A 182,844-nucleotide genomic window follows, 5' to 3' on the forward strand; every position below is an offset into this window, starting at 1 on the left:
ATCCGCAGCCCCGCCGACGGGCCGGGCCCGGTGCCCCACGCCTTCGCCTCCACCGCGTCCGCGTAGGCCACCGCCACCTCGACGGCCTTCTCGAACGGCCCCGACTTCCCGTCCCGTTCGGCCTTGCGGCGGGCCGCGTTGAGCACCTTCTCGAAGATGTACGGCACGGCCAGGATGAACGTCGGCCGGAACGCCGCCAGGTCGGGCAGCAGGGCGGCCGCGTGCAGCTCGGGCTGGTGCCCGAAGCGGACCCGGCCGCGAAACGCGGCGATCTGCACCATCCGCCCGAAGACGTGCGCGAGCGGCAGGAACAGCAGGGTCGCCGCCTCGTCGCCCTTCTTGGAGTGGAACACCGGCTCCCAGCGTTCGATGACCGTGTCGGCCTCGAACATGAAGTTGCCGTGCGAGATCACACAGCCCTTGGGGCGTCCGGTCGTGCCCGAGGTGTAGATGACCGTGGCGACCGAGTCGGGGGTGACGGCCTCCCGGTGCCGGTGCACCACCTCGTCCTCGACGCCCGCGCCGGCCTCGTACAGCTCCTGCACGCATCCGGAGTCGAGCTGCCACAGCCGGCGCAGTCGCGGGAGGCGGTCGATGACGGTGGCGATCGTCATGGCGTGGTCCTCGTGCTCCACGACCGCGGCCGTGCACTCGGCGTCGTACAGCATCCAGAAGCACTGCTCGGCGGAGGACGTCGGGTAGACGGGCACCACCTGGGCGCCGATCGTCCACAGCGCGAAGTCGAACAGGGTCCACTCGTAGCGGGTACGGGACATCAGCGCGACCCGGTCGCCGAAGCGGACGCCCTGGGCGAGCAGGCCCTTGGCGAGGGCGAGGACCTCGTCGCGGAACTCGGCCGAGGTCATGTCCCGCCATTCGCCGCGCTCGTCCTTGCGGCCGAGGGCCACGTGCAGCGGGTCCTCCTGGGCGTGCCGGAACACGGCGTCGGCCAGACCGCCGACCGGCGGCGGTGCCGACGCCGACGGAGGGTTGGTGAACTCGCGCACTCCCGCACCCCGCATCTCATGGCCGCACAGCGCCGTGAAAGCTACCCCACGCGCGGGCCGGGCGGGAGGGGGTCGGAAGGGCGACAAAGCTCTCGTCCACGCTGGTCAGTGCCGGAAAATGGGTCCACATGGGGAAGGGTCGGACACGAAGCTGACGTCTGAGTAAGTTTCGGTGCCGCAATCTCCACGGAATCTTCCCGGCCCGCTTACGCCTCGCGACGGTGCGTGGGTGCCGGGGCGGCGCGGGTGCCGTGCGGGGGCTTGCGTCCGGCGGTGGTGCGCATGCCCTGCGGGGGCTTGCCTGCCGCGTGGCGGTGTTGATGTCCGGTGGCGGTGCTCCCGCTCCGCAGCGGTGCTCCCGCTCTGCGGGTGTGTTCACGTCCCACGGCGGCTCACGTCCCGCGGCGGTGCGCATGCTCTGCGGGGGCTTGCCTGCCGCGTGGCGGTGTTGATGTCCGGTGGCGGTGCTTCCGCTCCGGGGCGGTGCTCATGTTCCGCGGGCGTATTCACGTCCCACGGCGGCTGACGTCCTGCGGTGGTGCGTATGCCCTGCGGTGGCTCGCCTCCCGCGCGGCGGTGTTCACGTCCCACGGCGGCGCACTTCCCGCGGCGGTGCTCATGCTCCGCGGGTGTGTTCACGTTCCACGGCGGCTGACGTCCCGCAGGGGTGCGCATACTCTGCGGCGGCTCGCCCTCCCGCGTGGCGGTGTTCACGTCCGGCGGTGGTGCTCCCGCTCCGCGGGCGTGTTCACGTCCCACGGCGGCTCTCGTCCCGCGGCGGTGCGTATGCCCTGCGGGGGCTCATCTCCGCGGCAGTGCTCACGCTCGGCGAGCGCGCTCACGTCCCTCGGCGGCTCACGTCCCTCGGCGGCTCATGTTCCGCGGCGGTGCAGGCGGTCGGCGGCGGAGAGGATTGCTGCCGCCAGTGCTTCCGCCGCGTCCTGGGCGGATGTGTGGCGGTGGCCGTGTGTGAGGACGAAGTCCACCTGGCCCAGCTCCGGCAGTCCCGCCCGTTCCGGGACGCGCACCAGGCCCGGCGGGACGAAGCCGCGGGAGTGGGCCATCACTCCGAGTCCGGCGCGGGCCGCCGCGATCAGTCCGTTGAGGCTGCCGCTGGTGCACACGATCCGCCAGGCCCGCCCCTGCCGCTCCAGCGCCTCCAGGGCCAGCGCGCGGGTGATGCCGGGCGGCGGGAAGACGATCAGCGGGACCGGGCGCTCGGGGTCCAGGCGGAGCCGCTCCGCGCCGATCCACACCAGCTCGTCGTGCCAGACCAGCTCGCCGTGCGGGTCCTCGGGGCGCCGCTTGGCCAGCACCAGGTCGAGTTTCCCGGCGGCGAGCTGTTCGTGCAGCGTCCCGGACAGCTCCACCGTCAGCTCCAGGTCGACCTCGGGATGGTCGTACCGGAAGCCCTCCAGGATCTCCGGGAGCCGGGTGAGGACGAAGTCCTCGGACGCGCCGAAGCGCAGCCGGCCGCGCAGCCGGGTGCCGGTGAAGAACGCCGACGCCTGCTCGTGCACCTCCAGGATCCGGCGGGCGAAGCCGAGCATCGCCTCGCCGTCCTCGGTCAGTTCCACCGAGTGCGTGTCCCGGCTGAACAGGGTCCGTCCGACGGTGTCCTCCAGCCGCCGTACGTGCTGGCTGACGGTGGACTGGCGCAGCCCGAGCCGACGGGCGGCCTGGGTGAAGCTCAGCGTCTGCGCCACCGCGAGGAAGGTCCGCAGATGGGAGGGCTCGTACATGGGCCCACCGTACGGCCATGTCCCGACGGTCATCGTGATCCGTGATGACAGTCAGAACGGTATGCCGGATTCCCGATCACGGGGGCGAGGAGGACGATGGGGAGGGGCGTTCCGGCCCCGACGCACAGACCTTCGACACCGTACGTGGAGCACCGTGAAACGCCTGACGTGGCCGAGTCGGATGCCGGTCGACCCCTACATCCTGCTGCTGCTCGGGACGGTCGGGATCGCGGCGCTGTTCCCGGCCCGCGGGACCGGCGCGGACGTGGCCTCCGGTGCCGCGACGGCCGCCATCGCCTTCCTCTTCTTCCTGTACGGGGCCCGGCTGTCCACCCGTGAGGCGCTGGACGGGCTGCGCCACTGGCGGCTGCACGTCACCGTCCTGGTGTGCACCTTCGTGGTGTTCCCGCTGCTGGGCCTGGCCGCGCGGGGTCTGGTCCCGGTGTTCCTCACCGAGCCGCTCTACCAGGGGCTGCTGTTCCTCACGCTGGTGCCGTCGACGATCCAGTCGTCGATCGCGTTCACGTCGATGGCCCGGGGCAATGTGCCGGCCGCGATCTGCGCGGGCTCGTTCTCGTCGCTGGTCGGGATCGTTGTCACGCCGTTGCTGGCGGCGGCCCTGCTCGGCGGGAGCGGCGGATTCTCGGCGGGCTCGGTCGTGGAGATCGTGCTCCAGCTCCTGGTGCCGTTCGTGGCGGGTCAGGTGGCGCGGCGCTGGATCGGCGCCTTCGTCGCCCGGCACCGCAAGGTGCTCGGGCTGGTCGACCGCGGCTCGATCCTCCTCGTCGTGTACACGGCGTTCAGCGAGGGCGTGGTCCAGGGCATCTGGCAGCAGGTCAGCCCGGTCCGCCTGGGCGGACTGCTGGCCGTGGAGGCCGTGCTGCTCGCGGTGATGCTGGCCCTGACCTGGTACGGCGCGAAGGCGTTGCGGTTCGGCCGCGAGGACCGGATCGCGATCCAGTTCGCCGGGTCCAAGAAGTCCCTGGCCTCGGGTCTGCCGATGGCGAGCGTCCTGTTCGGCGCGCACGCCTCGCTGGCGGTGCTGCCGCTGATGCTCTTCCACCAGATGCAGCTCATGGTCTGCGCGGTCATCGCCAAACGCCGCTCGCACGACCCCGTGGACCCGCATGTCGGCACGGATGCCCGGTACGGCGGGGCGGTGACGGATAACGTTCCGTCATGACCGCACCCCTCGTGCTCGATCCCGCGCGTACCGCTCTCGTCCTCGTCGATCTGATGGACCGGATCGTCGCGCTGCCCCTCGCGCCCCGCGGGGGCACCGAAGTGCTGTCCGTCGCCGAGAAGCTGGCGGACGGCTTCCGCGCGGCCGGGGCGCTCGTCGTCCTGGTCCGGGTGGAGCGCCCCGGGGTCGCCGAGCAGCCGCCCGGCAGCGGGCTGGTCGCGGGGCTGCTCCGGGACGGCGACGTGGAGATCGTCAAGCGGACGATCGGCGCCTTCCACGGCACCGGGCTGGACGACCGGCTGCGCGAGCGCGGGGTCACCACGCTGGTGCTCGGCGGCATCGCCACCAACCTCGGCGTCGAGTCCACCGCCCGCGCCGCCGGGGACCTCGGCTACGACCTGGTCTTCGTCGAAGACGCGATGACCGCCCTCACCGAGCCCGAACACGAGGCTTCGATCCGCCTCGACTTCCCCCGCCTGGGCACGGTGGTGACGGCGGGACGGGTGCGGTTCGGGGGTGACGGGGGCGACGACTGAGCCCGTGACCGTGACGGGGCGCTGCGGCGCAGGGTGCGCTGCCCGCGCTGCGGTTCGGTGACGGCGGGGGGCAGCGTCCGAGGCCGTGACCGGGCCCGCGACTGAACCCCGCGACCGGGGCGGCGGACGCAGCCGTCTTTGCGACGGGGCCCCGTGGCGCAGGGGGCGCTCCCCGCCGGGTGGGGCCCCGCCGCCGTGTCGCGGGAGGACCGGGTCAGCCGTGGGCGGCCGCGGTCCGCAGGGCGATACGGTCCTCGCCCGCGTACACGTTCATGGAACTGCCCCGCAGGAAGCCCACCAGCGTCAGCCCCGTCTCCGCGGCCAGGTCCACCGCCAGCGAGGACGGTGCCGAGACCGCGGCCAGTACCGGGATGCCCGCCATCACGGCCTTCTGCGCCAGCTCGAAGGACGCGCGGCCGGAGACCAGCAGGATCGCCCGGGACAGCGGCAGTCCGCCGCTCTGGAGGGCGCGGCCGACCAGCTTGTCGACGGCGTTGTGCCGGCCCACGTCCTCGCGGACGTCCAGCAGCTCGCCCGCCTCGGAGAACAGCGCGGCCGCGTGCAGCCCCCCGGTCCGGTCGAAGACCCGCTGGGCCGCGCGCAGCCGGTCCGGGAGGCTCGCGAGCAGCTCCGGCTCGATCCGGACCGGGGGAGTGTCGGCGATCGGCCAGCGGGCCGTCGTACGGACGGCGTCCAGGCTGGCCTTGCCGCACAGGCCGCAGGACGACGTGGTGTACACGTTCCGTTCGAGGGTGATGTCGGGGACCGTGACCCCGGGGGACGTGCGCACGTCCACCACGTTGTACGTGTTCGAGCCGTCCGCCATGGCGCCCGCGCAGTACACGATGTTCTGGAGGTCGTCCTGCTCGGCGAGCACGCCCTCGCTCACCAGGAACCCGGCGGCCAGCGCGAAGTCGTCGCCGGGTGTGCGCATGGTGATGGCCAGGGGTTTGCCGTTGAGCCGGATCTCCAGGGGTTCCTCCGCGACCAGGGTGTCCGGCCGGGTGGAGACCGCCCCGTCGCGTATGCGGAGCACCTTGCGTCGTTCGGTGACACGTCCCATGTGATCAGCCCCGGTTCTGTACGTGCTGGTAGCCGAAGCGGCCCTTGATGCAGAGGTTCCCGTGGGTCACCGGATTGTCGTGCGGCGAGGTGACCTTCACGATCTCATTGTCCTGCACGTGCAGCGTCAGGCCACAGCCCACACCGCAGTACGCGCACACCGTGGTGGTCCGGGTCTGCGCCGACTCGTCCCACGTCCCCGCCGCGCGCCGGTCGAACTCCGACCGCGGCGACAGCGCTCCGGTCGGGCACACCTCGATGCAGTTCCCGCAGTACACACAGGCCGAGTCGGTCAGCGGCGCGTCGTGCTCGACGGCGATCCGGGCGTCGAAACCGCGCCCCGTCACGGAGATCGCGAAGCTGTTCTGCCACTGGTCGCCGCAGGCGTCGACGCACTTATAGCACAGGATGCACTTGGCGTAGTCGCGCACGTACAGGTCGTTGTCGACCTTCGGGGAGTCGTTCAGCCGGGCCGCGTCGGGGCCGAACCGGTCCGGCTTCGCCTCGTACTCCTTGATCCACTCCGCGGCCCGCGGCGTCGTCGACAGATCGACCGAGGAGGCCAGCAGCTCCAGGACGATCCGGCGGCTGTGCCGGGCCCGCTCGGTGTCCGTGCGGACCACCATGCCCGGCTCGGCCCGCCGCGAGCACGCCGGCACCAGGGTGCGCGCGCCCTCCACCTCGACCACGCACACCCGGCAGGCGTTCTTCGGCCGCAGGGTGTCGCCCTCGCACAGCGTCGGCACGTCCTTCCCGACGGCCCGGCAGGCGTCCAGGATCGTCGCGCCCTCCGGCACCCGGGCCGAATCCCCGTCGAGGGTGAACTCCAGCAGCCGGCGCGGGATCCCCAGCGGTGTCACGGTCATTCGTACGCCCCCAGACGGTCGATCGCGGATTCCACGGCGTTCCACGCGGTCTGTCCGAGACCGCAGATCGAGGCGTCCCGCATCGCCCGCCCCACCTCCCTGAGCAGCGCCACGTCGTCGGCGGCGGCCGCGCCCGTGCGGTCCGCGAGCCGCCGCAGCGCCTCCTCCTGCCGTACGGTCCCGACCCGGCAGGGCACGCACTGCCCGCAGGACTCGTCGCGGAAGAACTCGGCGATCCGCAGCAGCAGTCGGGGCAGCGGGACCGTGCCGTCGAAGGCCATGACGACACCGGAACCGAGGGTGGTGCCGGCCTCGCGGGTGCCCTCGAAGGTGAGCGGCAGATCCAGCTCGTCGGGCCGTACGAAACCGCCGGCCGCCCCGCCGAGCAGGACCGCCCGCAGCCCCGGACGCACCCCGGCCAGCTCCAGCACCTCGCCGAGCGTGGCGCCGAACGGCAGCTCGTAGACGCCGGGACGCGCCACGCTCCCCGACACGCAGAACAGCTTGGGGCCCGTGGACCGTCCGGTGCCGATCGCCGCGTAGGCCGGCGCGCCCATGGTCAGCACCGGCAGCACGTTGACCAGCGTCTCCACGTTGTTCTCGACGGTCGGCCTGCCGAACAGCCCCTTCTCCACCGGGAACGGCGGCTTGGAGCGGGGCTCGCCGCGGTAGCCCTCGATGGAGTTGAACAGCGCGGTCTCCTCGCCGCAGATGTACGCCCCCGCGCCCCGCCGGATCTCGATGTCGAAGGCGAACCCCTGCCCGAGCACGTCGTCGCCGAGCAGCCCCCGGGCCCGCGCCTGTTCGACGGCGTGCCGCATCCGGTGCAGGGCCCGCGGGTACTCGCCGCGCAGATACAGGTACCCGCGGTGGGCGCCGGTCGCGTACCCGGCGATCGTCATGGCCTCCACCAGGGCGTACGGGTCGCCCTCCATGAGGACGCGGTCCTTGAAGGTGCCCGGCTCCGACTCGTCGGCGTTGCACACCAGATGGTGCGGGCGGTCCGGCTGGGAGGCGGTGGCCTGCCATTTGCGGCCGGTGGGGAAGGCGGCGCCGCCCCGGCCGAGCAGTCCGGAGTCGGTGACCTCGCGGATCACCCCGGCGGGGCCGAGCGCGAAGGCGCGGCGCAGGGCGGTGTAGCCGCCGTGGGCGCGGTAGTCGTCGAGCGAGGACGGGTCGACCACCCCGACCCGCCCGAGCAGGACGAGGCCGTCCTGTCCCGCCTGGGGTACGGCGGTCGCCGCCGGCGGCTCCTCGGGCGCCGCGTCCGGGGCGGTCCCGGAGAGGACGGCCGTCTCGACGTCCGCCGGTGCCGCCACCGCCGTACGCACCGGGTCGCCGGCTCTGATCGCGAGGGCGGCCGGGGCGCGTTCGCACAGGCCGAGGCAGGGGGAGCGTTCCACCGCCACCCCGCTGCCGGGTCCGAGCCGGGACTCGACGCCGGCGCACAGGTCGCCCGCCCCGGCCGCCGTGCAGGCCAGGTCCGTGCAGACGTGCAGGACGGTCGCCGGGCGGGGCCGCACGGAGAACATCGCGTAGAAGGTGGCGACGCCGTACGCCTCGGCCGGCGGCACGGTCAGCCGGCGGCACAGATGGCCGAGGGCGCCCTCGCTGATCCAGCCGATCCGGTCGTTGATCGCGTGGAGTCCGGGCAGCAGCAGATCGCGGCGGTCCCGGGCCGCCCGTCCGCCACGGGCCCAGCGCAGGTCGGCGTCGGTGCGGTCCGCGCCCTCCCAGGCGGACTCGGCCGGCCCCAACAGGGCGTCGACGGCGGCTCGTTCCTCGTCGGTCGGCTTGCTGTCACCGAAGCGCAGGTCCACGCGTCACCTCACCCCGGTCGCGGCCGGAAGCTTCTCGATCCGGATGGCCGACGCCTTGAACTCCGCCGTCCCCGCGATCGGGCAGTTCGCCTCGATCGTCAGCCGGTTGGTGTCCACCTCGTCGGGAAAGTGCATGGTCATGAAGGCGAGCCCGGGGCGCAGCGCGGTGTCGATCCACACCGGCGCCACGACCGACCCGCGCCGCGAGGCGACCCGCACCTCCTCGCCGACGACGACGCCGTAGCGCTCGGCGTCCTCCGGGCACAGCTCCACGAACTCGCCGCGCCGCAGCGGGGAGGCGTAACCGCCGCTCTGCACACCGGTGTTGTAGGAGTCCAGGCGCCGTCCGGTGGTGAGCCGGATCGGGTAGCGCTCGTCGGTCAGATCGACCGGCGGATCGTGCCGCGCGATCCCGAACGGCGCCCGCCTGCCCCGGCGTGCCGGGTCGGGGTCCCACAACCGGCCGTGCAGATAGCCGGGTTCGAGGTCCTCGGTGCTCGGGCAGGGCCACTGGATGCCCTGGTGCTCCGCCAGCCGCTCGTACGTCATCCCGTAGTGGTCGGGGGAGACCGAGCGCAGTTCGTTCCACACGGCCTCGGCGTCGGCGTACTTCCAGTCGTGGCCGAGGCGGCCCGCCAGGTCGCAGAGGATGTCGATGTCCTCGCGCGCCTCACCGGGCGGGTCGACCGCCCGGCGGACCCGCTGGACCCGCCGTTCGCTGTTGGTGGTCGTGCCGTCGGTCTCCGCCCATCCGGCGGTGGCCGGCAGCACGACGTCCGCCAGTTCGGCGGTCCTCGTGAGGAAGATGTCCTGCACCACGAGGAAGTCCAGCGCCCGCATCCGGCGCACGGCCTGTTCGCTGTCGGCCTCCGACTGCGCGGGGTTCTCGCCGATGCAGTAGACGGCCTTCAGCGTGCCCTCCTCCATCGCCTCGAACATCTCGGTGAGGTTCAGCCCGTGGCGCGGCTCCATGACCGTGTCCCACGCGGTCTCGAACTTCCGCCGGGTGCCGGGGTCGAGGACGTCCTGGAAGCCGGGCAGCCGGTTGGGGATCGCGCCCATGTCGCCGCCGCCCTGCACGTTGTTCTGGCCGCGCAGGGGCTGCAACCCCGAGGCGTACCGGCCGACATGGCCGGTCAGCAGCGACAGGTTGATCAGCGCGCGCACGTTGTCGGTGCCGTTGTGGTGCTCGGTGATCCCGAGGGTCCAGCAGAGCTGGGCGCGCTCGGCGCGGGCGTAGGCGTGCGCCAACTCCCTGATGGCGGCGGCCGGTACGCCCGTCACCTTCTGCGCGAGCGAGAGCGTCCAGGGCTCCACGAGCGCCTTGTACTCCTCGAAGCCGGAGGTGGCCCGCTCCACGAACGCCTCGTTGACCAGGCCCGCGTGGATGATCTCGCGGCCGATCGCGTGCGCCATCGGGATGTCGGTGCCGACGTCGAGCCCGAGCCAGCTCTCCGCCCACTCGGCGGTGGAGGTGCGGCGCGGGTCGACGGCGTACATCCGGGCGCCGTTCCTGATGCCCTTCAGTACGTGCTGGAAGAAGATCGGGTGCGCGAAGCGGGCGTTGGAGCCCCACATCACGATGAGGTCGGTGTGCTCGATCTCCTCGTACGACGAGGTGCCCCCGCCGGATCCGAAGGCGGCCGACAGGCCCGCGACGGACGGCGCGTGACAGGTGCGGTTGCAGGAGTCGACGTTGTGGGTGCCCATGACGACCCGGGCGAACTTCTGCGCCACGTAGTTGGTCTCGTTGGTGGCGCGGGCGCAGGAGAACATGCCGAACGCGTCCCGGTTGCGCGCGAGGCCCCGGGCCACGCGGTCCAGGGCCTCCTCCCAACTCGCGCTGCGGAAGGGCTCGTCGCGGGAGTCGCGCACCAGGGGATGGGTGAGCCGGGTGTAGGTGGTGGGCCGACGCTTCCTCATGCGGCGCTCCTCAAAGCGAGCAGGTCCGAGATGGCGTGCACGGTGCGCAGGGTGGGCACCGGGACGCCGGTGATCTCCGCCAGTTCGACGACCGCCGCGAGGAGCACGTCGAGTTCGAGCGGTTTGCCGCGCTCCAGGTCCTGGAGCGTGGAGGTGCGGTGGTCGCCGACGCGCTCCGCGCCCGCGAGCCGGCGCTCGATGGAGACACCGACCTCGCAGCCGAGGGCCTCGGCGACCGAGAGCGTCTCGCGCATCATGGTCTCGATGACCCGGCGGGTGCCGCCGTGCAGGCACATCTGCCGCATGGTGGCGCGGGACAGGGCGCTGATCGGGTTGAATGAGATGTTGCCGAGCAGCTTGAGCCAGATGTCGTTGCGCAGGTCCGGCTCGACGGGGCACTTGAGCCCGCCCTCCCGCATGGCCTCGCCGAACCGCGCACAGCGCGCGGAGACACTGCGGTCGGGCTCGCCCACCGAGAAGCGCGTGCCCTCCAAGTGCCGTACGACGCCCGGGGCTTCGAGTTCGGTGGCCGCGTAGACCACACAGCCCACGGCCCGTTCGGGTGCGAGCACGGCGCTGACCGCGCCGCCGGGGTCCACGCTCTCGACGCGATGGCCGTCGTAGGGGCCGCCGTGCCGGTGGAAGTACCACCAGGGGATGCCGTTCTGGGCGGCGATCACCGCCGTGGTGTCGTGCAGCAGAGGCTCGATCAGCGGCCCGCACGCCGCGTACGAGTGGGCCTTGAGGCCGAGGAACACGAAGTCGGCCGGGCCGATCTCCGCCGGGTCGTCGGTGGCGTGGGCGCGGGCGGTGAAGTCGCCGCGCGGACTGAGCACCCGCACCCCGTCCCGCCTCATGGCCGCGAGATGCGGTCCACGGGCGACGAGATGCACGTCGGCACCGGCGCGATGGAGCGCCGCACCGACGTAGGCGCCGATCGCACCGGCGCCGAGGACTGCGACTTTCATGACGGGGAAGCTCCGTTCGGTCGAGGGTACCGAGGAACTGCCGAACTCTGTCGACTGAATATTGTCTACAGTATGGGTCTTGGGGCGGCAAGGGTTCGCGCACGCCCCGCGCGCACTTCCCCCGCACTCCCCGCACAACGGCCCGGCGGGGCCCGACCGTTCGGCGCAGCCCGCATACCGTTCACCGCATACCGTCGACGCGGCGGCTTCTCAACTCCGGTGATCCTTCCTACCGTCCGGGTCCCATGAGTCCCCCCATCGCACCGGCCGGCTGGAGCCGCTGGCTCGTCCCCCCGGCCGCCCTCTCGGTCCATCTCTCCATAGGCCAGGCGTACGCCTGGTCCGTGTTCAAGCCGCCACTGGAGTCCGCGCTCGGGCTCAGCGGCACCCAGAGCGCGCTGCCCTTCCAGCTCGCCATCGTCATGCTCGGACTGTCCGCCGCGTTCGGCGGCACGCTCGTCGAGCGCAACGGGCCGCGCTGGGCGATGACGGTCGCCCTGGTCTGCTTCTCCTCCGGCTTCCTGATCTCCGCGCTCGGCGCCGCCACCGAGCAGTACTGGCTGATCGTCCTCGGCTACGGCTTCGTGGGCGGCATCGGCCTCGGCATCGGCTACATCTCGCCCGTCTCCACCCTGATCAAGTGGTTCCCCGACCGGCCCGGCATGGCCACCGGCATCGCGATCATGGGCTTCGGCGGCGGCGCGCTGATCGCCTCGCCCTGGTCGGCGCGGATGCTGGAGTCCTTCGGCACCGACCACTCCGGCATCGCGCTCGCCTTCCTGGTGCACGGGCTGTCGTACGCCGTCTTCATGACGCTCGGCGTGCTGCTGGTGCGGGTGCCGCGCCCCGCGGAGCGGACCGCGGGCGGTGCCGGCGTGCCCGCCGCCGCGGCCGGTGAGGGGATCTCGGCGGCCGCCGCCGTGCGCACCCCGCAGTTCTGGTGCCTGTGGGTGGTCCTGTGCATGAACGTGACCGCCGGCATCGGCATCCTGGAGAAGGCCGCCCCGATGATCACGGACTTCTTCGCCGACACCTCCACCCCGGTCTCCGTCACGGCCGCCGCCGGCTTCGTCGCCCTGCTCTCGGCCGCCAACATGGCCGGGCGCATCGGCTGGTCCACCACCTCCGACCTGATCGGACGCAAGAACATCTACCGCGTCTACCTGGGCGTCGGCGCGGCCATGTACGCCGTGATCGCCCTGCTCGGCGACTCCTCCAAGCCGGTGTTCGTCCTCTGCGCCCTGGTGATCCTCTCCTTCTACGGCGGCGGCTTCGCGACGATCCCCGCCTATCTGAAGGACCTGTTCGGCACCTACCAGGTCGGCGCGATCCACGGGCGGCTGCTCACCGCCTGGTCGACGGCCGGGGTGCTCGGCCCGCTGATCGTCAACTGGATCGCCGACCGGCAGGAGGAGGCCGGCAAGCACGGCGCCGATCTCTACTCGCTGTCCCTGTTCATCATGATCGGGCTGCTCGCCGTCGGCTTCGTCGCCAACGAACTGGTCCGCCCGGTCGCCCCCCGTCACCGCCTCACCGCTCCGAAGGAGGCCGCCGATGTCCCGGCCCGACAGCAGCCAGAGTCCGCCTGACCGGCGGCCGCTGATCGCGTTCGCCTGGCTGTGGGTGGGCGTACCGCTCGCCTACGGCCTGTACGAACTGGTGCAGAAAGCCACGAAACTCTTCACCGGCTGACCTGCCGCGCTCAGGTGTTCGAGAAGTGTCCGGACGTCCGGGGCATAGCGGGAAGCCGACAACCCCGGCGCCGGTTTCCTGTCGTAACACCTGTCCTCGTACCCGTGAGTCACTGATCAGACTGGTGGATCCCGCAACCCACGGCAACGAGGGGGACCTCCACATGAACGGCTCGCGCATCGCCGCCGTCGGCCATTACCAGCCCGCCAAGGTGCTCACCAACGAGGACCTGGCGGGCCTGGTCGACACCAGTGACGAGTGGATCAGGAGCCGGGTCGGCATCCGCACCCGCCACATCGCCGGCCCCGACGAGCCCGTGGACGAGCTGGCCGCGCACGCCGCCGCCAAGGCCCTCGCGGCCGCCGGCTTGACGCCCGGGGACATCGACCTGGTCCTCGTCGCCACCTCCACGGCGGTCGACCGCTCGCCCAACATGGCCGCCCGGGTCGCCGCCCGCCTCGGCGTGCCGAGCCCCGCCGCGATGGACGTCAACGTCGTGTGCGCCGGGTTCACCCACGCGCTGGCCACCGCCGACCACACCGTGCGGGCGGGTGCGGCGACCCGGGCGCTGGTCATCGGCGCCGACAAGATGTCCGAGGTGACCGACTGGACCGACCGCACGACCTGCGTCCTGGTGGGCGACGGGGCGGGCGCGGCGGTCGTCGAGGCGTGCCCCGACGGCGCCGAGCCCGGTATCGCGCCGGTGCTGTGGGGGTCGGTGCCCGAGATGGGGCACGCCGTGCGCATCGAGGGGCAGCCCGCGCGGTTCGCGCAGGAGGGGCAGAGCGTCTACCGCTGGGCCACCACCAAGCTGCCGCCGCTGGCCCGGCAGGCGTGCGAGCGGGCCGGGCTCGGGCCCGAGGACCTCGCGGCCGTCGTCCTGCACCAGGCGAACCTGCGGATCATCGAGCCCCTCGCGGAGAAGATCGGCGCCGTCAACGCGGTCGTCGCCCGGGACGTCACCGAGTCCGGCAACACCTCCGCCGCGAGCATCCCGCTGGCCTTCTCCAAGCTCGTCGAGCAGGGCGTCGTCGGCACCGGCGACCCGGTGCTGCTCTTCGGCTTCGGCGGCAACCTGTCGTACGCCGGGCAGGTCGTGCGCTGCCCCTGAGGCGGTGACGTGACGGAGCCCACCCCGCCGGGCCCTCGCATCGGTGCGCCGTAGACTGTAGACGAAAGACAATCGATACTCGGCTGTAGGCGGTACGCCGGCACGGACGGCGGCCGCGTTCCGCCGAACACGTGGCTTTCCGGCCGCGGTTGCCCGGCGCTGCCCAGGAGGGGACCCGACCGATGTTGTCGACAGGACTGCCGCAGGGCGCGGTGCCCAAGCTCGAACGGCCCGGCCCGCTGCGCGACCGCGTCTACGAGGCGCTGCTCGAACTCATCACCACCCGGGCCCTCCGGCCCGGCCAGCACCTCGTGGAGAGCGAGCTGGCGGGGCATCTGGGGGTCTCCCGGCAGCCCGTGCGGGAGGCGCTCCAGCGGCTCAACACCGAGGGCTGGGTGGACCTCAGGCCCGCCCAGGGCGCGTTCGTGCACGAGCCGACGGAGGAGGAGGCCGACCAACTCCTCACCGTCCGTACGCTGTTGGAGGCGGAGGCCGCCCGCCTCGCCGCCGCGCACGCGGACCAGGCCGGGATCACGGCCCTGGAGGAGATCCTCGCCCTCGGCATGCGCGCCGCGGAGGACGACGACGTCGACGCGGCCGTCGCCCTCAACGCCCGTTTCCACGCCCGGGTGATGGAGCTGGCGGGCAACGCGGTCCTCGCCGAACTCGCGGCCCAGGTCGACCGCCGGGTGCGCTGGTACTACACCCCCGTCGCCCGCCGGCGCGGCCGGCAGTCCTGGATCGAGCACCGCGACCTGATCGCCGCGATCGCCGACCACGACGAAGCCCGCGCGACCCGCCTGATGCGCGAACACACCGAACACACCCGCCGTTCGTACCACGACCGCGCCAAGGACTAGCCGGCACGCCTGGGCCCTCCCCGGACCCGTACAGGCCGCTGGGGAGGGCTCCACGCGTGCGGGTGTGGTCCGTTCGGGTCAGGCCGTCTCCTCCCCGAGGGGCTGTGGGTTGGGGACCACCTTGCGAGGGTTCGGCCGGTCCGGGGCCCGCAGGAACAGCGCCAGGACGGCGGAGGCCAGCCCGATGGAGCCCGCGATGACGAACGCCCCTTCGTAGTCCCAGGCGTTGACCACCACCGCGCCCATCCCGGAGCCCACCAGGCCCGAGATGAGCTTCGAGCTGTAGACCATGCCGTAGTTGGAGGCGTTGTTGTTCTCCCCGAAGTAGTCCGCGGTCATCGCCGCGAACAGCGGGAAGATCGCGCCGCCGCCGAACCCGGAGACCATGGAGCAGAACAGGAAGAACGGCATGCTGCCCATCTGGCCGGAGACCAGCACCCCGAACTGGGCGGTGCCCAGCACCACACAGACGATGATCAGCGTGTTGCGCCGGCCGTAGCGGTCGGAGATCCAGCCGATCACCCCGCGCCCGGTGCCGTTGACGATCGCCTTCAGGGACATCGCCGTGGCCACGATCCCGCCCGCGAACCCCATGTCCTTGCCGAACGGCACCTGGAAGGCGATCCCGAAGATGTTGATGCCGGCCGTGCACAGCAGACAGAACCACATCATCCACAGCACCGGCGTACGGGCCGCCTCCCTCGGCGTGTACTGCTTCACCGCCGGCGGGTTCTTCTCCAGCGCCCGGCGGATCTTCGGGTCGTCCGTCATCCGCAGCGGATCGACATGCGCCGGCCACCAGTTCTTCGGCGGATCCTTGAAGAACCAGCCGGCGAACGCCACCACCGAGCAGCAGACCAGGCCCACCAGCACCAGGACGCCCTGGTAGTTGCCCAGGTCCATGTACGAGGTGAACAGGAACACGAACGGCACCGAGCCATAGGCGAAACCGCCGTTGACCAGGCCGGTCTTACCGCCCTTGCGCTCCGGGTACCACTTGCCGACCATGTTCACGCAGGTCGCGTAGACCAGGCCGGCGCCGATCCCGCTGAACATGCCGAAGCCGATATAGGCGACGATCACATGCGGCGCGAACGCCAGCGACAGATAGCCGCAGACGGTGCCGAGCGCGCCCAGCATCATCGCGTACCGCGCGGGGAGCCGGCCGCTCTCACGGAGCTGCCCGGCGGGGAAGGCCACGGCCGCCTGGAAGAACACCCAGACGCCCATCAGCCAGAAGATGTGCCCGCTGTTCCACAGATGGGCCTCGTGCAGGGTGTCCTCGGCCGAGGTGAACGCGTACTCCGAGGAACTGATGCCGAGCATGCCCATCCAGGGGAAGAGCACCATGGTCCAGCGTGGCCGCCCCATGATGTCCCGGTCGGTCTCGCCGATCCGGTACACGCGGCCGTTGCGGTCCGTCACCTCCCGACAGGGGAGGGACGTGGTGAAGTCGGTGGTCGTCATGTCTGTGCAGCACCCCTTGCGTCGAAAGTTCTGGCCAGCGCCCCCTGTCCAATGCCTTTCGTGCGCGCCCGGGTCCCGGGGCCGGCCGGCGCGCACCCGCCGGCCGGCCCCCTCTCCCTCACGTCATGAACCGCCCCCCAACCGCCCCGCCGCCCGCGCCCACCGGTACTTGGCGCCGAGCACGTCCACCGGCCGCTCGGTCGTGTACGGGTACGCCACGACGCCCCGCTCGTACAGGTACCGGCACGCCTCCTCGACCTCGACGTCCCCGGCGAGGGAGGCCACCACCGGCTTGACGATCCCGCGCTCCCGGAACTCGGCGACCACCCGCGCGGTCAGCTCGGCGAACACCATCGGGGGAGTGACGACGGTGTGCCAGTAGCCGAGGACGAGCGCGTGGATCCGCGGGTCCTGAAGACCCAGCCGGATCGTCGCCTCGTACGTCGACGGCGGCTCGCCCCCGGTGATGTCGACCGGGTTGCCCGCCGCCCCGAAGGGCGGGATGAACTCCCGGAAGGCGGCGTCCAGATCGGGCGGGATCTCCATCAGCGTCAGGCCGTTGTCGGTCACCGCGTCCGACAGCAGCACCCCGCTGCCGCCCGCGCCGGTGATGATCACGACGTTGTCGCCCTGCGGTGTGGGCAGCACCGGCAACGCGCGCGCGTACTCCAGCATGTCGTTCAGCCCGGCGGCCCGGACTACCCCGGCCTGGCGCAGGATGTCGTCGTACACCGCGTCGTCGCCCGCGAGCGCCCCGGTGTGCGAGCCCGCCGCCCTCGCGCCCGCCGCCGTGCGCCCCGCCTTGAGGACGATCACCGGCTTCTTCGGGACGGTCTCCCGGGCGGCCGCCACGAACGCGCGCCCGTCCTTGAGGTCCTCCAGGTGCATCGCGATGCACTGCGTGTGCGGGTCCTCGCCGAACCAGGTCAGCAGGTCGTCCTCGTCGAGGTCCGACTTGTTGCCGAGCCCCACGATCGCCGACACCCCGGTCTTGGTGGTGCGGGCGAACCCCAGGATCGCCATGCCGATGCCGCCCGACTGCGAGGTCAGCGCCACCGAGCCCTTGACGTCGTACGGCGTGCAGAACGTGGCGCACAGGTCCTGCCACGTCGAGTAGTAGCCGTAGATGTTCGGCCCGAGCAGCCGGACGCCGTACCGCTCGGCGACGGCGACGATCTCGTCCTGGAGCGCGTGCTCGCCCGTCTCCGCGAAACCGGAGGGGATGAGCACGGCGTTGGGGATCCCCTTGCGCCCCACCTCCTCCAGGGCCGCCGCCACGAACTTGGCGGGGATCGCGAAGACCGCCACATCCACCTCACCGGGAACGTCGGTGACACTCTTGTACGCCTTGCGGCCCTGGATGTCATCGGCCCGGGGGTTCACCGGATGGATGTCTCCGGCGAAGCCGCCGTCGATCAGATTGCGCATCACCGAATGGCCGATCTTGCCCCGCTCGTCGGACGCGCCGATCACGGCGACCGACGAGGGCTGCATCAGCCGGCGCATCGACACGAGGATCTCCTCGCGGCCGTACGTCCGGCGCGGCGCCGGCTGCGACTCGGCGAGGATCACCCGGATGTCGGCGGCCGTCGCGCCCTCCGGTGTCGCGATCACCGGGTTGAGGTCCACCTCGGCGATCTCCGGGAAGTCCGCGACCAGTCGGGACACCCGGCGGATCTGCTCGGCGACCGCCCACCGGTCGACGGCGGGCCTGCCGCGCACCCCGCGCAGGATCTCCGCCGCCCGGATCGAGTCGAGCATGGACAGCGCCTCGTCGGCGTCCACCGGCGCCAGCCGGAAGGTGACGTCCTTGAGCACCTCGACCAGCACCCCGCCGAGCCCGAACGCCACCACCTTCCCGAACGTCGGATCGGTGACCGCCCCGACGATGACCTCCTGTCCCTCGGGCAGCAGCTCCTGGATCTGCACGCCCTCGATCCGCGCCGACGCGTCGTAGGCGCGCGCGTTGCCCACGATCCGGTGGAACGCGGCCCGTACGTCCGCCGCGCCCTCCACGCCCACGACGACCCCGCCGGCGTCGGTCTTGTGCAGGATGTCCGGCGACACGATCTTCATCACCACCGGCCCGCCGAACCGCGCCGCGTACGCCACGGCCTCCTCGACGTCGGCCGCCAACTCCTCGCCCGGTACGGCGATCCCGTACGCGTCGGCGACCACCTTGCCCTCGGGCGCGGTGAGCGCGGTGCGCCCCGACGCCCGTACGGCGTCGAGCAGCGCCCGCACCCGTGCGGTCCGGTCCTCGGCCATCACCTCAGATCACCCCGTTCGACTTGAGCAGCCGCAGTTCCTCGTCACCGAGGCCGAGTTCACCGACGTACACCTCGGCGTTGTGCTCGCCGAGCAGCGGTGCGGTGGTCACCTCGACGGGGGAGTCGGAGAGCTTCAGCGGGCTGCCCACGGTCAGGAACTCGCCGCGCTCCGGGTGCGGGACGCGCACCACCATCTCGTTGGCGGCCAGCGACGCGTCCTCGACGATCTCCTTGGTGGACAGGATCGGCCCGCACGGGATGTCGTGCGCGTTGAGCCGCTCCAGCACCTCCCACTTGGGCAGGGTCGAGGACCACTCCTCGATGAGCTGGAACATCTTGTTCAGCCGAGGCAGCCGGGCCCGCGGGGTGGCCCACTCGGGGTCGTCGGCGAGTTCGGGCCGGCCGATCAGCGCGCTGAGCGGCCGCCAGCCGACCGGCTGCACGATCACGTACACATAGTCGTTCGGGCCGCCCGGCGCGCACCTGACGGCCCAGCCGGGCTGGCCGCCGCCCGAGGCGTTCCCCGAGCGGGGCACCTCGTCGCCGAAGTCGTCGTTGGGGTACTCGGCGAGCGGGCCGTGCGCCAGGCGCTGCTGGTCGCGGAGTTTCACCCGGCACAGGTTGAGCACGGCGTGCTGCATGGCCACGTTGACCCGCTGCCCGCGCCCGGTGTGCTCGCGCTGGTACAGCGCCGCGAGGATGCCCGCCACGGCGTGCACCCCGGTGCCCGAGTCCCCGATCTGGGCGCCGGTCGCGAGCGGCGGCCCGTCCTCGAAGCCGGTGGTCGACATCGACCCGCCCATGGCCTGCGCGACGACCTCGTACGCCTTGAACCTGGTGTAAGGGCCGTCGCCGAACCCCTTGATGGAGGCGTAGACGATCCGCGGGTTGATCTCCCGGACCCGCTCCCAGGTGAACCCCATGCGGTCGACGGCGCCGGGGCCGAAGTTCTCCACCATCACGTCGGAGCGCCGGATCAGCTCGGTGAGGATCTCCTTGCCGCGCTCGGTCTTGGTGTTGAGGGTGATGCTGCGCTTGTTGCAGTTGAGCATCGTGAAGTACAGGGAGTCGACGTCCGGCAGGTCGCGGAGCTGGCCGCGCGTGATGTCGCCGGTGGGCGCCTCCAGTTTGACGACGTCCGCGCCGAGCCAGGCGAGCAACTGGGTCGCGGAGGGGCCGGACTGTACGTGGGTCATGTCGAGGACGCGGACGCCTTCGAGGGCCTTCGTGGGCACGGACTCACCTCACTTGTACATGGTCTGGTTCATCGTTCCGGGGGCGTACGCGTCCGGGTCGACCCAGACGTTGATCAGCGAAGGCTTCCCGGACTCGCGGGCGCGGCGCAGCGCGGGGCCGATGTCGGCGGGGTCGCGCACTTCCTCGCCGTGACCGCCCAGCATCCGGGCGAACTCGTCGTAGCGGACGTCGCCGAGGGTGTTGCCGACCCGCTCGCGCTCGGGGCCGTACTTGGCGGCCTGGCCGTAACGGATCTGGTTCATCGAGGAGTTGTTGCCGACGATGCCGACGAAGGGCAGGTCGTAGCGGACCAGCGTCTCGAAGTCCCAGCCGGTCAGGGAGAACGCGCCGTCGCCGAAGAGGGCGACGACCTCCTTGTCGGGCCGGGCCTGCTTGGCCGCGAGCACGAAGGGCACGCCGACGCCGAGGGTGCCCAGCGGTCCCGGATCCATCCAGTGGCCGGGGGACTTGGGCTGGACGACCTGGCCGGAGAAGGTGACGATGTCGCCGCCGTCGCCGATGTAGATCGAGTCCTCGGTGAGGAAGTCGTTGATCTCGCTCACCAGCCGGTAGGGGTGGATGGGGGAGGCGTCGGAGCGGAGCTGCGGCAACCTCTTGTCGAGCGCGGTCTGTTCGGCGGCGCGCAGCTCGTCCAGCCACTCCTTGCGCCGGGACGCGCCGCCGTTCACCCGCCCGGAGGCCGCCTCGGTCACCGACTTCAGCACCAGCCCGGCGTCCCCGACGATGCCGAGGTCGATGTCGCGGTTCTTGCCCACGGTGCGGTAGTCGAGGTCGATCTGCACGACGGTCGCGGCCGGGGACAGCCGCTTGCCGTAGCCCATGCGGAAGTCGAAGGGCGTGCCGACGATCACGATCACGTCGGCGTGGGAGAACGCGTAGCGCCGGGAGAGCTGGAAGTGGTGGGGGTCGCCGGGCGGCAGGGTGCCGCGCCCCGCGCCGTTCATGTAGGCGGGGACGTTCAGGGTGCGCACCAGCTCGACGGCCGCCTCGGTGCCGCGGGTCGTCCAGACCTGGCTGCCCAGCAGGATGGCGGGCTTCTCGGCGTGGGTGAGCAGATCGGCGAGCCTCTCGATCGCCTCGGGGTCGCCGGCCGAGCGGGTGGAGGCGCGGTAGCCGCCGGGCCGGGGCACGCGCGCCTTCTCCACCGGCACCTTGGCGTCCAGGACGTCGCGCGGGATCTCCAGGAAGGAGGGGCCGGGCGCGCCGTGGTAGCACTCGCGGAACGCCATGGAGACCATGTCCGCGACCCGCGCCGTGTCCGGCACGGCCGCCGCGAACTTGGTGATCGGCGTCATCATGTCGACGTGCGGAAGGTCCTGGAGGGACCCCATCTTGTGCTGGGCGAGGGCGCCCTGACCGCCGATCAGCAGCATCGGGGACTCCGCGCGGAAGGCGTTGGCGACGCCGGTGACGGCGTCGGTGGTGCCGGGGCCGGCCGTGACGACCGCGCAGCCGGGCTTGCCGGTGATCCGCGCGTAGCCGTCGGCGGCGTGGGCGGCGACCTGTTCATGGCGCACGTCGACGACTTCTATGCCCTCGTCGACACAGCCGTCGTAGATGTCGATGATATGGCCGCCGCACAGGGTGTAGATGCGGTCGACGCCCTCGGCCTTGAGCGCTCGGGCGACGAGATGACCACCGGAGATCGTGTCCCGGGCGGCGGGGGGCTGGTCGTGGGGCCGGTCGTCGGGCATGGCGAAGTCCCGTCCCTTCGTAGGGGGTTGGAAGGTCTCGCGGTACATTGCATACAGTCGACGAATACTGTATGAAGCTTGTTATCCCGCATCCGGTGGGTGGTGTCCAGGGGGCGTGCGGCACTTTCGGAAGGAGCCGGAATGGACCTGTACGAGCACCAGGCACGACAACTCTTCGACAGACACGGCATCGTGGTACCGAGGGCGGAGGTCACCGACTCGCCCAAGGAAGCGCGGGAGATCGCCCGCCGGCTGGGCGGCCGCGCGGTGGTGAAGGCGCAGGTGAAGACCGGCGGCCGGGGCAAGGCGGGCGGTGTCAAGTTCGCCGCCGACCCGGCCGCCGCCGAACTCACGGCCCGTCAGATCCTCGGCATGGACATCAAGGGGCACCGCGTCGGCACGGTCATGCTGGCCGAACCCGTCGCCGTCGAGGTCGAGTTCTACGTCTCCTATGTACTCGACCGTGCGCACGGCCGCTTCCTCGCGATCGCCTCCGCCGAGGGCGGCATGGACATCGAGGAGGTCGCCGCCACCCGGCCCGAGGCCGTCGCCCGGGTGCCGGTCGACCCCGCCGAGGGCGTCACCGCGTCCAAGGCGGCCGAGATCGCCGAGGCCGCCGGACTGCCGGCCCGCGCCGTCGACGTCCTGGTCCGGCTCTGGCAGGTCCTGGTCCGCGAGGACGCCCTGCTCGTCGAGGTCAACCCGCTCGTGCGCACCACCGGGGGCCAGATCCTCGCCCTCGACGGCAAGGTCACCCTCGACGACAACGCGGCCTTCCGGCAGGCCCGTTGGGGTGCCGAGACGGGCGGGCACACCGACCCGCTGGAGGCGGCGGCCGCCGCCAGGGGCCTCACCTACGTCCGGCTCGACGGCGAGGTCGGCGTCATCGGCAACGGCGCGGGCCTGGTGATGTCCACCCTCGACGTGGTGGCCGGCTGCGGCGCCCGGCCCGCCAACTTCCTCGACATCGGCGGCGGCGCCTCCGCCCAGGTCATGGCCGACGGCCTCGGCGTCATCCTGTCCGACCCGGCCGTCCGGTCCGTCCTCGTCAACGTCTTCGGCGGCATCACCGCCTGCGACGCCGTCGCCGAGGGCATCGTGCGCGCCCTGGACACCGTACGGCTGACCAGGCCGCTCGTCGTCCGGCTCGACGGCAACAACGCGGCCCGGGGGCGGGAGATCCTCGACGCCCGCCGCCATCCGCTGGTCGAGCAGGCCACCACCATGGACGGCGCCGCCCGGCGCGCCGCCGACCTCGCCACCGCAGCCTGAGGAGACCGCACATGGCCATCTACCTCACCCAGGAGAGCAGGGTCCTCGTCCAGGGCATGACCGGCGGCGAGGGCATGCGGCACACCCGGCGGATGCTCGCCGCCGGCACGGACGTCGTCGGCGGCGTCAACCCGCGCAAGGCGGGCCGCAGCGTCGACTTCGGGGAGCGCACGGTCCCCGTCTTCGGCTCCGTCGCCGAGGGCATCGCGGCGACCGGCGCCGACGTCAGCGTCGTCTTCGTGCCGCCCGCCTTCGTCCGGGCCGCCGTGACCGAGGCCGCCGACGCCGGCATCGGTCTCGCCGTCGTCATCACCGAGGGCGTCCCCGTCCACGACTCGGTCGCCTGCACGGCGTACGCCGCGGCGCGCGGCACCCGGATCATCGGCCCCAACTGCCCCGGCCTGATCAGCCCGGGGCAGTCCAACGCGGGCATCATCCCGGCCGACATCACCAAGCCCGGCCGGATCGGACTGGTCTCCAAGTCCGGCACCCTCACCTACCAACTCATGTACGAGCTGCGGGACATCGGGTTCTCCACCTGTGTCGGCATCGGCGGCGACCCGGTCGTCGGCACCAGCCACATCGACTGCCTCGCCGCCTTCGAGGACGACCCCGACACCGAACTGATCGTCCTCATCGGCGAGATAGGCGGCGACGCCGAGGAACGCGCCGCCGGGTACATCCGCGACCACGTCACCAAGCCCGTCGTCGGCTACATCGCCGGCTTCACCGCGCCCGAGGGCCGCACCATGGGCCACGCCGGCGCGATCGTGTCCGGCTCCTCGGGAACCGCGCAGGCGAAGAAGGAGGCGCTGGAGGCGGTGGGCGTCCGGGTCGGCGGCACCCCGACCGAGACCGCGGCGCTCGTCCTCGCCGCCCTGGAGGGAACGGCCTGACGCCTTCCCCTCCACCTCTGACCTCGTCTTTCTCTCGCCGTGCACCGAGAGCGGAGCATGCCCATGACCACCACCCTCACCCTCAAGTCCGGCACCTCCTGGGCCGACGCCTGGAGCCGCTGCCTCGCCGTCGCCCCGGAGGCGTTCCGCGACGACCGGGTCCTCAACCTCTGGAACTCCGGCTGGCAGGCGGACGGCCGTCCGCTGCCCGCCACCAGCCCGGTCGACGGAAGCCCCGTCGCCGGACCGCCCCGGCTGGACGGGGCCACCGCCCACCGCGCCGTCCGCGCCGCCCTCGACCGGCACCGCGCCTGGCGGCACGTGCCGCTCGCCGAACGCCGGGCCCGGGTCGCCGCCACCCTCGACGCCCTCGCCGCCCACCGCGACCTGCTCGCCCTGCTGCTCGTCTGGGAGATCGGCAAGCCCTGGCGGGCGGCCCGGGCCGACGTCGACCGGGCCCTGGACGGGGTGCGCTGGTACGTCGACGGCATCGAGGCGATGACCGAGGGCCGGGCCCCGCTGGACGGGCCCGTCTCCAACATCGCGAGCTGGAACTACCCGATGAGCGTGCTCGTGCACGCCCTGCTGGTGCAGGCCCTGGCCGGCAACGCGGTCATCGCCAAGACCCCCACCGACGGCGGCGTCGCCTGCCTCACCCTGGCCTGCGCGCTCGCCGCCCGCGAGGGCGTCCCGGTCACCCTCGTCAGCGGCAGCGGCGGCGAGCTGTCGGAGGCGCTGGTGCGGGCGCCCGAGATCGGCTGCGTCTCCTTCGTCGGCGGCCGTGACACCGGCGCCGCCGTCGCCACCGCCGTCACCGGCCTCGGCACCCGGCACATCCTCGAACAGGAGGGACTCAACACCTGGGGCGTGTGGAACTACTCGGACTGGGACACCCTCGCGGCGACCGTCCCGGGGCTCTTCGACTACGGCAAGCAGCGCTGCACCGCCTACCCGCGCTTCGTCGTCCAGCGCGAGCTGTTCGACGCCTTCCTGGCCGCCTATCTGCCCGCCGTGCGCACCCTGACCGTCGGCCACCCGCTGGCCGTCGAACGGCGCACCGACCCCTACCCCCGCCCGGACTTCGGGCCGGTGATCAACGCGGCCAAGGCGAAGGAGCTGCACGACCAGGTCGCCGAGGCCATCGACCGCGGCGCGGTCCCGCTGTACCGGGGCAGCCTCGCCGACGGCCGCTTCCTGCCCGGCCAGGACACCTCGGCGTACGTCCGGCCGGTCACCCTGCTCAACCCGCCGCCGTCTTCTCCGCTGCACCACGCGGAGCCGTTCGGGCCGGTCGACACCATCGTCCTGGTCGACACCGAGGCCGAGCTGCTGGCCGCGATGAACGCCTCCAACGGGGCCCTGGTCGCCACCCTGTCCACCGACGACCGGGCCACCTTCGACCGGCTGGCCCCGCAGATCCGCGCCTTCAAGGTGGGGCACGGCCGGCCCCGCTCGCGCGGCGACCGCGAGGAGCTGTTCGGCGGCTTCGGCGCGTCCTGGCGGGGCGCCTTCGTCGGCGGCGAACTGCTGGTGCGCGCGGTCACCCGGGGCCCGGCGGGGGAGCGGCTGCCGGGGAACTTCCCGGAGGACCGGCTGACGTCCTGACGCCCTGATGCTCTGACGTCCTGACGCTCTGACGTGAAGTGAGCGAATGGTCACCCTGGGTCGTTCCGGCGGGCGGATACGCAGGTGAAACGCACTCCGAAACCTTGGTATTGTTGTCCATGTCGCCGCGGGGGAACCCGCGCGACAGACACCTTGTCCGGGTGGCGGAATGGCAGACGCGCTAGCTTGAGGTGCTAGTGCCCTTTATCGGGCGTGGGGGTTCAAGTCCCCCCTCGGACACTCTCACTCTCTGTGTCGATCAATAATCGCTCGGTGAGTATTCATGACCCGCATCCGGGGTTCTCCGGATGCGGGTTTTGTCGTTCCCGGCGCCGGTACGGAGCAATTGCTCGGTTGTCGCCGCTTGCCGCCCGTTGACGCCCGAAATTGCCGGAAGGCCGTTTATCGGTTGCCCTGCCGCCTGCTTCTGGGACGTTGTCCCGGATCTGCTCACCGGGTTGCTGACGCATCGTCAAAGTTCACCATAGTCCGCATATTGACGGTCGGTGGCCCGTTCTTGTGGTGATACGATCACGCTCGCTTGTAGAGCGGGCGGATGGGTGCAAGACGACATCTCCGACTACGGGGACAGTCCGGGCGGCAACCCCGGTGCGGGCGGTCCGCCGGTCCACCCGCATTTGACGGGAATTCAGCAACTGGCCGTCAGTCGCCTGAAGAGAGTCTTATGACTGATTACATACAGAACCCGGTACTCTGGGCTCTCCTCGTCGCCGTACTCGTCTCCGTCGCCCTCATAGTTCGCCAGCGCAGGGCGGCGCGGACGTTAAGGCAGGAGTTCGCAGATCTCCGGGCTCGGCACATCGAGCTGGAGAACGGGTACGCGAAATCCGTCGAGGCAGCCCAGGAAAGAGCCGACGAGGCTACGAAAACGGTCCTGAAGTCCGCGATGCGGACACTCCAGGGCCTCGCCGCGGAACAGCAGTTGATCGTTTCCCGGCTCCAGAACAAATACGGCGAGTCGGTGATCCTCCAGGACCTTCTGGAGATCGACCACACCAACTCCCAGTTCGGCCGCCGCGCCCAGTCCATCGCCGTGCTCTGCGACGGCTGGCTGGGACGTCAGCGCGATGTCGCGTCGGTCTACGACGTGGTGCGCAGCGCCCAGGGAAGAGTCCGCCACTACCGGCGGGTGGAAATTCTCTCGCAGGTGGACTTCGGTATCACCAGCCGCGCCGTGGAACCCGTGGCGCTGGCCCTCGCGGAACTGCTCGACAACGCCACGAGTTATTCCAGCCCCGATACTGTTGTTGAAATCAACATTCGTACCGTGCCCAAGGGAATCTGTATCGTCGTCGACGACGCGGGTGTCGGTATGAACGACGAGGAGCGGGCCCGCGCCGAAAAACTGCTGACCAGCGACCGCGTCTCCGGCGTCGCCGCGCTCGGCAATCCGCCGCAGTTCGGCTTCGCGGTGATCGGCGTCCTCAGCGAACGCTTCGGCTTCGAGGTGTCCGTGGACTCCAGCTCCCCCTACGGAGGTGTCCGCGCCGTCCTGCTCCTGCCCCACGACCTGCTCACCAGCGCTCCCGAGCAGAAGGAGCCGGCCCCGGTCCTCCCCGCCGCCGCCCCCCAGACCCGAGGCGGTGGACCCGAGGCCGCGGTGCCCATGACCACCTCCGACGGCCTGCCGAAACGCCGCCGCAAGCGGCCCATGGCGATCGTGCCGGGAACGCCCTCGGCGGGCCCCGCGACCGCCGGCCGCTCCGGTGCGGAGACGGCCGCCATCATGGGCGCCTTCCAGCGCGGCACCCGGTCGGGCCGGGCCGTCCAGCCGGAGCCGGAACAGTCGAGCAGCACCCGTGGTACGAGCAGCGAAGGGCATGAGTTCTCGTGAACGACGACCTGTCATGGATGCTTGACAGCGCCCTGGAGATTCCCGGGGCCCTGCACGCCGTCCTGATCTCCGCCGACGGCCTGCTGATGGCACGGACGCAGGACTTCGGCAAGGACGACGCGGACCGGGTGGCGGCGGCGATGAGCGGCGTGCAGTCGCTCAGCCGCTCGCTCGCCTTCTTCTGCGAGGACGGCAGCCAGAAATGGCGCCAGACGCTCGTCGAGTTCGACGGCGGCTGGGTGTTCCTCATATCCGCCGGCGAGGGCGCCTACCTCGGCGTCTCGGCGTCGCCGGAGGTCGACATGCAGGACATCACCTTCCGCATGCAGCAGCTCGTCGGCCAGCTCGGCAAGGCGCTGACCACGCCGCCGCGCGAGAACCTCGGCGCCCGGTCATGACGGGATTCGGCGAACTGGAGTCACAGACACCGGAGTTAGTGCGTCCGTACGTCATCACCAAGGGCCGCGGACTGCCCGACGAGGAGCAGCTCTCCCTCATCACGCTGGTCACGGCCGCCGCCGACCATCAGCAGCGGCCCACCCGGCTGTCCCCCGAGGAACAGAGCCTGCTCGACCTGTGCGCGGCCGGCTACCTCTCGGTCGCCGAGATCGCGGGGCACACCCAACTGCCCCTCGGCGTCGTCAAGATCCTCCTCGCCGCCCTGACCGAGGGCGGCTACCTCGTCACCCGCCCGCCCGTCCAGCGGGCCCCGCTCGCCGACCGGGAGATCCTGGAGGAGGTGCTGAATGGTCTCAGGGCCAAGTTTGGATGAGCACGACTACGTCCGTGAGGGCGCGACCCAGACGGCCGTCAAGATCCTCGTGGTCGGCCACTTCGCGGTGGGCAAGACCACGTTCATCGGCGCGATCTCCGAGATCCAGCCGCTGACCACCGAGGAGACGATGACCCGGGCCGCCGAGTCCGTCGACGACCTCAAGGGGGTCCAGGGCAAGACCACCACCACGGTCGCCATGGACTTCGGCCGGCTGACGATCAGCGACCGCGTCGTGCTCTATCTGTTCGGAACGCCGGGCCAGCAGCGCTTCGTGCAGATGTGGGAGGACATGGCACGCGGCGCGCTCGGCGCGCTCGTGCTGGTCGACCCCGAACGACTCGCGGACTCCTTCGCCGTGATCGATCTGATCGAGCAGTACGGACTCGACTACGCCATCGCCGTCAACCACTTCGACGGCTCGCCGCTGCGCGACGAGATGGCCCTGCGCGAGGCACTGGACCTGCTCGACGACACCCCCGTCGTCACCTGCGACGCACGCGACGAGCGGTCCTCGGCCGAAGCGCTGATCACCCTCGTCCGTCACTTGCAGGACCGCGCACACTAGGAGCGACCATGGACCAACCCACCGCCCCGGTACCCCCGCCGGGGTGCCCGGCGCACCAGCCCGGCGGCAGAGTGCCCCTGTACGGACCGGAGTTCGCGGCCGACCCCGAGGCCTACTACTCCTATCTGCGCCACCACGGGCCGACCGCCCCCGTCGAGCTGGCCCCCGGAGTCGACGCCACCCTCGTCACCGACTACGCGACGGCGCTCCAACTCCTCCAGGACTCCGGCACGTTCCGCAAGGACGCCCGCCGATGGCGGGACCTCAACGAGGGCCGGATCGCGCCGGACAGCCCGGTCCTGCCGCTGCTGGCCTACCGGCCCAACTGCATGTTCACCGACGGCGCCGACCACCTGAGGCTGCGTCAGGCCATCACGGACAGCTTCGCCCGGGTGGACTCGCTGCGGCTCAGCCACAGCACCGAGCGCATCTCCGACTTCCTCATCGCCCAGTTCAGCGAGCGTGGTTCGGCCGACCTGATCGGCAACTACGCCCGGCAGCTTCCGCTGTTCGTCTTCAACGAGCTGTTCGGGTGCACCGCCGACATCGGCGACCGTGTCTTCTTCGGCATCTCCGGCATGTTCGACGGCGTCAACGCCGAGAAGGCCACCGAGGTGCTGTTCCAGGCCGTCGGCGAACTGGTCGCCCTCAAGCGACAGCGGCCCGGCGACGACGTCACGAGCTGGCTGATGCAGCACCATGCCGGGCTGTCGGACGAGGAGATGGTCCATCAGCTCTCGCTGCTGCTGGGTGCCGGCGCCGAGGCCCTGGTCAACCTCATCGGCAACACCCTCCATCGCATCCTCACCCACGACCGGTACGCCCACGAGGGCGGACTGATCGAGGAGGCCATGGACGACACGCTGTGGGAAAACCCGCCGATGACGAACTACGCGCCCCACTACCCCGTGTCCGACGTGGAGTTCGCCGGCCAGAAGTTCGCCGCGGGCGACCTGCTGCTGATCAGCTTCGCGGCCGCCAACACCGGTCCCGCCCTGTCGGCGGCCCGCAAGGCGGGCAGCAACCGGGCGCATCTGGCATGGAGCGCCGGTCCGCACGCCTGCCCCTCGAAGGACCCGGCGCGCCACATCGCCGTGACCGCCATCGAGAACCTCCTCAACCGGCTGCCCGACGTGGAGATCACGGTTCCCGAGGACAGCCTGACGTGGCGTCCGGGCCCCTTCAGCCGCGGCCTCGTCACCCTTCCCGCCCGCTTCACCCCGGTCGCTCCGGCGAGCGGGCCCGGCCGGCAGAGCGATGCCCGGGCACAGGCCGCCCCCGAGCCCGTCGCCCCCGGCCGCAGGCCCGAACAGGCAGGTGTCTGGAGCAAGTTCCTCACCTGGCTGACGAGGTGATTCACACAACATTCACGCGCGTCCGCGCAATTGCATGAAGGTTCAATCGCAGGGGTAGTGAGCAACGCGGTATCCGCGTTGCTCACGAGTAAGAAGGAGGTGTCGTGGATGATGAAACGCATGTCCGACGACGCCGCTCACGCCCTGCATCCCGCCGCACGGCCCCCGTCCGGGCCGCACATAACCGAGGGGCGCGCCGCCGCCCCCTCCTCCAGAGCCCAACTCCACAGGCCCGCAGGCAAGAACGTACCCGCCCCACGAGGCGGGTATCTTCTTGCTCCCGGGGCGACGAGGGAGGCCCGGTGACCCTCCCACGCGTCCACCGTCCCCGCGAAGTCCCCACGCTCGGCTCCCTGACGGCCGGTCAGCTCACGCGGCTCTGCCTCGTCGCGGGCCTCGGCCCCTCCGACGCCGAGACCTACGCGGGCGTCCTGCTCAAGGCCCTGGGATCCGCGGCCGACCGGCCGCTCGACCTCCCGCCGCCCTCGTCCACCTTTCTCTCCGACGACCACACCCCGGTCGAGTTCTCACTGTCCTTCCTGCCCGACGCGTCGCCCTCGCTGCGTGTCCTCGTGGACCCCGGGTCCGCGACGGACAGCCTGCGCCGCAACGGCCGCGCGGGACTGCGGGCGATCCGCAAGATGGCCCGGCGCTGGCATGTCGACACGGAACCGCTGGACAAGCTGGAGGACCTGTTCTTCCCGGCCTCCCCGGAGGGCCCCCTCGCCCTGTGGTGCGCGCTGGAACTGGTCCCCGGCGGGGTGCCCAAGCTCAAGGCGTATCTGAACCCGGCCGCGAACGGCGCCAAGCGCTCCGCCCGGACCGTATGGGAAGCCCTGCGCCGCCTCGGACACCACAAGGCGTTCGACACGCTGCCCCCCGCCGACGGCTACCCCTTTTTAGCTCTGGATCTCGGTGACTGGGACACCCCCCGGGTGAAGGTGTACACACGGCACGACAACCTCTCCGCCGAGGAGGCGTCGGGCCTGTCCCGCATGGACGCCGGACCGGGAGCCGCCGAGATCGAGGCGTTCTTCCGCACCGCGTCCGGACGGCACCCCGGTGGCTTCGGCGGCTACGGCGCGCCCGACGACCGCCTCACCGGACGCCCCGCCCTCACCTGTCACGCCTTCACCGAGACGAGAACGACGAAACCCAGCGGCTTCACGATCCATGTGCCGGTGCGCGGGTACGCCCGGCACGACGGTGAGGCACTGGCGAGGGCGACGACCCTGCTGGACCGCTACGGCATGGACACCGCCGCACTGTGGCGGGCCCTGTCCGCCGTCACCTCGCGCCGCCCCGAGGACGGCGTCGGGCTCATCGCCTACCTCGCCCTGGCCCATCAGACGGGACGTCCGCCCCGGCTGACCGCGTACGTCTCCTCCGAGGCGTACCACGTCCGCCCACCGGTCGCCCCACGGCAGAACGCGGCCGCGGTCCCGGGCCGTTAGCGCCGAAAGAGCAGGGGAGCCGTACGCCGACGTCGCCGCACCGCTCCCCTCGCTCCCGGGCCCCGCCAACCCCTTACTCCGCGGCCAGTTCCTCCAGATACGGCGCCACGTTGACCTGGATCGAAGCGCCCTGGAGCTGCCCGTACTGCCCGGCGATGCCGCTCAGATAGCCGGCGACCTCCTTGTGCATGACCTCCGGCTCCGGCAGCGTCGACTCACCGGTGATCAGCCGGGCGATCCAGCGCGACTGCGCCTCCACGAGCCGGGTGATGGACCCCAACGGCCGGACCAGCCCCACGAAGAACAGGCCGGGGCGGTCCGGGGCGACCACCCGCTTGTACAGCTCGACCGCCCCCTGACGGCTCACCGGGCAACCCTGAGGCAGGAACGGGAAGTCCATCCGGTACCCGGTGCAGTAGACGATCGCATCGGCGCGTACGGACGTGCCGTCGGTGAACACCACCCGTTCGCCGGCCAGGAACGCGATCGCGGGCTTCGGAGCGACCGCCCCGTGCCGGATTCGGCTCAGGATCTCGTCCGAGATGGTGACGGCGGAGGCGAAGATCGGGTGATCGGGCTCGGGCAGACCGTAGTCCGCGAGCCTGCCCCGCGCGACCAGCAGGGCCTGCGCGACGAACCGGCGCTGTTCCTCCAGAGACATGGCCGTCCACCAGGAGGCCTCGGCGATCTCGTCCAGAGCCATGCCGAACAACTGCTTGGGCAGCACGTGCAGACCCCGGCGCACCGAGAGGACCGTCTCCGCCGCGTGCCGGGAGAGATCGGCGGCGATGTCCACGGCCGAGGCGCCGAGCCCCACGACGACCACCCGCTGACCCGCGAAGTCGCTGCCGTCGTGATAGTCCAGGGCGTGGAGAATCCTTCCTTCGAAGGTGTCCGAGCCGGGTGCGGGTGCGGGCAGCGACGGTTCCGTGTTGTGCCCCGAGGCGACGATCACCTGGGAGAAACTCCGGGAGACGCGGGCACCGCGGGCGTCCCGGCTGACGACGGTCCACGGACCGTCGGCCTCCTGCCGTACGGACTCGACGGTCGTCTCGAACTCCACATGGCCCAGGAGACCCGCCGACTCGGCGAAGGAGCGCAGATAGGCGGCGAACTGGCTGTGCCGGGGAAAGAGCGGGTACGACGCCGGCATCGGGTGGTCGGAGTAACCCGTGAGCTGCTTGGCGGTGTTGAGATGCAGCGACAGATAGCCAGGTCCGCGCTCGCCCGCCCCGGGGCGACGCCAGATGCCGCCGACGTCCGGTGACCGCTCCAGGCAGACGAAACCGACCCCCGCCGACTTCAGAGCATGCGCCGCCGCGAGCCCCGACAGCCCGGCACCGATGAGACACACACGCACGGCTTCCCCCACAGGAAAGACACCATCCTTTCGCCGACCCGCAGTTGACTGCCCATGTGGCGCACCCGCCACTCCTCGGCCGACGGCGACAAGGATCACAGACCGAGGGCACGGATGCCGACCCGGTCACTCGGGCGCGGGGGAGGCCCACAGGCCGCGCACATGGCTCAGATGCCGGGTCATGATCTCCCGCACCGCCCGCTCGTCGCGCGCCGACAGCGCGTCCAGAAGCTCCAGATGCTCCTGGGCGGACGCCAGCAGCCGGCCCGACACGGACAGGGCGGTGAGACCGTAGAGACGGGCCCGGCCGCGCAACCCCCGTACCACCTCGACCAGATGACCGTTCCCGGCCAGCGCCAGCAGGCCCAGGTGGAAGCGGGTGTCCGCCTCGACGTAGGCGATCAGGTCGCCCGCCACCGCGGCGGCGACGATCTCCCGGGCCGCCGGGCGCAACGCCTCCAGCGACACCGGATCGGCGGTCGTGGCCAGCGCCACCACCGTCGGGATCTCGATGAGCGCGCGGACGTGCGTGTACTCGTCGAGCTGCCGGTCGGAGACCTCGGTGACCCGGAAACCCTTGTTGGGGACCGCGTCGACCAGCCCCTCCTTCGCCAGGTCCAGCATCGCCTCCCGCACCGGCGTCGCCGAGACACCGAACCGGGCGGCCAGCGTCGGCGCCGAGTACACCTCGCCGGGCCGCAGTTCACCCGCGATCAGCGCGGCCCGCAGCGCGTCGGCGACCCGCTCCCGGTAACTGCTGCGCCGGCCGCCGAGCACCGGCAGGGCGGGTCCCGGCGGCCCGGACGCGGCGGGGGTCCGGCTGCTGGGGGGCGGGGCGGTCATGCGGGGGCTCCTCGGTGGCATGTCACGTATCGCCATTATCTACGGTGGCGTGGGCGTGGGTGTTCTCAGAGCGTGAACCCCGCCGGGAACGGGTCCGTCGGGTCCAGCAGGTACTGCGCGGTGCCGGTGATCCACGCACGGCCGGTGATGCTCGGCAGCACCGCGGGATGCCCCGCGACCTCGGTCGTCCCGAGCAGCCGTCCCGTGAACGACGTGCCGATGAAGGACTCGTTCACGAACTCGGTGTGCAGGGGGAGTTCACCCCGCGCGTGCAGTTGCGCCATGCGCGCGCTGGTCCCGGTGCCGCAGGGCGACCGGTCGAACCAGCCGGGGTGGATGGCCATCGCGTGCCGGGAGTGCCGGGCGGTCGAGCCGGGCGCGGTCAGATGGACGTGGTGGCAGCCGTGGATCGACGGATCCTCCGGATGCACCGGCCCGCCCGCCGAGTTCACCGCCTCCATCAGGGAGAGCCCGGCCCGCAGGATGTCGTCCTTGCGACCGCGGTCGAAGGGCAGCCCGAACTCCTCCAGCGGCACGATCGCGTAGAAGTTGCCGCCGAACGCCAGGTCGTACCGCACCGTCCGGCCGTCGGGCAGCGTGGCCTCACGGTCCAGCCCGACCACGAACGACGGCACATTCCGCAGGGTGACGGACCGGGCCGCGCCGTCCTCGACGGCCACCTCGGCGACCACCGGCCCCGCCGGGGTGTCCAGCCGGATCGTGGTGACCGGCTCCACGACCTCCACCATGCCCGTCTCCACCAGGACCGTCGCCACCCCGATCGTGCCGTGCCCGCACATCGGGAGATAGCCGGAGACCTCGATGTACACGACCCCGAAGTCACAGTCCGGCCGGGTCGGCGGCTGAAGGATCGCACCGCTCATCGCCGCGTGCCCGCGCGGCTCGTTCATCAGCAACTGCTTGACGTCGTCGCGGTGTTCGCGGAAGTACAGCCGCCGTTCGTTCATCGTGGCACCCGGAATGGTGCCGATCCCGCCGGTGATCACCCGGGTGGGCATGCCCTCGGTGTGCGAGTCGACGGCGTGCAGGACGAGTGTGCTGCGCATCAAGGTCCCCTCTCCGGTGGACGGTTACGTGGTCACGGTGGTCACGCCAGGCCGGCTGCGACCGCCCGCTCCGTCGCCTCGCGCACGGCCGCCTCCTGCTCCGGCGTCAACGGGACCCGGGGCGGCCGGCAACGCCCCCCGTACCGCCCCACGATGTCCATCGACAGCTTGATCGCCTGCACGAACTCGACACGCGAGTCCCAGCGCAGCACAGCATGCAGCCGCCGGTACAGCGGCAGCGCGACGGCGAGGTCCCCGGCGACCGCGGCCCGGTACAGCTCGACGGAGGCCCTCGGCAGCGCGTTGGGATACCCGGCCACCCAGCCCTTGGCACCCGCCACCGCCAGCTCCACGAGTACGTCGTCGGCGCCGACCAACAGGTCGAGGTCCGGAGCGAGTTCGCCGAACCGGTAGGCACGCCGGACGTCCCCCGAGAACTCCTTGACCGCCTGCACGAGCCCCTCGCCGTGCAGCCGCGCCAGCAGCTCGGGCACCAGGTCCACCTTGGTGTCGATCGGGTTGTTGTACGCCACGACCGGCAGGCCCGCCTCGGCGACCTCCGCGTAGTGCGCCACCACCGCGCGCTCGTCGGCACGGTAGGCGTTGGGCGGCAGCAGCATCACGGCCCCGCACCCGGCCTCGCGCGCCTGCTCGGCCCAGCGCCGCGCCTCCGCCGAACCGTAGGCGGCCACGCCCGGCATCACCCGCTCCCCACCGACCGCCGCCACGGCGGTCTCCACCACCCGGGCCCGCTCCTCGGGGGTGAGGACCTGGTACTCGCCCAGCGATCCGTTCGGTACGACGCCGTCACAGCCGTTCGCCACCAGCCAGGTGCAGTGTTCGGCGTACCGGTCGTAGTCCACGGCGAGGTCGTCGTCCAGCGGGAGCGCGGTGGCGACGAGGACGCCGCGCCAGGGGCGGGGGTCAGGGGTGGTGGTCATGGAGGGCCTCTCCTGAAGCGATTGAGGGGAGGAGTATGGTGTGTGACATTGCACTGACATCGATCTTGGGGTGACTGTCCACGCCGGGCACATCATCAGTCCGCTGGCGGGGGTGGGGGTTGATCCGGCCGCGCGGCCAGGACGCCCAGCGGGACCGGGCGGGCCAGCAGGCGACGCGCCGGAACCGGCGGGCAGCCCGCGACCCCCGCCACCCCGGCCTCGCACATCCGGCCCTGGCACCAGCCCATCCCGGCCCGGGTCAGCAGCTTCACGGTGCGCAGATCGCCGGCACCGAGCGAGCCCACGGCCTCCCGGACCGCGCCCGCGGTGACCTCCTCGCAGCGGCACACCACCGTCTCGTCGGTGACCAGCTCCGCCCAGCGGGCCGGGGGCGCGTACACGCCGTCGAGTCCCTCGAAGAACGCCCGCGACCTGCTCCGGGACCGGTCCGCCGGGGCCCATTCCGCAGGGTCCGGCGCCGTACCGCGCAGCCGGGCCGCCGCCGACCGTCCCGCGATGTGCCCCTCGGCCAGCGACAGGACCGCGCCGCCGACACCCGTGGCCTCCCCGGCCGCCCACACCCCGGGGACGTCGGTGCGCTGTTCGTCGTCCACGTGCACGGTGGGTCCGTCGAGACGGCAGCCGAGCCCGTCCGCGAGATCGGTGTGCGGCAGCAGCCCGTGTCCCACGGCGAGGGTGTCGCAGGGCAGGCGTCGCGCGGTGCCCGGCGCCGGGCGGCCCTCGGGGCCGAGGGCGGCGACCGTCACGGACTCCAGCCGCTCGCCGCCTTGCGCCTCCAGCACCGTATGCCCCAGCTTCAAGGAGACTCCGTGACGCAGGAGTTGGCCCGCGTACGAGGCACCCTCGGCGACCTTGTCCGGGGCCGCCGCGAGGACGCGGGTCCGTCGGGCGAAGTCCTTCGGGGCCGCCGACTCGACCAGCGCGACGACCGTGGCGCCCGCCGCGGCGAGGCCGGTGGCGACGGGGAGCAGCAGGGGACCCGTGCCGGCCACCACCGCCGTACGGCCCGGCAGGACGAGTCCGCCCTTCAGCAGGGCCTGGGCGCCGCCCGCCGTGACCACACCCGGCAAGGTCCAGCCGGGAAAGGGGAGCACCTTCTCGTAGGCGCCGGTCGCCAGCAGCACCCCGTCGGCGCGGATCGCGACGGACTCGTCCTGCGCGGGGCCGAGCAGCGCGTGGACGGTGAAGTGGGCGGGCGAGGGGCCGATGTGCCGTTCCACGCACCACACATGACGGTCACTCAGCAATGTCACGCGCCCCGCCGCGAGGTGCGTGTCGAGGCCGGTGCGCAGTCGTTCCCAGGTGCGCCACCGGTGGTGCAGCGACCGGGGGCGGCGGGCGCCGAGTCCCGGGGCGGGCTGCCGGTAGAACTGGCCGCCGGGCTGCGCGGCGGAGTCGATCAGCATCACGTGGACACCGCGCGCGGCCGCCGCCAGGGTGGCGGCGAGCCCGGCCGGACCGGCGCCGATCACCGCGAGAACCGGGCGAGTTGGAGGGGAAACGGCGGCGCGCTCAGTCATCGTGGCCCGTCCCCTCCTGAGTCCTGATGTCCGCGCCCGGTGTGGCGGGGGCCAGGCAGGCCCGCTGGTTGGGGCGGCCGTCCACGGTGACCAGGCAGTCGAAGCAGACCCCGATCCCGCAGAACACCCCGCGCGGCCGGCCCCCGCCCCGGGTGCCGCGCCAGGCCGTGATCCCGGCCGACCACAGGACGGCGGCGATCGTCCGGCCGGGCAGCGCCTCGATCTCCCGCCCGTCGAACCGGACGGTGAACGGCGCCTCGGGGCGGGCGCGGGCCAGTTCCAGGGGGTTCACGGGGCGGCCTCCTCGGCTTCCAGGGGGTTCACTCGGCGGCCTCCTCGGCGAAGCGGTCGGGGCGGAACGGGAAGAGGTCCAGCTCGGGGCTCTTGCCGGTCAGCGTCTGGGCGATCAGCAGTCCGGTCCCGGTGGCGAGCCCGATGCCCGCGCCCTCGTGCCCGCAGGCGTGGAACAGGCCGGGCACGCGCGGGTCTGGGCCGAGGGCGGGGAGATGGTCGGGCAGATAGGGGCGGAAGCCGCGGTAGGTGCGCAGCGCCCGCACGTCCGCGAGGAAGGGGAACAGGCGCGTCGCCCCGGCCGCCAGGGCGCGGACGACGGGCAGGGAGAAGGAGCGGTCGAAGCCGACCCGTTCACGGCTCGCGCCGATCAGCACCGGACCCGCGGCGGTGCCCTCGACGACCGGCGAGGTCTGGAGGGCGGCGGAGTCGCTGGCGACGTCGGCCACGTAGTCGGCGGCGTACACCTTGTGCCGTACCCGGCGCGGCAGCGGTTCGGTGACCAGCACGAAGCCCCGGCGGGGGAGTACGGGCAGCCGGACCCCGGCGAGCGCGGCGATCTCGCCGCCCCAGGTGCCGGCCGCGTTCACCACCGCCGGGGCGAGGAGGTCGCCCCGGTCGGTGCGGACCCCGCGCACGGCGCCGTCGGGGCCGCGCAGCACCCCGGTCACCGTGCGGCCGGTCTCCAGCCGGGCCCCGGAGGCGCGTGCGAGGTGGGCCGCGGCGAGGGTGGGCATCACCTGGGCGTCCTGCGGATAGAGCATCCCGCCCGCCAGGCCCGGCGCCAAGTACGGCTCCAGATCGTGGAGTTCGGACGGGCCGACGGGCACGGCGGTCACTCCGGCGGCGCGCTGCCCGACGGCCAGGCCGGTGAGCGCGGCGAGTTCGGCGGGACCGGAGGCGACGACGAGCCCGCCCTTGGGTTCGTGCTCGAAGGCCGCGCCCAGCGCTTCGGCCGTGCCCAACTCCTTGCCCGAGGGCACCTCTTCGGCCAGCTCGCGCCACAACCGGCCGGACAGCAGGGCCAGTCGGAGTTCGGGGCCCGGTTCCTTGTCGGAGACGAGGAGGTTGCCCTCGCCCGCTCCCGTCGTGCCGCCGGCCACCGGACCCCGGTCCACGAGGATCACGTCGAGCCCGGCCCGCGCCGCGTACAGCGCACACGCGGCGCCCACCATGCCGGCGCCGACGACCACCACGTCACCGCTGGATCCGTTGGTCACGGCAGTAATATGTCACATGGCACTGTCTCCGGGAATGACGCCGCGGCCGGAAAATCTGAGGTGGCGGGGCGGTGCCGCGGGGCATCATGGCGGTCCGTCGCCCGTTCGCGGGGGCGGGTCCATCACCACCGGGGGCTCCTGTGACCGTCACCAACATCCTGCTGTCCGGCATCGTCGGCTCGACCGCCTACGGCCTCGCCCGGCCCGGCTCCGACGTGGACCGGCTCGGTATGTTCGCCGCGCCCACGGAGGAACTGCACGGCCTGCGCCGGCCCCAGGACTCGCACGTCAGCACGGCCCCCGACCGCACCCTGCACGAGGCCGCCAAGTGGTGCCGGCTGGCCCTCGGCGGCAATCCGACCGTGATGGAACTCGTCTGGCTGCCAGCCGAGTTGTACGAGGTGCGCACCCCGCTCGGTGACGAACTCATCGCGATCCGGGACACCCTGCCGAGCGCGCAGCGGGTCCGGGACGCCTATCTCGGTTACGCCACCCAGCAGTTCCGCAAGCTGCGCAGCCGGGGCGACGGCAGCTTCTCCTCCGACACCCGCAAACGCACCGCCAAGCACGCCCGGCATCTGCGCAGGCTGTGCACCCAGGGCTACGAGCTGTACGCCACCGGCCGGCTGGAGATCCGGGTGGAGGACCCGGAGAGTTATCACGCCTTCGGCGAGCGCGCGGCCGCCGACCCGGAGTCCGCGCTGCCGCTGCTGCGGGACTTCGAGGAGAAGTTCGCCACCACCCGCAGCGTCCTGCCCGAACAGCCCGACGAGCGGGCCGCCGACGCATGGCTGCGGCGGGTGCGCCGGCACTTCTATCGATAAATCGCGTGCGGAGCGCCCCCGTTCGCCTCTACACTCACCGCAGATCACGCGCCGCCCACGACAGAGGGCCGCGCGGCACCACGACGTACGAGGGGAGTCGGCCATGCGTGACCACACCGCTGCCGCCGCTTCCCGAGCCCGCTTCGAGGTGATCCTCGTGTCTCGGGCCGTCCGGTGTCCGCTGCGCGGCCGGCACTGGAAGTCTTGACGACCGCCTGAGCGCATCGCACTGCAACACCGCACCTTCGTCGTCCGCCGACGGTGTGCCCTTGCAGCCTGCCGTGGGCCGCGGCGGTCGTCCGCCGAATCGCGCCGCCCGTTCACCGGAACACCCGAAAGGCCAACGGCCGTGCGCAACCACCTCGACCGTCATCTCGCCAGCGTGCGCAACCTGGGCATCCTCGCCCACGTCGACGCGGGCAAGACCACCGTCACCGAGCGGATCCTGTACGCCACCGGGACCACGCACAAACGCGGCGAGGTCCACGACGGCACCACCATCACCGACTTCGACCCGCAGGAACGCGACCGCGGCATCACCATCTTCGCCGCGGCCGTGAGCTGCGACTGGGACGGCCACCGTGTGAACCTCATCGACACCCCCGGGCACGTCGACTTCGCCGACGAGGTCGAGCGGTCGCTGCGCGTCCTCGACGGCGCGGTGGCCGTGTTCGACGCGGTCGCGGGTGTGGAGCCGCAGAGCGAGTCCGTGTGGCGGCAGGCCGACCGGTACGGCGTCCCGAGGATCGCGTTCGTCAACAAGCTGGACCGCGCGGGCGCCGACCTCGACACCGCCGTGGCGTCGATCCGGGACCGTCTCCACCCGGTCCCGCTGGTCGTCCAGGTGCCGATCGGCGTCGAGGACGGCTTCACCGGTGTCGTCGACCTGCTCCGGATGCGCGCGCTGATCTGGGGCGACGACGGTGACGGGGCCGTCGAGGGTGTCGTACCGGAGGAGTTGCGGGAGGAGGCCGTGCGGCGGCGCCGGCTGCTGGAGGAGGCCGTCGCGGAGCGGCATCCGGCCGCGCTGGAGGAGTTCTGCGAGCGGGAGACCCTGTCCGCGGAGACGCTGGCGGCCGCCCTGCGCGACCTGACCCGCACCGGTGACGGTGTGGTCGTGCTGTGCGGCTCGGCGTACCGCAACCGCGGGATCGAACCGCTCCTCGACGCCGTCGTGGCCTATCTGCCGTCCCCGCTCGACGTGCCCGCCGTGCGCGGCACGTACGAGGGCGCCGAGCAGGAACGGCCGGCCGATCCGGCGGCCCCGCTGGCCGCGCTGGCCTTCAAGGTCAGCGCCACGCCGACGGGCCGGCTCACCTATCTGCGGGTGTACTCGGGCACGATCGAGAAGGGGGACACGGTGTGGGAGTCCGGTTCGCGGCGCGGTGAGCGCATCGGGCGGATCCTGCGCGTCCAGGCCGACCGGCACGCCCAGTTGGAGCGGGCGGTCGCCGGGGACATCGTGGCCGTCGTCGGGCTGAAGTCGGCCCGCGCCGGTTCGACCCTGTGCGCGCCGGGGGCGCCGCTCGTCCTCGAACCGCCCGGTGTCCCCGACCCGGTGGTCTCCGTGGCGGTGGAAGCGGTGCGCGGCACCGACACCGACCGGCTGGCGTCCGCGCTCGCCCGGCTGGCCGAGGAGGACCCCTCGCTGGTCGTGCGGACCGACGCGGAGACCGGTCAGACGGTCCTGTCGGGCATGGGCGAACTGCATCTGGAGGTCGCGGTGGAGAAGATCCGCCGCACCCTCGGACTGGAGGTCAACGTGAGCCGTCCCAGGGTCACTTACCGCGAGACCGTCGTGCGGGGCGTGACCGGTCTGGTCTTCCGGCACGTCAAACAGGACGGCGGCGCGGGCCAGTTCGCGCATGTCGTGCTCGATGTGGAGCCGCTGGACGAGGGGTTCGACTTCCGGTCGGCCGTCGTCGGCGGACGGGTGCCGCAGGAGTACGTCCGTGCCGCCGAGGCCGGCTGCCGGGACGCCCTCGCCGAAGGGCCCCTCGGCGGGCACCCGGTGACCGGCCTGCGGGTCACCCTGACCGACGGGGCGACCCATGTGAAGGACTCCTCGGAGATGGCCTTCCGCACGGCGGGCCGGTTCGCGCTCCGAGAGGCGCTGCGGGACTGCGCGATGGTCCTGCTGGAGCCGGTCGTCGAGGTCACGGTGACCGTGCCCGAGGAGGCCGTCGGCGGGGTCCTCGGCGACCTCGCGGCACGGCGCGGCCGGGTCACCGACTCGGGTGTCCGCGGCGGTTCGGCGGTGGTCACCGCCACCGTGCCGCTGGCCGAGCTGTTCGGCTACGCGACCCGGCTGCGCAGCCGCACCCAGGGCCGCGGCACCTTCACGGCCCGCCCGACGGGGTACGCCCCGGCACCGGCCGTGGCGGTGACGCCGTAGCACGGTGAAGGGGGAGGGGCGGACGGACTCGTGGTCCGTCCGCCCCCTCCCCCGGCTCTCAGGGGTACGACACCACCGTGGACGGCACGGTGGAGGTGCCGGACGTCGGTGCGCCGGTGTCGTTGATGACGGCCTCGTACTGGCCGTTGCCGCCGAGGGACACCACCAGAAGGTTGTGGAACTTCACACCCGGCCGGACGGGGGCGGCGAAGCCGTGGTGCTGCACGATCGTCGGGTCGACGTTGTAGTAGCAGTAACTGCCGAGCCCCCAGCCCTCGTGGCTGGTCACCCGGTCGCCGACCTTGTAGGCGGCGTAGCCCTTGAGCGCGCCGTTGCGGATCGCGGCCTGGTCCGGGGCGTCGTACGCCTTCTCGTTCTGGAAGAAGATCGTGCGTCCGCGCTGGCCGAACCACTGCACGTCGTACTTGTTGAAGTGCTCCACGAACAGGCCGGTGGCGAGCACGTCGTCACCGTTGACGACGACGCCGTAGTCCGCCCGGTTGGTCTCCCAGCCGACGCCCTCGCCGTGGTCGGCGCGCCAGACCCAGGTGTGGTCGATGATCGTGTGCCGGTTGTTGACGACCAGGCTGGTGGTGGCCCTGCCGGGGCCCGCGCCGCCGATCCGGACGAACACGTCCTGCACGGTCGTGGGGTTCGCGGAGTGGTCGCGGTGGGCGCCGCGCGGTCCGATCTCCAGCAGGGTCGCGGAGTTGACCGGTCCGGCGTCCACGAGGAAGCCGGCGAGCCGGACGCCGTCGACGTCGGCGACGGTGAGCGCCGTGACGCCGTCGTCCGGGATCAGGGTGGCGTATCCGAGGCCGAGGACGACGGTGTCGGGGCGGGTCACCCGGACCGGCCGGTCGAGGTGGTAGATGCCCGGGGTCAGCAGCAGGTGCAGGCCCTGCGCGAGGGCCCGGTTGAGGGTGGCGGCGCTGACGCCCGGCTTCGCCACGTAGAAGCGGGACAGGGGCAGGGAGGTGCCGCGTGGGGTGCCGTTGCCCCAGCTCACACCGCGTGCGCGGGTCCGCTTGGCGGGCAGGAAGACCCGGAACGCACCGTGCCGGTCGGCGTACAGGAACGGCTTCTCGCGGGATACGGGGGTGGTGCTCAGGGTGGTGTAGGGCGGGTCGGGGAAGGTCTGGGCCGGGGCGCCCTCGACGCCCGAGAACACCATGTTCCACACGGCGTTGGTCCAGCCGCCGATGACGCTGTCGCGGGTGTACCACTGCTGCTGCGAGTACGGGCCGATCTGGCCGTCCACGCGGCTGTCGGCGATGTAGCCGCCGCTGGCCCAACCATAGCCGGACGGGGCGAGGTTGAGGCCGCCGCGGATGTGCATGCGGCGGAACGGCGCGGCCTGGGCGACCGCCCACCGGTTGGTGCCGTCCGCCGGCACGAGGGCCAGGTTCTCCGCCGAACGCCAGAAGTTCTGCGTGGCGTTGCCGCCGAACCAGCCCGCGTCGACCGTGACGTCCCCGTGGATCGTGGTGTCGTCGGGGGAGAGGCCGAGGCCCATGATCGAGGTGTAGAAGCCCAGTTGGGCGTTGAGACCGTGGTACGTCCCGGGCCGGAAGAGCAGCGCGTAGCGGCCGGTGCCGAACTGGTCCGACTCCTGCCTGCGGAACACCTCGTCCAGCCGCGCCTGGATGCCCGGGGTGGACGGGCCGAAGACCAGGACGTTGGGGCCGAGGTCGCCGCCGCCGGGGAGGGGGCGCGGCTTCCCGCGGCCGCGATCGTGCGGTACGGCGGCCTGTGCGCGCGTCGGCGCGTTCGCCGCGGCGTTCCCGGGTGCGTTCGCGGCGGCCGGTGCGGCGGCCAGCCCGGCCAGGACGGGGGCGGCGGCGCCGGCCGCGAGTAGGGTCCTGCGGCGCACCGAGGGCGTGCCGGACGACGAGGTGTGGGGCATGGGCGGCTCTCCTGGTTCAGGAAGTGAACGGTGATGGGGGGTGGGAGCGCTCTCTTGCCGCAGAATGCTTCAACTACCCGAACTGGTGCGTCAAGAGGGGCGACCGAGTTGTGCCAGCCCTGTCGAAACCCTTGACGCGGCCGCTTTCGGGGGTTTAACTCACGTCCTAAATTAAGCCCTGATCACAACCGGGAGCCGACCCATGCGCACCATCCGAGCCGCGGCCGCAGGCGCCGTCGTCATGTCACTCGCGCTGGCCGCCACGGCCTGCGGAGGCGGGTCCTCGACCGACGGCGAGGGCTCCAACGACTCGCCGAAGACGCTCACGTACTGGGCCTCGAACCAGGGCGCGAGCATCGAGATCGACAAGAAGGTGCTCCAGCCCGAGCTGGACAAGTTCGAGAAGCAGACCGGGATCAAGGTCAAGCTGGAGGTCGTGCCCTGGTCCGACCTGCTCAACCGGATCCTCACCGCCACGACGTCCGGCCAGGGCCCCGACGTGCTGAACATCGGCAACACCTGGTCGGCCTCCCTCCAGGCCACCGGCGCGCTCCTGCCGTGGGACGACGCCAACTTCGCCAAGATCGGCGGCAAGGACCGCTTCGTCGCCTCCGCGCTCGGCTCGACCGGCGCCGAGGGCAAGGACCCCGCCGCCGTGCCGCTGTACTCGATGGCCTACGCGCTCTACTACAACAAGGAGATCTTCGCCGACGCGGGGATCACCAAGCCGCCGGCCACCTGGGACGAGCTGGTCGCCGACGGCAAGAAGATCCAGGCCAAGGGCAAGCAGGTGATCGGCGCCGAGGGCGCGAACGTCTCCGAGAACGTCCACCACGTCTTCACCTTCGCCAAGCAGCACGGCGCGGACTTCTTCACCGCCGACGGCAAGCCCGACTTCACCTCCGACGGCGCGGTGGCCGCGGTCAAGCAGTACGTCGACCTGATGGCCAAGGACAAGGCGATACCGGCGGGCAACGCCGAGTACGCGCAGAACCAGTCCGTCAGCGACTTCGCCAAGGGCAAGACGGCGATGCTGCTGTGGCAGTCCGCGTCCGCCAACCTCAAGTCCCAGGGCATGAGCGAGGACGCCTACGGCATCGCCCCGGTGCCCGTGCAGTCCGGCACCCCCGGCACCGGCAAGCAGGTCAACTCCATGGTCGCCGGCATCAACATCTCCGTCTTCAAGAACTCCGACAACCTCGACGGCGCGACCGAGTTCGTGAAGTTCATGACCAGCGACGAGGAGCAGAAGATCCTCAACACGGCCTACAGCTCCATCCCGCCGGTCGCCGCCGCCCAGTCGGACGCCGCCTTCAACTCCCCGGCCACGGCCGTCCTGAAGGACACCCTCGCCAAGAGCGCCGCCGCGCTGCCCCAGGTCGCCGACGAGTCGCAGTTCGAGACCGCCGTCGGTACGGCCGTCAAGGAGCTGTTCGCGGACGCGGCCGCCGGACGCGCCGTGACCACCGCGTCGGTCAAGGCGCGGCTGGAGAAGGCCCAGCAGCAGATGCCGGCAGCGTGATGACGACCACGATCGAACGCGGCCGGCCGGGCGTCCGCCCGGTCAAGGCCGCACCCCCGGGCCGCAGGCCCGGCCGGATCCGGCGGATCGGACTGCCGTACCTGCTGCTCCTGCCGGCCCTGATCCTCGAACTCCTCGTCCATCTGGTGCCGATGGTGATCGGCATCGTGATGAGCTTCAAGGAGCTCACCCAGTTCTACATCCGTGACTGGGGGACGGCGCCCTGGGCGGGGCTCGACAACTACTCGCTGTCGGTGGACTTCAACGCCCCCGTCGGCGAGGCCCTGTTGCACTCGTTCTTCGTCACGGTCGCCTTCACCCTGCTCTCGGTCGGCCTGTGCTGGCTGATCGGCACCGCGGCCGCGATCTTCATGCAGGACACCTTCCGCGGCCGCGGTCTCCTGCGGGCCCTGTTCCTGGTCCCGTACGCGCTGCCCGTCTACGCGGCCGTGATCACCTGGGTGTTCATGTTCCAGCACGACAACGGCCTGGTGAACCACGTCCTGCACGACCAGCTCGGCATCACCGACAAGCCGTCGTTCTGGCTGATCGGCGACAACAGCTTCTGGGCGCTGCTGACCGTATCGGTGTGGAAGGGCTGGCCGTTCGCCTTCCTGATCGTGATGGCCGGCCTCCAGAACATCCCCCGGGAGCTGTACGAGGCGGCGGCCCTGGACGGCGCCGGGATCTGGCAGCAGATCCGCCGTATCACCCTGCCGTCGCTGAGCCCCGTCAACCAGGTCCTCGTCCTGGTGCTGTTCCTGTGGACGTTCAACGACTTCAACACGCCGTACGTCCTGTTCGGCAAGGCCGCCCCGGAGGCCGCGGACCTCATCTCGGTCCACATCTACCAGGCGTCCTTCGTCACCTGGAACTTCGGCGCCGGCTCCGCGATGTCCGTCCTGCTGCTGCTCTTCCTGCTGGCCGTGACCGGGGTGTACCTCGCGCTCACCTCGCGCGGACGGAGGCCCGCCGATGCCTGAACCCTCGACGGCGACCGTGCCGCGCAACTCGCCCATGGCGCCCCCGCGTTCCTTCCTGTGGACGCGGCGGCTCTTCCTCACCCTGCTCACCGGATTCGTCCTGGTCCCGGTGTACGTGATGGTCTCCAGCTCGCTGAAGCCCCTCGCGGACGTCACGGGCAAATTCCGCTGGCTGCCCAGCGAACTGACGATCCGTCCGTACATCGACATCTGGTCGACCGTGCCGCTCGCCCGCTACTTCGTGAACTCGCTGATCGTGGCGGGCGCGGCGACGGTCTGCTCGGTGGTCATCGCCGTCTTCAGCGCCTACGCCGTCAGCCGCTACAGCTTCCGCGGCAAGCGCGTCTTCACGGTGACCGTGCTCTCCACCCAGATGTTCCCCGGCATCCTCTTCCTCCTCCCGCTCTTCCTCCTCTACGTCAACATCGGCAACGCCACCGGCATCGCCCTGTTCGGCTCGCGCGGCGGACTGATCCTGACGTATCTCACCTTCTCCCTGCCCTTCTCGATCTGGATGCTGATCGGGTACTTCGACTCGGTGCCGCGCGACCTGGACGAGGCGGCGCTGGTCGACGGCTGCGGGCCGCTCGGCGCGCTCTTCCGGGTCGTGGTGCCCGCCGCGATCCCCGGCATCGTCGCCGTCGCGGTCTACGCCTTCATGACGGCCTGGGGCGAGGTGCTGTTCGCCTCCGTCATGACCAACGAGACCACCCGCACGCTCGCCGTCGGACTCCAGGGCTACTCGACCCTCAACGACGTCTACTGGAACCAGATCATGGCCGCCTCGCTGGTCGTCAGCGTGCCCGTGGTGGCCGGCTTCCTGCTCCTCCAGCGCTATCTCGTCGCCGGGCTGACGGCCGGAGCCGTCAAGTGACCGGCTCCCTTGACCACGAAGGACTTCACGTGACCATCGACCTCGCCGCACTTCCGCACGACTTCCTGTGGGGCACGGCCACCTCGGCGTACCAGATCGAGGGAGCCGTGGCGGAGGACGGCCGTTCGCCGTCGATCTGGGACACCTTCGCGCACACCCCCGGCAAGACCGCCGGCGGCGACCACGGCGACATCGCCTGCGACCACTACCACCGCTGGCGCGACGACATCGGCATCATGCGTGAACTCGGCGTCAACGCCTACCGGTTGTCGGTGGCCTGGCCCCGCGTGGTGCCGGGCGGCGACGGCCCGGTCAACCCCAAGGGCCTGGCGTTCTACGACGAGTTGGTCGACGCGCTGCTCGCGGCCGGCATCACGCCCTCCGTCACGCTCTACCACTGGGACCTGCCGCAGGTGCTCCAGGACCGCGGCGGCTGGCCCGAGCGGGACACGGCGGAGCACTTCGCCGCGTACGCCTCGGCCGTCGCCGAACGGCTCGGCGACCGGGTCGGCCACTGGGCCACCCTCAACGAGCCCCTGTGCTCGGCCTGGATCGGCCACCTGGAGGGCCTGATGGCCCCCGGTCTGACCGACCTCACGGCCGCCGTCCGGGCCAGCTACCACCTGCTGCTCGGCCACGGCCTCGCCACCCAGGCCATCCGCGCGGCCGCGCCGGGCGCCGAGATCGGCATCGTCAACAACCTCTCCACCGTGCACGCCGCGAGCGACCGCCCCGAGGACCTCGCCGCCGCCCGCCGCGTCGACGGCCACACCAACCGCTGGTGGCTCGACCCGGTGCACGGCCGCGGCTTCCCGTCCGACATGCGGGAGCTGTACGGCGTCGAACTTCCCGAGAAGCCGGGCGACTTGGACACCATCGCGCAGCCGCTCGACTGGCTGGGCCTCAACTACTACTTCCCGGTGACGGTGACCGACGACCCCGAGGGCCCAGCCCCCTACGCCCGTTCCGTCCGCAAGCCCGACGTGCCGCGCACCGGCATGGACTGGGAGGTGGACGCGAGCGGCATCGAGGCGCTGCTGATGCGCCTCACCGACGAGTACGGCGCCCGCCGGCTCTACGTCACCGAGAACGGCTCCGCCTACCCCGACGTCGTACGCCCCGACGGCACCGTGCACGACCCGGAGCGGCAGGCGTATCTGACCTCCCACCTCGCCGCCTGCGCCTCCGCCGCCCGCCGGGGCGCCCCGCTGGCCGGCTACTTCGCCTGGTCGCTGCTGGACAACTTCGAGTGGGCGTACGGCTACGAGAAGCGGTTCGGGCTGGTGCACGTCGACTACGAGACCCAGGTCCGGACCATCAAGGGCACCGGGCGGCACTACGCGGACATCGTCCGCAGGCACCGCGAAGGGGTGCGCAAGGCCGCCTGAGAAACGGCCTCCGTGGCCGGTGGGTGCGGGAGCCCGCCGGTCACGGAGGCGCCATCGATCCATCCTCCTCGCCTGTCGATTCGGTGAGTTCACCTTCTGAACTGTCAGGTGCACGTCACATCCATGCCGGGGTGCGGGCCCGCCACACCCGCGCCTCGCGACCAAGGAGAGCCGCATGCCCGACCCCACCCGCCGCATGCCCACCCGCGCTCTGGTGAGCGCCCTCGCCACCCTGTCCCTGCTCGCCGGCGCCACCGCGTTCTCCGCCGCGGCCGAACCCGCCGCCGGGCCCGCCGCCGCGGCGGCCGCCTGGGACACCGACCGCGCCGCCGCCGCGTACGCCGTGAACCCCGCGGCCGTCACCGCCTCCGGCAGCGAGAACCCCGGCACCACCCCCGGCCTCGCCTTCGACGGCAACGCCGCCACCCGCTGGGCGAGCAACTTCGCCGACGACGCCTGGCTGCGTGTCGACCTCGGCTCGACCGTCCGCGTCGAACGCGTCGTCCTGGACTGGGAGGCCGCCTACGGCAAGCGCTACGCCCTGGAGGTCTCGAAGAACGGCACCGACTGGACCCCCTTCTACACCGAGACCGCCGGCACCGGAGGCTCGGTCACCGCCCACACCTACCCCCAGGAAGTGACGGGCCGTTACATCCGGCTGCGGGGCCTGGAACGCGGCACCCCCTGGGGCTACTCGCTGTGGAACTTCAAGGTCTACGGCGGCGAACCCGCCCCCGCCTCCACGACCCGCACCAACCTCGCCCTCAACCACCCGGCTTACGCGGACCGTTACCAGCACGCGGGCAACTCCCCGGCCTTCGTCACCGACGGCGGCCGCCCGGCCAACCTCAAGGACGACGTGAGCCGTTGGTCCAGCGACTGGAACAAGGACCGCTGGATCGCCGTCGACCTGGGTGCCCCGTCCACCATCGACACCGTCGACCTGTACTGGGAGGCGGCCTACGCCGTCGACTACGAACTCCAGGTCTCCGACGACAACCGCTCCTGGCGCACGGTCCACCGCCCCTCCGCCGCCGAGGTCGCCGCCCGCCGCGCCGACGTCAGGTCCCCGGGCGACGCGGTCGGCCGGCACGACAGCATCCGGCTGCCCCAGCCGGTCACCGGCCGCTACGTCCGCATGCTCGGCAAGGAACGCCGCTCCTTCTACAACCCGGCCCCCGCCACGGCCCAGTTCGGCTACTCCCTCTACGAGTTCGAGGTCTGGGGCACCGGCGGCAGCGCCGCGGCCGCCTACCCGGCCCTGCCCGGCGAACAGTCCGGCAGCTACCGGACCACCTTCTTCGACGACTTCACCGGGGCCTCCCTCGACCGCTCCAAGTGGCGTGTGGTGCGCACCGGTACGGAGATGGGCCCGGTCAACGGCGAGTCACAGGCGTACGTCGACTCCACGCAGAACATCCGCACCGAGGGCGGCAACCTGATCCTGGAGGCCAAGCACTGCAAGGGCTGCACCCAGGCGGGCGGCGGCACCTACGACTTCACGTCCGGCCGCATCGACACCAACACCCGCTTCGACTTCACCTACGGCCGGGTCAGCGCCCGCATGAAACTCCCCGTGGGCGACGGCTTCTGGCCCGCGTTCTGGCTGCTCGGCAGCGACGTCGACGACCCGGCCGTGTCCTGGCCCGCCTCCGGCGAGACCGACATCATGGAGAACATCGGCTACGCCGACTGGACCAGCACCGCCCTGCACGGCCCCGGCTACTCGGCGGACGGCAACATCGGCGAACGCCAGACCTACCCGAACGGCGGCCGCGCCGACCAGTGGCACACCTACGCCGTGGAGTGGACCCCGACCGGCATGCGCTTCTACGTCGACGACCGCCTCGTCCAGGAGACGACCCGCAACAAACTGGAGTCCACACGCGGCCAGTGGGTCTTCGGCCACAATCAGTACGTGATCCTCAACCTCGCCCTCGGCGGCGCCTACCCGGCCGGCTGGAACAAGGTCACGACCCCGTACTGGGGCCTGCCCCAGTCGAGCGTGGACCGCATCGCGGGCGGGGGAGTGCGGGCGGAGGTGGACTGGGTTCGGGTGGAGCAGAAGGGGTGAGTGGAGCGAGAGAGGGGGATCCGGGGCCTGACAGCGCCGGATCCCCCGCTACCGCCTCGGCGCGCGCAGGTCGATCGGCTTCCGGTCGCGCACGCCGTCCAGGACCGTGTGGTCGACGGAGGGGCGTGAACGGGGTGTCGCCGCGGTGAGGGCGATGGTGCCCCGGTCGCTGAGCGCCGTCCGCCACTCGCCGGGCCGGGGCCGGGCCCCCCGCTCGCCGGCGGCCTGGGCGAAGAGCCTTCCCGCCGCCGTGGCCTGGCGCTCGTCGAGGCAGCCTGGCACGGGCAGCAGCGACTGGTCCGGTCTGACGTACGGATCCTGCGCGAGAATGCGCCCGGCGGTGAGAGCGGTCTTGTACGCGTCCGTGTCGACGCTCGCCTCGGTGGACGGGGCGAGCGGATCGTTCCAGTCGGGAGTGGCGGCCTGGGCCTGGACGGCGCCACGCCCCACGCGGCGGAAACCGTCGCAGTCCAGGAAGTGGACGGCGGGGTCCGGCGAGAGGGACCACAGGACGTTCGCCTGCGAGATGTCCCCGATCACCAGTCCGGCGTCATGGAACCAGGCGATGGCGTCGACGCACGCCAGGGCAAGTTCCCTGCGCTGTCCGGGCGTCGGCTGCGACACCTCCTGCCAGGCCACCTTCGGCGGCCTGATCAGGTACTGCAACTCGAGGAGCTTCGTGGCGCCCGCGGCGGTGCGCCACGTCATGCGGGCGGGGGCCCTCCGCATGAGGAAACCGAGGGTCCGTCCGCCCTCCACCACCCGGCACAGAGGCCAGGCGGCGAGGGCGTCCAGACGCGTCCGGTCGGCCGCCCCGAGCCCTTGCCGGAACGCGACCAGGTCGGCGAGCGCACGGCCGTCCACCTTCGCCGGATCCTTGTACTCCTTGTAGAGCAGCGATCCGTCGCCGACGGCATGCACCTCCCCCTGACCGCCGCTGCCGGCCCGTTCTCCCAGCGTGAGCGAGGAGCGGGCGACGTCGGCGGCGTCCTCGGCGCTCATTCCGGCTCCTCCCACACGCAGATGACGGTCCGGTCGTCGTCGTACGACTTCGCCCGCGTCTGCGCCTGCCAGAGGAAGTCGGACAGCGAGGGGACCTCGGGTCCGCCCCACGCGTCCGCGAGGCGGCGCGCGAACTCCGGATCCTTCTGGGTGAGGGGGTTGGTGACGCCGTCCGTGCCCAGCAGCAGCACCTCGCCGGGCCCGGTGCGCAACAGCGTGGCCTTGACACTGCTGTAGGCGTGCGGGAGGGCCTCGGTGCGGGTGTCGAGCAGGTCCCCGCCGGCGTCCGGGTCCACGTGGTGCCAGCCGCCTTCACGCAGCACGAACAGACCGCCGTCGCCGACGCTGCACAGCACGCGGTCGCGGATGCGCGCGTCCGTCGGTATCAGCAGGACGTGCAGTGTGGTGGCGTAGTCCTGGTCGGCATAGGGGCGGGGCCCGTGCTGTGCGGCTCGCGCCCATCCGGTGCGCAGTTCGGCTGCCGCGCCGGCGACCGCCTTGGTCGCTAGGACGCGCAGTTCGTCCACGTTCCGGGCGCACAGCGCCGCATGGATGTTTTCGGCATCCCGGTCCAGGTAGACGGCCGCCAGGCGCGAGAACTGGTACGAGCCCACATGCGAGTACAACGCGGATCCCACGCCGTCGGCGACGGCCAGCAGAAGCATCTCCGCGTCCGCGGGGCCGATCCGTGTCACCGTCATCGCGTCCTGGCGGCAACTGCCCTCCCAGTTGTGGGAGTCGCCGCGCACGGAGGCCGCCCGCACGGTCAACTGCCCGATCTGGGCCCCGTCCAGCAGGACGACGGGGGAGAAGGGGGCGAACGCGTCCGCGTCGCGCAGGGAGGGGCGTCCCAGGGGGTGGGGCGGATAGCTGGGCGGGCGGTTGCCGACATGCGCTGGCACTCCCCGCACGACGTCCGTCGGCGGCTCGGGGGACGGCGCGGGCGCCGGGGGTACCGAGGGCGCCGAGGGCACCGGGGACGGCGCGAGCTCGGGGGACGGCATCGGTTCGGCGTATGCCACGGGCTGCCTGTACATCACCGGTTCGGGGGATGGCACGGGCTCCGCGTATGCCACCGGTTCCGGGGACGGCACGGGCTCCGTGTACGCCACCGGTTCCGGGGACGGCACCGGTCCCGCGTACGGCACATGGTCCGCGGGCGTCCGGGGGGCCTGCGGCGGTGCCGTCGGCGGGGCTTCGGGGACCCGAGGGACCGTCTCGCGCGCCATGACCCCGTACGGCAGGCCCGCGATGTGCGCGTCGAGACCGTCGGGATCCATGGCCTGGTGCGGGCGGTGGTGGTCGTGTCCGGGATCGTCGTGCGGGCCGCGGTGTTCGTCGTGGCTCACCGGGCCGCTCACAGCTTGTCGAGGGAGAGGCTGGTGAAGCCGGGCACCTGCTCGTCGACCTGGAGCTGGAACCCGTCCCCGCCCTGGGCGGCCATGCTCGTCGCCGAACTCACGATGGACCGGGTGAGGCTCGACGCGAACTCGCGCAGGGCGACGGCCGGGGTGATCGACGCGTCCTGCTGGATGAACGCCTTGAAGTTGGCCACCTCCGTGATGATCGCCGCGTCGGCGTCGCTGATCCCGAAGGCGATGATCTTCGGGGCGTAGCGGAATCCGTTCAACTCCTTGAGCGTGTCACGCCAGCCGTCGTCCGTGGGGATGCCGTCGGACAGGAAGAACACCACGGGTCGGTACACGTCGTGGCCGTCCGCCTTGAGCGCCGCGACGTCCTTCTCGATGGTGTCCTTCAACAGACCGAAGGCGGCTCCGAAGGAGGTCACACCCCCCGCCGACAGAGACGGCAGCTGCGTCAACTCGCTCAGGTCGGCGAGCGGCTGAAGGACGGAGGCCTGAGTGGAGAACCCGATCAGGGCGAAGCGGGTCTTGTCCGCGACGCTCGGATTGGTACTGATCTCCTGGTGCAGGTCGGGCAGGGCCGAGTTGATGGCGTCCACGCCGGTTCCCGCCATGGAACCGGATTCGTCGCACACCATGTAGAAGGGAAGGATCTGCATGGGGTTCTCCTGAGCGTGAGTGACGGCGCAGCCGTCAACGGGTGTAGAAGTAGATCTCCAGGTCGGCCGCGCCTGCGGAGCCGCCGTTCCAGAAGTCCCGGGTCGTCGCGTCGGTGAACATGTCCGGTCGTGCTTTCCGCAGCGACTTGTTGATCTCGTGGGCGTACGCCTGACCGTCGCTGGGCTCGACGGCCTGGCCGAACGTCAGGACGAAGGCGGCGGCGCGGCCTTCGTACCGGGCGGTGGCGGTACGGAGTTGTCTCACCATCTGCGTGGTGTCACCGACCGCCGCCGTCACATGGACCTTCACGGGCTTGCGTTCCACCGACCGGGGACCCTGCGGCGTCGGACTCGGTTCGGGTGACGGCTCGGAGGCGTCGGTGGACGAGGCGGAGGGGGAGGGCCGGGTCGCGGCCGCCTGCGCCGCCAGCGGATCGCCCCGGTCTCCCATGGACACGAGGGCGAGCACGAGCAGCATGTCGGCGAAGAGCCAGCCGGCGAGATGCAGCGGTGTGAAGCGGAACCCTCTTCTCAGCGGCCTCACCGCCCGGTTCCGATCCCGGCCCGCAGCTCCTCGGCCTGCCGCAGTTCGTCCTCGGCCCGCCTCTGGGCCGCCTCGGCGCCGGCCCGGGCCGCCTCCGCCTCGGCCCGGGCCCGTTCGGTCGCGTCGCGGGCCGTCTCGGTCTCGCGCAGCGTCCTCTCCAGGGCCTCGGCGACGCCGGTGAAGCGCTCGGCCGCGGTGTGCAGCGCGTGGCTGCGCGCCTCGATGCCCAGCAGGGCCTCGCGCGAGGCCTGCGCCGCATCGCCGGTGCGCTCGGCCACCGCGCCGAGATCGTTGAGCAGCCGGCCGTTGACATCCGCGACCACCTCGACACCGGTGGTGAACCCGCGCTGCGAGGCCGCCAGCAGGGTCATGGAGTCCTCGACCTGCCGCGCCGCGTCCGAGAGCGCCTTGTGGACGCTGCTGCCGTTGTCGCCGACCGCGGCCTCCAGCCGGTCCGCGGTGCGGGCGAGGAGGTCGCGCATCCCGTCCCCGGCGGTCCGCAGTTCCTCCACGGCCTTGTCGAGGACACCGGTCTGTCCGCTGACGGCGTCGGCCAGCCGCCGGCCCGCCTGTGTGACCGGGTCGTCCAGGCCCTCGACAGCGGTCCGGATGGCCGTCCCGCTGTCCCGGACGGTCTCCTCGATCCGCAGCACCACCTGCTCGATCGGCCGCACGTACGACTCCGCCTGGGCGAGACGCTGCTCCGCCTTGTCCATCGCCTCACCCACCACCTGGGCGGCCCGGGTGAGTTCCTCCTGCGTGGCGATCGCCTTGGTCTGCATGCGCTGGAGCCGGCCGGCCGCCGAGTTGAGCTCCGCCGCGAAGCGCTGCGGGGACGCGAACCGATGCGCGTTGAGCGAGAGTTGCGCCCGGGTGAGCACGGGCATCAGACGGAGGAGAGCCGCACGGGTGCGGGCACGTGCCTCCTCCTCACGGTGTTCGGCCGCACTGCGGCGGTAGCCGTGCACGGCGGTGAGGACGAACAGCATCCCCAGGGTCAGGCACCCGCTCACGGCGACGTGCCCGAACCGGAAGAGCTCACCGAGGTGTCCGTCGAACCCGGACTGCCAGAGCTGGAGGAACGGCCGCCCCGCGGCCTTGGGGTCGTCGCCCGTGAGCGCCCCGTACGCGCTCGACGCCTGCCACAGACCGAACCAGGTGAAGAGCAGCGGCAGAAAGACCAGCGCTCCCAGAACCCAGTCCAGCACGGAGTCGAACCGCGTGCCGCGGACGTCGGCGGTCGGCTCGGCGATGCTCTCGGGCCGTGCGAAGTGACCCATGAGATCGAGATCGGCCCATGCGTCGAGGGCCTCCGTCTCGCTGGAGCCGATTGCCTGTGCCAGTGCGCGCAGTTCCTCCGCGCGCGGTGCGAGCGCAGGGTCCTGCGCCAGGTCCTCCAGATGACGTGCCGTCACGCCTCTGTCGAGTTGGATCCCCGCGAACATTCCCACCCCTGCCCGGTGACGCCGGGTCGTTCTCGCAATCCACGCGCAGCGGCGGGTCGGTCCGGGACCAGCGGCGCATGCCCCCTGCTGCGCAGAACGAACTGATGGAGACTTTCACATCTTCTTCACCAGCCGCGCCATAATAGACGACGATCTCATCGGCGGACGGCGTGACATGAAACGGTCATGCGAAGGGCTGAACCCAGGGGGTTTCCTTGAGCGGTGACGGCAGACGACGAGGTGTCATCCGACTGACCGGCGGCGCGGAACCCGTCGAGTCCGAGCGTCGGACGGCGCGCGAGCCGGCGCCGCGGACGCGCACGGTGGAGCTCACCCGGCAGACACCGCGGGCCGAGATCGCGGGGCGGGGCGTCCTCCAGGTGAACCTCAACTGGTCGGTCACCTCCGAGGCCGATCTCGATCTGGGCTGCATGGTTCTCACCCACGACGGAATGGGCGTGGCGGTACAGCCCCTCGGCGCGGAGTTCGGTGACCTCGACGGCTGGCCCCACGTCAGCCTCGACCAGGACGACCGGACCGGCGAGACCTCGGACGGCGAGACACTACGGATCAGCCTCGAGAACCGGCACCTGTTCACCAAGCTCCTCGTCTACGTGTACATCTACGAGGGCGCGGCTGATTTCCGGACACTCGGAGGCGTCGTCACCATCGGTGCGCCGAGCGGAACTTGGCGGATCCACCTGGACGACTCACCGGCCGGGGCCACCTCATGTGCCATCGCCTTGCTGACGCCGGGGCGCGACACCCTGGACCTGCGGCGCGAGGTCCGCTGGTTCACCGCCGACCAGCGGATGTCGAACCAGCAGCTCATCGACCAGGCGTACGGCTTCGGCTTCGAGTGGGTGCCGGGGGCCAAGCCGCTTCTGTGAGGTCGAACCGTCGAACCGCGGGGCAGTGCGGCATTCACACGATCGGATGACAGATCCGTCGGCGGGCACGCCAGGAGGACGCGGGCCGTTGGCCCCTGTGACGGGAGCTTCCCGCTCCTGACGACCACGGGGGTAGAGAGATGGGCCTGCACTTCCAGCGGCACACCGACGGAACGGCCGCCGACCGGGACACCCACACCGAAACCGAAACCGACACCGGCCTCGCGCGGCGGCCGGTCCGCGAGGACGCGTACCGAGAACATGCCCCACCACGGCAACCGACCCCTCGCCTGCACCGCTTCGCCCTGCTGCACGACGAGTTCGACGACGTCGGCTTCGGGCATGAGCGGTACGAGACTCTGCGCACCCGGCCGCCCGGAGGCTGCGAACCGGTCGACCGGGGCGGCTTCGCCCTGAAGTGCGAGCGGCCCGGCCGGACCCTCCTGGACGCGGTGTCCGACACCGTCGGCGAGATCCGCCGCGAGCACGGCCTGGTGATGAACAGCCTCGGCATCGAGGACCCCGGCGAACGGCTCGACAGCGACAGGAACGGCTACGACGCCCAGATCGTCGCCCACCTACTGCTGACCGCCGCCCATCGCGCGGCCCTCCTCGGCTACCGCAGGAAGGACCTGGTGCGCCTTCTCGACGCGGCGGGCGCGGTGTAGCGGACGGCTCCGGGTCCCTGCCGTAGCTCCTGGTGCGTCGGACTGATTGACTTCTCCGGCGCGAGCCGTCGACGCCGGCCTGTCGACCGGGCGGCCCGCGCACCGACATCACCGCCGGCGCTCATCGGAGGAAGCGATCGTGGAGCAGTTCGCCGTGGGCAAGGTTCTGCGCGGCAGATACCGGCTGGACGGGATTCTGGGCAGAGGCGCCATGGGGCACGTCTGGCGGGGGACGGACGTCTATCTGGAGCGTCCTGTCGCCGTGAAGACCGTGGCCACGGATCTTCTGGCCGTGCCCGAATGGCGTCGCACCGCCCTGGCGCGCTTCGAGAGGGAGGCCAAAGCCGCTGCCCGCCTCGACCACGCCAACATCACGGCCGTGTACGACGCGGCCGTCACCGAGGACGTCTGCTGCCTGGTGATGCAGCTCGTCGACGGCACGACCCTCGACAACGTCGTCGACGCCGCCGACGACGGACATTTGCTCGTGTCCGCCGCGGTCTCCGCCGCCGCGCAACTGTGCTCAGGACTGTCCGCCGCACACGCGGTCGGCCTCGTACACCGGGATCTCAAGCCCCAGAACATCATGGTCGGTGCCGACGGCCTGGTGAAGATCCTCGATTTCGGTCTTGTGAAGGTTCTCTCGGACACCGACCCGCAGCTCACCATGACGGGCGAGACGCTCGGAAACGTGGCCTACGCGTCGCCCGAACTCCTGGTCGGCGAAAAGGCGTTGGACGGCCGCAGCGATCTGTACGCGGTGGGATGCCTGCTGTACCACATGCTCACCGGCCGGCCCCCGTTCCTGGGGGAGGGGCCCGCCGAGCTGGTGACCCAGCACCTCACCGCGGCACCGCCCCGGCCTGCCGATCGCGGTGTCGAGACACCGGCCGCGCTCCAGGACCTGCTGGACACACTGCTCGCCAAACGCCCCGAGGACCGCCCTGCCGACGCGGCGACCGTCTACGCCGCCCTCTCCCCGTACCTGCCGCCCCCCGATCCGGTGCTCGCGACCCGCAGGATGCCGCCGGAGGATCCCCGGCGGCCCTTCCTCGTGCCCCAAGGGCCGATCATGCCACGGCCGGCGGCCGGCCCCTGATCAGCTCCTGGATGAACGGGCTCGGCTGCCCGTGCAGAAAACGGCCGGGCGGCCCTGCTCGCGATGGGTTTCGTCCTGGCGCGCGAGAACGTGTTTCTGGACGAGGTCCGTCCCGTGCAAGTACGACGGTATGCCGATGATCCGATCGGTGCGGGGGCCCTGGCTCGCTCGATCGATGTCCTGTCCTCGCCGGGGCGGCGGGGCGAGGTGAGGCACTCGCGCATCCAGGCCCCAAAGACGCGGAAGCCTCTGACGACGTCCGAGGCCACATCCGTGCACCCCATGTCGAGCAGGGCGGTCACCGTGCCTGAAAAACGCCCTGTACATACGGCCACTTCGACTTACCCGGACCGTGGAACCGCCCAATGGGCCTCCCAGCAGGTCGTCACCGCGAACGGGTAGATCATCCACCGCTGGCTGGCCCGGTCCACGTGTCCCCGCCTGACCGTCGAGGCATCCTGGCCGTCCCGGGTCGAGCCGGTCGGCCGGGTGTTGCTCCAGGCGATGATGCTCGCGGGGCGGGAGCCCGTCGACGCGCGGGCCGCCCGCGTGGTGCTGAGACGGGATGCGTCCCGTCCGCACGGCTTCGCCGTACACGCCACATTTCTTATCTACCTGTAGCGACCCGTAGAGGCTGAACTGTGCCCCTGAGCCCCCGAGAACACGTTTGTCGCTACGCGAACTGGACCAGGTGATCCGCGCCTACGCCGGACAGCAGGCAGACGACACACCAGAGCGCCCGAGCCATGCACTCACCGCCTACCTGCGGCACACCTGGCACACCCGCCCGTGGGCGCTGGCCGTCGCCGAACGGCAGTTGCGCGAGTACGCCGAGCACCCCGCCGGGGCGACTGCGCCTGCGGCTGGGGGAGTTCTACTTCATCGGCGACACCGGGTTGCCGGAGAGTGAGATCCAGCAACGGGCTCCACTGCATCGCCGACCACATCAAGCACAGCGTGACGGGGCGGTTCCGCCGCCCGCCGTGCCGACGACCCACTGGGAGTGACATGCGTGCTTCCCGGAGCTCGGACAGTTCCTCGGCGAGTCCGATTACGCCCTGGCCGTCGCCGAACTGGGAATACCGGTCGATCCTCCGGCCCCGTACAGTCCCAGCGGCTGGCTCGCCTCCGTCGCCACTCGGCTCGCGGCGCCACGAGCCGAGCAGGGGCCGCCGGTACAGGATGATCAGGCCGGGCGCGAGGGCCCGGTCAACGGCTGGTGACGCATGGCAGGGATGCTCTGGCAGAGCTCATGGAACGGTTGGCGCGTGAGATGAGCGTGTGGGTCAGACCCAGGCTGTGAGGTCCCCGACGAAGTCGTCGTACGAGCGGTTGCTGCCGCGCGGGGAGGGAATCAGCCGCCGGGCCCTCGCCTCGCGTGCCACCGCCGGTCCGTCGCTCTCCCGGAACACCGGCAGGCCGAGCCCACGCTTGAGCTCCTCCTTGGCGTCCCTGATGCGCCCGGTGTCCTTGTCCAGGAGCCGCGGGGGCACCTTCCAGCGCGGACGCACATGGGGGAAGGCGTCCGGGAACAGCAGCAGCCAGCTTTCGCTCTCCCAGGAGGCGAGCGCGAGAGCGGTGCGGAAATGCGGGCACTGGCGGGTCAGTTCGTCGGCGAGGGCCTTGCGGATTCGGTCGTAGCCGGCGTCCACGTACCCGTCCAGATCCTCGTGGACGACGAAGCCGACCAGCTCCGCGCGCTCGCGGAGGGCCCTCGCACGCGCCTTGCCGGCCAGGGTCCTCACAGCGGCGGCCAGTTCCGGGCCGGATTTCCTGCGCAGCCGCACCGGGTCATTGATGCGGACGAGCTTGGCGGTCTCGTTCAGATCGGGCCGGTGCGCCCGTATCAGTTCGGCGAGGATCCGGCAGTCGTTCTGGTCCTCACCGGCCAGCACGACGACGCCCCGCGCCTGGCCCTTGGTCGTGCGCCCGCCATTCTGTCGCCTGCCCGGGGTCACAGCTCACCTCCGGTGAGGTCGCCGCCGAGAACACCGGAGAACCACAGCTCCCCGAGAGGCTGTCCGCCGGACTCCTCGACGATCGCCTTCACCTCGTCGACGGTCAGTGCGGGGATGATCGACGCGCCGTCGTCGTCGCGGTCGCACACCACGAACTCCTCCGGCCGCAGCCGGTTGACAAGCGCCGGGGAGTGGGTGGCCACGATGAACTGCGTCCGCTCGGCGGCTTCACGCAGCCGCTGCACGACGAGTTCCAGGGCTTGCGGGTGCAGCCCGTGGTCGATCTCCTCGATGCAGGTGAACGCCGGTGGGTTCGGGTCGTAGAGCAGGGCGAGCAGGCCCAGCAGGCGGACCGTGCCGTAGGAGGCATCGGCGAGCGGTGTGAGTCGGCGCAGGCCGCGTTCACGCAGCACGACGGTCAACTGGTCCGTGGAGCCGCCGACCTCCTCGAACTCGATGTTCTCCAGTTGCGGCAGAACGGTTTGGGCGTCGGCCACCAAGTCGTCCCAGATCGCCTCGCGGCCACTGAGGTGGATCAGGAACGCGGCCAGGTTCTCGGCGTGCGGGGAGAGCGAGGCGAAGCGCGCGCCCCGCAGGCGGGTCGGCTGCCGGGCCGCCACCACGTCGACGTCGAACACCCGGAACGACGACAGCCGGTCCGCGACCCGTGTCACCTCATCGCCGCCGTCAGCGGGACCGAGCCGGGGCAGCGTGGACAGGCCGCTGCTCAGCCTCCGAATACTGAAGTTGCCGCTGTCCTTCGTCTGTCCCGCCCGTTCGTCGACGACACGTGCTTCTTCCCCGGAGATCCTGATGCGACGGCCGCGTCCCTGCTTGCGTTTGAACGCGAACATCTCCTCACGCGACAGGGTGTACCGGGTCCCCCTGCTCTCCTGGTTCGACGACGGCAGGGAGCGCCGTCGGATGACGAGGTTGTACTCGTCCGGTGCGTTGAGCGAGGCATTGCTGGTCCAGGTCGCCTTGAGCTGGATGCGCATCGAGGTCGGCGGTCTGCTTCCGCCCCAGAAGGCCACCTCGTCGAAGCCGCCGCGGGAGTCCAGCGCAGGCTGGAGGTCTGTGCGGATGATGTCGGCGAGCAGGTCGAACACTTTCAGCACATTCGACTTACCCGCGCCGTTGGGGCCCACCAGCACCGTGAGGGGACCGAGCGGCACGGTCACATCGCGCAGACTGCGGAAGTTCTCGACGTGCAGTTCGAGGAGGCGGCCGGGCATGGAAAACCTATCGCGTAGGTGTGGTGGACGTTCCGCTCGCGCTCGGTATGCATCCGACCGCGAGCGGAATTTTCGTGGCTCAGCGTAGCCGGGAGGGCTGACATCGGTTCGCGTATTCGCCGCGGTCATCCCGTCGGGGGCCGGCCCGTGTGCAAGGTCGCCCACACGGTCCTGCCGGGGCCGCCGCGGCGGTCGGTGACGCCCCAGCCGGCGGCGAGGGCGGCGACGATGAGCAACCCGCGGCCGGACTCGGCGTCGGGATCCGCGGCAGGGACCACGGTGGGGCGGCGCTCGCCCCGGGTGTCCGACACCTCCAGGCGCAGTTCACTGTTGGCCCCGGCGGTCAGCCGCACGTGGAAGTCCCTTCCGGGAACACGCCCGTGCCGTACGACGCTCGCGCTCAGATCGGCGGTGATCAGCGTCAGTGTCTCGTCGACCTCGCTGTCGTACGGGTGACCCCAGGTGTCCAGGCAGTGCGCGACGAACAGCCGGGTCGGCCGGGCGCCCCGCGGGGTCGATGTGAACGACATGGCGAACTCACTGGTCCCCGCGGCACGGTGGGGAGGGGAAAGCGGTGTGTGCATGTGGTCGGCGTCGTGGCCGGGCCGGGTGTGTCACCAGGAGCGACGCCTGTACTGCCGCGTTCCATACGTACCTGCCGGGCCCAAGCGCAGGAGTGCCGTGAGAGCCCGGTGCATGCCGACGTCAGTCCCGGCGGCACCGCTCCCGAAGCTCCGCGAGAATCGCCTTCTCACGGGAGCCGGCGGCACCGTCCACGGCGGCCACGCGCTCCGCCGCGTCGAGCACGTCGTCGAGATCGCCCGGTTCGGCGTCCACGAGCTTCCACACCTCGGCGGGGTCGATGTCGATGACGTTCGCGAACCTGTCGTCGACCACCTCGTGCTGCTCCCGGACCAGACGCACCAGATGCCGCATCAGCAGCGCCTCGTCATCGGCGATCTTGTTCTTCGCGTTCGCCCTGAGGACGAGCCACGCGACCCACAGCATCAACTGCGGGTGCCGGCTGCGCTCGCTCAGCTGCTCGGCGAGTTCGATCACCCGCGCCTCGTTCCGGAACACGGCACGCGCATGCCGACCGGCGACGAGCGTGGTGTACCGGTTCAGCAGGACGGCGAGGGGGACGCCGACGAGAGGGATGCCGATCTTGATGACGTTGCGCTGGAGGAGGTGCTTTCCGACAACGGGGAGCGCCTTTCCGGCGGTGATCACCGATCCCGAGTAGAAGCGCTTCACCAACGGTCGCACCATGACCGGGATCATCTTGGACGCGGTCTTGTTGGCCGCTTCCCCGCTCTTGATGGTGAAAGCCACGCGGATGAGCTTCCACAGGTCCTCGGGGTCGTGCACGTCGACCGGCACGCGGTAGAGGACGGATATGTCGTAGGCCAGGCGGAGCTGGAGCTGGGAGATGAAGGCGACGTCGACCATCATCGTCGCCGCGGCCGCCGGGACGGTCGCCGGGGAGGCACCTCCGAGGCTCCCGATGGTGGCGACGACGGCCGCCGTGTACGCACCGGCGGAGAGCCCGCCTTCGAGCGCGGCGTACCGGGACGCCATCTTGATCCGCTGATCCACGATGACGTCGGCGGGCACACCCTCGTAACGGTCCTGGAAGTACTGCCAGTCGACCTTCTCCGTGTACGAGTTCATGGCATGAGCGGCGAGCTTGGTGAACCAGTTGCCGGACTTGATGTCGTCGCCGCTCAGCCCTTTGACGAAGTCCCTGATCTGGGCCTGCTCCTGCTCGACGACCTTCCGGTCGGCAGCGTCTGTGGCTTCGTCAGTGTCTTTGTCGGTGCCGGCAGCGTGCGTCGTGGCTTCTGTCATGGTGCATTCCCCCAACTGTTCCGCGGCCGGCTGAGCTGCGGGGCGCGGGCACCCCTGCTGCCGTCTCCGCGCGCTGATTCGGCGAGTGGCACGACGGCCGCTCTGTCCTCCCCTTGAGGGCGCAACCTTAGCTTGTCGTCAGGCGGCCGATGCTGTGGTGAATTACGCGGGCGCGGGCGTACAGCTGGGGGTTGTACGGGGGAGGGCAGCGCTCGTATGCGGTACGGGGGGAACCCGGGCGAGAGGCGACCCCGGCCGGCTAGGAGGACGAGCGGCCGCGCGGCGGACGTGGGGTCGCCTCACGCGACGGCAGCAGTTGCCCCCCGGTCAGCCCTCCTGCCAGCAGCCCCGCCGTCTCCTCCGCCAGCCGGGTCGCCCGCCGGGCCTCCGCCCGCAGTTCGTGCACGTGCCGGAACGCCTCGCCGTACCGCCGTTGCTCCTCCAGCGGCAGCAGCGGCACACGGAGTCGGCCGGCGGTGACGGTCAGGACCGTGCTGCCCGTCGACGCGCCCGCGATGTTCTCCTCCGCGCCCAGGAACCCGGCGAGGAACCACGGGTCCAGGCGGGCCGGGTCCGGCCGGAAGAGGTGGACGTTGCCGAGCAGTGCCCCGGCGTCCTCCTCGCCCGCGACCCGGGCCATCGGGCCGTCGCCGCTCGCCACCGCCCGCACGAGGACGTCCCCGACGGCGATCACGGGCGCGGTGTCGTCGTACGGCCCGGCCGGGACTCCCGTGGGGCCCGAGCCCGACGCGATGTCCCCGTGGGTGAGGACCGGCCGGGTCTCCGGCTCCGCGTCCTCGCGGGTCGTGTCCTGTGTGGCTTGCGCGCGGGTGCGTGCGGTGTCGGGCAGGGGGCGCAGCAGGGTGAGCGCCCCGCCGCGCATCAGATCGGACGCCGTCGCCGTGCGCCACTCGCGGGCCGAGGCGCCCGCGGCGCTCCAGCCCTCGTGCCCGGCCGTCCGGGTGAGGGACTTCGCGGCCCTGACGAGATCGCGACGGGCGACGTCGACCTTCGCGGACAGTTCCGACGGGTCGATCTCCGCCCGTGAGGCCCGTACGAGCCGCGCCGGGGTCAGGTCCACCACGTCGTCGAGCAGGTCCACGACGCCCGCCACGTACGCGACACCGGGCTCTCCCTCGAACGTGTCCGGGCCGTCCGTGAACGCCCGCCACGCGCCCAGGGCGCGCCGGGTGATCCCGTCCCAGTCGGGGGCGGCGGACCGATTCTCGCCCCGAGCGCGCCTGCCTACGACGGTGCCGTCGCGCCCCACCGCCTCCGCGGCCGTGTCGACGAAGAGGACCGACTTGCGCTCCGGGCCGCCCGGCTCGGGGCGTTGCAGCACCCAGATCTGAAGGCCCACGTGGAGCGGCACCGCCGCGCCGGGCGGCAGGGCGATCACCGCGCGCAGGGCGCCGCTTCGCACCAGTTCCGCCCGGACGCGGCGCCCCGAGGCGCGGCCGGCCACGGCGGGCGGCAGGAGCAGGGCCGCGTGACCGCCGGGCGTCAGATGGGCGAGCGCGTGCTGCACCCAGGCCAGCTCCGACTCGGCGCGCGGCGGCACGCCGTACGCCCAGCGGGGGTCGTAGGCGAGTTCGTCGTGGCCCCAGTCCCGGACACCGAACGGTGGGCTGCACAGCACCGCGTCGACGAGCAGACCGGGGAACGCATCCGCGCGGAGGCTGTCGGCGGCGCGCACGGCGACCGTCGCCTCCGGAGCCGTCAGCATCAGGCTCACGGCGCTGCGCAGGGCCTGCACGGGCAGCAGATCCTGGCCGTACAGCTCGCGGGCGCCCCGCCGGGCGGCGGCCGCGAGAAGGGTGCCGCTGCCGCAGGCCGGGTCGAGGACCCCGGCAGGGGTGCCGGGGAGGAGGTGGGCGAGCAGGTCCGCGAGCGGCTCGGGAGTCGCGTACGCGCCGGACGCGGCGCTGTCCTCCAGCTCCCGCTCCGCCAGCACACCCAGCGCGGCCTGGCTTCCCTCGTCGCGTACACAGGTGTACAGGGCGCGCAGCACCGCCGCGTCACCGGCCGAGAAACGCACCTCGTCCGTGGCCGGCACGGTGTCGGCCGCGGCGGACGCCTCCCGTTGTGCGCGGGCGACGAGGTCGGTGTCCGACAGCCGGGCGGCGGCCGTCAGTTCCTCGGACGGGAGAGCCGCCGCCGCGAGGACGAGGAGCAGCAGGTCGGATGCGCCGGTGCCGCCCTGCCCGTGCAGACGGAGGGTCGTGCGCAGTTCCTCCGACGGGCTCGCCGCCGATGCGTGGCCGCGTGAGGCGAGCCAGGCGCGCACCGACTCCAGGTCGTACAGCGGGCTGCTGTCCGTCCCCCCGGAGGGAGCCGGGAAGTCGTCGTGCCGACGACGCCAGTTGCTGACCGTGGCGCGTGTGACCCCCGCGATGCGGGAGATCTCGGCGGCGGTCACCTGGGCGGAGGTCTGGGGCATGGCGAGGCGGGCCTTTCGCTGGCGGACGTAAACAACCTACAACGGTCGTCAAGTGCGGGAAGATGATTGACAGTGCTTTCAGGTGCATGCTTACCTATGGACGCTTCCAATCGGAAGCGGCGCCCTACCGTGCGACAGGTCGGGCACAACAGAAACGGAGCGCACCATGAACACCCCGAACCCCGCCCCGCACCCCGGCTCCCAGCCCGGCCCTGTCCCTCAGGGCGCCTGGGGCCCCGCGGCGCCGGTCCCGCCGACCGGACCGTCCCCCGCCGGAGCCGCGTCCCGCCGCAAGCAGCGCATCAAGTACGCCGCCACCGCCGCCGTCGCCCTGTTCGTCGGCGTCGGGATAGGTGCCGGCGGCGGCGAGTCGGAGCCCGGCGGCACCACTGACGCGAAGGCGGCTCCGCAGCCGACGGTGACCGTCACCGAGACGGCGCCGGGCAAGGCTGCGCCCGCGCCCACCGTCACCGAGACGGTCACGGCCCGGCCCAAGAAGACCGAGGCGGCCGGCCCGGCGACCACCTTCTCGGGCGAGGGCGAGTACCTCGTCGGCGAGGACATCAAGCCGGGGACGTACAAGACGGCCGGTCCCGAGGGCGAGTTCGGCTGCTACTGGGAGCGGGCCAAGGACGCCAGCGGCGAGTTCGAGGCGATCATCGCCAACAACAACCTGGAGGGGCCGGGGAGGGTGACGCTCAACAAGGGCGAGTACTTCAAGACGAATCGGTGCGGTGAGTGGAAGAGGGTGGGGTGACGGGGCAACGACGAATCCGTACCGGTCGTGACCGGCGCCGCACGGCATGTGCGCCGGTGACGTGTGACGCACGGCCACGAAGGCGGTTGACTCCTGCCTTACCATCAGGGCGGCTCACCGTGTGCGGACCGGTCGGGGAGAGAACCGGGCGTGCGCGGAGAGGGGGAGGAATTCGCCGATGACTACCGAATCGGCTGCCTCGGTGGAGCTGGACAAGCTGAGGCATGAAGAACTGCAGCGACGGGAGCAGCGTCGCCTGGCCCGCGAGAACGGCAGCAGCGCTCCGCTGCGCGGCCGACGTTGCTCCCAGGGGGACGGCCGTCCCGCGGAGGGGCACAGTGCCGTGGCGGCGGAGCAGTCGGCTACCGAGCCGCTACGGCTGCCGACGCGCGTGAGTCATGTGCTGCGGCGCGTCCTGGAGGAAGCCGGCGAACCACCGGATCTCCTCGATCGCGTGGCGGCGAGGGCGGGGGAAGCCCCGGAACCTCTGCGAGCGGTGGCTGCCGACGCTTTTGTGCTGTTGAGCCGCCTGGAGCCCCTGCCGGCCCTGGGGTACCTCCTCGACCTGGCGAGCGGCGGGATCCCCGTCCTCGTCGAGGAGGACCGTTCGCGCGCCGAGGCGATTCGCTCAGGCCGTCTGCCGGCACCCTCCACGCAACCCGGTCACGTCGACGCATGGCAACTGCATCTGGAGGCCCACGAGGCACAGGGCCGCGCCACATTGTCGACCGAGTCGTGGCAGCGACTCGTCGAGAGGCTGCCCCTGCCCGTGGTCGACGACCTGATCGACCGGCGCAGCCTCCCCCGCGGCCTAGCCCCCCACACCTGGCTCGCTCAGAGCGAGCGCGTGCGATACGTGACGGCGCGCCTGGAGCCGGGGCGGCTCAGCGACGCCGACGTGGCGGCGCTGGACTGGCGGGACGAAGCGTGTCGCCGTGCTCTGGCTGAGGGCGACACGGTGGACCCGGTCGACGGGCGCCATGACGAGTGGAGTCTGCGCTCCGCCCTCCTGGCCGGAGACGTGTCGGCTCTGGACGAAGCCGATGCATACGCGGACCTGGACCTCCCGCTGGAACTCGACGATCTCGTCCGGTCTCTGCGACACGTGCGCCGAGGTGGACCCGTGGACGGGCGTCTCGGCCGCGACCGTTCACTCTTCGGCCTGCTGGAGGACTGCGTCCCCGCCGGCCGTCTCATCTCCGGATCCACGCCTTTCCACCACTGGGCCGGTACACGGCGCCTCTATCGAATCCTCGACGACATGCACTGGGCCATGGCCTGCGAGCCGGAGCAGGTCGAACCCGCCGTGCGTGCGGCTCTCCAGCAGGCGGCGGCCCTGCGCAATCCAGAACCTCGGGGAGCCGCGGGCTCGGCGGATCGAGAGGCGCGAGCCGTCCAGGCGTACCTGACCTACCTGCACGCGCGCCCCGGCGACCGGGATCGACTCGACCAGGCCGTCGGCCTGCTCGAAGACGTGCTCAAGCGAGGAGGCAAGCGGCGGGGCGGTGTGGACGGACCGCAGAAGCGTCGTCTGAGAACCCTGAGCGAGCTCCTCCAGGCGCTGCGCCTCAAGGGCAAGCCGCACGATGTCCTCAACCCCTACCTCGCCCTGTGCGTCGAGCACGGTTCCAGCGAGTGGGGTCAGGGATGGCGGGACCTGCGGCGCCAAGTACCGTCGGCGCAACTCGAGTACATCAACGGGGCCAAGGACCGGATCCGGCGCATCGAGACCGCAGAACGCCTGGGACAGACGCCGGAGATCTTGTACGAGATCCCCGTGAGCGAGCGCTTCTTGTGGGTGCCGGACGACCACGCCGAGCTGCTCCACCCCGGCCCGCGGCCGCTGGAGCGCCGTACACATCCGAGTACCGTCGAGGAGAAGTCGTGGACCGCCGCCGAGGCGGCCCGGGAGATCATCGGCCGTTGTGCCGGGAGATTGAGGACCGACCACTGATGCCCCCGCAGAAGAAAGCACGGAAGAAGCCGGCGGCAGAGCCCCGACGCATCGAAGCGTTCGAGGGGGTGCGCAACAGGCCCAAGACCGGGAGAGCGCGCGCCCGTTCATGGGACGAGGCGGACCCGGCACCTCGCCCGGCCCAGGGCGCCCCTTCCACCGTACGACGAGCACAGCGCCCGCCTGCCGAGGTCACCGTGCAGGGCGCCGGCACCACGACGGAAGCCGCGACAGCGGTGGATCCGCGATCGGATCCCGAGGTCATGTTCCGCATCCTCAGCGACAAGATCGCTGTGAAGGTGGACCGTGCGGCGATGAAGGCGGGTGCGAGCGCCGCCCAGGAGGTGAGCCGTCGGCTCACCGCCGAGCTCGACGCGGCAATCGAGGGCGCACAGTCCGTTGCGGGGAAGATGGGGACTCTGGTCCAGCATGCGGTCCAGGCCGCGGTGGACGAGGCCCTGCGTACTGCTGTGCTCAACGCGACGCGGGTACGTGAAGAACACCTGGCACAGCTGGCGTTGATCGACCGTACCGCTCAGACGGCAGGAGACGTCACGGCCGTGCGGCTGCGTGTCGAGGAAGAGATGCGCCGCTCCGGCCTCACGAGGATCACGGTCGCGGACCCTGACGCCTTCAACCTGGTCAATCCTGCCGAACACAGGGGAAGCAGCGCCTACGAGGTACTCGCCCCCGCCTACGTGGACGGCAGAACGGGACAGATCGTCCAGCGCGGGGAGATGCAGCGGATGCCCTGCGATCCCGATGTGCCCGGCAGCACCGAGGAAGAGAACGAAAGATGACGTACGGCATCGATTTCGGTACGAGCAACTCGGTCGTCGCCCGTTGGACCGGCAGCGCCACCGAGGTGATCCGGGTGGACAGCGCGGCCCTGCCGGCGGAATGGAACAGGCCGGGCTTCGACGAGTTGTTTCCCTCCGTCGTCTCGTTGCGGGACATACAGCGGACCCTGTGCTTCGGCTGGTCCGCCAAGTGCGAGACGGCGGACCCGCAGGACGCCGTCAAGCGTATGCTCGCCTCCCGACCGAAGGCGATGGAAGGCGATGAGCCCGGTGCCGCCGCCGGAACGGTTCCGGAAGAGTACGAAGTCTGGCTCGGTGACGAGGCGTTCCGCAGCACCACCGTGGCCGCGGCCCTCTTCGACCGGATGAGGGTCGGCGTACGACGGAACCTGCGAGAAATGGACGAAGCCGTCGTCACGGTGCCGGCGAATGCCACCGGTGCCGCGCGCTATCGCACCAGAGCGGCTGCCCGGCTCGCAGGCATCAAGGTGAAGGCGCTGATCAACGAGCCCACGGCCGCGGCCATCAGCTACGCGCACGACTTTCCCGGAGAAGGACGCTTCCTCGTCTTCGACTGGGGCGGCGGCACGATCGACGTCACCGTCCTCGAGCACTACGACGGCATCTTCGACGAGGTGGCGTCACGCGGCATCACGGCGCTCGGTGGCCTGGAGTTCGACGAGGAGCTCGTGAAGCTGGCTCTGGCGAAGCTCGGCAGCTATCCGGACAGACTGACCCGGAAAGAGGCCCGCCGGTGGCGGCGTCACGTCGAGCTGACGAAGATCGTGCTCTCGCAACCCGACACCGAGCAGGTGTTGTTCGAGCCGCTGGGCGGCCATCCTCCCGTGGTGATCCACAGAGGCGAGTTCGAGGACGCCGTACGGCCGCTCGTGCGCCGTGCGCTGGTGCCGTTGGAGGAATGCCTGCAGGATGTGGGGCTGACCGCCCAGGATCTGGACGCCGTACTGATGATCGGCGGCACGTCCCAGATCCCGTTGGTGCGCCGGGAAGTCGAGCGGGTCCTGGGGCGCGAGGTCGTCGACGCGCGACTGTGCAAGCCGATGACCGCCGTGGCGAGGGGCGCCGCCATCACGGCCGCGGAGATCGACGGCCTCATCCCCGAGACCACCATTTCCGTCGCGACGAGTCACGACCTCGGCCTGTCCTTCGACGCGGGAGGGCGACGGGGCTTCGCCACCCTGGTTCCGCGCTATTCGACCCTGCCCGCACGTGGCACTCGCAGTGCCATGCCCGCTGTCCGCGGAGCGGCCAAGGTGATCCTGGAGATCGTCGAAGGCGACGGGATGCGCGCCGCGGACGACGAGCGGACGTTTCCGCTCGCCCGACTGGAACTGCCCGTCCCGCAGCCCAGTGCCGATCCGTCGAGCAACGTGTTCGACGTCGACTACCACTACGACCGCAGCGGCATCCTCAAGGTGCACGCCAAGGCCCGGCACACCGGGGTCGTCATTCTCGACGAGGAACTGGACTGCTTCGGACCGGACGGCACTCCCATCGCCCAGGGCATCGACAGGGAGTTGGAGCGACTGCTCGGCCGTATCGAGGAACCGGCTGTTCAGGGCACCACACCCTCTTCACACCCGACCGAGATCCCGGCACACCAAGAAGACGCGCTCGAGGGGACGACGGGCGCGGGAGCCCCCGCCCTGGTGGTCGACGGCCGTGGCATCATGACGGCAGGCAGGACCGCCGCGTCGCCCCGCCCGCCGAGCATGCGTCTGCTGGGGGCGGCCCTGTCGGAAGTCAGACGTCGCTACCCCGAGCGCCACGTCGTCACCGTGATCGGAACCGATGTCGCTGATGCGGTCGAATATGACGAACGGCACCTGTTGGACCGGGCGGTTGCGGAAGGGCTGATCGTCACCGTCCCTTCGGCCTCGCCGCAGGCCGTTCTGAACGTGGCGCATCAACTCGACGCGATGGTGGTGTCCATGGACAACCTGACACGCTTTCGTACCCCGCATCCCTGGGTGGTGGAGAAGGGGCGTTTCGTGAAGCTCGCCCACGTGGACCGCAACTGGGTTTTCACGTAGGGCAACTTCACTGTCCAGTAGTCCCGAAGTTCCGCCGACTGGCCCGTACCCGGGGTGCGGTGCGGGCCAGTCGATGGGGTGGGGGGTCAGGCGAGTTCGAGTTCGAGGAGCTTTGTGTCCACCGGGAGCGTGTCCTCGGGCTGTGTGGTGTGCGTCGTGCGCCACAGCCACAGGACGTCGCGGCCGAACGACCAGAGGAGGGAGCCCAGGGCCAGCAGGGCGACGGCGAGGTTGCCGGCGTGCGGGAGGAGGCCGGCGCCGGCCAGGAGGAGGCAGATGCCCTGGAGCGCGGCGACCGTCTTGCGGGCCATGCTCGGCGGGAGCGGGTTGTTCAGCCACGGCGCGACGCGGGCCGCGGCGACGAACCCGTAGCGCATGCCGCCGATCAGCAGGACCCACGGGCCCAGGTCCATCGAGACGTACACGCTGAGCACCAGGATCAGGAAGGCGTCGACCTCCATGTCGAAGCGCGCGCCCAGGGCGGTCGAGGTGCCGGTGCGGCGGGCGACCTTGCCGTCGACGCCGTCCAGCAGCAGCGCCACCGCGGTCAGACCGACCAGCAGCGTCACCGGGGGTGTGCTCTCGAAGGAGTCGGCGACCAGCGCGGTCACCCCGCCGACCAGCGTGGCGCGTCCCAGGGTGACCCGGTTCGCCGGGCCGAAGGAGCGCAGTCGGGAGCGGTGCAGTGCCCGGGAGAGCGAGGCCCACAGGGCGACCGCGAAGACGAGGCCGGTGATCCAGCCCGCCGTCCCGAGTCCGATCGCCGAGCCGAGCAGGGCCAGCACCAGGATCTGTACGCCCGCTCCCACAGCGGTCTCCTGCTGGACCAGCCTTGCGTCGTAAGTGTTGTTCAGGGCCACCGCACATCCTCCGGCCAGGTGACAGAGTCGATCAAGGCCGCGTACTGTGCGCGGCCTGTGCACACCTCGGTACGTGCACCACTCGCGGAGCGTTCAGGAGGACGTCGATGAACCGTGCGGCACGTGCGTTCTGGCTGGGCTCGCCGGGACGCGGCGAGATCCGGGACGTCGTCCTGCCGGACCCGGCCGAGGGCGAGGTCGTGGTCCGCTCCCTGTACTCCGGCGTGAGCCGCGGCACCGAGACCCTCGTCTTCCGCGGCGGGGTGCCCGAGAACCAGCACGCGGTGATGCGCGCGCCGTTCCAGGAGGGCGACTTCCCGGCCCCCGTGAAGTACGGCTACCTCAACGTGGGGCAGGTGGAGGAGGGCCCGGACGATCTCGTCGGGCGGACGGTCTTCTGTCTCTATCCGCACCAGACGCGGTACGTGGTGCCCGCCGCCGCCGTGACGCCGGTACCCGACTCCGTGCCCGCCGCGCGGGCCGTCCTCGCCGGCACCGTGGAGACGGCCGTCAACGCGCTCTGGGACGCGCGCCCCCTGGTCGGCGACCGGATCGCGGTGGTCGGCGGCGGCATGGTCGGCTGCTCGGTGGCCGCCCTGCTGGCCCGCTTCCCCGGTGTCCGCGTGCAGTTGGTGGACGCCGACCCGGCCCGCGCGAAGGTCGCCGAGGCGCTCGGCGTCGGCTTCGCGCAGCCCGCGGACGCGCTCGGCGGCCTCGACCTCGTCGTCCACGCCAGCGCCACCGAACAGGGCCTCGCCCGTTCCCTGGAACTGCTGAGCCCGGAGGGCACCGTCCTCGAACTCAGTTGGTACGGCGACCGGAAGGTGAGCCTCCCGCTCGGCGAGGCGTTCCACTCCCGACGCCTCGTCATCCGCAGCAGCCAGGTCGGCACCGTCTCCCCGGTCCGCGCCAACCGCTCCTACGCCGACCGGCTCGCCCTCGCCCTGGAGCTGCTCGCCGATCCGGCGCTCGACGCACTCGTCACCGGAGAAAGCGCGTTCGAGGAGCTTCCGGAAGTGATGCCCCGGCTCGCGTCGGGCGAGGTCCCCGCCCTCTGCCACCGCGTCCGCTACGGCACGAGCGCCTGACCGTGTACCGACACGAGCGCCTGACCTGAGAAAAGAGTGAGATCCGGCTGAACACGGGGCAGCGGGGAGCCGTACTACACGGCATCCCCCGGCGGTCCCGTGCCGGAGGACCAGACGCGCCGCACCTGGAGGGTCGTCCGTTGTTCAGTGTCACCGTCCGCGATCACATCATGATCGCCCACAGCTTCCGCGGTGAGGTCTTCGGACCCGCGCAGCGCCTCCACGGAGCCACGTTCCTGGTGGACGCGACCTTCCGCAGGCAGGAGCTGGACGACGACAACATCGTCGTCGACATGGGACTCGCCAGCCAGGAACTCGGTGCGGTCGTCAGCGAGCTGAACTACCGCAACCTCGACAACGAGCCGGAGTTCGCCGGGATCAACACCTCCACCGAGTTCCTGGCGAAGGCCGTCGCCGACCGGCTCGCGGAGCGGATCCACAAGGGCGCGCTCGGCGAGGGCGCCCGGGGCATCTCCGCGCTCTCCGTCACCCTGCACGAGTCGCACATCGCCTGGGCGAGTTACGAGCGTGCGCTGTGACCGACGTGACCCTGGTCAAAACGCCGCTCGCGTACGTTCCCGCCCAGGCGGCCGTTCCCAAGACGGGTGACATCATCCCCATGTCCCTGCGCTCCGTGCACTTCGTCCTGCCCGGCGGGTTCGACGACCCGGCGAACCCCAGCGGCGGCAACGCCTACGACCGGCGCGTCTGCCTGGACCTGCCCGGCTTCGGCTGGCAGGTCCACAAGCTCCCGGTGCCCGGCGCCTGGCCCCGCCCGGACGCCGCCGCCCGCGCCGAACTCGCCCGCACCCTGCGGGAACTGCCCGACGGCGCCGCCGTCATGCTGGACGGCCTCGTCGCCTGCGGCGTCCCGGAGATCGTCGTCCCGGAGGCGGAGCGGCTGCGGCTCGCCGTCCTCGTCCACCTCCCGCTCGGCGACGAGACCGGCCTCGCCCGCGAGGTCGCGGCCGAACTGGACGCCAAGGAGCGCGAGGTGCTCCGCGCGGTCCCGGCGGTGATCGCCACCAGCGAGTGGGCGGTCCGCCGCCTCGTCGCCCACCACGGCCTCGCCCCGGAGAAGGTGCATGTCGCCGCGCCCGGCGCCGACATCGCCCCGCTCGCCTCGGGCACCGACGGCGTCTCCCGGCTGCTGTGCGTGGCCGCCGTGACCCCGCGCAAGGGACAGCACCGGCTGATCGAGGCGCTGGCCACGGTCACCGACCTGCCGTGGAGCTGCGTCTGTGTCGGCGGCCTCGGCCAGGACCCCGAGTACGTCGCCCATCTGCGCGGCCTCATCCGCCGGTACGGCCTGGAGGACCGGCTGGAGCTGGCGGGACCGAAGGCCGGCGCCGAACTGGACGCCAGCTACGCCGCCGCCGACCTGATGGTCCTCACCTCCTACGCCGAGACCTACGGCATGGCGGTCACCGAGGCCCTCGCCCGCGGCATCCCGGTCATCGCGACGGACGTCGGCGGGCTGCCCGAGGCCGTCGGCCGCGCCCCCGACGGCGGAGTGCCCGGCATCCTCGTCCCGCCGGAGGACCCGGCCGCCCTCGCCGCCGAACTGCGCGGCTGGTTCGGCGAGGCGGACGTCCGACGGCGGCTGAAGGCGGCCGCCCGCGGCCGCCGGGCCGCCCTGAACGGCTGGGCGTCCACCGCCCAGAGCCTGGCCGGCGTGCTGAGCCGGCTCCCCAGCGAGCCCCGGAGGGCGGCATGAGGAAGACGACGGCGACCCCCGCGGACCTGGCCCGCCGGATCGGCGGCATCCCGGGCCAGCCCGGCCCGCAGGATCCCGACGAGGTGATCGCCGGCGCCGGCCCCGTGGCCCGCCCCGGCGAACGCCCCACCGTCCGGCTGCGCGAGACCGACGACGAGGAACAGCCCCGGTACGCGCCCGAGTGGCTCGAACTGCGCGAGCCCGCCGACGCGGCGGCACGCGCCCTGGACCTGCTCGACCCGCTGCGCATCCGGCTCGCCAACCTGCCCGGCCGCAGCGGCGGGTTCGCCATCCACGACCTGGGCTGCGGCACCGGCTCGATGGGCCGCTGGCTCGCCCCCCGGCTGGACGGCCCCCAGCACTGGATCCTCCACGACCGCGACCCCTACCTGCTGCACTTCGCGGCCGTCGCCTCGCCCCGCGCCGCCGCCGACGGCAGCCGGGTCACCGTGGAGACCCGGCGCGGCGACGTCGCCCGGCTCACCCCGGACGCCCTGGTCGGCGCCTCGCTGGTGACCGCGTCGGCGCTGCTCGACGTCCTCACCCGCGAGGAGGTCGAGACGCTCGCCGCCGCCTGCGCGGGCGCCGGCTGCCCCGCCCTGCTGACCCTGTCGGTCGCCGGACGCGTCGAGTTCGACACGCCCGACCCGCTGGACGAGGAACTCGCCGCCGCCTTCAACGACCATCAGCGGCGCGGCGGACTGCTCGGCCCCGACTCGGTGAGCGTGGCCTGCGACGCGTTCGGCGCGCACGGCGCCACCGTCAAGGTGCACCCCAGCGCCTGGCGGCTCGGCCCCGAGCACGCCGCCCTCACCGCCCAGTGGCTGCGCGGCTGGGTCGGCGCGGCCGTCGAGCAGCGCCCCGAACTCGCCGAGCGCGCCCAGGCGTACCTGGAGCGGCGGCTCGCCGCCTGCACGGCCGGCGAGCTGCGGGTCGCCGTCCACCACAGCGACCTGCTGGCCCTCGCCCGGCCCAAGGGCGGCGCGTGATGAGTGCCGACACGGTCGGCGCCCGGGCCGAGCCGACGGCACCCCTGCCGTGGACCGACACGGCCGGTCCGACCGACCCGGCCGACGCCGTACGACGGCCCGGGACCGAGCCGTCCGCACTGCGCCGGCTGCTCACCTCCCGCGCCCTGCGCACCCACGGCGGGACGGTCGCCGGGGTCGTCATCCTCGCCGTCCTGCTGTGGCGCATGGGCACCGGCGTCTTCCTGGACGGACTGCGCCGGATCGACGGGCCGACGCTGCTGGTGGCGCTCGGCATCGGCGCCGTCACCACCGTGTTCAGCGCCTGGCGGTGGGCGCTGGTCGCGCGCGGGCTGGGGATCCGGCTGCCGCTGGGCCCGGCCGTCGCCGACTACTACCGCTCGCTGTTCCTGAACGCGGCCCTGCCCGGCGGCATCCTCGGCGACGTCCACCGCGCGGTGCGGCACGGACAGAGCGCCGGTGACGTCGGCCGCGGTGTGCGAGCCGTCGTCCTGGAGCGCACGGCCGGGCAGATCGCGCTCGCCGTCGCCGGAGCGGGGGTGCTGCTCACCCTGCCGTCCCCGGTCAGGGACGAGGTACGGCATCTCGCCCCGCTCGTCCTGCTGGCCGGGGCGGGCGCGCTCGCCGTCGTCCTCGCGGTCCGGATGAACGGCTCGGCCGGACCGGCCCGCGGCGGCCGGATCCGCGCGTTCCTCGCCGAGGCCCGCGAGGGACTGCTGTCCCGGCGCAACGGCCCCGGGGTCGCGCTGTCGTCCCTGGTCGTGCTGGCCGGGCACCTCGGGATGTTCGTGGTGGCCGCCCGGGTCGCCGGCTCCACCGCTTCCGTGCTCGCCCTGCTGCCGATCGCGGTCCTCGCGCTGCTCGCGATGGGCCTGCCGCTGAACGTCGGCGGCTGGGGGCCCCGGGAGGGCGTCACCGCCTGGGCGTTCGGCGCCGCGGGCCTCGGCGCGGGCACCGGCTTCGCGGTCTCCGTGGTGTACGGCGTGCTGAGCTTCGTCGCCGCGCTGCCGGGCCTGGCCGTCCTGGTCGCCCGCTGGTACACGGGCCTGCGCGCCGACGCCGCGAAGAAGACCGGCGAGCCGGCCTACGCGGAAGCGGAAGCCGCGTCGCCGTCCTCCGAAGTGCCGTCGGCGCCGGGGGTGTTCGAGCTGTCCGCGGTCATCAGCGAGAAATACGTCCCGAAGGACTCCGCGAAACTCGCCAGGAGTTCCTTCCCCTTTTCCGCCGACCCCAGGGAAGGACGGCCGATGACGCCCGAATCGGTATAGGCGGACATTCCCAGCGTGAGCAGATGGCGACGGTCGTCCGCGACGAAATCCGCGGACTCATGGCCGGGCCGGACGAGTTCGGGATGGGCGTGCAGCAGGATCGAGGTCTCGATCTCCCCGGCGTGCATGTCGGTCAGCAGCGAGGTCTCCACCCCGGACCGCACCCGCGCCGCCTCCCAGTCCTCCGGGGCCGGGAAGAGCGCCATCCGCTCACCGCGGGCGGAGGACTCCTGGACCGCGTTGCCCAGGACGTAGTTCCCGCCGTGTCCGTTGACCAGCACCAGGGCCTCGACGCCCGAGCGGCGCAACGACGCCGCGATGTCCCGTACCACCGCGTGAAGGGTCACGGAGGAGATGCTGACGGTCCCAGGCCAGGCCGCGTGCTCGTGCGAGCAGGCGATGGTCACCGGCGGAAGGAGGTGCACCGGGTATGCCTCGGCGATCTCCCGGGCGATGGCACAGGCGACGAGCGTGTCCGTGGCCAACGGCAGGTACGGCCCGTGCTGTTCGAAGCTTCCGACGGGCAGCACCGCCACCTGGACGGGCGCACCGGCCCCGCGGGCCCGGACGTCCTCGGTGGTGTCCGCGGGCAGCGGACCGTACGCCGCCGTCCTCATCTCCGAACCACTCATCTTGTCCCGGCCTTTCGTCTCCGCTTAGGAATCAGATCATGACAGAGAACATCGGCGTACTCGGCACCAAGACCTCGCAGCGCACCGGAGTGGAACGCGTCGTGAACGCGCCGCTGCCCACCGTGTACGGCAAATTCCAGGCCGTGGGATACCTCGACCACGACCGCGGCGACGAACAAGTGGCCTTGGTCTACGGCGAGATCGGCAGCGAGGGCGTGCTGACCCGGCTGCACTCCGAGTGCCTGACCGGTGACGCGTTCGGCTCCCAGCACTGCGAGTGCGGCGACCAGTTGGAGTCCGCGCTGCGGGCCGTCGTCGCCGAGGGCAGCGGCATAGTCGTCTATCTGCGCGGACACGAGGGCCGGGGCATCGGCCTGCTCGGCAAGCTGCGGGCGATGGCCCTCCAGGCCGAGGGCCTGGACACCGTCGAGGCGAACGTCGCGCTCGGCTTCCCGGTCGACGCCCGCGACTACAAGGTGGCCGCCGAGATGCTCCGCGACCTGGGCGTGCGCTCGGTGCGGCTGATGTCGAACAACCCGCGCAAGCGCGAGGCGCTCGTGGACAACGGCATCCAGGTCGCCGAGGAGGTGCCGCTGCTGATCGAGCCGTGCGAGAACAACATCACCTATCTGCGCACCAAGCGGGAGCGCCTCGACCACCGGCTGCCCCACCTGGACGCGGTGGCGCACTGGTCCTGAGCGGCCTTTCGGCCGTCGCCCGGCGGACGCGAGCCAGAGGTCCCCGGCTCGGGGGGATCCGGGCCCCGCGCGGGTAGGGATCACGACGGCCATGGCACGCACCGGTCATGGCATACGCCGGTCACGGCGTACCCCGTCATGGCACACGTCGGCCCCCGGCCGGTACCCGGTCCGGCAACAGGCCGGGTACCCCGCCCGACACCGGGCCGGTACCCGGGCCGGGGCCGACGCCGAAAGGAGCCGCCCGCGTGGACACGTATGCCTCGGTCGTCGTCATCGGCGGCGGAGTGATGGGCACGAGCATCGCCTACCACCTGGCCGCCGCCGGGGTGCGGGACGTCCTGCTGGTGGAGCGCGACGAACTCGCCGCCGGATCGACCTCGAAGGCCGCGGGCGGCGTCCGCGCCCAGTTCTCCGACGAACTGAACATCCGGCTCGGGGCCCGCAGCCTGGAGGCGTTCGCCCGGTTCGGGCAGGACATCGGCCACGACATCGGACTGCGCCGGGTCGGCTATCTCTTCCTCCTCTCCACCCCCGAGGAGGTCGCCTCCTTCGAGGCGAGCATCCGGCTCCAGAACGCGCTGGGCGTCCCCAGCCGCCTCGTCGACCCGGCCGAGGCCCGCCGGCTCTCCCCGCTGATCCGCACCGAAGGACTGCTGGCCGCCGCGTTCTCGCCCGACGACGGCCACTGCACCCCCGAGGCCGTCGTGCACGGCTACGCGGCCGCCGCCCGCCGCCACGGCGCCCAGATCCTGCGGCACACCGCCGTCACCGGCATCGAGACCAGGGGCGGCGCCATCACCGCCGTCACCACCCCGCTCGGCCGCATCAGCACCGGCACGGTGATCTGCGCGGCCGGTGCCTGGTCCCGGGCCGTCGGCGCCATGGCCGGCGTGGACCTGCCGGTGCAGCCGCTGCGCCGGCAGATCGCGGTCACCGAACCCGTCCCCGGACTGCCGCCCGGTCTGCCCATGACCATCGACTTCACCAGCACCCTCTACTTCCACGCCGAGGGCCCCGGACTCCTCGTCGGCATGTCCGACCCGGACGAGCGTCCCGGCTTCGCCACCGACCCCCACGACCGCTGGATCCCGCGCCTCGCCGCCGCCATGCAGCACCGCGCGCCGTCCCTGCTCGACCTGCGCCGCACCGGCGGCTGGGCGGGCCTGTACGAGGTCACCCCGGACCACAACGCCCTGATCGGCGAGGCCACTTCGGTCTCCCGCTTCCTGTACGCCACCGGCTTCTCCGGCCACGGTTTCCTCCAGGGACCCGCCGTCGGCGAGGTCGTCCGCGACCTGTACCTCGGCCGCGTACCCTTCGTGGACGTCACCCCCCTGAGCGCCGGCCGGTTCGCGGCCGACGCCCCGCGTCCGGAGGTCAACCGCGTATGACCGCCCTGCACCTGTGGCTGCGCCACGAGGTCCGTTCCACCGAACGCCGCACCCCGGTCGTCCCCGACGACGCCCGCCGGCTGATCGGATCCGGCGTACGGCTCACGGTCGAGGACTCCCCGCAACGCGTCTTCCCGGCCGAGGAGTACGAGGCCGTCGGCGCCCGGATCGCCCCCGCGGGCTCCTGGGTCTCCGCGCCGGCCGACGCCGTGATCCTCGGGCTCAAGGAACTCCCCGACGAACCGCCCCGATTGACGCACCGTCACATCTTCTTCGGGCACGCCTACAAGCGGCAGCCCGGCGCCGCCGACCTGCTGCGCCGCTTCACCGCCGGGGGAGGGGCCCTCCTCGACCTGGAGTACCTCGTCGACGACCAGGGACGGCGCCTCGCCGCCTTCGGCCACTGGGCGGGCTACCTCGGCGCCGCCCTCGCCGTGCTCCAGGAGCGCGACCGGCTGACCACACCCCTGCGGCCCACCGGCAAGGACGAGCTGGACGCCCTCCTGCGCCCGGCCCCCGGCGACGCGGAGTTCACCGCCCTCGTCGTCGGCGCCCTGGGCCGCAGCGGCCGGGGCGCCCGCGCCGCGTTGGCCACGGCCGGCGTCGAGCCCACCGGCTGGGACCTCGCCGAGACCCGCGACCTGGACCGCCAGGCCCTGCTCGACCACGACGTCCTGGTCAACTGTGTCCTCGCCACCACCCCCGTACCGCCGTTCGTCCGCCCGGCGGACCTCGCCGACCCGGCCCGCCGGCTGCGCACCGTCTCCGACGTCACCTGCGACGTCGGCTCGCCCCTCAACGTGCTGCCCGTCTACGACCGCACCACCGAGTGGACGGACCCGGTACGGCGCCTCACCGACGACCCTCCGCTCGATCTGATCGCGATCGACAACCTGCCGTCGCTGCTGCCGCGCGAGTCCGCCACCGACTTCTCGCGCGACCTGCTGCCCGCCCTGCTCGACTTCGACGGCGCCCCGTGGGACCGCTGCCTGGAACGATTCCACCGGGCGTGCGGTGAACAACTGGGGGTCGAGGAAGGCGCGTCCGGCCGTGTCTGAGCCGAGGGTCCCCGCGAGCGGCACCGTCCACTGGATCGGCGCCGGACTCTCCACCGGCAGCGGCCTCGCCGACCTGTGCGCACGCGCCGCCCGGGTCCGGCTGTGGCACCGCACGGCCGAGCGGGCGGTGCGGGCGCTCGACGCGCTCGGCCTCACCGGACGCGCCGAGCCGCGCGCGTACACGCTTCCGGCGCTCACCGCCGAACTGGCGCCCGGGGACGTCGTCGTGTCGATGCTCCCCGCGCCCGCACACGCCCCGCTGCTCGCCGCGTGCGTGGCGGGGCGGGCCCACTTCGCGTGCTCCAGCTATGTCTCCGACGCGGTCCTGGAGCAGGTGCCGGCCGCCGGGCGGGCCGGGATCACCGTCCTGACCGAGGCCGGACTCGACCCCGGCATCGACCATCTCCTCGCCCACGACCTGGTCGCCCGCGCCCGGTCGGCGATCGGCGCCGACACCCCGGCCTCGTACCGGCTGACCTCGTACTGCGGCGGCGTCCCGGCGGTCCCGGACGCCTTCCGCTACCGGTTCAGTTGGGCGCCGCTCGGCGTGCTGAACGCCCTGCGCTCGCCCGCCCGGTACATCGAGGACGGCGCCGAGACGGTGGCCGCGCGGCCCTGGGAGGCGACCCGTCGGCAGACCGTCGGCGGGGAGACCTTCGAGGTGTACCCCAACCGGGACAGCGTGCCCTTCGTCGAGCAGTACGGGCTGCCCGCGGCCTGGCGGGCGGATACCCTCGTGCGCGGCACCCTGCGCCTCGACGGCTGGCTGCGGGCCTGGGAGCCGGTGTTCGAGGAGCTGAGGGCGGGCGACGACGAGCGGATCGCCGCCCTGGCACGGGAGTTGGCGGCCGCCCATCCGACCACGGACGCCGACCGGGACCGGGTCGTGCTCGCGGTGTCGCTGGAGGCCGACGCGGGCGGCGGCCGGGTGTGGTCGGGGAGCCGGCTCCTCGACCTGGTGGGCGACGAGCGGGAGAGCGCGATGGCGCGGTGCGTGTCGCGCACCCTCGCGCTCGGAGTCCGTCACATCCTGGACGGCGGTCTTCCGGCGGGCCTGAACCGGGCGGCCGAGACCCCGGAGCGCTCCGCGGTGTGGCTGCGCGAACTCGCCGCAGAGGGGCTGGAGTTCAGTCCGTCACCGCTTCGTGGACCAGCCGTTTGAGGTCGGGGTAGAGCTTCAGCGACCGTCTCGGTCTGAGCTGGGTCAGGAACTGCACGCTCAGGTCGCGGCTCGGGTCGATCCAGAAGGTGGTGGTGGCGACGCCGCTCCAGCCGTAGGTGCCGAGCCCCGAGGGGGCCTGGGTGCGCTCAGGGTCGACGACCACGGAGACGCCCAGGCCGAAGCCGACGCCGTCGTTGCCCGGTTCGTCGTGGGCGGGGCGGCTGCCGAAGGCGCGCAGGTCGGCGTTGTCCGGCAGATGGTTGCGGGTCATCAGGTCGACCGTCTCCGGGGCGAGCAACCGGACGCCGTCCAAGGTGCCGCGGCGGCGCAGCAGTTCGCTGAAGCGGTGGATGTCGTAGGCGGTCGCGACCATGCCGCCGCTGCCCGACAGGAAGCGGGGGCGGCCGGTCAGCGGCAGTCCGGCGATCGGCTCGATGCCGCCGGTGTCGGAGTCGCCGTACAGCTCGGCCAGGCGGGGTGTCCGGTCGGGGGTGACGTGGAAGCCGGCGTCGGGCATGCCGAGCGGGCGGAAGATCCGTTCGGTGAGGAAGGTGTCGAGGGGCTGCCCGGAGACCACCTCGATGATCCGGCCGAGGACATTGGTGGCGACCGAGTAGTTCCACTGGGTGCCCGGTTCGAACTGGAGCGGCAGGCGCGCGTACGCGTCGACGGTCTCGGCGAGATCGGAGCCGGGCAGCACCGCCGACTCCAGACCGGCCTCGCGGTACAGGGCGTCGACGGGGTGGCAGTGGTAGAAGGCGAAGGTGAGGCCCGCGGTGTGGGTCATCAGATGCCGTACCAGCAGCGGCTGTTCGGCGGGGCGGGTGGTCAGTCCGGTGCCGGAGCCGCCCGCGTACACGCGCCGGCCGGCGAAGGCCGGGAGGTGGTCGGCGACCGGGTCGTCCAGCCCCAGCCGGCCCTCCTCCATCAGGATCAGCGCGGCGACCGAGGTGACGGGCTTGGTCATCGAGTAGATGCGGTACAGGGTGTCCGCCTCGACGGGCAGCCCCCGGGCGACGTCACGGTGGCCGTGCGTGGTGAGGTGCGCGACGCGGCCGCCCCGGGAGACGGCCAGCAGGAACCCGGGCAGCCGCCCCTCGTCCACGAGATGGGCCACATGCTGGTCGAGACGGTCCAGCGCCTTCGCGTCCAGTCCGACCTCGGCCGGGTCGGCCTCTTGCCGCAGCAGTGCCATCGTTTACCTCCGGTGCGCTCGTGCGAGGTACGGTCCGGCCGGTCACGCCGGACGATCTCAGTGCCCATCGTTGCCCAGGGATCGGGTGTAGGGACCCGTTTCCCGCCCGTGCCCCGTGTGGGGTGCATCGCTCTGTGCGGCCCGTGGAGCGGCTGGTGCACCGGCCCCGACGTGCGGTGAACGCCCGGGCAGGGCCCGGCAGACCGGCAGGGCGGCCAGCGCCGCGACCGCCAGCAGCACCAGCGGTGAGCGGTCCGCGCCGGTGGCCATCAGCACGGTCGCCGCCGCCACGCCCAGCGCGGGTCCGACGTTCATCGCCGTCTGCTGCAACCCGCCCGCCACCCCGGCCGACGCCACGGGGGCCTGGCGTACGACGACATGGGTGGCCGCGACCATCACCGTGCCGAACCCGGCGCCGGCCAGCGCGAATCCGGCGCAGAACAGGACCGGTCCCGGGGCCGCGGCAAGGACGAGCAGACCGGCGGCGAGCAGGACGGTGGCCCCCGTGACCGTGACGCGGGCCCCGGCCCGGCGCAGCAGGACGGCCGACACCTGCGCGGCGCCGATCAGCAGCACCGGCAGGGGCAGGGCGAGCAGGGCGCTGTGCAGCGGGGTGAGGCCGAGGTCGTCCTGAAGGACGTAGACGCAGGCGAACAGGCCGCCGTTGAGGGCCGCCGACACCGTGACCAGCAGCAGGAGCGCGGCGCCGACGGCGGGGGAGCCGATGACGTCCGGCGGCAGCGACGGCGCGGGGGCGCGGCGTTCGTGCCGGACGAAGGCCGCCCCGGCGAGCAGGGCCGCGGGCGCCGACCAGGTCAGGTGCGGGAGGGTGACGAGGGTGTGCACCAGGCAGGCCAGGGAGGTGCCGAGCAGGAGGGCGCCGGGAATATCCAGGGGGCCGGCGGCAGACTGTCGCGACTCCTTGACTCCGGCCGCAGGTAGCCGTTCCTGCCGCCGAGCCAGGGCGAGGGTGCCGAAGAACAGGGTGGGGCCGAGGTTCAGCAGGAACACCGACCGCCAGCCGAACTCCGTGGCGAGCGCCCCGCCGACCACCGGCCCCGCGGCCGCCGCCACCCCGATCGCCGCCGTCCGTACGGCGATCGGCATGCGCAGCCGGTCCGGCGGGAAGGCGGCGCGCAGCATCCCGAGGGTGGCCGGTTGCAGCAGCGCCCCGAACACCCCCTGCACCACCCGCAGTCCGATCACCCAGCGCACGTCGGGCGCCGCCACGATGCCCGCCGACGCGGCGCCGAAGCCGAGCATGCCGACACCGAAGACCCGGCGGTGTCCGTAGCGGTCGCCGAGTCGTCCGGCGAACACCAACAGGGCCGCCACGGCGACGAGATAGCCGGTCCCGGTCCACTGGACCTGGGCGACCGAGGCGTGCAGATCGTGGCGCAGGGTGGGCTGGGCGACGGTGAGCGCGGTGCCGTCGAGCGCGACGATCGCGGCACCCGCCACACTGCTCGCCAAGGTCAGGGCCCGCCTCACCTGCCGTCCTCCGGTCCGAGGTGCGCGGTCAGCGCGGTGCGCAGCAGCGGGGTGAAGTCGTCGGCGCCGGTGGCGAGTTGGAGGCTGCCCCAGCCCCAGAGCTGGGCGATGCCGTGCAGGTTCGCCCACAGGGCGGCGGCGACCGCGCGGGCCTCGGAGGGGGACGACTCGGGTCCGCGGACCCGGCCGACCAGATCCACCAGGACGCCGAACAGCGGCAGGCTGGTGTCCCGCAGCCGCAGATGACCGCTCTCCAGCAGATCATGACGGAACATCAGCTCGTACATGCCGGGGTTGTCGAGCGCGAAGTCCAGGTAGGTGCGCCCCAGTTCGGAGAGCTGGGCGCGCGGGACCGCGGTGCCGTCGCCGACGGCCGTGGTCACCCGGACGGCCAGCTCGGTGAAGCCGCGGCGGGCGATGGCCGACAGCAGCTCCAGATGCGTGGGGAAGTAGCGGCGCGGCGCCCCGTGCGAGACACCGGCGCGGCGGGCGATCTCCCGCAGTGTCAGCGCGCCGGCCCCCTCCAGGGCCACCAGGTCCACGCCGACGTCGACCAGACGGGTGCGCAGGTCGGGGCCCGGCTTCTCGGCATCGCTCATAGACACTGTCTACCAAGCGAAGGTAGACAGTGTCTACCCGTGGAGCGCGGGAATGTGACACGGGCGGCACTCCGTTGTGCGGGACATGACTCAGGACACGACACGACACGCGCTGCTCGCCCTGCTCTCGAAGGGCCGCAGCGGCGTACTGGTCACCCTCAAGCGCGACGGGCGGCCCCAGTTGTCGAACGTCAGCCACCACTACTACCCGGACGAGGAGGTCGTCCGGATCTCCGTCACCGACGGCCGCGCCAAGACCCGCAACCTGCGCCGCGATCCGCGCGCGTCCTTCCACGTCACCACCCCGGACCACGGCGCGTACACGGTCGTCGAGGCCACCGCCGAGCTGACCCCGGTCGCCGAGGATCCCTACGACGCCACCGTGGAGGAACTCGTGCGCCTGTACCGGGACGTCCTGGGCGAGCACCCCGACTGGGAGGACTACCGCGCCGCGATGGTCCGCGACCGCCGTCTGGTGGTGCGGCTGCGGGTGGAGCGCGCGTACGGGATCCCTACGGCCGGCTGACGGTCCTCACTGCCGGCTGACGGTCCTCGTCACACCCGCCAGGACGGTCGTCGCCAGGATCCAGCCGGTGATGACCAGGACGTACGCCAGGGTCCGGTACCCGCCGGTCGGGGCGAACGCGCTCTCCTGCCCGAAGGAGATCACCGGCAGCAGCAGGTCCAGCGTGTAGAACACCGGGTCGAACTCCGGTGCCTCGTCCGGCTTGAGCGGCGGCGGATGGTGTCCGGCGAAGGCGAGCGAGCCGACCGCGAGCAGGGACAGCAGCCAGCCCGCGGCCCGCAGCGGGCGGAAGCCGTAGCCGACGGCCGCGTCCTGGAGCCTGCCCCACACCCGCCCGTACCAGGGGAGCGTGGAGCGGCGGCGGCGCTGCTTGGCGAGCTGGACCAGCCGGGCCGCCTGGTCGTCGCCGATCCGCCGGTACGCGGCCGTCAACTGCTCGTAGGCGTGCGGGTCGAAGCCCTCGCCGTCGCGCTCCAGCATCGGCAGCCGGCGCTCGGCGGGCTCGTGCGGCGTCAGGAAGGTGTACGTGAGATCGAGCAGGCGCACCTGGTCGGGCAGCATCGCCGGGTCCAGGTCGAGCTGGTTGATCTCGGCCCGCCGCAGGTTCAGCATGCCCTGGACCCGCGGGCCCCGGCCCAGCCAGAACTCGCCGATCACACTGCTGCTGATCCGCAGCGCGGTGCCGCCCGGGTTGGACAGCCGGGCGTCCAGCAGATCGACGCGGCCGGGTATCCGGGCGCCGCGCAGTTCGATCCGGCCCTCGGCGCGCAGCCTGCGGGCGAGCAGATTGGCGCCGATCTCGACGGCCTCCGCCTCCACGACGGTCCGGCCCGGATGGGACAGGTCGGCGTCCTCCAGATCGAGCGAACCGGCGACACCGGCGCCGTCGAGCCGGACCGCGCCCCGGGCGCGCAGGCCGCGGGCGCACAGGTCGTCGTCCACGGAGATCTGGTTGAGCTGGAGCACCGGAGCGGGCCCGCCCTCGGGGAGGATCTCCACGTCCTCCAGGAACAGCGCCCCGGCGATCTGCGCCCCGTCGAGCCGCACGGGCCCGTCGAAACGGCAGCGCGTGAGCCGCAGGCTGCCGTCGATCCGGCTCCGGGTCATCGACAGACCGGGCATCTCGGAGTCGCGCAGGCTCAGATAGCGCACATGGGCGCCGGTGAGGTCCGGCGGGGCCGTGAAACGGCAGTCGGTGAGGTGGACGACGCTGTCGACGGTGGCGTACCGCAGGTCCAGCGCGCCGGTGATCCGGGCGCCGCGGACCTTCACGGCGGCTATCTCCCCGGGCTCCCGGGGCCCGTTGAGGAGCAGCGCCCGCAACACCGAGGCCCGCACGGTCCGTTCGGTGCCTTCGCCGTCGTCACGGAAGTCCACCTCCGCGCCCGTGGCGAAGGCCCGCCATACGCGCCGCTCGGCCGGTGTCAGATCGTCGATCTCCATCAGCCGCGACTCTGACGGGCCCTCAGGGCGGTGTCAACCTGCCGTGGGCGCAGGCCGCTTGGCGTCGCCCGGCCGACATGGGCGATCGGCCCCGTGCTCGCCCCGGCCGCCCGGCCGGACGCGCACTCGGCGAGCCACCCGGTCTTCTCGGGCGGCCGGCGAGACGACCGCCGGGGCGGCCACCGGTCCGGCGGTCGCCCCGACGGCAAGCGGCAAAGCCCGTTGTCCTACTCCTTCACCGCCTCGACCGCGTGCCCGCCGAACTGGTTGCGCAGCGCCGCGATCATCTTCATCTGCGGGGAGTCGTCCTGGCGCGAGCTGAAGCGGGCGAACAGCGAGGCGGTGATGGCGGGCAGCGGGACCGCGTTGTCGATCGCGGCCTCGACCGTCCAGCGGCCCTCGCCCGAGTCCTGGGCCCAGCCGCGCAGCTTGTCGAGGTGCTCGTCCTCGTCGAGGGCGTTGACCGCGAGGTCGAGCAGCCAGGAGCGGATGACGGTGCCCTCCTGCCAGGACCGGAAGACCTCGCGCACGTCCGTGACGGAGTCCACCTTCTCCAGCAGCTCCCAGCCCTCGGCGTAGGCCTGCATCATGGCGTACTCGATGCCGTTGTGGACCATCTTCGAGAAGTGCCCGGCGCCCACCTTGCCCGCGTGGACATAGCCGTACGGGCCGTCGGGCTTGAGGGCGTCGAAGATCGGCCGGAGCCGGTCGACGTGCTCGCTGTCGCCGCCGACCATCAGGGCGTAGCCGTTCTCCAGGCCCCACACACCGCCGGAGACACCGGCGTCCACGAAGCCGATGCCCTTGGCGCCGAGTTCGGCGGCGTGCTTCTCGTCGTCCGTCCAGCGGGAGTTGCCGCCGTCCACGACGGTGTCGCCGGCCTCCAGCAGGCCGCCGAGTTCGTCGATGACGGACTGGGTGGCGGCGCCGGCCGGGACCATCACCCAGACGGTGCGCGGCGCGTCGAGCCGCTCGACCAGTTCCGCGAGGTCCTGGACGTCGGTGAGGTCGGGGTTGCGGTCGTAACCGACGACGGTGTGGCCGGCGCGGCGGATCCGCTCGCGCATGTTGCCGCCCATCTTGCCGAGACCAATCAGACCGAGCTGCATGTCAGTTCACTACTTCCTGAGTTCGCGGTAGGCGGCCACGAGGGCGGCGGTGGAGGGGTCGAGACCGGGGACGTCGGCGCCGTCGGTCAGGGCGGGTTCGACGCGCTTGGCGAGGACCTTGCCGAGTTCCACGCCCCACTGGTCGAAGGAGTCGATGTTCCAGACGGCGCCCTGGACGAACACCTTGTGCTCGTAGAGGGCGATGAGCTGGCCGAGGACCGACGGGGTCAGCTCGCGGGCGAGGATCGTGGTCGTCGGGTGGTCGCCCTTGAAGGTCTTGTGGGCGACCAGTTCCTCGGGCACGCCCTCCGCACGGACCTCGTCGGGTGTCTTGCCGAAGGCCAGCGCCTGTGTCTGCGCGAAGAAGTTCGCCATCAACAGGTCGTGCTGCGCGGCGAGTTCACCGCTCAGCTCGCCGACCGGGCGGGCGAAGCCGATGAAGTCCGCCGGGATCAGCTTCGTGCCCTGGTGGATCAACTGGTAGTAGGCGTGCTGCCCGTTGGTGCCCGGAGTGCCCCACACCACCGGCCCGGTCTGCCACCGCACGGGCCGGCCCTCACGGTCCACCGACTTGCCGTTGGACTCCATGTCGAGCTGCTGGAGATAGGCGGTGAACTTGGACAGGTAGTGCGAGTACGGCAGCACCGCGTGCGACTGGGCGTCGAAGAAGTTGCCGTACCAGATGCCCAACAGGCCCAGAAGCAGCGGGACGTTGGACTCGGCGGGCGCCGTGCGGAAGTGCTCGTCCACGAGGTGGAAGCCGTCGAGCAGCTCCCGGAAGTTCGCCGGGCCGATGGCCAGCATCAGCGACAGGCCGATCGCCGAGTCGAAGGAGTAGCGGCCGCCGACCCAGTCCCAGAACTCGAACATGTTCGCCGTGTCGATGCCGAAGTCCGCGACCTTCTCGGCGTTGGTCGACAGCGCGACGAAGTGCTTCGCCACGGCCTTGTCGTCCCCGCCGAGACCGTCGACCAGCCAGGAGCGGGCCGAGGTGGCGTTGGTGATCGTCTCGATGGTGGTGAAGGTCTTCGACGCGACGACGAAGAGCGTCTCGGCCGGGTCCAGGTCGCGGACCGCCTCGTGCAGGTCGGCGCCGTCCACGTTCGACACGAACCGGAAGGTCAGCGAGCGGTCGGTGTACGCGCGCAGCGCCTCGTAGGCCATCGCGGGGCCGAGGTCGGAGCCGCCGATGCCGATGTTGACGACGTTCCTGATGCGTTTGCCGGTGTGGCCGGTCCAGTGCCCGGAGCGGACCTCCTTCGCGAAGGTGGTCATCCGGTCGACGACCCGGTGCACCTTGGGCACGACGTTCTCGCCGTCGACCTCGATCACCGCCTCGCGCGGGGCGCGCAGGGCGGTGTGCAGGACCGCGCGGTCCTCGGTGGTGTTGATCCGCTCGCCGCGGAACATGGCGTCCCGCAGCCCGAACACATCGGTGGCGACGGCGAGTTCCTGGAGCAGGGCCAGCGTCTCGTCGGTCACCAGGTTCTTCGACCAGTCGACGAGGAGATCGCCGACGCGCACCACGTACCGCTCCGCGCGCCCGGGGTCCGTCGCGAACAGCTCACGCAGCCCCGCGTGCCACCGGGCCCGGTGGTCCTCCAGAGCGGTCCACTCGGGCCGCCGGACGAGCAGGGGGGTCTCAGGCATGGGAGGCGGTCTCCTTGGTGCCCTCGCCCCGCAGGGCGACGGCGTACATCTCGTCCGCGTCGAGGCGCCGCAGCTCCTCGGCGATGAGTTCGGAGGTCGTGCGGACCTTCAGCGCCAGGGTGCGCGAGGGCTGGCCGGGCAGGGACAGCGTGGCCAGGGGGCCCTCGGGGCGGTCGATGACGATGTCGCCGTCCGCGGTGCCCAGGCGCACGGCAGTGACGACCGGCCCCGCGGTGACGACCCGGTCGATCGTGACGCCGAGCCGCGCCTCCAGCCAGCGCGCCAGCAGCTCGGCGGCCGGGTTGTCGGCCTCGGCCTCCACCGCGCCCGAGACGATCGGCACCCGCGCCTGGTCCAGGGCGGCCGCCAGCATCGAGCGCCACGGGGTCAGCCGGGTCCAGGCGAGGTCGGTGTCGCCGGGGGCGTAGGTGCGGATCCGGGCCCGCAGCGCCTCCAGCGGGTTCTCCACGGCGTACAGATCGGTGATCCGGCGCTGGGCCAGCGCGCCCAGCGGGTCCTTCGACGGGTTCTCGGGGGCGTCCACCGGCCACCAGACGACGACCGGGGCGTCCGGGAGCAGCAGCGGCAGCACCACCGAGTCGGCGTGGTCGGACACCTCGCCGTAGGTGCGCAGGACGACCGTCTCGCCGGTGCCGGCCTCCGAGCCCACCCGGACCTCGGCGTCCAGCCGTGACCGCGTGCGCTCCCGAGGGGTGCGGGCGTGCCGCTTGATCACGACGAGGGTGCGCGAGGGGTGCTCGTGGGACGCCTCCTCGGCGGCCTTGATCGCGTCGTAGGCGTTCTCCTCGTCCGTGACGATCACCATCGTCAGGACCATGCCCACCGCGGGGGTGCCGATGGCGCGGCGCCCCTTCACCAGCGCCTTGTTGATCTTGCTTGCCGTGGTGTCGGTCAGGTCGATCTTCATGGCCTGCGCCAGCTCCGTCCGTCTCGTGCGAGCATCTCGTCGGCTTCCTCGGGTCCCCAGCTCCCCGAGGCGTACTGCGCCGGCTTGCCGTGTGTCGCCCAGTACTCCTCGATCGGGTCGAGGATCTTCCACGACTCTTCCACTTCCTGGTGACGCGGGAACAGGTTGGCGTCGCCGAGCAGCACGTCCAGGATGAGCCGCTCGTACGCCTCCGGGCTGGACTCCGTGAAGGACTCGCCGTACGCGAAGTCCATCGTGACGTCCCGGATCTCCATCGAGGTGCCCGGCACCTTGGAGCCGAAGCGCACGGTGATGCCCTCGTCGGGCTGGACGCGGATGACGATGGCGTTCTGGCCCAGCTCCTCGGTGGCCGTCGAGTCGAACGGCGAGTGCGGGGCCCGCTGGAAGACGACGGCGATCTCGGTGACCCGGCGGCCGAGCCGCTTGCCGGTGCGCAGATAGAACGGCACGCCCGCCCAGCGGCGATTGTCGATGTTCAGCTTCACCGCGGCGAAGGTGTCGGTCGTGGAGGCCGGGTCGGTGCCCTCCTCCTCCAGATAGCCGCGCACCTTCTCGCCGCCCTGCCAGGCGGCCGCGTACTGCGCGCGCACGGTGTGCCGGCCCAGGTCCTCCGGCACCTTCACGGCCTTGAGCACCTTGAGCTTCTCGGTGAGCAGCGCGTCCGCGTCGAAGGAGGCGGGCTCCTCCATGGCGGTGAGGGCCATGAGCTGGAGGAGGTGGTTCTGGATGACGTCACGGGCGGCGCCGATGCCGTCGTAGTAGCCGGCGCGGCCGCCGATGCCGATGTCCTCGGCCATCGTGATCTGCACGTGGTCCACGAAGGACCGGTTCCAGATCGGCTCGAACATCGTGTTGGCGAACCGCAGCGCCAGGATGTTCTGGACGGTCTCCTTGCCCAGGTAGTGGTCGATCCGGAACACCTGGTCCGGTTCGAACACGTCGTGCACGACCGCGTTCAGCTCACGGGCGCTCGCCAGATCGTGCCCGAACGGCTTCTCGATGACCGCCCGCCGCCAGGAGCCGTCCGGCGCCTTGGCCAGCCCGTGCTTCTTGAGCTGCTCCACGACCTTGGGGAAGAACTTCGGCGGCACCGAGAGGTAGAAGGCGAAGTTGCCGCCGGTGCCCTGGGAGGCGTCCAGCTCCTCCACGGCCTTCCTGAGCTGCTCGAACGCCTCGTCGTCGGAGAAGTCGCCGGGGATGAACCGCATGCCCTCGGCGAGCTGCTGCCAGACCTCCTCGCGGAACGGCGTGCGCGCGTGCTCACGGACCGCGTCGTGGACGATCTGCGCGAAGTCCTCGTCCTCCCAGTCCCGGCGGGCGAACCCGACGAGCGAGAAGCCCGGCGGCAGCAGACCGCGGTTGGCGAGGTCGTAGACGGCCGGCATCAGCTTCTTGCGGGACAGATCGCCCGTCACCCCGAAGATGACCAGGCCCGACGGTCCTGCGATACGGGGCAGACGCCGGTCTCGGGGGTCCCGCAGCGGGTTGTCCCACACAGGGATGGTGCTCATTCCGCGTCAGCTCCCTTGTTCACGTCGGCTGCCCTGCTCGTCAGCGACTTCGTGACCGTGCTCAGCAAGTCCTCCCACGCCGCCTCGAACTTGGCGACCCCGTCGTCCTCCAGACGGGTGACCACCTCGTCGTACGAGATGCCCAGAGCGGCTACGGCGTCCAGGTCGGCGCGGGCCCGTTCGTAGCCGCCGGTCACCGTGTCGCCGGTGATGTCGCCGTGGTCGGCGGTGGCGTCCAGGGTGGCCTCGGGCATGGTGTTGACCGTGCCCGGGGCGACCAGGTCCTCCACGTACAGGGTGTCCTTGTAGGCGGGATCCTTCACCCCGGTGGACGCCCACAGCGGACGCTGCGGACGGGCGCCGGCCTGCTCCAGCGCCGCCCAGCGGGGGCCCGCGAGGACCTCCTCGTACGCCTGGTAGGCCAGTCGCGCGTTGGCGAGCGCGGCCCGGCCCCTGAGCGCGAGCGCCGGTTCGGTGCCGAGGGCGGTCAGCCGCTTGTCGATCTCGGCGTCCACCCGGGAGACGAAGAAGGACGCCACGGAGTGGACCGTGGACAGATCGATCCCGGCGGCCCGGGCCCGCTCCAGACCGGCGAGATAGGCGTCCATGACCGCGCGGTAGCGCTCCAGCGAGAAGATCAGCGTGACGTTGACGCTGATCCCGAGGCCGACGACCTCGGTGATCGCGGGCAGGCCCGCCTTCGTCGCCGGGATCTTGATCATCACGTTGGGGCGGTCGACCAGCCAGGCGAGCTGCCTGGCCTCGGCGACGGTGGCCGCCGTGTCGTGGGCGAGGCGCGGGTCGACCTCGATGGAGACCCGGCCGTCGCGGCCGTCCGTCGTCGTGTACGTGTCGTGCAGCAGATCGGCGGCGGCCCGTACGTCGGCGGTCGTCATCATCCGTACGGCCTCGTCCACCGTGACCCCGCGCACGGCCAGGTCGGCGAGCTGGTCCTCGTAGCCCTCGCCGGAGCCGATGGCGGCCTGGAAGATGGACGGGTTCGTGGTGACACCGACGACGTTCCGCGTGGCGATCAGCGCGGCCAGGTTGCCGGTGCGGATCCGCTCGCGCGACAGGTCGTCCAGCCAGATCGAGACGCCTTCCTCGGTCAGGCGCTTCAGGGCTTCCGCGGGTGCGGGCGCTTCGGTCACTGTGATCATCTTCTTTCCGGCAGCGGCTCGGGCGCGTTCAAAAGTAAAAGTCTGACTTTTGCGGGGGTAGGTCTTCCTGTGTCAGCCTGTGGTGAAAGTGGGACACCGGCGGCAGGGGCGGGGCGGCACGAGATGGACATGGCGGACAGAAACCCCCAAGATCGCCCCGACGGCATCCGGACCTTCCCTTTCCCGGTCGAACTCAGCGTCGGCGGCGTCGGCATGCAGGTCGGCCCCCTCGGCACCGGCCGCACCTGGCACGCCGACGCGCCCCTCACCCGCGTCCACCGCATCGACTTCCACGTGGTGATGCTGTTCGACGAGGGCCCCGTCCACCACATGATCGACTTCGCCGAGTACGAGGCCGGCGCCGGCGACCTGCTGTGGATCCGCCCCGGACAGGTCCACCGCTTCTCCGAGACGGGCGGGTACCGCGGAACCGTCCTGACCATGCAGCCCGGTTTCCTGCCCCGCGCCACCGTCGAGGCCACCGGCCTCTACCGCTACGACCTGCCGCCCCTGCTCCGCCCCGACCCCGCCGGGCGGGCGGCCCTGCGCGCCGGCCTCGCCCATCTGCGCCGGGAGTACGAGGACACGGCCACCCTCCCGCCCAGCCTGCACACGGCCGTCCTGCGGCACTCCCTCACCGCGTTCCTGCTGCGCCTCGCGCATCTCGCGGCCAGCTCGGCGGAGGCCGGCCGGCGCTCCGAGTCCACCTTCACCCGCTTCCGGGACGCCGTGGAGCGCGACTTCGCCGTCAACCGCGGTGTCAGCGCCTACGCCGACGCCCTCGGCTACTCGCGCCGCACCCTGGTCCGCGCGGTGCGCGCCGCGACCGGCGAGACGCCCAAGGGGTTCATCGACAAGCGGGTCGTCCTGGAGGCGAAGCGGCTGCTGGCCCACACGGGGCTGCCGATCGGCCGGGTGGGCGCGGCGGTGGGCTTCCCCGACCCGGCGAACTTCTCCAAGTTCTTTCAGCTCCGCACCGGGCTGACCCCGGCCGGGTTCCGGGCGGAACTGCTGCTCGACACACCGGAACCCGGACCCGGGGACGCGTCGGCGCCGGGGGCCCGGAATGGGACCGCCCGGCGCCAGGAAGCGGGGTTCAGCGCCCGAACGTGAACCAGTTGACGTTCACGAAGTCGGCCGGCTGGCCGCTGGTGAACGTCAGATAGACGTCATGGGTGCCGGTGACCCCGCTGATGTTCGCCGGCACGGTCCGCCAGGACTGCCAGCCACCGGTGTTGGCCAGCGCGAAACTCCCGATCGGCGCGGCGGTACGGCTGTCGAGCCGCACCTCGACCAGCCCGCTGATCCCGGCGCCCGCACCGCTCGCGACCCGGGCGCTGAACTGGGTGGCCGCCGGGGAGCCGAAGGTGACGCCTTGGTAGAGCGCCCAGTCGCCGTTGGCGAGCGAGGCGAGGTTCTGCCCGCCGCCGGTGTCCGTGGTGGTCTCGGTGCCCGTCCCGCCCTGGCTGTTGTACGACTCGGCCTGGATGGTGCCGTAGGCGTCCCGGCCGCCGGACGGGGGAGGCGTCGTGGGCGGTGGCGTGCTGCCGCCGCCGGACGACAGGACCTGTACGTAGTCGACGACCATCGGCACCCCGGACGCCGTACCGCTGTCCAGACCGCCGCCGAACGCGTCCGGGAAGGCGCCGCCCATGGCCACGTTGAGGATCAGGAAGAAGCCGTGGTTGGTGGCGTTGGACCAGGTCGTCGCGTCCATCTGGCCCGCGTTGACCGAGTGGAACTGGACGCCGTCGACCAGGAACCGGATCGTCTCCGGGCTCACCGAGCGGTCCCACTCCAGGGTGTAGGTGTGGAAGCCGGACTGGCAGGTGGTGTTGGGACAGGCACGGGAGTTGCCGAGGCCGACCGTCTCGTTGCACGGGCCGCCCGGGTTGACGCCGCAGTGCAGCGTGGCCCACACCTGGTTGCGGCCCTGGACGTTCTCCATGATGTCCAACTCGCCCACGGAGGGCCAGTTCTGGTAGTTGCCGCGGTAGGGCGCGCCCAGCGCCCAGAAGGCCGGCCAGTAGCCCTCGGCCGCGGTGCCGGTGACGTTCGGCATCTGGATACGGCCCTCGATGCGCAACTTGCCGCCGGCCGGGGGCTGGAAGTCGGTGCGGACCGTCTCGATCCGGCCGGAGGTCCAGTTGCCGGCGGCGTTGCGCAGCGGGGTGATGCGCAGGTTGCCGTTGCCGTCGAGCGAGACGTTGCTCGTGCTGTTCGTCATCGTCTCGACCTCGCCGGTGCCCCAGTTGGCGGGGCCGCCCGGATATGAAGTCCCGGTGCTGTACTGCCAGTTGGCGGTGTTGACGCCGGTGCCCGCGGCGCCGTTGAAGTCGTCCAGGAAGACCTGTGTCCAGCCGGACGGGGGAGTGGGGGCGGAGGCGTTCGCCGGCAGGGTGACGGCGGTCGCCGCGGCCGCCGTCAGGGCGAGCGTGCCGAGGACGGCGATCAGCGTGCGCCGCAGCGAACGCCGACGGACGGGCGGACCGCCGGGTGTTCTGGAGGGGGTGCCGGAGGGTGCGCTCATGGGGGCCTCTCGGGTACGGGGTGCGGGGGTGTGGGGAGCGGGTGCGTTTGTTCGCGCCGATGGTGAGAGCGCTCTCAAAGTGGGCCCAATGTGCTCTCGGTCACCCCGGGCGTCAAGAGGTGTGACCGGTAAATCTCTTGCCTCACAAGGGAGTTCACCGGCTGAACGCAACGAGGGGCCGCTACAGCGCGCTCCCCGCCTTCCAGTCCGCCCACGAAAGGTTCCAGCCGTTGAGGCCGTTGGCCGGGTCGACGGTCCGCTCGCCCGAGTTCTTCACGATCACCACGTCCCCGAGCATGGATCCCGCGTAGTACGCGTGCCCCGGCGTCGAGGTGTCGCCCGCTCCCTTGGCGTCGTGCAGGCCGATGCAGCCGTGCGTGGTGTTCCGGCTGCCGAACACCCCTGCCGACGCCCAGTAGTTGCCGTGGATGAAGGTGCCGGAGGTGGTGAGCCGCTGGGCGTGCGGGACGTCGGAGATGTCGTACTCGTCGCCGAGACCGACCGTGGAGGACTGCATCCGGGTCTGCTCGAACCGCTCGCTGATCACCATGATCCCGGACCAGGTGGTGTGCTCGGCGTCGCCGCCGGAGACGGGATAGGTGGCGACGGCGGCGCCGTCCCGCCGTACGGTCATCTCCTTGGCGGCCAGGTCGACGGTGCTGATCTGGGACCGGCCGATGTGGAAGGTGACGTCCTTCGACTGGACGCCGTAGACCCCGTCCGCGCCCTCCACGTCCTTCAGCCGCAGTCCGAGCGTGACCGTGGTCCCGGCCGCCCAGTACGTCCGCGGCCGGAAGTCCAGCCGGGTGTCACTGAACCAGTGGCCGACGACCTCCACGGCGGGCTCGGCGGTCACCGTGATCGCCTTCTCGACGGCGGCCCGGTCCGACACGGCGTGCGTGAACCGGATCGACACCGGCATGCCGACGCCGGAGGTGGAGTTCGCCTCCGGGGTGAAACGGCCGACGAAGGTCTCGCCGGGCGACCTGGTGACGAAGGCGGCGGTCCGGGCCGTGCCGCCGTCGGCTTTCGCCGTGACCGTGTACTTGGTCCCCGAGTACGGGTTGCGGGACGACGTCCAGGTGGTGCCCGTCTCGTCCAGGGCGCCGTCCAGCGTGGAGCCGTCGTTGCCGGTCACCGTCACCGAGGCGAGGGTGCCGCCGGTGACGGTGACCTCGACGGGGCTGGTGAAAGGGGCCTTCTTCGTGCCGTCGGCGGGGGTCACCGAGATCACGGGCGGTGGCGTGGTCCGGGCGGCCGGGGAGGCGGAACCGGTCGACGCCGACGCCTGCGCGTCCGCCGCCGCCCGCGTCTCCGAGGCGTCCGCCGTGCCGGAACCGCACCCGGTCAGCGCGACGGCCGGTACGGCGGCCCCGAGCGCGGCCAGCACCCCGCGCCGGGACCACCCCGGCGGCCGCGGCTGTCGTTCGAACCGGTTCGGTATGTGCGAGGCGCCCACGATCGACCTTCCAGAGATGTCCACGATTGCGCCTGCATCCTGCGCCTCCCACCTGGGCGGTTCCTTTGAGGGACCGGGCCGCCGGCTGAGATTTCCGTGAGGACGGCGACGAGTAGGGTGCGGGTGTGAAGCTGACGATTCTGGGCGGCGGCGGGTTCCGGGTGCCGCTCGTGTACGGGGCGCTCCTCACGGACCGTGGCGAGGGACGGGTGACGGACGTCGTCCTGCACGATCTGGACGCCGGGCGGCTCCAGGCGGTCGCCCGGGTCCTGGCCGAGCAGGCGGCCGGCGTCCCCGGCGCCCCCGCCGTGACGGCCACCACCGACCTGGACGAGGCGCTCCGGGGCGCCGGCTTCGTCTTCTCCGCGATCCGTGTCGGAGGCCTGGAGGGCAGGGCGGACGACGAACGGGTGGCGCTGGCGGAGGGTGTCCTCGGCCAGGAGACGGTCGGCGCCGGCGGTATCGCCTACGGCCTGCGCACGGTCCCGGTCGCGGTGGACATCGCCCGCCGGGTGGCCCGGCTCGCCCCCGACGCCTGGCTGATCAACTTCACCAACCCGGCGGGTCTGGTCACCGAGGCCATGTCCCGTCACCTCGGCGACCGGGTCATCGGCATCTGCGACTCACCGGTCGGCCTCGGACGCCGTATCGCCCGGGTCCTCGGCGCGGATCCGGACGAGGCGTGGATCGACTACGTCGGCCTCAACCACCTCGGCTGGGTCCGCGGGCTGCGCGTCGCGGGCCGCGACGAACTGCCCCGGCTGCTCGCCGACCCCGGCCTGCTCGGCTCCTTCGAGGAGGGCAAGCTCTTCGGCGTCGACTGGCTCCGGTCGCTCGGCGCGATCCCCAACGAGTATCTGCACTACTACTACTTCAACCGCGAGACCGTCCGCGCCTACCAGCGGGCCGAGAAGACCCGCGGCGCCTTCCTCGCCGGCCAACAGGCCCGGTTCTACGAGGAGATGCGCGACCCCGGCGCCGCGGCCCTGGCCGCCTGGGACCGCACCCGCGCCGAGCGCGAGGCCACCTACATGGCGGAGAACCGCGAGACGGCCGGCGCGGGCGACCGTGACGCCGACGATCTCTCCGGCGGCTACGAGAAGGTCGCGCTCGCCCTGATGCGGGCCATCGCCCGCGACGAACGCGCCACGCTCATCCTCAACGTGCGCAACGGCGCGACGCTTGCCGCGCTCGACGCGGACGCCGTGATCGAGGTGCCGTGTCTGGTCGACGCCAACGGCGCCCATCCGATGGCCGCCGCCCCGCTGCCGGATCATGCCGCCGGGCTGGTCACGGCGGTCAAGGCGGTGGAGCGCGAGGTGCTGGCCGCCGCCGAGTCGGGCTCGCGGGCCACGGCGGTGAAGGCGTTCGCGCTGCATCCGCTCGTCGATTCCGTGAACGTCGCGCGCCGGCTGGTCGAGGGCTACCGGGAGGTCCACCCGGGGCTGGCCTACCTGCGCTAGCGCGCCGGCCCGGAAGAGGGGTGATCGGGCGGCCGCTCCCCGTGACAGCGGCCGACCGACCCGATCCCCCGTGCCCGGAGATCCCCCTGATCTCCGGTGTCCCCCGTGGTCCTTCCCCCTGTCCCCGTTCCCCCGTGCTCCCGCGGACCCGCCGGGGTTTCCCCCGTCGCCCCCCGACGTCCCCGGCGGGTCCTCACGGTTGCACCTTTAAGAGCGCGCCCCACGGGCCGTGATACACCCCTCGCGAAAAAAGATTCCCCCGGACCGGAATCCGGGGGAACAGGGGACCCGCGGGTGTGCGCCTAGCCGGTGAAGCCGGCCGTGATGGAGGTGAACTGCCAGTTGCTCTGGCTGATGCCCGAGCAGTTGCTGGTCACTCCGCCGCCGGGGCAGGGCCGGTCACGGTTGACCGACCAGAAGGCGAGCCGGGCCAAGTGGTGCGCGTTGGCCCAATCTCGAATTGCCGTCCATATCGCCGGTGTCGTGTTCTCCTGCTGGTCGGAGAGCCCGTTCATACCGGAGATGCCGATGTGCGCGTAGGCGGTGGCGTCGTCCCAGCCGAAGGTGGACTTCAGCTTGTTCTTCAGCCCCTCCGTCGCGTTGACCGTGTTGCCGTACATGTCGGAGCCGCCGCCGAAGTCGAACGGCATGATGGTGAACACGTCGATGTCGGCGTTGAGCGACTTGGCCTGCTCGATGAGCCGGTTGCCGAAGTAGGTCGGCCCGGTGGTCGAGGTGCCGAAGGTGACGATCGTCTTCAGACCCGGGTTGTTGGCCTTGACGGTCTTCAGCGCGGTGAGGATCCGCGCCTGCACGGCCTCGTTCTCGAACTCGTCGCTGTTCTCGACGTCCATGTCGATCGCCTTCAGCCCGTAGGCGTCGATCACCTTCTGGAGGGCGGCCGCGAGGGCGCTCGCCGAGGAGCAGTTGGCGCCGAGCTTGCTGCCCGACCAGCCGCCGAACGACGGTACGACGTCGCCGCCCGCCGCGCGGATCTGGTTGATGACGCTCTGGTCGACGCCGCCGGTGAGCGGACGGCTGCTGTCCCACATCGGGTTGCAGCCGCCGCCGTCCAGCATGAACGCCATGGTGAACCACTTGACGCCGGTCGCGCTCATCACCGTGGAGACGCTCGGCGGGTCGCCCCAGCCCTCGTAGAGATAGGGGGCGGCCTGCTTGAAGCCGGTTCCGCCACCGCCGCCCGCGCTGGTGGTGACCGTGACGGCGGAGGAGGCGCCGGAGACGTTCCCGGCGGCGTCCCGGGCGCGCACGGTGAAGGTGTAGGCGGTGCTCGGGGAGAGCCCGCCGACCGTGGCGGAGGTGCCGGACACGGTGAGCGCCCGCGTCGAGCCGTTGTAGACGTCGTAGCCCGTGACGCCGACGTTGTCGGTGGCGGCGTTCCAGGACAGCGACACGCTGGAGGAGGTCTTGCCGGTCGAGGTCAGCCCGGTGGGCGTGGTCGGCGCCTGGGTGTCGGTGCCGCCGCCGGGGCCGTCGAGGCTGATGTCGTCGGCCTGGTAGGTGCCCTGGGCGTACCAGCCGTGCACATAGATCGTGGCACTGGTCTGCGAGGCCCCGGTGGTGAAGGACACCGAGAGCCTGCTGTACGCCGACGGGGACGTCGTCCAGGTCGAGGCGCCGCCGTCGACGCCGAGGTAGACGTAGCTGCCCCGGACCCAGCCGCTCAGCGTGTAGGCCGTGTTGGGCTGCACGGAGACGGTCTGGGAGCACTTGGCGATGTCACTCGAACTCACCGCCCCGGCAAGGGCCTTGGTGCCGCCGTGCACGGGGGAGGAGACGACCGAGCCGAGGTTGCCGGAACAGGACCAGGGGGAGAGGGAGCCCGACTCGAAGCCGGGGTTGGAGAGGACGTTCGCGGCCTGGGCGGTGCCGGGGAGGGCGACCGCTCCGGTGAACGCGAGGGCGGCGGTGCCGAGCAGGGCGAGGAGACGGCGTCTGGAACGCCGGAAGAGTGTGCTGCGCACGCGATCTCCCTGAAGATGTGGGGTGTTCGGGAGTGCAGAGAGGTGCAAGAGGGTGCGCAACGAATGTGGTATGGACCAATCCCGCTGTCAAGGAGAGAGACAGGATTGGTCCATACCGGTGAGCCGAGGGGTGGGCCGTTGTCAGAAGGGCAGGGCCTCCGCCGCGCCGGCGGGTGTCACCTGGGCGGACTCGACCGACGTCGCGGACGCCACCGAGGTGACCCGCTCGACGGACGTGACCCGCTCGACGGACGCGACCGGCTCCACGGGCTCGGCGGGGGAGGGGACGGCCGGGAGCAGCGGCTCGGCGGCGGCGGTGTCGGCCGCCGCCTCGGCCCGCTGGTGCGGCAGGGAGACCGGGCGGAGCTGGCGCGGCCCCGACACCACCGTGTAGTCCTGGCCCAGGAACGGCGGGTCGATCCGCCCCGGGTCCTCGCCGAGCGCCAACTGCACCGCCGCCCAGGGGGCGTTGACCCCGCACAGGGAGAGCTGGTGCAGTCCGCCGGCCGGGCGGGTGTTGACGTCCATCAGGACCGGACGGTCGCCGAACATCCGGAACTGGATGTTGGACAAATAGTGCAGCCCGAAGCCCTCGGCGATCCGCCGGGCCGGCTCCAGCCACTGCTCGTGCAGGGTGAAGCCGCGGCGCCGGCCGTTCTTGGTGCGCCCGATCGCCATGCGCAGATGGTTGTCGGGCCCGGTGAGGCAGTCCACCGACACCTCGGGCTGCTCCAGGCGCGGCATCACCAGCCAGTCCACGCTCTCCTCGGCGCGCTCCAGCGCGTCCACGACCATGTCCAGCGGGACGTAGGGGGTCGGGAAGCCGCTGAGGTGCACCAGCGAGAAGGGGGTGCGGGTGATCACACGGAAGCCCACCCCGCCCGCGCCGGACGCCGGCTTGAAGCACGCCCGGTGCCCCGCCTCCTCCAACTCCTCGACGGCGGCGACGAGTTCGGACGCCGTACGGACCCGGTACCACGGCGGTACCGGCACGCCGATCGCCTGGACCGCCTCGTAGGCGATCACCTTGTCCTCGAAGACGGCCACGGCCTGCGGGGTCGGCGCCAGCAGGGCCGTACCGATCGCCCGGAAGTCGGCGCGGTGCGCCACGATCGCCGCCTGGTGCAGCCGGGGCACGAACACGTCGATCGCGCGGCGCTGGCACTGGTCGAGCGCGTACTCGACGTAGGCGGCGGGGGACAGGCCCTCGGGCTCCAGGTCCGCGGTGTCGGCGGCGGCCAGCACGGGGGAGTCGGCGTCGCCGTGCGTCGCATGGATGTCGACGGCGCGGTCGCTCGGATTTCGCCGGAGCTGATCCATGAAGAACACGTTCTCCGCGTACGTGCGGTTGAGCCAGACGCGTACGCGAGAGACCATGCGAGGCCGCCTTTCACGGTGTGCGGGCAGGGCGAAGCGGGCCCGGCCCGGGCAGGGGGAGTGGAGGGTCACCAAACCGCCCTGCGTGAAGGGACGTTCATGGCGGTGGTGGTGGGGCGATCATACGGCTTCCGAGGGGTGCCGCGTGCAACGCCCGTGTTACGGATTTTCTGATCTTGTTCACGAATGCGGCGACGTCGGGTAAGGACCTGACCCGTGGGTCACCGGACGATCGCACGCGGTGCTCCGGTGCCGCCTTGTTCCCCGGCCCCGAATGTGTTGTGGTGGTGCTCTTTCGAGGGTTCGTGAACAGGGGGCGCAAGGTGACGTCGAAGGCCGGTGACGGCGCCGGACGGCTGCTGGCCATCAGTGATCTGCACATCGGCCATCCCGAGAACCGCGCCCTGGTGGAGGAGATGGCACCGGAGACGGACGACGACTGGCTGCTGGTCGCCGGGGACGTCTCGGAGAACGTGGCCGACATCCGCTGGGCCCTGAAGACCCTCGCGAGCCGTTTCCGAAAGGTGATCTGGGCCCCCGGCAACCACGAGCTGTGGACCCATCCCTCGGACCCCGTCACCCTGCGCGGCGTCGCCCGCTACGAGCATCTCGTCGACGTCTGCCGCGACCTCGGCGTGATCACGCCCGAGGACCCCTACCCGGTGTGGGAGGGCCCCGGCGGGCCGGTCGCCGTCGCCCCGCTCTTCCTCCTGTACGACTACTCCTTCCTCCCGGCCGGCTGCGCCACCAAGGAGCAGGGCCTGGAGTACGCGCACGGCACCGGGATCGTCTGCAACGACGAGTACCTGCTGCACCCCGACCCCTACCCGAGCCGGGAGGCGTGGTGCCGGGCGCGGGTCGCCGAGACCGAGCGCCGGCTCGCCGCGATCCCCGACGAACTGCCGACCGTCCTCGTCAACCACTACCCGACCGACCGCCACCCGATGGACGTCCTGTGGCACCCCGAGTTCGCCATGTGGTGCGGCACCTCCCTGACCGCCGACTGGCACCACCGCTTCCGGGTCGCCGCGATGGTCTACGGCCATCTGCACATCCCCCGCACCACCCGGCACGAGGGCGTCCGCTTCGAGGAGGTCTCGGTCGGCTACCCGCGCGAGTGGCGCAAGCGGCCGCAGCCCCCGGGACGGCTGCGGCGCATCCTGCCGGCGGAGGTGACGGCGCCGTGATCGCGGATCTGCTGCCCGAGTCGGTGGTGGCCGTCGAGGCGTTCGGCGAGGACGGCGTGCGCGAGTTCGGCGACGGGCCGCTCTTCCCGGAGGAGGAGGCGCTGATGGTGCGGGCGGTCGCCAAACGCCGCCGCGAGTTCACCGTCGTACGGTCCTGCGCGCGGCGGGCGATGGACAAGCTCGGCGTGGCCCCGCAGGCGGTGCTGCCCGGCGAGCGCGGCGCGCCCGGCTGGCCGGACGGGCTGACCGGCAGCATGACCCACTGCGAGGGCTACGCCGCGGCCGCGCTGGTCCGCGCCGCCGACCTGGCCTCCCTCGGTATCGACGCCGAACCGCACGCACCCCTCCCGGAGGGCGTCCTGTCCGCCGTGGCACTCCCCGCCGAACAGGAGCGGCTCCTGCGCCTGGCCGCGGACCGCCCCGGGCTGCACGGCGACCGGCTGCTGTTCAGCGCCAAGGAGTCCGTCTACAAGGCGTGGTTCCCCCTCACCCGGAAGTGGCTGGACTTCAGCGAGGCGGACATCGAGTTCCACACCGACCCGCCCCCCTCCGACGTGGCCTCCGCCCCCTTCACCGGCACCTTCCGCGCCCGCCTGCTCGTCCCCGGCCCCCTGGTCGGCGGCCGCCGGGTCGGTCACTTCGACGGCCGCTGGACGGCGAGCCGGGGCCTGGTGGCGACGGCGATCGCCGTGCACCACGCCTGAGATCCACCGGGCCCCGGACCGCGTCGGTCAGGCTCTGGGGCACCAGCTCGCGAGGAGTCGGAAGAACTCCTCCTCGTTGCCCGCGAGGCCCGCCTCCGACAGGGCCTCGTCTGCCTCGGCCAGGACGGCGGGCGGGACCATCGGGGCGCTGCGGACCCGCGACGGGTCGGCGGGCCCGGCGTCCAGCGTGGCGCGGACCGTGTGCAGGAGACGCAGGTAGGCCTGCACGGCGGTGCGCTCGCGGTCGGTCAGTACGGCTGTGGGCATCGGTCGGCTCTCCCCGTGTCGGCGTCGCTCCCACGCGCCCCGAGGGCGCGCACGCCGCCCTCCGACGGCGCACCTCCCAGCTTGCCGGGCACCACTGACAATCCGGTCGAGCCGCACGCCGGTTCGCCCGCTTAGCGGAGGCGAAACCTCCTCGAAACCCCCCGGGGGAAAGCCTCCCTACGCTGGAGAAAAGGCAGAGAAAAGGCAGCGAATCAAGGAGGCGAGCCCGTGGTCGACGTCTCGCAGCGGCACCCCGCGCGCGCCACCCGGCTGCGCCCGGTCGGGGACGGCGAACTGGAACTCCGGTACCGCGTGGTGCACGGCTACCGTCGCGCCTTCCGGATGGCGGGGGAGGGGCCCGTCCTGGTCCTGATCCACGGCATCGGGGACTCCTCGGCGACCTGGGCCGAACTGATCCCCGACCTCGCCCGCACCCACACCGTGATCGCCCCCGACCTCCTCGGGCACGGCGCCTCCGACAAGCCGCGCGCCGACTACTCGGTGGCCGCGTACGCCAACGGTGTGCGCGATCTGCTCACCACGCTCGGCGTGGAGTCGGCGACCCTCGTCGGGCACTCGCTCGGCGGCGGTGTGGCGATGCAGTTCGCCTACCAGTTCCCCGAGCGCACCGAACGGCTCGTCCTGGTCAGCGCGGGCGGGGTCGGCCGCGAGGTGAACCCCGCGCTGCGGCTGGTGTCGCTGCCCGGCGCCCATCTGGCCCTGTCCGCGCTGCGGTTACCGGGCATGCGGCTGCATGTCGGCCTCGTCGTGGGCCTGATGCGGCTCCTGGACACCGATCTCGGTCAGGACGCACCGGAGTTGCTCACCCTGGTCGACGCCCTCCCCGACGACACCTCCCGCAACGCCTTCATCCGCACCCTGCGCGCGGTCGTGGACTGGCGCGGCCAGGTGGTGACCATGCTCGACCGCTGCTATCTGACCGCCGGCATGCCCACCCTGCTGCTGTGGGGCGACCGGGACAGCGTCGTACCGGTCCGCCACGCCTACGGCGCGCACGAGGCGATGCCGGGCAGCCGGCTGGAGATCTTCGAGGGCGCCGGGCACTTCCCGTTCCACAGCGACCCCGCCCGGTTCCGCGACCTGATCGAGGAGTTCACCGGCAGCACGGCCCCGGCCGACTGGAGCCGCGACCGCTGGCGGGCGCTCCTGCGCGAGGGCCGCCCCGCGCACCACACGGCGGGCCTGAGCGACCAGGCCGTACGGGAGCTGCGCGAGGCGAGCGAACGCAGCGCGACCTGACGGCCTCCAGGGGCGCGCGACGCGTCAGCCCTGGGGGCCCAGGTAGCCGAGGGACGCCTCGATCCGGCCCGCCAGATGGTCGCGGCGGCCACGGCGGGCCGACGAACCCGGCAGCAGCGCACGGCACTTGCTGGCGAGCAGCAGGCCGAAGCTCTCGGCCTCCTTCTCGTCGTCCTGGTCGAACCGGGTGCGCGCCGCGACCCGCAGCACGGTCGCCTGGAGGTCGGCGCCCTCCGTGAGGAGCCGGGCCGCGACGGCAGCGCCGCCCACATGGTGACCGCAGTGCCCGGCCTTCATGTGCCACAGCTCGTGCCCCAGGATCACCAACTGATGGTCGGGCGCGGTGCGTTCCTCGATGACCACGAGATCCTGGTCGGCCATGTCCAGCCACAGCCCGCTCGCCGTGTCGGCCGGGAACGCGGCCATGCGGAAGAGCACCGGACGGCCCCGCCGCCGGCTCATCCCGTCGCACAGCGCGGTGTACAGGTCGGCCGGTGCCGCGGGGGCCGGGAGGTCCAGCTCGGAGACGAGTTCGCCGCACAGGCGGCGCATTTCCTTCGCGATGCCCACAGTTCTCCCCCGGATCACGACTCGGGCCGCTTCACGCTCTCCAGGAGCATGTCCAGCCACTCGGCGACCTTGTCGCGGTGCTGGTCCGTGGGCAACTGCGCGGCCCGCCAGGCGATCCCGCGCACCCCGTGGTCCTGGAGGAGTCTCTCCAGCGGATCCACGGCGGCCGCGGCGGCCTCCCGTGCGGCGAGCTTCTGGAGCAGCTCCTGCTCGGTGTGCTGGAGGGTGCCCGCCAGGGCCTCGGGGTCCTCGGCCGTGAGGAAACCGGCGTGCACCCGGAAGAAGCGCTGGATGGCGTCGCAGTGCTCCATGGTGGGGCGGCGGTCGCCGTTGATCAGCGCGCCCGCCTGCTGCCGGGACATCCCGGCACCGTCGGCTATCTCCTGCTGGGTGTATCTGCGCCCGTTCGGCTTCAGCCGGGTGCGGCGCAGCAGGTCCAGGCGCTGGAGGAAGCGGGCCTGGACATCGGGCTCGCCGGCCGGGCGGCCGCCCAGCAGGGACTTGACCACCGGCTCGGGGACACCGGAGGCGACGGACAGCCGCCGGGTGTCGAAGACCTCCGTGTGGTCCACACCGAGCCGGTCGGCGAGTGCGGCGACACGGGCGACGACGGCCGACAGCAGTATCGTCGCGGTGGCGCCCGGAACCTCGAAGCCATCCGACACCGACAGGTCTCCTACGTCTCTCACGTCCCTCTCACAGGCACAGACGGGCGCCGTGAACTGCGTGGAGAGTAGCGGGTCTTTCGAACTCACATCCAGGTCTCGCCACAACTGTGGCCAATTTCAGCCGTCAACGAGCGCCGAATGCCACGATAGTTGACACGACTCGCGTCAGGGCAGCAGGATCGGCACGCCGCGTGAAGGCCGCAGAGGCAAGAGGGGTGACCGCCCGATGGCGTATCAGGCAGGAGGGCAGCGGACCGCGTCGCGGCCCGCCCCCGACAGTCCCGAGGCGCGGGCGTACCTCCAGGACTACGCCGGGTACCTCGAGGCCGTGCCGTTCCCCTCCCTCGTGCTCGACCACCGCTGGGACGTCGTCCTGGCCAACACCGCTTTCGAGACACTTTTCCGGGACATGAGCCCGCATCCGACCGCGCTGCCGGGCGACAACTTCCTGCGGTTCGTCCTCTTCCACCCCGACGCGGCCACCCTGCTCGGCGACCACGAGTCGAGCTGGTGCCTGCCGATGCTCGCGGGCTTCGCCGCCGCGCTGGAGCGCCACGGCCACGACCATGTGCTCCAGGCGATCCGCCGCGAGATCGCCCAGGACCCGCTCATGGAGGCCGCCTACCGGCAGGGCCTGCCGCACTGGATCCGGCTGGTCGGCGAGGACGCCGTGGAGCACGACGGCGCGATCCGCCCGCTGCTGCACCCGGACCCGCGCCGGGGGGTCACCGAGTGCCGGATCGTCGGCGACACCCCGCGCACCCTCCAGGACCTGGGCTACACCCGGCTGACGATGATCCTGCGCGAGCCGCGCCCCGCCCCGGCCCCCCGCAGGACCCGTACGGCACGCCGTACCGCGAACCATCTCACCGTGGTGCCCACCCCCACAGCCTGACCGGGCACCGTCGGCGTTCAGGTCGCCGACGGCGCCTCGGTCGGAGGCGGCGGGCCGCCACCGCCGTCCTCTTCGGCAGCCTCGTCCTCCTGGTAGGAGTACCGCTGCTGCTTCCAGGGGTCGGCGAGGTTGTGGTAGCCGCGCTCCTCCCAGAAGCCCCGCCGGTCGGCCGTCATGTACTCGATGCCGCGCAGCCATTTGACGCTCTTGTAGCCGTAGAGGTGCGGCACGACCAGGCGCAGCGGGAAGCCGTGTTCGGCGGTGAGGGGTTCGCCGTCGTGGTGGGTGGCCATGAGCGTGCGCGGGGAGGTGAAGTCGCCGAGGCGGAGGTTGGCGGAGTAGCCGTACTCGGCCCAGGCCATGACGTGCGTGATCCCCGGCGCGGGCGGGACCAGGTCCAGGACAGTGGCGGCGGGGATGCCGTACCACTCGTGGCCGGTGGAGGTGGAACCGCTCGCGCAGTGCAGATCGGCGACCACGGTGACCCGCGGCAGGGCGGCCAGATCGTCGAACCGCCACTCGTGCGTCTCGCCGGAGGCGGTGGCACCGAAGACCCGCAGATTCCAGCGCTCGGGCCGGAAGCGGGGGACCGGGCCGTAGTGCGAGACGGGCCAGCCGTGCACAAGACGCTGTCCTGGAGGGATCGGATGACCGCGCATGCGAGGAAAATATACGGATGGGCTTGCAGATGCGATGTGCGACAGGCGCACGTTCGACGCCATGGCACATGATGAACCCACACGGGCGGCGCGTCTGCTGGACGCTCAGGCCAAGGCCGGGCGGCTCTTCACGGAGATCGGGAAGCGGGGCCTGGTCGCGCCGGGCGAGAGCGAGCGGGCCGTCAGCGACCGGGTGCGCGATCTGGCGAACGAACTCTTCGGCACCACCCGGCACTGGCACAAGCGGATCGTGCGCTCCGGCCCGAACACCCTGGCGCCCTACCGGGAGAATCCCCCGGACCGGACCATCACCGCGGACGACATCGTCTTCGCCGACTTCGGGCCGATCTTCGAGGAGTACGAGGCCGACTTCGGCCGCACCTTCGTCCTCGGCGACGACCCCGACAAACACCGGCTGCGCGACGCCCTGCCCGAACTGTTCGCGGCGGGCAAGCGGTACTTCGCCGCGCACGAGGACATCACCGGCAAGCAGTTGTACGCCGAGGTGGAGCGGCTCGCCGCCGAGGCCGGCTGGGAACTCGGCGGCTGGCACGCCGGGCACCTGGTCGGCGAGTTCCCGCACGAGACGATCGACGGCGCCGACACCGAGTCGTACATCACCCCCGCCAACGACACCCCGCTGCGCCGCACCGACAAGGCCGGACGCCGCTGCCACTGGATCCTGGAGATCCATCTCGTCCACCGGGAGCGCGGGTTCGGCGGCTTTTACGAGGAACTCCTGACTCTCTGACGAACCTTGGGGGGACGTGCGTGCTGCTGCGTCAGCTCGAATACCTGGTCGCGCTGGCCAGGGAGCGTCACTTCGTCCGGGCGGCCGCCGCCTGTTACGTCTCCCAGCCGTCGCTGTCCGCCGCGATACGGCGCCTGGAGCACGAGTTGGGTGTGCCGATCGTGCGCCGGGGGCGCAAGTACGAGGGGCTGACCCCGGAGGGCGAGGTGGTGCTCGCCTGGGCGCATCGCATCCTCGCCGAACGCGACGGACTGCGGCAGGAGTTGTCGGCCCTGCGGGACGGGCTCACCGGCACGCTCCGCCTCGGCGTGGTCCCCACCGCGCTGCCCGTCGCGTCCCTGCTGACCAACCCGTTCTGCGAGCGCCACCCCCGCGCCCGGGTGAGCATCGAGTCGCTGTCGTCGCAGGAGATCCGGCACGGGCTCACCGAGTTCGAACTGGACGCGGCGATGACGTACCTCGACGACGAGACCCTGGCGGGCCTGGGCCGGCTGCCGCTCTACGAGGAGCGGTACGTGCTGCTCACCCCGGTCGACGGCCCGCTCGCCGGGGTCTCCCGCGTGCGCTGGGCCCAGGCGGCGGCGCTCCCGCTCTGTCTGCTCGGCCCGCGGATGCGCAACCGGCGCATCATCGACGCGTGCTTCGCCGCCGACGGCGCGAAGGCGGCGCCCGCGATCGAGTCGGACACCGTCGCCGGGCTGTACGCCCATCTGCCGGGCGGCCGCTGGTCGAGCGTGATCTCGCACGCGTGGCTGCACATGTCCGGCGTGCCGGACGGCATGCGGGTGGTCCCCCTGGAAGGCCCCGCGCACGGCCCGCGCGTCGGCCTGGTCACCGGCCCGGACGACCCGCCCTCCGTCCTCGCCGGCGCCCTCCTCACGGTCGCCCGCGAGGCCGACGTACGCCAGGCCCTGGACACACTCCTGCGGACCTACCTCGGCGGGGACGAGCACCGATAGCCGCCGCCTATACGGCCATAGCGAGGAACGCTTTGACCGGCCCCTCCGACGGCGGCGATCGTGAACCCACCTTCCCGCAAGGCCAGTTGAGGAGCCGTGACATGGCCAAGGTGCTCTGCGTCCTGTACGACGACCCCACCGACGGATACCCGACGACGTACGCCCGCGACGACCTCCCCGCGATCGACCACTACCCCGGCGGCCAGACCACCCCCACCCCCGAGGCGATCGACTTCACCCCCGGCCACCTCCTGGGCAGCGTCTCCGGCGAACTCGGCCTGCGCGCCTACCTGGAGAAGGCCGGGCACACCCTCGTCGTCACCTCCGACAAGGACGGCGCCGGCTCGGTCTTCGACCGTGAACTCGCCGACGCGGACGTGGTGATCTCCCAGCCCTTCTGGCCGGCCTACCTCACCCCCGAGCGCATCGCCGCCGCGAAGAACCTCAAGCTCGCCGTCACCGCCGGCATCGGCTCCGACCACGTCGACCTCGACGCGGCCGTCGCCCACGGCGTGACGGTCGCCGAGGTGACGTACAGCAACAGCATCAGCGTCGCCGAGCACGTGGTGATGATGACGCTGTCCCTGGTCCGCAACTACCTGCCCTCCCACCAGGTCGTCCTCGACGGCGGCTGGAACATCGCCGACTGTGTGGCCCGCTCCTACGACCTGGAGGGCATGCACGTCGGCACGGTCGCCGCCGGCCGCATCGGACTCGCCGTGCTGCGCCGCCTCGCGCCCTTCGACGTGACCCTGCACTACACCGACCGGCACCGCCTGCCGCGCGAACTGGAGCGGGAACTCGGCCTGGTCTTCCACGAGAGCGCGGCCGACATGGTGCCGCACTGCGACGTCGTCACCGTCAACGCCCCGCTCCACCCGGAGACCGAGGGCCTGTTCGGCGACGAACTGCTGGGCACGATGAAGCGTGGCGCGTATCTCATCAACACCGCCCGCGCCAGGATCGTCGACCGGGACGCCGTCGACCGCGCCCTGCGCTCGGGGCGGTTGGCGGGCTACGCGGGCGACGTGTGGTTCCCGCAGCCCGCCCCCGCCGACCACCCCTGGCGCACCATGCCCCACCACGGCATGACCCCGCACATCTCCGGCTCCTCCCTCTCCGCGCAGGCCCGTTACGCGGCCGGCACCCGGGAGATCCTGGAGTCCTGGTTCGCGGGCCGCCCGATCCGCGACGAGTACCTGATCGTCGACGGCGGCGCCCTGGCCGGCACGGGCGCCCACTCCTACTCGGTGACCACGTGAGCCGAGAGCCTAGGCGAGCAGGGCGCTGACGGCCTCTCCGAGAGCGACGGGCGGGCGTCCCAGCACCTGGGCGAGGTCGTCGGTCCGCAACTCCAGCTCACCGGCGCGCACTTGGTCCTCCAGCCAGCCGTGGGCGCCGGGGGCCGGTTCGGTGCGCTCCCGGGCGACGACGGGGGTGCCGGACACCGCGGTGAGCACCTCGGCCAGCTCCGGGTACGTCCACGGGGTGCCCGTGAAGTCGTGCGCCCGGCCCAGGTGTCGGTCCTCGGTGAGCACACGTACGGCCGCCTCCGCGAGGTCGGCGCGGAACGCCGTGTTGAGGCCACGGCCCCCGGTGCCGTGCGGGAGTTCACCGGAGGCGACGGCGTCCCGCAGACCGGCGTGCAGGAACGCCTCGCTGTAGAAGGGATGGCGCAGCACGGTGTGCGGCAGACCGCTGTCGCTCAGCGCGCGCTCGGTGGCGTGGTGGGCCGCGGTGACCCCCTCGGGCCGGGTGCCGGCGCCCAGGAAGCTCGTGTAGACCACGTGACCGACCCCGGCGGCGCGGGCCGCGTCGAGGGCGGTGCGGTGCTGGAGGATCCGGCGGGCGGGGTCGAGTTCGGGGGAGGAGACCAGCAGCAGCCGGTCCACGCCCTTGAACGCCGTGCGCAGGCTGCCGGGATCGTCGTAGTCACCGCGCCGTACCTCGATCCCCTCGGCGGCGAGGTCGGCTGCCCGCTCAGGTGCGCGGACGACGGCGACGACGGACCCGGCGGGCAGCAGGGGCCCTGATCCTGCGACGACCAGTCGGCCGTAAGCGCCGGAGGCGGCGGTGACTGCGATCATGCGGAACTCCCTCGGGGTGGGCTGCGACCGGCACACGATCAGCCACGTCTCCCGGCGCCGTCAAAGGCTTTTCGCCCCCGGCCCGTCAGCCGCCGATGTGGACGAGATTCGCCCAACCGACCGGCAGGCCCGGGGCGTTGCGGCGCGCCCGGATCGTCGTCCGGTGCAGGGCCCGCGCCGGGTCGTCGCCCTCGGCGAGCCGCCGGTGGAAGTGCCGGGCGAGCCGGCGGCCCGTCGCGTCCGGCATCGGCCAGAGCGTGCCGACGACATCGGGGTAACCCGCGATCAGGAAGGCGCCCGCGATGTGGACCGACTCGTCGGGGATCTCCGCCCCCGGCCGCGCCGCGTCACAGGTCGACAGATACGCCAACTCCACGGACGACAGGTCGAGTCGGGCGATGTCGCCGACCGTCAGCTCGTCGTCCGCCTCGTGCAGCACCAGCCGGCTCAGGGAGGGCGAGCGGGGGTCGGAGCGGGTGTGGCACGTGAAGTGCGCCCGCGGGTGCCGGGGCAGTTCGGCCAGCAGCCGCGCCCGGGTGGCCTCGCCGTCGGCGAGGACGGTGGTCGCCGGATGGATCGCGGCGACCGCGGCGGCCTCGGAGTGCGCGCCCGGCAACGGCACTTCGGTGCCGCTCGCCGTACGGCCCACCGCCACCGCCAGCAGCCCGGCGCGGGCCGACGGGGTGGTCCGCCGGGCGCGCACCCGGCTGAGGGCCGTGATCGTCGGCGTGTAGGAGGAGACGACCCGGTCCAGGACCGTCCGCCCGTCGTCCGCGAGATGGTGTCCGGCCGCGTGCAGCGGGAGATGGCTCAGCGGTCCGGTCGGGCACCACCACAGGCGTGGGAGCGGGCCGGGGCCCGGCGGCGGTGCCGCGACCGCGAGCACCGGTTCGGCCAAGTGGTCCCAGAGCCAGGCCAGGGCGTCGAGCATCGCCGTGCCGCCGTGGTCGTCCGGGTCCTCCGCGGCCGTCAGGAACGTGTCGACGAGTGCGCCGACCCGCTCCGGGGTGACCGCGGGCAGCGGAACGACCGTGACCCCGTCCGGCCGTACGACCAGTGCGTCCGTCCTGAGCGCACTGAGGTTGAGCACGACGATCGGCCCGCGCTCGGACACCGACAGGAAATCCTCCTCCGTCAGCCCGGACAAGAACCTCTCGTGGCCGGGGACCTCGCGGATCTGCGCCCGCAGGATCTGGAGATTGCGGCCGGCGACCCGATGCCGGTCGGCGAGGCGTCCGTCGCCCGGGAGACCGGCGGTCGCGAGGATCATGCGGGCGCCGAGAGCCGCGGCGGACTCGTCGCGTGTCCTGAGTTCTTCGGCCAGCTCACGGGCGAGATCCGGCGCGGAGGTCCGCAGGGCCCGCACCTCGTCGTAGAGGGCGATCTCCTGCGTCAGCAGCACGCTGCGGCCCAGTTCCAGGAGGGTGAGGGCTGCCATCGCCTTCCCGACGTTCAGGGAACAGGCCGCGCCCAGGGAGGCCATCCCGGAGAAGCGCCGCAGGGCACTCTCCTGGGACTGGCGGCTGACCTCGGCCGCGGTGAGCCGTGGCATCGTGCTCAGCGCGCCGAGGTAGGCGAGACCGGCCTCGTGCCAGGACTCCTCCGAGACCGCGAGATCCGCCCAGCGCCGGGCGCACTCGATCCGCACCTGAAGGTCCCCGTGGTCGAGCTTGGAGCACTCGAACAGCATGTTCCTGGCGGCCTGCCGCATCTCGGCGTCCGGTACCCGCTCCGTGCGGTCGAGCAGCATGGCGGCACCCTGCACCAGGTACGCCGCCTTCAGCTCCGCGGGCAGATCGTCGGTCTCCAGCGCCTTCAGGGTGGCGTGGATGCCGCGGTCCAGATGAGCGACGTCGCCCGTGTCCTCGTAGATCAGCCGTGCGCCCCGGCCGTAGCGGGCCCGGTGCCGGTGGTGGTCCGGACGCCCCCGGCCGAGCCGCATCGCCGTCAGCGTGGCCTCGACCGCGCCGTCCAGGTCGGGGGTGGACCGCGTCTTCTCGTACCGCGCCAGCCAGATGTCGGCGAGGGTGCCGATCGCGTCGAGCCGGCCCGGGTGGCCCTCGGGGAGCGAGCCGATCGCCAGGCGTTGCAGGGGCACCGCCACGTCCACGACACCCCGGCCGCCGTGCGCCGCGTGGCTGAGCAGCCGGGCGTACGCCGCCTGTTCGAGGTACCGGTGGCGCCCGGGTTCCGTCGGGCGGGCGGCGGCCAGGGCACGGCGGGACATCGTCACGGACTCGCGCAGGACGCGTTCGTCGCCGTTCACCGGGTACATCAGGCGCAACGCCCTTGCCAGTGCCAGCAGATGGTCCGGGCGGGGGTCGCGGTCCACCGCCTCCCGCAACGACACGACGGCGGTCTCCAGGTCGCGCACCGAACCCGTCGCCTCGTGGGCCGCCAGGAACGGCGAGCCCAGGTTGTACGCGTCCTCGGCGGTGACCGTCTCCTCGGTGAACTCCCGGCCCAACACGGCCATGCGAAGCGCCTGTTCGCGATGCTCGTCCTCGCCGGTGCGCTGGAAGAGCGCGGTGAAGGCACGGCTGAGGAGGCTCTGGCAGGCGGTCTTGAGCCGGTCGGAGGCGGAGGGTGCGCGGAAGGCCCGCACGGCGTGGTGCACGGCGCGGGAGAGGGCGTCCGTTCCCTCCTCGTGCGCGGCGAGGTCGAGCAGCGCGATGCTCAACTCGTGCGCGATGTCGGGGTACGGATCCGCCGGGTCCGGGCCGGATTTGGGGGCCGCGACGGCGGCCGCGCGTTCCCCCAGCCCGACCGCGCGTCGCAGTGCTGCGGTGTCGCCCGTCTCGCGGTACAGCGCGTACAGGCAGCGGGCCGCCAGCGACAGTGCGGAGGGGCCGGGTGAGCGGACCCGCCGCGCGAGCACCGGGTCCAGCAGGTCGATCGCCTCCGTGAGGAGGGCGATGCGCGGGGCGTTGGGGTCGGGGTCAGGTGCGGGCAGGGAGACGCCCAGCGAGGTGCCGGGAGCGACCCGGTCGACCACGCCGTCGACGATCGCCGCCATCGCCGCGTCCTCCAGGGTGGGGACGGTCACCGGCTCCGAGAAGAGGAAGCGGCGGTACAGCCCGGTGGCGGCCTCGATGCGGGCGTCCTTCCCTCTGAACCGGGCCATCTCACTCCCCGGCCGAGAGGGACGCGAGCTGTTCGCTCCACTCACGCTCCAGGTGCTGCCGGGTACGCGCGATCGTCTCGCGCTCCTGCGGGCTGCGGCCCAGCGCCGGGTCGACCTCGGACAGCAGCCGGAGAGCCTCCCGCCAGCGGCTGGTCAACGCGTCGTGGTCGAGCCCCAGGGCGAGGGCCAGATGCCCGCCGGCGTACACGGCCTGGGCGTGGTCCACCTCGCGGTAGGGCGAGGGCTCGTACCGCCACAGCACATTGAGCGCGTCGATCAGACGGCGTACGTCCCGCGGCTCCTTGACCAGCGGCACCGCCTTCCAGGCAGCGGCGGTGCCGGCGATGGCGACGAAGTTCGCCAGCGACTCGCCCAACGGGTCGGCGGCCAGCAGCCGTCCGGCGGCGTGCAGCACGGACGCGGCACACAGCGCGGCGTCGAGCGGCGGCAAGGTCTTCAACGGCGCCGCCACCGCCTCCAGTTGGTCCGTCGACGTGAAGTCCCGCATCTTGACGGCGGCGTACAGCTTCGGCAGCACGGGTTTGAGCACGTTCTCGACATACTCGGAATCCGCCGAGAAGTTCGCGAACGCCGCGTTGGCCTCGCGGATGAGCGAGTCGACGGTGCGTGACTTCTTGTTGAACAGGGCCACGGGTCCCCTCTCTTGACGTCGGGTCAGCTTGTGTGACGGCTCTGCCAGGTGTGCGGATCCAGGGCGCCCTCGCTCACCATGCGGACGACGAGATCGGCCGCGTTGCGCGCCGCGGCGGCCTGCACGTCGTCGGTCTTCCCCGCGCCCCAGTCCGAGACGGCCTTCACCACGATCCACGGCACCCGGTCCCGCGCCGCGGCCGCGTACATCCCGCCGCCCTCCATCTCCGCGGCCACGGCGTCGGGTTCCAGTTCCACCAACGCGTCCCGGTGCGGGGCGAAGTCGATCAGCACGCTGGAGGACAGCATCAGACCGAAGTGCACCGCGGCGCCCTTCCAGCCGACTTGGGCCACGCGCAGCCGGTCGAGCAGCAGTCCGGAGGCGGACACCTTGTCGCCGCGCAGGGTGATCACCGGCTTTCCGTCCGCGTCGCCGACGCGCTGATGGTCCATCATCCGTAGCTGGCCGGAGACGACGATGTCGCCGAGTCGCTGCTTTCCTGGCCGCAGACCGCAGCAGATGCCGACCATGACGAAGAAGTCGGGCCGGACCTGCTCCAGCATCGACGCCGACACGAGGGCCGAGCCGGCGGGGCCGCCCGACGCCTGTTCGCTCTGTACGACGTGGAGGTCCACGTCGCTGATCCGGCCCAGGTCGAACACCGTGCGGTCGCCGAGGTAACGCGGTGTGGGCGGCGTGCCGTTGACCGAGCTGACCGCCTCGAACACGGCGTCCCGTTCGTCCTGCGTGACGACGAGAAGCAGAAGCTTGGTGGGCATCGTTCTCCTCTCCAGCCTGCGATGAGGTTCTCTGGCCGCGGTGTTGGCCCGGTGCTGCTGGCGCACGGCCACGAAGGCGACCGGGAGGAGCAGGACGGCCATGAGTCCGCACAGCCATCCGAACAACTGGGCCGCACCGGTCGCGGGCGCGAGTCCGGCGGGATCGGACAGGAACAGGCGCTGCGCGAGCCAGCGCACCGCCTCGCGATAGCCGGTCGGCCGCCCGGGGCAGGAGCCGGCGCACGCGTCGCGCTCCCAGGCCGCCACGAACGAGGCCCCCACGAGGACGACGACGGCCATGGCGCCCAAGTACCACAGGAGGAAGGAGCCGTTGACGATCCTGCTGCCGGCCGGATCGGGGCTCCGGCCGGCCGGATGGAACACCAGGACCTCGACCGGCACTTCCTTCGGCACGTCCGTGGCCCGCCCGGACTCGTCGCGGGTGTCGAGGTGTCGCCGCACCGCGTCGGTGGTGACACCGCGGCGCAGCAGGACCAGCGTCTCCGCCGCCTCGCCCCGGCGCACCTCGTAGCCGAGGGCCGCGGCCGCCGATTCGGCGTGCGTCCGGATCAGGACGTGCAGCCTGCCGGTCGCACGACGGAGCAACTCGTCGGTCCTGCGCACGTCCTCCAGATGGCACAGCGCGACGGTCCAGTGGTCGGCGGCCAGCGACTCCGCGACCGCCCGGGGACCGGCACCCCGCCGCCCGAACGATCGCCACAGCGACAGGGCGCCCGTCACCGCCACCGCGGTCGTCCACACCGCCACATGTACCAGCACGGCTAGGGTCAGGAACAGGGCCGTGAGCCGGCCCGCGGGGAACGGCAGCAGACAGCCCACGGCGCCGAAGCCGACCAGGACCGGAACGCCGAACAGCAGCGCGTCCCACCGCCGGTCCACCAGCCGGAGCAGCCGGTCGCCGACCCCGGGCCCGAAGACGCGCCGGGACGCGAGCAACGGCGGCTCCAGCAGCATGAACCCACGCTCACCCTGCCGGACGAGCCGGTTCTCCCGCGCCGCAGCGTACAGCATCACGCTCAACGGCCCCCGAGCCCGCACCAGCCCGTTGACCGACCGCCCCCGCACGGATGCCACGGCCGCACCCCCGCACTCGGCAGCCCGCACGGCCCGCGCGGCGGCCCGGCACCAGGCGAAGGTCGGCCGGTCGGGGGACCGGCGAGTGAAGGTCGCGTCAGCGGGCACGCGAAGAATCATCTGCCTTGTGTACCACTTCAGCAAATAGGGTGAACTGACATCCCATCAAGGGTAGTTTGCCGATCCGTTCGTTTCACCGGCTGCGGGTGTGCCGGTCGGGGGAGGTGGGGAGATCGTGAACCCTGAGACGCAGGACGGGCTGGAGAGGGCGTTCCCCTTCTACGTGGTGTGCGACGTGTCCCAGTCCATGTGGAAGGAGGGCGTCTACAAGCCCGCGCCGGCGGCCGAGGGCACGTCGGGACGGACACCGTACGACGCCCTGCGCGAGGCCGTGCCCGACCTGTTGTGGAAACTGGAGGTCGACACCACGACCTCCGAGGCCGCGCACATCAGCATCGTCACGTTCGCGCAGGACGCCCAGACGTTCCTGCCGCTGACCCGGCCCGAGGAGGTCCAGGACCTGGGCGAGCTGCCCAAGGGCGCCCAGACCGACTTCGCGAAGGTCTTCGCCCATCTGGCCACGATCATCCAGGCGGACTGCGCGGCACTCGAACGCGAATACGCGCTCAAGCGGCCGGCGGTCTTCTTCCTCACCGACGGTGATCCGTACGTCGGTTCGGCGCGCCAGCCCGACGACCGATGGCTCCCGGAGCGCGACCGTCTCGCCCAACTCCCCTACGAGCCGCAGATCGTGGCCTTCGGATTCGGCAACATCCGGCCCGCCACCCTGCTGCGCATGGCCACCACCACGACGCTCAGGGACGGTACGACCCGGTCCCTGGCCTTCACCGCGGAGGAGGGCACGCCGGTCAGCACGCTGGTGGAGGGGCTGATCGGCACCCTCTTCGTCACGATCGGCGCCTCGGTCTCCGGGAACGGCCTCGACGTGCGCGTTCCGGAGGGCATGCGATGGCTCACCGCGTCGTGACGGGCGTCCTGCGGGTCCTGCGCGCTCTCGCACCGCTGCTCGCGGCGGCGCCGCGGGACGGCGCCGTACCGCCCGTGCGGTCGCGGCGGCGCCTTCGCGGTGCGTTCCGACGGCTGCCCCTGATCGGCGCCGGGTGGCGAAGGGCCCGGCGTCAGGCCCGGGGCGGCGGTACCGGGCCTGGCACCTGCCCGGCCCCCGTGTCGTCGTCCGACGCGTCCGGCGCCGGCGCTGTCCCGGGCGACGCCGACCGGACCAACGGACAGGCGGCGGACCGGGGTCCGGCACCGCGCGCGGCCATCGACGGCGAGCCCGCTCCGGACGACATCTCGGCGTCCGCCCGGCACCCCGGCGTACAGAAGGACGGGCCCGCGCGGAAGGACGGGCCCGGGCAGGGGGACAGCTCGCCCGACGAGACACGCCCCGAGTCGGTCGAGCCCCCGCACGAGACCGCCGACTCCCACCCCGCCGACCCCGAACCCCTCCGGGCGGGCCGTCCGCCGCGCGGCGTCTCCGTCCTGCTCCCGCCGGTCGTCAGCCACGACCGTGCGGCCATCGCCGTCGACGGTGGGGCCGTCGGCGGGGTCACCGTCCGGATGGCCACCGTGCGCGGACGCGGCCATATGCAGTCGGGCGAGGGCCGCCAGGACGCGTTCGCCTTCCACACCGATGACGAGCTGCCCTGGCTGGTGGCCGTGGTCGCCGACGGTGTGAGCACGGCGACGCACGCGGCCGCCGCCTCCTCCGAGGCCGTCGCGTCCGCCGGCCGTCTGGTGATCGACGGACTGAGGAACGGACCGCCCGACGGCCCCCTCTGGTGGCAGGACGTGTTCGAGCGGACCGCCGAGGACATCACACGGCGCACCGGGTCCCTGCCGCCCGACGAGGCCGCCGGACGCCGGTGGCGGATGTTCGCACCCGGACCCCCGGCCACCACCCTGGCCGTGCTGATCGCATCCAGGACACCGGCCGAGGACCCCCGCCTCTTCGGGGCGGTGGTCGGCGACAGCCGCGTCCTGCGGCTGCGGGACGGGGCCTGGAGCGCCCTGCTCGACGCACGGCCGACGGGTGGGCGGGGCGCCGGCGACGAACGGGTCCAGACCCTGCCGCAGCGCCCGCACGCGCTGCGGACCGTCGCGACGGAGTGGCTGCCGGGCGAGGTGCTCGTGCTGGCCACGGACGGCTTCGCCGACGCGATCGGGGCGCGGTCACCGCTGACGCTCGCCCTGGGCGCACGGTGGCAGCACCCGCCGTCGCTTCTCGGGTTCCTGCGGGACGTCGACTTCCGCAAGGCCACCTACAACGACGACCGGACCGTGGTCGCCCTCTGGCCGGAGAACGCCGACACGGCCGTCCCCTGAGCCCGTCCCGCAGGGCCCGGGTCCGGCGGGCGAACGCGCGAATGTCACAGCGGCGTGAAGGGGGGGGAGCGTGGGTGTGTCGCATCGGAGCCGTGTGGACCTCGCCGAGCTGCGTCTCGGCGACGGCCGGCTCCCGGGAGGCGGCCAGGCCGCCGAGCTGCGGATGTGCGAAGTGCCGGGCCTGGGACGGCAGTTGTTCAAGCGGTACCTGCCGCAGACCCGGGACGACCTGGACGCGGGCGCCCTCGCGGACCTGGTCGCCTGGCGCCACGAACTGCCCGGCACCGAGCGGGAACTGCTCGACCGCCGCTGCGCCTGGCCCCGCGCGGCGGTCACCGACGCCGACGGTGTCTGCGGTGTCCTCATGGCACCGGCGCCGCAGGCGTTCATGCAGACGGTCCGGCGCAAGAACCAGGTGATGACCCTGCCCCGGGCCCTCGACAACCTGGCCCGGACCCGCACCTCGGCCGGCCGGCTCGGCATGCCCTACTACGAACCCCCGGTGAAACTCGCGGTGTTGGGGCGGCTCGTGGAGACCGCCCAGTGGCTGCACGGCCACGGCTGGGCGGTCGGCGATCTCCAACCGAGGAACGCCCTGTTCACCCTGGACGGCGGCGCCCGCGTCCATCTGATCGACTGCGACTCCTGCGCACCGCTGCACGACAAGTCCCCTTTTCCGCCCGGGGATCCCGAGGGCTGGAAGCTGCCCGAAGCCGGCCCGTTCGACGAGCGCTCCGACTACTACAAGATCGCCTGGTCGGTCGTACGGTGCGTGCAGGACAACCTGGAGAGCACACAGATCGACAGGAGCGCTCTGCTCGGCTGTGTCACCTCGCCCACCCTGGACCTGCTCACGGACGCCTGCCTGGCCCGCCGACTGCCGGACGCACGCGAGCGATGGGCCTCCCTGGCGACGGGATGGCCACGACTGGTCACCGACCGGGGCATGTACGTCACGGTGGACGGGAGCCTGCGCAAGCGGTGGACGCCCCCGGCCGCACGGACTCCTGCCCCGCAACCGGCCCCGGTCCCGCCATCTGCCCCGGTTCCGCCGCCGGTTGCCGAGCCGCCGTCGGAGCCCGCCCCGCCTCAGACCGTGGACTGGATCGACCGCATACTCACGGTCTTCGCCATAGGCGCCGTCCTGGTCCTTCTGGGGCTCGCGTGCTACGGCGTCATCGTGCTGGTCGACTGGTCCCTCGACCGGCTGTTCGAGTAGTTCCGACGGGAGGCCGACATGACTGATCCCCTGACCATCGAGGTCGACGGCACCCGGACCCCCCTGGTCCAGGGCCGCACCTACCGCGTGGGCGGCGCGCCCGACTGCGAGATACGGCTCCCCGGCTCCGCCGCCCCGGCCCCGGTGCTGGCCCGGATCCGCCACCTCCACCACTGGACGGTCGGCGGATTTCCGGGCGACGCGCGGATCTGGCTGGGCGACGCCGAGGTCACCGGCGCGGTCGTGCACTTGCGGGACGTCCCCGACGGCACCGACCTCGTGATCAGCACGCCCGCCGGCCGGGCCCGCCTGCACATCCTGCGCGGCACACCGCCGCCCGAGGCCCGTGTCCCACGGCCCCGGGCCGACGACGCCGGGTCCGGGTCCCGTACGCACCGCCTCGGCGAAGTCACCGTGATCGGCCGGGAGGACGCCGACGCGGGCCCCCACGAGCACCGGATCGCGATCCCCGGCTGGGGCGTCGCCGTGGAGCAGGCGACCCTGAAGCACGTCGCGCCGGGCCAGTACCACCTGCGGGACGGTGGCCGGGGGAACGGCACCTTCGTCGACGGCCGGGCCGTGTCGTGGGCCAGGATCACCCCGGGCATGTCCTTCTCCGTGGGGCGCAGCAGGTTCACCCTGGTACGCGACGGCGAGCTGAGGGAGCGCCGGTTCGCGACGGCGGCCACCTTGTCGGTGTGGCGGCTGTCCGCCGAGCACGGGGGCGGCCCGGCCCTGCGGGACCTGTCCTTCACCGTCGGGCCGGGAGAGGTCCTGGCCGTCCTCGGTCCTTCGGGGGCCGGCAAGTCCTCCTTGTTCAAGGCCCTGCTCGGCGAACTCCGCGTGACGCACGGCCGGGTGACCCTGCAAGGACTCGACAGCAGGACGGACTTCGACCAACTGCGGCTCCTGCTGGGCTTCGTGCCGCAGGACGACGACCTGCACCGCACCCTCACCGCACGGCAGGTCCTCGACTACGCGGCACGGCTGCGGCTGGCATCCGACACCGGATCGGCGCGCCGCCGGGCCCATGTCGACGCCGTCTGCGAGGAACTCGGCATCGCCGACCGGCTGGACGTCCGTGTGGAGCGACTGTCCGGAGGCCAGCGCAAGAGGGTCTCGCTCGCGCTGGAGATCCTCGGCGACCCGTCCCTGCTGATGCTCGACGAACCGACGTCCGGCCTCGACGCGGGAGCGGCCCGGGAGGTGATGCGCACCCTGCGGGGCATCGCCGACCGGGGCAGGACCGTCGTGCTGGTCACGCACTCCACCGACCAACTGGTGGGCGTCGACAAGGTCCTCGTCATGGCCCCCGGCGGCCGGCCCGTCTTCTTCGGCCCACCGGGCGAGGTGCTCGCGGCCTTCGACGCCCCGGACTTCCCGAGCCTCATGGTCCGGATCGGCTCCGCGCCCGACGCCCCACGCACCCCGGCCGATCCGGACACCCGGCCGGACGACGCCGGTCGGGCCACCGCACCCGCCGACACCCCGTCCGCGGGCCCGGTCACGGAGGCGAAGCGACGTCCCGGCGGCCGTCCACTGCGGCGGACCGCGGTCCTGGTCCGGCGGGAACTGGCCCTGCTGCACGCCCGCGGCCCCGCCGCCCTGGCCGGGCTCATGGCCCTCGCCGTGCTGTGCGGCGGATTCGCCGCGCTGGTCGCGTCCGATCAGGGTCTCGCCGTCACCGGACCGGACAACCCCAAGGCCCTCCAGGCGCTCAACCTGCTGCTGATCGGGGCCGTGTTGTGCGGCCAGGCCCTCACCTACAGCAATGTGGTGTCCGAATTCACCATCATCCGGAGGGAGTTCCGCACCGGCGTATCGCCCGGCCCCGTGATCGCCTCGAAGTTCCTCGTGCACACGCTGGTCGGCACCGCCCAGGCCGGGGTGTCGGTGGCGGTGTTCCGGTGGATCAGACCCGGACCCACCCCGGCGTTCGGCCTGGACGCCACGACCATGACGGTGCTCCCGCTCGTCGGGACGGTGGTCTGCTCGATGGCGCTGGGACTGCTGATCTCGGCGACCGCCGACCGTCTCGAACGGGCGGTCACCCTCGCCACCGTGGCCTCCGTGTGCCAAGTCGCCCTGAACGGCGTGCCGTTCGCCCTGGACGGTTCGGGGCTGCCGTACTGGGCCGCGATGTTCGTGCCCGGCCGCTGGGGGCTGGCCGCGGCGGCGGCGCTGACCGACGTACGGCGGCTCGCCCCGGACGCCGCCGCCGACGCCCTGTGGGAACACGGCGGCCGCCAAGTGCTGATCGACCTGGGCATGCTGGCGCTCCTGACGGCCGTCTTCGTATGGGCGTCCTGGCTGGTGCTACGACGTCGGCTGCGCCCGCTGTGAACACGGTCACCGGTGCCGCCCTCAGCACGGCTTCCGCCACACCCCCAGTTCCAGTCGCTTCCGCATCGACGAGAGGTTGAGGCGGCGGGACTCGGTGCAGAACGTGCTGGTGGGTTCCGCGTACTCGACGTGGAAGACCGCTTTGCCGGCCTTGATGAAGGGGGTGAGGCGGGCGCACTCGTCGAACTCGGCGCACTCCTCGTTGACCGCGAAGTCGAAGTGGGGGAGGAGCTGCGGGATTTGGGGGAGGTCGTTCTTGAGGCCGACCGCGAGGCCGCGGGCGTGGGCGATGTCGGCGATCATTCGGTTGTAGCGGAGCTGGTCGCGGGCGGTGAGGGGGAAACCGGTGTCGTCGGAGTAGCCCTCCACCAGATCGGGTTCCACCGCGTCGAAGCCCTTCTCGGCGCACATGTCGAAGCGGCGCTCCATGATCGGGCGCAGTACCGAGATCTTCCGGATGTCCAGCCAGCGTTCGCCCGACCAGCCGTTGGCGCCGCCGAGCACCGACCGGGGGAAGTCGGCGTGGTCGGGGCGGAAGTCCTCCCAGGCGCCGACGTTGATGTAGCAGATGACCTTGCGGCCGTCGCGGTGCAGCCGGGCCACGTCCGCCGCCGTGTTCTCGAAGCCGTCGATGTCGTAGACCGGCACGTCCACCGACGGGTCGACCGGGCCGTCCAGTTGCCACTGCCAGGCCAGGCCTGGTCGGGGCTGCCAGCGTGGTGTCCCCGTCGGCGGGGGTGTGGCATCGTTTTTGCCCCCACCGTCCCCGCCCCCGCCCGTGCCGGAACAGCCCGACAGGGCCAGCGCGGCCGCCAGCAGCATCGCCCGTAGCGTGTAGTACCTCATGACTCCGATCCGGTCAGGGCTGGGGTCAACTCGGCCCAGGGGTTGGGCAGTTCGCCGGTCACCGGGCCGCAGACCGCGGCGCCCCGCTCGCCCGCGGTGCGCACGGCGAGCGGCACGAGGGCCGCCGGGACGCCGTAGACGAGATGGCACAGCCGTTCCGGCGGATGCCGTGCGGCCCACTGCGGGCGGCTGAACGACGAGACGTACGTCGACCAGTGCCCCTCGAAGGTGACGGTCAGGTCGGCGAGCCGGGCGTACCCCGGCGCCGGGTGGACCCCGGGGTTGAGCACCACCGTCCCTGCGCCCGCCCGGCGCACCGTCCGCACCAGCCGCCGGCAGGCCCACAGCGCCTCCGGTGTCGCCGTCACCTGGTCGAGGAAGCAGCCGTCGGCCGCGTACCACTCCTGGTGGCGGCGTACGTCGTCCAGGACGGCGGCGCGTTCGCGCACCCCGTAGTCGGTGTCGACGTAGCCGAGGATCCGCGCGCCCGCCTCCCGCAGGGCACCGGCGGCCGCGGTGAAGGCCGGGTCGGGGCGTTCGCCGGGACCGTTCGCCGGGTTGAGGATCACGCCGTAGGTCCGCCCGGCCGCCTGGATCAGGCGGTGCCAGGCGCCCGGATCGTCGGCCGGGTGCACATACAGCGGAATCAGCAGGCTCACGGCGTGCCGTCCGGCGGGAGAAGCGCGAACGGCGGAAACAGCGGCGTCGGCGGGCTCATCGCGCGCCGTCGGCTTCCCACAGTGCCGCCAGTGCCTCGTCGAGGGTGTGGGCCGGGCGCCAGGCCAGCGCGGCCTCGGCGGCGGTGATGTCCGAGCACTGCCAGGACACCTCTCCCGAGCGGGCCGAGCGGCCGCCGTCCGCCGTCTCCTCGATCCGGCCCCGGAACCCGGCCCGTGCCGCGAGGCCCCGCACCAGCGTGCGCACCGGGACGGCCCGGCCCGCGCCGATGTTCAGCACCGGCGGCAGCGGGCCGGGGGCCGTGACCGCCCGTTCGACGGCCCGCGCCACGTCGCGTACGTCCACGAAGTCACGGTGGGCGGACAGGTCGCCGAGCCGCAGCACCGCGTCCGGGCCGCGGTGCGTGTCCCGCAGCAGGGCCGTGAGCCGGCCGGGCAGCCCGGCGGCCGGTGCCCCGGGGCCCACCGGGTTGCCCACCCGCAGCACCACCGCGTCCAGCGCGGACGCGGTCACCGCGGCCGTGCCCGCCAGCTTCGTCGCCCCGTACGGGCCGACCGGGGAGGTCGCCGCCGACTCCGTCACCAGCGTGCCGCGGGCCCCCGGGCCGTACTCGGCGGCCGAGCCCAGATGCACCAGCCGGGCCCCCGGCGCCGCCTCGCGCAGCGCCTCGCACAGCACCGCCGGTCCGCGCGCGTTGACCTCGGCGAGGGTCACGGCGTCGCCGCCGGTCGCGCCCGCGCAGTTGACCACCGCGTCGGGCGCGGCCGCGGCCAGGGTCTTCGCCAGCTCCTCGGGGCGCGCCGTGGCGAGGTCGACCGGGAACGCGGCGCCGGCGGAACGGCCGGCGCCCAGGACGCGGGCGCCCGGCAGGACGCGCAGCCGTTCGGCGACATGGGCTCCGAGGTATCCGGTGAAGCCCAGGACGAGAATGCGCATGGGGTGCTCAGGCTCCCTTGAGCAGATGGGACTTGCGGGTGGTGAACTCGGCGTTGGCCCGGTCGTAGTCGTCGGGGCGCCCGATGTCCAGCCAGTAGCCGTCGAACTCGTAGGCGTGCGGTTCGTTGCGCGCTCTGATCAGATCGAGCACCAACTCGTCGAAGCCCAGCGGGAGTCCGGGCGTGTAGTCGGCCAGGGTGGAGCGCGAGAGGCCGTAGACGCCCATGGAGACGTGGTAGTTCATGCTGGGCTTCTCGGTGAAGGCGACCACCTTGGCGGAGTCGGTGGTCAGCACCCCGAAGTCGATGTGCACCTTGCGGGCGTACGTGGCGATGGTCAGCGGCGCCCCCGACTCCCGGTGGGTGCGCAGGACGTCCGCGTAGTCGAGGTCGGTCAGGATGTCGCCGTTCATCACGAGGAACGTCTCGGGCAGCCGCTCGCGCAGGGTGAGCAGCGGGCCCATGGTACCGAGCGGGCTCTCCTCGGTGGCGTAGTCGATCTGCATGCCCCAGGCGGAGCCGTCGCCGACATAGGCGCGGATGATCTCACCGAGGTGGCCGATGGCGATGGTGCAGTGGGTGAAGCCGGCGCCGGCCAGTTGGCGCAGCACGATCTCCAGGATGGCGTGCTGGTCGCCGATGGGCACGAGCGGCTTGGGCAGCGCGGTGGTGTAGGGCCGCAGCCGGACGCCCTTGCCCCCCGCCAGGATCACTGCGTGCATGGTCTCCTCCTTCTGGGAGTTCTCGGAGTTCAAGGAGTGCTCGAAGTGCTCGGAGTTCTCGCGTACTCGGAGTTCTCGGACTCCTCGGATGTGCTCGCGTGCGGTGTGCCGGACGGGCGTCAGATGTTGTAGATGCCGGTCTTGTAGCGGGCCAGGTTCGCGGGGTCGCGGAAGAACTCGACGGTGTGCGCGAGTCCTTCCTCCAGGGAGTGCGCGGGCTGCCAGCCGGTGGCCGCGGTGAGCCGGGAGGCGTCCGCGACCAGCCGCATCACCTCGGAGTTGGCGGGCCGGATCCGGGCCTCGTCCTCGCGGACGTCGAGCGCGGTGTCCATCACCTTGCCGATCAACTGGACCAGGTCGCCGACCGAGATCTCCCCGCCGGTCCCGGCGTTGAAGGTGCGGCCCACCACCCGCTCGGCGGGCGCGCCGCCGACGGCGAGGAACGCCTGCGCGGTGTCCTTGACGAAGGTGAAGTCCCGGGTCGGCCGCAGATCGCCGAGCGTGATCGCCCGCTGCCCGGCGGCGACCTGTCCGATGACGGTGGGGATGACGGCGCGCATCGACTGGCGCGGCCCGAACGTGTTGAACGGCCGCAGCGTCACCACGGGCGTGTCGAAGCTGGCGTGGTAGCTGTCGGCCAGCCGGTCCCCGCCGGCCTTCGAAGCGGCGTACGGGGACTGGGTGTTGATCGGGTGGTCCTCGGTGATCGGCACGGTCCGCGCGGTGCCGTAGGTCTCGCTGGTGGAGGTGTGCACCAGCCGGGGCGTGCCCAACGCGCGTACCGCCTCCAGCACGTTGAGGGTGCCGGTCACATTGGTGTCCACATAACTGTGCGGCGCCTGGTAGGAGTACGGGATCGCGATCAGCGCGGCCAGATGGTACGCCGTGTCGGCCCCGTCGAGCAGACCGCGGACCGAGCCCGGGTCCCGGACGTCACCGAGGACGATCTCGACCTGGTCCAGGACGTCGGGGTGCAGGGTCTCCAGCCAGCCGTACGAGGAGAAGGAGTTGTACTGGGCCATGGCGCGGACCCGGTGTCCCGAGGCGACCAGCGCCTCGGTGAGATGGGAGCCGATGAAACCCTCGGCTCCGGTGACGGCGGCGAGCGGTGTGGCGGTCAACTCCGTTGTCCTTCCGGTCGGTTGAGTGGGGGGTTGTTGAGCCGGCCGTGCGGAGGGCACGACGGGCGGATGCCGGTCAGGCGTGCGGCGCGGGACGGCCGAGCCGCCACAGCGCGCACGCCGAGAGACAGAGCGCGGCCGTGCCGCAGCTCAGGGCGAGTGCCGCGGTGGGCCCCGGCGGCGCGTCGAGCAGGGTGACGGCCCCGGCACCTCCCGCCGCGGCGAGACAGACGAGCGCCGACGGCCAGGCGGCACCGAACGCCTGGAGCAGCAGCGCGGTCCACAGGACGGCCGCGAGCGTGAGCAGGGCGGCGGGCGCGGCGCCGGTCAGCAGGGCGGCCGGCCACAGCGGCAGCAGATAGGCCGCCAGACACAGGCCGAGGATCCCGGCCGACCGCAGCAGGAACCCGGCGGGCGTGGCGGCGGCCCGCAGCGCGGCGACCGACAGGCCCCGGTAGCGGTACAGCAGCCATTCCGCGGGCCCCATGCTGACGGTCAGCACGATCACCGCGTACGGCTCCCGGCGTCCCTCCAGCAGCACGAGCACCCCGGCCGCCAGCCCGAACAGGCCGTACGGCAACGACCGCAGAGGACCGGGCCGTACGACGCCCGAGGCCGCGCCACCTGACGCCGGGTCCGCCGCGAGCGCGCTCCCCAGCACCCGCCCGGTCACCGCCAGCGTGGCCAGCAGCGCCAGCGCGGGCAGCCCCGCGCGCGCCGCCTCGCCCGGCTCCCACCACGGCAGGACGGCCGCCCCGGCGCCCAGCGGGGTGAGCGCGGCGAGCAGCAGCCGTTCCCGGGCCAGCACCAGCAGCACACCGGCGGCCGCCAGATACAGCGACTGCGCGGCCACCACCAGGATCACCGGGCCGACCCCGCCGGACTCCGCCGCGGACACCGCCCCGGCCGCCGTGGCCAGCACCGCTCCGGCGGGCGCGCCGACCAGCAGCGTCAGGGCAGCCTCCCGACGTCCGGCCACCATCCGCAGATGCGCGCGGTGGCCGAGCGCCTGCCCCCAGGCCCAGGAGACCAGCCCCGCCACGATCAGCGCGGAGGCATGGGCCCCCGCGTCCCACAGCGGCGCGGTGAGCAGATAGGCCAGCCCGGGCAGGGCGAACAGCGCGCCCCGCAGCAGGCAGCGCACGGTGTCGGGACGCCACGGGTCGGGCCCCCGCGCCGGTTCCGGGAAGGTCCGCGGGACGCGCTCGTACAGCGCGGCGGCCAGTGAGAACAGGTCGGGATGGCCGTACCGCTCCTTGATCGTCGCCGCGGTCAGGCCCTCCGCCTCCAGCAGCGCGGCCACCTCGTAGGGGTGGACGGCCGGGCCGATGCGGTCGGCGAGATCGGCGGCGAGCCGGCTCACCGCCTCCTCGTCGGGGCCCCGCAGGGGCAGCCGGATGGCGAGCGTGCTGTCGTCGAGGGCCCAGCGGGGACGGCGGCGGCGCGGCCGGACGTCGGCCAGCCGCAGCGCCAGGGTGTCCTGTTCGGCGCCGCCGGGCTCCAGGGATATCGGCCCGCTCATCCGGCCACCGTGCCCGCCGGTGCCGGCAGCGGTGCGGCCGGGGCCGCGACCGGCGCCGACGGCCGCTGGAGCGTGGGCAGTTCGAGATAGATGGAGCGGAAGGTGTCGATGGTCTGACGCAAGGTGAACTGTTCGATCACCCGCAGCCGGGCCGCCTCGCCCATCGCCCGGCGCCGCGCCGGGTCGGCCAGCAGCTCCAGCGCGGCCGCCGCCATCGCCTCCGGATCGCGCGGCGGCACCACGAGCCCGGTGTCGCCGACCGCCTCGCGGACCCCGCCCACATCGGTCGAGACGGTGGCCCGCCCGCACGACATGGCCTCGATCAGGGTGAACGGGAACCCCTCGCTGATGCTGGAGAGCATCACCACGTTCCCGGCCGCGTAGGCGTCCTTGATGTCGTCGACCCGGCCCTCGAAGGTGACCGCGTCCGCGTGCCCCAGCTCGGCGGCGAGCGCCTCGCAGCGCTCCCGGTACGCCTCCCCGCCGCGCGGGGTGCCGCCGAACAACCGCAGGCGGCTGTCCGGGAGTTGCGCCCGGACGAGGGCGAAGGCCCGGATCAGGGTCTCCAGGTCCTTGATCGGGTCGACCCGGCCCGCCCAGCTCAGCGTGAGCGTGTGCGGCTCGGGCCCGGCGGGCGGGAACGCGGCCGGGTCCACGCCGTTGTAGACGGTGCGGATCGACTCGGGATCGGCGCCGCCCTCCTCCTCCCAGAGCCGGTTGTAGCGGTTGCCGGGGGTGATCAGGGCGGCCCGCCGGTAGCTCTCCTCGGCCAGCAGCCGGAAGAAGCCGAGGACCACCGCCTTCACCGGCCAGCGGTAGGGCGCGGTGCGGTAGCCGAGGTAGCGCTCGCGCAAGTAGACGCCGTGCTCGGTGAGCAGCAGCGGAACGCCGTGCCGGTCGAGCGCGGCGAGCCCCGGCAGGACGGCGACACCGCCGCTGACCGCGTGTGCGACCCCGGTGCGCGGCGGCGGCGCGGCCAGCGGGCGCAGGGCGTGTTCCAGCAGGGCGGTCGCGGTGAGCGCGTCGTGCACGGTCGGCCGGGCCTCGCGCACGGCGAGACCGGGCCGGTTCCACACCGAGGTGAGCAGGGTGATCGCCCGGTCGCCCCGCAGGAACGGGCTGAGCGTGCCGTCGGCGGCGGCACGGGCCAGCGCGTACAGGGCGGGCGGGAAGCCGCTCTCGGCGCGCGGGTCGAGCAGGGCGGTGAGGAACTCCTCGTAGGCGGCGGCCAGTCGGGCCAGCGCGCGGCCCTTGGGGGTGCGGCCCTCGGGCGGGGCGCCCCACATGGGGACGGACCGCACCTCGCCGACCTGGGCGGGCAGGTCCCAGACGACCGGTTCGCGTCCGGTGCCGGTGACGGCGATGACGTCGAAGTCGAGGTCGGGCATGCCCTGGACGAGCTGGTCGCACCAGACGCTCACGCCGCCGTGACTGTGCGGATAGGTGCCTTCGGTGAGCAGGGTGACGCGCGTTGCGCCGGGGCGTCGCGCGCCATGGGGAACGTGCATCGGTGTGCTCCACGGCCGAGGTGTGGGGTGGTCGTGCCCGGTGGCCCGGGGTTCCGGGCCACCGGTGGGGTTCCGGCCGCGGGGGCGGCCGGCTCGCTCCTTGGGTCGGGTGCGGCGGTACGCCGTTCAGTCGCCCGCGGTGGGGACGACCTGTTCGCGCACGCCCGCCGGGACCCGGGTGCCGGGCGCCGGCTTCGTGGCCGTGAGTCCCTCGGAGGTGTCGGCGGCCGGGGCCGCGGCGGAGGCCGGCAGGGCGAAGGCCAGGGGGCCGGTGCCGGCGGGCGTCCAGCCGGACACCCCGCCCGCGTACGGCGTCCCGAACGCGCCGCCGGCCAGTGTGCTGCCGGCCGGGAGGGTCGCCGTGACGGCCGTGCCGGAGGGCGCCTGCACGGTGACCGTGTCGCCGATCCGGTACGCGGTGACCTGGCCGGCGTCCAGGGCGGCCTGCCAGGCGGCGCGGCGCCCCAGCTCGACGCCGATGTCCTTCATCCGCAGGTTCACCACCGGGGTGTCGGCCGTGAACAGGCCGTCGTAGCCGTCGAGGACACCATTGAGGACCGGGTAGGCGATCCGGTCCTCGGCCAGGTTCGACTGGTGGATGAAGTGCGGGCGGGGATCGTTGGCGAGGACGTGCCCGAGGGCGATCCGGGTCTCCAGCGGCACGATGTGCTCGGCGTAGCCGGTGGCCGGGTCCAGCGGGGCGGACAGACAGGTGGTGGTCGCCGGGTTGTCCTCGCAGATGCCGCTGCCGCCCTGGGCACGGCTGGTGTAGATCCAGTTGTACTCGTCGACCTGCTCGGCGGCCCGGCCCGCGTTGTAGAAGACGTTCATCGGATAGCGCGGCACGGTGGTGGCGGGGCCGACCTGACGCTGGTGCGGCTCACGGGAGTTGTCGGAGCCGAGCCAGTCGATGCCGTTGTCGCCGACGGCGAGCGCCAGGTTCGGGTTGTCCTGCGGCTGCTGCGGCAGGACCTTCATGCCGGAGTGCTCGCCGGTCACCAACTCGTCGTTCTCCAGCGGGAGTCCGGCGGTCTGGCCCCACACGCGGTTGGTGGCGATCTCGTCGGCGATCTCGGCCCGGCTCACCCACTTCACGCTGCCGTCCGGGTTGGAGTCGCACTTCCACGGCACCACGGTGGTGTCCTGCACACAGCCCAGGAAGGCGTGCGTGTAGGTGTGGTTGACCCAGCGGAATCGATCCTTCTCGGCGAGCAGGGCGTCGGCGAGCGGATCGGCGCCGTTGTTGTCGGCGCGCTGGTCGACCGTGCCGGCCGCGTTGTAGGCGAGGTCCAGCGTGAAGCCGTGACCGGTCTGCCAGGAGGTCGCGTAGGTGACGTCGGCGGGCGTCATCCGGATCGGGTCGGGCGTGGCGTTCGGGTCGGTGCAGTCGACGTCGCCGGGCGTGCAGTTGAGGGTGGTGTTCCAGCGGTCGTCGGCGGCGAACACGTCGTCCACGTGGACCGCGAAGTAGTTGCGGGAGGCGCCGAGATGGACCCCGCCGGTCATCCACTCCACGATGCCGCGGGCCAGCAGCCGGAACTGCTGCTGGTACTGGTTGTAGACGAACGTGACGACCAGCTCTCGCCGTCCGTCGTGCCGGTACTCGCCCACCAGCGAGCCCCGGGTGGACTGTCCGGGGATCGGCGCGTCGACGTAGGAGGTGAAGTCGGCGCCTGGTGCCGGGGTCGACAGATAGGCGTAACTCTCGCCCACCGCCGCGTCGTTGTCCTCGAAGGGGACCGCACCGTCGAGATAGCCGAAGGGGCCGGCCTGTCCGGCGGCGGTCACCGCGGCCGCCACCCCGTCGAGGCTGCCCGCGTAGCCGCCGTACACCGGGTACTGGAGACCGGCTTCCGGACGCGCGTAGGTGTAGGCGTCGACCTGGGGGATCGCGTAGGTCTGCTCGTAGGAGGCGAGCGCGGCCATCTCCGCCGAACCGGCCGCGAACGGATTGTCGTTGGGCAGGACCACGGCCTGGTACTTGGCGCGCGGCCGGCCGTCGACCGTGTCCGCGAGGAAGTCCGCGTCGATCACCGGACGGCCGGTGTCGTTCAGGTCGATCTCGGTGAACGGCGTACCGGCGGCCGCGAGTTCCGCGGCGATCGCGTCGGTGGCCGGTCCGCCGTCGCTCACCACGAGCACCCGCAGGTCGATGCGGGGCGTGGTGTCGTCGGCCCGGGCCGCGCCGGCCGGCAGACCGAGCGCGGCGATGAGCGCGCCCACCGTCAGGACGGTGGTGCGTGTGGTCCGCTTCATGCGGTGAAGTCCCCTCCCCGGGCAGGGGTGAGCACGGCTCTCATGGAGCGGACGCACCCCCTCACGCGACGCCGGCGTCCCCCTCAGAAGCCAGTCGTCGCGTATCCGTCGCGTCAACATAGTGGTGTGTCTGTGTAGCTTTCGTGGTCATGCTGCGAAACATGACGGAAAAGAGCAGGTGTCCTACAGGTCCTTCCCGGAACCGAATCGGACGGTTTTCCGTCGGGGGACGGGCGGGGTCCGATGGGCGAGAGGGCTCCGTGTGCTGGTCCGGGCGCTGAACGGCGCACCGGCGGACCGCGGGGGCCCGCCGGGCGCACTGCCGGTGGTCCAGACCACGATGTGGGCCTGGTCACAGACCGATTTCAGGTCATCCTCTGTCCCAACCGGCCGGTTTCTTGCAGGGGTTCAGGAGCAGAGGACGCGCGTCTCGGGCGTGTGGACGGGCCCGCCGCTGATGCTCGTGCTGTCGCTGAACTCGGCGTAGAAGTACGAGTAGAAGCCGATGTTGCCGTTGCAGCCGGAGTCCGCCCCGACCTGGAGCGTCAGCGTGACGGTGCGGCTCTGGCCGGGCGGGACCGTGGTGCCGTAGTTGCCGCCGAGGTTGGCCGGTCCGGTGCCCGAACACGGGGTGCTGCCGGCGGCGGTGGTGAGGGCGCAGCCGGTGAACGAGTACTTCAGATCAGGCCGTTGGGTGGTGAGCCAGGTCGGGTCGATGGTCTGGTACACGAACCAGATGTCGTAGCTGTGGTTGTTGGTGATCGTCATCGACAGATCCACCGTGCCGCCGGGCGTCGTGGTCGCGCCGCTCGTGGCGAAGGTCAGCGTGGCCGGCGCCGGGTCGGCGCTCGCGCTGGGGGCCAGGCCGAACACGGCGAGGACGGCGGCCAGGACGGTGGCGAGGCCGAGGCGTCGCATCAGAGGTGATCGCATGGCCCGGGAGGCTAGGCAGGCGGTGCGAGCGGCGTCGTCCCCGTGGATCATGCGGGATGCGACGATCGGCCGGAAATATGCCCTTGGTGAAGAATGCGCGGAGAAGCCGTGAGGGCGTCGGAAAGCCTGCGCACGCGCACTGTAGTCGGTGGGTGACGCAATGAATCGGCGCGCGGGAGGCCGCGGCCGCTATTGGCGTGTACCCGACCATTCGGCGTCTCTCCGGCCGTCGTGCCGGACACGACTTCTCGGCCATCCCGCCGCAATTCCGCCCCCACCGGACTCCGGCGTTCCGCAGACCGCCCGTACCCCCTGCGTACCGTCGACTTTCACATGGGCGCCACCCGCCCCTTCCCCGATGTTCCGTGCCCCGGGAAGACTTCTGACGCGCGTGCCCCCCCACAACGGCCGGCCGCACAGGCCGCCTTCGCCGAGAGGTCCCCCACCCATGCCCGAGGTCAACCGGCGCCGCTTCCTCCAAGTAGCGGGAGCCACCACGGCGTTCAGCACACTCTCCGGCAGCATCGAGCGAGCCGCCGCCCTGCCCGCGAACCATCGCACCGGGACGATCGAGGACGTCGAGCACATCGTCGTCCTGATGCAGGAGAACCGCTCCTTCGACCACTACTTCGGCACCCTGCGCGGCGTGCGCGGATTCGGCGACCCGCACCCGGTCACGCTGCCGAGCGGCAAGCCGGTCTGGCACCAGCCGTACGGGGACAGGGAGTTGCTGCCGTTCCGGCCGGCCGCCGACGACCTCGGCATGCGGTTCCTGGAAGGGCTGCCGCACAGTTGGCCCGACGGCCAGGCCGCCTACAACCGGGGCCGCTACGACAACTGGGTGGCCGCCAAGGGCACCACCACGATGGCCTACCTCACCCGCGAGGACATCCCCTTCCACCACGCCCTCGCCGACCGGTTCACCGTCTGCGACGCCTACCACTGCTCCTTCATCGGCTCCACCGACCCCAACCGCTACTACCTGTGGAGCGGGCACACCGGCAACGACGGCCGCGGCGGCGGACCCGTCCTCGGCAACGAGGAACTCGGCTACGACTGGACCACCTACCCCGAACGCCTGGAAGGGGCCGGCGTCTCCTGGAAGATCTACCAGGACATCGGCGACGGCCTGGACGCGGACGGCTCCTGGGGCTGGATCCCGGACGCCTACCGGGGCAACTACGGCGACAACTCGCTGCTGTACTTCAACAGTTACCGCAACGCCCGGCCCGGCGACCCGCTCCACGACAAGGCCCGCACCGGCACCGACGTCCGCAACGGCGACGGCTACTTCGACGTGCTCCGGGCCGACGTACGGGCGGGCACGCTGCCGCAGATCTCCTGGATCACCGCACCGGAGGCGTTCTCCGAGCACTCCAACTGGCCGTCGAACTACGGCGCCTGGTACATAGCGCAGGTCCTGGACGCCCTCACCTCCAACCCGGAGGTGTGGGCGAGGACGGCCCTCTTCATCACCTACGACGAGAACGACGGCTTCTTCGACCACGTCGTCCCGCCGCTCCCGCCGTCCTCCGACGAGCGCGGCAGGTCCACGGTCGACGTCACCCTCGACCTCTACCCCGGCGGCGGCAACCGGGTCGCCGGACCGTACGGACTCGGGCCGAGGGTGCCGATGCTGGTCGTCTCGCCCTGGAGCAAAGGCGGTTACGTCTGTTCCGAGACCTTCGACCACACCTCGGTCGTGCGGTTCATGGAACGGCGCTTCGGGGTGCGCGAGCCCCAGATCTCACCCTGGCGGCGGGCCGTCTGCGGTGATCTCAGCTCGGCCTTCGACTTCACCCGCACCGACACCGGCCCGGTCGCCTTCCCCGACACCGACGGCTACGAACCCCCGGACCGCGAGCGCCACCCCGACTACCGTCCGACCCCGCCCGCCGTGGGAGTCCTGCCCCGGCAGGAGCGCGGCACGCGTCCCACCCGGCCGCTCAAGTACGCGCCGTACGTGGACGGTTCGACGGTCGAGGAGGAGGGCGGTCCCGGCCGGTTCACGCTCACCTTCGCCTCGGGCGCCGAAGCCGGAGCCGTCTTCCTCGTCACCTCCGGCAACCGCACCGACGGACCGTGGCACTACACCGCCTCGGCCGGCCGGACCGTCGCCGACACCTGGAACTCGGCGTACTCGGGCGGCTCGTACGACCTGACCGTGCACGGCCCCAACGGCTTCCTGCGCACCTTCCGGGGGACCGGCACCGGCCCCGAGGTGACCGCACGGCACGCCGGCGACGACGTCGAACTCACCTTCACCCACCGCGGCACCGGCACCGCCGTACTGAAACTGGCGGACGGCCGCAGCGGTCGTACGACCACCGTCCGGGTGCGCCCCGGTGCCGTCGTACGGCGCACCGTCGACCTGGGCGCGAGCCGACGGTGGTACGACCTCACCGTCACCGCGGACCACGAGCCGTCCTATCTGCGGCGGTTCGTCGGACATGTCGAGAACGGCCGTCCCGGGGTGAGTGATCCGGGCCTCGTCACGGAGTGAGGCGCGGACCCGGCCGGCGCCGGACGCCCCGGAGCGCCCGGGGGTAAAAGCCTGGTGAACACCGCATGGTGGGGTCTGTTCAGGTCCCGGCGGGCTCGGGATAGTGTGCCCCGGTGACCACGCATTCGAACACACCTGCTGGCTGGTACCCGGATCCGCACGGGGCGGCCCAGACCCAGCGCTACTGGGACGGCACCCAGTGGACCGACCACACCCACACCGGCCAGGGGCAGCCCGCCCCGCAGGTGCCGCACCAGCAGGCCGGGCCGGACCCCCGGGTCCAGCGCCAGGTGCAGCAGCAGGCCGGAGTCGCCCCGAGCGGCCCCGGCGGCGGCACCCTGTTCACCGAGCCCGTGCTGGTGGTGAACCAGAAGGCCAAGCTGATCGAGCTGACCAACGAGTACAAGGTCATGGACCAGCAGGGCAATCAGCTCGGCTCGGTGATCCAGGTCGGCCAGAGCGCGCTGCGCAAGGTCCTGCGCTTCGTCGCGAGCATCGACCAGTTCCTGACGCACCGCCTGGAGATCCGTGACGTCCACGGTCAGCCGGTGCTGCTGCTGACCCGCCCGGCCAAGTTCCTCAAGTCCCGGGTGATCGTGACCCGTCCGGACGGGACGCCGGTCGGCGAGATCGTCCAGCAGAACGTCTTCGGGAAGATCAACTTCGCCATCAACGCGGGTGGCCAGCAGGTCGGCGCGATCAAGGCGGAGAACTGGCGGGCCTGGAACTTCGCGATCGTCGACCACGCCCAGAACGAGGTCGCCCGGATCACCAAGACGTGGGAGGGCCTCGCCAAGACGATGTTCACCACGGCGGACAACTACGTCCTCCAGATCCACTACCAGCTCCCCGAGCCGCTGCTGAGCCTGGTCGTCGCCACCGCGCTGACGGTCGACACCGCGCTCAAGCAGGACGCGCGCGGACTGGGCTGACCGCGCGCACGGCGCCGACGTCCACACCGTCGACGCCCACTCCGCTGACGTTCACACCGGTCGCGCTCACATCACCGACGCTCACAGCGGTGTGAGGTGCCCCGGTCCGGTCGCGGGCCGGGGCAGCAGCGCGGGTTCGGCCGACGCCGTCTCCGGCTTCAGGGCGAGCACGACGGCCACGGGGTGCGCGTCGTCCGAGCCGTCCTCATCTCCCGCTCCGGGTTCCGGCGCCGCGGGAGCGGGTTCCGGCGCCGCCCGTGAGAGCAGCACCACACCCCGCCCCGCGAGGCCCGCCCCGGCGAGCGCCAGCAGGACGCCCGTCGGCCCGCCCTGGAGCCGTTCGCCCAGCAGGGCCAGGCCGATCACCGCGGCGGCGACCGGATTCGCCAGCGTCACCATCGCGAGCGGGGCGCCCAGTCCGCCCCGGTAGGCGGTCTGCGCCAGCAGCAGCCCGCCCGCCGCGAACGCGGCGACCAGCAGCGCCACCCCGATCACCCGCACGCTCAGCACCGGTGCCGAGCCGTCCGTCGCGGCCACCGTCACCGTCTGGGTGAGCGCCGAGGCCACCCCGGAGGCGAAGCCCGACGCGGTCGCGTGCCGCAGTCCGGGCCGGGTGCCGCGCCGGGCCAGCAGCCCGATCAGCACCGCCGTCGCCCCGGCCACCGCCACCGCCTCGGGCCCGCTCAGCACATCGTCGGGCGCCGGTCCCGACGCCGTCACCAGGACGGCGGCCAGGCCGGCCAGCGTGTAGGCGGTGCCCCGCCACTCCGGCGCGCTGACCCGCCGTCCCGCGATCCGGGCGCCCATCGGCACCGCCGCGACCAGCGTCAGCGCGCCCAGCGGCTGCACCACGGTCAGCGCCCCGTACCGCAGCGCCACCACGTGCAGCAGCGCGCCCGCGGCGTTCAGCCCCACCGAGCACCACCAGGCGCCGCTGCCCAGCAGCCGCGGCAGGCCCCTCCCGGTGGACCGGGAGGCCAGCCGCTCCTGGGCGACCGCGGCGGACGCGTAGGCGACGGCGGAGAAGAGCGAGAGGACGACGGCGAGCAGGGTGGCGTTCATCGGCCCGCTCCCGCTCGTGTGAAGACGCGTTCGTCGGCCGCGGCCGGTACTGGAACCCCCCGCGCCACCACACGCCCCCGCCCCGCGGTCGTCACGGCACGCCGCCGGGGCGCGCGCACGACCGCGAGGACGGTCCCGAGCAGCGCGCCCGCCACGAGCGCGTCGAGCCAGTAGTGGTTCGCCGTGCCCACGATCACCAGCAGGGTCAGCAGCGGGTGCAGCAGCCACAGCCACCGCCACCGCGAGCGGGTCGCGACGATCAGGCCGATCGCGACCATCAGCGCCCAGCCGAAGTGCAGCGAGGGCATCGCCGCGAACTGGTTGGAGAGGTGGTCGCTGTGCGGCGGCCCGTACACCGAGGGCCCGTACACCCGGGCCGTGTCGACCAGCCCGGTCGCCGCGAGCATCCGCGGCGGTGCCAGCGGGAACGCCAGATGCAGCACCAGGGCGGCCGCGGTGAGCGCGGCCAGCACCCGGCGCGCCCACACGTAGTGCGCGGGGCGCCGCAGATAGAGCCAGACCAGGAAGGCGAGCGTGGCCGGGAAGTGGACGGCCGCGTAGTAGGTGTTCGCGGCCTCGGTCAGGGTGTCGCCGTGCAGCAGCAGGGACTGCACCGCGCCCTCGCCCGGCAGGCGCAGCCACCGTTCGGCGTGCCAGACGTCATGGGCGTTGCGAAAGGCTTCGGCGGTGTGGCCCGTGGCGAGCTGCCGCCCGAACTTGTAGACGAGGAAGAGTCCGGCGACGAGCAGCAGCTCGCGCGCTATCGGCGGCCGTGCCGGTGTGACCGGCTCCGCTTCTCCAGGCTCGGTGCGGGCATTCATCCCCCGGCCCCTTCACTGACGGTGGTGCGTTTGATCGATCGATACGGTGGCGTACCGATACGGCAGTGTACCGATACGTTCGAGTACCGGTACACTGGCGTATCGATTGACATGCGCCACACTGGAACCACGCCGGACATGAGGAGGGACGATGACGTCGCAGGCCGCGGACGGACCGGAGCCGGTCACCGCCACGCGCCGCTCCAAGCTCACGCCCCAGCGCGAGCAGGAGTTCTTCGACGCCGTCCTGGAACAGATCCGCGAGTGCGGATACGAGGCGGTCACCATGGAGGGGGTCGCCGCGACCACCCGGTGCAGCAAGTCCACGCTCTACCGGCAGTGGAAGACCAAACCGCAGTTCGTCGTCGCGGCCCTGCGCTCGCGCCGGACCGCGCGGCTCGCCGGCATCGACACCGGCTCACTCGCCGCCGATCTGCGCGAGGCGGCCCGCGCCACCGGCCGCTGGTCGACGAACGACACCAAACTGCTCCAGGCTCTCGGCCACGCCGTCACCGGTGACCAAGAGCTGGCGCTCGCGCTGCGCGAGGCGCTGATCGACCCCGAGATCGAGGCCCTGCGGGAGATCCTGCGGCGCGGCGTCGAACGCGGGGAGGTCGCCGCGGACCATCCCGCGCTGGAGTACGTCCCCGCGCAGATGTTCGGTGTGATCCGGGCCCGTCCCGTGGTGGACGGGGAGTACGCCGACCAGGACTACCTGGTGCGTTTCGTGGAGGCCGCCGTCCTCCCGGCGCTCGGACTCGCCCAGGTCCCGCCACCGGCACAGGCCGGGACGCGGGCGCACACCCAGACCCAGGCCGCCGTCCCCGGGATGACCGGACGGTGACCTGACCGCGCCGCACCGTGGGGACGGGGGCGGCGCGCAACCCCCGGCCGGGCGGGGCTCCCCTTTGAGCGGAGGGGCGCCCCACCCGGCCGGTGTTCTTTTCCTACAACTCTTCCCGCGGCTCAGACGTCCTGGCCGCTGCCCCCGCCCTTGGACACCTTCACGCCCTTGAGGATGGTGTCGATGACCGACGCGCTCTGGTCGGCGTCGATGCCGAACCGCAGCACCACCAGCCGTCCCGTGTCCGCCGGGGCCGGGAAGGCCACCGACTCCACGATCCCGTCGGCGCCCTTGCTCGTGACCGCCTGCCAGCGCACCAGGTAGCCCTTCTGCCCGGCCACCGTCACCGCCTTGGAGGCCAGCACCTTGTGCGAGGTGATCGCGCCGTAGGTGTCACCGCCGTAGGAGTCCTCCGCGTTCTTCGCGATGTCCGCCTTGGCCACCTCCTCGGCGGTGTCGCCCGTGGCCTCCAGCACCTCGGCCGGCGCCGAGTACACGCCGCCCTTGGTGCAGGTCTTGGAGGTGTCGCCGGGGCAGGGGTAGGTGGAGTCGGACGACACCTGCGCGCCCACGTTCATCTGCTGCCCGGTCCAGCCGTCCGGGATCGGGATGCTGATGCCGTTGACCGGGTCGGGCACCGAACCGCTCTTGATCTTCGGCGCCTCGGACTCACCGGGGGAGGGCGTGCCCCCACCGGAGCCCCCCGACCCGCCGGAGTCACCGGAGCCGCCGGAACCGCCCGAGCCCCCCGAACCGCCCGAGCCACCGGAGTCGCCGAACGGCCCCCCGTCCCGCCCGCCGGGCCCGCCCTGCCCGCCGGACCCCTGCGCGGTGCCGTTGCCGCCGCCCGAGCCGTCGTCCCTGGCCAGCGCCCACACGCCGACCCCGATACTGGCCAGCACCGCGACCGCCACGGCCACGGCTATCCCGGTGCGCAGCCCGCGCCGCCCGCCGCCCACCGGGGGCGAGGGGTACGCCGGATACGTCGGGTACGCCCCGTACGCGCCGTACGTTCCGTCGGCCGGCGCCTGCGCGGTCGGACCCCAAGGGGCGGCCGAGCCCACGGGGCGGGTCTGGTCCGTCCATGCCGTGCCGTCCCACCAGCGTTCGGTGGCGGGACCGTCATTCTTCTGCCCCGGGTCGGGGTACCACCCGGGAGGAGTCACCTGCGTCATACCCCCACCGTATTTGGCATCGGTGAAAGGCGGATGAGAGGGAGCCCGATCCGTGCCGGCGCCCCTCCGGCGCCTCCCCGCGCCCCCGTGGCGCCGCTGGCGGGAAATCGACGTCAATTCGGTTCGCGTCGCCCGTCGTTGACGTTCCGGGGCCGTCCCCGCAGGCCCGTCGGGCCCTGCCGGGGGCCGCGCCGTCACCCGTCGAGGCAGGACCTGCGCGGACCGGCCTCCGAACGGGCCGCCGGAGGGCTACGCTCGTGGTCTGTACGTCGTTCGGGCGACTTGGGGAGGTAGCGGGATGACGGAGGTACGGCCGGCCGCGGCCGCCTCGGCTTCCCTGTGGGAGCGCGACGCGGAAGTCGCCGTTCTGGCGCAGGCGGTGGACACCCTGTGCGCCGACCGGTCCTCCTCGGGCCATCTGCTGGTGCTCCGGGGCGAGGCGGGACTGGGAAAGACGGCACTCCTGGCCGAGACCCGTCGCATCGCCGAGGCCCGCAACTGCACGGTGTGGTCGGCCCGCGGCGGCGAGACGCTACGGGCCGTCCCCTTCAACGTGGTACGGCAGTTGCTCCAGCCGGCGCTGCTGTCCCTGCTGCCGGAGGAGGCCCGCGAGTACCTCGGCGACTGGTACGACATCGCGGGACCCGCCCTCGGTATAGCGGAACCTGGCGAGGGGCACCCCGACCCGCAGGCCGTGTGCGACGGCCTGGTGGCCGCCGTACGGCGCCTCGCCAGGCGTTACTACCCGCTCGTGCTGCTGATCGACGACGCGCACTGGGCCGACCTGGAGACCCTGCGCTGGCTCGCCGCCTTCGTCGAACGCCTCGACGACCTGTCCGTGCTGGTCGTCGTCGCCCGCAGGCCCGGCGAGATCAAGGGCGACGCCGCCCACCACCTCGCCACGATCGGCGCCGTCGCCGGCCCCTCGGTCACCAGCCTCAGCGCGCTGACCCCGGCCGCCGTCGCCGGGCTCACCCGCGCCACCCTCGGCCCGCACGCCGACGGCGCGTTCTGCCGCGAGGTGTGGGCCGTCACCGACGGCAACCCCTACGACACCGTCGAACTCCTCGCCAAGGTCGGCGACAGCGGCTTCGAACCGAGCGAGGCGTCGGCCATCGAGCTGCGCCCGCTCAGCAAGTCGGCCCGCGGCGGCGGACTCGTCGCCCGCCTGGAGGAACTGGGCGTCGACGCCACCCGCTTCGCCATGGCCGCCGCGATCCTCGGCGTCGGCATCTCCATCGACGAGGCGGCCCGGCTCGCCGTCATGGAACGCGACGACGCGGTGCGCTGCGCCGAACTCCTGCGCACCGCCCGCATCCTGACCGACCCCGACCCGGCGGCCGCGCCCGTCGCCGAGGGCGACCTCGAGTTCGTCCACCCGCTGATCGCGACCGCCGTCTACGACTCCATCCCCGGCAGTCTGCGCACCGCGATGCACGGCATCGCCGCCCAGGTCGTCACCGACGCGGGCAAGGGACTCGCGGCCGCCTCCCGGCACCTGATCCAGGTACACCCCGAGGGCGACCAGGAACTCGTGGAGCAACTGCGCGGCGCGGCCGGTGAACACCTCGCCGTCGGCGCGCCCGACGCGGCCCGCCGCTGTCTGGAACGCGCCCTGGCCGAACCACCCGCCCCCGAGGTGCACGCGCAGGTGCTCTACGACCTCGGCTGCGCCACCCTGCTGACCGCGCCCGCCAAGACCGTCGACCATCTGCGCACCGCCCTCGCCATGACCGGCCTCGACGGCGATCTGCGAGTGGACGCCGTGATCCGTCTGTCCCAGGCGCTGATGCACAACGACCAGTTGGGGGAGGCCGTCCGCACCGTCGAGGCGGAGGCCGCCCGGCACGCCCCGGGCCCGGCCAAGATGCGGCTCCAGGCGGTGCAGTTCATGTGGGAGGGCATCCACGCGGAGGTCGCCTCCCCGGCCCGCTCCGACCGGCTGGCCCGGCTCGCCGCGACCTGCGCCGGCCGGGACAACTCCGAACGCGCCCTGCTCATCCTGCGCGGCTTCGACGCCATGACCCACGGCGAGAACGCCGAGGAGGTCATCGAGTTCTGCGACCGCGCCCTCGTCAACGGCCGCCTCGCCCCGGGCCTCGGCTGGACCGACCCCCAGTGGGGCATCGAACTGCTGATGATGCTGGCCAGCTCCTACGCCTACACCGACCGCCTGGACCGCGCCGACACCCTCTTCAACGAAGCCGTCCGCGCCTACGAGTCGGCAGGCTGGAGCGGCGGCCACACCTCCCTGGCCCACGCCTACCTCGGGCTCGGACTGCGCCGCCGGGGCCGTCTCAAGGAGGCCGAGGAGTCCCTGCGCAAGTCCCTCGTCCTCGCCGAACGCGTCGGGCGCGGACTGCCGTTGTACTGGTCGGCCACCTGCAACCTGGTCGACGTCCTGCTCGCCCGCGGCCATGTCGACGAGGCGTGGCGGGTCGCCGAGGAGTTCGACTTCGGACCGCCCTACCCGTCCACGATCGTGCTGCCCGACCCGCGCTCCGTGCGCGGCCGGCTGCTGCTCGCCGTCGGCCGCTTCAAGGACGGCGTCAACGAACTGGAGGAGGCCGAGAAGGCGGCCGCCGCCCGCGGTCACCTCAACCCGGTGATGGTCCCCTGGGCCGTCGACCTCGCCCGGGCGCTGGCCACCGAGGATCCGGCCCGCGCCGCCCGGCTCGCCTCCGAGGCCCGGCGCCAGGCCGAACGCCTCGGCACCGACACGGCGATCGGCGAGGCCCTGCGCTGCGCCGCCGCCCTGGAGACCGGGCAGCGCGCGGTCCGTCTGGCCCAACAGGCCGCGACCTACCTGGAGTCGTCCCCCTGCCAGTACGAACACGCGGCCGCCCGCGTCGAGTACGGCGTCCTGGCCCGCTCCGTCTCCGAACTCAACCGCGGCCTCGCCCTGGCCCGCACCTGCGGCGCGGACAGCCTGGTCACGACGGCGGAAGAGGCGCTGAAGGGACTGGGCGCGCTGGACTCCGACTAGCAGCGCGCACCCGGTTCTCCTCTACTCCTCTTCCTCCAGCACCCGTTGGGCCGTCGCGAACGCCGAGTTCGCGGCCGGGACACCGCAGTACACGGCCGTCTGGAGCAGGACCGCGCCGATCTCGTCCGGGGTGAGGCCGTTGCGGCGGGCCGCCCTGACGTGCAGGGCCAGTTCGTCGAGGTGGCCGTGGGCGACCAGCGCGGTCAGGGTGATCATGCTGCGCTCGCGGCGGCTGAGCGTCGGGTCGGTCCAGATCTCGCCCCACGCGTAGCGTGAGATGAAGTCCTGGTACCGGGCGGTGAACGGCGACTGCCGGGCCTGCGCACGGTTTACATGCGGGTCGCCGAGCACCTGGCGCCGTACCTCCATGCCCCGCCCGGCCAGCCCGTCGAAGTGGGCCCGCAGCGCCGCGAGGACCGCCTCGGGACGCTCGGCCGGCGCCAGATGCGAGGCGCCGGGGAGTTCGACGAGCGTCGCGTCCGGTACCGCGTCCGCGATCTCCCGCAGATGCGCGGGCGGGGTCGCGGGGTCCTCCCGCCCGGCGACCAGCAGCGTCGGCACGCCGATCCCGTCCAGCCGCCCCCGCAGATCGAACGCGCCGAGCGCGTCGCAGCAGGCGGCGTACGCGCCCGGGTCGGCGGCACGATGGTCGGCCACCAGGCCCGGCACGGTGTGACCGGGCGTGAACCAGCGGGCGTTCGCGCCATCGGCGAGCCGGTCCAGCCCCTCGGCCCGCACCTGCGCGGCCCGCTCCTCCCAGGGCTGCGCCCCGCCGAAGTGGGCCGACGAGCAGATCACCGCCAGCCGGGACACCCGCTCCGGGTGGTGCAGCGCCAGATGCAGCCCCACCGCACCGCCCAGCGACACCCCCGCGTACCCGAACCGCTCCAGACCGAGGGAGTCGGCGAGCGCCAGCACCAGCCGGGCCAGATCCCCGACGGTGGCGCCGGGGCCGATCAGTCCGGCGGGGGAGCCGCCGTGCCCCGGCAGGTCCCAGCGCACCACCCGGTGGGTGACGGACAGTTCGGGCGCGACCTTGTCCCACAGCGCGTACGACGTGCCCAGCGAGGGGCCGAGTAGCAGCGCGGGCGCCGAATCCGGGCCCTCGGCACGGTGGTTGAGCAGCTTCTCGGTCAACGTCGCTCCAGTGCGCGGTCGGTGAGGATCCCGGCGGATCCGGTGTAGCGGGCCGGGTCGGTGAGGGCGCCGAGGTCGAGGCCCCGCAACTCGTCCTCCTCCGCCAGGAGTTCGGCCAGCGTGCGGCCCTCCGTACGAGTGCGCGGGGCGAGTGCGGTGAGCAGCTCTTTCGCGCGGGTCCGGCCCAGTACGGCCGACAGTTCGGCGGACAGCCGCTCGGAGACGATCAGCCCATGGGTGAGGTCCAGGTTCGCCCGCATCACGTCCGGCCGCACCTTCAGCCCCTCGGCCAGCTCGGCGGCGTCCCGGGCCGCCCCGCCGGCCAGCCGCAGCAGGTCCCGCAGCGGCTCCCACTCGGCGTGCCAGGCCCCGGCCGGCCGCTCGTCCTCGGCCACCAGCGAGCCGTACAGCACCGCCGCGAGCTGCGGGGCGCGCCGGGCGGCGGCCGCGATCAGCGTGGCGCGCACCGGGTTCGCCTTGTGCGGCATGGCGGACGAACCCCCGCCGCCGCCCTCGGCGATCTCGGCGATCTCGGTGCGGGAGAGGGTGAGCACGTCCGCCGCGATCTTGCCCAGCGCACCCGCCGAGAAGGCCAGGCACCCGGCCAGGTCGGCGATCGGCGTGCGCAGGGTGTGCCACGGCAACAGCGGCTCCCGCAGGCCGAGTTCACGCGCGTACGCGGCGGGCAGCGCGGTCGCGTCCCGGGCACCGTACGCGCCGAGGGCGGCCAGGGTTCCGGCGGCGCCGCCGAGTTGGACGGGCAGCGCGTCCCGTACGGCCGTCGTCCGGTCGCGGGCGTCGAGGACCAGCGACCGCCAGCCGGCGGCCTTCAGCCCGAAGGTCGTCGGCACGGCGTGCTGGGTCAGCGTCCGGCCGGCCATCGGCGTGTCCCGGTGCCGGGCGGCGAGCGCGGCGAGCGCCCGCTCGGTGCGGCCGAGGTCGGCCGACACCAGATCCAGGGCGCGGGCGGCGACCAGCATGGTCGCCGTGTCCATGATGTCCTGGCTGGTCGCGCCCCGGTGGACGTACGGCCCGAACGTCTCGCCGGTGGCCGCCGTGAGATCGGCGACCAGCGGGATCACCGGATTGCCGCCCGCACGGGCCCGTTGGGCCAGGGACCGGACGTCGTAGGGCCCGGCGGCCGCCCGGGTGACCGCCGCCCCGGCCCCCTCGGGGGCGAGCCCCAGGGACTCCTGGGCGCGGGTCAGCGCGGCCTCCGCGTCGAGCAGCGCGCGCAGGAACGCGCCGTCGGCGGTCGCCGCGGCGGCGGGGGAGCCGGTCCACCCGGGGGCGAGCAGACCGGCGTCGTCGGGGTGAGCGGATGTCGCTGGTGTCACTGGAACTCCAGGAAGACCGTCTCGCCTTCGCCCTGAAGGCGGATGTCGAAACGGTAGGTGCCCGCGCCGTCGTCGGTGGCGATCAGCGTGTCGCGCCGCGCCGGGTCCAGCCGGGACAGCAGCGGGTCGGCGGCGAGCGCGGCGGCCGTCGAGGCGTCGTCGCCGGGCAGGTAGATCCGGGTGAAGAGGTGCACCAGCAGACCGCGTGCGAACACGCACACGCTCAGGTAGGGGGCGCTGTTCCCGCGGGCGCCGGGCCGTAGCGTCCGGGCGGTCCAGTGGCCGTCGGCGTCGGTCTGCACCCGGCCCCAGCCGGTGAACTCCACGCCGTTGCGCCCCAGGAAGCCGCCGGTGGCCGGGTCGCGGCGCATCGAACCGTCGGTGCGCGGGACCCGTCCGTCGGGACGGGCGCCCCACAGCTCCAGGAAGGCGTCCGGCAGCGGGGCGCCCGCGCCGTCGTACACATACCCCTGGAGGGTGACGGTGGCGGGATGGCCGGCCGGGGCGATGTCGCCGCCGCCGGGGAACGGCAGGGCATGACCGTAGAACGGTCCGACGGTGTGCGACGGGGTGGGCGGCACGGTCTCGGGCCGGCTCGGGTCGATGCGTGTCATGGCAGGTCAGCGTCCTTCTTCGATCCAGGTGGCCCGCGGCCCGTCGAGCACGATGTCCCAGTGGTAGCCCATCGAGAACTCCGGCACCGACAGGGCGTGGTCGTAGGTCGCGACCAGCCGCTGCCGGGCCGCGTCGTCCGTCACCGACTGGAGGATCGGGTCGTAGGGGAACAGCGGGTCGCCCGGGAAGTACATCTGGGTCACGAGCCGTTGGGTGAACGCCGAGCCGAAGAGCGAGAAGTGGATGTGGGCGGGCCGCCAGGCGTTGAGGTGCTGCCGCCACGGATACGGGCCCGGCTGGACGGTCGTGAAGCGATAGCGGCCCTCTTCGTCGGTGAGGGTGCGGCCGACGCCGGTGAAGTTCGGGTCCAGCGGGGCGTCGTGCTGCTCGCGCCGATGGGCGTAGCGGCCCGCCGAGTTGGCCTGCCAGATCTCCACGAGCTGGCCGCGCACCGGCCGCCCGTCGCGGTCCAGCAGCCGGCCGGAGACCGTGATGCGCTCGCCGATGGGGTCGCCGTGGTGCTGCCGGGTCAGATCGTTGTCGATCTCGGTGACGTCCCGTTCGCCGAAGGCGGGGGAGTGCAGCTCGACCAGTTCGGGGTCCTGGGTCACGTCGATGGTGACGGGCGGCTGCTTCGGATGCCGCAGCGCCGACGAACGGTACGGCGGGTAGTCGCGGCGCGGCTGGTGCTCGACCGGGCCGCCGTCCGCGATCCGCTTCTCGTAGGCGGCGCGCGCGGCGGCGATCTCCTGGTCGATGTCCTGCTGGGTGAGAGTCATAGGGGGTTCCCGGGGTGTGTCAGCGTTCGAGGACGAGGGCGAGGCCCTGGCCCACGCCGATGCAGAGGGTGGCGACGCCGGTGCCGCCGCCCCGGCGGGCGAGCTGGTGGGCGACCGTCCCGGCGAGCCGGGCACCGGAGGCGCCGAGCGGATGACCGAGGGCGATGGCCCCGCCCTGCGGATTGAGGATCGCCGGGTCGAACGCGGGCCATTCGGCGACACAGCCCAGCACCTGGGCGGCGAACGCCTCGTTCAGTTCGAGGAGGGACAGGTCGGCGAACGACCGGCCGGCCTTGGCGAGCGCCCGGTGCACGGCCTCGACGGGGGCGAGCCCGAAGTAGTGCGGCTCGATCGCGGAGACCCCGGTGGCCGACACCCGCGCCAGCGGCTCGCGCCCGATGGCCCGCAGCCCCTCCTCGTCGGCGAGGAGCAGCGCGGCCGCGCCGTCGCTCAGCGGGGAGGCGTTCCCGGCGGTGACCGTGCCGTCCTCCGTACGGAAGGACGGCTTCAGCGCGGCCATCGCCTCCGGCGAGGCGTCCGGCCGTACGCATTCGTCGGCGTCGAAGAGCACCGGCTCGCCCTTGCGCCGCGGCAGGGACAGCGGCGCCAGCTCGGCGTCGAACAGGCCCCCGGCCCGGGCCTTCGCGGCCTTGCGATGGCTGTCCAGCGCGAACGCGTCCTGACGCTCGCGGCTGATCTCGTGCTTCTCGGCGATCAGTTCGGCCGACTCGCCCAGCGGGACGGTCCACCGCGGGTCCATCCTCGGGTTGACCATGCGCCAGCCGAGCGTGGTCGAGTACAGCTCGGAGTGCCCTGCGGGGAACGGCCGTTCCGCCTTCGGCAGCACGTACGGCGCCCGGGTCATCGACTCCACGCCGCCCGCGACGGCCACGGAGGCGTCGCCGACCGCGATGGCGCGGGCCGCCTGGATCACCGCCTCCAGGCCTGAGGCGCACAGCCGGTTGACCGTCACCCCCGGCACCGAGGTCGGCAGACCGGCGAGCAGCGCCGCCATCCGGGCCACGTTGCGGTTCTCCTCACCGGCCCCGTTGGCGTTCCCGAAGTACACGTCGTCGACCCGGGCCGGATCCAACTCGCCGCTACGGTCCAGGAGTTCGCGTACGGCATGGGCGGCGAGGTCGTCCGGGCGGACCCCGGCGAGCGCACCGCCGTAGCGGCCGACCGGGGTGCGGACGGCGTCCACGACATAGACGGTTCTCACGGTGGTTCCTCCGCGTCTCACAACAGCTCCTGCGCGACGGTCAGTTCGGCGCCGGTCGCGGCGACGACGTCCTCGACGCCCACCCCGGGCGCGGTCTCGACGAGCCGCAGCCCGTCCGGTGTGACGTCCAGGACGCCGAGGTCGGTGACGATCCGGTCCACGCACGCCCTGCCGGTGAGCGGCAGCGCGCACTCCGCGAGGATCTTCGGCGAGCCGTCCTTGGCGGTGTGGGTCATCACGACGACGACCCGGCGGGCGCCGTGCACCAGATCCATGGCCCCGCCGATCCCCGTCACCAGCTTGCCGGGCACGGCCCAGTTCGCGAGGTCACCCGTCTCGGACACCTGCATGGCGCCGAGCACGGCGACATCGATGTGCCCGCCCCGGATCATCGAGAACGACAGCGCCGAGTCGAAGAACGAGGCGCCGGGCAGGACCGTCACGGTCTCCTTGCCCGCGTTGATCAGATCGGGGTCGACCCGGTCCTCGGTGGGGTAGGGGCCGGTGCCCAGGATGCCGTTCTCGGACTCCAGGACCACATGGACGCCGTCCGGCAGATGGTTCGGGATCAGGGTCGGCAGCCCGATGCCGAGATTCACGTACTGCCCGTCCTTCAGCTCGTGGGCCGCCCGCGCCGCCATCTGCTCACGTGTCCAGGCCATCAGACGCTCACCGTCCGCCGCTCGATCTTCTTGTCGGCCGCCTGCTCCGGGGTCAGGGCCACGACCCGCTGCACGAAGATCCCCGGCAGATGCACCGCGTCCGGATCGATCTCCCCGGGCTCGACGAGTTCCTCGACCTCGGCGATCGTCACCCGCCCGGCCATCGCGGCGAGCGGATTGAAGTTCCGGGCGGACCTGTTGAACACCAGATTGCCGTGCCGGTCGCCCTTCGCGGCACGCACCAGCGCGAAGTCGGTGCGGATCCCGCGCTCCAGCACGTACTCCACGCCGTCGAACTCCCGTACCTCCTTCGGCGGCGAGGCGAGCGCGACGCCGCCCTCACCGTCGTAGCGCCACGGCAGACCGCCCTCGGCGACCTGAGTGCCCACCCCGGCCGGGGTGTAGAAGGCGGGGATGCCGGCGCCGCCGGCCCGCAGCCGCTCGGCCAGGGTGCCCTGCGGGATCAGCTCGACCTCCAGCTCCCCGGCCAGGTACTGGCGGGCGAACTCCTTGTTGGCCCCGATGTAGGACCCGGTCACCCGGGCGATCCGCCCGGCGGCGAGCAGCACCGCGAGGCCCGACTCCATCGCCCCGCAGTTGTTGGAGACGACCGACAGGCCGCGCACCCCCCGCTCGTACAGGGCGCCGATGACGACGCCGGGCACGCCGCTCAGTCCGAAGCCGCCCACCGCCAGCGAGGCGCCGTCCGGCACGTCGGCCACCGCCTCCAGGGCCGTGGCCACCACCTTGTCCATCGGGGGAGCCCCCTCTCTGTCTGTCATCGAATCCGCCTGCCACCGAAGCTGCGTGCCACCGAATTAGTCAGGGCACTGATTATCTCTCCGAGGTGGCCACACGCTGTCATCGCCGCACGGCGCAGTCAAGACCCCAGGCCGTTGGCGGTCCGATCACTCATGGGACCCGAGACGCCGAAGGGATCACCGGGTATTGTTCAGTGCACCGACGAAATCTCTCACCTCGCCGAGGAGCGCACATGGCCGCCGTGGACCTCACCAGCCACCCCGGACACCTGGCCCGGCGGCTCCAGCAGGCCCACTACCTGCTGTGGAACGCGATGGTCTCCGAGGAGATCACCTCGCCCCAGTTCGCCGTCCTCAACGCGCTCGTCGCCGAGCGGGACCTCGACCAGCGCACGGTGGGGGAGCGGGTGGGCCTCGACCGCTCCACCGTCGCCGAGGTGATCAGCCGGCTCATCCGGCGGGGCCTGCTCGACAAGGTCCGCGACCCGGAGGACGGCCGCCGCTACCTCCTCGCGCTCACCGAGGAGGGGCTGCGCACCCACCGCCGGCTGACCGTGCGCACCGCCCGGATGAACCAGGTGTTCCTCTCCCCGCTCTCGGCCGACGAGCAGACCCTGTTCCTCGACCTCATCCGCAGGGTCGCGGACGCGGCGGAGGGGCTGCGCAATCCGGCGGAGCCGGCTGTCACGCCGTAACCCTGACGGGGGCGTCTCCTCGCGGGGCCTCAGGGCGCCTTCGCGTACACCACCCACACCTGGCCCTCGGCGAAGTCCACCGGCGTGCCGTCCTCGCCGGTGAACGTGGTCCCGTCCAGCGCGCTCGGACGCGTCCAGCGCACGTCGTACGACCGGCCCCCGCGCAGCACCTCCGCCCGCCCCGAGCCGACCGTCTCGGTGTACGGCGTGTTGTTGCCCAGGAAGTCCTGGAAGCCGGACCGCCGCACGGTCACGTACTGCACGACCACGGTGGCCGGCCCCAGCCGCTTGCCGTCGGTCGTCTCGGCCGGGCGGCCGTCCATGGCGACGAGCCAGCGGTCCTGCCGCTCCGACCAGGTGAAGGTGAAGCGGGCGGCCGGATAGCGCACGGTCCGCGTGGCCTTCGGCGTGCCGCCCTCGGGCGCCGGGCCGTACCGGAAACCCGTGGTCAGCCCGGCCGGGCCCGGCGGGGTGGGCAGCAGCCGGGCGGGCCGCAGATAGAGGTTGTGCGGGGCGGCCCGGCTCGTGCCCCGGTAGTAGGCGCCGGACACGTCCGACGGCGTCACGGGGTCCACCGGCGCCCGGTCGATCAGCGGCAGCAGCTTGCTCTGCGCGCCCGAGAACGCCAGCACCGGTTCCCGGAACTGTCCCAGCAGCTCAAGATCGGACTCGCGGGCGCTGCGCACCGGTCCGACGGACTTCGGGACGGCGGTCGCGTACACGGCCATCAGTCGGCTCAGGCCGCCCTCGACCTGTTCGACGTAGACGACGTCCGCGGCGCCCAGACCGGTCTGCGGCCGGGCGGCGGGGGCGTTGTCGATCTTCACGGCGAGCACGGGGCCAGCGGCGGGGGCTTCGGTGGCGGTGGGCGAGGGAGGGGGATTGGGGCTCGGCCGTCGGTCCGCGCCCCGGCTGTCGTCCGCCGACGGGGGACCGGAGGACGTGGAACAGCCGGTCGCCACCAGGCACAGTGCCGCCGTGGCGGCCAGCACCGCCGCCACGGCCCGTCTCGCGCGTCGCGTGTCCGCCACCTTCGGTACCCCCGTTCCGTGACTTGATTGTGCGCTTGTCGGACTGGTGTGCGCCATGGCGGGCCGAGATCGGCCGAGGGACTGCCGTGACTGCTGCCGTGATTCATGCCGTGATGCATGTCGTGGTTCATGTGGTGGCGGTACGGGTACCCGGGCGACTGCCGGGACCCGGGATCCCCGGACCCGCCGGGCGGACCGGTGCCCCGTGGAGGGAGCGCGACACCATGAAGGCAGTGACCTGGCAGGGGAAGCGGGACGTCCGGGTGGAGACCGTGCCCGATCCGGAGATCCAGGAACCCACGGACGCCGTCATCCGCATCACCTCCACCGGGCTGTGCGGCTCCGACCTGCACCTCTACGAGGTGCTCACGCCCTTCATGACCCCGGGCGACATCCTCGGGCACGAACCCATGGGCATCGTCGAGGAGGTCGGCGCGGGCGTCCCCGACCTGATGGCGGGCGACCGGGTCGTGGTGCCCTTCCAGATCGCCTGCGGCAACTGCTGGATGTGTCTCAACGCGCTGCCCACCCAGTGCGAGACCACCCAGGTCACCGGCGAGGGCATGGGCGCCGCCCTGTTCGGCTACACCCGGCTGTACGGCGCGGTGCCGGGCGCCCAGGCCGAGTATCTACGGGTGCCGCAGGCGCAGTTCGGCCCGATCAAGGTCCCCGAGGGGCCGCCCGACGACCGGTTCGTCTATCTCTCCGACGTGCTGCCCACCGCCTGGCAGGCCGTCGCCTACGCGGACGTCCCCGAGGGCGGCACCGTGGCCGTGCTCGGCCTCGGCCCCATCGGTGACATGGCCTGCCGGGTCGCCCTGGCGCGCGGCGCGGGCCGGGTGTTCGGGGTGGACCTGGTGGACGAACGGCTGCTGCGGGCCCGGGGGCGCGGGGTGGAGACGTTCGACCTGCGCGGCTTCGACAGCGAGAAGGAACTCGTGGAGGCGGTCCGGGACGAGACCGACGGGCGCGGGCCCGACGCCGTGATCGACGCCGTCGGCACCGAGGCGCACGGCAGCGCGGCCGCCAGGCTGGTCCAGAACACCTCCGCGATGCTGCCGCGCCAGATCAGCGCCCCCCTCGCGGAACGCTTCAGCGTCGACCGGCTCGCCGCCCTCTACATGGCCATCGACCTGGTGCGCCGCGGCGGCACCCTGTCCCTGGTCGGCGTCTACGGCGGGATGACCGACCCGCTGCCGATGCTCACCCTGTTCGACAAGCAGCTCCAGATCCGCATGGGCCAGGCCAACGTGCGCCGCTGGAGCGACGACATCGTGCCCTACCTCACCGACGACGACCCGCTCGGCGTGGACGACTTCGCCACGCACCGGATGCCGCTGAGCGAGGCGCCGCACGCGTACGAGATGTTCCAGCACAAGCAGGACGGCGCGGTGAAGATCCTGATGACCCCCTGACCCTCTGATCAGGGCGTCGGCCGATCCGCCCGGGTGCCGAGAATCTCCGCGAGGTCGTACCGCACCGGCTCCTCCAGTTGGGCGTACGTGCAGCTCTCCGGCGTACGGTCCGGACGCCAGCGGCGGAACCGGGCCGTGTGCCGGAAGCGGGCGCCGTTCTCCATGTGGTCGTAGGCCACCTCGGCCACCCGCTCCGGCCGCAACGGCACCCACGACAGGTCCTTCTTCCCCGACCACCGGCTCGGCGCCCCCGGCAGCCGGGCACTCTCATGGGCGGCCTCGTCGGCCCAGGCGCCCCACGGATGCCCGGAGACGTCCTCCATGCGCAGCGGCTCCAGCTCCTCCACCAGCTCGGCCCGCCGCTTCATGGTGAAGGCCGCCGCGACCCCGACGTGCTGAAGGGCGCCCCGGTCGTCGTACAGCCCGAGCAGCAGCGAGCCGACCACCGGCCCGCTCTTGTGGAAGCGGTACCCGGCGACGACCACGTCCGCGGTGCGCTCGTGCTTGACCTTGAACATGGCGCGCTCGTCCTGGAGATAACGCAGCGTGAGCGGCTTCGCAATGACCCCGTCCAGACCCGCGCCCTCGTACTCCTCGAACCAGCGCCGCGCGACCTCGACGTCCGTCGTCGCCGGCGCCAGATGCACGGGCGGCGTCACCCCGCGCAGCGCCGCGGCGAGCAGCTCGCGCCGCTCGGCCAACGGCACGTCGACCAGGGAGCTGTCCTCCAGCGCGAGCAGATCGAACGCCACGAACGACGCCGGCGTCCGCTCGGCGAGCGTCCGCACCCGCGACGCCGCCGGATGGATCCGCTCCGTCAGCGCGTCGAAGTCCAGCCGCCCCTCCCGAGCGATCACGATCTCCCCGTCCAGCACACACCGCTCCGGCACCCGCCCCAGCAACGCCTCCACCAACTCCGGAAAATACCTGGTCAACGACTTCCCGGTCCGACTCCCCACCTCGACCTCACCCCCATCCCGAAACACAAGAGCCCGAAACCCGTCCCACTTGGCCTCGTACTGCATCCCGGGCGGGATCTGCGCCACCGACTTGGCGAGCATCGGCTTGACGGGGGGCATGACGGGGAGATCCATGATCCGACTTTACGAGCGGCGCGTCACCTCCGCTCGCTGCGCGGTGCCTCGAACGAATACGGCATTCGCCCCGTCGTAGTCCTGAGGCGGGACACGTCTCAGGTGCGTCTGCCGAGGAGCGTTTGATGGGTAGGGTCGGGCGATTCATGGGCCTGGCGGCGGCCGCGATGGTGTCGGCCGTCGCGTGCACGGCGGGCAGCAGCAGCGACGGAGAGGAGTCAGGGTCCTGCGCGTTTCTGATCCTGTACCAGAACCGAACGTACCGGGACGTCGCGAACGTGGAGTTCACCGTCGGGGAGAAGCTCGGCGACGCCACTCGACCGCCCTGTGACGACACCGGCGGCCAGGATGATGCCGGGAGCCCGGAGACGACGGAGACCGTCTACGAGGTGGATGGCATTCCGCCCGAGGTGGCCATCGCGGTCGGGGACGCACCCAAGGAAGCCACGTTCGTCGCCGTCTACTCCGGCTCGGAGCTTCCGCCCGCAGTGATGAAGCTGATCGACGGCTCGTGATGCCGACGGGCCGCCGGACCGATTGGACGATGGCGGCGTCCCGCTCCGGTCCCGCGGGTCCTGCTCGGTGTCGACCACTCTGTCCGGTATGCGTGCTTTCCGGGTTGCGCCTAGCGTGGCTCGCATGGGTGATGCGGTGGAGTTGGAGGTGGGGGGACGGACGGTGCGGCTGTCCAGTCCCGGCAAGGTGTTCTTTCCGGAGCGGGGGTTCACCAAGCTGGACCTCGCCCGCTACTACCAGGCCGTCGCGCCCGGCATTCTGCGGGCCCTGCGCAATCGGCCCACCACCCTGGAGCGCTACCCCGACGGGGTGAGTGGGGAGTCGTTCTTTCAGAAGCGGGCGCCGAAGAACATGCCCGACTGGATCCCGACCGCTCACATCACCTTCCCCAGCGGGCGCAGCGCCGACGAGATGTGCCCGACCGAGGAGGCGGCCGTGCTGTGGGCCGCGCAGTTCGGGACGCTCACCTTTCACCCCTGGCCGGTGCGGCGCGACGACGTCGACAGCCCCGACGAACTCCGGATCGACCTCGACCCGCAGCCCGGCACCGACTACGACGACGCCGTCCGCGCCGCCCACGAACTGCGCGCCGTTCTCGACGAGTTCGGGGGTCTGCGCGGCTGGCCCAAGACCTCCGGCGGGCGTGGGCTGCACGTCTTCGTGCCGATCGAGCCCCGCTGGACCTTCACCCAGGTGCGCCGTGCCGCGATCGCCGTCGGGCGCGAGATGGAACGGCGCATGCCGGACCAGGTCACCATCAAGTGGTGGAAGGAGGAACGGGGCGAGAGGATTTTCATCGACTACAACCAGACCGCTCGTGATCGGACCATCGCCTCCGCCTACTCCGTCCGGCCCCGCCCCAACGCCCCCGTCTCGGCGCCCCTGCGCTGGGAGGAGGTGGGGGTGGCGCATCCCGCCGACTTCGACATCGCGACCATGCCCGCCCGGTTCGCCGAACTCGGGGACGTCCACGCCGACATGGACGACCACGCCTTCTCCCTCGAGGCCCTCCTCGAACTGGCCCGCCGTGACGAACACGAGCACGGGCTCGGCGACCTGCCGTATCCGCCGGAGTACCCGAAGATGCCGGGCGAGCCGAAACGGGTCCAGCCGAGCCGGGCCAAGAAGGGGGAGGCGTAGGGGGCGCGGACTGGGGCGACTCGGCGTTTTCACCTCGCCTCGCGGAGTTATCCTGTCCCGCATCCACCGAGGAGGAGCCCCGTCGTGACCGAGACCGCGCCACGCCCCACCCTGGAGGCCGTGGCCGCGCGGGCCGGTGTCTCCCGGGCCACCGCCTCACGGGTCGTCAACGGCGGCGACGGCGTCCGCGAGCCGCTCGTGGAGCGGGTGCGGCAGGCCGTCGAGGAACTGGGGTACGTGCCCAACCAGGCCGCGCGCAGCCTGGTGACGCGACGCCACGACGCGGTCGCCGTCGTCATCGCCGAACCCGAGACCCGCGTCTTCGCCGACCCCTTCTTCGCCCTCCAGCTCCGCGGCATCAGCAAGGAGCTGACCGCCCACGACAACCAACTCGTCCTGCTGCTCACCGAGGGCCGCGACGACCACGTGCGCGTGGCCCGCTATCTCGCCGGCGGCCATGTCGACGGCGCGCTGGTGTTCTCCCTGCACCTCGACGACCCGCTGCCCCGCCTGATCCGCGGCGCCGGCATCCCGACCGTGTTCGGCGGCCGCCCCGACTGGCACGGCGGCCCCGAGGCCGCGGTGTACGTCGACAGCGACAACCGCGGCGGCGCCCGCGCGGCCGTCCGTCATCTCGCCGGCCTCGGCCGGACCCGGATCGCGCACATCACCGGCCCCCTCGACCAGACCTCCGCCGCGGACCGCCTCCAGGGGTTCCGGGACGTACGCGACGACGCCGATCCGCAGCTCGTCGCGGAGAGCGACTTCACGCCGGGCGGCGGTGAGCGGGCGATGCGCGAACTCCTCGCCCGCCGGCCCGACCTGGACGCCGTGTTCGCGGCCAACGACCTCGCCGCGTCCGGCGCCCTGCGGGTGCTGCGCGAGCAGGGGCGGCGGGTGCCCGAGGACGTTGCCGTGGTCGGCTTCGACGACATGCTGCCCGTCGCCGAGGGCACCGATCCGCCGCTGACCACGGTGCGTCAGGACATCGAGGAGATGGGCCGCATCATGGCCCGGCTGCTGCTGCGCCGCCTCGACCCGAACGCCACCGACGACCCGCCGACCGGCCTCGTCCTGCCGACCACCCTGGTGCGCCGCGCCTCGGCCTGACCGCACCCCGGTCCGGTGCGGCCCCGCCTCACGCCTGCTGCGGGCCCGCGCTCCTGATCACCGCGAAGCGTGCCCCGTACGGGTCGGCCAGTCTCGCCAGCCGGCCCACGCTCTCCACGTCCGTGGCCGGCATCCGCACCGAGCCGCCCAGCTCCTGCGCCCGGGCCACGATCCCGTCCACGTCCGTGACCTCGAAGTACGGCAGCCAGTACGAGCCCGTGCGCGCCTCGACCGGATCGTCGGCCAGCGGGACGACCCCGCCGAACGCGGCGTCCTCGCCGAGGCCCGCCGGGTTGACGCTGGTGTACGTCCCGCCGGGGAAGGCGACCGCGCACGTCTCCAGACCGAGCGTGGCCTGGTAGAAGGCGGCCGCCGCCGCGATGTCCGGCGTGTACAGCTCGACCCAGCACAGCGAACCGGGCTCGCCCACGACGTCCACGCCCTTGGTCCGCGCCGCCTGCCAGAGCCCGAACGACACCCCTGCCTGGTCGGCGAGGATCGCCATCGTGCCCTGCCCCATGACGTCCATCGGCGGGACCAGCACGCTGCCGTGCGCCTGCTCGGCCGTCTTGGCGGTGGCGTCCGCGTCCGGTGTCGCGAAGTACACCGTCCAGGACGGCGGGCCCTGCTCGGGCGTGGTCTGCATGCCGCCCGCCACGGTTCTGCCGTCCGACGTGAAGAAGCCGTAGCCGCCGGCCTCGGGGCCCGCCGACTCGAACCGCCAGCCGAAGAGCGCGCCGTAGAAGGACGTCGCGCCGTCGATGTCCGGCGTGCCCACGTCGATCCAGTTCGGAGCGCCGTCGACGAAACGGGTGGTGAGCATCTGCGCCCTCCTCGGATGGGTCCCGTTGCCTGCCCTGTCGAGTCTGGCACCGCCCACTGACAATCGCCGCCGGAGTGCGGCGCGTCCCGCGCGCCGCCGTGCGTCGGGGCCCGCCGCGGGGCCACCATCGGACTGCCCGCCTTCGAGCCACCGGCCTCACCGGCCGCACGGCCGCACTGCCCACACGTACGGCCGACCACGCCGACCGCACGTATATGCGACGTTGATCGAACGTTTTTCGCCGCGCGGCACGATCCTCCGCATGTACACGGACACGATCTCCACTCCCGACCTCGCCTGGCAGCGGGAGGCGCTGTGCGCGCAGACCGGGGCGGACTTCTTCTTCCCCGAGCCGGGCAGTTCGGTGCGGGAGGCCAAGCGCATCTGCGGAATGTGCGAGATGCGCACGGCCTGCCTCGACTACGCCCTGGCCAACGACGAGCGTTTCGGCGTCTGGGGTGGTCTCTCCGAGAAGGAACGGCTCCAGCTACGACGCGCGCGCTGATACGGACGCGCGTGCTGACACGAGCGGCGCGTCAGCCGGCCGCGCGTGCCGCCATACGGGCCTTGCGGGCGGCCAGCTTCTCGTCGAACTTCGACGCCTCCGAGTCCAGGCCGCCCATGAACAGGCCCAGTTCGTCCTGCGCCTGCTGCCCCTCCGGGCCGAGGCCGTCGATGTCCATGACCTTGAGGTGGCGCAGCACCGGCTGGAGCACGTCGTCGTGGTGGATGCGCAGGTTGTAGACCTCGCCGATGGCCATCTGCGCGGCGAACCGCTCGAAGCCGGGCATGCCGTGGCCGGGCATGCGGAAGTTCACGACGACGTCCCGCACGGCCTGCATGGTGAGGTCGGGGGCGAGCTGGAACGCGGCCTTGAGGAGGTTGCGGTAGAAGACCATGTGCAGGTTCTCGTCGGTCGCGATACGGGCCAGCATGCGGTCGCAGACGGGGTCGCCCGACTGGTGGCCGGTGTTGCGGTGCGAGATGCGGGTGGCCAGCTCCTGGAAGGCGACGTAGGCGACCGAGTGCAGCATCGAGTGGCGGTTGTCCGACTCGAAGCCCTCGCTCATGTGGGCCATGCGGAACGCTTCCAGCTTGTCCGGGTCCACCGCGCGCGAGGCGAGCAGGTAGTCGCGCATGACGATGCCGTGCCGGCCCTCCTCCGCGGTCCAGCGGTGCACCCAGGTGCCCCAGGCGCCGTCCCGGCCGAAGAGCGAGGCGATCTCGTGGTGGTAGCTCGGGAGGTTGTCCTCGGTGAGCAGGTTGACGACGAGCGCGATCCGGCCGATCTCGGTGACCTTCGACTGCTCCTTGTCCCAGGACTCGCCGTCCTCGAAGAAGCCGGGGAAGTTGCGGGCGTCGCTCCAGGGGACGTACTCGTGCGGCATCCAGTCCTTGGCGACCTTCAGATGCCGGTTGAGTTCGGTCTCGACCACTTCCTCCAGCGCGTACAGCAGTTTGGCGTCGGTCCAGACGGCGGGGCTGCCGAGATGCGGGGAGGTGATCGTCACGGGGTACTCCAGGGGACGCGAAACGGAGCCGAACACTCCGGCGGCCGTGCGCCGGAACTTACGGGATCGTAGGCTACGAATCCGTAGGTTACGAATCCGTAGGTTAAGGTCGCCGTAAAGACCGCTGATCAACCGGGTTTTCAGGGGGTGTTCGGGTACACCGAAACGGCCCCGGGAACCGCTGGTCCCGGGGCCGAAAAGGTGATCGGTTCATCCGTCAGGCGTACAGGTCGCGCAGCCGGACCGAGAGACATGTCACACAGCCTTCGAGCTTCTCGAACTCGCTGATGTCGACCACGACGGGGTCGTGCCCGAGGTCGGCGAGCAGCTCGGCACTCTTCGGCGCGCTCGCCGCGATCAGCAGCTTGGCGCCGCCGAGCAGCACCACGTGCGCCCCGGACTCCTCCGGCACCGCCAGGAAGCTCGGGAACAGCGACGGCCGGTCCACCTTCGGGATGTGGCCGATGACGGTGCCGTCGGGCAGCGCCGTGACCGCCGACTTCAGATGCAGCACCTTGCTCACCGGTACGGCGACCACCCGCGCGCCCAGCGGCTCGAAGGCGGCCCGCACCTGCTGCACGCCGGCCGCGTTGGTGCGCCCGCCCCGGCCGACGTAGATCGTGTCGCCGATCTTCAGCACGTCGCCGCCGTCCAGCGTGCCCGGCTCCCAGATCCAGTTCACCGAGCAGCCCAGGTGCGCCACGGCCTCCTCGACACCGGTGACCTCGTCGCGCCGGGACTCCGCGCCGGAGCGGGCGATCAGCGCGACGTTCTTGTACATCACCACCGTGTCCTCGACGAACACGGAGTCGGGGCAGTCGTCGGCCGGGTCGACCTCGACGGTCTCCCAGCCGTGCGCCCGCAGCGCCTCGCCGTACGCCTCCCACTGCTCCAGGGCCAGCTCCGCATCGACCGGCTCCCGCTCGATGTGCGTGACCAGGCCCTCGGCGAGGCGCGGGCCGGGGCGGCGGATGAGGGCCTTCTTGGTGGGCACGTCCAGGTCTCCGAATCGGCGGGGGTGAGATCGGCGGGGGTGCAGATCAGATCTGCGGAACGCGGAGCCGCCCGGCGGATCGCGCGGCGGACGGCCTGCCGGCGCGCCTTCGGTGGCGGCGCCGGTCAGCCATCATGCAGCCCCGGTGCACCAGGACAAAACCCCTGTTGCCGGGCTGTGCCTTTCCCGAGACCCGCCCGCTCGTCCCGTTCCGGGCCGTCCGCTACGCCGGGTCCGCCGCCTCCTCGGCCGTCGTCTCCCGCAACTCCCCGTCCAGCAGCAGCCAGCGGGTCACACCGAGGGACTCCAGGAACGGCAGATCGTGACTGGCCACGATCAGCGCACCCTCGTAGGACTCCAGGGCGGTGGTGAGCTGACGCACACTCGCCATGTCGAGGTTGTTCGTCGGCTCGTCCAGCATCAGGAGCTGCGGTGCGGGCTCGGCCAGCATCAGCGCCGCCAGGGCCGCCCGGAAGCGCTCCCCGCCGGACAGGGTGCCCGCCTTCTGGTCCGCGCGGGCGCCCCGGAACAGGAAGCGGGCCAGCCGCGCCCGGATCCGGTTCGGGGTGGCGTCCGGCGCGAACCGTGCCACGTTCTCGGCGACCGTCAGCTCCTCGTCGAGCACGTCGAGGCGCTGCGGCAGGAACCGCAGCGGCACATGCGTCTGCGCCTCGCCCGACACGGGTGCCAGCTCCCCGGCGATCGTGCGCAGCAGCGTGGTCTTGCCCGCGCCGTTGCGCCCGATCAGCGCCACCCGCTCGGGGCCGTGCAGATCCAGGCCGCCCGCCACGTGCGCGCCGTACGCGAGTTCCAGGTCCCGCAGGCTCAGGACACCGCGCCCCGGCGGGACGGCCGTGTACGGCAGGTCCACCCGGATCACGTCGTCGTCGCGGACGGCGTCCGCCGCGTCGTCGAGCCGCTCCCTGGCCTCGGCGAGGCGCTCCTCGTGCAGGATGCGGTGCTTGCCCGCGGACTCCTGCGCCGCGCGCTTACGGGCCCCCATGACGATCTTCGGCTCGCGTTTCTGCTCCCACATCTTCTGCCCGTACCGCTTGCGGCGGGCCAGCTTGACCTGGGCGTCGGCCAGTTCCCGCTTCTGCTTGCGCAGGTCGGCCTCGGCGACCCGCACCATGCGTTCGGCGGCCTCCTGCTCGGTGGCGAGGGCCTCCTCGTAGGCGGAGAAGTTGCCGCCGTACCAGGTGATCCCGCCGGAGCGCAGATCGGCGATCTGGTCGACCAGGTCGAGCAGCTCGCGGTCGTGGCTGACCACGACCAGGACGCCCGGCCAGGCCGCGACGGCCGCGTAGAGCCGCCGGCGGGCGTACAGGTCGAGGTTGTTGGTGGGCTCGTCGAGGAGCAGGACGTCCGGGCGGCGCAGCAGCAGGGCGGCGAGGCGCAGCAGCACCGACTCGCCGCCGGACACCTCGCCGATGGTGCGGTCCAGGCCGATGTGGCCGAGCCCCAGCTCGCCGAGGGTGGCCAGGGCGCGCTCCTCGACGTCCCAGTCGTCGCCCACGGTCTCGAAGTGCTCCTCGGAGACGTCACCGGCCTCGATGGCGTGCAGGGCGGCCCGGCGGGCGGCGATGCCGAGGGCCTCGTCGACCCGCAGGGCGGTGTCGAGCGCCACGTTCTGCGGGAGGTGGCCGACCTCTCCGGCGACGCGCACAGAGCCGTCGGCCGGGGTGAGTCGGCCGGCGATCAGCTTGAGCAGGGTCGACTTGCCGGAGCCGTTGACGCCGACGAGTCCGGTGCGGCCGGGGCCGAAGGAGACGTCGAGGTCCTCGAAGACGGGGGTGCCGTCCGGCCAGGAGAAGGCGAGGGAGGAGCAGGTGATGGAATGGGTCGCGGAATGAGTCAAAGCGGGCCTCGCGGTTGCGTGTGCGGTCAGGGCAACGCGTATCGAGACACCGGAAGGCGGCGACCACCGCGGGAGCGGGAAGCGCGAGGGCATACGGAAAGCCCTGTCGCGCAGGGACGGCTCGAACGCCGAGGTCGCACGCAGCGCGCACACACGGGACGCGTGTGGCGTGGTGTCTCAGGACCTCAGACGAGCAACGTCCTTCTCCAATCGGCGGCAACAGGACCGTTTCACACGGTAGGAGGAGCCGGTGGCGCTGTCAAAGGATTAACGGCGGCCCTCTCCGGCGGGCTCAGCACGCGTCGCGCATCAGCTCCGCCAGATCGTGGTCCAGGTCGAGCTGGAGGTGTTCGAGACCGGTGGGCACCAGGTCGTTCGTGGCCTGGAGGAAGCGCCGGATCTCCGACGAGTGCACATGCACGACGGCGATGCCCTCGGGGGCGTGGAACTCCAGCACCGTGCGGTCGTAGCCGTACGGGCGGACGCGGACGTCGCCGTGGCCCTCGGCGTCGTCCAGGCCCGCGGCGAGCAGCTCACGGGAGAAGGTCCAGCAGACCTCCACGCCCTCCAGGGTGGCCGGGGCCGGGAAGGTCATCCGGACGGCGAACGGATCGGTGCGGTCGTAGTGCAGCGTCGCGGGGATGCTCGGCATCCTGGGCGCGGCGGCGACCAGGCGGGCCTCTACGGGCTGCTCGATGACGGTGGACAACGCCTTGCTCCCTTGCGACGACGATGTGACGGGTGCCGGTCGGACGGTGCCGGACACTCGATAGAGACGCTGGAACCGGCCGATTCGTGCACACGGATTCCGAGTGACCTCGGTCACCGCGTTTCATGCACACGAGTGACGTGTTCCATCTCCCGTGCGGGCCGGGGCGGTTGGGGCGAACCCGAGCCGGGCGAGGTCCTCTGGACGCCACCGGAACCGTGGGCTAGCTTCCCCCGCCATGAGGCGCTTGGGGAAGACGCGACGCACGGTACGGGCGGCGGGACCGAAGCGGAAGAGGGCCTGGGCGGCCGCGGTGGCGAGCGCGGGGGTGCTCGTCTCCCTGACGACGACGACCGCCGCACCGGCGCACGCCACCGCGACACCGGAGAAGACGGCCCCGCACTGGGAACTCACGGACACCGGCACCCCCGCCGTACGGTTCCGGGGCCTCGCGGCCGTCGACCGGCACACCGCGTGGGTCGCCGGCAGCCAGGGCACCGTGCTGCGCACCACCGACGGCGGTGCGAGCTGGCGGAACGTCTCTCCGCCGGGCGCCGCGGACCTCCAGTTCCGGGACGTCGAGGCGTTCGACGCGCGGCACGCGGTGGTGCTGGCCATCGGCGAGGGCGAGGCGTCTCGCGTGTACCGCACCGACGACGGCGGGGCCACCTGGACGGAGTCCTTCCGCAACACCGACGCCCGCGCCTTCTACGACTGCCTGGCCTTCTTCGACCGCCGCCACGGCCTCGCCATGAGCGACCCGGTCGACGGCAGGTTCCGCATCCTGTCGACCCGCGACGGCGGCCGCACCTGGACGGTGCTGCCGGACCGGGGCATGCCGGCCGCGCTGGAGGGCGAGGCGGGCTTCGCGGCGAGCGGTCAGTGCCTGGTCACCGCCGGGTCGCGGGACGTCTGGCTGGCCACCGGCGGGGCGGCACGCGCGCGTGTGCTGCACTCGGCCGACCGCGGCCGCACCTGGACCGTGTCCGGCACGCCGGTCCCGGCCGGGGACCCCGCGCGCGGGGTGTTCGCCCTCGCCTTCCGTGACCGCGCGCACGGCCTCGCCGTCGGCGGCGACTACCGCCCCGACCAGCCCTCCCTGCAGGCCGCCGCGACGACCGCCGACGGCGGCCGCACCTGGCGCCCCGCCCGCACGGCACCTCCCGCCTACCGCTCCGGCGTCACCTGGCTCCCGCACACCCGCACCACGGCCCTCGCGGTCGGCCCCACGGGCACCGACCTGACCACGGACGCGGGCCGCACCTGGCACACGATCGACACCGGCTCCTACGACACGGTGACGTGCACGACCGACCACTCCTGCTGGGCGGCGGGGGAACAGGGCCGGGTGGCCCGCCTCGCCCGCTGATCGGCCCGCACCCCGGGAGCCGTACGCTCGTCCGCACTATGACAACAACCGTCGATGTCCCCGAGGACTGGCCCGCGACCGAAGCCGAAGCGCGGGCCGTGCAGGACGAGTTGCGGGCTCGGGTGGTGTTGGGCGAGGTGGGGCCCGAGGTCGGGGTGGGGCGGGTGACCGGGGTCGATGTGGCGTACGACGACGAGCGGGACGTCGTCGTGGCCGCCGCCGTGGTGCTGGACGCGGCGAGTCTCGATGTCGTCGCCGAGGCCACCGCCGTCGGGCGGATCTCCTTTCCGTACGTGCCGGGGCTGCTCGCATTCCGGGAGATTCCGACCGTGCTCGCCGCCCTCGACGCGCTGCCCGGCGACCCGGGGCTGGTGGTGTGCGACGGCTACGGGCTGGCCCATCCGCGCCGGTTCGGCCTCGCCAGCCATCTCGGCGTGCTCACCGGTCTGCCGACGATCGGGGTCGCGAAGAACCCGTTCGCCTTCACCCACGACGAGCCCGGCGGTCCGCGCGGGTCCTCCGCACCGCTGCTCGCGGCGGGCGGTGAGGAGGTCGGGCGGGCCCTGCGGACCAGGGCGGGCGTCAAGCCGGTCTTCGTGTCCGTCGGTCACCGGGTGAGCCTGGAGCGGGCCTGCGCGCACACCCTCGCGCTCACCCCGCGCTTCCGGCTGCCGGAGACCACCCGCAGGGCCGACTCCCTGTGCCGGCGGGCGCTTCAGCAGGCGACGACCGGCCGGTGACGGCCCGGCCTCAGCGGGTCGCCGCCACCCGGAAGCGGATGCCCGCGCGGATCAGCCGTTCGGTGAGCGCGTTGCCCATCGCCACCGCCGTCGTGACCTGCCCCGCCGTCGGCGGGAGGTCGTCGAGGGCGAGGGCGAGCGCGCCCTCGGCGAACATCTTGGCCGTCTCGTCGTAGCCGGGGTCGCCGCCCGAGACCTCCGTGTAGACCCGTCGGCCGCCGCCCTCGCCGACGAACCTGACGCTGAACCAGCTCCGCGCCCGCTTCTCGGCGCTCGGCCCCTCGCCCGGCTTCAGCCGGTCCGACAGCGCGCGGCGGACGGGCGGGAACTGCGCGGCGACGGCGAGCGTCCCGACGGCCGCGACCCCGCCCACGGCCACCGGCAGCCGTCGTACGGCCGCGTAGTGGCGGTAGCGGAAGTCGGGGCCGTAGCGCTCCAGGGCCTTCGCCGAGCGGCGCACGATCTGCGGGTCGATCGTGGGCAGCGGCAGCGCCCACGCGCCCACCTCCGCCGCGAAGCGGGGGCCGCCCACGGGCGCCGCCACCCGGCGCCCCATCAGACGGGGCTCGTGCCGGCCCCGCTCCCGCGCGGCCGCCGCCATCTGCCGGCCGCGCGCGAACTGGCCGAGCGCGGAGGCGAACGTACCGCCCGAGAAGGCGGCGTCCGCGGTCACGAAGCCGTCCACGGTCAGCGGCACGCCCTCGGGCAACTGCCGCACGGTGAAGTACGCGCCCAGATCGTGCGGCACGGAGTCGAAGCCGACCGCGTGCACCAGCCGCGCGCCCGTCTCCCGCGCGCGTGCGTCGTGCCGGACGTAGGTGAGGTCCACGAACTCGGGCTCACCGGTGAGGTCGAGATAGTCGGTCCCGAGGTCCGCGCAGGCGGCGACGAGGTCCTCGCCGTAGCGGACGTACGGGCCGACCGTGGTGGCCAGCACGCGCGTGTGCTCCGCGAGGGCGCGCAGGGACGCAGGTTCGGACACGTCCGCCCGCAGCACCCCGACGTCCGTGCCCAGCCGCTCGCGCAGCGCCCGCAGCCTGCCCTCGTCGCGCCCGGCGACGGCCCAGCGCAGCCCCTCGGGAGCATGGGCGGCGAGGTACTCCGCGGTGAGGGTCCCGACGAATCCGGTCGCCCCGAAGAGCACGATGTCGTACGGGCGGTCCGTCCCGTTTGTCTTGCTCATGACACCCCTTGTCCGCTCATGTCCGCTCACGGCACCCCTCGGTGCGCGCAGCCCGCGCCGCTGTCGGTGGCTGAGGCTAGCGTGAGGAGTGCGGAGCCCGACGACGAGCCCGGAGGCAGACAGGTGACCGTGGCCAGGAACGCCCTGAGGAAATGGGAGAAAGTACGCGCGTTCGCGCTCGGTCTGCCCGGCGCGGCCGAGGAGTTCCCGTGGAGCGAGTCCGTCGCCAAGGTCAACGGCAAGGTGTTCGTCTTCCTGGGCGTGGCCGACGGCAGCTACCCCCTGGGTGTCACCTGCAAGCTGCGGGACGAGACGGCGCACGGGCACGCGCTGGCCTCCCCGGGCGCCGAACCCGCCGGATACGGCCTGGGGAAGTCGGGGTGGGTGCGGATCCCGCTGGAGGAGCAGGGCGCCCCGCCCGCCGAACTGCTCTGCGACTGGGTCGAGGAGAGCTACCGCACCATCGCACCCAAACGGCTCATAGCGGAGCTGGACGCCCGCTGAGCGCACGGCCCTCCGTCCGTACGCCGCCGGAGCCGCTTCCGTCCTAGACTGGCTAAGCGCTTGCTCGTCACCTCTTGTCACCACTGGAACGTGTTCCTAGCATCACTGGTGTTACATCGGTTGTGTCACAGCAAGGGGGCTGGATGACAACGGCACACACGCCGCCCGGGCACGGCCCGCTCACCGGAGTGCGCGTGGTCGAGCTGGCGGGCATCGGGCCCGGCCCGTTCGCCGCCATGCTCCTGGGCGACCTCGGCGCCGACGTCGTCCGGGTGGACCGCCCCGGCGGCCCCGCCCTCGGCATCGACCCCGCGCACGACGTCACCAACCGCAACAAGCGGTCCGTGGTCGTCGACCTCAAGGCACCCGACGGCCCCGCGCGCGTGCTCGACCTCGCCGCCCGCGCGGACGTGCTGATCGAGGGCTACCGGCCCGGCGTCGCCGAGCGCCTCGGCGTCGGCCCCGCCGACTGCCACGCCCGCAACGCCCGCCTCGTCTACGGCCGGATGACCGGCTGGGGCCAGGACGGCCCGCTCGCCGACCGCGCCGGCCACGACATCGCCTACATCGCCCTCACCGGCACCCTCGGCATGATCGGCGACCCCGGCACGCCCCCGCCGGTCCCCGCCAACCTGCTCGGCGACTACGCGGGCGGCTCCCTCTACCTCGTCGTCGGCGTCCTCGCGGCCCTGCACCACGCGCGCGCGACCGGCACCGGCCAGGTCGTCGACGCGGCCATCGTGGACGGCACCGCCCACCTCTCCGCGATGATCCACGGCATGCTCTCGGCCGGCGGCTGGCAGGACCGGCGCGCCGCCAACCTGCTCGACGGCGGCTGCCCGTACTACGGCACCTACGAGACCGCCGACGGCGGCCACATGGCCGTCGGCGCGCTCGAACCGCAGTTCTACGACGCGTTCGTGGACCTCCTGGGCCTCGGCGACGTCGGCGGCGCCCGCGCCGACTGGACGCGCTGGGGCGAACTGCGCGAGGCGGTCGCCGCCCGCTTCAAGGCCCGTACGCGCGCGGAGTGGACGGCCGTCTTCGAGGGCACCGACGCCTGTGTGGCGCCGGTGCTGTCGCTGCGTGAGGCCCCGCACCACCCGCACCTCGCGGCCCGCGGCACCTTCACCGACCACGGCGGCATCACCCAGCCCGCACCCGCGCCCCGCTTCTCGGCGACCCCCACGACGGTCCGCAGCGGCCCGGCCCTGCCCGGCGCCGACACCACCGCGGTGGCCGACGACTGGGACGTCCCACACCTCCTCGACCGGACCGGCGGCCCCGCGCCCGAGCGCGACCGACCGGCCCCCGCCCCCGAGCGTGACCTCGCTGGCCCCGCGCCTGAGCGTGACCGGGCTGGCTCCGCTTCCGAGCGTGATCTCGTCGGCCCCGCGCCTGAGCGTGACCGGGCTGGCTCCGCTTCCGAGCGTGACCTCGCTGGCCCCGCGCCTGAGCGTGACCGGGCCGGCTCCGCTTCCGAGCGTGACCTCGCTGGCCCCGCGCCTGAGCGTGACCGGGCTGGCTCCGCTTCCGAGCGTGATCTCGTCGGCCCCGCGCCTGAGCGTGACCGGGCCGGCTCCGCCGCCGAGCGTGACCGCGCCGCCCCCGACCCTGAGCGCGATCGGACCCGCCCCGCCTCCGAGCGTGACTTCGTCGCCCCCGCGCCCGAGCGCGACCGGACTCGCCCCGCCTCCGAGCGTGATCTCGTCGGCCCCGCGCCTGAGCGCGACCAGACTCGCCCCGCCTCCGAGCGTGATCTCGCCGGCCCCGCGCCCGAGCGCGACCAGACCCGCCCCGCTCCCGAACTTGACCGCCCCCCCCCCCCCCCCGAGCGGCACCACGCCCGCCCCGCCCCCGAGCGGGACCACGCCCGCCCCACCCCCGAACTCGACCGCCCCCGCCCCACCCCCGAGACCGCCGTCTCCGACCCTCACTGAAAGGCCCCTCGTGAGCACCGAAGCGTTTGTGTATGACGCGATCCGCACCCCGCGCGGGCGTGGCAAGGCGAACGGCGCCCTGCACGGCACCAAGCCGATCGATCTCGTCGTCGGCCTCATCCATGAACTCCGTGACCGTTTCCCGGGGCTGGACCCGGCCGCGATCGACGACATCGTGCTCGGTGTCGTCGGACCCGTCGGCGACCAGGGCTCCGACATCGCGCGGATCGCCGCGATCGCCGCCGGGCTGCCGGACACCGTGGCCGGCCTCCAGGAGAACCGCTTCTGTGCCTCGGGTCTGGAGGCCGTCAACCTGGCCGCCGCCAAGGTCCGTTCGGGCTGGGAGGACCTGGTCCTCGCGGGCGGCGTCGAGTCGATGTCCCGCGTCCCGATGGCCTCGGACGGCGGCGCCTGGTTCAACGACCCGATGACGAACCTGACGGTCAACTTCGTGCCGCAGGGCATCGGCGCCGACCTGATCGCCACGATCGAGGGATTCTCGCGGCGTGACGTGGACGAGTACGCGGCGCTGTCGCAGGAGCGCGCGGCGACGGCCTGGAAGGACGGCCGGTTCGACCGCTCGGTGGTCCCGGTGAAGGACCGCAGCGGTCTGGTCGTCCTCGACCACGACGAGCACCCCCGCCCGGGCACCACCGCGGAGTCCCTCGGCAAGCTGAAGCCGTCCTTCGCCGACATCGGCGAACTCGGCGGCTTCGACGCGGTGGCGCTCCAGAAGTACCACTGGGTGGAGCGCATCGACCACGTCCACCACGCGGGCAACTCCTCCGGCATCGTCGACGGCGCCTCCCTGGTCGCGATCGGCTCGAAGGAGGTCGGCGAGCGCTACGGCCTCACCCCGCGCGCCCGGATCGTCTCCGTGGCCGTCTCCGGCTCCGAGCCGACGATCATGCTCACCGGTCCCGCGCCCGCCTCCCGCAAGGCGCTGGCCAAGGCGGGGCTGACCATCGACGACATCGACCTGGTGGAGATCAACGAGGCGTTCGCCGCGGTCGTGCTGCGCTTCGTCAAGGACATGGGCCTGTCCCTGGACAAGGTGAACGTCAACGGCGGCGCGATCGCGCTCGGCCACCCCCTCGGCGCGACCGGCGCGATGATCCTCGGCACCCTCGTCGACGAACTGGAGCGCCAGGACAAGCGGTACGGCCTGGCCACCCTGTGCGTCGGCGGCGGCATGGGCATCGCCACGATCGTCGAGCGCGTCTGAAACCCCGGCGGAACCAAGCGACTTCAACGGAGACCCCCGTCATGACACAGAGCACCACCATCCGCTGGGAACAGGACCGCACCGGTCTCGTCACCCTCGTCCTGGACGACCCGAACCAGTCCGCGAACACCATGAACGCGGCGTTCCGCGCGTCCCTCGCCGCCGTCACCGACCGTCTGGAGGCCGAGAAGGACTCCATCCGCGGCATCATCATCACCTCCGCCAAGAAGACCTTCTTCGCCGGCGGCGACCTGCGCGACCTGATCCGCGTCACCCCCGAGACCGCGCAGCAGCTCCTCGACGGCGGCCTGGAGATCAAGCGGCATCTGCGCCGTATCGAGACCCTCGGCAAGCCGGTCGTCGCCGCGCTCAACGGCGCCGCGCTCGGCGGCGGTTACGAGATCGCCCTCGCCTGCCACCACCGCGTCGCCCTCGACGCCCCCGGCTCCAAGATCGGCTGCCCCGAGGTCACCCTCGGCCTGCTCCCCGGAGGCGGCGGCGTCGTCCGCACCGTCCGTCTCCTCGGCATCGCCGACGCCCTGCTGAAGGTCCTCCTCCAGGGCACCCAGTACAGCCCCCGCAAGGCCCTGGAGAACGGCCTGATCGACGACGTGGCCGCCACCCCCGAGGAACTCCTCGCCAAGGCACGCGCGTTCATCGACGCCAACCCCGAGTCGGCCCAGCCCTGGGACAGGCCCGGCTACCGCATCCCCGGCGGCACCCCCGCCAACCCCAAGTTCGCCGCCAACCTGCCCGCCTTCCCGGCCACGTTGAAGAAGCAGACCAACGGCGCCCCCTACCCGGCCCCGCGCAACATCCTGGCCGCCGCCGTCGAGGGCGCCCAGGTCGACTTCGAGACGGCGCAGGTCATCGAGGCCCGCTACTTCGTCGAACTCGCGGCCGGGCAGACGTCGAAGAACATGATCCAGGCGTTCTTCTTCGACCTCCAGGCCGTCAACTCCGGCGCCAACCGGCCCCAGGGCGTCGAGCCCCGCACGGTCCGCAAGGTCGCCGTCCTCGGCGCCGGGATGATGGGCGCCGGCATCGCCTACTCCTGCGCCCGCGCGGGCATCGACGTCGTCCTCAAGGACGTCTCCGCCGAAGCCGCCGCCAAGGGCAAGGGCTACAGCGAGACGCTGTGCGCCAAGGCCGTCGCCCGGGGCCGCACCACCCAGGACAAGGCCGACGCGCTGCTCGCCCGCATCACCCCGACCGCCGACCCGGCCGACCTCGCGGGCTGTGACGCCGTCATCGAGGCCGTCTTCGAGGACACCGCCCTCAAGCACAAGGTCTTCGAGGAGATCGAGCACATCGTCGCCCCCGACGCCCTGCTGTGCTCCAACACCTCCACGCTCCCCATCACCGCCCTCGCCGAAGGCGTCGAGCGCCAGGCCGACTTCATCGGTCTGCACTTCTTCTCGCCCGTCGACAGGATGCCCCTCGTCGAGATCATCAAGGGCGAGCGCACCGGCGACGAGGCGCTCGCGCGCGCCTTCGACCTCGTCCGCCAGATCAACAAGACGCCGATCGTGGTCAACGACTCCCGCGGTTTCTTCACCTCCCGGGTGATCGGCCACTTCATCAACGAGGGCGTCGCGATGGTCGGCGAGGGCATCGAGCCCGCGTCGGTCGAGCAGGCGGCGGCCCAGGCGGGCTACCCGGCGAAGGTCCTGTCCCTGATGGACGAACTGACCCTCACCCTCCCGCGCAAGATCCGCAACGAGACGAGGACGGCCGTCGAGGAGGCCGGCGGCACCTGGACCCCGCACCCGGCGGACACGGTCATCGACCGCATGGTGGACGAGTTCGAGCGCCCCGGCCGCAGCGGCGGCGCCGGCTTCTACGAGTACGTGGACGGCAAGCGCGCCGGGCTCTGGCCGGGCCTGCGCGAGCACTTCACGAAGCCGGGCGTCGAGATCCCCTTCCGGGACATGCAGGAACGCATGCTGTTCTCCGAGGCCCTCGACACCGTCCGCCTCGTGGAGGAAGGCGTCCTGACCTCGGTCGCCGACGCCAACATCGGCTCCCTCTTCGGCATCGGCTTCCCCGGCTGGACCGGCGGCGTCCTCCAGTACATCAACGGCTACGAGGGCGGCCTGCCCGGATTCGTGGCCCGCGCGCGGGAGCTGGCCGACCGCTACGGCGACCGCTTCCTGCCCCCGGCGCTGCTCGTGGAGAAGGCGGAGAGGGGCGAGACCTTCACCGACACCCCCTGACGCACGACCCACGCGCGGGACCCCGAGACCGGGTCCCGCGCGTGGCGCTCACTCCTCCGCCGGAGGCTCGGTGAGCCACTGCCGCAGCTCGTCCCGCAGCGACCGCTGGAACGTCGTCAGCAGGGCCTGCACCACCAGCGGATGCATATGGGCGGTCAGCGACTTCACGTCCCGCGCGTCCCGCTCGGCGACCGCGTCCCGCAGCAGCCGCGACAGCTCGTGCGCCGCCGCCCGCGAGTGCTCGATCAGCGTCGTACGGGCCGCCAGGATCACCTCCGGCGACAGCGGCACGTCCAGCAGCCGCACCCCGAGCGCGAGCAGCGTGGAGTCGACCCGGTAGGAGCCGTCACCGGCTGCCTCCAGCACGTCCATCGCCGTGAGCTGGCCGATCTCCTCCTCGGACAGCGGCCGTCCGGCCCGGCGCTCCAGCTCCCGCCCGGTCACCGTCTCCACGTCGGCCGGCGCCCAGGAGGCGACCACCGCGCGGTGCAGGTCGAGCCCGTGCGCGTCCACGTCCGGCGGCAGCCCGCCGAGATAGCGCTCGATCGCCGCCAGCGTCATGCCCTGCCGCTGGAGCTCCTCGATCAGCGCGAGCCGCGCGAGATGCCGGGGCCCGTAACGGCCCACCCGGCGCGGACCGATCACCGGCGGCGGCAACAGCCCCCGGGTGCTGTAGAAGCGGACGGTCCGCACCGTGACCCCGGCACGAGCGGCCAACTCGTCGACCGTGAGGTCCGTCTCCTCGGTCTCGATCGTCATGTGCAGCAGTATCACTGTCCCACCGACACTGCGACACCCACGCCCACCCCGAAAGGGGCGCGGGGAACCGCGCGACCAGCCCCCACCGACCCGCACTCACCCCCTGCGGCCCCCGCGGCAGCGGATACGCTGCGATCTCGCCGACAACACCACACGGAGGGGCACCATGCCGAAGGAGATCGACGTCCTCGTCCTCGGCGGAGCCGGCGTGGACACCATCGTCCACGTCCCCGAGCTACCCCTCCCGTACGCCGACAGCTACATGATCGACCAGGGCATCCGCACCCGCGCCGGCCAGACCGGCGACTTCGTCGCCCTCGGCCTCACCGCCCTCGGCCTGCGCACGCACCACCTGGACTTCCTCGGCGACGACCCCGAGGGCGACCTCGTCCGCGCCCTGCACGACAAGCACGGCATCGCCCTCACCGCCGTACCCCAGCCCCTCGGCACCAAGCGCGCGGTCAACCTGGTCGGCCCGGACGGCCGCCGTCTGTCCCTGTACGACACCAGCCGCGCCCACCCCGGCGACCGCTTCCCCGAGGACACCCTGCGCCTGCTCGCCGGCGCGAGCCGTCACGCGCACGTGTCCCTGACCCAGCCCTGCGCCGACGCCCTGCCCGTGCTGCGCGAGACGGGCGTCACGCTCTCCACCGACCTGCACGACTGGGACGGCGAGAACCCCTACCACGAGTCCTTCGCGTACGCCGCCGACATCGTCTTCCTCTCCGCCGCCGCGCTCACCGACCCCGAGGCCACCATGCGCCGGATCGCCGGCCGCGGCCGCGCCCGGATCGTCGTCGCCACGGCGGGCGCGGCCGGCGCGCGTCTGCTGGCCGACGGCGAGCTGACGCACGTACCGGCCGCCGTACCGCCCGCACCGGTGGTGGACTCCAACGGCGCGGGCGACGCCTTCGCCGCCGCCTTCCTCTACGGCCGTCTGGGCGGCGAACCCCCGCTCAGATGCGCGGAGTTCGGGGCGAAGGCCGGGGCGTACGCCTGCACGATCCCCGCCACGGAAAGCGCCGCGGCGACCCGTGACGCCCTCCACTGAGGGACGCTCGCGCGCCGCTCAGTGCGTGTCGTGCACCCCGTTCGTCGCGGCGATCTTCCGCCACGAGCGCGGCTCGACCGGCGCCGCCGAGGCACCGGAGGGCACCGCGAGGGACGCGGCGCGCGCCGCCGCCGGCGTCGGCTTCGACGGCTGGAACAGCCACGTGTCGAACAGCGCGTCCAGCGCCGCCCCCGACACCTCCTCGGCGTACCGCCGGAAGTCCTCGACGGACGCGTTGCCATGGGCGTACCGCTGCGGCCAGCCCTTCAGCAGGGTGAAGAAGGCGTCGTCGCCGATCTCGTCCCGCAGCGCCTGGAGGGCCAGCGCGCCCCGGTCGTAGACGGCCAGGTGGAACTGGTTCTCCGGCCCCGGGTCCCCGGGCGCGACCTTCCAGAACGGGTCGTCGGCGGGGTGCGAGGCGTAGACGTGGTCGGCGAGTTCCTTCGCCGTGCCCTCGCCCTCGTGCTCGGACCACAGCCACTGCGCGTACCGCGCGAAGCCCTCGTTGATCCAGATGTCCTTCCACCCGGCGACGGACACCAGGTCGCCGTACCACTGGTGGGCCAGCTCGTGCACCACGACCGAGGTGTTGGAGCCGTTCGCGAACTGCCGCGGGCTGTAGAAGGGCCGGGTCTGCGTCTCCAGCGCGTACCCGGTGTTCGTGTTCGGCACATACCCGCCAAGTGAATTAAACGGATACGCGCCGAAATAGCCGCTCAGCCAGTCGGCGATCTCCCCGGTCCGTTCGACGCTCGCCCGCGCAGCCCCGGCGTTCGCGCCCAGGTCCTTGCTGTACGCGTTGACGACCGGGATGCCGCTCTCCGTGGTCCCGGTGGTGAGGTCGAACCTGCCCACCGCGAGCGTGGCCAGATAGGTGGCCTGCGGCTTGTCGGAGCGCCAGGACCAGCGGGTCCAGCCGAGCCGGGAGACCGCCGACTGGAGCGTGCCGTTGGAGATCGCCTGGGTGCCGTCGGGCACCTGCACGGACACGTCGAAGGTGGCCTTGTCGCTCGGGTGGTCGTTGCTGGGGAACCACCACCAGGCCGCCTCGGGCTCGTTGGCGCCGACTCCGCCGTCCGGGGTGCGGTGCCAGCTCGTGAAGCCGTACGCCTGCTTCGAGGACGGCACACCGTGGTACCGCACCACGACCGTGACGGGCGTGCCCTTGGCCAGCGGAGTTTTCGGCGTGATCTCCAGCTCGTGTTCGCCCGTCGAGGCGAACGCGGCCTTCACACCGTTGACCCGCACCTCGTCCACGTCGAGCAGGAAGTCCAGGTCGAAGCGCGAGAGATCCTGGGTGGTCCGCGCCAGGATCGTGGCGGTGCCCTCCAGTTCGTCCGTGGCCGGCCGGTACTTCAGCCGGAGGTCGTAGTGCGAGACGTCGTATCCGCCGTTGCCGTAGGCCGGGTAGTAGGGGTCGCCGATGCCCGGCGCACCGGGTCCGACGCTCGCGGCCGACGCCGGGATCGCCAGCAGGACGGACGCGGCGGCGAGGGCGCCCGGCGCGATGAGTCTGGGATGCACGTGAACTCCAAGTGGGGGGTACTTGCGGTCTGTTGGAAGCCTAGGAACTTCCTGTGCCCAGGATCCGCCGACGCCCCCGCTGTCACACGATCGCCATTCGGCCGTCACGGCCGAACCACCCCCATGGACGTGATCCGGCCACACCCGGCACACGACCGCCACAACGGCCCTCTTCTGTACGGGAGTTGACCCGAGTACCGTCCCGCGCATGCCGACACGCACGCGCTTCACGATCTGGAGAATGCTCGCGGCAGCCGCCGTCACCCTGCTGACGGCCGCCTTCCTCACCCCGGCGGCGGCCCACGGCACGACCGGCCCCGGCGCCCCGCGCGAGAGCCGCCCCGTCCACTCCTACGAGCACGCGATCCGCGAGGCCGTCTGGGTCGACACCGGGCTCGACGGCGACGGCGACGGACGCCCCGACCGGGTCGCCGTCGACATCGTCCGCCCCCGCGAACCCGCCGAGCGGGGCCGCAAGGTGCCCGTCATCATGGACGCCAGCCCCTACTACGCCTGCTGCGGCCGCGGCAACGAGAGCCAGCGCAAGACGTACGACGCGGACGGCCGCGTCGTCGGGGTGCCGCTCTTCTACGACAACTTTTTCGTGCCGCGCGGCTACGCCGTCGTCGGCGTCGATCTGGCCGGCACCAGCCGCTCCGACGGCTGCGTGGACGTCGGCGGCCGCTCCGACATCCGCTCCGCGAAGGCCGTCGTCGACTGGCTGAACGGCCGCGCCCGCGCGTACACGACCCGCACCGGCGCCACGACCGCCGCCGCGGACTGGAGCAACGGCCGGACCGGCATGATCGGCAAGAGCTGGGACGGCACGATCGCCAACGGCGTCGCCGCCACCGGGGTGAAGGGCCTGCGGACGATCGTCCCCATCGCCGCCATCTCCTCCTGGTACGACTACTACTTCCAGCAGGGCGCCCCGCTCTACGACTCGGGCCCCGACCGGCTCGCGGACTACGTGAACAGCCCCGACGCCCGCGCCCGGTGCGCCGAGACGGGGCGGCGGCTGGTCGAGGGCGCCCCGCGCACCGGCGACCTGACGCCCCTGTGGGCCGAGCGCGACTATGTCGCGGACGCCCGCCGGATCAAGGCCAGCGTGTTCGTCGTCCACGGCCTCCAGGACCTCAACGTCCGCGCCAAGCACTTCGGACAGTGGTGGGACGCGCTCGCGGAGAACGGCGTCGACCGCAAGATCTGGCTCTCCCAGACCGGCCATGTCGACCCCTTCGACTTCCGCCGCGCCGACTGGGTCGACACCCTGCACCGCTGGTTCGACCATGAACTCCTCGGCTACGACAACGGCATCGACCGTGAGCCGATGGCGGACATCGAACGCCACCCGGACCAGTGGGTCACCTCCAAGGTCTGGCCGCCGGCCGGCACCCGCACCGCCACCCTGCGCCCCGCCCCCGGACCGCAGCCGGGCGTCGGCACCCTCGGTCTGCGCAAGGGCACCGGCACCGCGTCCTTCACCGACGACCCCCGGCTGAGCGAGAGCGACTGGGCCGCCCGTGTCGACACCCCGACCCCCGACAAGGCCGGCTTCGTCACCGGGCCCCTCACCCGCGACCTGCGGCTGTCCGGCTCCTCCCGGGTGACCGTCACCGCCACGCCCACCACCCCGACCGCCCATCTCAGCGCCGTCCTGGTCGACCTGGGCCCGGACACCATCCGGGACTACACGGCGAGCGGCGAGGGCATCACCACGCTCACCGACCGCACCTGCTGGGGCGCGAGCACGGCGGGGGACAGCGCCTGCTACAAGGAGACGCGGGCGGCGACGGCCGACGTCGGCTTCACCGTCCTCAGCCGGGGCTGGGCCGACCTCGGCACCCACGCCGACCCCGGCAAGGGCGCCCCGCTCACCCCGGGCCGGGCGTACACGATCACCGTCGAGCTGGCGGCCACCGACCATGTCGTCCCGGCCGGACACCGGCTCGCGCTGATCGTCGCGGGCACCGACCGGGACCTGATCGACCCGCCCGCCGACACCCCGGCCCTCACCCTCGACCTGGCCCGCACCTCGGCCCGGGTCCCGATCGTCGGCGGCGCTCCCGCCTTTGCCGCCGCCACGGCCGGGAGCGTCACGGGCCCGCCCGCCGTCCCCGGAGGACGCCTGGACGGCGTACCCGCCGCACCACGGTCGCACCGGATCCCCTGAGCCGTCCCGGACCGGCATCCCCGAGGGCCGCGTCAGGAGGAGGCGACCAGCGCGGCCGCCTCCTCCGCGCACCCCCAGGCCACCGTCACACCCGCGCCGCCGTGCCCGTAGTGGTGCACCAGCGGCCGCCCGTCCGGCAGGGCCGTCCGCTCCAGCCGTACCGCGTCACGCACCGGGCGCAGCCCCACCCGGTGCTCCAGGACCCGCGCGCCCGCGACCTCCGGCCGCAGCGCCGCGCACCGCGCCACGATCCCCTCGGCCACCGCCGGGTCCGGGTCGAGCCCCCACACGTCGTCCTCGGAGGTGCCGCCCAGCAGCAGCCGCCCCGGCTGCGGGAACAGATACGCCATCGCGCCGTCCGGGGCGGTGGACACCAGCCAGGTGTCCACGCCCGGGTTCTCCACCACGACCAACTGCCCGCGCACCGGCCGCACCGACGCGTCCCCGGCCAGCTCCCGGGCGCCCAGGCCCGTGCAGTTGACGACCACCGGGGCGTCGGCCTCCGCCAGATCGGACACCGTGCGCTCCTCCACCGCACCGCCCGCGCGCCGCAACCGCTCCCGCAGCCACGGCAGATGCACCGCCATGTCGATCAGCGGCAGCCGCGCCCACACGGCGGGCCCGGGGGCGTACTCCCGTGCCGTGGCCCGGCGCAGCTCCGGCAGCCGTCCGGCCGCCCAGCTCTCCACGTCCGCCAGGTCCGTCTCGCCCATCGCGCCGTCGACCAGCCGCACCCCGGTCTCCTCCGGCCGCGCGGCCAGCGCCCCGTACACCTCAAGGGAGCGCAGCGCCCACGCCTGTGCCGCCGCGACCGGCTCGATGTGGTACGGCCACCACAGCGCCCCGGCCACCGCCGAGGTGGTGCGCTCCACCGGGTCCCGGGTCCACACCCGCACCCGCCGGCCCCGCTCGGCGAGGACCACCGCCGTGGTCAGCCCGACCACCCCGCCCCCGACCACGACCACGTCACCGTTGTCACCGTTCGCCCGAGTACTCACGCCGGGACGCTAGCCGAACGTACGGCGATGGGCGAGACCGGGACGGGAGACCGGGGCGGACCAGGGCGGGGCCATCGGCGCACAGGGCCTAGGATCTACGACCTGATGACTGCCACCCTTGTCGCCAAGAACCTCGCCGCCGGGCACGGCGACCGCTCCCTCTTCTCCGGGCTCGACCTCGTCGTCGCGCCCGGAGACGTGATCGGGCTGGTCGGTGCCAACGGGGCGGGCAAGTCCACCCTGCTCACCCTCCTCGCCGGGCTCACCGCGCCCGAGGAGGGCGAGCTGCGGCTCTCCCCGCCGACCGCGACCGTCGGCCATCTGCCCCAGGAACCCGAGCGCCGCCCCGGTGAGACCGTCCGGGAGTTCCTCGCCCGCCGTACCGGGGTCGCCGAGGCGCAGCGCGCCATGGACGAGGCGACGCAGGCGCTGGTCGACGAGGCGCCGGGCGCCGACGACGCCTACGCGACCGCCCTGGAGCGCTGGCTCGGCCTGGGCGGCGCCGACCTCGACGAGCGCGCCGAGGAGGTCACCGACTCGCTCGGCCTCGCCGTCGGCCTCGACCAGCCGATGACGTCCCTGTCCGGCGGCCAGGCCGCCCGCGCGGGCCTCGCCTCCCTGCTGCTCTCCCGCTACGACGTCTTCCTCCTCGACGAGCCCACCAACGACCTCGACCTGGACGGACTGGAGCGCCTCGAACGCTTCGTGACCGGCCTGCGGGCCGGCACCGTCGTCGTCAGCCACGACCGCGAGTTCCTCACCCGCACGGTCACCAAGGTCCTCGAACTCGACCTCGCCCAGCAGCGGATCAGCCTCTACGGCGGCGGCTACGACGCCTACCTGGAGGAACGCGACGTCGCCCGCCGGCACGCCCGCGACGACTACGAGGAGTACGCCGACAAGCGGGCCGCGCTCCAGGACCGGGCGCAGACGCAGCGCTCCTGGATGGACAAGGGCGTGAAGAACGCGCGCCGCAAGGCGGGCAACGACAACGACAAGATCGGCCGCAAGTTCCGCAGCGAGGCCAGCGAGAAGCAGGCCGCGAAGGCCCGCCAGACCCAGCGCATGATCGAGCGCCTGGAGGTCGTGGAGGAGCCCCGCAAGGAGTGGGAGCTGCGCATGGAGATCGCGGCCGCCCCACGCTCCGGCGCGGTCGTGGCCACCCTGCGCGACGCCGAGGTGCGGCGCGGCGACTTCGCCTTCGGACCGGTCACCCTCCAGATCGACTGGGCGGACCGGGTCGCGGTCACGGGCGCGAACGGCGCGGGCAAGTCGACCCTGCTGGGCGCGCTGCTCGGCCGGATCCCGCTGGACGCCGGGCACGCGGCCGTCGGCTCGGGCGTCCTGATCGGCGAGGTCGACCAGGCGCGCAAGCTGTTCCACGGCCCGGAGTCCCTGCTCGACGCCTTCTGCGCGGCCGTACCCGACACCGAACCGGTCGAAGTGCGCACCCTGCTGGCCAAGTTCGGGCTGAAGTCGGACCATGTGACGCGCGCGGCGGTCACCCTGTCACCGGGCGAGCGCACCCGCGCCGCCCTCGCCCTCCTCCAGGGCCGGGGCGTCAACCTGCTCGTCCTGGACGAGCCGACGAACCATCTGGACCTGCCGGCCATCGAGCAGCTCGAATCGGCGCTCGACGCCTACGAGGGCACGCTGCTCCTTGTCACCCACGACCGGCGGATGCTGGACGCCGTCCGGGTCACCCGCCGCCTGGAGGTCGCGGCCGGCAAGGTGACCGAACGCTGAACGGACGGGCCCCGGCATCACACCGGGGCCCGCCTTGCGTCACCCCGGCTCAGCCGCGGCCCTTCTTCGGGTCGAGCAGGCCCGCCTTGCGCAGCGCGTCGGCCATCGCGCTGTTCGCCGGTGCCGGTGCCTGACGCGCACCGCCCGCGCGCTGACCGCCGTTGCCGCCGCCGCGCCGGCCGCCGCCCTGGCCGTCACCCTGCCCGCCGCTCTGCCGGCGCTGCTGCGGCGGACGCCCGTCACCGCCGCGCTGCTGCCGGGCACCGCCCGACGGACGGTCCTGGCCCTGGGGCGCGGCCTCGTCGTCCAGCCGGAGCGTCAGCGAGATCCGCTTGCGCGGGATGTCGACGTCGAGGACCTTCACCTTGACGATGTCACCCGGCTTCACCACGTCCCGCGGGTCCTTGACGAACGTCCGCGACATGGCGGAGACATGCACCAGGCCGTCCTGGTGGACGCCGACGTCCACGAACGCCCCGAAGGCCGCCACGTTCGTCACGACCCCCTCCAGGACCATCCCGGACGCCAGGTCGGAGATCTTCTCCACGCCGTCCTTGAAGGTCGCCGTCCTGAAGGCGGGCCGCGGGTCGCGCCCGGGCTTCTCCAGCTCCCTCAGGATGTCGGTGACGGTCGGCAGACCGAACGTCTCGTCCACGAAGTCGTCCGGCCGCAGCGACCGCAGGACACCGGTGTTGCCGACGAGCGCCGCCACCTCCTGCCCCGACGTCTTCACCATCCGCCGCACCACCGGATACGCCTCCGGGTGCACGCTGGACGCGTCCAGCGGGTCGTCACCGCCGCGGATCCGCAGGAAGCCCGCACACTGCTCGTACGCCTTGGGGCCGAGCCGCGCCACCTTCTTGAGCTGGGTACGGGCGGTGAAGGGGCCGTTGGCGTCGCGGTGCGCCACGATGTTCTCGGCGAGCCCGGAGGTGATGCCGGAGACCCGGGCGAGCAGCGGCGCGGAGGCCGTGTTCACGTCCACGCCGACGCCGTTCACACAGTCCTCCACGACCGCGTCCAGCGAGCGGGACAGCTTCACCTCGGACAGGTCGTGCTGGTACTGGCCGACACCGATCGACTTCGGGTCGATCTTCACCAGCT

Annotated in this window: 152 protein-coding genes, 1 tRNA gene and 5 pseudogenes (1 of these 158 only partly in view); 74 read left to right on the top strand and 84 right to left on the bottom strand. The window is 72.3% G+C overall.

What is annotated here, in order from left to right; genetic code table 11:
• Both G6W55_RS11840 and G6W55_RS11845 read right to left on the bottom strand, forming a co-directional pair.
• Positions 1-1,007 carry the 5' portion of a long-chain fatty acid--CoA ligase gene (locus G6W55_RS11840; protein WP_175520780.1) on the bottom strand. 823 nt of this gene lie to the left of the window's left edge, so 1,007 of the gene's 1,830 nt are visible here — the first part of the coding sequence; its start codon is at positions 1,005-1,007; its stop codon lies off the left edge, out of view.
• 872 nt (positions 1,008-1,879) lie between these two features.
• Positions 1,880-2,749 carry a LysR substrate-binding domain-containing protein gene (locus G6W55_RS11845; RefSeq protein ID WP_175520781.1) on the bottom strand — a complete coding sequence of 290 codons (870 nt, stop codon included), beginning with the start codon at positions 2,747-2,749 and terminating at the stop codon, positions 1,880-1,882.
• A 154-nt stretch (positions 2,750-2,903) separates the two neighbouring features.
• On the opposite strand from G6W55_RS11845, the gene G6W55_RS11850 reads away from it, so the two are divergent.
• Positions 2,904-3,932: a bile acid:sodium symporter family protein gene (locus G6W55_RS11850; protein ID WP_309243688.1), complete on the top strand. Its 1,029-nt coding sequence runs from the start codon at positions 2,904-2,906 to the stop codon at positions 3,930-3,932.
• Positions 3,929-4,468 carry an isochorismatase family protein gene (locus G6W55_RS11855; RefSeq protein ID WP_175520782.1) on the top strand — a complete coding sequence of 180 codons (540 nt, stop codon included), beginning with the start codon at positions 3,929-3,931 and terminating at the stop codon, positions 4,466-4,468. The genes G6W55_RS11850 and G6W55_RS11855 overlap by 4 nt, the downstream gene beginning before the upstream one ends.
• A gap of 214 nt (positions 4,469-4,682) precedes the next feature.
• On the opposite strand, the gene fdhD is transcribed toward G6W55_RS11855, so the two are convergent.
• The 5 genes from fdhD to G6W55_RS11880 are packed head-to-tail and all read right to left on the bottom strand — an operon-like array spanning position 4,683 to position 11,107.
• The gene (gene fdhD / locus G6W55_RS11860) at positions 4,683-5,531 is read right to left on the bottom strand and encodes a formate dehydrogenase accessory sulfurtransferase FdhD (RefSeq protein ID WP_175520783.1); all 849 of its coding nucleotides are present in this window, start codon (positions 5,529-5,531) and stop codon (positions 4,683-4,685) included.
• 4 nt (positions 5,532-5,535) lie between these two features.
• A complete protein-coding gene (locus tag G6W55_RS11865; protein WP_175520784.1) occupies positions 5,536-6,396 on the bottom strand; it encodes a 2Fe-2S iron-sulfur cluster-binding protein in 861 nt (286 codons plus the stop codon).
• Positions 6,393-8,216, bottom strand: a complete 1,824-nt coding sequence (locus tag G6W55_RS11870) for an NADH-ubiquinone oxidoreductase-F iron-sulfur binding region domain-containing protein (RefSeq protein ID WP_175520785.1) — start codon at positions 8,214-8,216, stop codon at positions 6,393-6,395. Before G6W55_RS11870 ends, G6W55_RS11865 begins: the two co-directional genes overlap by 4 nt.
• 3 nt (positions 8,217-8,219) lie before the next feature.
• Entirely contained in the window at positions 8,220-10,139 is a 1,920-nt protein-coding gene (locus G6W55_RS11875) for a molybdopterin oxidoreductase family protein (protein ID WP_175520786.1), read from the bottom strand.
• Positions 10,136-11,107: a 2-dehydropantoate 2-reductase gene (locus G6W55_RS11880; RefSeq protein ID WP_175520787.1), complete on the bottom strand. Its 972-nt coding sequence runs from the start codon at positions 11,105-11,107 to the stop codon at positions 10,136-10,138. Before G6W55_RS11880 ends, G6W55_RS11875 begins: the two co-directional genes overlap by 4 nt.
• A 245-nt stretch (positions 11,108-11,352) precedes the next feature.
• Between G6W55_RS11880 and G6W55_RS11885 the strand changes: the two genes are divergently transcribed.
• From G6W55_RS11885 to G6W55_RS11900, 4 genes are all read left to right on the top strand, one after another.
• On the top strand, positions 11,353-12,696 hold the full coding sequence (locus tag G6W55_RS11885) for an OFA family MFS transporter (RefSeq protein WP_175520788.1): 1,344 nt from the start codon (positions 11,353-11,355) through the stop codon (positions 12,694-12,696).
• Complete coding sequence (locus G6W55_RS11890; RefSeq protein ID WP_175520789.1) at positions 12,662-12,799, top strand: hypothetical protein; 138 nt, start codon at positions 12,662-12,664, stop codon at positions 12,797-12,799. The genes G6W55_RS11885 and G6W55_RS11890 overlap by 35 nt, the downstream gene beginning before the upstream one ends.
• Before the next feature lie 163 nt (positions 12,800-12,962).
• Entirely contained in the window at positions 12,963-13,910 is a 948-nt protein-coding gene (locus G6W55_RS11895) for a beta-ketoacyl-ACP synthase III (RefSeq protein WP_175520790.1), read from the top strand.
• 182 nt (positions 13,911-14,092) lie between these two features.
• Complete coding sequence (locus G6W55_RS11900; protein ID WP_175520791.1) at positions 14,093-14,770, top strand: GntR family transcriptional regulator; 678 nt, start codon at positions 14,093-14,095, stop codon at positions 14,768-14,770.
• A 78-nt stretch (positions 14,771-14,848) separates the two neighbouring features.
• Here G6W55_RS11900 and G6W55_RS11905 read toward each other — a convergent pair whose 3' ends face one another.
• From G6W55_RS11905 to G6W55_RS11920, 4 genes are all read right to left on the bottom strand, one after another.
• Positions 14,849-16,237, bottom strand: coding sequence for an OFA family MFS transporter (locus G6W55_RS11905; RefSeq protein WP_175520792.1), 1,389 nt, complete (start codon positions 16,235-16,237; stop codon positions 14,849-14,851).
• A gap of 123 nt (positions 16,238-16,360) precedes the next feature.
• Positions 16,361-18,505: an acetate--CoA ligase family protein gene (locus G6W55_RS11910; protein WP_175520793.1), complete on the bottom strand. Its 2,145-nt coding sequence runs from the start codon at positions 18,503-18,505 to the stop codon at positions 16,361-16,363.
• 4 nt (positions 18,506-18,509) lie between these two features.
• On the bottom strand, positions 18,510-19,742 hold the full coding sequence (frc, locus tag G6W55_RS11915; protein WP_175520794.1) for a formyl-CoA transferase: 1,233 nt from the start codon (positions 19,740-19,742) through the stop codon (positions 18,510-18,512).
• Positions 19,743-19,751: 9 nt separating this feature from the next.
• The gene (locus G6W55_RS11920) at positions 19,752-21,458 is read right to left on the bottom strand and encodes a thiamine pyrophosphate-binding protein (RefSeq protein ID WP_175520795.1); all 1,707 of its coding nucleotides are present in this window, start codon (positions 21,456-21,458) and stop codon (positions 19,752-19,754) included.
• 141 nt (positions 21,459-21,599) lie between these two features.
• Here G6W55_RS11920 and sucC point away from each other — a divergent pair, with 141 nt between their 5' ends.
• From sucC to G6W55_RS11970, 10 genes are all read left to right on the top strand, one after another.
• The gene (sucC, locus tag G6W55_RS11925; protein WP_175520796.1) at positions 21,600-22,730 is read left to right on the top strand and encodes an ADP-forming succinate--CoA ligase subunit beta; all 1,131 of its coding nucleotides are present in this window, start codon (positions 21,600-21,602) and stop codon (positions 22,728-22,730) included.
• Between the two features lie 11 nt (positions 22,731-22,741).
• A complete protein-coding gene (gene sucD, locus G6W55_RS11930) occupies positions 22,742-23,626 on the top strand; it encodes a succinate--CoA ligase subunit alpha (protein ID WP_175520797.1) in 885 nt (294 codons plus the stop codon).
• Between the two features lie 63 nt (positions 23,627-23,689).
• Positions 23,690-25,231 (top strand): aldehyde dehydrogenase family protein, encoded by a 1,542-nt coding sequence (locus G6W55_RS11935; RefSeq protein WP_175520798.1) that lies wholly within the window; start codon positions 23,690-23,692, stop codon positions 25,229-25,231.
• 155 nt (positions 25,232-25,386) lie between these two features.
• Positions 25,387-25,471, top strand: a tRNA-Leu gene (locus tag G6W55_RS11940).
• A gap of 445 nt (positions 25,472-25,916) precedes the next feature.
• The gene (locus G6W55_RS11945; RefSeq protein WP_175520799.1) at positions 25,917-27,086 is read left to right on the top strand and encodes a sensor histidine kinase; all 1,170 of its coding nucleotides are present in this window, start codon (positions 25,917-25,919) and stop codon (positions 27,084-27,086) included.
• Complete coding sequence (locus G6W55_RS11950; RefSeq protein WP_030789326.1) at positions 27,083-27,484, top strand: roadblock/LC7 domain-containing protein; 402 nt, start codon at positions 27,083-27,085, stop codon at positions 27,482-27,484. The genes G6W55_RS11945 and G6W55_RS11950 overlap by 4 nt, the downstream gene beginning before the upstream one ends.
• Positions 27,481-27,858 carry a DUF742 domain-containing protein gene (locus G6W55_RS11955; protein ID WP_030789328.1) on the top strand — a complete coding sequence of 126 codons (378 nt, stop codon included), beginning with the start codon at positions 27,481-27,483 and terminating at the stop codon, positions 27,856-27,858. The genes G6W55_RS11950 and G6W55_RS11955 overlap by 4 nt, the downstream gene beginning before the upstream one ends.
• Positions 27,833-28,426 carry an ATP/GTP-binding protein gene (locus tag G6W55_RS11960; RefSeq protein ID WP_030789330.1) on the top strand — a complete coding sequence of 198 codons (594 nt, stop codon included), beginning with the start codon at positions 27,833-27,835 and terminating at the stop codon, positions 28,424-28,426. The genes G6W55_RS11955 and G6W55_RS11960 overlap by 26 nt, the downstream gene beginning before the upstream one ends.
• Before the next feature lie 8 nt (positions 28,427-28,434).
• Entirely contained in the window at positions 28,435-29,781 is a 1,347-nt protein-coding gene (locus G6W55_RS11965; RefSeq protein WP_175520800.1) for a cytochrome P450, read from the top strand.
• A 302-nt stretch (positions 29,782-30,083) separates the two neighbouring features.
• Entirely contained in the window at positions 30,084-31,235 is a 1,152-nt protein-coding gene (locus G6W55_RS11970; RefSeq protein WP_175520801.1) for a tryptophan dimethylallyltransferase family protein, read from the top strand.
• Between the two features lie 73 nt (positions 31,236-31,308).
• On the opposite strand, the gene G6W55_RS11975 is transcribed toward G6W55_RS11970, so the two are convergent.
• The 7 genes from G6W55_RS11975 to G6W55_RS12005 all read right to left on the bottom strand — a co-directional run bounded on the left by G6W55_RS11975 (position 31,309) and on the right by G6W55_RS12005 (position 38,498).
• On the bottom strand, positions 31,309-32,595 hold the full coding sequence (locus tag G6W55_RS11975; RefSeq protein ID WP_175520802.1) for an NAD(P)/FAD-dependent oxidoreductase: 1,287 nt from the start codon (positions 32,593-32,595) through the stop codon (positions 31,309-31,311).
• 126 nt (positions 32,596-32,721) lie between these two features.
• The gene (locus G6W55_RS11980; RefSeq protein WP_175520803.1) at positions 32,722-33,438 is read right to left on the bottom strand and encodes a GntR family transcriptional regulator; all 717 of its coding nucleotides are present in this window, start codon (positions 33,436-33,438) and stop codon (positions 32,722-32,724) included.
• A 65-nt stretch (positions 33,439-33,503) separates the two neighbouring features.
• Positions 33,504-34,505 (bottom strand): proline racemase family protein, encoded by a 1,002-nt coding sequence (locus tag G6W55_RS11985; RefSeq protein ID WP_175520804.1) that lies wholly within the window; start codon positions 34,503-34,505, stop codon positions 33,504-33,506.
• A gap of 41 nt (positions 34,506-34,546) precedes the next feature.
• Positions 34,547-35,446, bottom strand: a complete 900-nt coding sequence (locus tag G6W55_RS11990) for a dihydrodipicolinate synthase family protein (protein WP_175520805.1) — start codon at positions 35,444-35,446, stop codon at positions 34,547-34,549.
• Between the two features lie 95 nt (positions 35,447-35,541).
• Positions 35,542-36,987 (bottom strand): FAD-dependent oxidoreductase, encoded by a 1,446-nt coding sequence (locus tag G6W55_RS39220; RefSeq protein ID WP_175520806.1) that lies wholly within the window; start codon positions 36,985-36,987, stop codon positions 35,542-35,544.
• Entirely contained in the window at positions 36,980-37,279 is a 300-nt protein-coding gene (locus tag G6W55_RS12000; protein WP_175520807.1) for a (2Fe-2S)-binding protein, read from the bottom strand. Before G6W55_RS12000 ends, G6W55_RS39220 begins: the two co-directional genes overlap by 8 nt.
• A 28-nt stretch (positions 37,280-37,307) precedes the next feature.
• A complete protein-coding gene (locus tag G6W55_RS12005) occupies positions 37,308-38,498 on the bottom strand; it encodes an FAD-binding oxidoreductase (protein WP_175520808.1) in 1,191 nt (396 codons plus the stop codon).
• Between the two features lie 140 nt (positions 38,499-38,638).
• On the opposite strand from G6W55_RS12005, the gene G6W55_RS12010 reads away from it, so the two are divergent.
• Both G6W55_RS12010 and fusA read left to right on the top strand, forming a co-directional pair.
• Positions 38,639-39,322, top strand: coding sequence for a DNA polymerase beta superfamily protein (locus G6W55_RS12010; protein ID WP_309243689.1), 684 nt, complete (start codon positions 38,639-38,641; stop codon positions 39,320-39,322).
• A 349-nt stretch (positions 39,323-39,671) separates the two neighbouring features.
• Positions 39,672-41,717, top strand: coding sequence for an elongation factor G (gene fusA / locus G6W55_RS12015; protein WP_175520810.1), 2,046 nt, complete (start codon positions 39,672-39,674; stop codon positions 41,715-41,717).
• A 58-nt stretch (positions 41,718-41,775) separates the two neighbouring features.
• Here the strand turns inward: fusA and G6W55_RS12020 are convergent, their stop codons facing one another.
• Positions 41,776-43,623 carry a coagulation factor 5/8 type domain-containing protein gene (locus tag G6W55_RS12020; protein ID WP_175520811.1) on the bottom strand — a complete coding sequence of 616 codons (1,848 nt, stop codon included), beginning with the start codon at positions 43,621-43,623 and terminating at the stop codon, positions 41,776-41,778.
• Between the two features lie 202 nt (positions 43,624-43,825).
• Between G6W55_RS12020 and G6W55_RS12025 the strand changes: the two genes are divergently transcribed.
• From G6W55_RS12025 to G6W55_RS12045, 5 genes are all read left to right on the top strand, one after another.
• Positions 43,826-45,145, top strand: a complete 1,320-nt coding sequence (locus tag G6W55_RS12025; RefSeq protein ID WP_175520812.1) for a sugar ABC transporter substrate-binding protein — start codon at positions 43,826-43,828, stop codon at positions 45,143-45,145.
• The gene (locus tag G6W55_RS12030) at positions 45,145-46,128 is read left to right on the top strand and encodes a carbohydrate ABC transporter permease (RefSeq protein WP_175520813.1); all 984 of its coding nucleotides are present in this window, start codon (positions 45,145-45,147) and stop codon (positions 46,126-46,128) included. The genes G6W55_RS12025 and G6W55_RS12030 overlap by 1 nt, the downstream gene beginning before the upstream one ends.
• Positions 46,129-46,162: 34 nt before the next feature.
• A complete protein-coding gene (locus G6W55_RS12035; RefSeq protein WP_175520908.1) occupies positions 46,163-47,002 on the top strand; it encodes a carbohydrate ABC transporter permease in 840 nt (279 codons plus the stop codon).
• Between the two features lie 29 nt (positions 47,003-47,031).
• Positions 47,032-48,390, top strand: a complete 1,359-nt coding sequence (locus tag G6W55_RS12040) for a GH1 family beta-glucosidase (RefSeq protein WP_175520814.1) — start codon at positions 47,032-47,034, stop codon at positions 48,388-48,390.
• Between the two features lie 196 nt (positions 48,391-48,586).
• Positions 48,587-50,464, top strand: a complete 1,878-nt coding sequence (locus G6W55_RS12045; RefSeq protein ID WP_175520909.1) for a discoidin domain-containing protein — start codon at positions 48,587-48,589, stop codon at positions 50,462-50,464.
• A gap of 48 nt (positions 50,465-50,512) precedes the next feature.
• On the opposite strand, the gene G6W55_RS12050 is transcribed toward G6W55_RS12045, so the two are convergent.
• From G6W55_RS12050 to G6W55_RS12070, 5 genes are read right to left on the bottom strand one after another with little or no spacing between them, the layout of a single operon-like run.
• Complete coding sequence (locus G6W55_RS12050) at positions 50,513-51,466, bottom strand: hypothetical protein (RefSeq protein ID WP_175520815.1); 954 nt, start codon at positions 51,464-51,466, stop codon at positions 50,513-50,515.
• Entirely contained in the window at positions 51,463-52,815 is a 1,353-nt protein-coding gene (locus tag G6W55_RS12055; protein WP_309243690.1) for a protein phosphatase 2C domain-containing protein, read from the bottom strand. The genes G6W55_RS12050 and G6W55_RS12055 overlap by 4 nt, the downstream gene beginning before the upstream one ends.
• Before the next feature lie 8 nt (positions 52,816-52,823).
• Positions 52,824-53,489, bottom strand: coding sequence for a VWA domain-containing protein (locus G6W55_RS12060; RefSeq protein ID WP_175520816.1), 666 nt, complete (start codon positions 53,487-53,489; stop codon positions 52,824-52,826).
• Between the two features lie 34 nt (positions 53,490-53,523).
• Complete coding sequence (locus G6W55_RS12065) at positions 53,524-54,033, bottom strand: hypothetical protein (protein WP_175520817.1); 510 nt, start codon at positions 54,031-54,033, stop codon at positions 53,524-53,526.
• Positions 54,030-55,478 (bottom strand): hypothetical protein, encoded by a 1,449-nt coding sequence (locus tag G6W55_RS12070; RefSeq protein ID WP_175520818.1) that lies wholly within the window; start codon positions 55,476-55,478, stop codon positions 54,030-54,032. The genes G6W55_RS12065 and G6W55_RS12070 overlap by 4 nt, the downstream gene beginning before the upstream one ends.
• Positions 55,479-55,801: 323 nt before the next feature.
• On the opposite strand from G6W55_RS12070, the gene G6W55_RS12075 reads away from it, so the two are divergent.
• The 5 genes and pseudogenes from G6W55_RS12075 (at position 55,802) to G6W55_RS39535 (ending at position 59,358) form a co-directional block, all read left to right on the top strand.
• A complete protein-coding gene (locus G6W55_RS12075) occupies positions 55,802-56,368 on the top strand; it encodes a tellurium resistance protein (protein WP_309243691.1) in 567 nt (188 codons plus the stop codon).
• Between the two features lie 140 nt (positions 56,369-56,508).
• Entirely contained in the window at positions 56,509-57,036 is a 528-nt protein-coding gene (locus G6W55_RS12080) for a hypothetical protein (RefSeq protein ID WP_175520820.1), read from the top strand.
• A 139-nt stretch (positions 57,037-57,175) separates the two neighbouring features.
• Complete coding sequence (locus G6W55_RS12085; RefSeq protein WP_175520821.1) at positions 57,176-58,135, top strand: serine/threonine-protein kinase; 960 nt, start codon at positions 57,176-57,178, stop codon at positions 58,133-58,135.
• Between the two features lie 282 nt (positions 58,136-58,417).
• A pseudogene (locus G6W55_RS38590) lies at positions 58,418-58,756 on the top strand (RNase A-like domain-containing protein).
• Between the two features lie 20 nt (positions 58,757-58,776).
• A pseudogene (locus tag G6W55_RS39535) lies at positions 58,777-59,358 on the top strand (hypothetical protein).
• 63 nt (positions 59,359-59,421) lie between these two features.
• Here the strand turns inward: G6W55_RS39535 and G6W55_RS12090 are convergent.
• From G6W55_RS12090 to G6W55_RS12110, 5 genes are all read right to left on the bottom strand, one after another.
• Positions 59,422-60,093 carry a hypothetical protein gene (locus G6W55_RS12090; RefSeq protein WP_309243692.1) on the bottom strand — a complete coding sequence of 224 codons (672 nt, stop codon included), beginning with the start codon at positions 60,091-60,093 and terminating at the stop codon, positions 59,422-59,424.
• Positions 60,090-61,328, bottom strand: a complete 1,239-nt coding sequence (locus G6W55_RS12095; RefSeq protein WP_175520822.1) for an AAA family ATPase — start codon at positions 61,326-61,328, stop codon at positions 60,090-60,092. Before G6W55_RS12095 ends, G6W55_RS12090 begins: the two co-directional genes overlap by 4 nt.
• Positions 61,329-61,453: 125 nt before the next feature.
• Positions 61,454-61,858, bottom strand: coding sequence for an ATP-binding protein (locus G6W55_RS12100; protein WP_175520823.1), 405 nt, complete (start codon positions 61,856-61,858; stop codon positions 61,454-61,456).
• 175 nt (positions 61,859-62,033) lie between these two features.
• Positions 62,034-63,176: a hypothetical protein gene (locus G6W55_RS38600; protein WP_254876203.1), complete on the bottom strand. Its 1,143-nt coding sequence runs from the start codon at positions 63,174-63,176 to the stop codon at positions 62,034-62,036.
• Between the two features lie 259 nt (positions 63,177-63,435).
• Complete coding sequence (locus tag G6W55_RS12110; RefSeq protein ID WP_175520824.1) at positions 63,436-65,616, bottom strand: N-6 DNA methylase; 2,181 nt, start codon at positions 65,614-65,616, stop codon at positions 63,436-63,438.
• Positions 65,617-65,782: 166 nt separating this feature from the next.
• On the opposite strand from G6W55_RS12110, the gene G6W55_RS12115 reads away from it, so the two are divergent.
• From G6W55_RS12115 to G6W55_RS12130, 4 genes are all read left to right on the top strand, one after another.
• Positions 65,783-66,373 carry a hypothetical protein gene (locus tag G6W55_RS12115; protein ID WP_254876204.1) on the top strand — a complete coding sequence of 197 codons (591 nt, stop codon included), beginning with the start codon at positions 65,783-65,785 and terminating at the stop codon, positions 66,371-66,373.
• Between the two features lie 202 nt (positions 66,374-66,575).
• Entirely contained in the window at positions 66,576-68,327 is a 1,752-nt protein-coding gene (locus G6W55_RS12120; RefSeq protein ID WP_175520825.1) for a hypothetical protein, read from the top strand.
• Complete coding sequence (locus tag G6W55_RS12125) at positions 68,327-69,127, top strand: hypothetical protein (protein WP_175520826.1); 801 nt, start codon at positions 68,327-68,329, stop codon at positions 69,125-69,127. Before G6W55_RS12120 ends, G6W55_RS12125 begins: the two co-directional genes overlap by 1 nt.
• A complete protein-coding gene (locus G6W55_RS12130; protein ID WP_175520827.1) occupies positions 69,124-71,181 on the top strand; it encodes an Hsp70 family protein in 2,058 nt (685 codons plus the stop codon). The genes G6W55_RS12125 and G6W55_RS12130 overlap by 4 nt, the downstream gene beginning before the upstream one ends.
• 86 nt (positions 71,182-71,267) lie before the next feature.
• On the opposite strand, the gene G6W55_RS12135 is transcribed toward G6W55_RS12130, so the two are convergent.
• The gene (locus G6W55_RS12135) at positions 71,268-72,041 is read right to left on the bottom strand and encodes a CDP-alcohol phosphatidyltransferase family protein (RefSeq protein WP_175520828.1); all 774 of its coding nucleotides are present in this window, start codon (positions 72,039-72,041) and stop codon (positions 71,268-71,270) included.
• 107 nt (positions 72,042-72,148) lie between these two features.
• Here G6W55_RS12135 and G6W55_RS12140 point away from each other — a divergent pair, with 107 nt between their 5' ends.
• The 5 genes from G6W55_RS12140 to G6W55_RS38605 all read left to right on the top strand — a co-directional run bounded on the left by G6W55_RS12140 (position 72,149) and on the right by G6W55_RS38605 (position 77,103).
• Positions 72,149-73,129 carry a zinc-binding alcohol dehydrogenase gene (locus G6W55_RS12140; protein WP_175520829.1) on the top strand — a complete coding sequence of 327 codons (981 nt, stop codon included), beginning with the start codon at positions 72,149-72,151 and terminating at the stop codon, positions 73,127-73,129.
• Between the two features lie 140 nt (positions 73,130-73,269).
• Positions 73,270-73,668, top strand: a complete 399-nt coding sequence (locus tag G6W55_RS12145) for a 6-carboxytetrahydropterin synthase (protein ID WP_030789380.1) — start codon at positions 73,270-73,272, stop codon at positions 73,666-73,668.
• Positions 73,665-74,846, top strand: a complete 1,182-nt coding sequence (locus G6W55_RS12150) for a glycosyltransferase family 4 protein (RefSeq protein ID WP_175520830.1) — start codon at positions 73,665-73,667, stop codon at positions 74,844-74,846. The genes G6W55_RS12145 and G6W55_RS12150 overlap by 4 nt, the downstream gene beginning before the upstream one ends.
• Complete coding sequence (locus G6W55_RS12155) at positions 74,843-75,835, top strand: SAM-dependent methyltransferase (protein WP_175520831.1); 993 nt, start codon at positions 74,843-74,845, stop codon at positions 75,833-75,835. The genes G6W55_RS12150 and G6W55_RS12155 overlap by 4 nt, the downstream gene beginning before the upstream one ends.
• A complete protein-coding gene (locus G6W55_RS38605; RefSeq protein ID WP_254876205.1) occupies positions 75,835-77,103 on the top strand; it encodes a lysylphosphatidylglycerol synthase transmembrane domain-containing protein in 1,269 nt (422 codons plus the stop codon). Before G6W55_RS12155 ends, G6W55_RS38605 begins: the two co-directional genes overlap by 1 nt.
• Here G6W55_RS38605 and G6W55_RS12160 read toward each other — a convergent pair.
• Positions 77,076-77,735 (bottom strand): annotated as a pseudogene (locus G6W55_RS12160) (creatininase family protein); the annotation flags it as partial. The gene G6W55_RS38605 and the pseudogene G6W55_RS12160 sit on opposite strands and share 28 nt — an antisense overlap.
• A gap of 38 nt (positions 77,736-77,773) precedes the next feature.
• Here G6W55_RS12160 and ribA point away from each other — a divergent pair.
• The 4 genes from ribA (at position 77,774) to G6W55_RS12180 (ending at position 82,047) form a co-directional block, all read left to right on the top strand.
• Positions 77,774-78,433, top strand: a complete 660-nt coding sequence (gene ribA, locus G6W55_RS12165) for a GTP cyclohydrolase II (protein ID WP_030789396.1) — start codon at positions 77,774-77,776, stop codon at positions 78,431-78,433.
• A 248-nt stretch (positions 78,434-78,681) separates the two neighbouring features.
• Positions 78,682-79,827, top strand: a complete 1,146-nt coding sequence (locus G6W55_RS12170) for an FAD-binding oxidoreductase (RefSeq protein ID WP_309243693.1) — start codon at positions 78,682-78,684, stop codon at positions 79,825-79,827.
• Entirely contained in the window at positions 79,824-80,885 is a 1,062-nt protein-coding gene (locus G6W55_RS12175) for a saccharopine dehydrogenase (RefSeq protein WP_175520834.1), read from the top strand. Before G6W55_RS12170 ends, G6W55_RS12175 begins: the two co-directional genes overlap by 4 nt.
• Positions 80,878-82,047, top strand: a complete 1,170-nt coding sequence (locus G6W55_RS12180; protein WP_175520835.1) for a saccharopine dehydrogenase family protein — start codon at positions 80,878-80,880, stop codon at positions 82,045-82,047. The genes G6W55_RS12175 and G6W55_RS12180 overlap by 8 nt, the downstream gene beginning before the upstream one ends.
• Here G6W55_RS12180 and G6W55_RS12185 read toward each other — a convergent pair.
• Genes G6W55_RS12185 through G6W55_RS12195 form a run of 3 tightly spaced genes read right to left on the bottom strand, consistent with a single transcriptional unit; the run spans position 82,013 to position 85,332 of the window.
• Positions 82,013-83,242, bottom strand: a complete 1,230-nt coding sequence (locus G6W55_RS12185) for a serine hydrolase (protein WP_175520836.1) — start codon at positions 83,240-83,242, stop codon at positions 82,013-82,015. The genes G6W55_RS12180 and G6W55_RS12185 overlap by 35 nt on opposite strands.
• Before the next feature lie 57 nt (positions 83,243-83,299).
• Complete coding sequence (locus G6W55_RS12190) at positions 83,300-84,733, bottom strand: MFS transporter (RefSeq protein WP_175520837.1); 1,434 nt, start codon at positions 84,731-84,733, stop codon at positions 83,300-83,302.
• The gene (locus tag G6W55_RS12195; protein WP_175520838.1) at positions 84,730-85,332 is read right to left on the bottom strand and encodes a TetR/AcrR family transcriptional regulator; all 603 of its coding nucleotides are present in this window, start codon (positions 85,330-85,332) and stop codon (positions 84,730-84,732) included. Before G6W55_RS12195 ends, G6W55_RS12190 begins: the two co-directional genes overlap by 4 nt.
• An 85-nt stretch (positions 85,333-85,417) precedes the next feature.
• Here G6W55_RS12195 and G6W55_RS12200 point away from each other — a divergent pair, with 85 nt between their 5' ends.
• The gene (locus tag G6W55_RS12200; protein WP_175520839.1) at positions 85,418-85,858 is read left to right on the top strand and encodes a PPOX class F420-dependent oxidoreductase; all 441 of its coding nucleotides are present in this window, start codon (positions 85,418-85,420) and stop codon (positions 85,856-85,858) included.
• A 6-nt stretch (positions 85,859-85,864) separates the two neighbouring features.
• Here the strand turns inward: G6W55_RS12200 and G6W55_RS12205 are convergent, their stop codons facing one another.
• The 6 genes from G6W55_RS12205 to tal all read right to left on the bottom strand — a co-directional run bounded on the left by G6W55_RS12205 (position 85,865) and on the right by tal (position 93,680).
• Positions 85,865-87,301, bottom strand: a complete 1,437-nt coding sequence (locus tag G6W55_RS12205; RefSeq protein WP_175520840.1) for a membrane-associated oxidoreductase — start codon at positions 87,299-87,301, stop codon at positions 85,865-85,867.
• 227 nt (positions 87,302-87,528) lie between these two features.
• Positions 87,529-88,410 (bottom strand): phosphogluconate dehydrogenase (NAD(+)-dependent, decarboxylating), encoded by an 882-nt coding sequence (gnd, locus tag G6W55_RS12210; protein ID WP_175520841.1) that lies wholly within the window; start codon positions 88,408-88,410, stop codon positions 87,529-87,531.
• A 9-nt stretch (positions 88,411-88,419) separates the two neighbouring features.
• Complete coding sequence (gene pgi / locus G6W55_RS12215) at positions 88,420-90,060, bottom strand: glucose-6-phosphate isomerase (RefSeq protein WP_175520842.1); 1,641 nt, start codon at positions 90,058-90,060, stop codon at positions 88,420-88,422.
• Entirely contained in the window at positions 90,053-90,988 is a 936-nt protein-coding gene (opcA, locus tag G6W55_RS12220; protein ID WP_175520843.1) for a glucose-6-phosphate dehydrogenase assembly protein OpcA, read from the bottom strand. The genes pgi and opcA overlap by 8 nt, the downstream gene beginning before the upstream one ends.
• On the bottom strand, positions 90,985-92,520 hold the full coding sequence (gene zwf, locus G6W55_RS12225; RefSeq protein WP_175520844.1) for a glucose-6-phosphate dehydrogenase: 1,536 nt from the start codon (positions 92,518-92,520) through the stop codon (positions 90,985-90,987). The genes opcA and zwf overlap by 4 nt, the downstream gene beginning before the upstream one ends.
• A complete protein-coding gene (gene tal / locus G6W55_RS12230) occupies positions 92,517-93,680 on the bottom strand; it encodes a transaldolase (RefSeq protein ID WP_175520845.1) in 1,164 nt (387 codons plus the stop codon). The genes zwf and tal overlap by 4 nt, the downstream gene beginning before the upstream one ends.
• A gap of 129 nt (positions 93,681-93,809) precedes the next feature.
• On the opposite strand from tal, the gene G6W55_RS12235 reads away from it, so the two are divergent.
• Positions 93,810-94,793 (top strand): AraC family transcriptional regulator, encoded by a 984-nt coding sequence (locus tag G6W55_RS12235; protein ID WP_175520846.1) that lies wholly within the window; start codon positions 93,810-93,812, stop codon positions 94,791-94,793.
• Here G6W55_RS12235 and G6W55_RS12240 read toward each other — a convergent pair.
• Together G6W55_RS12240 and G6W55_RS12245 are read right to left on the bottom strand one after the other, a co-directional pair.
• Entirely contained in the window at positions 94,777-96,210 is a 1,434-nt protein-coding gene (locus G6W55_RS12240) for a glycoside hydrolase family 16 protein (protein ID WP_175520847.1), read from the bottom strand. The genes G6W55_RS12235 and G6W55_RS12240 overlap by 17 nt on opposite strands.
• A 181-nt stretch (positions 96,211-96,391) precedes the next feature.
• A complete protein-coding gene (locus tag G6W55_RS12245) occupies positions 96,392-97,669 on the bottom strand; it encodes an Ig-like domain-containing protein (protein WP_175520913.1) in 1,278 nt (425 codons plus the stop codon).
• 125 nt (positions 97,670-97,794) lie between these two features.
• Between G6W55_RS12245 and G6W55_RS12250 the strand changes: the two genes are divergently transcribed.
• Positions 97,795-99,132, top strand: a complete 1,338-nt coding sequence (locus G6W55_RS12250; protein WP_175520848.1) for a 6-phospho-beta-glucosidase — start codon at positions 97,795-97,797, stop codon at positions 99,130-99,132.
• Between the two features lie 302 nt (positions 99,133-99,434).
• Here the strand turns inward: G6W55_RS12250 and G6W55_RS12255 are convergent, their stop codons facing one another.
• On the bottom strand, positions 99,435-101,117 hold the full coding sequence (locus G6W55_RS12255; protein WP_175520849.1) for a carbohydrate binding domain-containing protein: 1,683 nt from the start codon (positions 101,115-101,117) through the stop codon (positions 99,435-99,437).
• Positions 101,118-101,258: 141 nt separating this feature from the next.
• Complete coding sequence (locus tag G6W55_RS12260; RefSeq protein WP_254876206.1) at positions 101,259-102,494, bottom strand: ATP-grasp domain-containing protein; 1,236 nt, start codon at positions 102,492-102,494, stop codon at positions 101,259-101,261.
• A 323-nt stretch (positions 102,495-102,817) separates the two neighbouring features.
• Between G6W55_RS12260 and G6W55_RS12265 the strand changes: the two genes are divergently transcribed.
• Positions 102,818-103,681: a metallophosphoesterase gene (locus tag G6W55_RS12265; RefSeq protein WP_175520850.1), complete on the top strand. Its 864-nt coding sequence runs from the start codon at positions 102,818-102,820 to the stop codon at positions 103,679-103,681.
• Positions 103,678-104,385, top strand: a complete 708-nt coding sequence (locus tag G6W55_RS12270) for a 4'-phosphopantetheinyl transferase superfamily protein (RefSeq protein ID WP_175520851.1) — start codon at positions 103,678-103,680, stop codon at positions 104,383-104,385. Before G6W55_RS12265 ends, G6W55_RS12270 begins: the two co-directional genes overlap by 4 nt.
• Before the next feature lie 27 nt (positions 104,386-104,412).
• On the opposite strand, the gene G6W55_RS12275 is transcribed toward G6W55_RS12270, so the two are convergent.
• Entirely contained in the window at positions 104,413-104,652 is a 240-nt protein-coding gene (locus tag G6W55_RS12275) for a hypothetical protein (RefSeq protein ID WP_175520852.1), read from the bottom strand.
• A gap of 228 nt (positions 104,653-104,880) precedes the next feature.
• Between G6W55_RS12275 and G6W55_RS12280 the strand changes: the two genes are divergently transcribed.
• Entirely contained in the window at positions 104,881-105,912 is a 1,032-nt protein-coding gene (locus G6W55_RS12280; protein ID WP_175520853.1) for an alpha/beta fold hydrolase, read from the top strand.
• 24 nt (positions 105,913-105,936) lie between these two features.
• On the opposite strand, the gene G6W55_RS12285 is transcribed toward G6W55_RS12280, so the two are convergent.
• Together G6W55_RS12285 and G6W55_RS12290 are read right to left on the bottom strand one after the other, a co-directional pair.
• Positions 105,937-106,464, bottom strand: a complete 528-nt coding sequence (locus G6W55_RS12285; protein WP_175520914.1) for a toxin-antitoxin system, toxin component — start codon at positions 106,462-106,464, stop codon at positions 105,937-105,939.
• Between the two features lie 32 nt (positions 106,465-106,496).
• The gene (locus G6W55_RS12290) at positions 106,497-107,147 is read right to left on the bottom strand and encodes a helix-turn-helix transcriptional regulator (protein ID WP_175520915.1); all 651 of its coding nucleotides are present in this window, start codon (positions 107,145-107,147) and stop codon (positions 106,497-106,499) included.
• A gap of 229 nt (positions 107,148-107,376) precedes the next feature.
• Here G6W55_RS12290 and G6W55_RS12295 point away from each other — a divergent pair, with 229 nt between their 5' ends.
• On the top strand, positions 107,377-108,045 hold the full coding sequence (locus G6W55_RS12295; protein ID WP_175520854.1) for a hypothetical protein: 669 nt from the start codon (positions 107,377-107,379) through the stop codon (positions 108,043-108,045).
• A gap of 17 nt (positions 108,046-108,062) precedes the next feature.
• On the opposite strand, the gene G6W55_RS12300 is transcribed toward G6W55_RS12295, so the two are convergent.
• Positions 108,063-108,704: a molybdopterin-dependent oxidoreductase gene (locus G6W55_RS12300; protein ID WP_254876207.1), complete on the bottom strand. Its 642-nt coding sequence runs from the start codon at positions 108,702-108,704 to the stop codon at positions 108,063-108,065.
• Between the two features lie 61 nt (positions 108,705-108,765).
• Here G6W55_RS12300 and G6W55_RS12305 point away from each other — a divergent pair, with 61 nt between their 5' ends.
• The 3 genes from G6W55_RS12305 (at position 108,766) to G6W55_RS12315 (ending at position 111,676) form a co-directional block, all read left to right on the top strand.
• On the top strand, positions 108,766-109,455 hold the full coding sequence (locus G6W55_RS12305) for a M24 family metallopeptidase (RefSeq protein ID WP_175520856.1): 690 nt from the start codon (positions 108,766-108,768) through the stop codon (positions 109,453-109,455).
• A 20-nt stretch (positions 109,456-109,475) separates the two neighbouring features.
• Entirely contained in the window at positions 109,476-110,414 is a 939-nt protein-coding gene (locus G6W55_RS12310; RefSeq protein ID WP_175520857.1) for a LysR family transcriptional regulator, read from the top strand.
• A 101-nt stretch (positions 110,415-110,515) separates the two neighbouring features.
• Positions 110,516-111,676: an NAD-dependent formate dehydrogenase gene (locus G6W55_RS12315; protein WP_175520858.1), complete on the top strand. Its 1,161-nt coding sequence runs from the start codon at positions 110,516-110,518 to the stop codon at positions 111,674-111,676.
• A 9-nt stretch (positions 111,677-111,685) separates the two neighbouring features.
• On the opposite strand, the gene G6W55_RS12320 is transcribed toward G6W55_RS12315, so the two are convergent.
• The 4 genes from G6W55_RS12320 to G6W55_RS39400 form a co-directional block, all read right to left on the bottom strand.
• Positions 111,686-112,501: an NAD(P)H-binding protein gene (locus G6W55_RS12320; RefSeq protein ID WP_175520859.1), complete on the bottom strand. Its 816-nt coding sequence runs from the start codon at positions 112,499-112,501 to the stop codon at positions 111,686-111,688.
• Positions 112,502-112,586: 85 nt separating this feature from the next.
• Positions 112,587-115,625, bottom strand: a complete 3,039-nt coding sequence (locus G6W55_RS12325) for a CHAT domain-containing protein (protein ID WP_175520860.1) — start codon at positions 115,623-115,625, stop codon at positions 112,587-112,589.
• A gap of 1 nt (position 115,626) precedes the next feature.
• Positions 115,627-116,277, bottom strand: coding sequence for a hypothetical protein (locus tag G6W55_RS12330; RefSeq protein WP_175520861.1), 651 nt, complete (start codon positions 116,275-116,277; stop codon positions 115,627-115,629).
• A 23-nt stretch (positions 116,278-116,300) separates the two neighbouring features.
• Complete coding sequence (locus G6W55_RS39400; RefSeq protein ID WP_175520862.1) at positions 116,301-118,259, bottom strand: hypothetical protein; 1,959 nt, start codon at positions 118,257-118,259, stop codon at positions 116,301-116,303.
• Positions 118,260-118,386: 127 nt separating this feature from the next.
• Here G6W55_RS39400 and G6W55_RS12340 point away from each other — a divergent pair, with 127 nt between their 5' ends.
• The 4 genes from G6W55_RS12340 to G6W55_RS12355 all read left to right on the top strand — a co-directional run bounded on the left by G6W55_RS12340 (position 118,387) and on the right by G6W55_RS12355 (position 124,059).
• Positions 118,387-119,139, top strand: coding sequence for a VWA domain-containing protein (locus G6W55_RS12340; RefSeq protein WP_175520863.1), 753 nt, complete (start codon positions 118,387-118,389; stop codon positions 119,137-119,139).
• On the top strand, positions 119,121-120,497 hold the full coding sequence (locus tag G6W55_RS12345; protein ID WP_175520864.1) for a protein phosphatase 2C domain-containing protein: 1,377 nt from the start codon (positions 119,121-119,123) through the stop codon (positions 120,495-120,497). Before G6W55_RS12340 ends, G6W55_RS12345 begins: the two co-directional genes overlap by 19 nt.
• A gap of 76 nt (positions 120,498-120,573) precedes the next feature.
• The gene (locus G6W55_RS12350) at positions 120,574-121,716 is read left to right on the top strand and encodes a hypothetical protein (protein ID WP_175520865.1); all 1,143 of its coding nucleotides are present in this window, start codon (positions 120,574-120,576) and stop codon (positions 121,714-121,716) included.
• 18 nt (positions 121,717-121,734) lie between these two features.
• Positions 121,735-124,059: an ATP-binding cassette domain-containing protein gene (locus G6W55_RS12355; RefSeq protein WP_175520866.1), complete on the top strand. Its 2,325-nt coding sequence runs from the start codon at positions 121,735-121,737 to the stop codon at positions 124,057-124,059.
• A 21-nt stretch (positions 124,060-124,080) separates the two neighbouring features.
• On the opposite strand, the gene G6W55_RS12360 is transcribed toward G6W55_RS12355, so the two are convergent.
• From G6W55_RS12360 to G6W55_RS12400, 9 genes are all read right to left on the bottom strand, one after another.
• On the bottom strand, positions 124,081-124,905 hold the full coding sequence (locus G6W55_RS12360; protein ID WP_254876208.1) for an endo alpha-1,4 polygalactosaminidase: 825 nt from the start codon (positions 124,903-124,905) through the stop codon (positions 124,081-124,083).
• The gene (locus G6W55_RS12365; RefSeq protein WP_175520867.1) at positions 124,902-125,564 is read right to left on the bottom strand and encodes a spherulation-specific family 4 protein; all 663 of its coding nucleotides are present in this window, start codon (positions 125,562-125,564) and stop codon (positions 124,902-124,904) included. The genes G6W55_RS12360 and G6W55_RS12365 overlap by 4 nt, the downstream gene beginning before the upstream one ends.
• Positions 125,565-125,619: 55 nt before the next feature.
• Positions 125,620-126,519 carry an NAD(P)-dependent oxidoreductase gene (locus G6W55_RS12370; protein WP_175520868.1) on the bottom strand — a complete coding sequence of 300 codons (900 nt, stop codon included), beginning with the start codon at positions 126,517-126,519 and terminating at the stop codon, positions 125,620-125,622.
• Between the two features lie 7 nt (positions 126,520-126,526).
• Complete coding sequence (locus tag G6W55_RS12375) at positions 126,527-127,240, bottom strand: sugar phosphate nucleotidyltransferase (RefSeq protein ID WP_030789505.1); 714 nt, start codon at positions 127,238-127,240, stop codon at positions 126,527-126,529.
• 119 nt (positions 127,241-127,359) lie between these two features.
• Complete coding sequence (locus G6W55_RS12380) at positions 127,360-128,361, bottom strand: GDP-mannose 4,6-dehydratase (protein ID WP_175520869.1); 1,002 nt, start codon at positions 128,359-128,361, stop codon at positions 127,360-127,362.
• Between the two features lie 76 nt (positions 128,362-128,437).
• Positions 128,438-129,883, bottom strand: a complete 1,446-nt coding sequence (locus tag G6W55_RS12385; protein WP_175520870.1) for a hypothetical protein — start codon at positions 129,881-129,883, stop codon at positions 128,438-128,440.
• Positions 129,880-131,391, bottom strand: coding sequence for a GT4 family glycosyltransferase PelF (gene pelF / locus G6W55_RS12390; RefSeq protein ID WP_175520871.1), 1,512 nt, complete (start codon positions 131,389-131,391; stop codon positions 129,880-129,882). The genes G6W55_RS12385 and pelF overlap by 4 nt, the downstream gene beginning before the upstream one ends.
• 126 nt (positions 131,392-131,517) lie before the next feature.
• Positions 131,518-133,647: a hypothetical protein gene (locus G6W55_RS12395; RefSeq protein WP_175520872.1), complete on the bottom strand. Its 2,130-nt coding sequence runs from the start codon at positions 133,645-133,647 to the stop codon at positions 131,518-131,520.
• A gap of 408 nt (positions 133,648-134,055) precedes the next feature.
• Complete coding sequence (locus G6W55_RS12400; protein ID WP_175520873.1) at positions 134,056-134,580, bottom strand: hypothetical protein; 525 nt, start codon at positions 134,578-134,580, stop codon at positions 134,056-134,058.
• 448 nt (positions 134,581-135,028) lie between these two features.
• Here G6W55_RS12400 and G6W55_RS12405 point away from each other — a divergent pair, with 448 nt between their 5' ends.
• Both G6W55_RS12405 and G6W55_RS12410 read left to right on the top strand, forming a co-directional pair.
• A complete protein-coding gene (locus G6W55_RS12405; protein WP_175520874.1) occupies positions 135,029-137,083 on the top strand; it encodes a phosphocholine-specific phospholipase C in 2,055 nt (684 codons plus the stop codon).
• 113 nt (positions 137,084-137,196) lie between these two features.
• Positions 137,197-138,015 carry a phospholipid scramblase-related protein gene (locus tag G6W55_RS12410; RefSeq protein ID WP_030789524.1) on the top strand — a complete coding sequence of 273 codons (819 nt, stop codon included), beginning with the start codon at positions 137,197-137,199 and terminating at the stop codon, positions 138,013-138,015.
• An 81-nt stretch (positions 138,016-138,096) separates the two neighbouring features.
• Here the strand turns inward: G6W55_RS12410 and G6W55_RS12415 are convergent, their stop codons facing one another.
• Together G6W55_RS12415 and G6W55_RS12420 are read right to left on the bottom strand one after the other, a co-directional pair.
• Entirely contained in the window at positions 138,097-139,077 is a 981-nt protein-coding gene (locus G6W55_RS12415; RefSeq protein ID WP_175520875.1) for a DMT family transporter, read from the bottom strand.
• A complete protein-coding gene (locus G6W55_RS12420; protein ID WP_175520876.1) occupies positions 139,074-139,898 on the bottom strand; it encodes a phosphatase PAP2 family protein in 825 nt (274 codons plus the stop codon). The genes G6W55_RS12415 and G6W55_RS12420 overlap by 4 nt, the downstream gene beginning before the upstream one ends.
• 151 nt (positions 139,899-140,049) lie before the next feature.
• Between G6W55_RS12420 and G6W55_RS12425 the strand changes: the two genes are divergently transcribed.
• Positions 140,050-140,742: a TetR/AcrR family transcriptional regulator gene (locus tag G6W55_RS12425; RefSeq protein ID WP_244367834.1), complete on the top strand. Its 693-nt coding sequence runs from the start codon at positions 140,050-140,052 to the stop codon at positions 140,740-140,742.
• A gap of 122 nt (positions 140,743-140,864) precedes the next feature.
• On the opposite strand, the gene G6W55_RS12430 is transcribed toward G6W55_RS12425, so the two are convergent.
• Positions 140,865-141,917 (bottom strand): DUF2510 domain-containing protein, encoded by a 1,053-nt coding sequence (locus G6W55_RS12430; RefSeq protein WP_175520877.1) that lies wholly within the window; start codon positions 141,915-141,917, stop codon positions 140,865-140,867.
• Between the two features lie 298 nt (positions 141,918-142,215).
• Here G6W55_RS12430 and G6W55_RS12435 point away from each other — a divergent pair, with 298 nt between their 5' ends.
• Positions 142,216-144,903, top strand: coding sequence for an AAA family ATPase (locus G6W55_RS12435; protein ID WP_078636043.1), 2,688 nt, complete (start codon positions 142,216-142,218; stop codon positions 144,901-144,903).
• Positions 144,904-144,924: 21 nt separating this feature from the next.
• Here the strand turns inward: G6W55_RS12435 and pcaD are convergent, their stop codons facing one another.
• Genes pcaD through G6W55_RS12470 form a run of 7 tightly spaced genes read right to left on the bottom strand, consistent with a single transcriptional unit; the run spans position 144,925 to position 151,410 of the window.
• Positions 144,925-146,040: a 3-oxoadipate enol-lactonase gene (gene pcaD / locus G6W55_RS12440; RefSeq protein ID WP_175520878.1), complete on the bottom strand. Its 1,116-nt coding sequence runs from the start codon at positions 146,038-146,040 to the stop codon at positions 144,925-144,927.
• Positions 146,037-147,377 (bottom strand): 3-carboxy-cis,cis-muconate cycloisomerase, encoded by a 1,341-nt coding sequence (pcaB, locus tag G6W55_RS12445; RefSeq protein ID WP_175520879.1) that lies wholly within the window; start codon positions 147,375-147,377, stop codon positions 146,037-146,039. Before pcaB ends, pcaD begins: the two co-directional genes overlap by 4 nt.
• On the bottom strand, positions 147,374-147,991 hold the full coding sequence (pcaG, locus tag G6W55_RS12450; RefSeq protein ID WP_175520880.1) for a protocatechuate 3,4-dioxygenase subunit alpha: 618 nt from the start codon (positions 147,989-147,991) through the stop codon (positions 147,374-147,376). The genes pcaB and pcaG overlap by 4 nt, the downstream gene beginning before the upstream one ends.
• Positions 147,992-147,997: 6 nt before the next feature.
• Positions 147,998-148,771 carry a protocatechuate 3,4-dioxygenase subunit beta gene (gene pcaH / locus G6W55_RS12455; RefSeq protein ID WP_175520881.1) on the bottom strand — a complete coding sequence of 258 codons (774 nt, stop codon included), beginning with the start codon at positions 148,769-148,771 and terminating at the stop codon, positions 147,998-148,000.
• Between the two features lie 19 nt (positions 148,772-148,790).
• Positions 148,791-149,993 (bottom strand): thiolase family protein, encoded by a 1,203-nt coding sequence (locus G6W55_RS12460; RefSeq protein WP_175520882.1) that lies wholly within the window; start codon positions 149,991-149,993, stop codon positions 148,791-148,793.
• Between the two features lie 17 nt (positions 149,994-150,010).
• A complete protein-coding gene (locus G6W55_RS12465; protein WP_175520883.1) occupies positions 150,011-150,655 on the bottom strand; it encodes a CoA transferase subunit B in 645 nt (214 codons plus the stop codon).
• Positions 150,655-151,410 (bottom strand): CoA transferase subunit A, encoded by a 756-nt coding sequence (locus tag G6W55_RS12470; RefSeq protein WP_175520917.1) that lies wholly within the window; start codon positions 151,408-151,410, stop codon positions 150,655-150,657. The genes G6W55_RS12465 and G6W55_RS12470 overlap by 1 nt, the downstream gene beginning before the upstream one ends.
• A 239-nt stretch (positions 151,411-151,649) precedes the next feature.
• Between G6W55_RS12470 and G6W55_RS12475 the strand changes: the two genes are divergently transcribed.
• Positions 151,650-152,111: a MarR family winged helix-turn-helix transcriptional regulator gene (locus G6W55_RS12475; protein WP_175520884.1), complete on the top strand. Its 462-nt coding sequence runs from the start codon at positions 151,650-151,652 to the stop codon at positions 152,109-152,111.
• 29 nt (positions 152,112-152,140) lie between these two features.
• Here G6W55_RS12475 and G6W55_RS12480 read toward each other — a convergent pair whose 3' ends face one another.
• Positions 152,141-153,142 (bottom strand): DUF3048 domain-containing protein, encoded by a 1,002-nt coding sequence (locus tag G6W55_RS12480; RefSeq protein ID WP_309243694.1) that lies wholly within the window; start codon positions 153,140-153,142, stop codon positions 152,141-152,143.
• A gap of 224 nt (positions 153,143-153,366) precedes the next feature.
• On the opposite strand from G6W55_RS12480, the gene G6W55_RS12485 reads away from it, so the two are divergent.
• On the top strand, positions 153,367-154,557 hold the full coding sequence (locus G6W55_RS12485; protein WP_175520886.1) for a zinc-dependent alcohol dehydrogenase: 1,191 nt from the start codon (positions 153,367-153,369) through the stop codon (positions 154,555-154,557).
• Positions 154,558-154,565: 8 nt separating this feature from the next.
• On the opposite strand, the gene G6W55_RS12490 is transcribed toward G6W55_RS12485, so the two are convergent.
• Complete coding sequence (locus G6W55_RS12490) at positions 154,566-155,651, bottom strand: ATP-dependent DNA ligase (protein ID WP_175520887.1); 1,086 nt, start codon at positions 155,649-155,651, stop codon at positions 154,566-154,568.
• Positions 155,652-155,797: 146 nt separating this feature from the next.
• Between G6W55_RS12490 and G6W55_RS12495 the strand changes: the two genes are divergently transcribed.
• The 3 genes from G6W55_RS12495 to G6W55_RS12505 all read left to right on the top strand — a co-directional run bounded on the left by G6W55_RS12495 (position 155,798) and on the right by G6W55_RS12505 (position 158,417).
• On the top strand, positions 155,798-156,166 hold the full coding sequence (locus G6W55_RS12495; protein WP_175520888.1) for a DUF6281 family protein: 369 nt from the start codon (positions 155,798-155,800) through the stop codon (positions 156,164-156,166).
• A 124-nt stretch (positions 156,167-156,290) separates the two neighbouring features.
• Positions 156,291-157,307 (top strand): non-homologous end-joining DNA ligase, encoded by a 1,017-nt coding sequence (ligD, locus tag G6W55_RS12500; RefSeq protein WP_175520889.1) that lies wholly within the window; start codon positions 156,291-156,293, stop codon positions 157,305-157,307.
• A gap of 84 nt (positions 157,308-157,391) precedes the next feature.
• On the top strand, positions 157,392-158,417 hold the full coding sequence (locus tag G6W55_RS12505; protein ID WP_175520890.1) for a LacI family DNA-binding transcriptional regulator: 1,026 nt from the start codon (positions 157,392-157,394) through the stop codon (positions 158,415-158,417).
• Positions 158,418-158,445: 28 nt separating this feature from the next.
• On the opposite strand, the gene G6W55_RS12510 is transcribed toward G6W55_RS12505, so the two are convergent.
• Complete coding sequence (locus tag G6W55_RS12510) at positions 158,446-159,240, bottom strand: VOC family protein (protein WP_175520891.1); 795 nt, start codon at positions 159,238-159,240, stop codon at positions 158,446-158,448.
• Between the two features lie 262 nt (positions 159,241-159,502).
• Between G6W55_RS12510 and G6W55_RS12515 the strand changes: the two genes are divergently transcribed.
• On the top strand, positions 159,503-159,745 hold the full coding sequence (locus tag G6W55_RS12515; RefSeq protein WP_175520892.1) for a WhiB family transcriptional regulator: 243 nt from the start codon (positions 159,503-159,505) through the stop codon (positions 159,743-159,745).
• A 31-nt stretch (positions 159,746-159,776) separates the two neighbouring features.
• On the opposite strand, the gene G6W55_RS12520 is transcribed toward G6W55_RS12515, so the two are convergent.
• The 4 genes from G6W55_RS12520 to G6W55_RS12535 form a co-directional block, all read right to left on the bottom strand.
• Positions 159,777-160,751: an acyl-ACP desaturase gene (locus G6W55_RS12520; RefSeq protein WP_175520893.1), complete on the bottom strand. Its 975-nt coding sequence runs from the start codon at positions 160,749-160,751 to the stop codon at positions 159,777-159,779.
• 217 nt (positions 160,752-160,968) lie between these two features.
• Positions 160,969-161,745, bottom strand: coding sequence for a dimethylargininase (ddaH, locus tag G6W55_RS12525; protein WP_175520894.1), 777 nt, complete (start codon positions 161,743-161,745; stop codon positions 160,969-160,971).
• Positions 161,746-161,968: 223 nt separating this feature from the next.
• Positions 161,969-163,603 (bottom strand): ABC-F family ATP-binding cassette domain-containing protein, encoded by a 1,635-nt coding sequence (locus tag G6W55_RS12530; protein ID WP_175520895.1) that lies wholly within the window; start codon positions 163,601-163,603, stop codon positions 161,969-161,971.
• Positions 163,604-163,895: 292 nt separating this feature from the next.
• A complete protein-coding gene (locus tag G6W55_RS12535) occupies positions 163,896-164,312 on the bottom strand; it encodes an SsgA family sporulation/cell division regulator (RefSeq protein WP_175520896.1) in 417 nt (138 codons plus the stop codon).
• Positions 164,313-164,550: 238 nt separating this feature from the next.
• Here G6W55_RS12535 and G6W55_RS12540 point away from each other — a divergent pair, with 238 nt between their 5' ends.
• Positions 164,551-165,681, top strand: a complete 1,131-nt coding sequence (locus G6W55_RS12540; protein ID WP_244367838.1) for an oxidoreductase — start codon at positions 164,551-164,553, stop codon at positions 165,679-165,681.
• Positions 165,682-165,719: 38 nt separating this feature from the next.
• Entirely contained in the window at positions 165,720-166,421 is a 702-nt protein-coding gene (locus G6W55_RS12545; RefSeq protein ID WP_175520897.1) for an endonuclease V, read from the top strand.
• 10 nt (positions 166,422-166,431) lie between these two features.
• Here G6W55_RS12545 and G6W55_RS12550 read toward each other — a convergent pair whose 3' ends face one another.
• Positions 166,432-167,604, bottom strand: coding sequence for a trans-acting enoyl reductase family protein (locus tag G6W55_RS12550; protein ID WP_175520898.1), 1,173 nt, complete (start codon positions 167,602-167,604; stop codon positions 166,432-166,434).
• A 123-nt stretch (positions 167,605-167,727) separates the two neighbouring features.
• On the opposite strand from G6W55_RS12550, the gene G6W55_RS12555 reads away from it, so the two are divergent.
• Complete coding sequence (locus G6W55_RS12555; protein WP_030789600.1) at positions 167,728-168,108, top strand: MmcQ/YjbR family DNA-binding protein; 381 nt, start codon at positions 167,728-167,730, stop codon at positions 168,106-168,108.
• Positions 168,109-168,251: 143 nt separating this feature from the next.
• Positions 168,252-169,421 (top strand): annotated as a pseudogene (locus G6W55_RS12560) (CaiB/BaiF CoA transferase family protein); the annotation flags it as partial.
• A 29-nt stretch (positions 169,422-169,450) separates the two neighbouring features.
• Here G6W55_RS12560 and G6W55_RS39540 read toward each other — a convergent pair.
• A pseudogene (locus G6W55_RS39540) lies at positions 169,451-170,017 on the bottom strand (DUF4573 domain-containing protein); the annotation flags it as partial.
• A 41-nt stretch (positions 170,018-170,058) separates the two neighbouring features.
• Here G6W55_RS39540 and G6W55_RS12570 point away from each other — a divergent pair.
• Both G6W55_RS12570 and G6W55_RS12575 read left to right on the top strand, forming a co-directional pair.
• Complete coding sequence (locus G6W55_RS12570; RefSeq protein ID WP_175520899.1) at positions 170,059-171,273, top strand: acetyl-CoA C-acetyltransferase; 1,215 nt, start codon at positions 170,059-170,061, stop codon at positions 171,271-171,273.
• A gap of 41 nt (positions 171,274-171,314) precedes the next feature.
• Entirely contained in the window at positions 171,315-173,489 is a 2,175-nt protein-coding gene (locus G6W55_RS12575; protein ID WP_175520900.1) for a 3-hydroxyacyl-CoA dehydrogenase NAD-binding domain-containing protein, read from the top strand.
• A gap of 48 nt (positions 173,490-173,537) precedes the next feature.
• On the opposite strand, the gene G6W55_RS12580 is transcribed toward G6W55_RS12575, so the two are convergent.
• Positions 173,538-174,248, bottom strand: a complete 711-nt coding sequence (locus G6W55_RS12580) for a MerR family transcriptional regulator (protein WP_175520901.1) — start codon at positions 174,246-174,248, stop codon at positions 173,538-173,540.
• Positions 174,249-174,414: 166 nt separating this feature from the next.
• On the opposite strand from G6W55_RS12580, the gene G6W55_RS12585 reads away from it, so the two are divergent.
• Positions 174,415-175,299 carry a PfkB family carbohydrate kinase gene (locus G6W55_RS12585; RefSeq protein ID WP_175520902.1) on the top strand — a complete coding sequence of 295 codons (885 nt, stop codon included), beginning with the start codon at positions 174,415-174,417 and terminating at the stop codon, positions 175,297-175,299.
• An 18-nt stretch (positions 175,300-175,317) separates the two neighbouring features.
• Here the strand turns inward: G6W55_RS12585 and G6W55_RS12590 are convergent, their stop codons facing one another.
• Positions 175,318-176,823, bottom strand: coding sequence for a M1 family metallopeptidase (locus G6W55_RS12590; protein ID WP_175520903.1), 1,506 nt, complete (start codon positions 176,821-176,823; stop codon positions 175,318-175,320).
• Between the two features lie 208 nt (positions 176,824-177,031).
• On the opposite strand from G6W55_RS12590, the gene G6W55_RS12595 reads away from it, so the two are divergent.
• Positions 177,032-178,996 carry a Xaa-Pro dipeptidyl-peptidase gene (locus G6W55_RS12595; RefSeq protein ID WP_175520904.1) on the top strand — a complete coding sequence of 655 codons (1,965 nt, stop codon included), beginning with the start codon at positions 177,032-177,034 and terminating at the stop codon, positions 178,994-178,996.
• Between the two features lie 32 nt (positions 178,997-179,028).
• Here G6W55_RS12595 and G6W55_RS12600 read toward each other — a convergent pair whose 3' ends face one another.
• Positions 179,029-179,994, bottom strand: coding sequence for an FAD-dependent oxidoreductase (locus G6W55_RS12600; protein WP_309243695.1), 966 nt, complete (start codon positions 179,992-179,994; stop codon positions 179,029-179,031).
• A 105-nt stretch (positions 179,995-180,099) separates the two neighbouring features.
• Here G6W55_RS12600 and G6W55_RS12605 point away from each other — a divergent pair, with 105 nt between their 5' ends.
• Complete coding sequence (locus G6W55_RS12605; RefSeq protein WP_175520905.1) at positions 180,100-181,740, top strand: ABC-F family ATP-binding cassette domain-containing protein; 1,641 nt, start codon at positions 180,100-180,102, stop codon at positions 181,738-181,740.
• A gap of 49 nt (positions 181,741-181,789) precedes the next feature.
• On the opposite strand, the gene G6W55_RS12610 is transcribed toward G6W55_RS12605, so the two are convergent.
• The coding region (locus G6W55_RS12610) for a helix-hairpin-helix domain-containing protein (protein ID WP_175520906.1) at positions 181,790-182,844 on the bottom strand (1,055 nt) is incomplete at its 5' end.

The organism is Streptomyces sp. CAI-85 (assembly GCF_013363615.1).
Lineage (GTDB): Bacteria > Actinomycetota > Actinomycetes > Streptomycetales > Streptomycetaceae > Streptomyces > Streptomyces antibioticus_B.

Coding starts and splice junctions, on each gene's coding strand:
- G6W55_RS12100 (WP_175520823.1), bottom strand. CDS start 61,858: ATGTCGTTCACATCGACCCCGCGGGGCGCCCGGCCGACCCGGCTGTTC.
- G6W55_RS39220 (WP_175520806.1), bottom strand. CDS start 36,987: ATGACTGAGCGCGCCGCCGTTTCCCCTCCAACTCGCCCGGTTCTCGCG.
- ligD (WP_175520889.1), top strand. CDS start 156,291: ATGGGTGATGCGGTGGAGTTGGAGGTGGGGGGACGGACGGTGCGGCTG.
- G6W55_RS12260 (WP_254876206.1), bottom strand. CDS start 102,494: ATGGTCTCTCGCGTACGCGTCTGGCTCAACCGCACGTACGCGGAGAAC.
- G6W55_RS12235 (WP_175520846.1), top strand. CDS start 93,810: ATGGCGGACAGAAACCCCCAAGATCGCCCCGACGGCATCCGGACCTTC.
- G6W55_RS12605 (WP_175520905.1), top strand. CDS start 180,100: ATGACTGCCACCCTTGTCGCCAAGAACCTCGCCGCCGGGCACGGCGAC.
- tal (WP_175520845.1), bottom strand. CDS start 93,680: ATGATCACAGTGACCGAAGCGCCCGCACCCGCGGAAGCCCTGAAGCGC.
- G6W55_RS12130 (WP_175520827.1), top strand. CDS start 69,124: ATGACGTACGGCATCGATTTCGGTACGAGCAACTCGGTCGTCGCCCGT.
- G6W55_RS12140 (WP_175520829.1), top strand. CDS start 72,149: ATGAACCGTGCGGCACGTGCGTTCTGGCTGGGCTCGCCGGGACGCGGC.
- G6W55_RS11935 (WP_175520798.1), top strand. CDS start 23,690: ATGACCACCACCCTCACCCTCAAGTCCGGCACCTCCTGGGCCGACGCC.
- G6W55_RS12080 (WP_175520820.1), top strand. CDS start 56,509: ATGGGCCTGCACTTCCAGCGGCACACCGACGGAACGGCCGCCGACCGG.
- G6W55_RS11885 (WP_175520788.1), top strand. CDS start 11,353: ATGAGTCCCCCCATCGCACCGGCCGGCTGGAGCCGCTGGCTCGTCCCC.
- ribA (WP_030789396.1), top strand. CDS start 77,774: ATGACAGAGAACATCGGCGTACTCGGCACCAAGACCTCGCAGCGCACC.
- G6W55_RS12355 (WP_175520866.1), top strand. CDS start 121,735: ATGACTGATCCCCTGACCATCGAGGTCGACGGCACCCGGACCCCCCTG.
- G6W55_RS12050 (WP_175520815.1), bottom strand. CDS start 51,466: ATGAGCGCCGAGGACGCCGCCGACGTCGCCCGCTCCTCGCTCACGCTG.
- G6W55_RS38600 (WP_254876203.1), bottom strand. CDS start 63,176: ATGACAGAAGCCACGACGCACGCTGCCGGCACCGACAAAGACACTGAC.
- gnd (WP_175520841.1), bottom strand. CDS start 88,410: ATGCAGCTCGGTCTGATTGGTCTCGGCAAGATGGGCGGCAACATGCGC.
- G6W55_RS12125 (WP_175520826.1), top strand. CDS start 68,327: ATGCCCCCGCAGAAGAAAGCACGGAAGAAGCCGGCGGCAGAGCCCCGA.
- G6W55_RS12345 (WP_175520864.1), top strand. CDS start 119,121: ATGGCTCACCGCGTCGTGACGGGCGTCCTGCGGGTCCTGCGCGCTCTC.
- G6W55_RS11905 (WP_175520792.1), bottom strand. CDS start 16,237: ATGACGACCACCGACTTCACCACGTCCCTCCCCTGTCGGGAGGTGACG.
- G6W55_RS12155 (WP_175520831.1), top strand. CDS start 74,843: ATGAGGAAGACGACGGCGACCCCCGCGGACCTGGCCCGCCGGATCGGC.
- G6W55_RS12360 (WP_254876208.1), bottom strand. CDS start 124,905: ATGAGGTACTACACGCTACGGGCGATGCTGCTGGCGGCCGCGCTGGCC.
- G6W55_RS12575 (WP_175520900.1), top strand. CDS start 171,315: ATGACACAGAGCACCACCATCCGCTGGGAACAGGACCGCACCGGTCTC.
- G6W55_RS12515 (WP_175520892.1), top strand. CDS start 159,503: ATGTACACGGACACGATCTCCACTCCCGACCTCGCCTGGCAGCGGGAG.
- sucD (WP_175520797.1), top strand. CDS start 22,742: ATGGCCATCTACCTCACCCAGGAGAGCAGGGTCCTCGTCCAGGGCATG.
- G6W55_RS12305 (WP_175520856.1), top strand. CDS start 108,766: ATGGCACATGATGAACCCACACGGGCGGCGCGTCTGCTGGACGCTCAG.
- G6W55_RS12205 (WP_175520840.1), bottom strand. CDS start 87,301: ATGGAGATCGACGATCTGACACCGGCCGAGCGGCGCGTATGGCGGGCC.
- G6W55_RS12540 (WP_244367838.1), top strand. CDS start 164,551: ATGAGGCGCTTGGGGAAGACGCGACGCACGGTACGGGCGGCGGGACCG.
- G6W55_RS11900 (WP_175520791.1), top strand. CDS start 14,093: ATGTTGTCGACAGGACTGCCGCAGGGCGCGGTGCCCAAGCTCGAACGG.
- G6W55_RS12195 (WP_175520838.1), bottom strand. CDS start 85,332: ATGAGCGATGCCGAGAAGCCGGGCCCCGACCTGCGCACCCGTCTGGTC.
- G6W55_RS12550 (WP_175520898.1), bottom strand. CDS start 167,604: ATGAGCAAGACAAACGGGACGGACCGCCCGTACGACATCGTGCTCTTC.
- G6W55_RS12490 (WP_175520887.1), bottom strand. CDS start 155,651: ATGGATCTCCCCGTCATGCCCCCCGTCAAGCCGATGCTCGCCAAGTCG.
- G6W55_RS12285 (WP_175520914.1), bottom strand. CDS start 106,464: ATGCGCCGCCTGTGCGGCGAACTCGTCTCCGAGCTGGACCTCCCGGCC.
- pelF (WP_175520871.1), bottom strand. CDS start 131,391: ATGCACGTTCCCCATGGCGCGCGACGCCCCGGCGCAACGCGCGTCACC.
- G6W55_RS12375 (WP_030789505.1), bottom strand. CDS start 127,240: ATGCACGCAGTGATCCTGGCGGGGGGCAAGGGCGTCCGGCTGCGGCCC.
- G6W55_RS11945 (WP_175520799.1), top strand. CDS start 25,917: ATGACTGATTACATACAGAACCCGGTACTCTGGGCTCTCCTCGTCGCC.
- G6W55_RS12110 (WP_175520824.1), bottom strand. CDS start 65,616: ATGCCCCAGACCTCCGCCCAGGTGACCGCCGCCGAGATCTCCCGCATC.
- G6W55_RS12435 (WP_078636043.1), top strand. CDS start 142,216: ATGACGGAGGTACGGCCGGCCGCGGCCGCCTCGGCTTCCCTGTGGGAG.
- G6W55_RS12400 (WP_175520873.1), bottom strand. CDS start 134,580: ATGCGATCACCTCTGATGCGACGCCTCGGCCTCGCCACCGTCCTGGCC.
- G6W55_RS12585 (WP_175520902.1), top strand. CDS start 174,415: ATGCCGAAGGAGATCGACGTCCTCGTCCTCGGCGGAGCCGGCGTGGAC.
- G6W55_RS12045 (WP_175520909.1), top strand. CDS start 48,587: ATGCCCACCCGCGCTCTGGTGAGCGCCCTCGCCACCCTGTCCCTGCTC.
- G6W55_RS12405 (WP_175520874.1), top strand. CDS start 135,029: ATGCCCGAGGTCAACCGGCGCCGCTTCCTCCAAGTAGCGGGAGCCACC.
- G6W55_RS12185 (WP_175520836.1), bottom strand. CDS start 83,242: ATGGCACTGCTGCGGCAAGAGGCCGACCCGGCCGAGGTCGGACTGGAC.
- G6W55_RS11965 (WP_175520800.1), top strand. CDS start 28,435: ATGGACCAACCCACCGCCCCGGTACCCCCGCCGGGGTGCCCGGCGCAC.
- G6W55_RS12025 (WP_175520812.1), top strand. CDS start 43,826: ATGCGCACCATCCGAGCCGCGGCCGCAGGCGCCGTCGTCATGTCACTC.
- G6W55_RS11890 (WP_175520789.1), top strand. CDS start 12,662: ATGTCCCGGCCCGACAGCAGCCAGAGTCCGCCTGACCGGCGGCCGCTG.
- pcaG (WP_175520880.1), bottom strand. CDS start 147,991: ATGACACGCATCGACCCGAGCCGGCCCGAGACCGTGCCGCCCACCCCG.
- sucC (WP_175520796.1), top strand. CDS start 21,600: ATGGACCTGTACGAGCACCAGGCACGACAACTCTTCGACAGACACGGC.
- G6W55_RS12580 (WP_175520901.1), bottom strand. CDS start 174,248: ATGACGATCGAGACCGAGGAGACGGACCTCACGGTCGACGAGTTGGCC.
- G6W55_RS12275 (WP_175520852.1), bottom strand. CDS start 104,652: ATGCCCACAGCCGTACTGACCGACCGCGAGCGCACCGCCGTGCAGGCC.
- G6W55_RS12495 (WP_175520888.1), top strand. CDS start 155,798: ATGGGCCTGGCGGCGGCCGCGATGGTGTCGGCCGTCGCGTGCACGGCG.
- G6W55_RS11985 (WP_175520804.1), bottom strand. CDS start 34,505: ATGCGCAGCACACTCGTCCTGCACGCCGTCGACTCGCACACCGAGGGC.
- G6W55_RS12475 (WP_175520884.1), top strand. CDS start 151,650: ATGGCCGCCGTGGACCTCACCAGCCACCCCGGACACCTGGCCCGGCGG.
- G6W55_RS12485 (WP_175520886.1), top strand. CDS start 153,367: ATGAAGGCAGTGACCTGGCAGGGGAAGCGGGACGTCCGGGTGGAGACC.
- G6W55_RS11960 (WP_030789330.1), top strand. CDS start 27,833: ATGGTCTCAGGGCCAAGTTTGGATGAGCACGACTACGTCCGTGAGGGC.
- G6W55_RS12030 (WP_175520813.1), top strand. CDS start 45,145: ATGACGACCACGATCGAACGCGGCCGGCCGGGCGTCCGCCCGGTCAAG.
- G6W55_RS12095 (WP_175520822.1), bottom strand. CDS start 61,328: ATGCCCGGCCGCCTCCTCGAACTGCACGTCGAGAACTTCCGCAGTCTG.
- opcA (WP_175520843.1), bottom strand. CDS start 90,988: ATGAAGATCGACCTGACCGACACCACGGCAAGCAAGATCAACAAGGCG.
- G6W55_RS12200 (WP_175520839.1), top strand. CDS start 85,418: ATGACTCAGGACACGACACGACACGCGCTGCTCGCCCTGCTCTCGAAG.
- G6W55_RS12470 (WP_175520917.1), bottom strand. CDS start 151,410: ATGGACAAGGTGGTGGCCACGGCCCTGGAGGCGGTGGCCGACGTGCCG.
- G6W55_RS12430 (WP_175520877.1), bottom strand. CDS start 141,917: ATGACGCAGGTGACTCCTCCCGGGTGGTACCCCGACCCGGGGCAGAAG.
- G6W55_RS12300 (WP_254876207.1), bottom strand. CDS start 108,704: ATGCGCGGTCATCCGATCCCTCCAGGACAGCGTCTTGTGCACGGCTGG.
- G6W55_RS11845 (WP_175520781.1), bottom strand. CDS start 2,749: ATGTACGAGCCCTCCCATCTGCGGACCTTCCTCGCGGTGGCGCAGACG.
- G6W55_RS11855 (WP_175520782.1), top strand. CDS start 3,929: ATGACCGCACCCCTCGTGCTCGATCCCGCGCGTACCGCTCTCGTCCTC.
- G6W55_RS12020 (WP_175520811.1), bottom strand. CDS start 43,623: ATGCCCCACACCTCGTCGTCCGGCACGCCCTCGGTGCGCCGCAGGACC.
- G6W55_RS12240 (WP_175520847.1), bottom strand. CDS start 96,210: ATGAGCGCACCCTCCGGCACCCCCTCCAGAACACCCGGCGGTCCGCCC.
- G6W55_RS12415 (WP_175520875.1), bottom strand. CDS start 139,077: ATGAACGCCACCCTGCTCGCCGTCGTCCTCTCGCTCTTCTCCGCCGTC.
- G6W55_RS12115 (WP_254876204.1), top strand. CDS start 65,783: ATGAACACCCCGAACCCCGCCCCGCACCCCGGCTCCCAGCCCGGCCCT.
- G6W55_RS12175 (WP_175520834.1), top strand. CDS start 79,824: ATGACCGCCCTGCACCTGTGGCTGCGCCACGAGGTCCGTTCCACCGAA.
- G6W55_RS12545 (WP_175520897.1), top strand. CDS start 165,720: ATGACAACAACCGTCGATGTCCCCGAGGACTGGCCCGCGACCGAAGCC.
- G6W55_RS12595 (WP_175520904.1), top strand. CDS start 177,032: ATGCCGACACGCACGCGCTTCACGATCTGGAGAATGCTCGCGGCAGCC.
- zwf (WP_175520844.1), bottom strand. CDS start 92,520: ATGAGCACCATCCCTGTGTGGGACAACCCGCTGCGGGACCCCCGAGAC.
- pgi (WP_175520842.1), bottom strand. CDS start 90,060: ATGCCTGAGACCCCCCTGCTCGTCCGGCGGCCCGAGTGGACCGCTCTG.
- G6W55_RS12315 (WP_175520858.1), top strand. CDS start 110,516: ATGGCCAAGGTGCTCTGCGTCCTGTACGACGACCCCACCGACGGATAC.
- G6W55_RS12465 (WP_175520883.1), bottom strand. CDS start 150,655: ATGGCCTGGACACGTGAGCAGATGGCGGCGCGGGCGGCCCACGAGCTG.
- G6W55_RS12420 (WP_175520876.1), bottom strand. CDS start 139,898: ATGAATGCCCGCACCGAGCCTGGAGAAGCGGAGCCGGTCACACCGGCA.
- G6W55_RS12510 (WP_175520891.1), bottom strand. CDS start 159,240: ATGCTCACCACCCGTTTCGTCGACGGCGCTCCGAACTGGATCGACGTG.
- G6W55_RS38605 (WP_254876205.1), top strand. CDS start 75,835: ATGAGTGCCGACACGGTCGGCGCCCGGGCCGAGCCGACGGCACCCCTG.
- G6W55_RS12060 (WP_175520816.1), bottom strand. CDS start 53,489: ATGCAGATCCTTCCCTTCTACATGGTGTGCGACGAATCCGGTTCCATG.
- G6W55_RS11880 (WP_175520787.1), bottom strand. CDS start 11,107: ATGAAAGTCGCAGTCCTCGGCGCCGGTGCGATCGGCGCCTACGTCGGT.
- G6W55_RS11980 (WP_175520803.1), bottom strand. CDS start 33,438: ATGACCGCCCCGCCCCCCAGCAGCCGGACCCCCGCCGCGTCCGGGCCG.
- G6W55_RS11990 (WP_175520805.1), bottom strand. CDS start 35,446: ATGACCACCACCCCTGACCCCCGCCCCTGGCGCGGCGTCCTCGTCGCC.
- G6W55_RS11910 (WP_175520793.1), bottom strand. CDS start 18,505: ATGGCCGAGGACCGGACCGCACGGGTGCGGGCGCTGCTCGACGCCGTA.
- G6W55_RS12320 (WP_175520859.1), bottom strand. CDS start 112,501: ATGATCGCAGTCACCGCCGCCTCCGGCGCTTACGGCCGACTGGTCGTC.
- G6W55_RS11955 (WP_030789328.1), top strand. CDS start 27,481: ATGACGGGATTCGGCGAACTGGAGTCACAGACACCGGAGTTAGTGCGT.
- G6W55_RS12425 (WP_244367834.1), top strand. CDS start 140,050: ATGACGTCGCAGGCCGCGGACGGACCGGAGCCGGTCACCGCCACGCGC.
- G6W55_RS11920 (WP_175520795.1), bottom strand. CDS start 21,458: ATGCCCGACGACCGGCCCCACGACCAGCCCCCCGCCGCCCGGGACACG.
- pcaH (WP_175520881.1), bottom strand. CDS start 148,771: ATGACTCTCACCCAGCAGGACATCGACCAGGAGATCGCCGCCGCGCGC.
- G6W55_RS12325 (WP_175520860.1), bottom strand. CDS start 115,625: ATGGCCCGGTTCAGAGGGAAGGACGCCCGCATCGAGGCCGCCACCGGG.
- G6W55_RS11875 (WP_175520786.1), bottom strand. CDS start 10,139: ATGAGGAAGCGTCGGCCCACCACCTACACCCGGCTCACCCATCCCCTG.
- G6W55_RS12035 (WP_175520908.1), top strand. CDS start 46,163: ATGGCGCCCCCGCGTTCCTTCCTGTGGACGCGGCGGCTCTTCCTCACC.
- G6W55_RS12395 (WP_175520872.1), bottom strand. CDS start 133,647: ATGAAGCGGACCACACGCACCACCGTCCTGACGGTGGGCGCGCTCATC.
- G6W55_RS11895 (WP_175520790.1), top strand. CDS start 12,963: ATGAACGGCTCGCGCATCGCCGCCGTCGGCCATTACCAGCCCGCCAAG.
- G6W55_RS12385 (WP_175520870.1), bottom strand. CDS start 129,883: ATGAGCGGGCCGATATCCCTGGAGCCCGGCGGCGCCGAACAGGACACC.
- G6W55_RS11865 (WP_175520784.1), bottom strand. CDS start 6,396: ATGACCGTGACACCGCTGGGGATCCCGCGCCGGCTGCTGGAGTTCACC.
- fdhD (WP_175520783.1), bottom strand. CDS start 5,531: ATGGGACGTGTCACCGAACGACGCAAGGTGCTCCGCATACGCGACGGG.
- G6W55_RS12370 (WP_175520868.1), bottom strand. CDS start 126,519: ATGCGCATTCTCGTCCTGGGCTTCACCGGATACCTCGGAGCCCATGTC.
- G6W55_RS12295 (WP_175520854.1), top strand. CDS start 107,377: ATGGCGTATCAGGCAGGAGGGCAGCGGACCGCGTCGCGGCCCGCCCCC.
- G6W55_RS12070 (WP_175520818.1), bottom strand. CDS start 55,478: ATGTTCGCGGGGATCCAACTCGACAGAGGCGTGACGGCACGTCATCTG.